Origin of the sequence: Rhizobium redzepovicii (assembly GCF_019793435.1) — a bacterium.
Classification (GTDB): domain Bacteria; phylum Pseudomonadota; class Alphaproteobacteria; order Rhizobiales; family Rhizobiaceae; genus Rhizobium; species Rhizobium redzepovicii.
In genome coordinates, this window is record NZ_JAILYH010000007.1 from 110,031 (window position 1) to 337,158 (window position 227,128).

Here is a 227,128-nt window from a genome sequence, read left to right on the forward strand (position 1 = left end):
GCGCTGCTGCTGCCGCTCTCGGAAATCCGCCGCATCCCGGCAATGTTTGCCGTCTTCGCCGTCATCCTGATCGCCTGCCGGCTGTTGCCGGAAACGACGGCCACCCGCTTCTACGGCGAGCCGATCATCCTGGAGTTTCTCGCCGGCACCGTGCTCGGCTGGCTCTACCGGCAGAAGGTGCTTCTGCCGAACCGCTGGGCATGGGCGGCGCTGGCCATCGGCTTTGCGTTCCTCTTTATTAACGAGGCGCTGATGCGGCCGGAAAGCCGGTTCTACGCCTGGGGAATCCCGGCGATCTTCATCGTCTACGGGGCGGTCTCGATCGACTTTTCCAGGCTGCCTTTTATCGGCTGGCTGAACTATCTCGGCGACTGCTCCTACAGCATCTATATCACCCACGCCTTCACGCTCGCGTTTCTGAGGGTCGCTGCCGACCGGCTGCCGATCGGCATCCTGCAGCAGCCTGTGCTCTTCGTGATCCTGTCGCTGGTGCTCTCGTCCATCGGTGGCGCCATCATCCACGAAATCACCACACCGCGGCGGAAAGTGGCGCTGGCGAGCCGCCCGCCGGCCTAACTTCGTCCATCGAAGGCGAGAATACGCATGCCCACGGCGCTGGCGGCACAGTTTTTTGCGTAACTTCTCCTAAGCTAAGGCCTGTCGCGCAAAACTGTGCAGCGGTTTTGCGATAACGACATGCGAGACATAAAGACCCGGAAGCGAGAGAACTTGCACAAACATGATGGGTCATCTTGCAATTTGTCGCATGAATGAAAGCGCACCGGCCTGTTCGCGGCCCAGGCTTTGATCTAAGCACGGCCGCGGCCTTGAAGAGGGAAGAGGGAGAGACATGAAAAGCTATGTATTGACGGTATCCTGCAAGTCGACGCGCGGCATCGTTGCGGCGATTTCGAGCTATCTGGCGGAAAAGGGCTGCAACATCATCGACAGCTCGCAGTTCGACGATCTCGATACCGGCAAGTTCTTCATGCGCGTCTCCTTCATCTCCGAAGAAGGTCTTTCCGGCTCAGAGATCGGCGCCGATTTTGCCGCCGTCGCCGCGCCCTTTTCGATGGAATACGAATTCCACGACAGCGAAAGCCGCATGAAGGTGCTGTTGATGGTGTCGCGCTTCGGCCATTGTCTCAATGACCTGCTCTACCGCTGGAAGATCGGCGCGCTGCCGATCGACATCGTCGGCGTCGTCTCCAACCATTTCGACTACCAGAAGGTCGTGGTCAACCACGACATCCCCTTCCACCATATTCCGGTCACCAAGGCCAACAAGGTGCAGGCCGAAGCCCATATCATGGAGGTGGCCGAGCAGACCGGCACCGAACTGATCGTGCTTGCCCGCTACATGCAGATCCTGTCGGACGAGATGTGCCAGAAGATGTCGGGCAAGATCATCAACATCCACCATTCCTTCCTGCCGAGCTTCAAGGGCGCCAACCCCTACAAGCAGGCCTATGGCCGCGGCGTCAAACTGATCGGCGCCACCGCCCATTACGTCACCGCCGACCTCGACGAAGGCCCGATCATCGAGCAGGATACGGCGCGCATCACCCATGCCCAGTCGCCCGACGACTATGTCTCGATCGGCCGCGACGTCGAAAGCCAGGTGCTGGCCCGGGCCATCCACGCCCATATCCACCATCGCACCTTTATCAACGGCAATAGAACAGTGGTCTTCCCGGCAAGCCCCGGCAGCTACGCTTCCGAACGCATGGGTTGAACGCGGTCGAGACCCACATCTCTTTTGCTGACAGACGACAATCTCCCGTTGCCTGCCAGCAGCAAGTATTTGATTATCGCCTTCAATAGGTAATCGAATCATGCTGCGGGAGGGGTGTCATGACCGACGAGGCGCTTGTTGATCGCATGTCACTGCCGCGTCCCAACGTGACCGTTGCCGACGCGGAAGAGATCCTTCTTGCCCATTACAGCCTGTCAGGCACCATCGCCGAACTCGGCAGTCAGCAGGATCGGAACTACCGCGTCGATAGCGATCGCGGCCGCTACGTCCTGAAGATCTGCCATGCCGCTTACGAGGCCCGCGAACTCGAAGCGCAGAATGCAGCGATCCATCACCTCAAGAGCAAGCAGGATGCGCCACGCGTTCCCAATGTGATTGCCAGCAATGAGGGGCGGGAGATCGTCGTGCTGACGGTGCGCGGGCAGGGCTACCAAGTCCGGCTGCTGGAATATCTGGAAGGCCAAGGGCTGACGGAACTGACCTACCTGGCGCCGGCTTCCGTTGCTGCGCTCGGCGCGCTCTGCGCCAAGCTGGCGCAGGCGCTTGCCGATTTCAACCATCCCGGCCTCGACCGCAGCTTGCAATGGGATCTGAGGCGGGCCGGGCCGGTCGCGGTGCAACTGCTTTCCGCCATCACCGACAGTGCCGCGCGCGACCGGATCGCCAAGACCATGGTGATGGCCGTTCGCCGCATCCAGCCCTTGGCGCCGTCGCTTCGGCTGCAGGCGGTGCATCACGACGTCACCGGCGATAATGTCGTCGGTCATCGCAGTGCCCATGGCCAAATCATTCCCGACGGAGTGATCGATTTCGGCGACATCATCCGCGGCTGGCTGGTCGGCGACCTCGCCGTCACCTGCGCCTCGCTGCTGCATCACGCCGAGGGCGACCCTTTTCATATCCTGCCTGCCGTCACTGCCTATCAGGCGATCTATCCGCTGACCGAGGAGGAATTGAAGGCGCTTTGGCCATTGATCGTCGCCCGCGCGGTCATCCTCGTCGCCAGCAGCGAGCAGCAGATTTCGGTCGATCCCGACAATGATTATGTCCGCGGCAATCTCGATCGCGAGCGGGCGATCTTCGATACGGCGATGTCGGTTCCCTTCGAATTGATGGAAGCAGCAATCCTCCAGGCAGCCGGCGGGAATGTCGCTGCCCCGGAAACATCAGGATGGTTGCCGCTGCTGCCTGACATTGATCCCACCGGGATCGCTTATGTCGACCTTGGGGTGTGCAGCCCGCATTTTTCCGCCGGCAACTGGCTGAATGCCGACATGGACTGGCGGCTGCTTGCCCGGGCTGCAACCGAAAACGGCACGGCAGCAACGCGCTACGGCGAATATCGGCTGTCCCAGGCGGGAACCGCCGGGAGACAGGCGACCTGCGCCCTGCATATCGATATATGCCTTGCCGCCGGCAGCGCGGTTGCCGCGCCCTTTACCGGCCGCATCGGCTGGAAGGACCAGCATCTGACGCTGACCGGCGACGGCATGACCCTGCATCTCGACGGGCTCGACCTCTCGGTCGAGGACGGCGCCGAGGTTGCCGGCGGCGAGCCGCTCGGCGCGGTCGTCGGCGAGGCTTCATCGCTCGGTGGGCTGCGCGTCCAGCTTTGCAGCATCGCGGGGCTCGAGCCGCCGCTCTTTGCCACGCCGCGCGAGGCGGCGGCCTGGTCGGTGCTCTGCCCTTCTCCCTCGCTGCTTCTCGGCCCTGGGGCCGATGCGCCGAAACCGGAAACCGCCGAGCTGCTCGCCAGGCGGCAGGCACATCTGGCCGGGGCACAGAAGAATTATTACGCAGCGCCGCCGCAGATCGAGCGCGGCTGGAAGGAGCATCTGTTCGATGTCGAGGGCCGCGCCTATCTCGACATGGTCAACAACGTCTCCATTCTCGGCCATGGCCATCCCAAGCTTGCGGCGGCGATCAGCGCCCAATGGCTGCGGCTCAACACCAACTCACGCTTCCACTATGCCGCGATCACGGAATTTTCCGAGCGGCTCGCAGCACTTTCGCCCGATGGGCTCGATACGGTCTTCCTGGTCAACAGCGGCTCGGAGGCGAACGATCTGGCGATCCGGCTGTCGCAGGCTCATAGCGGCGCGCGCAACATGCTCTGCCTGCTCGAAGCCTATCATGGCTGGTCGTCGGCAAGTGACGCCGTCTCCACCTCGATCGCCGACAATCCTGAGGCTCTGACCACCCGGCCGGACTGGGTGCATGCCGTCGCGTCGCCGAATACCTATCGCGGCGCATTCCGAGGTCCCGATACGGCGGCCGGCTATCTCGGCGCGATAACGCCGGTGCTGGAGGGGATCGACGCTGGCGGCGAAGGTCTTGCCGGCTTCATCTGCGAATCGGTCTACGGCAATGCAGGCGGCATTCCGCTGCCGGACGGGTATCTCGCCCAGGTCTATGCACAGGTGCGCGCCCGCGGCGGCCTCTGCATCGCCGACGAAGTGCAGGTCGGTTATGGCAGGCTCGGCCATTATTTCTGGGGCTTCGAACAGCAAGGGGTCGTGCCCGACATCATCACCATCGCCAAGGGCATGGGTAACGGCCATCCGCTCGGCGCCGTCATCACCACGCGGGAGATCGCCAGGTCGCTGGAGAAGGAGGGCACGTTCTTTTCCTCCACCGGCGGCGGCCCGGTCAGTTGCGTCGCCGGCATGACGGTGCTCGACATCATGGCCGAGGAAAAGCTGCAGGAAAATGCGCGAGAGGTCGGCGATCATCTGAAGGCGCGGCTTGCCGCACTGATCGATCGCCATCCGATTGCCGGCGCCGTGCACGGCATGGGGCTCTATCTCGGGCTCGAATTCGTCCGCGACAGAACGACGCTGGAGCCGGCGACCGAAGAGACGGCAGCAGTCTGCGAGCGGCTTCTGACCCTCGGCGTCATCATGCAGCCGACCGGCGATCACCAGAATGTGCTGAAGATCAAACCGCCGCTCTGCCTCGGCATCGACAGCGCGGATTTCTTCGCGGACATGCTGGAAAAGGTGCTCGATGAAGGCTGGTGACAAGGGCATGCGGCCTTAACCAAATCGTTCATTTCAGGGCATTTCGATTTTTAATGAAACGGCCCATTGCCTGAATCAGCCGGGCTTCCTATCTCTGCTGCGGCGGTCGAAAGAGTTTCGATTCTGTCATGCGAATTTTACGACGAGCTGATATGTTTCTTTCCGTAAAGTTCGGCTGGGATGGAATGGATTTTTTCAGATCGTCGATATTTTGACACGTTTCGGAATATGTTTCTGACAGGCTGCAGGGTAATCTCTACCAAGTTAGTAGATTTATCAGTGGCAGCCATCGCCGGTCCCGGGCTCTTCCGGGACCTCTCAAGTGCAACGCCAACGCAAGGAACGAGCATGATAGACATCGATATTCTCGCCGACCTTGGGCGATCTGTGCTTGGCAATGACCGTCCGGGCGCCCTCTCCCGCCCGAACTGTCGAATGTGACGTTCGTCCTCCTTTCAACGGTACCAGACAAGTCAATTCGCCATGGCTGCGCATGTCGCGCGGCAGGAGTTCTATCTATGAAGAAGCAAGTTATCGAATATGCAGGCGTTCCCGTCGGGATCGTCATTCCCGATGAAGACCGGCTGAAGTTCATCGCCGTGAAGTTTCATGTCCACGACCTCGACGAGCAGCGTTTCGGCTCGCCCGATGAGGTGCGGCTGGCCATCCACGATCTGATGACCCGCCGTCATCCGAAGCCGCTTCATGCCTGAGGGCATGAGGCCGGCAATAGCATTCACGGCTTTTTTCGATGTCCGACCGGTCCCGCCATTTGGGGCCGGTCTTGTTTTTTAAGAGCAATTGCAGTCCTATCGGCGGCCTATCCGCATAAGGATCCGCCCTTGCCCGATCTTCTGAACCTCATCACCGACATCGAAGGCGTTTCCGTCGGCCATGCGACCGACCTTGCGCTCGGTTCCGGCGTCACGGTCATCGTCTTCGACGAACCGGCCGTCGCCTCCGGCACGGTGCTCGGCGGTGCGCCCGGCGGGCGCGACACCGGCCTGCTCGATCCGTCGATGACCGTCAATGCCGTCGATGCCTTCGTGCTTTCCGGCGGCTCGGCTTTCGGGCTGGATGCCGCCGGCGGCGTGCAGGCGGGCCTGCGCGAGCTCGGCCGCGGTTTTGCCGTCGGGTCGGTGCGCATTCCGATCGTGCCGCAGGCGATCCTGATGGACCTGCTGAACGGCGGCGACAAGGATTGGGGCCTTCACTCGCCCTATCGCGACATGGGTTACACGGCACTCCAGGCTGCGGCCAAGGGCACATTCGCGCTCGGCACGACAGGTGCCGGGACGGGAGCGACGACGGCCACCGTCAAGGGCGGGCTCGGCTCGGCCAGCGCCGTCAGCAGCGCCGGGTATCGCGTCGCGGCGATCGTCGCCGTGAATGCGCTCGGTTCGGCAACGATCGGCGACGGGCCGCATTTCTGGGCGGCGCCTTTTGAAAAAGATGCGGAATTCGGCGGGCTCGGCATGCCTGCGGTGGCCGACCACCGGATGCGGCTCAAGGGCATGAACACGCCGGCAACCACGATCGGCGCAGTGGTGACCGATGCGCAGCTGACGAAGGCCGAGGCGCACCGGCTTTCGCTCGCCGGCCATGACGGCCTTGCCCGAGCCCTGCTGCCGGCGCACCTGCCGCTCGACGGCGACACCGTCTTTGCCGCTTCGACGGCGAAGCATCGAAGAGACGACATGGCGAGCCTGATGGAGCTGTGCCACCTCGCGACCATCGTCATGGCCCGGGCGATCGCCCGTGGCGTCTACGCCGCGACCGCCCTTCCGGTCGAGGGCGCACAAAAGGCCTGGCGCGACCGCTATCCGAGCGGCGGCTGATTGAATAGGGTCAGACTCTCTACAGATCCAATATGCCCAATGGCGGAGAGACGTGAATGCAGATCCGGGCGCTGATGTATTTCGACGAGCTGGTCAGGACCAATTCGATGCGCCAGGCGGCCGAAAACCTCAATGTCGCGCCGACGGCGATCAGCCGGCAGATCGAGAACCTCGAATATCATTTCGGCGCGCCGCTCGTCGAACGCAGTGCCCGCGGCGTCAAGCTGACGGCCGCCGGCGAACTGCTTGCCGCCCGCGCCGGCCGGACGTTGCGCGAACTCGATCACGTGCAGCAGCTGATCGAAGACCTGAAGGGCCTGCAGCGCGGCCGTGTCAGCATCTATGCCAATGGGGCGACCGTCGCCAATCTGCTGGCGCCGGCGCTTGCCGAATTCAGCCTGAAATATCCGAAGCTGCGCTTCACCGTGACAATCACCAGCGCGCGGCAGGCGGTCGATGCGGTCAACAGCGCCGAGGCGGATATTGCGGTGACGCTGTTTGCGCCACCGATGTCCGGCACCAAGGTCCGGCTGCGCTCCGAGATTGCCTATGATCTCATCGTCACGCCGCAGCATCCGGCCGCCGCGCATACCGAGATCCCTATCGGGCAACTTGCCGACTACGCATTGGCGCTGCCGGATCAATCCTTCGGCTTCCGCCAGGCTTTCGATGCGCTGTTCGAGAAGGAGGGGTTGAGCCTCGATCCCGTCTTCGTCACCAGCTCGCTCGAAATGCTGAAGGAACTTGTGCTCAGCGGGGCTGCGGCCACGCTGCTGCCAGCGCTGACTGTCCGCCGCGAGATCGAGGCGGGTCAGCTCCTTGCTATTCCGCTCGCCGGTAAGACCGGCATCCGCACCCATGTCGATCTCTGCGTTGCACCGGACCGGCAGCTGTCCTTCGCCGCGACGAAACTGCTCGACTTCATCGAAAGGTTCATGCGCGAGCGCACGAACCGCCGGGCCGAGACGAAGGACTGACGCTTCGAGCTTGCATTGCCCCCAGATTTACGGTGTAGCTTTTTCGGCTACACTGAGCACACAAAATCGTCATTGTGTGTGCACCGGCATAGTGTCACTCTCCTCGCAAAAGGTCTTCGTCATCGACGCGCGGCCAGATAAGGGAACATGATGATCAAGCTTTCGTTTGCGCCTTCAGCGCGTTTCGCCCGGCGGCTTTCGCTCGGTGCTGCGCTTTCGGCCGGCCTGGTGATGACGGCAATGACGCCGGCCGAGGCGGCGAAGACCACGCTTAATCTCGGCATGAGCGTCGAGCCGACCGGTCTCGATCCGACGATCGCAGCACCGGTCGCGATCGGCCAGGTGACCTGGCAGAACGTGTTCGAGGGCTTGGTGACGATCGACCAGGCTGGTAAGATTCAGCCGCAGTTGGCGAAAAGCTGGGAGATCTCTCCCGATGGCCTGACCTATACGTTCAAGCTGCAGACCGGCGTCAAATTTCATGACGGCGAGGTTTTTGATGCCGCTGCCGCCAGGTTTTCGCTCGACCGCGCCCGCGGCGCGGATTCGATCAATCCGCAGAAGCGCTTTTTCGCCTCGATCGCCTCGATCGATACGCCCGATGCCGAAACGCTGGTGTTGCATCTTTCGGCGCCGACCGGCAGCCTGATCTACTGGCTCGGCTGGCCAGCCTCGGTGATGGTCGCGCCGAAGACGGCTGCCGACGACAAGACGACGCCAGTGGGCACCGGCCCCTTCAAATTCGCCAGCTGGGCGAAGGGCGACAAGGTCGAACTCGCCAGGAATGCCGATTATTGGAACAAGGATACGGCCGCCAAGCTCGACACGGTGACCTTCCGCTTCATCGCGGATCCGCAGGCGCAGGCGGCAGCGCTGAAGTCCGGCGATCTCGATGCCTTTCCGGAATTTGCAGCACCCGAACTGATGAGTTCCTTCGATGGCGATGCGAGGCTGGTCACCAGGATCGGCAATACAGAGCTCAAGGTCGTTGCCGGCATGAACAATGCCAAGAAGCCGTTCGACGACAAACGCGTCCGCCAGGCGCTGATGATGGCTATCGACCGCAAGACGGTAATCGACGGCGCATGGTCCGGCCTCGGCACGCCGATCGGCAGCCACTACACGCCGAACGATCCAGGCTATCAGGACATGACCGGCGTGCTGCCCTACAACGTCGAAAAGGCGAAGGCGCTGCTGACCGAAGCCGGCTATCCCAACGGCTTCACCTTCACGATCAAATCGCCGCAGATGGCCTATGCGCCGCGCAGTGCCCAGGTGATGCAGGCGATGTTTGCCGAGATCGGCGTAACGATGAATATCGAGCCGACCGAATTTCCGGCGAAATGGGTCCAGGACATCATGAAGGACCGCAACTTCGACATGACGATCGTTGCCCATGCCGAACCGCTCGACATCGACATCTATGCCCGCGATCCCTATTATTTCAATTACAAGAACGCCGCTTTCAACGCGCTGATGAAGAAGGTCCAGGAGACGACCGATCCCGCCGCGCAGAATGCGATCTATGGCGAAGCGCAGAAGATCCTCGCCGAGGACGTGCCGGCGCTCTACCTCTTCGTCATGCCGAAACTCGGCGTCTGGGACAAGAAGCTGAAGGGGCTGTGGGAGAACGAGCCGATCCCTTCCAACGTACTCTCCGGCGTTTCCTGGGACGAGTAGGCGGCGAGTTCGTGCGGATTGAGAGGCATGGGATGAGCGCAGGGAAGCTGCATAGCGAAACGCTCAATGCTGGTCGCAACCCTCTCCGTCCCTCATTGCTGGGCTCGACACAGGAATCCAGCGCGCCCAAGTCCTTGGGCGCGGGAGACTTCCGTGCCTGGACGAGAGTTATTCACGGCGCAGATGCGCCGTGGCTGGATTCCTGTGACGAGCACAGGAATGAGGGAGGGCGGGGAAGCCGCCGTGCCGCATCGAAAGCGTGGCACGCATGATCACCCTCCTCGCCCGCCGCTTCGCCGGTCTTCTCGTCACGCTGGCCGTCGTTTCGCTGCTGATCTTCGCCGTCATGGACCTTCTGCCCGGCGATCCCGCCTCGATCATGCTCGGCACCTCGGCAACACCGGAAACGCTTACCGCACTGCGCCACGATCTCGGGCTCGATCAGCCGCTGCTGCTGCGCTACGGGCAATGGTTGACCGGCGTGCTCTCCGGCAATCTCGGCAATTCCTTAACCTATGGCGTGCCAGTCGCGGGATTGATCGTCGAGCGGCTGGCGGTGACGCTGCCGCTGGCGCTGATGGCGATTATGCTTTCTGTGGCGATTGCCCTGCCGCTCGGGGTGCTGGCCGCCTCGCGCCGCGGCGGTGTCTTCGACATCATCGCAACGCTGTTTTCGCAGATCAGCATCGCCGTGCCCGCCTTCTGGGTGGCACTGCTGTTGATCATTCTATTTTCGACGATGCTCGGGCTGATGCCGGCCGGCGGCTTCCCGGGCTGGAGCTCCGGTCTGCTGCCGGCATTGCAGGCGCTGGTTATGCCCGCCGTCGCGCTGGCGATGCCGCAAGCGGGCGTGTTGACGCGGGTGGCGCGCTCGGCGGTGCTCGATACGATGCATGAGGATTTTGCCCGCACCGCCGTGGCGAAGGGACTGTCACGCAGTGCAGTGCTTTGGCGGCATATCGTGCCGAACGCGCTGATCCCGATCCTGACTATGATCGGGCTGCAATTCACCTTTCTCGTCGCCGGCGCGGTGCTGGTGGAAAACGTCTTCAACCTGCCCGGCCTCGGGCGGCTCGCGCTGCAGGCGCTCTCCCAGCGTGACATCATCGTCATGCAGGATGTCGTGCTGTTCTTCGCAGGCCTGGTCATCGTGATGAATTTCATCGTCGATCTCTCCTATCTGGCGATTGATCCCAGGATGAGAAAGGCGGCCTGACGCATGGCACCGATCGTATCCACCGCAATCATCAGCCGCCGCCGGGTCTTTAGATTTAGCCGGCGAATGAACCTGATTGCAGGGTCTGTCATCATCGGCCTGCTGGTCGCCGTTGCGCTGCTGTCGCTCGTCTGGACACCGCTGCCGCCCGCGAAAATGCAGATCATCCACAAGCTGCAGCCGCCGCTTGCCTTCGGCCTGCTCGGCACGGACCAATTCGGCCGCGATGTGCTTTCGATGCTGATGGCGGGATGCTGGAATTCACTGTCGATCGCCATCACTGCGGTTGCGATCGGCGGGACGCTCGGCTCGATATCAGGCATCTCGGCGGCGGCAATCCGCGGTCCCTTCGAGGCGTTGCTGATGCGGATCTGCGACGTCATCTTCGCGCTTCCGCCGATCCTGTCGGCCATGGTGCTCGGCGCCTTTCTCGGGCCAGGGCGGTTCACCGCGATCACCGCGATCGCCGTCTTCATGATCCCGGTTTTTGCCCGTGTCACACTCGCGACCTCGCTGCAGGCCTGGAGCCGCGACTATGTGACGGCGGCGCGCGCGATCGGCAATACACGCCTGACCATTTCGCTGCGCCATGTACTGCCGAATATCATCAGCCAGATCATCGTGCATGGTGCGATCCAGCTGGGGCTGGCGATCCTGACCGAAGCGGGTCTCAGCTTCCTCGGGCTCGGCATGGCGCCGCCGGCGCCGACCTGGGGCCGGATGCTTGCCGATGCGCAAACCTATCTGGCGCTCGCCCCCTGGCTGGCGATCCTGCCCGGCCTTGCCATCGCTGTGACCGTCTTCGGCTTCAACATGCTCGGCGACGGTTTGCGCGATCTGCTCGACCCGCGCGAGGCGAGCCGCTGATGTCCTCCCAAGACGAAAAGCCCGAAAGACCATGCCATGACCGAAACCGACCTCACCATCCGCCAACTCAGGCAGCGTTTCACCGATAAAAGCCTTTCCCCTCTCGAATACTGGCTCGCCCTCGAAGACCATATCGCCGCCTGGGAGCCGTCGATTTCGGCGCTCTACCTCTACGATCCGGAATCGGCGCGCGCCCAAGCGAAAGCTTCGACGGAGCGCTGGGCGAAGGCAGAAACGCTAGGTCCCCTCGACGGCATCCCGGTGACGCTGAAGGAACTGATCGCCACGAAGGGCCAACCGGTGCCATCAGGCACAAGGGCAGTGGAACTCAAACCGGCAGAGGCCGACGCGCCGGCCGCGGCCCGGCTGCGGGAAGACGGCGCGGTGATCTTCGCCAAGACCACCTGCCCCGATTACGGCATGCTTTCCTCCGGGCTTTCGAGCTTTCATCCTCTCAGCCGCAATCCCTGGAACACCACGCAGAATCCCGGCGGATCGAGCGCCGGGGCTTCCGCAGCGGCAGCGGCCGGTTACGGACCGCTGCATATCGGGACCGATATCGGCGGCTCGGTGCGCCTTCCCGCCGGCTGGACCGGCATCTTCGGCTTCAAGCCAAGCCATGGCCGCATTCCGGCCGATCCCTATTATGTCGGGCGCTGCGTCGGGCCGATGGCACGCACAGTCGAGGATGCGGCCTTTTCGATGGCGACGCTGTCACGGCCGGACTGGCGCGACGGCACCAGCCTCCCGCCGAACGATTTCAACTGGATGGATCTCGACATCGACCTGTCGGGCATGACGATCGGGTTGATGCTCGATGCCGGCTGCGGGCTTGCGGTGGACGACGAGATCAGGGCCGCGGTCGAAACGGCGGCGAAACAATTCGAGGCGGCCGGCGCGACCATTCTATCGGTCCAGCCAGTGCTGACACGTGCAATGCTGGATGGGCTCGACAATTTCTGGCGATCCCGGCTCTGGGGCGATATTGCTGATCTCGACGAGGAGCGGCGCGACAGCATCTTGCCCTATATCAGGGATTGGGCGAAGGGTGGCGCCGACATCCGCGGCGTCGATGCGGTCAGAGGCTTCAACCAGACGATCGAGATGCGCAAGAGCTGCGGACGGTTCTTCACCGAGGTCGACGCCCTGCTTTCGCCGACCAATCCGATCATCTCCTATCCGGCCGAATGGGCATCTCCGACCAATGATCCGGCCCTGCCGTTCGAACATATCGCTTTCACGGTGCCGTGGAACATGTCGGAGCAGCCGGCCGCCTCGATCAATTGCGGTTTCTCCCGCTCAGGCATGCCGATCGGGTTGCAGATCGTCGGGCCGCGCTTCGACGACATGCGGGTGCTCAGACTGTCGAAAGCCTTCGAGGACTGGACGGGTGGGGTAAGATCCTGGCCGCGGCCTCCGATCAGCTGACCGGGCGGCGATACCCGGTCGGTTGCTCGTAGAGCCAGCCGATGCGCTCGACCGCGGCCTCGAAATTCTCGCGCGCCACCGTCATGCTATGGCCGTTGGCGTGCAGAATGGTTTCCGGATCTTCGAAGACGGCGACATGACCCTTCCAGAATACCAGGTCGCCACGGCGGATTTCGGATCGGTCGATCGGCTGGCCGAGGCCTGCCACCTGCATATCGGTATCGCGTGGCGCAGCTCTGCCCGTCATCAGCATCGCCAGCTGGACGAGGCCGGAACAATCGATGCCGAGGCCGGAACGTCCGCCCCAGAGATAGGGCGTTTCCAGGAAACGGGCTGCGATCTCGACGTAATCGGCACCGTCGAGCGTGCCGATCGGCTGGACGTGTTTGGCGAAGATCGCGGTTCCATCCTCCAGCACGACATAGCGGTTACCGCGCGCTTCCGCCTCGCCGGCCACATGGACGCGACTTCCCATGGACAGGATCGCCTGGTGGGGTTTGCGCAGCTCCGGTTCCGGATAAAGGAAGGTGCGCTGGACGGTGACGAAATGGGTCGGCGCCGGCCTGCCTTCCGAAAGCGCTTCTGCGGAGAGATAACCGACATAGCCGTCCGAAGCGGCTTTCACCCAGCACCAGCCGTCGGCGCGATCGAACACCGTCACATCCTCGCCAAGCAGCACCTCGGTATCGATGCCGCGCGCAAGGTCTGGTTCGGGGCGCAAGGCCGCGACCGGAACGGCAATGCGGGCCGGGGCGCCTTCGACGAAGCGCAACGCCTCCACCTTGCCTTCAAGTCCCGCTTCAGCGAGATCCGGCCGATAGGCATGCAGGCGGCGGTCGAGCATCGTCATTGAGTTTCCTTTTCAATTGGCCTCTCAGAGCGGCAGCCGGCGGGCCTGATCACGGACGAGGTCGCCGAGCTTTTCCAGGTATAGCGCGCCGCCGACGGTACGCTTGATGATCACGCTGCGCCGGTCGGCATCGTCGCGCACACGATCGACCAGGCCCATCTCGCCCATCGTGTCCAAGGCGCGGGTAATGACCGGCTTGGTGACCTCAAGTGTCGCGGCAAGCCCGCGCACCGTATGCGGCGGCGGCACCAGATAAATATGCAGCAGGATCGCCATCTGGCGCAACGTCAAATCGCGGTCATCGTGGCGGACCTGATCGAGCGCCACGCCATGCCAGAGCCCCAGCGCCTGCGAGGCGGTCAGTTCGATCGGCACGGCCCCTCCGGAAAATCGTTACGCTAACGTTTCATTTTCCGGCAGTTGCCATGGACATGCAAGAGGCGGCAGCAATTGCCGCCCGGCAGGGTGAATAAAATTTTAACGATCGACAGCGGGGGCAGCGCATGAAAAGTCATGCCACCGCCCCTCAGCCCTCGTTTGCAGCCGTCAGCGCAGGCTCTCGCGGATATGATGGAAGAGCGCGCGGATGGCCTGTGCTTCACCGCCGCCCGGCGAATGCGGCCGCTCGGACTGGGCCCAGCCGTAAATGTCGAAATGCGCCCAGCTCTTCGCCTTGCCGACGAAACGCTTGAGAAAGAGCGCCGCGGTGATCGCTCCCGCCATGCCGCCGGCCGGCGCGTTGGTGAGATCGGCGAATTTGGCGCGGATATCCTTGTCATAACCGGAATAGAGCGGCAGCCGCCAGATCGGATCGTCGGTTTCCAGGCTCGCTTCGGTCAGGTCATGCGCCAGATTGGCGTCGTCGGTGAAGAAGGGCGGGAGATCCGGACCCAGCGCGACACGGGCCGCACCGGTCAGCGTCGCCATGTCGATCAGGAGATCGGGCTCTTCCTCGTCGGCATAGGCGAGCGCATCGGCAAGGATAAGACGGCCTTCGGCGTCGGTATTGTCGATCTGGACGGTCAGTCCCTTGCGGCTCTTATAAATGTCGCCGGGGCGGAAGGCATTGGACGAGATGGCGTTTTCGACGACCGGGACGATGACACGCAGATCGACCTTCAGCTTAGCGTCCATGATCATCAGCGCGAGCCCCATGACATTCGCCGCGCCGCCCATGTCCTTCTTCATCAGCAGCATGGAGGCGGCGGGCTTGATGTCGAGGCCGCCGGTATCGAAGCAGACGCCCTTGCCGACAAGCGTCACCTTGCGATGGCCCTTTTTGCCCCAGCGCAGCTCTAGAAGACGCGGCGCATCGGCACTGGCGCGGCCGACGGTATGAACCAGCGGGAAATTCTGCTCGAGCAGCTCGTCGCCCGTGATAACCGAAACCTCTGCCTTGTAATGTGCAGCCAAACCACGGAACACGGTTTCGAGTTGGTTCGGCCCCATGTCATTGGTCGGCGTATTGATGAGGTCGCGGGCGAGAAAGACGCCGGCAAGCTGGCGCTTGATGTCGGCACTGTCGGCATCGCGGGGGATCATCAGCGTCGCCGCCGGCGATTTTTCAGACTTGTAACGGTCGAAGCGGTAGCTGCCGAGACCAAAGCCGAGCGCCAGGCGATTTGCCGTCAGCGGTGCGGTTTCGATGTGCCAGTCGCCGGCGGGCAGCGCCCGGGCGAGCCTGCCGGTGATGTAAGGCTGCTCGGACGGATTGGTGCCGAGACCAAAAAGCGCGCCGCCGAGATGGCCTTCGGCCGTCGGAATCAGCAGCAGCGACCCGCTTTCGGCCTTGTAACCCGCCCTCTGCGCCCAATCGAGCGCGATCGGATCAATCGTGCCAGTCTCAATATGGGCAGGGGTGACGGCAAAGATCGGCAGCGTCGAACCGCCCTTCGTGTTGAAAGGGGTCGGTCTCTCGATGAACTGATAGGGGGCCATGATTGTCCTTCGGCGGTCGTAAGGAATCACTCCTTAACGGTCTGTTAGGGTTAACAGACTATTGCTGGAGCGAAGATTGCGTCAAACCTTTCCCTGTTCCGCGTTCGAGGTCAGGCGCCGATTTCGGAATCCAGGGAACGCGTCATGCCGGCCTCGCTCACCACCACATTCACCCATCGTCTCCTGCAGGGCGTTGCCGCATCGCTGCTCGTCCTGGCACTCGCCGGCTGCTCGACGACCAAGGATCGGATGACGACAGGCTCGGTGCCGAAGCTCACCAAGCCGGTTGAAGAGATGGACGCGACCGAGCTGCGCTCGGCAACCGACCGCCTCGGCCAGGCCTATGAAAAGAACCCGCGCGATCCGGTCACCGGCGTCAACTACGCCAATCTGCTGCGCATGAACGGCCGTGATGCGCAGGCGCTCGCCGTCATGCAGCAGGTGGCGATCAGCAATCCCGCCGACCGCAACGTGCTGGCCGCCTATGGCAAGGCGCAGGCGGCGGCCGGCCAGTTCCAGCAGGCGCTCGACACGATCGGTCGCGCCCAGACACCGGATCGTCCGGACTGGAAACTGATCTCGGCCGAAGGCGCGATCCTCGACCAGATGGGCCGGGCAAGCGATGCCCGGCAGCGCTACCGCGACGCGCTCGACATTCAGCCGAACGAGCCCTCCATCCTTTCCAACCTCGGCATGTCCTATGTGCTGACCGGCGATCTGCGCACCGCCGAAACCTACCTGCGCTCCGCCGCCGGCCAACCGACAGCCGACAGCCGCGTCAGGCAGAACCTTGCGCTCGTCGTCGGCCTACAGGGACGTTTCCCGGAAGCCGAGCAGATCGCGCGGCGCGAACTTTCGCCGCAACAGGCCGATGCCAATGTCGCCTATCTCCGCGGCATGCTCTCGCAGCAGAATTCCTGGCAGAAGCTTGCCGCCAAGGACAAGACGCCGGGTGCCGCGGACGGCAGCAACACCAACTGACAATGGTCTTAGACAAAAATTAGAGCATGATGTCGTCCGAAAACCGCTCACACTTTTCGGCATCATGCTCTAGCGGGCGCTCAGGCCCGACAGAATAAGACGCAATCCGAGGCCGCCCATGACGGCGCCGGCGGTCCGGTCGATCCAGCTCTTCGCGGCGAGATAGAGCCGCCGCGGATGGCGGGCCGAAAAGGCCAGCGCCACGATCGAATACCACCCCGCTTCCACCGCAAAGACGCCGAGCGGCAGCGCAATCATGAGATCGAGCGGCACCGTCCTCGGAAGGAGCGCGGCAAAGAGGCTGGCATAGACAATAATGGTCTTCGGGTTGCTGAGCTGGGTCAGTAGCGCGGTCATGAAGCTCCGCCTCGGTGCGCGGTGGCTATCGCCGGCTTCGCACACCTCCAGCGGCTCTCCAGCACCTCTCCAGATATTGACGGCGATATAGATGAGATAGGCGCCGCCTGCGACTTTGAGCAAGATATAGAGCCATTCGAATTGCGACAGCAGCGCCGTCAGACCGGCGAGCGCCAATACGGCAAAAACCACGCCGCCGGCGCCCATGCCGATTGCGGCCGCGAGACCATCCAGCCGCGACCGCGAAATGGCAATCCTGGAGACGACCACGAAGCTCGGGCCGGGACTCATCGCTCCGACCACCAAGGCTGCCATGATGCTGATGAAAACGCCTGCGGAAGACATTCAAGAACCCTCGTTCGAGATCGAAGGTATCGCATTATTCCTTAAATCGGAATCGATTTAACCGGCGGCAAGATCAGAACTTGTCTGACACCTGGATGCCGGCCGGGCCGAGGATGACGGCGATCAGCACCGGCAGGAAGAACAGGATCATCGGCACCGTCAGTTTCGGCGGTAGGGCGGCCGCCTTCTTTTCCGCTTCGTTCATGCGCTCGTCGCGCCCTTCCTGGGCGAGAACGCGCAGCGCCTGCGCCACCGGCGTGCCGTAGCGGTCGGCCTGGATCAGCGCTTGCGTGACCGAGCGTACAAGCTCGATCTGGGTGCGCGTGGCAAGATTTTCGAGCGCCACGCGGCGATCCGGCAAGAAGGAGAGCTCGGCCGTGGTCAGCACCATCTCCTCGGCGAGCGGTGGCGACTGCTCGCCGAGTTCTTCCGACACGCGACGCATCGCCGCCTCGATCGAGATGCCGGATTCGACGCAGATCAGCATCAGGTCGAGCGCATCCGGCCAGGCCCGCTTGATCGAGTGCTGACGCTTGCCCATGCGGTTCGAGATATAGATGTTCGGCGCGTAAAAGCCGACATAGCCGATGCCGATGACGGCAAAGAGGCGGATGGGCATGCCCCTTTCGGGCAGATTGCCGAGGCCGAAGACCCAGAAGGCGGCAAGCGCCAGGAAAAGGAACGGCAGCAGAAAACGCGCCACGAGGAAAGTATTCAGCGCATTCTCCGAGCGAAAACCGGCAGCACGCAGCTTGTTGACGGTATTCTCGTCGACGAGCGCCTTGCGCAGGTTGAAACGCTCGACGATCTGGCGGACCGAGCGATTGTTCTGGCTCCTGAGCGAGGCTTTGCCGGCGCCGGTTTCGGTGTTCATACGGGCGCGCTCGCGTGCGCGGATCTGCTCGCGCTCGGTCGAAACGGCCTTCATACGCTTGTTGAGATCGCCGCGCTCGAAGAAGGGGACAGCGATCGTATAAAACGTGGCGAAGACCGCAATCGCGACGAGGAGCGCGATCAGCATGCTCGGATTGGTCAGGGTTGCGGCAAGGTCCTGCGACATGGGGCGTCCTTCCGGCTAAATGTCAAAATTGACCATGTTGCGCATGACGAAGATGCCGATCGACATCCAGATCGCCGAGACGCCCATGATGAAATGGCCGCGTGGATCGGTAAAAAGGATCATCATGTAGCTCGGCGAGGTGAGATAGACGAGGGTCGCGACGATGAAGGGCAACGCACCGATAATGACGGCCGACGCCTTGGCTTCCATCGACAGCGCCGAGACCTTGGCCTTCATCTTCCTGCGCTCGCGTATCACCTTGGAAAGGTTGCCGATCGCTTCCGACAGATTGCCGCCGGCCTGCGACTGGATGGCGATGACGATGGCGAAGAAGCTGACTTCCTGGAGCGGCATGTGGGCCGTCATGCGGGCGCAGGCGTCGGGGATGCTGAGACCCACCTGCTGCGCCTCGATTACGCGCCGGAATTCGCTCTTCACAGGCTCGGTGCCTTCGGTGGCGATAAGACGGATCGCATCGTTCAGCGGCAGGCCTGATTTGATCGAGCGGGTGATCACGTCAAGCGCATTGGGGAGTTCATTGAGGAACTTGTTCTGGCGGCGCTTGATCAGGAAGCCGACGATCCAGCGCGGCAGGCCGAGACCGGCGACGACGGCGATCCCGATTATCACCATCAACGATACACCGATGATGAACGCCATGAGCAGCAGCACGCAGGCGAAGATGGCGCTGATGAGATAGAATTTCCCGACCGTGATCGTCAGGCCGGCCTGGACCAGCCGGGATTTCATCGTCAGGGTCTTCTTGGTCTTTTCGTGCTGGCGCTTTTCCAGATCTTTGAGATTGTCCTGCACCGATTTTCGGCGCTTCGACATTTCCTGCACCCGGTCGCGGGCAGCCTTGACCTTGACCCGGTCGCTTTCGGCCGATTTGACGCGGTCGATGCGGCTTGCCGATTTCTTGTCGGCCTCGATCCGGGAATACATCAGGGCATAGGCGACTGCCGCCGCGGATACGGCGGCGAGGACGACGATTGCCAGCACTATCGGATCGAACCCGAACATTTCGCCTAGTCCTTCGATTTCGCTTCCATCGCGTCGAGGGCGGCGGCAAGACGCTTTTCCTCGTTGAAATAGCGGGCGCGATCCCAGAAATGCGGTTTGCCGACGCCGGTCGACATGTGCCGGCCGATCAGGCGGCCGCCGGCATCTTCGCCTTCGATCTCGTAACGCATCAGGTCCTGGGTGATGATGACTTCGCCTTCCATTCCGATCACCTCGGTGATCTGGGTGATGCGGCGCGAACCGTCGCGAAGGCGCGCCGCCTGGACGATCACATCCACCGAGCTGGAAATGATCTCACGCACCGTCTTTGCCGGCAGAGTGAAGCCACCCATAGCGATCATCGATTCGATACGGCTCAGGCATTCGCGCGGCGTGTTGGCGTGGATGGTGCCCATCGAGCCGTCGTGACCGGTGTTCATCGCCTGCAGCAGGTCGAAAACTTCAGGTCCGCGCACTTCGCCGACGATGATGCGCTCGGGACGCATACGCAGGCAGTTCTTGACGAGATCGCGCATGGTGATCTCGCCCTCGCCTTCGATATTCGGCGGGCGCGTTTCCAAACGCACGACATGCGGCTGCTGCAGCTGCAGTTCTGCGGTATCCTCGCAGGTGATGACGCGTTCGTCCCTGTCGATATAGTTGGTAAGGCAGTTCAGCAGCGTCGTCTTGCCGGAGCCGGTACCACCCGAAATGACGACGTTGCAGCGCACCCGGCCAATGATCTGCAGCACAGTCGCACCCTCAGCCGTGATCGCACCGAAACGGACGAGCTGATCGAGCGTCAGCTTGTCTTTCTTGAATTTGCGGATGGTGAGCGCAGGCCCGTCAATCGACAGCGGCGGCGCGATAACGTTGACACGCGAGCCATCAGGCAGGCGGGCGTCGCAGATCGGGCTCGATTCGTCGACGCGGCGTCCGACCTGGCTGACGATGCGCTGGCAGATCGAGAGAAGTTGCGCATTGTCGCGGAAGCGGATCTCCGATTCGATCGTCTTGCCGCCGACTTCGATGAAAGTCTGGCCGGCGCCGTTGACCATGATGTCGGCGATGTCGTCACGCGCCAGCAACGGCTCTAGCGGACCGTAGCCGAGGACGTCGTTGCAGATATCCTCGAGCAGTTCTTCCTGCTCGGAGATCGACATCGCAAAGTTCTTGATGGTGATGATGTCGTTGACGATGTCGCGGATTTCCTCGCGCGCGCTTTCGCCGTCGAGCTTGGAAAGCTGCGAGAGATCGATCGTATCGATCAGCGCAGAAAAGACCTGCGCCTTGGTGTCGTAATATTCATCAGTGCGGACAGGGCGCTTGCGCTGCGGCGTCTGCATCGGCGGCGGCGTCACCTGCTGGCGTGCGGGTTCGCGAGAGGGTTCGACCAGAATGGAGGGGGAAGAGGCCGCAGGGGCGGCAGCCGGAGCCGACGGCGGGGGAGCAATCGCCCCTCCGACCTTTCCGGACCCTTCATTTCCGCGTTTTCCAAACATGCCGCTTAATCCAATCTGCTTGTTCTAGTGCGTTTCCGTTTTCTCCGAGTCACGGAAATGCTCTATCTTTTTGTTTTGACGCAATTCCCGGCAAAAGCGCTTCGCGATTTGCCTGGCGAAACCGCTGCACAGTTTTGCTGGAATTGCTCATCGTCTACTTACGCTTCAGGAGGCCCAGCAAGCCGCCCTTCTTCGCCTTCCTGATTGCAACACGGCCGGTGACGATGTGCGCGATCTGCGAAAAGGTCTCCGCCGTCGGCGATTTTGGGTCGACTTCCGAGATCATCCGGCCGCTATTGGCGGCGTTGCCGAAAAGATTGATGTCGAAGGGGATGATCGCGATCGGATCGATCTCCAGCGGCTCACAGAAATCCGACGGTGAAATCTCCGGGCGCTTCGGCATGCCGACCTGATTGAGGACGAGATGCGGCGGCTTGTCGTTCGGCCGCATCTTGCGCAGCGCATCCAGCATGTTCTTGGCATTGCGCAGGTTGGCGAGATCGGGAACGGCGGTGATGACCACCTCGTCAGCGCTCGACAGCACCGAGCGTGTCCATTCCGACCATGCATGCGGAACGTCGAGCACGGTGACGGGCGCGCTGCGCTGCAGAACATCGAGCACCGGCTGGAAAGCATGGCCGTCGAAATCATAGGCGCGGTCGAGCAGCGAGGGTGCTGCAAGCAGGGAAAGATGCTCGGAGCATTTCGTCAGCAGGCGGTCGAGGAAGACCTCGTCGAGACGATCGGGCGCAAAGACCGCTTCGGCGATGCCGAGCGCCGGATCCTGATCGAAGTCGATGTTCGCCGTGCCATATGGCAGGTCGAGATCGGCCAGGATCGTTTCAGTGGAGAAGAGATTGGAAATGCCGAAGGCGCAATTATGCGCGATGGTCGAAGCGCCGGTGCCGCCTTTCGAGCCGATGAAGGCGATGCTGCGGCCGAGCGGCTCGGCTTCTGGATCGACGAAGATCGAGGCCATCGCCGTCAGAATATCAGGCATGGCGACCGGTTGGACCATATATTCGGAGATGCCGTTACGGATGAGTTCGCGATAAAGCGCGATATCGTTGTAGTAGCCGACGATGACGACCTTGGTCGTCGGGTCGCAGACAGCGGCGAGCGGCGCAAGCTCGGCGAGGAGGCTGCCCGCGTTCGCCTTGGTCTCGAGGATGATGAGGTTCGGCGTCGGGGCGCCGGAAAACATATTGGCGGCAGCGGCGATGCCGCCGCTGGTGATGCGCAGGCTGACCTTGGCCACACGTCGATCATTGGCGCAGCGTTCCATGACCTGCTGCAAAGCCTCACTCTCGCAGAAGGCATGCACGGAGATGCGTGGCAGCGGCCGCATGTTTTCCAAATCCGCCATGCGCACGGCCTCCTCGGCGTGGCGAAGCTCGCTCGGATTTTTGATTTCGTATTCGATCGCGCTCATCATCCCGTTCCGTCTCAGAAGCTGCTGTCGCTGCCGGTGACCTCTTCGATCGTCGACGTGGTCGTCCGGTATTCCTGGATAGCATTGTTGCGCCGCTGTGCGTCGATCGGCGTCATGCCGCGGGGCGCCACCAGATCCTCCGGATTGGCGATCTGGGCGGCGAGGTTGTTCTGCGAGGCACAGCCGAAATTATAGTAATTCTGGTTGGTGAAATCGTTCGAGATGTCTTTCGGCCACTGGCCGCATTGAGTGGTGATGGCAGTGGTGCCGGTAAAGCTCAGCCGGATCGGCGCCGCATCGCCGGGCCCGACCGCGGCATAGGAGGTATTGACGATTTTCGAGCTTGCGATTCCCCTTGAGGCCAGCTCGGCACGGACCTGATTGCGCAGCTGATAGGCTGCCGCCGAATTCGGCGAGCCTTGCGGCGACAGCACATAAACCGGACCCGAGGCGCGGGCGATATAGTTTGCAGCAAAACCGCGAATGAGGTCGCGCTGGGCGTTTGTCAGCCGGCGATCGGTGGAGGCGACGGGTATATCGACCGTCTGTTCCGCTTCGGTCACGATGATCGGATGGCGGGCGCGATAGTCGTCGGGAATGCCGCCGGTCGTCAGCTGGTCGTGCGGGCCGGCGCATCCGGAAAGCACGGCCAGCGCCATGGCGACCGCGGCAAAAAGCCCCTTCTCGATTCCGAGGCGGGGTGTCGTCGAATTGATATGGGCCATCGCCTGATCTCTGTTCTCTTCCATTGCTGCCGATCCTGCCCCGCTCATTTGTAGATGAACCCGATCGATCCGTGGAACTGTGCATCGGCGACGGGCGCCTCGCGGCGGCCATAGACCTTGTTGACGCGGTTGAGGAAGAAGGTCGCACCGTCGTTCTCGGGGCTGAAATTATCGTCCGGCCGATTGAGTTGATTGCGCGCCACCGGACGCACCAGATAGGGCGTCGCGATGATGACAAGCTCGGTTTCCTGACGCTCGAAACCCTTCTGGCGGAAGAGCGTACCGAGCAGCGGGATTTTCGAAACACCGGGCGTGCCGCCCATCGTCTGCGAGACGTTGTCACGGATCAGGCCGGCCAGCGCGATGGATCCGCCCGAGGGCAGTTCCACCGAGGTTTCCGCCGAGCGCCGCTGATAGGTCGCGCCGCTGCTGCCGGCGACCGGTTCGGAGACATTGGTCTTGATCTGCAGGCTGATGCGTCCCGATGAGAGCACGACCGGCTTGAAGGCGAGGTTGATACCGTAGTTGAACGGCACGACGGTGACGTTGCCGTTGCTGTCGGTTGTCGAATAAAGCTGTTGGCCGCCGGAATTGAAGGTCGCGGCCTGGCCCGATATTGCCGTCAGCGTCGGCTCGGCGAGCGTCTTGACGACTTTGGCCTGCTCCAGCGCGTTGAGGTAGGTGGAAATGTCATATTTTCCGATCGAACTCTTGAACAGCGCCGCCAGGCCGCCGCCAACGACGGATGTGGCGCTGTCGGCGCTGGGGCTGCCAAGCTGGGCGACCGTCATGCCGGAGGAATTGGAAACCAAATTGTCGAAGCCGAGTTGCTTCAGCACCTCGCGGCGGACCTCGGCGATCGTCACCTTCAGGGTGACCTGGTCTTCGCCTTCGATCTGCAGCAGGTTGACGACCTGCGAGGTCTGGCGGCCTTCGGCAAAGAGCGCCACCGAGCTGTCGCCGCCGGTACCCGATGCCGTCTCGGTTCTGGTCGTCGCTTCGCCGCCCTTCAGGAAGACCTGCGCCAGATCGGCCGCCTGCGTGGCATCCTGCGGCGTGCGCACGGTGCCGGTCAGCACGATGTTGTCGGAGACGATTTCGACATTGATGTTGGAGTCTGGAATGAAGCGGTGGAGATTGACTTCGAGGCCGGAAACATCGCGCTCGATCTCGATGTCGAGATTGACGATCTCCTGCCCGCCGGCGCCGAAAACAAAAATATTCGTCTGGCCGACCTTCTTGCCGAACAGGTAGATGCGCCGCGAGGTGCGGGTGACGGCATCGGCCATGGTCGGATCGGAGACGAGAATATCATGCGCATCCTCCGGCAGATCGACGACAACAGCCTTGTTCAGCCCAAGCTTCAGCCGACGATGGGCATCGCGGCCGGTCTGCGAGATGCGGACCAGGTTTTCGGAATCGGCACGCGCCTCGCTTGAGCCCAGAAACGGCGCGAAAGAGGCCGGCGCAATACCGGAGACGCCGACCGCCAGCGAGAAGAAACCTGTCAGGAGAAGCCCGGCGCGCCGCGTTGAATTGCCCATTTGCACGTTCTTTTACTCCGCCTTCGGCGCGGCGCTGGCATCGGTGACGATGGCGCCCGATTTGATGACCTGAATGCTCGCACTGCCGTTGTCGCCGCTCAGCAGATAGTCCGCAGCGCTGGTATCTTGCTCCTGCGCATCGGCGACCGAGCGCAGCGCCAGCGACAGCCGGTCCGCCATCTGCTGGGCGACAGCGAGAACCTTGGTCTGATCCGGCGTAAGCTCGAGTGTGGCGGTCGTGCCGACCACGGCCTTCGAGCCGTCGTCCTTTTCCTGGATCTGCTGGTCGATGGCGAGGACGCGGACATTGCTCAGCACGGTTTCGGTGATGAGCTTATTGGCCTCGGTACCCTTGCGGACCATGATGACGTCGACGCGGTCGTTCGGCAGGATGAAACCGCCGGCACCGGTTGCCACCGATATCTCGGTCGCGACGGCGCGCTTGCCGGCCGGCAAGAGCGAGGAAAGGATGCGGCTGTTGGAATCGGCGACCTTTTCCGGCCGGATCGGTTCGCCTTCGAAAATCGGCAGACGCACGACGGCACCCTGCAGACCCTTGATCGCGTCCGGCTTGTCGGCTTCGGTGATCAGGCCGGGGACGACACCGCCCTGCGGCCAGGGCATCCAATGAACCGACTTATCGTCAAGCCTTTCGCCGACCGCCAGATTGGCGCTCGAGACGAGGATGTTGACGGTCGGCTCCCTCTCGATGACCGACTGAACCTGGGTGACGACACCGCCACTGCCTGCCATTTGCATCGCCAGGAAGCCGGCAAGGCCGGCTGCCACCACGGCGACAGCTAGGATTATAAGGCGGGCCGGTTTCATCGATCATTCCTCAGGGCACGATATGTTCGCCCTGCAGAATGCTCAGCAATTGGTATAATTATGGTTAATGGAACGCTTACATTTTAAGTTAACGGGCATTTAAAATGCCGTTATTTCAGGCTTTCCAGCGTGGTGAGGAAGAGCGGCGAGGACGGGAAGGCCATGAAGCCGCCGATCGCGATTGCAATGCCGTAGGGGATCTTCTTGGCGAATAGGACCGAATTCGGCACCGGCAGGCCGATAGCGAGGATCGTGTTCGACTGCGCTCTCACCATCAGGATCAACAAGGTGATGAAGCCGCCGATTATGGCAACATCGGTCATCAGGAAAAGAAGGGATTCGTTCAGACCGAACCAGAGCGCGGTGGCGCTCAACAGCTTGGCGTCGCCGCCGCCCATCACATTGAAGGCAAAAAGAGCGAAACAGGCGGAAAAGACGATGGCGGCTGCGGCGAGATGCATGCCGATCGCTTGCAAGCCAAGGCCGGAAAGGGGCGCGAGAACGAAGAAGGAGGCGATGAGGATCAAGGAAACGCGATTCGGGATCGTCATGGTGAACAGATCCGAGAAGGCCGCCATGGCCAGGCAGAGTGGCAGTATCACGAAGACTGCAGCTGCGATCATGCGTATACCCGATCCTGACTTGATGCGAAAAGGCTCACGGCTGTTCAGCCTGTGAGCCCGCTCGATAGTTCGGCCGAAGCAAATCCGGCCGGTATTAGGCAGAGGCCGCGTCGGCAACGCTCGTCTTAGTTGGCCGCCGAAGTGGCGCTGTCCATCTTGGTGCTCAAGCCGTTGAACGTGTTGCCGATCTTTGTGCCGAGCGCGGTTGCGCCGGTGATGAGCGCTACGGAAATGAGGGCGGCGATCAGGCCGTATTCGATTGCGGTCGCGCCGGATTCGTCCTTCAGAAAACGGCTAAAAAGCTTGGTCATGGTAACTCCTAACTCCAGTTGATGTTCAGCACGTCCGCCAACTGTTGCCGTTGATCGGATGACTGCAACCTAGCGAATGGGCGTTTCTATCGACTTAAGGAAAAGAGTTAACGAGATTTGAACGAGACAACATGCCTTTGTAGAGTAAGTATTTTCTTACGGGCTTACCTCAATATTTAACAATATTCCCGTTATACCACCTCCATTCATCCGGAAATAGCACATAGCACGATGTCCAACCGCCGCGTGCGCCTCAGAGGCCGTGCCATATCGGATCATCGCGCCTCATTCCGGAACAAGGCTGCTGGCTTAAGGCTTCGTTCACCATTTTTTTCCATTCTATGTCGATATTGCGCTGTGATCGTGAAAGAGGACCAAATGTCATCGAGCGGCAAATCTATTTTCTTTGCCGGCATGATCGCCGTTTTCGGTGTTTCGGGAGTTTCCGCGGCCGCAGACGATGACATGCTGCGTGTCTATATGGATCACGCGCGCGTATTGAAGCTCGATCGCCCCGTCAGCAAGGTCATCGTCGGCAATGCCAAGGTCGCCGATGCGACCGTCGCCGACGCCAAGACCATCGTGCTGACAGGACGCAGCTTTGGCACCACCAATCTGGTGCTGCTTGATGCCGACGGCAATGCCATCCTCGACGAGCGCATTCTGGTGTCGATCGATGAGGGCAATACGGTGCGCGTCTACCGGCAGACCGAACGCTCCGTGCTGTCCTGCACGCCGAACTGCGAACAGCACGCGCAACAGGCGGCGACCGGCACCACCTCGCCCTGATCGGCTTCCCGCCCTTACTTTAGCCATTCGTTAAAATCGTCGCGTCAGACTGAAACGGAAAATCAACGAACGGACCCTAGTGTGGCGGACAGAGAATGTCGCTCGGGTCCAGGCAATGACGGTAATTGATCAGAAGACGGATAAGGCGCACTCCCCAGCGCCATTCCGATTCCTGCGGTTTCGCGCTCTCGCCCGCTCGCGCGAGGGGGCTGCGGCGATCGAATTTGCCTTGCTCGCCATTCCCTATTTCCTGGTGATTTTCGCCATCCTCGAAACCTTCGTCGCCTTTGCCGCCGAGGAGCTCGTCTCCAACGCCGTCGATACGATGAGCCGGAAGATGCGAACCGGGCAGATCACCTATAATCTCGGCCGCACGACCGATATGAACCAGGCGCAGTTCCGCCAGGCCTTTTGCAATGAGATCTCGATCCTGATCCGCTGCTCAACGACCGAAGTGGCGACGCCGAGCAAGCTCTACGTGGATGTGCAGACGTTCAGTACTTTCTCGGCCATTCCGACAACGGTTCCCAAGCTTTCCACCGACAAATATGCCGACATCAACACGGCTGCCTTCAAATATACACCGGGCGGCGCCGGCACCATCAACATGGTCCGCGCCTACTACCGCTGGGAAATCATCACGGATCTGGTCCGGCCTTATATCACGACGATACGGCCCTCCGACGGTTCGATGCCGAATTATTATCTGATCGTCGCCACCGCGGCCTTCCAGAGCGAGCAGTATCCATAATGGTGCCTCTCAACCCGTTCATCAGGCTGGTATTGACGGTGCGGCGGCTGGCACAAGACCGCAAGGGCGCCGGAGCGATCGAATTCGCGATCCTCTTTCCCGTGCTCATTATGCTCTATATCGGCGCTTTCGAGATCACGGTCGGCCTCAGCGTCAGCAAGCGGGCGACACGCGCCGCAAGCACGGTGGCCGACGTCGTCACCCAGCAGCAATCCGTCACCAAGAGCGCGCTTGCGCAGATGCCGTCGGTCGCAAACTCGATCTTCGTGCCCTACAATACGACGTCGCTGACGCTGAAAATCACCGGGATCACCATCGACGCCAGCGCCAATGCGAAGGTGCTCTGGTCCTGGGCGCAGGATGGGACGGTGCCCTATGCCAAAAACACGGCCGTGAGCAATGTGCCGTCCGATATGAAGACGGCGAACAGCTTCCTTGTTCGCACCGAGCTCAGCATCCCCTATACGATGTTCCTGTTTGCACCGAACTTCATGCCGGACGGCATGCGGACGATCACCATCAGCCGCAGCTATTTCTACCGCCAGCGGCAAGGCGACTCGATCCCTTGCGGCGACTGCTGACGCCCCTTCTCGAATTTGCCAAGCCGGCCGCAGCATTATATGGCTGAGGCTATGCTGCCTCCGACGTTTCCGGGGCGGTGATCGGCTCTTCGGGTGTAAAATGGCGCGTGCCTTTCTTTTCGTTCTGGATTCCTTCGGCGTCGGCGGAGCGCCGGATGCGGCGGCCTATGGCGATGAGGGCGCCGATACGCTCGGCCATATCGCCGAGTTTTGCGCGGCGGGAGCCGGAGATCGCGCCGGATTGCGCAGCGGGCCGCTTTGCCTGCCCAACCTGTCGGAACTCGGACTGATGCAGATCGCCCGCTCCGCCTCCGGCCGGTTCCCGGCCGGCATGCCGATCCCGGAGAAGGTCTACGGCATTTACGGCGCCGCCACCGAAATCTCCCGCGGCAAGGATACGCCGTCAGGCCATTGGGAGATCGCAGGAACACCCGTCAGTTTCGATTGGGGTTATTTCCCGACGGAGGGCGATGCCTTTCCCGAGGAACTCATCGAGGCTCTCTGCAAGGAGGCCGGCGTGTCCGGCATTCTCGGCAATTGCCATGCTTCGGGAACGGAGATCATTGCCCGGCTTGGCGAGGAGCATATCCGCACCGGCAAGCCGATCTGCTACACCTCCTCGGATTCGGTCTTCCAGGTGGCGGCGCATGAAGTGCATTTCGGCCTCGATCGTCTGCTCGCCTTCTGCCAAGTCGCCCGGGGACTGCTCGATCGCTACAATATCGGCCGTGTCATCGCCCGGCCCTTCGTCGGCCATTCCAGCTCTACCTTCCAGCGCACCGGAAACCGGCGCGACTTCTCGGTGCTGCCGCCGGAGCCGACGCTGCTTGACCGGCTGGTCGAACACGGCCGGCACGTGCACGCTGTGGGAAAGATCGGCGACATCTTCGCGCATCAAGGGATTTCGCGCCTCATCAAGGCGAACGGCAACGAGGCGCTGATGGATGCGACGCTCTCCACCATCGACGAGGCCGGGGACGGCGATCTGGTTTTCACCAATTTCGTCGACTTCGACATGGTTTACGGCCATCGGCGCGATGTGCCGGGTTATGCCGCTGCACTCGAAGCCTTCGATGCACGCCTGGCCGAAGTCCACAAGAGATTGAAGCCGGGCGATCTCGTCGTGCTCACTGCCGATCACGGCTGCGACCCGACCTGGCGCGGAACGGACCATACGCGCGAGCGCGTGCCTGTCATCGCCTATGGTCCCGGCATTCGGTCGCGTTCAATCGGCGTGCGCCGCAGCTATGCCGATATTGGCGAGAGCATTGCGCGCCATCTCGGCATTCCGGCCGGACCGCATGGAAGGAGTTTTCTGTGACGTCGCATTTGAAGAAGGTCGAATTGCACTGCCATCTGGAGGGTGCGGCTCCTCCAGAACTGACTGCGGCGCAGGCGCGCAAATACGGCGTCGACATCAGCGGCGAGCTTCGCGGCGGAGCCTATGTCTGGCATGACTTCGCAAGTTTCCTCGAATGTTACGACAAGGTTTCCGAGGTCTACAGGACCGAGGAGGACTATGCGCTTCTGACCGAGACCTATCTCGACGAACTGGCGGGCATCAATACGATCTACAGCGAACTCATCGTTTCGCCCGATCATGGCAAACGCATCGGCCTCGGCGCCGATGCCTATATATCAGGGATCTGCGAGGGCATCCGGCGGGCCAGGGAAAAGAGCGGCATCGAGGCCCGGCTGATTGTCACCGGCGAGCGGCATTTCGGTCCGGAGAGCGTGATCGGTGCGGCCGAATACGCAGCAAAGGCCGGCAATCCTTTGATAACCGGGTTCAACCTTGCCGGTGAGGAGCGCATGGGCCGCGTCGCCGACTATAGCAGGGCCTTCGATATCGCCCGCGATGCCGGACTGGGGCTGACCATCCATGCCGGCGAGGTCTGCGGCGCCTTCAGCGTCGCCGACGCGCTCGATGCCGTGCGCCCCTCGCGCATCGGCCATGGCGTGCGCGCCATCGAGGATCTCGATTTGGTGAAGCGGCTAGCCGATCTCGGCACCGTACTCGAGATCTGCCCGGGCTCCAATATCGCGCTCGGGGTCTTTCCCGATTTCGGCTCCCATCCGCTGCGCCCGCTGAAGGAAGCCGGCGTGCGGGTGACGATCAGCTCGGACGATCCGCCTTTCTTTCATACATCGCTTGCGCGGGAATACGAACTTGCCGCCGAGGCTTTCGGCTTCAGCGACGCCGAGATCGATGCCATGACGCGAACAGCGATCGAAGCGGCCTTCGTCGACGAAGTGACACGCGAGGCGCTGCTCGCCCGGCTTTGAGGCCAAATGTGGAGCGAGGCTGGGGAAGATCGGTGCAAATTGGCCGCCACTCTTGCGGTCGGGCCGATTTCCGTGAAAGAAACATTCGATAGAAAGAATGAAAGGCTTCCCCATGGACGGCGTCACGGTCATCGATCATCCGCTTGTGCAGCACAAGCTCACCATCATGCGGCGCAAGGAGACATCGACGGGAAGTTTCCGGCGATTGCTGCGCGAAATCTCCACACTGCTCTGTTACGAGGTGACCCGCGATCTCGAACTGACGATGGAAACGATCGAGACGCCGCTGCAGACGATGGAATCGCCGATCCTCGAGGGCAAGAAGCTGGTCTTCGCCTCGATCCTGCGCGCCGGCAACGGGCTGCTCGAGGGTATGCTGGATCTCGTGCCCTCCGCCCGCGTCTCGCATATCGGCGTCTACCGCGACCACGAGACACTGCAGCCGGTCGAATATTACTTCAAGGCGCCGGAAGATGTGGCCGAGCGCCTGATCATCGTCGTCGACCCGATGCTGGCAACCGGCAATTCCTCGATCGCCGCAATCGACAAGCTCAAGGAACGCGGCGCCCACAATATCCGCTTCCTCTGCCTGCTCGCCGCCCCGGAAGGCATCCAGAACTTCCGCGCCGCCCATCCCGACGTTCCCGTTTTCACCGCGTCGATCGACAGCCATCTCAACGAGAAGGGCTATATAATGCCCGGCCTCGGCGATGCCGGCGACCGCATGTACGGCACCAAGTAAACTTCAGCCTTCTTTTACCAAATCGAAAGAGTTTGCGGCCCGGCGGCTCAATCCGGGCCGTTTTTATTGTCGGTATTAGCAACTTGTCAGCACTTGGAGCGTAGCAAGCTTGAAGAATGAGGCCCCGCATGAAGCGGGGTTTATACAGGAAGGATTTCTGTTTCATGCTCGTGCGTACCGTCATATTCGCCAGTATCGCCGCGGTGCTGGCCACACAGGCGCCTTCCTTCTTGGGAAGCACCAGCCAGCAGCCTGCCGACGCTCTTTCCGCCAATTACATCTCAACCGAAGGCGACAAGCCCGCAGCACCCGCGCCGGTCTCCGCCGGCAATGCGATCCGCCTGCAAGCGGATGCCCAGGGCCATTATACCGGCAGCTTCAAGATCAACGGCAAGCCGGTGCAGGGCCTGATTGATACCGGCGCGACCTATGTCGCGCTCAACGAGACGCTTGCCCGCCGGCTCGGCTACACGGCCAACCAGCTCGATTTCCGCTACGGCGTCAACACGGCCAACGGCCAGACGAAGGCGGCGCATGTGATGCTCGACCGGGTCGAAATCGGCGGTATTCGCGTGCGGGACGTCGAAGCCTTCGTCCTCAAGGACGATGCACTGACAACGACGCTGGTCGGCATGAGCTTCCTGCAGAAGCTCGCCTCCTATTCCGTCGCCGACGGTTCGCTCAGCCTCAAGCAATAACCGCGTCAGATCCGGGTCGAAATCACCGGCGTCAGCTCCGGACTGTCTTCGGTGATGCGGTAGTGCGCGGCAAGGGCGGCCGCGGCCCTTGCCGCCGCTGCGTCGTCGGCGGCATGAACCAGCGCGATCGGCTCGCCCGCGCTGACGCGGGTGCCAAGCGGCAGCAATTCTGAGAAGCCGACGCGATGATCGATCCGGTCGGCCGGATGGCGTCTGCCTCCGCCGAGATCGATGACGCTGATGCCGATGCCGCGCGCGTCGCATGCGGCAAGCCAGCCGGATCGGGCGGCTAGGACAGGCTTTTCCACAGGCGCCCTGACGAGGTACTTGTCGGGGTTTTCCATGAGATCGGCCGGACCACCAAGCATGGATACCATGCGCGCGAAAACCTCCGCAGCCTTTCCCGATGACAGCACCCGACGCGCCATCCCCTCGCCTTCATCGGAGGACGCGGCAATCCCTGATTTCACCAGCATCTCGGCGGCGAAGGCGAGAACGACGGCCTCAAGCCGCGTGTCCGCCTTCCCACCCGCCAGGAAAGCCAGACAATTGCGCATTTCAACGGCATTGCCGGCGGCATCGGCGAGTGGCTGGCTCATGTCGGTGATCAGCGCCGAGGTCCTGACGCCTGCGCCATTGGCAACCTCGACCAGCGACCGCGCCAGGGTCTCCGCCTGGGCAGGGTCGGCCATGAAGGCGCCGTTGCCGACCTTGACGTCGAGCACCAGCGTTTGAAGCCCGGCCGCAAGTTTCTTCGACAGGATGGAAGCGGTGATAAGCGGAATGGAATCGACGGTGGCGGTCACGTCGCGAACGGCATAGAGCCTGCCGTCGGCGGGCGCCAGGGCGCCGGTCTGACCGATTATGGCGCATCCCACCTGCTTCACGACCTTGTGGAACAGGTCCGCATCCGGGGTGATCATATAGCCGGGAATGGATTCGAGCTTATCGAGCGTACCGCCGGTATGGCCGAGGCCGCGGCCTGATATCATCGGGACTGCGAGGCCGCAGGCGGCGGCGAGCGGCGCCAACATCAGCGAGACATTGTCGCCGACGCCTCCGGTCGAATGTTTGTCGGCGATCGGGCGGTCGATATCCGCCCATTGCAGCCGATCGCCGGAATCGGCCATCGCCAGCGTCAAGGCCACGATTTCCTCACGTGACATGCCCTTGAACCAGACGGCCATGGCAAAGGCGCCGATCTGGCCCTCGGACAATCGACCGGCGGCAAGCGCATCGATGAAAGACCGGATATCGGCAGCGTCGAGTTCGCCGCCGTCGCGCTTGCGCCGGATGATCTCCTGCGGGATCATCTCAATAGCCCGACGCCGCCGCCGATGCCGGCTGCGCTCCGCTGAGAACCGCCAGTATATCGTCGAGCAGGCCGGAAGCGCCGAAGCGGAAGGTCGAGGGCATCGCCCAATCCGGCGCCATGATGGTTTCGGCAAGGCTGAGATAGAGCGCCGCATCGGCCACCGAGCCGATGCCGCCGGCCGGTTTGAAACCGACCTTGCGTCCGCTTTCACGAATGGCCCGGATCATGATGTCGGCGGCTTCGAGCGTCGCGTTGACAGCGACCTTGCCTGTCGAGGTCTTGATGAAATCGGCGCCGGCTTCGATGGCGAGTTCGGAGGCGCGGCGGATCATTGCCGCCTCCTTCAATTCGCCGGTCTCGATGATGACCTTCAGCAGAACCGGCCCAGTGCATTCTGCGCGGATGGCCTTGACCATGTCGGTCACCGCCTTCTCATCGCCAGCTATGAACTTGCGATAGGGGATGACCAGATCGATCTCATCGGCGCCGTCGGCAATCGCCTCGCGGGTTTCGGCGGCGACATCGGCCACTTCCATCTCGCCCGCCGGGAAATTGACCACGGTCGCGATGCGCACGGCATGGCCGGTGCCGAGAATATTGCGGGCCTGGGCGACAAAGCGCGGCCAGATGCAGATCGCGGCGCTGTTGCCATAGGGCGTCTGCGCGCGGGCGCAGAGCGCGTCGATCTGCGCCTCGGTGCAATCGTCCTTCAGATTGGTGAGATCGAGAAGGGAAAGGGCGACAGCCGCCGTTTCCCGGATGGAATGACTATTCATTTTCACTTCCTCTGGAGCATGAGGCCGAATAGTGTGAGCGGTTTTCGGACGACATCATGCTCTCACTATTTAATGTAGAACAGGATTCAGATTTTAGGCCGACCCGGCCTAAAATCATCCTGTTCTGGCCGCAATCATCTCTTTCAATATGGCGGCGAGACGGGCGCCGCCGATGGGCGCCATGTCCTTGGTTTCTTCGTGGCTGAGTTCATTGCCGGTCATGCCTGCTCCATAGTTGGTGATAACGGAGGCGGCCGCAACCCTAAGGCCCAGCATTCTTGCGATGATCACCTCGGGTACCGTCGACATGCCGACCGCGTCGGCGCCAAGAATGCGCGCCATGCGGATTTCGGCCGGCGTTTCGAAGCTTGGACCGGAGAACCACATATAGACGCCCTGCGCCAGCTCGATCTTGAGCTTTGCCGCAGCCCTCTGCATCGCGGCGGCAAGACCGGCATCATAGGCATTGGTCATGCCGACGAAACGGTGATCGCTTTCCTCGCCGATCAGCGGGTTCATGCCGGAATAGTTGATGTGATCGGTGATCTGCATCACCGAGCCGGGCGGCATGTCCTCGCGCAGCGATCCTGCCGAATTGGTCAGGATCAGCGCCTCGACGCCGAGCGCCTTCAGCACCTCGATCGGCAGGCGCATAGCATTGGCATCGCCCTTCTCGTAATAGTGGACGCGGCCGGAGAGCATGACGACAGGCTCGCCGCCGAGCCGGCCGGCAACGACTTCGCCGGCATGGCCGGAGACGGCGCTGACGGGAAAGCCCGGCAGATCGCGATAGGGAATGCGCACGGGGCCGTCCAGCTGACCAACGAGAGAGCCGAGGCCGGAGCCGAGCACGATGCCGTGGCGCGGCTTAATGGTGCCGAGCAATGCGGCGAGCAGATCGACCGTCGCCCTCATCCGAGTTCGGTCTCGAAGCTGAAGGGAAGAAGCTCGTCCATCGTCATGGTTTTCTGCACGCCCATCTCATCGCAGAGATAGATCTTCGTGTCCTTGGAGGCGAATTCGGAGATCTTCTGGCGGCAACCGCCGCAGGGCGGGCAGAGCGGCAGCTTTTCGGCAATGACCGCCATTTCGACGATCTTTTTGGCGCCGCCCATGATCATGGCACTGATCGCCGTCGGCTCGGCGCACCACCCTTGCGGAAAGGACAGGTTTTCAATGTTGGCGCCGGTATAGACCTTGCCGTCCTCGGCGCGAATCGCTGCACCGACCGGAAATTTCGAATAGGGCGCATGGGCAAAAGCCATGGCGCCGCGAGCGGCTTCGAACAGGTCGTGAGACATATCAACGCTCCTTCGTATAGGGCACACCGCCGGCCTTCGGCGGGGTCGCAACGCCGATGAAGCCGGCAAGCAGGATGCAGGTGAGGATGTAGGGCAGCGCCTGGAAGACCTGCACCGGCACCTCGCCGATCAACGGCACCTGCTTGCCCTGCATAAAATTGGCCAGCGCATCGAGGAAGCCGAAGAGCAGGCAGGCAAACATCACAGGCACCGGCTTCCACTTGGCGAAGACGAGAGCGGCGAGCGCGATATAGCCCTTGCCGGCCGACATGTCCTTGATGAAGGCGGCGGACTGGGCGATCGCCAGATAAGTGCCGGCAAAGCCGCAGAGGATGCCGGCGCACATGACGGCGCGGTAGCGCAGCCAGGCGACCGAGATGCCCGCCGTATCGACCGCACCCGGGTTTTCGCCGACGGCGCGCATGCGCAGGCCGAAGCGCGTGCGGTAAAGCACCCACCAGGAAAACGGCACGGCAAGAAAGGCAAGGTAAGTCAGGATATTGTTGCCCGAGATGACATTGGCATAGAGCGGGCCGAGGATCGGCACACTATGGATGGCATCTGCGCCCGGCAGGATGATCGGCGCGAAGCGCGCTTCCGGCGACAGCTGCGGCGTGCGCCCGCCCTGGCCGAACCAGGCCTGGCCGAGCACGATGGTGATGCCGGCGATGAAGAAGTTGATCGCCACACCCGAGACGATCTGGTTGCCACGGTTGGTGATCGAAGCAAAACCATGCACCAGGCTGAGCGCCACCGAGCAGAGGATGCCCGCACCAAGCCCGAGCCAGGCCGAACCGGTGAGATAGGCAATACAGGCGGCAGCAAAGGCCGAGCCCAGCATTTTACCCTCAAGGCCGATATCGAAGATGCCGGCGCGTTCCGAAAACAGGCCGGCGAGAGCGGTGAAAATAAGCGGGATCGACAGGCGAATGGTCGAGCTCAGAACGCTGATGAAGATGTCATAATAGTCCATCGTCCGCTCCTCAGGCTCGCTTGAACTGTCGATAGAGGTGCACCATCGCCGGCCGGAACATATATTCCAGCGCGCCGGCGAACAGGATCACCAGACCCTGGATGACCAAGATCATCTCGCGGGTGATGTTCGGCATTTCGAAAGAGATCCAGTCGCCGCCCTGATAAAGGATGCCGAAGAGGATCGCGGCGAAGATGATGCCGAGCGGATGATTGCGGCCCATTAGCGATACCGCGATACCGACAAAGCCGGCGCCGCCGACGAACTCCACCTGCAGGCGGGCGGAAGAGCCCATGACCGGATTGAGCGCCATCATGCCGGCGAGTGCGCCGGAGATGAGCATGGCGATAATGACGATACGTGCGTAGGGAATGCCGGCATACTCGGCAGCCGTCGAGCTCACACCCAGCGTGCGCATCTCGAAGCCGAGCTTGGTACGCCAGATCAGAATCCAGACAAACCAGGCGGCAAGAAGGGCGATGACGAAGGAGACGTTGAACGGCGCAGCACCTAATTTGCTGCCGAAGATGCTCATGACCCAGCCAAGCTTGGGGAGCTGCCCGCCTTCGAGGAACGTGCGGGTTTCGGGCGCCATCTTGCCGGGCACGATCAGCACATGCACCAGCAGGTACACCATCAGGGCGGCGGCGATATAATTGAACATGATCGTCGTGATGACGATATGGCTGCCGCGCTTGGCCTGCAGGAACGCTGGGATGAAGGCCCAGGCAGCACCAAAGAGCCCGGCGCCGATGACGGCGATCGGCATCGTCACATACCACGGCACGTAACGATCGAGCGCCAGCGCCACCAGCGCGCAGCCCAGTCCACCGACATAGGCCTGGCCTTCCGAGCCGATGTTGAAGAGACCGGCATGGATGGCGACAGCCACGGACAGACCGGTGAAGATGAAGCTCGTCGCATAGTAGAGCGTGAAGCCGATGCCTTCGCCGCTACCGAACGCGCCTTCGATCAGCAGCGACAATGCACCGAGCGGGCTCTCGCCGATCAGCCAGACGACGAAGCCGGAGATCAGGAAGGCGACGATGAGGTTCAGAAGCGGGATCAGGCCGTAGTTGATCCAGTTTGGCAGCGGAACGGAAGCAGTGCTCATAAAGGCCTCACGCGGCAATGCCGGCCATCATCAGGCCGAGGGTCTGTTCACCGGCATCGGGCGTCTTCTCGCCGACCACATGGCCGGCAAACATGACAAGGATACGGTCTGAAAGGGAGCGGATTTCATCGAGTTCGACGGAGACGAGCAAGATCGCCTTGCCCGCATCGCGCATTTCGATGATCCGGCGGTGAATGAATTCGATGGCGCCGATATCGACGCCGCGGGTCGGCTGGCCGATGATCAGCATCTTCGGGTCGCGCTCGATTTCGCGGGCAACGACGATCTTCTGCTGGTTGCCGCCGGAGAAATTCGCCGTCTTCAGCCGCGGGTTCGGCGGGCGGATGTCGTATTTTTCGATCTTCTCCATCGCATCCCTGCGGATCGCCTCGAGATCGAGCAGCGGACCTTTGCTGTAGCCCGGTCGCCGGTGATAGCCGAGCACGGAATTTTCGTATTCCTCGAATTTCAAAACCAGGCCCATGTGGTGGCGGTCCTCGGGAATATGGGCGAGGCCGAGTTCGCGCAGGCGAGCGGGATCGGCCTTGTCGATCGTCCGGCCGTCGAGAAGGATTTCGCCGGAGGCCGGCTTGCGGATGCCGGCAATCGCCTCCAGCAATTCGGACTGACCGTTGCCGGCAACCCCGGCAATGCCGACGATCTCGCCGGCACGCACATCGAAGGAGACATTGTCCACCATGGTAACGCCGCGATTGTCCTTGACCGTGAGGTTGCGGACGGAGAGCACAGCCGCTCCAGGGTTCGCCTCGCCCTTCTGCACGCGCAGCAGCACGCGGCGGCCAACCATCAGCTCGGCAAGCTCCTCCACCGTCGTTTCCGCCGTCTTGCGGGTCGCGACCATTTCGCCGCGGCGCATGACGGAGACGGTATCGGTGATCGCCATGATCTCGCGCAGCTTGTGGGTGATGAGGATGATCGTCTTGCCCTGATCGCGCAGCACCTTGAGGATGCGGAAGAGGTGATCGGCTTCGGCCGGCGTCAACACGCCCGTCGGCTCGTCGAGGATCAGGATCTCGGCGCCGCGATACATCGCCTTCAGGATTTCGACGCGCTGCTGCAGGCCGACCGGCAGCTCTTCGATCAGCGCGTCCGGATCGACCTCGAGGCCGTATTCCGTTTCCAGCCGCTTGAGTTCGGCGCGGGCCGATGCGACGCCTCTCGCCAGCAGCATGCCGCCTTCGGCGCCGAGCATGATATTCTCCAGCACCGTGAAATTATCGACCAGCATGAAATGCTGGTGCACCATGCCGATGCCGGTGGCGATCGCCGCCTGGCTGTCGCGGATGCTGACGGGATTGCCGTTGACGCGGATCTCGCCGCTGTCGGCATGGTAAAAACCGTAGATGATCGACATCAGCGTCGATTTGCCGGCGCCGTTTTCACCGATGATGCCGTGGATCGTCCCCTTGGCAACGGTGAGGTTGATGTCCTTGTTGGCATGGACGGCACCGAATTTCTTGTCGATGCCGACAAGCTCGATAGCGGGCTTATCTGTCACTGCAGGCTCCAAATAAGAAAAGGGCGTATGGCGAAAATCCCCTCCGCCATACGCCCGATCTCAATCGTCGATTACATCCGGGCGCGGATCACTTCGGGCAAGCGTTGTCCGAGGTATAGTCGTGAACCTTGATCGTGCCTGCGATGATATCGGCCTTGGCCTTGTCGACAGCCGCCTGCATTTCCGGCGTGATCAGCGACTTGTTGTTGTCGTCGATCGCGGCGCCAACACCATCTTCCTTGACGCCGAGCGCCTGGACACCGCCGGTGAACTTGTCGTTCTTGGTGTCGGTATAGGCATTGTAGACGGCGAGGTCGACGCGCTTGACCATCGAGGTCAGGACGGAGCCCGGATGCAGATGGTTCTGGTTGGAATCGACGCCGATCGACAGCTTCTTGTTGTCGGCAGCCGTCTGCAGAACGCCGAGACCGGTGGCACCGGCTGCCGCGTAGATAACATCGGCGCCCTGATCGATCTGGTTCTTGGTGAGTTCGCCGCCGCGAACCGGGTCATTCCAGGCTGCGCCCGTGGTGCCGGTCATGTTCTGGAAAACTTCGACATCGGCCTTGGCGGCACGTGCGCCCTGCTCATAGCCGCATTCGAACTTGCGGATCAGCGGAATGTCCATGCCGCCGACGAAGCCGACCTTGCCGGTCTTCGACGCCATGCCGGCGAGAACGCCGACGAGATAGGAGCCTTCTTCTTCCTTGTAGACCACCGAGCGGACGTTCGGCTTGTCGACGACGGAGTCGACGATGATGAACTTGGTGTCGGGGAATTCGGCTGCGACCTTCTCGATGGCCGAAGTCCAGGCGAAGGAAACGGCAACCACCGGATTGAATCCGCGGCTTGCGAAGTTGCGGATGGCCTGCTCGCCCTGGGTGTCGCCGGTCGGCTCGAAGTCGCGATAGGCAATGCCGGTCTCGGCCTTGAACTTCTCGGCACCGTTGTAGGCCGCCTCATTGAAGGACTTATCGAACTTCCCGCCGGTGCCGTAAACCAGCGCCGGCTTGACATCGGCGGCAAGCGCCGTCGTCGACATGGCAGCCACGGCAAGGAGAGTGAGAAGGGATTTTTTCATTGTGCAGCCCTGTTGTTGCTATTCGTTAGGGGTCCTCCCGCAAGTCCTTTCCGGACATGTCTGCGGAACCACCGACCTCCCCCCGGAGGCCTGGCTGCGCGCATCCTTGCATGGCTCACGGAAAAATTCACCAGAAATTTTTCGGCTGGTAAAGATTTGCAGGGATTGCCGAAAATCCGTTCCCGGGGGCTGATTTTTAGACATCTCCGCCGCCTGGATGCCAAATTTCCAGCCAATCCAACGGCCACGCCGGGGCTACGGAAACATCGGCGCCGGATCGGAGTGCCCGCCGATCCGCGGAGGAAAACGGCTTGCCTATGCAGTGAAGCGACCAGCCACCGGCGGCTTCTTATAGCCGATCATCCAGAGAAGCAGCGCAATCACCAGGAAAACGGCAAAGGCAGGCTGCAGCATCAGCCACTGGAAGATGAAAGTATAGAAACGCGGATGGATATAATAGGAAAGGGAGGATTGCAGCGATGTGAGGGTTGCCGGGCTGACATCCTGCCAGGCATCGGAGATCGGCGTCACCACCACCGAGGACGCCGCAACCGACTGGATCGAATCGATGGTCCCGGCAATAACGGCCGCCGCAAGCGCGACAAGGCTGGCCAGACGCAACAGGAAACGCATCAATTCCTCCGACGCTCGTTATGCCGGACAATCCCGGCCGGCCGCGCCATTCTCCACCTTGAGAATTACATAGTCGTCGATGGGGTGAAGCACAATGGACGGGCGGAGGCGAGTTTTATCGGAAGAAGTCAAAAAACTGTTAGATTTCGGTTGATCGACAAAAATTCATCGGTATATATCGCGCCGTTCCGACGATTTGCTCCTATCCAGGCGCGAACGCCCAAGAAGGACAGGTGGCCGAGTGGTTTAAGGCGCACGCCTGGAACGCGTGTGTACGTGAAAGCGTACCGTGGGTTCGAATCCCACCCTGTCCGCCATACTCCTCGTTTTCGATATCGATTTCAAACCGTGCCGAGAGCGGGACGCGGAAGCGTCTTTCGTCGGTCTACCGCGATCAGCAACGTCCCGATCGCCCCCCGCATCTCAAAGGCGCTGCAGCAGGGCACGTCCGATCGGCTTCGGAGTCTCGCTGCGCAACACCAGAGATGTCGTCACGGATCCAAAACGGGCGATCGTATCGACGATCGTTTCGAGTTCTCCCGGCGACGGGACCAGCACCTTCAGGAGAAAGCAATCCTCTCCTGTCAGGCGCAGGACTTCCATGACTTGCGGCATTTCGGCAAACTGCTTCAGACAGGCTTTGATATGTTCGTGCGTCGTGCGCAGGCGAAGCACGGCCGTCATTCCAATTCCCAAAGCGGTGGGGTCGATCCGGGCGGAGTAACCGACAATGATACCACGGTCTTCCAGCCGCTTGACCCGCTCGGATGCCGCCGGCTGAGAAAGCCCGACCCGTCGACCGAGTTCGGAAATCGCAATGCGGCCATTTTCCTGCAACGCCTCGATGATCGAGACATCGGTTGGATCAAGCAGCACCCGATTGTTTTCCTGAAAAGCCATGGGAACACCTTGAAATCATCGGAGAAGGACGCCGTTTTCCGATGATCATTCATTCCGGCGCAAATGAAAATGGATCATTTTCATCCGCAGGAATGATCAGAGGAAAACATATGAAGGATATCATCATATTGCCGGGGATCGGTGATTCAGGCGATGCTCATTGGCAAACCCGCTGGGAAATCTCGAACCCGGCAATGCGACGTTTTCAACCAGCCGACTGGGACAAGCCCGACTTGGCGGACTGGATTTCGGCCCTCGATCGCGCTGTGGGCGCATCGGCAACCCCGCCGCTGCTCGTTGCCCACAGCCTTGCCTGTCTGCTGGTTGCTCATTGGCAGCAACTCTCATCGCTTGACGTTGCCGGGGCTTTTCTTGTGGCGGTCCCGGATCCGAAGTCCGCTTCATTCCCGGCCGAAGCGGCCGGATTCGGCAATCCACCATCGAAAAAGATGCGCTTCCCCACTCTGATTATCGCAAGCGCCGACGATCCTTTCGGCTCGCTCGACTATGTCCGGACGCGAGCCAACCTCTGGGGTAGCGGTCTTGTTGAGATCGGCCCTTTCGGCCATATCAACGGGCAGAGCGGCCTTGAGAACTGGGGTCAGGGGAAGGCCTTGCTGACGGCCTTCTCCGCCGGATTGGCAAGGTCGCACCGGGCATGAACTGGCTCGCAAACGCGGGGTTCGGCTTTCGAAGACGTCGTTCCGATGGTGGTGCCCGATGCCGGAAGCCTCGTGCTGCCGGACGCCGCTACGGCGTCCGGAGCGCGGCCTCTCGGCTTGGCAGCATGAGCGAGGCCGAGCTATGGCGGAAGCATCCATGTGCGCGGATACTGCCGAAAGAACGGCGGTTATGTTCATGGATATACCAGAAGACGTTGGTTATCGCCCGCGGCGCTGTAGGCCCTATTCGAAAATTTCCGAGACGCTCGTGGCTGCGACCGCATTCCCCTGACGTCCTCCCATAGGATGCCGCGGAGCCGCGGAACTCAGCAGTTTGCGAGCCAGGACGATCGAAACGTAGCATAGGCCGAATATCGACGCCCATTGGCAAATCACCAGTATTGCCAAAGCGATGAGGTTCAGTTTTCCGTCCGAAAAGATGCTATCGGCTTCGTATGACATCGATGTTGCTGCCGTCATCAATATCATAGCACAGATGAAGGGCAGAAAAAGTCCGGCAAACAGCCGTAAAAACGTGGGAAGCAAACCGCGTTTCCCCCGGCTGAAAGCAGCTGAAAGCCCGCTTTTGGAGCCCGCAATTCCGGCGATAGGCCAGGTTCCGACAAGGGCAAGCAGCAGCGGCAGGATAATTGCGATCACCGCAAGACATAAGAGTAGAAATACATTCCTTGATAGAGACGCGGCCCCGCATGCGACAGGGCCACCAATCCCGATTCCAAACACGACGAGCACGATAAGCAAGTTCTTCCAGATGTAGCCACCAAAGCCACGCATGCCGCCGGTCAGGTTTGAAACTTTCCCGTCTCCATTCAATATTGCTTTCTGAATGAAGAATGCAAAAGACAAGGAAACGAAATATTGCGCTGAATTACTTTTGTTTCCGCCGCTGTAATCATCAAAAGCGACCAGTGCGCAATTGACTGCAACAACAACACACACAAAAGACAGATTACGTCTTATAAAGGAAATCGCTTCACCTAGCATTGCATCCCTGCCATTCTTCGCCTTCGGATGGAAGATATCGTCATTAAACATGGCGCTGTCAAACGTCGATCTTTCTGTTCAGCAAGTGCCTGTATCGCGACGCCGCGGAAGCCAGCAATCGGTAGTATCGAGGTGTGGCGACGGTATCCGATTAACGTCCTGACAACGTAGCCAAGATTCCTGATTTTTTACCATGCGGCTTCACCGCGTCTTTGCACGTTTGGGTTTATCTTCGGCCAAATTAAAAAACGGAGATAAAACAGGTGGAAGAACTTTCGGTCAAATCGAAGATCATCAAATCCGTCTATTTCAGCCAGAAAGACGGGCGGCTGAGGATTTGCTTCAAGAATGGCGAGGAGCGGCTGTTCGAAGGCGTTCCGTCCTCCGAAGCCCACGCCATGGCGGTGGCGCCGTCTCCCGGCCATTATTACCTCGACCGGATCAGAACCCGGTTTCGGCGATTGGCTGCCTGACAAGCAGAGGAATGCCGCCGGCCCACGTCGGGATTACGCAGGATCGGGACACGTCCGGTGGATATTAACAGCCCTTTAACCGTGCTAACCATCTTGGTTGGATCGCTTCGGCCGGAAGGCGGCAACGTGTCGGCGCTGCCGGCTTCTTCAAGCTCGGCTAGCCGGGAGGCTCGGTGGCGGACCCCAGCCAGGAAGCCGGGCCTCCCCGTCAGGCAATTTTTGCTGATCGTGATCGTATGCCCGGGCCGTTGCAGTCGCCGTTACCCCTGAACTAGCGATTTGGGGCTAATCCTGTGAAAAACTCCAATTATCGTATCCGGACTCGACAATGCTTTATTAGAATGATTGCATAAATCTATCGGATAGGACCAAGGGGGTGACGATGTTCGAGACTCTGCTTGAGATGCAGGAGCGTGGCGTACGGGACCGTGCGCGTGGCCGCAGCCTGGCCGACAATCCGATGTCGAAGCCGGATATCCTGCCGATCACCGATTTCCAGGAATGGTACTCGATGTTCGACGCCTGGCGCTTCGGCTGGTCGATCGAGGATGCGATGGCCGGGCATAGCAATGCGCCGCGGGATGGCGGCGCCGTGTCGCTTGCCTACACCAGAACGGTCTGATCGATCCGGTCCTCGGCGCCGAAGAATTTCAGGTAGCGCTCGACCTCTGCCGGGTCGCCTGTCGCCTTCTGCGGATTGTCGGAGAGTTTTACCGCCGGATGGCCGTCGGCGTCGCTGACCTTGCAGACGACCGAGATCGGATTGAGGCCTGAGATCTCGGTCGGCGCGCAGCCGGAAAAATCGTTCGTCAGGTTGGTGCCCCAGCCGAAGCTCATGCGCACGCGGCCTTCGAAATGCCGGTAGGTGTCGATGATGGCGTCGACATCGAGACCGTCGGAGAAAATCAGCAGCTTCTGACGCGGATCGCGGCCCATCTTCTTCCACCAGTCGATGATCTTTTCACCGCCCTCGATCGGCGGGGCGCTGTCGGGGCGGAAGCCGGTCCAGTCGGCGACCCATTCCGGCGCGTCGCGCAAGAAAGCGGCAGTGCCGAAAGCATCCGGCAGGACGATCAGAAGGTTGCCGCCATAGAGCTTGTTCCAGTCGCGCAGGATCTTGTAGGGCGCATTGCGCAACTGCTCGTCGGTTTGCGCGAGGGCAGCAGCCACCATCGGCAGTTCGTGCGCATTGGTGCCGACGGCCTCGAGATCGGAATCCATCGCCAGCAAGACATTGCTGGTGCCGGTAAAGGCCGGGCCGATGCCTTCCTTCAGCGCCTCGACACACCAGCGCTGCCAGAGGAAACTGTGACGGCGGCGGGTGCCGAAATCGGAGATGCGCAAGCCCGGCAATTCCTTCAGCCGCTCGACCTTCGACCACATCTTCGCCTTGGCGCGGGCATAGAGCACATCGAGGGTGAAGGGACCGAGCGCCCTCATCGCCGAGCGCGACCGCAGCTCGTTGACGATGGCGAGTGCCGGGATCTCCCACATGGTGGTTTCTTTCCAGGACCCGTGGAAATCCAGGACATATTGCCCGTCTTTCTTCGACAGCTCATATTCGGGGAGCTGGAAGTTGGAAAGCCAGGCAAGGAATTCCGGCTCGAAGATCTGCGCGCGGCCGTAGAAACTGTTACCCGCCAGCCAGATCATCTCCTTCTTGGAGAGTTTCAGCGTCCGGGCGTGATCGAGCTGTTCGCGCAATTCGCCTTCGTCGATCTCATCGGCGAGCCGCACACGCTTGGTGCGGTTGATGAGCGTGAAGGATGCGTTCACGTCCGGGTAAAGCTTCCAGATCATCTGCAGCATCAGGAGCTTATAGAAGTCGGTGTCGATCAGGCTGCGGATGATCGGATCGAGTTTCCAGGCGTGATTGTAGACGCGTCTTGCAATATCGGTCCTGGCCATAAAATTCCTGCCCCTGTCCACTCCGGTCAGGTGCTGCCAAAACTCCCGGGTGTTGCCAAGTTCCGGGCCGGCGCACGAACCGGCTCGTGCGCCTTGTTATCGAAAAATCGACAGACAAAGTCCAGAAAAAACAACAAGCATCCCGCCGCGCATGGCGGCGGGATGCAATGCGTCGTCCACCGAATATTTATTGTGCCGGCGCCGCAGGTTGGGCCGGTGCTGCAGGCGCAACACCGGGGGCGGCCGGTGCCGTGTTCTGCGTCTCGGTCGGAACCGCAGTGCCGTTTTGCAGGGTTGGTGCAGGTGCCGTGGCGGGCTGCTGCGACTGCAACTGCTGGCCGGGCTGCTGCGGCGCCACCTCGTTTGCTTCGCGCTTGCCCCAAATCTCGACGGGGATCCAGACGACGAAAGCGAGCACCAGTGCGGCGAGCAGCACCAGCAGGATGCGATAGCCCGCGCGCCCCTGCCTTGCCTTCACCGGCGGGATCTGCTCTTCCCTATGAAGCTTGCCGTCGGACTTTTCCCAGCGTGTTTCCGTCTGATGCGCCATCATCGTCTCCTTCCGCTGTCTGGACAGGCCGATCCGGCCCACAGAACTTCAGCAGAGAAAACGGTCGGCTGTGTCGAAGGTTCCCGATGCCCAGCGCTCGTCGCGATCGTTCAGGTTCGCTCTAGCGCTTTAGACCATTGTTTTGTACGCATACCGTTGCGGCAAAAGCGCTTCACGCTTTGCCTGGGAAAACCGCTACACACGTTTGCGCGACATGCTCTAATAGCCGACGCCGCGGTCGACCAGGAATTGCAGCGGCTCGCCGTGCTCGAAACGGGCGATCTGAGTCTCGACGTGACGGAACAGCGCGTTTTCTTCCGAAACCGCCGCGTCGTGCGGCGTGATGAAGACATTTTCCAGTTCCCATAACGGGTTGTCTGGGCCAAGTGGCTCCGCCTCGAAGACATCGAGGGAAGCGCCGCCAAGGGTGCCGTCGCGGATGGCGGAAACGATATCGGCTTCGACCTGGCTCTTGCCGCGGCCGGCATTGATGAAGACCGGCCTCCCGAGCGCGCCGTTGCGGCGGAGCTTTTTAAATAGCCCGCTATCATAAAAACCTGTCGTCTCAGGCGTCAGCGGCAGCAGGCCGACAAGGATATCGGTCCGCCCGAGGAACGCGTCCAGCGCGCCGGCATCGAAGGTTTCGACGCCGTCGATCTCCTTGCGGGTGCGCGACCAGCCGATGACGTTAAAACCCATCACCTTCAGCTTAGCGACCGCATCCTGGCCGAGCACGCCGAGGCCCATGACGCCGACCGTCACCTCGGCCGCCTCCGGCGCGATCAGCTTGGCCCATTCACGGCGCCGCTGATAGCTGTCATGCGCATATTGCCCGCGCAGATGCATCAGGCACTGCATGACCACCCATTCGCTCATGCGGGTCGTCAGGCTGCGATCGACAAAACGCACGATCGGGATTTCGGGCAGGCCGTCCATGCCGATGATATGGTCGACGCCTGCGCCGCCCGAGAAGATCACCTTGAGGTTCGGCGCCCGTACGAAAAGGTCGGCATCAGGTTTCCAGAGCAGCGCATATTCTGCTTCGCTGAGATCACGCCCCCGATCGGCCGGATCGGCGAGATTGATGCTGCCGCGATCGGAAAAGGCCGTCTCCAGCGCGCGGGCAACGCCTTCGGGATTGAACTTGATATCGACGAGAACGGGAGGAGGTGTCGGCATGATGATCTTTACTGCTGAACGGCTGGTGTCGGCACCGCCTCGATGTTGAAGGCGGCCGCCATCAGCGCCTTGGTGTAGTCGTCCTTCGGAGCGCGGAAGATTTGCGATGAGGGGCCCTGCTCCACCACCTTGCCGAAACGCATGACGATGACGTCGTTGGCCAGCGCCTTCACCACCTTCAGGTCGTGGCTGATGAACAGATAGGCGAGGTCATGCTTCTTCTGCAGATCGCGCAGGAGATCGACCACCTGGGCCTGAACGCTCATGTCGAGCGCGGAGGTCGGTTCGTCGAGCATGACGAAGCGCGGTTTCAGCACCATGGCGCGGGCAATGGCGACGCGCTGGCGCTGGCCGCCGGAGAATTCGTGCGGATAACGCCAGCGGGTCAGGGGATCGAGACCGACTTCCTCCAGCGCCCAGCAAACGCGCTGGTCGCGCTCTTCCGCTGTCAACGAGCGCTCATGCACCTTCAGCCCTTCGGCGACGATATCGCCGACCGACATGCGTGGGCTGAGCGACCCGTAGGGATCCTGGAAGACTACCTGCAGCTGGTTGCGCAGCGGCCGCATCTCGCTGAACGAATAGCCGGCTATATCCTTGCCGACAAAGGCGATCCGCCCTTGCGAGGAAATCAGCCGGGTGAGCGCCAGGCCGAGCGTGGTCTTGCCGGAACCGGACTCGCCGACGACACCGAGCGTCTGCCCGGCACGCAGCGAAAGATCGATGCCGTCGACCGCCTTCACGTGATCGACGACGCGGCGCATCAGCCCTGCCTTGATCGGGAACCAGACGCGAATGTCGGACCCTTCCATCACCATCGGCTTTGCGGGGTCGGCAAGCGGCGGCTCGCCGCGCGGTTCGGAGGCAAGCAGATGGCGGGTATAGTCGTGCTTCGGATTGGCGAAGACCTCCTCGACCGTTCCGGTTTCGACGATCCTTCCCTTGGTCATGACGCAGACGCGATCGGCGAATTTGCGCACGATGCCGAGATCATGGGTGATGAACAGCATCGACATGCCGTGCGTGGCCTTCAACTGCCGGAGCAATTCGAGGATCTGCGCCTGCACGGTGACGTCAAGCGCCGTGGTCGGCTCGTCGGCGATCAGCAATTCCGGCCGGTTGGCGAGCGCCATGGCGATCATGACGCGCTGGCGCTGGCCGCCTGACAATTCGTGCGGATAGGCCTTCAACCGCTTTTCCGGCTCGCGAATGCCGACCTGGTTCAACAATTCCAGGATGCGCTGACGCGCCGGCTGGCCGGACAGACCCTGGTGCAGTGCCAGGATTTCGGCAATCTGCTTCTCGATCGTATGAAGCGGATTGAGCGAGGTCATCGGCTCCTGGAAGATCATGGTGATGTCGTTGCCGCGCACCTCGCGCAAGGCCCTCTCCGACGCCTTCAAGAGATCCTTGCCCTTGAACAGGATCTCGCCGGAGGGATGGCTGGCCGAAGGATAAGGCAAAAGCCGCAGGATCGAGTTGGCCGAGACCGACTTGCCGGAGCCGGATTCGCCGACTAGCGCCACGACTTCACCCTTGGCGATATCGAAGGAGATGTGATCGACGGCAAGCGAGGTCTGGCCGCCCTGATGAAAGGCAACCGAGAGATCGCGGACGGAAAGGAATGGTTCTGTCATGTCACTCATTGAAACGTCTTCCTCGGATCGAAGGCATCGCGCACGGCTTCGCCGATGAAGATCAGCAGGGACAGCATGATCGACATGGCGAAGAAGGCCGTCAGCCCGAGCCACGGCGCCTGCAGGTTGCTCTTGCCCTGGGCGATCATCTCGCCGAGCGAAGGGGAGCCAGGCGGCATGCCGAAGCCGAGGAAATCCAGCGAGGTCAGCGTCGTGATCGATCCGGAGAGGATAAAGGGCAGGAAGGTCAGCGTCGCCACCATGGCGTTCGGCAGCATGTGGCGCCACATGATGGTGCGGTTGTTGACACCGAGCGCGCGGGCGGCGCGGACATATTCGAAATTGCGGGCGCGCAGGAATTCGGCGCGCACGATGCCGACGAAGCCGACCCAGGAAAAGAGCAGCATGATGCCGAGCAGCACGAAGAAGCCGGGCGGCAGAATGGCGGCGATGATTAGCAGGATGTAAAGCACTGGCATCGACGACCAGATCTCGATGAAGCGCTGCAGCAGGAGATCCGTCCAGCCGCCGAAATAGCCCTGCACGGCGCCTGCCGTCACGCCGATGATCGCTGAGCAGATGGTCAGCGCCAGGCCGAAGAGCACGGATATGCGGAAACCGTAGATGACGCGCGCGAGCACGTCGCGCGCCTGGTCGTCGGTGCCGAGCCAGTTGAGATTGCCGAGCGTGCAGGCAGGATCGTTCGCCCCTTCAGGATAACCGGAGCACCGCTCCTCCTTGCTCATCAGCCAGAAGGGGGCGGTCGGCGCCGAATGCGGAATGTTCGAGTTGACCGAGCGGTAGGAATAGCGGATCGGCGGCCAGACCATCCAGCCATTGGCATTGATCTCGTCTGCGATCACCGAAGATCGGTAGTCGGTCTCGGCAAGAAAGCCGCCGAACTTCTCCTCTGGATAGTCGATCAGAACCGGGAACAGGATCTCGCCCTTGTAGGAGGCGACGATCGGCCGGTCGTTGGCGAGGAATTCGGCAAACAGGCTTAGGATGAACAGCAGCAGGAACAGCCACAGTGCCCAATAACCGCGGCCGTTCGCCCGGAAATTCTGCCAGCGGCGAATGTTGGTCGGTGACAGCAGGCCCTTGCGCGGCGGCTTGACGGGTGTTGCGACAGCAGGATTTGCGGCGGCGTCCATCAGACATCCCTCCGCTCGAAATCGATGCGCGGATCGATCCAGGTGTAGATCAGGTCGGAAATCAGGCTGACGACAAGGCCGAGCAGCGAGAAGATGTAGAGCGTGGCGAAGACGATCGGATAGTCCCGGTTGACCACCGAGAGATAGCCGAGGCGGCCGAGGCCATCCAGCGAGAAGATATTTTCGATGAGCAGCGAGCCGGTGAAGAATGCGGAAATGAAGGCGCCGGGGAAACCGGCGATGATGATCAGCATGGCATTGCGGAACACATGGCCATAAAGCACCTGCCGCTCATTCAGACCCTTGGCGCGGGCGGTGACCACATATTGTTTCTTGATCTCCTCGATGAACGAGTTCTTCGTCAAGAGCGTCGTCGTGGCGAAGGCGGCGAGCGACAGCGAGATCAGCGGCAAAGTGAGGTGCCAGAAATAATCGAGCGGCTTCTGCCACCAGGCGAGCTGGTCGAAATTGTCGGAGACCAGGCCACGCAGCGGGAACCAGTCGTAGAACGAGCCGCCGGCGAAAAGCACGATCAGGAGAATACCGAAGAGGAAGCTCGGCACGGCGTAACCGACGACGATGACGCCCGACGTCCAGACATCGAAGGTCGATCCATCCTTGATCGCCTTGCGGATGCCAAGCGGGATGGAGATGGCATAGGAGAAGATCAGGATCCAGATGCCGAGCGAGATCGACACCGGCAGCTTCTCCTTGATGAGATTGAGCACGGAGGTATTGCGGAAGAAGCTCTCGCCGAAGTCGAAGCGGATGTAATTCCACATCATCTCGCCGAAACGCGTCAGCGGCGGCTTGTCGAAGCCAAACTGCTTTTCGAGCTTGGCGATCAGCTCCGGATCGAGCCCCTGGGCGCCGCGATATTTGGAGCCTTCGTCGCTGCCGCCGCCCCCGAGAAGATCGCCGCCGCCGGACAGGCGTTGATCGGCACTATCGGCCTGACCGGTCAATTGGGCGATCACCTGCTCGACCGGCCCGCCGGGGGCGAACTGAATGACAATGAAGGAAATCGCCATGATGCCGACAATGGTCGGGATCATCAAAAGCAGGCGGCGAATGACATAAGCGCCCATCAGCTTTCAGCCTCCGGAAATTTCATTCTTGTCTGCCCGCCGTCCAGTCCAATGCCGCTCAATCCGCCAGCCTTCCCTTGCCGGCGCTGCCGGCGTGTCGTGATTCGTTCGTGCCATTTGGAGCCCACGGCCCCTGCATTGCAAGCCCGCTCATTTTGCCGAGGCGGACCACCAGGCTTCCGGGAAACCCAGTCCATAGGTCGGGAAGTCGGTGGGGTGCGTAATCGTGTTCCAATAGGCGAGGTTATAGGTATCGCGATAGAACAGCGGGATGACGTAGTGGTTTGCCAGCAATACGCGATCCATTGCCTTGATCGCTGCGACCTGTTCCGCACGATTGGGTGCGAAGATGATCATGCGGATGAGCTCGTCGACCGCCGGATTGGCGATGCCTGCATAATTGTGGGAGCCCTGCTGGTCGACCGAACCCGACCCCCAATAATCTGCTTGCTCGTTGCCCGGGTTCATCGTCTCCGCCCAGACATTCCAGATCATGTCGTAATCGAAGCTGCGCTCGCGGTTGACGGCTTGCGAGGCGTCGACCGTGCGCACCCGCGCATCGATGCCGATTTTCTTGAGATTGTTGGCATAGGGCACCGCCCAGCGCTCCAATACGGGGCTCGACAACAGGATCTCGAAACTCATCGGCTGGCCGGTCTTGCTATTGACCATGCGATTGTTCTTGATCTCCCATCCGGCTTCTTTCAGCAATGCAATCGCCTTGCGGAGGTTGTCGCGGCTTTTCTGCGGATCGCCCCCAACCGGATTGGTGTAGGGCGTCGTGAAGACCTCAGGCGGAACTTTGTCCTTCATGGCCTGCAGTATTTCCAGTTCACGCCCCTGCGGCAGGCCGGAGGAGGCGAGTTCGGTGTTCCAGAAGTAGCTGTCGATGCGCTTGTAGCTGTTGAAGGCAACGGTCCGGTTCAGCTCCTCGAAATCGAGGCCGTAATTCAGCGCCTCACGGACCCGTTCATCCTTGAAGAGGTCACGCCGCATATTGGGCACGAGCGCTTGCAGGATGCCGGTGGAGCGCAGCGGATTTGCAACCTCTTCTTTCTTGACGCGTCCGTCCTTCACCGCGGGAAAATCATAACCCGTCGCCCAGCGGGACGCCGTTGTCTCCTGCCAATAGTCACTATTGCCGGCGCGAAAGGCTTCGAACTCGACATCCCGGTCGCCGAAATAGGTGTAAATGACGTTGCGGAAATTGTTCTGGCCGACATTCACATTGAGATCCTTGCCCCAATAATCGTCGCGCAGTTCATAACGGATCGTCGCGCCGGACGAAAAGGATGCGATCTTATAAGGCCCCGATCCCATCACAGGCTCGAGCGTCGTCTTTGAGATGTCGCGCGGCTTGCCGTCCGGCCCCTGCCCCTCCCACCAATGTTTCGGCACGATCACCAACTGGCCGAGAATATTCGGGAGCTCGCGATTGTTCTTTTCGTCGAAGGTGAAAGTGACGTCGCGGTCGCCCGTCTTTTCGGCCTTCACCACGTGGCGATAATAGTTCGCGGTGGCAGCGTTTAACTCCTTCGTCTTATCCAGACTGAAGATCACGTCGTCGGGCGTTATCGGCTGGCCATCCGCCCATTTCGCTTCCTTGCGGAGGCGAAAGGTCGCGCTTGAGACGTCATCCGGATAGGACAGGCCCTCAGCAAGCAGACCATAGGAAACAAGGAGCTCGTCATCGGTCGGCTTCATCAACGTGTCGTAGACGAGCGAGAGCCCTGCCGCTATCTGGCCTTTAGCAAGGATAGGATTGAAGGTGTCGAAGGCGCCGCTGGCAGAAAGGCGCAGGTCTCCGCCTTTTGGGGCATTGGGATTGACGTAGTCGAAATGCGCAAAGCCCGGCTTGTACTTCATCTCACTGATGACGGAACTGCCGATCCGAAACGGCTGGTCCTGACCCGTTGCCGTCATGGGCGCCAAGACGCCCGTCAGCGATACAAACAAACCGATCTTCGACCACAAAGCCGCCATTCACGCTTTCCCCTCATTATTGGTGGGTTCGACAATACGAAAAATACAGGCGAAAAACAGGTGAGAGTTTGGTTTTTGCCGGACTCGCGAAAATTTGAGCCGTTGGTGTCACCCCCCTCGCAACTTGCGGTGCAACGCTGCGGCGATCCGTCACCGCCGCCGCCTATCCCCGCCAGCCAAAACATCGATTCACCAAAATCACTTTTCACGATAGATTCGAACGCAAATCACTTCTCAAGGAAACAGCATGGCTTTCGGCTTCGCTCAGGCTTTCAAGACATTCGGCAAACTGACGCTTGCCGGGGCAATCGGCGCGAGCCTTGCGGCCGGCGATGTCGGGGCCGAACAGAAGACGCCGAGCCCCGGCAGCGCCAAGGGCCAGTTCGGCGCCGTCGGCCTGCCGACTCAGGGACCGGCGCAGCCGATCGGGTTTTACGCCAAGGGCTGCATGACCGGTGCGGTGGCGCTGCCGGCCGACGGGCCGACCTGGGAGGCGATGCGGCTTTCGCGCAATCGACGCTGGGGCAACCCGGCGATGATTTCGCTGCTCGAACGTCTTTCACAGGATGGGGTCAAATATGCCGGCTGGCCGGGCCTTCTCGTCGGCGACATCGCGCAGCCGCGCGGCGGGCCGATGTTCAACGGTCATGCCTCGCACCAGATTGGCCTCGATGCCGACGTCTGGTTTACGCCGATGCCGGCGCGCCGCATGACGGCAAAGGAACGCGAGGACCTGCCCTTCACCACCATGCTGCAAAAGGACAAGTTCCTGACCGTCGACCCTAATGTGTGGACGCAATCGCGGGCGCGGCTGCTGATGCTGGCGGCAAGCTATCCCGAGGTCGAGCGCATCTTCGTCAACCCGGCGATCAAGAAGAAAATGTGCGACACCTGGACGGGCGACCGCACCAATCTCGGCAAGCTTCGGCCGGAATACGGTCATGACTCGCATTTCCACATCCGCATCAAATGCCCGGCCGGCGCTGCCGGATGCACGCCGCAGGCGCCTGTTGCCGCCGGCGACGGCTGCGACAAGTCGCTCGCCTGGTGGTTCACGCCTGCCCCCTGGGCCGCGCCAAAACCGCCAAAGCCCGGCGCCAAGCCGCCGAAACCGCCGCGTGAAATGATGGTTTCCGACCTGCCGAAAGCCTGTGCCGCCGTGCTCGATGCCGCGTCCGTTGCCTCGATGCAGGCCGCCACCTATGGCGGGCCCTCCGCCGCAAGCGCGCTGACTGCTGCTCCGGTAGCAGAGCCGGCCGCCGATCCCGATGAGGCACTGCCGGATGTCGGCCCGGTTCCGAACGACAAGCCAGCGATCCAATGAGAACGGCCGAGGCGGACGGAAAGGGGCGCTGTCTTTCAAATCGCAAACTCTTGGTATAGAAGCGGTCAAATCGATTGAATTGCTTGGGCGGAGATAGGATTCATGGCCGGCGGCAAATGCCTTGCATTGATTGCGCATGACCAGAAGAAAGACGACATGGCGGCGTTCGCCCGCGCCCACAGCGACATTCTTTCCCGCTGGAAGATCGTCGCCACCGGCACGACCGGCGGGCGCGTGCTCGTCGCAGCTCCGGATCTCGATGTCACAAGATTGAAAAGCGGACCACTCGGCGGCGACCAGCAGATCGGCGCGCTGATTTCGACCGGCGAGGTCAGGGCCTTGATCTTCTTCGTCGACCCCTTGACGCCAATGCCGCACGATGTCGACGTCAAGGCGCTGATGCGGCTCGCCATCGTTTACGATATTCCGATGGCGCTCAATCACGCGACCGCTATAAAACTTCTTCCCACACTCGAAGCCTGATCAGCACGGAACCGGCCATGCCAAAACCGAACCACAGCACCGCTCCGCTGCCTTTCCCGATCCTGATCGGCGATATCGGCGGCACGAATGCCCGCTTCTCCATCCTGACCGATGCCTATGCCGAGCCGAAACAGTTTCCGAACGTGCGCACGGCGGATTTCGCCACGATCGACGCGGCGATCCAGCAGGGGGTGCTCGACAAGACCGCCGTGCAGCCGCGCTCGGCGATCCTTGCCGTCGCCGGCCCGATCAACGATGACGAGATCCCGCTGACCAATTGCGCCTGGGTGGTGCGGCCAAAGACGATGATCGAGGGCCTCGGTATGGAGGACGTGCTGGTCGTCAACGATTTCGAGGCGCAGGCGCTCGCAGTCGCCGCCCTTTCGGATGAGAACCGCGAACGCATCGGCGACGCCACTGGCGACATGATCGCGTCGCGCGTCGTGCTCGGACCCGGCACCGGGCTCGGCGTCGGCGGGCTGGTGCATGCCCAGCACAGCTGGATCCCGGTTCCCGGTGAAGGCGGCCATGTCGATCTCGGACCGCGCAGCAAGCGCGACTATCAAATCTTCCCGCATATCGAGACGATCGAAGGGCGCGTGTCGGCCGAGCAGATCCTTTGCGGGCGGGGCCTCGTCAACCTCTATCATGCCATCTGCGTGGTCGACGGCATCCAGCCGACCATGAAGGATCCCGCCGACATCACTTCGCACGCGCTTGCCGGCAGCGACAAGGCGGCGGTCGAGACCGTCTCGCTGTTTGCCACCTATCTCGGCCGGGTGGCGGGCGACATGGCGATGGTGTTCATGGCGCGCGGCGGCGTTTATCTATCCGGGGGCATCTCGCAGAAGATCCTGCCGGCGCTGAGGAGGCCGGAATTCCGCTTGGCCTTCGAGGACAAGGCGCCGCATACGGCGCTGCTTCGCACCATCCCGACCTATGTGGTGACGCATCCGCTGGCAGCGCTTGCCGGGCTTTCCTCCTACGCCCGCATGCCGGCGAATTTCGGCGTCTCGACGGAAGGCCGCCGCTGGCGGCGCTGAGCCCGGCGCGCGCGCCACCCGGGCGGGCGGCGCTCTAGCCAAACCAATCCCAACTCTTTATAGAGCCGGCAAAAGTACGCGTCGCACCCTGCGCCGCGTTTGGCGCGAGACAGGAAACCCGATATTTGGAAGCGGCGGAAAGCAGAACGCAGAGCGTCAGCAGCGATACCGTAACCGGCATCCTCAAGCGCATCATTGCTGAAAACGGCCGCGACCATCTCTGGGGCTATGTCTTTGCGATTGCCTGCCTGATCGTCGTGGCGCTTTCGACGGCGTTTACCGCCTGGATCATGCGGGCGATCATCGATGAGGCCTTCGCCAACCGGCGCGCCGATGTCGTCTGGATCATCTGTCTTTCGATCTTCATCGCCTTCGTGCTGCGCGGCTTTGCGAGCTACGGCCAGGCGGTGGCGCTGTCCAAGGTCGGCAACGACATCGTCGCGCGTTACCAGCGCCGACTCTATTCGCATCTGATGACGCTGTCAGTCGGCTTCTTCAGCGAGGCGCGCTCAGCCCATATCGCCGCGCAGGTGAGCCAAAACGTCAGCGGCATCCGCGACGTGCTCAACCTGACGATCACCTCGACGGTGCGCGACCTTTTGACCTTCGTGTCGCTGCTGGCGGTGATGATCCTCCAGGATCCGTTGCTCAGCCTTGCGGTGTTCATCATGGCTCCGCCGCTGCTTTATGCGCTGCGCTACGTTTCCAAGCGGCTGCGCTCGGCGACCCGCGAGGCGGTGCATTTGAACAGCCACGTTCTCGGCGCCATGCAGGAGACGATCCAGGGCATCGCCATCGTGAAAGCCTTCACGATGGAAGACGAGCTGGAACGCAAGGTCACCAAGCTCATCAAGGGTGCCGAAAACAGGGCGAACCGGATTGCCCGGCTTTCCGAACGCACCTCTCCGCTGACCGAGAGTTTCGCGGGTTTTGCCGTCGCCAGCGTGCTGGCCTATGCCGCCTACCGCTCGATCTACTACAATGTGCCGCCGGGCGCCTTCTTCTCCTTCGTCACGGCGCTGCTGCTTGCCTATGATCCGGCCCGCCGGCTTGCCCGACTGCAGGTGCAGATGGAGCGGGCCGTCGTCAATGCGCGAATGATCTACGAATTGCTCGACATGGAGCCGCGCCAACGCGACCTGCCGGATGCCCAGCCGCTGACGGTGACGCAAGCCCGGATCGAATTCCGCAATGTTTCCTTTGGCTACGGCAGTGAGAGCGTGCTGAGCGGTGTGAGCTTCATCGCCGAGGGCGGCGCGACCACGGCGCTGGTCGGTCCTTCAGGCGCCGGCAAATCCACGGTCATCAACCTCATTCCGCGCTTTTACGATCCGCGCGAGGGCGAGATCCTGATCGACGGGCAGGACATCGCCCACATCACCAAGAAATCACTGCGCCATCAGCTCGCTTATGTCTCGCAGCAGCCTTACCTGTTCGAGGGCACGATCCGCGACAATATCCGCTACGGCCGACCGGAAGCGACCGATGCCGACGTGGAAGACGCGGCTCGGCTTGCCTATGCGCATGACTTCATCGCAGCGCAGCCGCAGGGTTACGACACGCCGGTCGGCGAAAATGGCGTGACGCTTTCGGGCGGCCAGCGTCAGCGGCTGTCGATTGCGCGCGCGCTGGTGCGCAATGCGCCGATCCTGCTGCTCGACGAGGCGACCTCGGCGCTCGATACCGAATCCGAAGCGGCCGTGCAAAAGGCGCTCGACGAGGCAATGACCGGGCGCACCGTCGTCGTCATCGCTCACCGGCTTTCGACTGTGGTTCGCGCCGACAAGATCGTCGTCATGCAGCAGGGCCGCGTCGTCGAAGAAGGCAATCACGAGACGCTTGCGAAGGTCAGCGACGGTCTTTACGCTCGCCTCAACAATCTGCAGAGGCCTTCGGCCTCCGATTCAAACTGACCTGGTGAAACTGACATGAGCGATGCTGCGATGAAACTGGTGGTGGTTGGCGCAGCCGGGCGCATGGGGCAGACACTGATCCGGCTCATCCATTCCATCGAGGGCGCCACACTGCATGCGGCGGTCGAGCGCAGCGGTTCACCCTTTATCGGCAAGGATGCCGGCGAGATTGCCGGTCTCGGCCCGAGCGGCATCATCATCGGCGACGATCCGCTCCAGGCCTTCCTCGACGCCGAAGGTGTGCTCGACTTCACCTCGCCCGCCGCGACAGTAGAATTCTCGGGGCTGGCCGCGCAGGCCCGCATCGTCCATGTCGTCGGCACGACCGGCTGCTCGGACGACGACAATGCCAGGATCACTGCTGCGGCCCGCCATGCCCGCATCGTCAAGTCAGGCAATATGAGCCTCGGCGTCAATCTGCTCAGCGTGCTCGCCGAGCAGGCTGCGTGGGCGCTCGAACCCGATGACTGGGACATCGAAATCCTGGAAATGCACCATAAGCACAAGGTGGATGCGCCTTCCGGCACCGCCCTTCTGCTCGGCGAGGCCGCGGCCAAGGGGCGCAATATCGATCTCGCCTCGAAATCGGTCCGCGTACGCGACGGCCATACGGGCGCTCGGCAAGCCGGCACGATCGGTTTTGCGACGCTGCGCGGCGGCTCCGTCATCGGCGAGCATTCGGTGCTTTTCGCCGGCGAAGGCGAGATCGTCACCCTGTCGCACAGCGCTGCCGACCGATCGATTTTTGCGCGCGGCGCCATCAAGGCCGCACTCTGGGCGCGCGACAAGAAGCCGGGTCTCTATTCCATGCTCGACGTGCTCGGGCTTTCTTCCCAATAACGACATATCGGAGGCATATTCATGAGCGGAACCCTCGTCCTCGTTCGCCACGGCCAGAGTGACTGGAACCTGAAGAATCTCTTCACCGGCTGGAAGGATCCCGATCTGACGGCGCTCGGCATCGAGGAAGCCAATGCCGGCGGCGCCGCACTCGCAGAATACGGGATCAAGTTCGACGTCGCCTATACCTCGGTGCTGGTGCGCGCCCAGCACACGCTGAAGCTCATCCTCGACAAGGTCGGCCAGCCGGATCTCCCTACGATCCGCGACCAGGCGCTGAACGAGCGCGACTATGGCGACCTCTCCGGCCTCAACAAGGACGATGCCCGCGCCAAATGGGGCGAGGAACAGGTGCACATCTGGCGCCGTTCCTACGACGTGCCGCCGCCCGGCGGCGAAAGCCTGCGCGACACCGGCGCCCGCGTCTGGCCCTATTACCTTACCGAGATCCTACCGCGCGTGCTTCGGGGCGAGAAAGTGCTGGTCGCCGCCCACGGCAATTCGCTGCGTTCGCTGGTCATGGTGCTCGACAAGCTGACCAAGGAAGGCGTGCTTGCCCTCAATCTCGCAACCGGCGTTCCCATGGTCTACAAGCTGAAGGCGGATTCGACCGTGGCGTCAAAGGAAGTGCTCGGCGACATGTCCGGCGCGCACTGAATGCAATTTGCCCTCAGTTCTCAATCGTGAACTGCACTCGGTCGGCCGCAAAGCGGCTGATCGAATATTGCACCGGCAGACCGTCAAGATCGGTGTTCATCGCCTTGGCGATCAGCAGGATCGCGCCGGGCGTCAGCTCCAGATCGGCCAGATCGGCCGTGTTCGCATGGGAGGCCGTCACTTCGGTCGTCGCACGGACATAATCCGACAGGCCAAGATCGGCGAAGGCCTTGGTGATCGATTCGCGCTTGCGATAGGCCTCGCCGATCCCGGCGAAGCGTGCGGCGGGAAACCAGCTCGTCGCTTTTGACACCGGCCGCTTGTCCGCCTGACGCAATGTTTCCAGACGGATCACCTGCTCCCCCTGCTTCAGACCCAGCCAGCGGGCGACCTCGGCGCTTGCTTCCTCCTGCACCTCATCGAGCAGTAGGCTGCGCATCTCGCGCGCCTGATCGCCGATGCCTGACGTGAAGCGGGTGCGCCGGGTGATCGGAAAATTCAGCCGCTCCTTGCGCTCGATCAGCGTGCCGCGACCTTGTACCGCGCGCACGATCCCCTCCTGCGCCAATGCCGCCAGGGCGCTGCGCACCGTGTGGCGGTTGACGCCGAATTGCAGTGCCAGGACCGTTTCCGGCGGCACCATTCCCGTTTCGTCATAGGTACCGTTGCCGATCGTCTCGCGAATCCGGTCAGCGATCTGACGCCAGAGCGCCACGCCGGTCTGCCTTTGCACTTGCTTCAATCCCGCCATTCGTTCCCGCCATTTCCCGCGCCCGATGTCACACGCTTGTCACGACATCGATTTAGGACTAAGTATAGCTTGTATGGTTGTCTATATCAATAGACATTTAAAGGGAAGCGGCGATGATATCGGCGGACAGGACAGACGCTGCGTCACAGACGGCATCCGGGCGCAAACGCGCCGCCGATCTGCTGGCGCGCGCGGAACGCAGCGAACTCTCGGCAGTCTGGGATGCGTTGCCGCAAAAGCCTGCGGCGCATCCGGTGCGCGGACCGGAGACGGGGCTGGTGATGGTGCGCGGCCGCATCGGCGGCGGCGGCGCTCCCTTCAATTTCGGCGAAGTGACGGTGACCCGGGCCACGGTCCGGCTCGACTCCGGCTCGGTCGGTCATGCTCAGGCGCTCGGCACCGATCGCGAGAAGGCCCGGCTGGCAGCGATCTTCGATGCGCTGTGGCAGGACGAGGCGACGCAGGATTTCGTCGAACAGGCATTGCTTCTGCCGATCACTGAGCGGCTCGCCACGGCCGAACGCCGCAAGGCGGAGGAGACGGCGGCCACCCGCGTCGACTTCTTCACCATGGTCAGGGGAGACAACTGATGGGCCCGAAGACAGAAGCCTTGACCGGCGGCTTTGCCGACCCGGTCTTCCACGCCCAAAGTGTCTTCAAGATGCTGATGGACGGCATGGCCCGCCCCGGCATGATCCAGACCGTCCAGCCCGAGGCCGCGCCGCCGGCCCCCCTTGGCAGTGCCGCTGGCGCGATCGCGCTCACACTTTGCGACCACGACACACCAGTCTGGCTTTCCCAGGGGCTTGCGAAATCGGCCGTGCCGGAGTGGCTCGGTTTCCACACCGGCGCGCCGCTGACCACGGAGAAGGCCGAGGCACGCTTCGCCTTCACGGAAGCCGGTACCACGCTTTGCCCCTTCAGCCTCTTCGCCTCAGGCACGCAGGAATATCCCGACCGTTCGACGACGCTCGTGATCGAACTTTCCGCACTCGAGGGTGGGCGCAGGCTGGCGCTGATGGGTCCCGGGATTCAGAGTGTGACGGAAATCGCGCCTGTCGGCCTGCAGGAGACTTTCCTGCGGCTCTGGACCGAAAACCGCGGGCTCTTCCCGCGCGGCATCGACATCGTGCTGACATCGGGCAATCGCTTACTCTGCCTGCCGCGCACCACCAAGATCACAGCAATGGAGATCTGAGCTCATGTATGTTGCCGTCAAAGGTGGCGAGGCCGCCATCGCCAATGCCCACCGCCTGCTGGCAGACCGCCGTCGCGGCGACCGTTCGCTGCCGGCGATCGGCATCGACCAGATCGTGGCGCAGCTGGCGCTCGCCGTCGACCGGGTGATGGCCGAGGCCTCGCTTTTCGACCGCACGCTAGCCGCACTCGCCGTTCGCCAGTCGCGCGGCGATATGATCGAGGCGATCTTCCTGCTGCGCGCCTATCGCACGACGCTGCCGCGCTTCGGCTATTCCAGGCCGCTCGACACGGCTGATATGACGATCGAACGGCGGATCTCGGCGACCTACAAGGATCTGCCGGGCGGCCAGCTTCTCGGGCCCACTTTCGATTATACCCACCGCCTGCTCGATCCCTCGCTGCTTGAGGACGAAACGGTCGAGGCGCCTGCCCAGCGCGCCGCCGAAACCGGCCGCGTCATGCGGGTCTCCGAGATCCTCGGCGAGGAAGGCCTGATCGAGGCCGACGGCGACATGCCCGAAGATCACGAGATCGGCGACCTGACCCGCGAGCCGATGGAATTCCCGATGACCCGCGACCTGCGCCTGCAGGCACTGGCCCGCGGCGACGAAGGCTTCCTGCTGGCGCTCGGTTATTCCACCCAGCGCGGCTATGGCCGCAATCACCCCTTCACCGGGGAAATTCGCATCGGCGAGGTCGAGGTGGAATTCGACGTGCCGGAACTCGGCTTCGCCGTCTCGCTCGGCGTGATCCAGGTCACCGAATGCCAGATGGTCAACCAGTTCAAGGGCTCCGCCAAGGCGCCGCCGCAGTTTACCCGCGGCTACGGCCTGGTCTTCGGCCAGAGCGAGCGCAAGGCGATGGCGATGTCGCTGGTCGATCGCGCGCTTCGCGCCGAAGAGCTCGGCGAGGATATCACCGCGCCGGCGCAGGACGAGGAATTCGTCATCTCCCATTCCGACAACGTCCAGGCGACCGGCTTCGTCGAGCACCTGAAGCTCCCGCATTATGTGGACTTCCAGGCCGAACTCGATCTCGTCCGCCGCATGCGCCGCGAATTCGAAGCCGCCCGCAGCAGCGGCGAAGACATGAAGGAAGCCGCCGAATGAGCGATCTGGCCAGCTACAACTTCGCCTATCTCGACGAACAGACCAAGCGGATGATCCGCCGCGCCATCCTGAAGGCGATCGCCATTCCGGGCTATCAGGTTCCTTTCGCCTCGCGTGAAATGCCCATGCCCTATGGCTGGGGCACCGGCGGCGTGCAGGTGACGGCCTCGATCATCGGGCCCGACGACGTGCTGAAGGTCATCGACCAGGGCGCCGACGACACGACCAATGCCGTTTCCATCCGCGCCTTTTTCCAGAAGGTCGCCAATGTCGCGGTGACGACGCATACCAAGGATGCGACGATCATCCAGACGCGCCACCGCATTCCCGAAGAAAAGCTCGGGGTCGGGCAGGTGCTCGTCTACCAGGTGCCGATCCCCGAGCCGCTCCGCTTCCTCGAGCCGCGTGAGACCGAGACGCGCAAGATGCACGCGCTCGAAGAATACGGTCTCATGCATGTGAAGCTCTACGAGGATATCGCCCATAACGGCCGCATCTCGCGGACTTACGCCTATCCGGTGAAGGTCCACGGCCGCTATGTCATGGACCCGTCGCCGACGCCGAAATTCGACAATCCGAAGATGCACATGTCGGAGGCGCTGCAGCTCTTCGGCGCCGGCCGCGAGAAGCGCATCTATGCGGTTCCGCCCTATACCGACGTCGTCAGCCTGGATTTCGAGGACTATCCCTTCGATATCCAGCGTTTCGATAAACCCTGCGCCCTCTGCGGTGCCGAGGATGTCTATCTCGACGAAGTGGTTCTCGACGACAAGGGCGGGCGGATGTTCGTCTGCTCCGACACCGATCATTGCGAAGACCGCCGCGCGCACGGACATGCCGGCGAGATGCTGGCCCGGGAGGCTGCAGAATGAGCGATATCCCGCTTCTCAAAGTCCATGACGTTTCGAAATTCTACGGCAGCCGCATCGGCTGCCGCGATGTCTCCTTCGATCTCTGGCCGGGCGAAGTGCTGGCCATCGTCGGCGAGTCCGGCTCCGGCAAGACGACGCTGCTGAATTGCCTCTCCACCCGGCTGCTGCCGACCACCGGCAGCGTCGAATATCACATGCGCGACGGCAGCTACCGCGATCTCTACCGCATGAACGAAGCCGAGCGGCGTTTCCTGATGCGCACCGACTGGGGCTTCGTGCACCAGAATCCGGCTGACGGCCTGCGCATGGCGGTGTCGGCGGGCGCCAACGTCGGCGAACGGCTGATGGCGATCGGCGACCGGCACTACGGCAAGATCCGCGCCTCGGCGATCGACTGGCTGGAACGTGTCGAGATCGATGCCGACCGCATCGACGACCAGCCGCGCGCCTTTTCCGGCGGCATGCGCCAGCGCCTGCAGATCGCCCGCAATCTCGTCACCGGCCCGCGCCTCGTCTTCATGGACGAACCCACCGGCGGCCTCGACGTCTCGGTGCAAGCGCGCCTGCTCGATCTGGTGCGCGGCCTCGTTAACGATCTCGGGCTCTCGGCGATCGTCGTCACCCACGATCTCGCCGTCGCCCGCCTGCTCTCGCACCGGATGATGGTGATGAAAGACGGCTACGTCATCGAACACGGGCTCACCGACCGGGTGCTCGACGATCCGCGCGAACCCTACACGCAGCTGCTGGTCTCCTCGATCCTGCAGGTCTGAGCGCCACTGCAGGTCAAAAACCAGGAAAGAAGACATCATGCCAACGCCCCTCGTCGTTTCCGAAGTCTCGAAAAGCTTCACCATGCATCTGCGCGACGGCATCCGGCTGCCCGTCGTTTCCAATGTCGCCTTCTCGGTCGCCTCAGGCGAATGCGTCGTGCTCGGCGGCCCATCGGGCGTCGGCAAGAGCTCGCTGCTGAAGATGATCTACGGCAATTATGCTGTCGACACCGGCCAGATCCTCATTCGTCACGACGGACGCATCGTCGATCTCGCCGCCGCCGATCCGCGCACCGTGCTCCACGTGCGGCGCCATACGCTCGGTTACGTCAGCCAGTTCCTGCGTACCGTGCCTCGCGTCGCGGCGATCGACGTGGTCGCCGAACCGCTGGTGGCGCGCGGCGAGGACGCCGGCACGGCGCGGGAAAAGGCCGGCGCCCTGCTTGCCAGGCTCAACCTGCCGGAAGCGCTCTGGCAGCTTCCGCCCGCCACTTTCTCCGGCGGCGAACAGCAGCGTGTCAACATCGCCCGCGGCTTCATCACCGAACACAGAATCCTGCTCCTCGACGAACCCACCGCCTCGCTCGACGCCCGGAACCGTGCCGTCGTCGTCGGCATGATCGAGGAAAAGAAGCAGGCGGGCGTCGCCCTTCTCGGCATCTTCCACGACGGGGAAGTACGCGAGGCGGTCGCCGACCGCATTCTCGACGTTCAGCTCTTCTCTCCCGGAAAGATCGCCGCATGAACCGCAAGCTGGGTATCGAGCCCTCTATCCATGAGACAGCCTCCGTCAGCGAGTCCAGCTTCGGACGCTATACGGAGGTTTCCGAACGCTGCCGCATCAGCGAGGCGACCTTCGGCGACTATTCCTACATCATGCAGGACGGCTCCGTCTGGTGCGCGACGATCGGCAAGTTCGTCAATATCGCCGCCGCCGTGCGCATCAATGCCACCAATCATCCGACCTGGCGGGCGACGCTGCATCATTTCACCTACCGCGCCGCCGATTACTGGCCGGACGGCGACATGGAGGAGGACTTCTTCGCCTGGCGGCGCGCAAACCGCGTGACGGTCGGGAATGACGTCTGGATCGGCCATGGGGCGACCCTCCTGCCGGGCGTCACCGTCGGCAACGGCGCGGTGATCGGCGCCGGCGCCGTCGTCTCGAAGGACGTGGCGGCCTACTCGATCGTCGGCGGCGTGCCGGCTAAATTGATCCGCGAGCGCTTTCCGAAAGCGGTCGGCGAGCGTATGGACAGGCTTGGCTGGTGGGACTGGGACCATGACCTTCTGCGCCAGGCGTTGCAGGATTTTCGCAACCTGAGCGCGGAAGATTTTCTAGCGAGATACGGTGGATAAACCTCCGATATAGGCACGGAGAATTGTGACACGAACTACACAAATATGACATGCGAGGTTCATCAAGCGGGACTAATGCGATCCTGACCAAAGGACTGGATCGCAAGGGAAGAGCATGATGTTCGAGCTCAAGAATGTCACACGCCGTTTCGGAAAAAAGCTCGCCGTCGATTCCGTCACGCTCGCCATCCCGCAGGGCCAGATGGTCGGCATCATCGGCCGCTCCGGCGCCGGCAAGTCGACGCTGCTGCGGATGATCAACCGGCTGCAGGAGCCGAGCTCCGGCTCCATTCATTTCGCCGGCGTCGAGGTTTCCGGGCTTCGCGGCGGGGCGCTGCGCAACTGGCAGCGCGACTGCGCAATGATCTTCCAGCAGTTCAACCTGGTGCCACGCCTGGATGTCCTCACCAATGTCATGCTCGGCCGCCTTAACCACCGCTCGACGCTTCTCAGCCTCCTCAACATCTTCACCCGCGAGGAACGTGTGCATGCGATCGCAGCGCTCGAACGCCTCGGCATCGAGCAGACGGCGTTGCAGCCAGCCGGCACGCTGTCCGGCGGCCAGCAGCAGCGCGTGGCGATCGCGCGGGCGCTGATGCAGAACCCGAAGATGGTTCTTGCCGACGAGCCGATTGCCTCGCTCGATCCGCTGAATGCCAAGATCGTCATGGATGCGCTGCGCGATATCAACGAGCGCGAGGGCATCACCGTCATCACCAACCTTCATACGCTCGATACCGCCCGCAACTATTGTGAGCGCATCGTCGGCATGGCCGGCGGCTGTGTCGTCTTCGACGGCAAGGGCTCGGAACTGACCGCCGAGGCGGTGAAGGCGATCTACGGGACGGACAGGGATGGTGCCGGCATCGACGAAACGATGACCTCGACATCCATCAATCCGGCTACCGAGCGGGCAGACAATCAATCCGCCGGCACCCAACCGCTGGCGCTGGCCGGCCTCTGAGCGAGGCGGCCGCGATCGAACGCCCGCGTCAAGGGCACACTTCTTCGTAACGGAAGACCGGGGGCACCGGTCAATAGGAGAGACGACATGTTGAAGAAAGCACTCTTTGCGGCAACGGCGCTCTTCGCGCTCGCCGGCGCTGCCCATGCAGCCGATCTCAAGGAATTCCGCATCGGCATTCTCGGCGGCGAAAACGAAACCGACCGCTTGCGCAACTATACCTGCCTTGCCGACCACCTGAAGCAGGAATTCGGCTTCGAGAAGGTGTCGCTGTTCCCCGCCGCCGATTATGACGGCGTTATCCAGGGCCTGCTCGGCGGCACGCTCGACTTCGCCGAACTCGGCGCTTCCGGCTACGCAGCCGTCTCGATCAAGGATCCGAAGGCCGTTACGCCGATCCTGACGACGCAGCAGAAGGACGGCTCGACCGGCTACTACTCGATCGGACTGGCGCTCAAGTCCTCCGGCATCAAGACCATCCAGGACGCCAAGGGCAAGAAGCTCGGCTACGCCGATCCGGACTCCACCTCGGGCTATCTCGTGCCGCTGACCCAGATCCCGAAGGACACGGGCATGCCGAACGACAAGTTCTTCGCCTCGACCCAGTTCAACGGCGGCCATGAGAACAACCTTCTCGCCGCTTACGACGGCAAGGTCGACGTCGCCGTCGACGATTCCTCGGGCATCGGCGAATTCAAGGACGGCTACACCTCCGGCACCTTCCGCAAGGAAGTCGACAAGGGCGCCGTCGATCCGAACAAGCTGGTCGAAGTCTGGCGCTCGCCGCTGATCCCGAACGGGCCGCTCGTCGTTCGCAACGCGCTCGGCCAGGACTGGCAGACGAAGCTCGCAGCCTTCTTCACGGCTCTGCCTGAGAAGGATCACAAGTGCTTCGCAGCTGTCGAAGGCGGCGACTACAAGGGTTACGTCCCGGTCAAGCACGACTTCTACAATGCCGTCGTCGAAGTCCGTAAGGCTGCCATCGGCGGCTGATCGGCTTTTGGAATGCGGGGCGGCCGGAAACGGCCGCCTTTTATGTTTGATCGGGCGAGGCGTCCATGACTGTTGCCGATACACAGCCGCATATGCAGAGCACCAGGGAGATCCGCACCGCCTGGGAGCGGATGGTCGCCAGGCGCCGCTTCTACACCATCCTCGGCCTGGTTATTCTGATTGCGGCTTTCGCAAGCTCCGTTCGCTTCGCCGACGAGAGCAATGCCGGCCATTTCTTCGACCGCCTGCCGCATCTTTTCGATTTCTTGAGCTGGCTCATCCCTAAGGATTGGAACGACGTCTGGCGCGCGCTGTTCGACATTGCGAGCGCAAACGACAAGGGCGGCGAAGAATTCAATTTCGACAAGGGCCGCGTCTACGTCTGGGGCGCCTTCTATATCCCTGAATATTTCGAACTGATGATCGTGACGATCAACGTGGCGCTGATTTCGACGATCGTCGCCTTCATCTTTGCCGTTCCCTTGAGCTTCTTTGCCGCGCGCAACCTGACGAGTTCATGGCCGCTGCGCATCTTCACCAAGCGCCTGATGGAATTCCTGCGCGCCTTCCCCGAGATCGTCATCGCCGGCCTGTTTTCGGCGATCCTGTCGATCGGGCCGGTCGCCGCCATCATCGCCATAACCCTGCACACGATCGGCGCGCTCGGCAAACTCTTCTACGAGGTGGCCGAAAATATCGACATGAAGCCGCATGAGGGCATGAAAGCCGTCGGCGCCAACTGGTGGGAGCGGGTGCGCTTCGCCGCCGTGCCGCAGGTGCTGCCGAATTTCACCTCCTATGCGCTCTTACGCCTCGAGATCAACGTGCGTGCCTCGACCATTATCGGCGCCGTCGGCGGCGGCGGCATCGGCGAGGAGCTGAAGCTTTCGATCTCGCGTGGTTTCGGCGCCAAGACGATGGCGCTCGTTTTGATGCTGTTCGTGACGATCGTCGCCGTCGACCAATTCTCCGCATGGCTGCGCCGCCGCCTCGTCGGCGAGCACGCCTTCCTCCTGCAACATTGAGGCCGCCATGACGGTGATCGACGCCAACCGCATGCACGAAATCGAAGCGCGCTATCCGGAATATTTCCACCGCTCGTTCCGCCAGCGTTTCGGCGGGCTGATGATCCTAATCGCGACGCTGCTCTACAGTCTCTATGCCGTCTGGTTCTTCGACCTGCCCAAGCTTTTCGCCGAAGCCCATTGGGAACGCGTCGGCATTTATCTCAGCCAATGGGTGAGCTACGACGTTCAGCCGGAATTCCGCATCGAGGACGACGGCTCGATCGACATCCGCTATCCGCGCTTCTCGCCGCTCGGCGACAATCCGCATCCGGACTGGCTGGTCAACAATCCCGACGGCAGCATCACCGTGTCGATCAGCGGCACCAGCCGTACGGTCACCGTTTCGAAGAGCCAGACGGTCGTCACCGCCCACGGCATCACCGTTCCGGTCGATGTTTCGAGCGGTGCGCCTGAGGTGGTCGGACCAGTGCCCGGCTGGATGACCGTCTATAACGACAATGTGCTTGCCGATCTCGGATTTGCCGGCAATGTCAGCATCTCAGTCGACCGAGTGAAGATCCGCAAACGTTTCATCGGCTGGGCAAATTTCATCTTCGACACGCAGTCGTCCTTCTTCGACAAGCCGCTCGGCGAGGTCGTCGGCCTCATCGTCTCCGGGCCGCGCATCAAGCCCGACCAGTCCAACCTGTCGCTCGCCTTCGACGACATCTGGAACAACAGCGAATGGCAGCATGGCGACGTCTGGACCAAACTTTTCCAGACGATCGTCATGGCATTCCTCGGAACGCTGCTGGGGTCGCTCGCCGCTTTCCCGCTCGCCTTCCTGGCGGCACGCAACATCACGCCGAACCGGCTCCTCAATCAGATCCTCAAGCGTTTCTTCGACTTCCTTCGTTCGGTCGACATGCTGATCTGGGCGCTGTTCCTGACACGCGCCTTCGGGCCCGGCCCGCTTGCCGGCAGCGGCGCGATCTTCCTCACCGAGACCGGCACACTCGGCAAGCTCTATTCCGAAGGGCTGGAGAATATCGACAACAAGCAGCGGGAAGGCATCAAATCGACCGGCGCTCAAACCGTGCTGGTCCATCGTTACGGCATTATGCCGCAGATCGTTCCCGTCATCGTCAGCCAGACGCTCTACCAATGGGAATCGAACGTGCGTGGCGCGACGATTATCGGCGCCGTCGGCGCCGGCGGCATTGGTCTCAAACTCTGGGAGGCGATGCGCACCAACGCCAACTGGGAAAACGTCGCCTACATGGTCATCCTGATCCTGATCGTCGTCTTCCTTTTCGACGCCGCCTCGAACGCGCTGCGCCACCGGCTGATGGGCACGAAAACCCACTGATCCATCGGCTGGAAAGGCCGTGGCGGCGCTGCCGCCATCATCATTCTGTCACGGAAATCTTTTAGCCGGGAGCCTGCTTGCGGTTCGCCGCCAAATCACTGCACATTGCGCTCCCCGTTCGACGATCCCCAGGATAAAAGCCTTGCGCTACGCTCTCTATTTTTCGCCGCCGAAGGATGATCCCCTGACCGGCGCGGCCTCGCTCTGGCTCGGCCGCGATGCTTTCAGTGACGAGACCTATCCTGCACCGGAGCATGAGCGGCTCGGTGCGGCAGAGCAGTTCGAGCTGACTGCCGATCCGCGCCGCTACGGCTTTCACGCGACGATCAAGGCGCCGTTTTCGCTCGCCGCTTCGGTCACCGAGAGGGATCTTATGGCCGTCGTCGAGGAGTTTGCCGCGCGCACTGAAGCCTTCGAGATTCCCAAGCTGGTGCTCGGCCAGCTCGGCCGTTTTTTTGCCCTCGTTCCCGGTTCTGTTCATCAACCGCTTCAGGATTTCGCCGCGAAGGTGGTAAGATCCTTCGAACCGTTCCGCGCAGCGCTTACCGAGGCCGATATGGCGCGGCGCAACCCGGAGAAGCTCAGCGACAGCCAGCGCGCCAATCTGCAGCGCTGGGGTTATCCTTATGTGATGGAGGATTTCGGCTTCCACATGACGCTCACCGGCCAGGTGCCCGAGCCACGCGCCTCGGTGATGAAAACCATTCTGACCGAGCGTTTTGCCGATTTCACCGGCCGGCCGCTTACGATTTCCGGCCTCGCCGTCTTCACCGAGGAGACGCGCGGCGCCCCGTTCAAAGTTCATTCCTGGCTGCCGCTTTCCGGCGCCAAAAGCTGAAAGACCCGACGAGATGAGCAAAGAGACCGTGTTTTCCAACGCCCGCATCGTTCTCGAGGATAACATCCTCGCAGGCTCGATCCTCATTCGCGACGGCAAGATCGCCGACATTTCCGAAGGAAGCTCGGTAGCCGGCGAAGATTTCGAAGGCGACTATGTCATTCCCGGCCTCGTCGAGCTGCATACCGACCATCTCGAAGGCCATTATCAGCCGCGTCCCGGCATCCGTTGGAACAAGACAGCCGCGGTCCAGGCGCATGACGCCCAGATCGTCACATCGGGCATCACCACGGTGTTTGACTGCCTGCGCATGGGTGCGGATGAGGACGGCGGCTTCGAACATGGCGAGATGCGGGAAATGGCCGACGCCATCCAGTCGGCGGAAAAGGAAGGCCGGCTGCGCGCCGAGCATCTCCTCCACCTGCGCTGCGAGGTCTCGGCCGACAATGTGCTCGAACATTTCGGCGATTTCGAAAACGATCCTCATGTGCGGCTCGTTTCGCTGATGGACCATGCGCCCGGCCAGCGGCAGTTCCAGACGATGGACCAGTATATCTTCTACTACCAGAAGAAGCGGGGCCTGAGCGACGAGGTCTTCGCCCGTTTCGTCGCCAAGCGCCAGGCCGAATCGGCGCGAAATTCGACGCCGCACCGCAATGCCATCGCCAAGGTCTGTGCCGAACGCGGCATCACGGTCGCCAGCCATGACGATGCGACGCTGTCGCATGTCGGCGAGGCGATCGACAACGGCGTGCGGCTTGCCGAATTCCCGACCAGCTTCGACGCCGCCCGCGCCTCGCACGAACACGGCATGAGTGTGCTGATGGGTGCGCCGAACATCGTGCGCGGCAAATCCCATTCCGGCAATATCGCCGCCCGCGACCTCGCCGAGATGGGCGTGCTCGACGTGCTGTCCTCCGATTACGTGCCGCTCAGCCTGCTGCATGCGCCCTTCATCCTCGCCGATGAAGTCGAGAGCATTACCCTGCCGAAGGCAATCGCCATGGTGACGTCGACGCCGGCGCGCACCGTCAGTCTCAACGACCGCGGCCGGATCGCCACCGGGCTGCGCGCCGATCTCGTCCGCGTCCACCGTTCGCATGGCGTGCCGGTGACACGCTCCGTCTGGCGCCAGGGACGCCGTGTCGCATGAGCCCGTACGAACCCCATCCAGGAGCCGGAGCCGAACGCGGCATCATGGTCGTCGTCGTCGGGCCGAGCGGCGCCGGCAAGGACACGCTGATGAACCTTGCCGCCCGGCATTTCGCCGGCCGCGCCGACATTCATTTCACCCGCCGCGTCATCACCCGGCACCGCGACGCAGGCGGCGAAGACCATCTTTCCGTCTCCCTCCAGGGGTTTGCCGCCATGGAGCAGTCGGGCTCCTTCGCCGTTTGGTGGGAGGCCCATGGCTTGAAATACGGTATTCCAGCCGAGGTCTCGGTGGCATTGTCGCGCGGCCATGTCGTCGTCGCCAATGGTTCACGCTCGGCGCTTCACCGTTTCCAGTCCGCTTTCCCGCGGCTCAAGGTGATCAACGTCACCGCTCGCCCGGAAGTGCTCGCCAGCCGGCTGGAGGCGCGCGGGCGCGAGACGCATGAGGATATCATGGCGAGACTCGCCCGCGGGCCGCTGACGGTGCGCGGCGACTATGACGTGGCGGAGCTCGACAATAGCGGCTCGCTCGAAGAGGCCAAGCAGAAGATGGTCACGATCCTCGATGGGCTGCTCGCCGAGGTATGACCGCAATTGAGAGGAAGGGCATGCGCGCCATCAAAGTGGTCGGCTACGATCCTTCCTGGCCGCGGCTCTTTGCTGACATCGGCGCCGAAATCTCCATCCTGCTCGGCAATCTCGTGCTGTCCATCGACCATATCGGCAGTACCTCGGTGCCCGGGCTCGCCGCCAAGCCGAAGATCGACCTCGACGTCGTCACCATCTCCGACGACGTTCTGCCGAAAGCGATCGAGATCGCGCGCGCGTCAGATTTCGTTTTCCATGGCGACAGAGGCGAGAAACGCTGGGCGTTCACCCGAGATCGTGAAGGCTACGGGTTCAAGCTCTATCTCTGCGGCCCCGACAATTGCGCCCATCGCGAGCGCATCCTGTTTCGCAACTATCTGCGGGATCACCCCGAAAGGGCCAAAGCCTACGCCGATCTGAAACGCCGCCTGGCCGCCGAGGCAGACGGCGATTGGGATTTATACACCGGCGGAAAGACCGCGTTCATCAGCGAGACGCTGCGGTTGGCATGCCTATCGACTATTGGCGTGGATCGCCGCTTTCATTAGAGGCGTGACCTCCCGTCGTTTCAGCGATCGACTGCTGCAGCCACGCTCGGAAACGCGCCGATGTCACCTCGTTCCATCGCTCACGGGGTCCGACGACATAATATCCGCCAAGCCGAACATCGGTTTCGAGCAATTCGACGAGCCGCCCGGCGCGCAGGTCATCCGCAGCGATCAGGCGGGTGGCCAGCGCTATTCCTTGACCTGCCACCGCGGCGTCGACCGTCAGGTTGGCTGACCACAGCCGCGGACCGTTCAATGTCACTTCATGCTCGAAGCCAGCCTTGCGAAACCATTGCCGCCACTGATCGCGGCTTTCCTCGTGGATCAGCGGCTGTCGCACCAGATCGTCGAGGGTCCGTATCGGAGCGTTTCGGCTGATCCATTCGGGGCTGGTGACCGGGAACATGCGAGGCCTTTCCAGCAGGATCCAGCGGACATTCCCCCTTGGCTCCTCGGAATAGCGGATGTCGATATCGGCCTCATAACGGGTGAAATCTGGCTCAAGATCGGTCGCGCGCATCACGAAATCGATGCCCGGCAAGGCAAGCTGGAGCTGATTGAAGCGTGGCGTCAGCCACCGTGTGGCGAAACCGGGCACGCACCAAATGCGCAAGACCGTGCGGTTGACTGCTGGGCGCAGCTCTGCCGTCGATTTGGCAATGAGATCGAAAGCCGCCCCGACTGTCTCGGCAAAAACTCTGCCTTCCGCCGTCAGCCTGATGCCGCGCGGGCCGGCATCGACAAGCCGCGTGCCAAACCAGGCTTCGAGATTGCGGACGTGACGGGATATGACGGTGTGACTGAGATTGAGATCGTCCGCAGCTCTCCGCATCGATCCCAGGCGGCTGACCGCCTCGAAGGCGCGCACCATGGAAAGCGGCGGCAAACGTCCGCGTTTTGGAACACCTTCCTGTTCATCCGCCGATGATTTCCCCCTGCGCAATCCTGTCTCCCAGAACGGAAATTGGTTCTGCCGAACCAAGATCGGAATGCCGTCTACATCTTCATATGCCATGGAATTTGCAATTTTGGCGTAACGAAGAGTGGTGCACGGTGGTGCATAGGATGCACCACCTGCTTACTGATTGGCAATCGCGTTTTTCCGCCTTTCGCAAGCGAAAACATCCAATTTGCCGGCGGTGCGACCACTTGTCGGAGGAGACTGGTCGGGAGCGGTGCATCTATGTGTCCACCGCGGTCAACAAAAAGCGCCTTTCCGCCCCGCAGGACATTCGCCAGCATTGCCCGCAACACGCCGCTCCGCCTCGGAGATGACACCACGGCAAAGTCCGCAGACGCCGGCTTTGCCCATCCCTTGCGAGCGGCCGCGATTGCCGACGATCCCCAAGGATCGTGGCTGTCAACCGGCGTCAGACGGACGCTCAACAAACAGGGGAAGCGAATGAAATTCAACAACACTTCGACGATTGCAGCTCTCAGCCTGCTGTCGCTGGCGCTTGCTACGGGGCCGAGCGCGGCCCGGGATCTTACCATCGCGTCCTGGGGCGGGAACTTTCAGGATGCGCAGCGAGAGATCTATTTCAAGCCGTTCTCCAATATTGCCGGCAAGCCTCTGCTCGACGAAGGCTGGGACGGCGGCATTGGTGTCCTTCAGGCAAAGGTCAAGGCGGGCAATCCTTCCTGGGATGCCGTAGAGGTTGAAGCCGACGAGCTCTCGCTCGGCTGCGCCGACGGGCTTTTTGAGAAAGTGGACTGGAACAAGCTTGGCGGCAAGGATGCGTTTCTGCCTTCCGCGGTGAGTGATTGCGGCGTCGGCGCCATCGTCTGGTCGACCGCCATCGCCTATGACGGTGCCAAGATTGCCGATGGCCCGAAGTCCTGGGCCGATTTCTGGGACGTGAAGAAATTTCCCGGCAAGCGCGCCCTGCGCAAGGGACCGAAATACACGCTCGAATTCGCGCTGATGGCCGACGGCGTGCCGGCGGACAAAGTTTACGACGTCCTCGCGACGCCTGAGGGCATCGACCGCGCCTTCGCCAAGCTTGACGCGTTGAAAGCGCACCTTGTCTGGTGGACCTCGGGTGCGCAGCCGCTGCAACTGCTTGCTTCCGGCGAAGTGGCCATGACCAGTGCCTATAATGGCCGCATCACCGGCATCAACCGTTCCGAGGGTCGGCAGTTCAAAGTTGTCTGGCCGGGCAGCATCTATGCCGTGGATAGCTGGGTCGTTCTGAAGGGCGCCGAAAACAAGGAGGCGGCCTTTGACTTCATCGCCTTCGCCAGCAAAGCGGAAAACCAGGCAAAGCTGCCGCAATTTATCGCCTACGGCCTCCCGAACAAGGAAGCCGGCAAAAGCGTGCCGCCGGACCAGTTGGCCGACTTGCCCACCACCCAAGCCAACATGCAGGAAGCAGTCAGCCTTGATACGGATTTCTGGATCGACAATTCGGAAGCATTGACCAAAAGGTTCGACGCCTGGCTGGCACAATAGCGGACGGAATATCGCCCCCGCGGGATCGCTTCTGCCGATCGACCCGTGGGGGCTTCCGCACATTTTCGTCACTTCGCTCCCAGGAGCCGACAATCCGAACGGAGGGCCATCATGGCTGCGCCGCGCATACGCTTTGAAAGAATCTCAAAATCCTTTGGCGTGCACCAGGTCGTCAAAGACCTGACGCTCGACATCGAGAGGGGCGAGTTCGTCAGCCTTCTGGGCCCGTCCGGTTCAGGCAAGACAACTTTGCTGATGATGCTGGCGGGTTTCGAAAACCCGACCGCCGGCGGTATTTTTCTCGACGGCCGCCGCATCGACCACCTGCCTCCGCATCGGCGCGAGATGGGCGTCGTCTTCCAGAATTATGCGCTCTTTCCGCATATGTCGATCGCCGACAACATCGCCTTTCCTCTGAGGATGCGCGGGGTCGGACGAAGCGAGATCGACGAGCGCGTGAAACGCGCCCTCGATATGGTGCAACTGTCGGCGATGAGCAGCAGGAGGCCCGCCCAGCTTTCCGGCGGCCAGCAGCAGCGCGTGGCGCTTGCCCGCTCCCTGGTGTTCGAGCCGGCCGTCGTGCTGATGGACGAGCCGCTTGGGGCACTCGACAAACAGCTGCGCGAACAGATGCAGCTCGATATCCGAGCCCTCCACAAGCGCCTGGAACTGACCGTGGTGTTCGTGACCCACGATCAATCCGAGGCACTGACCATGTCGGACCGGATTGCGGTCTTCAACCACGGCAACATCGAGCAGATCGGTTCGCCGCGTGATATTTACGACCGCCCGCAGACACGTGTCGTCGCCGAATTCATCGGCGAAACCAATCTGATAGAAGGAACGGTCAAGGTGACGGGCACAGCCGGCACCTCCGTCGAGATCGCCGACGGACGGCATGTGATGGTACCGGGCAACAGTTCTCTCTCTGTCGGAAGCCGTGTCCACATTTCCGTTCGCCCCGAGCGCATTTCTCTGGCGGCCGGCGGCATCGGCGCAGCGGCGAACGCCCTGCCGGCAAAAATACTCGACAGCGTCTATCAGGGCGACCACCTGCGGGTGCAGCTCGATGAGGATGCCTTCCGCTTCGTGGTCCGGACGGACATGCGATCGGCGGAGTGGCCGATCGGAGCCGAGGTGGTGGCGCACTTCACACCTGATGACTGCTGGGTGATCGCAGCATGAGTGCTTTCCGTCGACGCACCGGCACCTTTGCCCTCATCCTCCCCCTGACCCTGTTCCTGGGTGTCTTCTTCATCTGGCCGCTTCTGACCGTGCTGGAGCAGGCGGTGTCCGATCCAGTCGTCAGTAAAAACCTGCCGCGGACGACAGCGGCGATTTCGGCCTGGAACCTTAACTCCGAACCCACCGACGAAATGCGGAGGGCTCTTGTCGACGACCTGAAATCGCTCGACGACGACCAGAAACTGGGAGAGGTGGTTCGAAGACTGAACAGCGCCCAGCCGGGTTTCCGCACACTGATGCGAAAGACCGTCGCGGCCGTGAGAGACAGTACCGGGCCGGTAAGCCTCGCAGAGATCGACGCTCGATGGAACGACGTTGCCTTCTGGCGGGCAATCGCCGAAGCGACCTATCCTTATACCGATCGCAACCTGCTTGCCGCGGTCGATCTTCAGCATGACGCATCGGGGGCGATCGTGGCGATGCCGGCCGGAGAGTCCGCCAATCAGGCGATTCTGCTGAGAACATTCGCCGTGGCCGCCGTCGTGACGCTCGCGACCTGTCTCATCGGCCTGCCATATGCGATGCTGGCCGCCGCCTCGAGCGGCTGGCGACGACAACTCCTGCTTGCGGCGGTCCTCCTGCCGCTATGGACATCGCTGCTGGTGCGCACGGCCGCCTGGTACGTGCTCCTTCAGGACAAAGGACTCATCAACTCCCTCCTCGTATCGCTCGGCCTCCTCAACACTCCGTTGCCGCTTCTTTTCAATCGGACGGGTGTCGTCATCGCCATGACGCATGTGCTGCTGCCGTTCATGGTTCTGCCGATCTACAGCGTCCTTATCGCAATCCCGCGGAACCTGATGCCGGCGGCAGCCTCTCTCGGCGCGAGGCCGATCCGGGGCTTTCTGCATATCCTGCTGCCTCTGGCCCTGCGCGGCATTGCCTCCGGCGGACTGCTCGTGTTCATGGCAGCACTCGGTTACTACATCACACCGGCGCTCATCGGCGGACCGAAGGACCAGATGATCAGTTCGGTGATCGCCTTCTACGCCGCGGGCTCCGCCAATTGGGGCATGGCCGGTGCGCTCGGTATGGTGCTGCTCGCCGTGACGATCGCGCTCTACGGCGTTTACGGCCGGATATCCATGAAGACGACGGGGGCGTGACATGACAATTCGGTTGCTAAAATTTCTGTTCGGCGCAGCAACGGTCACTTTTCTGCTGGCTCCGCTTTTGGCGATCCTTCCGATCGCATTTACCTCCAGCAGCTTCCTGGCCTATCCCATTCCTTCTTTTTCGGCTCGCTGGTTTGCGGAACTGGCAACCGAGGAGGCCTGGCGACGATCCATCGTCAACAGCTTGCTGATCGGAACGGGGACCACTTTGCTTTCCACCATGCTCGGCATTCTGGCTGCACTGGCGTTGCGCAGGCGCGTTGTTTTTGCCGCGGCGCTGAGGACGATATTCCTCCTGCCGATGGTCGTTCCAGCCGTGGTGCTCGGCGTCGGGCTGCAGATCCTGTTTGCCGGCCTCGGATTTCCAAACACATTTGCGGCCGTGATCGTGGCGCATACGGTTGTCGCCGTGCCCTTTGTGCTGGTTAGCATCACCGCCTCGCTTGAGGGCATCGACTGTCGCACCGAGCGTGCGGCCGCGAGCCTGGGGGCTTCTCCGGCGAAGGTCTTCTGGAAAGTGACGCTGCCGCTCGCCATGCCCGGCGTCCTCTCCGGCGCCGTGCTTGCCTTTGCCACCTCGCTGGATGAAGTCGTCCTGACCCTGTTCGTCGCCGGACCAAACCAGCTGACGCTCGCCCGCCAGATGTTCTCGTCGATTCGCGAAAACATCAGCCCGGCCATCGTGGCGGCGGCATTTCTGTTTATCGTCGGGACGATCTTTCTCGGAGGCCTGCTCGCGGTGGTGCACAAACGCGCCGCCCGGTCTGCGGCCCCAGCCTGAGGCCAGGGCCGTTCGTCCTTCGGGGAACCGATGACTCCCGTTACTCGCCGTCACCCCGACCGGAAACGATCTCGCGCTTGCCGACATGGTTGGCCGGCCCGACCAGGCCTTCCTTTTCCATGCGTTCGACCAACGAGGCGGCTCTGTTGTAGCCAATGCCGAGGCGGCGCTGGATGTAGGAGGTGGAGCACTTCTTGTCGCGCATGACGACCTTGACCGCCTGCTCGTAGAGCTCGTTGCCATCCTCGGAGGCCATGGCGCTCTTGTCGAAGACGGCGCCGGCTTCCTCCTCTTCGGGCTCTTCCTCCTCGTCGGCGGTGACGGTGTCGAGATATTCGGGGCGGCCCTGGGTCTTCAGGTGGGCAACGACCTTTTCGACCTCGGCATCAGAGACGAAGGGACCGTGGACGCGGGAAATCCGCCCGCCGCCCTGCATGTGCAGCATGTCGCCCTGGCCGAGCAGCTGCTCGGCCCCCTGTTCGCCGAGAATGGTGCGGCTGTCGATCTTCGAGGTCACCTGGAAGGAGATGCGGGTCGGGAAGTTCGCCTTGATCGTGCCGGTGATCACGTCGACCGACGGGCGCTGCGTCGCCATGATCAGGTGGATGCCGGCGGCACGCGCCATCTGCGCTAGACGCTGGATCGCGCCTTCGATCTCCTTGCCGGCGACCATCATCAGGTCGGCCATTTCGTCGACGATGACGACGATATAAGGCATCGGCGTCAGGTCCAGCGCTTGGTTTTCTTCGATCGGGGCACCGGTGCCCTTGTCGAAGCCGACCTGGACCATGACATGGATGGTCTCGCCCTTGTCGCGGGCCTGCGCCACGCGGTCGTTATAGCCATCGATGTTGCGCACGCCGAGGCGCGACATCTTGCGGTAACGCTCTTCCATCTCGCGCACGGCCCATTTCAGCGCCATGACCGCCTTCTTCGGATCGGTGACGACGGGCGTCAGCAGATGCGGGATGCCGTCATAGACGGAAAGTTCGAGCATCTTCGGGTCGACCATGATCAGCCGGCACTGTTCCGGCGTCATGCGGTAGAGGAGCGACAGGATCATCGTGTTGATGGCGACCGATTTGCCCGAGCCGGTGGTGCCGGCGACGAGCAGATGCGGCATCTTCGCCAGCTCGGCGATCACGGGCTCGCCGCCGATGGTCTTGCCGAGGCCGAGCGCCAGCTTGTAGCCGCTCTTCTCGAAATCCTGGCTTTCGATCATCTCGCGGAAATAGACTGTTTCACGGGTGACATTCGGCAGTTCGATGCCGATGACGTTGCGGCCGGGCACGACGGCGACGCGGGCCGAAAGCGCCGACATCGAGCGGGCGATATCGTCGGCCAGGCCGATGACGCGCGATGACTTCACGCCGGGCGCCGGCTCGAACTCATAGAGGGTGACGACGGGGCCGGGGCGGACATGAATGATCTCGCCCTTGATGCCGAAATCCTCAAGCACGCTTTCCAGAAGCCCGGCATTCTGCTCCAGCGTCTCCTGCGACATGATCTCGCCGAGCCGTTCCGGCGGCTCCTGCAACAGGGCACGCGGCGGGAATTCATAGCCGGAGGCGTCGATCCTTTCCGGCCTTGCCGCCAGGCGCGGCGACGGCAGAACCGCGGCGACGGGCGGCGTGCGCTGGGGCACAGGCGCGGCCTGAGGGGCTGGAGCGACGTGAAGAGCAGGCGCCGGCTGAGGCACGGGCGCAATCGGAGAGGTCAGCGCAGGCGCAGGGGCCGGCACAACAGGGATCTCGACGGGGATGCGCCTTGGCCGTTCCAGGGATATGGCGGCCGGGGGGCGCGGGGCAGGCTTTGCGGAGGGCGCAGCGGCCGGCAGAACCGGGCGGGAGGCGGCGGTAGCAGCGGCCGGCCGGCCCGGGCGCCATTCCATGATGCGGAACAGCGACGTGATCGATTCTGGCGCCGTCTCGGCCTTCGGGAACGAGATCACGGCAGGCGCGCGAACCGGCTCGGCCTCTTCGAAGGCCATGACCTCCCAGAAGGCGAAATCCGAAATGGAAGAAAGCTCGGCGGTGGCCCGGAAAGCAGGCGCGGCCAGCTCGTCGGGAACAAGGGATGGCTGCAGTTCGATCATCTGCGGTGCTGCGGGAAGTTCGTCCGGCTCCGGCAGATAGATATCGAAGGGCACGTCGACGGCGACCGGCTCGATCCGTATCGCCTGCTGCCCCATCTGCGAATCATCGCGGACGGGTTCATCCGGCACCCGCCGCTTGCTGATCAGCGTTTCCGGCGTGCGGGTAAAACGGACGTTCGGCGCGAGGGAAAAATTGCTCTGCCAGATCGGCGCCGCCGGCTTTTCTCCCGGCTCGACCGCCGGAAGGTCCGTTTCAGTCCCGCTGGAAAAGTCCCCGGCGTCCGTCAAATTGGTTCTGGGAAAACGCATGCGTCCGCTACTCACTCATGCCTAACAAATTACGACCCTACCGGGATAGAAAAGGAAGGTTAATAAGTTCCTTCCCGCCGTATCGTTCCGACACGGCTCCCGTCGCTAATTCGCTGCGATTTCAGTGAGTTGAATTGAACGGAAAAATCTTTGCCGATTTTGTGGAGACGAGGCTAATGCGCCTCGTCCCAATTGCTGGCGGCGCGCGCGTCGACCCTCAGCGGCACGCGCATTTCGAGCGCCGGCATGGTGGCGTTTTCCATGACCGAGACGATAACCGGCATCGCCTTTTCGACATCCTCGTCCTCGACTTCGAAAATGAGTTCGTCATGCACCTGCAACAGCATGCGGACGCGATCGCCAAGACCGACTTCGGCGAGCGCCGGCTCCATCCTGATCATCGCCCGGCGGATGACGTCGGCGGCCGAGCCCTGGATCGGCGCGTTGATCGCGGCACGCTCGTTGAAGGCGCGCACGGACGGGTTGGAAGAGCGGATTTCGGGATAGTTGATTCGCCGGCCGAAGATCGTCTCGACATAACCTTTGTCGCGCGCCATCGCCTTGCGGCTTTCCATATAATCGCGGATGCCGGGGAAACGCTCGAAATACTTCTTGATGTAGTCGCCGGCTTCCGAGCGCTCGATCGACAGCTGGTTGGCAAGGCCGAAGGCCGAAATGCCGTAGATGATGCCGAAATTGATCGCCTTGGCGCGGCGGCGGACTTCGCCCGGCATGCCTTCAACCGGCACGCCGAACATTTCCGAGGCGGTCATGGCGTGGATATCGACGCCATCCTCGAAGGCCTTGGTCAGCTGCGGGATCTCGGCCACATGGGCAAGCACGCGCAATTCGATCTGGCTGTAGTCGGCGGAAATCAGCTTGTGGCCCGGCGTCGAGATGAAGGCGGTGCGGATCTTGCGGCCTTCGGCGGTGCGCACCGGAATATTCTGCAGGTTCGGCTCGGAAGAGGACAAGCGCCCCGTCGTCGTCGATGCCAGCGAATAGGAGGTGTGGACCCGCTTCGTCTCGGCGTGGACATAGCCGGGGAGCGCATCGGTATAGGTGGATTTCAGCTTGGTCAGCTGGCGCCAGTCGACGATCTTGCGCGGCAGCTCGAAACCGGCGGCGGCTAGATCCTCAAGCACCTGCGCCGAGGTGGACCATTGCCCGGTTTTCGTCTTGCTGCCGCCGGCAAGACCCATCTTGCCGAACAGAATATCGCCGAGCTGCTTCGGCGAGCCGATGTTGAACCGCTCGCCGGCGAGCATATAGATCTCGTCTTCCAGCCTGGCGGCGCCCTGGGCCAATTCACCGGACAGGCGCGACAGGATCTGCCGGTCGACGGTGATTCCGCGCGCTTCCATGCGCGCCAGCACCGGCAGCAGCGGCCGTTCCAGCCGTTCATAGACGCTGGTCAGGCCGGCCGCCACCAGCCGCGGTTTCAGCACCAGCCAGAGCCGCAGCGTCACGTCGGCATCTTCGGCGGCATAATGGGTGGCGCGGTCGATATCGACGAGATCGAAGGTGACGTTCGCCTTGCCGCTGCCCGCCACATCCTTGTAGGGGATCGGCGTGTGGCCGAGGAATTTTTCCGAGAGCGGGTCCATGCCGTGGGCGCCGGTGCCGGCGTCGAGCACGTAGGAGATCAGCATCGTGTCGTCGAAACTCCTAGTCTCGATGCCGTAGCGCTGCATCAGCAGGTAATCGTATTTGAGGTTCTGGGCGACCTTGAGGACCGCAGCGTCCTCCAGCAGGGCCTTCAGCCGCGGCAGAGCGTCACGCATGGGGATCTGGTTGTCGGCAAGGCCGCCGCCGAGCAGATCGCCGACGCCGTTCTTGTGGGCGAGCGGTATATAGGCGGCGCGGATCTTCGTGCCGGTGGGATCCGCCGTATTGTCGGCGATTGCCAGCGAGAAGCCGACAAGCTCGGCCTGCATCGCATCCAGCGACGTTGTCTCGGTATCGAAAGCAACGAGGCCTGTGGCGCGCGCATCGGCGATCCACCGGTCGAGCGTGGCGAGATCCCGGATCGTCGCATAGGCCGTGTGATCGAAGGGCAGCGTCGCAAAGGCTTCGGCCCGCGCCTTGGCCAGATCGGCGGGCGAAAAGGCGCCTTCGACTGAAGCCTTGGCCTTCGCACGCGGCGGCACCGGCACCGATTCGCCGGAAACCTCGGGTATGCCGCCGGCAACCGGGGCCGGCTCGGCCGCATCGAGATCGGGGCCATGGGCAGCCTTGCCCCATTCAATGTTGACGATCGCCGGTTCGATGGCGCTCGCATCGCAATCGCAGACCTCGGCGACGCGGCGCGTCAGCGTCGTGAATTCCATCGTCTTCAGGAAACCGATCAGCTTCGGGCCGTTTTGCGGCTCCAGCACCAGCGCGTCGAGATCGAGGTCGAGCGGTACATCGGTGCGCAGCCGCACGAGGTCGCGCGAGAGCCTGGCCATATCGATATTGGCAAGGATCGTCTCGCGGCGCTTGACCTGCTTGATCTCGGTGGCCCGATCGAGCAGCGTGTCGAGATCACCATATTCCTCGAGCAGCTGGGCGGCGGTTTTCGGGCCGATGCCGGGAATGCCGGGCACATTGTCGACGGAATCACCGGTCATCGCCTGCAGGTCGATCATCTTTTCCGGCGGCACGCCCCATTTCTCGATGACATCGGGAATGCCGATCTGCTTGTCCTTCATGCTGTCATACATATGGACATTCGGGCTGACGAGCTGCATCAGGTCCTTGTCGGAAGAGACGATGGTGACATCGGCCCCCGAGGCCTCGGCCTGGCGGGCATAGGTGGCGATGATATCGTCGGCCTCAAAACCTTCGGTCTCGATGCAGGGCAGATTGAAGGCGCGGGTCGCCTCGCGGATCAGACCGAATTGCGGAATGAGCTCTTCCGGCGGGGCGGAGCGGTTCGCCTTATAGGCGTCGTAGAGATCCTTGCGAAAGGTCTTGGCGGAATAATCGAAGATGACGGCAAGATGCGTCGGCGTGACGCCGACATCGGTGTTGCGCGCGTCCCGCAACAGCTTCCACAGCATGTTGCAGAAACCGGAAACGGCGCCGATCGGCAGGCCGTCGGTCTTGCGGGTCAGTGGCGGAAGTGCATGAAACGCCCGGAAGATGAACCCGGAACCATCGACTAGGAAGAGGTGATCGCCTTTTTTCATGGCTGCATGGATAGCGCGGGCACGGGACAAGGTCCATATAAAGTTCGGCGGGCGAGGCGGAAGATTCCGCTCACCAAACTGTTACCGATTTGTAACGATCACCCTCCCTTGAAAAACCACATTCTCAAGCACAAATCCATGTCACCGGCGCTTGATCGCGCCGCGGGTCTGATTACCGGCTTGTCCCCCGCCGCGTCAGGCTTGGACAAAGGCCTTATCCCCCTCTCCGGGCCTTTGTCCCCACTTTAAGGTCGCCATGGCCAACCTCCAGGCCATGGCGACTTTTGTTTTTCCAGGCACTCGAAATTATCGTCGCGGCTTGCATATTTTGGAGTATCGCATGCGATTTGCTGCATTGTCTCCGGCATGGTTTTGAGCCTAACTTGCAATCATGGGATTTAACCGCATGGATTCGGGAGCCTACCTTGCCAGCCAGCTGGCGAAGGGTTTTGCCCGCTCGCTGCACCAGCGCGCGGTCGGGCTCGGTTTTTCTCCCGGCCAGTTCCCCATCCTGCTGGAACTCTGGGCCGAGGACGGACTGACCCAGAAACAGCTTCTCGAGCGGGTCGATATCGAGCAGGCGACCATGGCCAATACGCTGTCGCGCATGGTCCGCGACGGGCTGATCGAACGCCGGCCGCATCCATCCGACAAGCGGGCGCAACTGCTCTTCCTGACGCCGAAAGCCCGCGCCATGGAGGCCGAGGCGATCGAAACCGCGCGCAAGGCCGACCTTGCGTTGTTTAAAGGTTTTCGGGTTTTCGAGCGCGAGCTGACGCTCGAATATATCCGCCGTCTTCTGGAAAACGCCAAGGCGCTCTGAGCGCGATCATTCGCTGCGATTTTCGCTGACAAGGCGTGTGCGCCGTCGCGGCGGCACGGCGGTTCCGGCTTGCTCCGACAGGATGCTTTTGCGAACGGCCGGCTTCATGCTCGGCTCGATATCCGGCTTGCCGAGCAGCAGGCCCTGCACCTGCGCGCAGCCTTCCTCGACGACGATCCGGCGCTGCATCTCGGTTTCCACACCCTCGGTGACGACGGGCATGCCGAGGCTGTGGCCGAGACCGATAATCGCCCGCACGATCGATCGCGCCGCCGCGTCATGCTCCAGCACCCCGGTGAAGCTGCGGTCGACCTTGATCTTGTCGAAGGGAAACGAGCGCAGGTTCGAAAGCGAAGAGTAGCCGGTGCCGAAATCGTCCATGACGATGTGCACCCCCAACCGACGCAGGCGCTGCAGCGTTGCCATCACCCGGTCGCGATCGCGGATCAGGGCTGTCTCGGTGATTTCAAGCTCCAGCCGATCGGCTGCTAGCCCCGTCTCGGCGAGGACCGCCTCGACCCGCTCGCACAGGTTGGGCAGCATGAACTGCACCGGCGAAACATTGACCGCAATCCTCAGCGGCTGCGGCCAGCGCGCGGCCTCCATGCAGGCCTGCTGCAATATCCATTCGCCGAGCTGAACAATCGATCCGCTTTCCTCGGCGATCGGGATGAAAATGTCGGGCTCGGTCATGCCGTGGCCCGGCCGGTGCCAACGCATCAAGGCCTCGTAGCCGCTGATCTCGCCGTTCTGCGCGTTGAGGATCGGCTGATAGCTGACATAGAGTTGGTTGCGGATGATCGCGTGGCGCAAGTCACTTTCGATCTGGCGGCGGTTGCGCGCCGCTTCGTCCATTTCCGCGTCGAAGAAACAGGCCCTGCCGCGGCCATCATGCTTGACCCGGTAGAGCGCGGTATCGGCGTTGTTGCAGAGTTCTTCGGCCGTGCTCCCATCTCTTGGATAGAGCGCGATGCCGAGGCTGACGCCGACCGCTGTGGGGTCACGGGCCGTGTCCATCTCGGCAGCGAATTCGTCGATGATATCAGCCGCAAGCTTTTGCGCCGCCGCCGGCTGCTGCCCATCGGACTGGATGATGGCGAATTCGTCGCCGCCGAGCCGGGCGATCGTATCACTCTCACCGGCAACCCGGCGCAGGATAGCGGCGACCTTGCGGAGAATCCGGTCGCCCTCGGCATGGCCGAAGATGTCATTGACGGCCTTGAACCGATCGAGGTCGAGACAGAACAGCGCAACCTCGGTGTTCTTGCGTTCCGCCACCTGCAGCGCCTGCCGGATGCGGGTGTCGAACAACGACCTGTTCGGCAGATCGGTGAGCACGTCGTGGTGGGCGAGATGCTCGATCATCTCCTCGGCCTGTTTGCGCTCGGTGAGATCGCGCACCGCCAGCACCTCGCAATCGCGGCCACGATAGACGATCCTGCTGGAGTTTACGTCTACGGCAATCTCTCTGCCGGTGCGGGTGTTCAGCAGCGTCTCGCCGGGCCTGTTCTCCCGGGGCGCCTGAACGACCGTCAGCACATCCGAGGGCGCCTTGCCCGAGAGATCGGCTAGCTTCCAGCCCGATAATGCCTGGAACCGTTCGTTGACATCGATGATCCGGCCTTCGCGCAGGATCAGCAGGCCCTCCTGCGAGGCATTGGCAAGTCCGCGCAGATCCGTCAGATGGCTTTGGACGAAGACCACGGCAAGGGCGACGAGGATAAGAGCCGTTGCCGCCACCACGACGATCGCGGCGAGCACCCGCGTGTCGAGCACCAATGTCGGAACCTGCATGCCGGGGTCCGGCACAAAGGTAATGCTGCCCATCGAGATGAAGTGAAGTGTGCAGATGGCGAGGACGAAGACCAGCGATGAGGTTAGGAGACGCCTCATGCCCTTCAGATTGAAAAAAATGTGGAAGGCGGCGCTCGACAGAAGCATTCCGGCGACGACCGCCGTCAGCGTCATCAAGGGATCGTAGAGGATGACCGCCTGTGTCTCGATCGCCTGCATGCCGGTCAGGTGCATGGAGGCGATGCCGAGTGCCATCAGCGCCCCGCCGCGAATGGAGGAAAATCTTCCCTCACGTTGCGAGGCGGCGAGGATCGCCACCCACGAGCCTCCGACCGACAGGAAAAAGGAGAGCAGCGTCAGGTCGAGCGCATAACTGATCGGCGTGCCACCATCATAAGCGAGCATGGCGATAAAGTGGGTTGCCCACACGCCGGTGCCGAAGGCAAAGCCCGACGCGCCGACCCAAAGCTTGCGCTGCCCGGCGTCGCACTCCTGGGCACGGGAATACAGCAGCATCGCCGCCATGGCGCCGACCAGGCAGACCACGGCCGCCACGATGACCAAGCGCCAATCATGATTGTCGCGAATACATGCAATGACCGAAAACATGTGCGCGCCCCCGAACAGCTGATTTTCGGCCGATGCTATTTAGGTTGTGCTAATTAACTGTAAATTGAATTAGATCTTTCTTTATTATCGCGGCAGATGTTTCCACAAGACCGAATTGCGTGGTTTCAGCATGCTAGCGCGCCCCTGATTTTTTACTTTTTGCGCCTCGCCTGCTTTCCCGGTTTGGTCTATCGTCCCGCCGAATTTCGAAAAGGAGTCGAAAATGGCCGACATACAACCGGTTCTTTCGCGTGCGGACCAGAATCTTTCATCGAGCCTCGAAAAACTGTTCGAGCTGCTGCGCATCCAGTCGATTTCCACCGATCCCGCCTACAAAGCCGAATGCCGCAAGGCCGCCGAATGGCTCGTCGCCTATCTCGAAGCGCTCGGCTTCGAAGCCTCCGTTCGCGACACGCCAGGCCATCCGATGGTCGTCGCTCACCATGCCGGCGCGTCCACCGGCGCGCCGCACGTTCTGTTCTACGGCCATTACGACGTTCAGCCGGTCGACCCGATCGAGCTTTGGGAAAACGACCCCTTCGAGCCGACGATCAAGGATGTCGGCAACGGCCGCAAGATCCTGACCGGCCGCGGCACGTCCGACGACAAGGGCCAGTTGATGACCTTCCTCGAGGCCTGCCGCGCCTATAAGGAGATCAACGGCGCGCTTCCCTGCCGCGTCACCATTCTCTTCGAAGGCGAGGAAGAATCCGGCTCGCCATCGCTGAAGCCCTTCCTCGAAGCCAATGCCGCCGAGCTCAAGGCCGATTATGCGCTGGTTTGCGATACCGGTATGTGGGACCGCGACACCCCGGCGATCGCCGCGGCACTGCGCGGCCTTGTCGGCGAGGAAGTCACCGTGACGGCCGCCGACCGCGACCTGCATTCCGGCCTCTTCGGGGGCGCTGCCGCCAATCCCATCCACATCCTCGTCGAGGCTCTCGCCGGCCTGCATGACGAGACCGGCCGCATCACGCTCGAGGGCTTCTACAACGGCGTCGAGGAAACGCCCGACAACATCAAGGCCTCATGGGAGACGCTGGGCAAGACCGCCGAGACCTTCCTCGGCGAAGTCGGCCTTTCCATTCCATCCGGCGAAAAGGGCCGTTCGGTGCTGGAACTCACCTGGGCGCGGCCGACCGCCGAAATCAACGGCATCTGGGGCGGATATACCGGCGAAGGCTTCAAAACGGTGATCGCCGCCAAGGCATCGGCGAAAGTTTCGTTCCGGCTTGTCGGCACGCAGGATCCGGCCGCCATCCGCAAAGCCTTCCGCAGCTATATCAGCTCGAAGATTCCCGCCGATTGCTCGGTCGAGTTCCATCCGCATGGCGGCTCGCCGGCGATCCACCTCTCCTATGATTCGCCGGTTCTGACCAAGGCGAAGACCGCACTTTCCGACGAGTGGCCGAAACCCGCCATCGTCATCGGCATGGGCGGATCGATCCCGATCGTCGGCGACTTCCAGAAGATGCTCGGCATGGAATCTCTGCTCGTGGGCTTCGGCCTCAGCGACGACCGCATCCATTCGCCGAACGAGAAATACGAGCTCGTCTCCTACCACAAGGGCATCCGCTCCTGGGTGCGGATTCTTCAGGCGCTCGCCGCCTGAGCGTAAGGCATGCCAGATCGCAATAACAAAAAGGCCGGTTAAAACCGGCCTTTCGTCATCCGCTCGCTCAGTGCCAGTTCATCCGTGGTCAATGAGAAGCAGGTATTGCAGCCAGACTGCCTCGGAAAGGTTAACGGATCGTTAATGTATCGCAGAGCCGACAACTTTCGCGTCCTGCGCATTCGCGATTTCATCCGGCATATCGAAAACGCCATACCACATCACAAAATCCCCCTCGTTCAAGCTGCGTTCATCGCGACCCGGATATAAACCCTTGAAAGACAAGGAGAATGGCGACGCCCTAACAAATGCGGGCGATCGCTCTATCTTTTCTATAGATGGCATATGCCAAGAGAAGGCAGCGCCGCGCTGCCTGAAAACGCGCCAACCAGGAGTGAGAAGCGTGAAAAATCTCATTGTTAAGATCGCCGCGGCTGGCCTGTTTGTGCTGGCGCCGGTGATCGCACAGGCCGCCGAGGGCTACTCGACGGCGAACGTCAACATGCGAGCGGGTCCGAGCACCCGATATCCAGCCGTCGCAGTCGTGCCTGCCGGTTCCCCCGTCGAAATTCGTGGATGTCTTTCCAACGTCAACTGGTGCGACGTCGAATTCTATGGCGGTCGCGGCTGGGTGTCCGGCCAATATGTACAGGCCGTCTACCAGCAACGCCGTGTCTATGTCGGTCCGCAATATTACCGCCCGCTCGGCATTCCGATGATCAGCTTCAGCGTCGGCAATTATTGGGACCGCAACTACCGCGACCGCGATTTCTACCGTGAGCGCGACCGCTGGAGCCGCGGCCCCGATTATTACTACCGTAACCGGGATCGGGATCGCGACTACGGCGACCGCAACCGGGATCGCGATTACGGGGACCGCAACCGGGACTGGCGCGACGACAATCGAAGGGACGACCGCAGAGACGAAAGCCGCAGGTCGGACCGTCGAGATGACAACAGAGATAATACCAGGAGTTCGGATTTCCGCGACCTGCCGCAGTTCAGGGGCGGGAAGGCCGATACCTACAATCGCCCGGACCCCAGGGCTTCGCCCTTCGTCTGCCGCCCGGGCGATCCGTCCTGCGACTGAGATATCAGGAGCGGCGGCCGCAAGGCCGCCGCTTATCTCAATGGCAGCGTCCATCGCGCGGAAAAGGCGAGAAGGACGCCGTAAGAAAAAGCCCGGCGCTCCCAAGAGGGATGCACCGGGCCTGATGTCGATCGGCGCGTGTTGAGGGGAGACGGCCGATCATGCGCGGGACGTGAGGGGTTGAGGGGTGTCCCGCTTCTCCCTAAACTATCGCGGACGCACTTGGTTCCGCCGGCCGGTCAGAAGATTGCGGCGGCGCAGCGAAAGCAGCCCGCACAATTCGGCGCAACGCATGGTCAGGCTGGTTTCCTCGCTCCTCGCGAGGCGGCATCGCCCCGCGAAAGCAAGCACGCTCCAGACGCGCGCAAGTCGGCGCGACGCTGTCAGATCGTGACAGTCGCGACGACCGGCAATCATGCCTGTGGGAGGTCAGCGACAATTTGATGTGAGAGCATCGTGATGCTCTTGTCTTGCAGCATTCTTTATTGCAGTTTTGAGATGTTGCGGATCGATTTTGATCCGTTCGAGGCTGGACCCTGATGACGCGAGACTACCTGGTTTTCCCAAGGCTTTTCGGCGCTCGGGCAGCCGCTATTGATGTTACCGTCTGGCATAAACACAACCCCCTCCTTCCTGTGCGACTTACCGATGGGGCGAACCTCAATCCTTCCGGCCAGATCTGGCGGCGTTTTCATCTCGGAGAATGGGAATATAAGCAGGATCCGGAAACGCTCGACGATTACGAAGCTCGCCAGTTTTGAGCGCCGATGCATGTTGCCCACAACTGTGCAGCGGTTTTGGGATAACGACATCCATAAAACGAGTTGAAACGCAGCGCACGAAGCCGGAATGACGCAAAGCGCTTTATCGGCGCGTTCTGCTTTGCTTTCCATAATTAACACCCCGTTAAATCGCCGCATTTACAGTTCAGTCGGGTGACGGCGACTGCAAGAGTGCCGTTGTGCGAAGTCACGCTTCGCGATCGAACATGGGGTGTGACCGGTCGGCGATGGCAGGCAGAGGCAGATCAGGCGACAGAATCGAACCGTCCTTCAGCGGCCGCCCGGCCCGCGACGATGACGAGTTTTCCCTCGATGCCGATGACCGCATTGCCAGGAGCCGATCCACACGGCGCGGCAGCTCCAAGCCGCCCGAACGCCCTGCCCCCCGGCGGCGGCGCGAACCGCGGGAACGCGAAGGCGGCGGCTTGTTCGGCTTCGTGCGACGCGTGATCTACTGGTGCGTCGTGCTGTTCATCTGGGCCGGCATCGGCGTTGCCGGGCTGGTGGTCTATTATGGCTCGCGCATGCCGAGCGCCAGCACATGGGCGATCCCGGAACGGCCGCCGAACGTCAAGATCACCGCCGTCGACGGCAGCGTCATCGCCAATCGCGGTGCCACTGGCGGCGAGGCGTTGTCGCTCGAAAACATGTCGCCCTATATTCCGGAGGCCGTCATCGCCATCGAGGATCGGCGCTTCTATTCGCATTTCGGCGTCGATCCGCTCGGCCTCGGCCGGGCTGTAGTGACCAACTTCACGGCTGGCCACATGGTGCAGGGTGGCTCGACGCTGACGCAGCAACTCGCCAAGAACCTCTTCCTCTCCCCGGAAAGAACGCTGGAACGCAAGGTGCAGGAGGTGCTGCTCTCGCTCTGGCTGGAGCAGAAATACACCAAGGACCAGATCCTTGCCATGTATCTCAACCGGGTGTTCTTCGGATCGAACGCCTATGGCGTCGAGGCGGCGTCACGCCGCTATTTCAACAAATCGGCGCGGGATGTGAACCTCGGCGAGGCGGCGGTGCTGGCCGGCCTGCTCAAGGCGCCGTCGCGGCTTTCGCCGGCCCGCGACGCGGACGCTGCCAATGCCCGCGCCCAGCTCGTGCTTGCGGCAATGCGCGAGCAGGGTTTCATCACCGACTCCGAGGTCAAGACCGCAATGTCGCAGACCCCGGCTTCAGCCAAGAGCTATTGGTCGGGCGCCGGACACTATGTTGCCGACATGGTGATGGACGAGCTGCCGGGTCTGATCGGTGACGTCAAGGAAGACGTCATCGTCGATACGACCATCGACAAGTCGCTGGAAAAGAAAGCCGAGCAATCGCTGGTCGACGTGCTCGACAAGGAGGGCGGAAAGCTCGACGCTTCGCAGGCGGCCCTCGTCTCGATCGACGGCACCGGCGCGATCCGGGCGCTCGTCGGCGGCAGGGATTATGCGACGAGCCAGTTCAACCGAGCCGTCAAGGCCAAACGCCAGCCGGGCTCCTCGTTCAAGCCCTTCGTCTATGCCGCCGCGCTCGAAAAAGGACTGACGCCCTTTTCGGTGTTCAACGACGCGCCGATCCGCATCGGCGACTGGACGCCCGAAAATTACGAGAAGAAATACAATGGCGAGGTGACGCTGGCCACCGCACTTGCCAAGTCGCTGAATACGGTGGCCGCCCAGCTGGTGATGTATGACGGGCCGGATCAGGTGATCAAGCTTGCGCACCGGCTCGGCATCGAAAGCGAGCTGCAGCCGAATGCCTCGATCGCGCTCGGCACCTCTGAGGTGTCGCTGATGGAACTCACCGCCTCCTATGCCGCCTTCATGAACGGCGGCTACAAGGCGACGCCGCACGTCATCCGCCGGGTGACGACCGCCGAGGGCAAGGTTCTCTACGAAAATACTTATGACAGCCCGCCGCGCGTGCTGTCCGAGCAGATCGTCGCCGAAATGGATGCGATGATGATGGGCGTCATCGACAGCGGCACCGGCAAGAGCGCCAAGATCCCCGGCTGGCAGGCGGCGGGAAAGACCGGCACGACGCAGAATTCACGCGACGCACTCTTCGTCGGCTTCACCAGCAACCTCACCACCGGCGTCTGGTTCGGCAATGACGACGGCAAGCCGATGAAGAAGGTGACCGGCGGCGGTCTTCCGGCCAAAGCCTGGAAGGAATTCATGATCGCCGCCCACAAGGGTCTTTCGCCGGCGCCGCTGTTCGGCAACGGCCAGTTGATCGGCGATCCCAATGGTCAGCCGATGGCGCAGACGGCACCGGGCGGTGGACAATCGGGCAGCGGACAACCGATGACGGCCGAGGCGCCGCCGTCGACAATCGGCGGCATCATTTCCGGCGTCTTCGGCGGCGGCGACAGTGCTAACCGCTATCCGCAGGCGCCTGTCCGGCAACAGAGTGCGACCTCCGGCAACGGGCCCGTTCCTCCCGCCGACGTTGCCGAAGGCGGCTACGACAGCATGGTGCCGCCCGGCGATGTCGGGGGGCCGCAATCGACCTCTTCGGTCCAGCCGCGGCGCACGACCCTGCTCGATCTGATCATGGGCCAGTGAGATCTATGGCTGCACGGCCGGCACAAGCCGGATACGCTGGAAATCGGCCACTTTCCGGACGGCGGGCGGTCTGTTTCCCGGTGACTGTAAAAATTGAATGCACCACATTCGTTTTGCTGGATTCCGGGCCATTTCTCGCCTTGCAGTCCAGAAAACCGCTCCTTATATACGCCGCATCACCGCAATCACGATTGCGTAATCTTAAGTAGACCCATCCCGTAAGGGGCTGTCAGGGAATGCCTTCTCGGGGTTCAGACAGCTTGCTTCAAGGAGAGAATGACATGGCAAAAGTAATTGGTATCGACCTTGGAACGACGAATTCCTGCGTCGCAGTCATGGACGGCAAGGACGCGAAGGTTATCGAGAATGCGGAAGGTGCACGCACGACCCCTTCCATGGTGGCATTTTCCGATGATGGCGAACGCCTCGTCGGCCAGCCGGCCAAGCGCCAGGCGGTCACCAACCCGACGAATACACTCTTTGCAGTCAAGCGCCTGATCGGCCGCCGCTATGAAGATCCGACCGTCGAGAAGGACAAGCACCTCGTTCCCTTCACCATCGTCAAGGGCGACAATGGCGACGCCTGGGTCGAAGCCAATGGCAAAGGCTACTCGCCCGCACAGATTTCCGCGATGATCCTTCAGAAGATGAAGGAAACCGCCGAATCCTATCTCGGCGAAAAGGTCGAAAAGGCCGTCATCACCGTTCCCGCCTATTTCAACGACGCGCAGCGCCAGGCAACCAAGGATGCCGGCCGCATCGCCGGACTTGAAGTTTTGCGCATCATCAACGAGCCGACCGCTGCCGCACTCGCCTACGGGCTCGACAAAAAAGAAGGCAAGACGATTGCCGTCTACGACCTTGGTGGCGGTACCTTCGATATCTCGATCCTCGAGATCGGCGACGGCGTCTTCGAGGTGAAGTCGACCAACGGCGATACTTTCCTCGGCGGTGAAGACTTCGACATGCGTCTCGTCGAATATCTCGTCGGTGAATTCAAGCGCGACAATGGCATCGACCTGAAGAACGACAAGCTTGCCCTGCAGCGCCTCAAGGAAGCTGCGGAAAAGGCGAAGATCGAGCTTTCGTCCTCGCAGCAGACCGAAATCAATCTGCCGTTCATCACGGCCGACGCCTCCGGCCCGAAGCACCTGACGCTGAAGCTGACCCGCGCCAAGCTCGAAAGCCTGGTCGACGATCTCGTCCAGCGCACGATCGCACCGTGCAAGGCCGCTCTCAAGGATGCCGGCGTCACCGCTGCCGAAATCGACGAAGTGGTTCTCGTCGGCGGCATGAGCCGCATGCCGAAGGTCCAGGAAGTCGTCAAGCAGCTGTTCGGCAAGGAGCCGCACAAGGGCGTCAACCCGGATGAAGTCGTTGCACTCGGCGCCGCCATTCAGGCCGGCGTTCTGCAGGGCGACGTCAAGGACGTGCTGCTGCTCGACGTCACGCCGCTGTCGCTCGGCATCGAGACGCTCGGTGGCGTCTTCACCCGCCTGATCGAACGCAACACGACGATCCCGACGAAGAAGAGCCAGACCTTCTCGACGGCCGAGGACAACCAGCAGGCGGTGACTATCCGCGTTTCGCAGGGCGAGCGTGAAATGGCTGCCGACAACAAGCTGCTCGGCCAGTTCGACCTCGTCGGCCTGCCGCCGTCGCCGCGCGGCATGCCGCAGATCGAGGTCACCTTCGACATCGACGCCAACGGCATCGTGCAGGTTTCGGCCAAGGACAAGGGCACCGGCAAGGAACAGCAGATCCGCATCCAGGCCTCCGGCGGTCTTTCCGACGCCGACATCGAGAAGATGGTGAAGGATGCCGAAGCTCATGCCACCGAGGACAAGAAGCGTCGCGAGGCCGTCGAAGCTCGGAATCAGGCCGAAAGCCTGATCCATTCCACGGAAAAGTCGCTGAAGGATTACGGCGACAAGGTTTCCGAGGCTGACCGCACCGCGATCTCGGATGCGATCGCCGCGCTGAAGACGGCTTCGGAAGCGACCGAGCCGGATGCCGACGACATCAAGGCGAAGACCCAGACGCTGATGGAAGTGTCGATGAAGCTCGGCCAGGCGATCTATGAAGCGCAGCAGGCCGAGGGCGGCGCAGCTGCGGGCGATGCCTCGGCAGAAGGCGGCGATAATGTCGTCGACGCCGACTACGAGGAAATCAAGGACGACGACCGCAAAAAGTCCGCGTAATCCGCGACGGCGTGGTTATGCTTCAACACCTGATCCGGCTGCTCACCATGGCAGCCGGAAATCCATTTCCGGGGTTTAATCCTTAATGGCAAAAGCGGACTTTTACGAAACTCTGGGTGTAGCCAAGACGGCGGATGAGAAAGAGCTGAAGAGCGCCTTCCGCAAACTGGCGATGAAATTCCATCCGGACAAGAACCCGGATGACAAGGACGCCGAACGCAAGTTCAAGGAAATCAACGAAGCCTACGAGATGCTCAAGGACCCGCAGAAGCGGGCCGCCTATGATCGTTATGGTCATGCGGCGTTCGAGCATGGCGGCATGGGCGGCGGTGGCGGCGGCGGATTTGCCGGCGGCGGCTTCTCCGACATCTTCGAGGATATTTTTGGCGAGATGATGGGTGGCGGTCGTGCGCGCCAGCGCTCATCGGGCGGCCGCGAACGCGGCGCCGATCTTCGCTATAACATGGAAATCACGCTGGAAGAGGCTTTCTCCGGCAAGACGGCGCAGATCCGCGTTCCCACCTCGATCACCTGCGACGTCTGTTCGGGTTCGGGCGCCAAGCCCGGCACGCAGCCGAAGAATTGCGGCACCTGCCAGGGAAGTGGGCGCGTGCGCGCCGCACAGGGCTTCTTCTCGATCGAGCGGACCTGTCCGACCTGCCACGGCCGCGGCCAGATCATTCCCGATCCCTGCCCGAAGTGTCACGGCCAGGGCCGGGTGACGGAAGAGCGCTCGCTCTCGGTCAATATCCCGGCCGGCATCGAGGACGGTACCCGCATCCGCCTGCAGGGCGAAGGCGAAGCCGGCGCCCGCGGCGGACCGGCAGGCGACCTTTATATCTTCCTGTCGGTGAAGCCGCATGAATTCTACCAGCGCGACGGCGCCGATCTCTATTGCGCCGTTCCGATCTCGATGACGACGGCTGCTCTCGGCGGCACCTTCGACGTGGCGACGCTCGACGGCACCAAGTCGCGCGTCAGCGTGCCCGAAGGCACGCAGGCGGGCAAACAGTTCCGCCTGAAAAGCAAGGGCATGCCGGTGCTGCGTTCGGCGCAGACAGGCGATCTCTACATCCAGATCCAGATCGAGACACCGCAAAAGCTGACCAAGCGCCAGCGCGAGCTGCTGCAGGAATTCGAGCAGCTGTCCTCCAAGGAGAACAATCCCGAATCGACCGGCTTCTTCGCCCGGATGAAGGAATTCTTCGAAGGCTGAGACGCGATCGATTAGAGCATCTCGAAAGCCGGGGACCGAAACGTTTCCGGCTTTTTCGTTTCAGCGGATCCCGATTTGAGACATTTGCCGTTCGACGCCGCCAGTTTGTCCCAGATCGGCACGGCGATGGGTCGGCTCATGACTTGCGTTAACGCAGCCGCGTGATGCCGCTTGCAAGTTTTCCAAATGAATTCAGTCTCTGCCGTCAGCGCATAAGCCCGAAAATCGGAATCGATATCCGGAAAGGATTAGGCGCGGAATCAAACAACAGAGCGTCCTCAGACGCGCGGGACAATCAAACCAAGGGTATCTGCCATGGCGCCAGCCTTTTCCTCTCAGTCCGAAGACGTCGACGTTCTCGCCGGCGCCATCTACACATGGTGCGCCGAGCGCAACATCAAGCTTCGCAGCCAGCAGGGCCTTTCCATCGCCAGCATCGCGATCGACCTCTATCACGCGGGCCACCAGACGCAGGACGAGCTGCTGACGGCGCTGCACGAATGCGAGATCCACTGAACGCAGCGTGCGGACCGTGAACGAGCGCGCTATCCCGCTCGGCGAGATCAGGCGGCGTTTTCGGCTGTTTCCCCACTCATGATCGTGACGATGGTCTTGACCGCTTCCTTGCCGGCCGATGAGTTCAGTCTGTCGTAGCTCAGCGCAAGCGCATAGGCGTCGGGGCTGAGTTCGATACGGCTGCCGAATTGCGACATGCCGGCTCCCTCGAAGAGAGCGGAGATCTCGACATCGAGAAAAACTGCGATCTGATGCAGCTTGCTGGCGGAAACGCGGTTCGTCCCTTTTTCGTATTTCTGAATCTGCTGGAACGTCAGTCCGAGTGCTTCGCCAAGCTCGAGCTGGGACACACGGCGAAGGGCGCGAAACTGCCTTACGTTGCGACCAACGATAATATCAACCGGATCTGGCACTTCATCACTCTCTGATACCTATACACTTCGTTTACCATATCGGTTTCAGAGGATAACTCAACCCTGCAGTTGCAAAATTCAACCAACTTTTTTGGGCTTCACGTAACGTCAGTTGGTCGAGGCGATTGTGGCAGAACCCCGCGTATACCGGGTTCGCAGACACTGAAGAAGGCTGCCGGCCATAGCGCCCGTCCGACACCGGAACGTCCTTCCCTAGGTTGTATTTTCATTGAGAATTTGGTTCTGCGCTGCATCGTGCCTGATGCTCATCCCGCACCGAGGGCAGCACCAATGAGCCATGTCAGCGAAGCTGCGAGCCTTGCCATCAACGCCGCTTGGGCTTAGCTGTCACGCTTCACGATTCCGGACATTCGATGCCGCACAAGGTTGCTCTTTCCCGCCTGAAGCTGACAGACTTCCGCAATTATGCGGCGGCGGCCCTTGCCCTTGACGGCCGGCACGCCGTGCTGACGGGAGATAACGGCGCCGGCAAGACCAATCTCATGGAGGCGGTCTCGCTGCTTTCGCCCGGCCGGGGACTGCGCCGTGCTGCCTATGGCGACATTACCCGCGTCGGTGCAGCCGGTGGTTTTTCTATCTTCGCCGCGCTCGACGGCATGGAAGGCGAAGTCGAAATCGGCACCGGTATCGAAACGGGCGAGGAAACCACGGCCCGCAGGCTACGAATTAACGGTACCCCGGCCAAGACCGCCGACGAACTCACCGACCATCTGCGGCTTCTCTGGCTGACACCGGCGATGGACGGCCTCTTTACCGGCGCCTCCTCCGACCGGCGCCGCTTTCTCGACCGGCTGGTGCTGTCGCTCGATCCCGCCCATGGCCGCCGCGCCAGCGATTTCGAGCGTGCCATGCGCAGCCGCAACAAATTGCTGGATGAGGGCCGCTTCGACCCCTCCTGGCTTACCGGCATCGAGGAACAGATGGCGAGCCTCGGCATCGCCATGGCGCTCGCCCGGCAGGAGATGCTCGGCCTGCTGACCCGGCTGATCGAGGAAACGCGCGAGACGTCACCCTTCCCTTCGGCATCGCTGCAGCTCTCCGGCTTCATGGACGGTCAGTTTTCGCGCCCCTCGGTCGACCTCGAGGACGATTATGCGGCCATGCTGGCGGAGAGCCGCTACCGCGACGCCGGCGCGGGGCGCACGCTTGACGGGCCGCATCGGGCCGATCTCATCGTGCATCACCGGGAAAAGGCGATGGAAGCGGAACGCTGCTCCACCGGCGAGCAGAAAGCGCTGCTAGTCGGCATGGTGCTAGCGCATGCGCGCCTCGTCGGCAATCTCACCGGCCATGCGCCGATCCTGCTGCTCGACGAGATCGCCGCCCATCTCGACGAGGGCCGCCGCGCCGCGCTGTTCGACCTCATCGACGGGCTGGGCGGCCAGGCCTTCATGACCGGAACGGATCGCGCGATGTTTTCGGCGTTGGGCGACAGGGCGCAAGTCTTCACGGTGGCCGACGGAAAGGTATTCGAATGACGGAGGCGACTTTTCCCGGTATCGAGCGCCATGATAAGATCGGCGCCATGGAACCGCTCAGCCCCGACGAAATCGCCCGTTATCACCGTCACATCCTACTCCCCGAAATCGGCGGCGCGGGTCAGCAAAAGTTGAAAGCCGCTCGTGTGCTGGTGATCGGCGCAGGCGGCCTCGGTGCGCCCGTCCTGCAATATCTGGCCGCAGCCGGGATCGGCACGCTCGGTATCGTCGACGACGACCGGGTGTCGCTGTCGAACCTGCAGCGCCAGGTGATCCATGATTCCGGCACGATCGGCGAATTAAAGACGGAAAGTGCCGCCTTCGCCATCGCGAGGCTCAATCCGCATGTCCGGCTGATCCGCTTCGAGGAGCGCTTTTCCTCCGAGACCGCCTTCCGGCAACTGTCCGGCTTCGATCTGCTGATCGACGGCTCCGACAATTTCGACACGCGTTATGCCGCGGCCGATGCGGCTGAGGAAGCGCGCCTTCCGCTTGTCAGCGGCGCCGTCGGGCGGTTCGACGGCTCGCTGACGGTTCTCAAACCCTATGAGAGCGCCGAGGACGGGACGCCCAACCCTAGATATCGCGACCTTTTTCCGGAAGCGCCGCCGATGGGGCTCATTCCCGCCTGCGCCGAGGCCGGGGTCATCGGCGCGCTAACCGGCGTCATCGGCACGATGATGGCGATGGAGGCGATCAAGCTCGTCACCGGCACCGGCGAGCCGCTGATCGGACGGCTGCTGCTCTATGACGCGCTCTCGGCCCGCTTCGACACGGTCCGCTATAAACGACGCCGAACAACGCAAAGACAGGCCGGATGACGATTTTTCCTCTTGATCATAGTTTCACGCGCTGGGACGAGTTGCTCGCACTGATCCTCGCCGCCTTTGCTTCGATGAACGGCAGGATCGATCCGCCATCCTCGGCGCTGACGCTGACGGCGGAGTCGCTGGCCGAAAAGGCAAGAGCCGAGATCGGTCATGCCGCCGTCGATGAGGGAAAGCTGGTCGGCTGCCTGTTCCTGCGGCCGGAGGCCGATTGTCTCTATGTCGGCAAGCTCGCCGTTCTGCCTGAGGTCCAGGGCAAGGGCCTCGGCAAGCGGCTGCTGGCGATTGCCGAAGAAACGGCCGTAAGGCTCGGCCTTCCCGCTTTGCGGCTGGAGACGCGCATCGAGCTCACCGACAATCACGCCGTCTTCGCCGCCTGCGGATTTTCGAGAACCGCCGAGAAGGCGCATCCGGGCTTTGCCAGGACGACCTTCGTCGAGATGCGCAAGACCCTTGTGCCTCTAATCGAGGTCGTCTGACTCAGCTCGGCTTCAGCGGCCGGGCAGCACCCGGTTCGGCGGCCTGTGACCGTCGATGAAGGTGCGGATATTGATGATGACCTTGTCGCCCATGTCGATGCGGCCCTCGATCGTCGCCGAACTCATATGCGGCAGCAGCACGACCTTGCCCTCATTGGCGAGCTTGACGAGCTTCGGATTGACGGCGGGCTCGTTTTCGAAGACGTCGAGGCCGGCGCCGGCGATCCGACCCTCCCTCAACGACTTGATCAGCGCAGCTTCATCGACGACGTCGCCGCGCGCGGTGTTGACAAGATAGGCCGTCGGCTGCAGCAGCGCCAGCCGGCGCGCCGAGATCAGGTGGAAGGTTGCCGGAGTCGACGGGCAATTGACCGACACGATGTCGACGCGGGCGAGCATCTGGTCGAGACTTTCCCAATAGGTCGCTTCCAACTCGTCCTCGACGGCCGGATTGACGCGCTTGCGGTTGTGGTAGTGGATCGACAGGCCGAACGCCTTGGCGCGGCGGGCGACCGCCGTGCCGATGCGGCCCATGCCGACGATGCCGATGCGCTTGCCGTGAATGCGCCGGCCGAGCATCCAGGTCGGAGACCAGCCGGCCCATTCGCCGGGCTTGTCGGTGAGCACACGCGCGCCTTCGCCGAGCCGCCTCGGAACCGCGAGAATGAGCGCCATCGTCATATCGGCGGTATCCTCGGTCAGGACGTTCGGCGTGTTGGTGACGGTGATGCCCTTACGCGCCGCCGCCTCGACGTCGATATGGTCGGTGCCGTTGGAGAAGCTTGCAATCAGCTTCATCTGCGGCCCCGCCTGATCGATCAGCGCCGCATCGATGCGATCGGTGACGGTCGGCACCAGCACGTCGGCGGACTTGACCGCGGCGACGAGTTCGGGAACCGAACGCGGCGCGTCGTCGATGTTCAGCTCGGCGTCGAAGAGCTCGCGCATGCGGGTTTCGACGGCATCGGGCAGCTTGCGGGTGATGTAGACCTTCGGTTTTTTCTTCGCTGTCATGGCTGGCTGTGGTGCCTTGTTCAGAGGTCTTTAACCAAGAGGGGTGATAATTTTCCCATCCGGGCATTTTCTACCAGACCCGCGCGCGAAGACAAACAAAACTCGCGGTGCAGCTGGGGAATGTCAGAGCCCGGACCGCGAGCAGGCCGGGCCTGCCCGCGAATTCGAGCAAACGGAAACTTCCATGCGCAGCAAAGTCCTGAAGTCCTGCCTTGCCCTTGCCATCGCTCTGGCCGCATCCATGGGAACCGTCGAATTGGCCCATGCGCAGGCCGCCAAGGGGCCAAGCGGGCTGCCATTGCCGCGTTTCGTCACCCTGAAATCCAAGCGCGTCAACCTGCGCATCGGCCCGGGAACGGATTATGCCGTTTCGTGGATGTATCTGAAATCCGGATTGCCGGTGGAGATCATTCAGGAATACGACAACTGGCGCCGCATCCGCGATGCCGACGGCACCGAAGGCTGGGTCAACCAGTCGCTGCTGTCAGGCCAGCGCGCGGCGATCGCCGCCCCGTGGATGAAGACGAAGGCCAAGGGCGTCTTCGTCAATCTGCGCCGCGAGGCGCAGCCCTCCGCGTCGATCGTCGCCAGGCTGGAACCCGGCGTGATGCTGACGATCGGCGAATGCAACGGCGACTGGTGCCGCGCCGAAATCGACGGCGCCTCCGGCTGGGTGGCGCAGTCGGAAATCTGGGGCGCTTATCCCGGCGAAGCCTTCAAATAAGCCCAGCCTGCTTGGCGGCATCGGACAGCGAGGTCATTGGGCGCGGGCCGATCTGCTGGATAACGATGCCGGCTGCGAGGCAGCCGAGCTTGCCGCAATCCTCCAGAGAGCGTCCCTGCGTATAGCCATAGAGAAAGCCGGAGGCGAAGAGATCGCCGGCGCCCGTCGTATCGACGACTTCCCTGATCCTGATCGCATCGACGTAATAACGCTCGCGGCCCTTCAGGATGACGGCGCCATCCTCGCTCATGGTCACGGCGGCGATCTTGCAATCGGCAGCGATCCTGTTCAGCGCCTCTTCGAAATCGTCGGTTTCATAAAGCGACAGCGCTTCCTGGCGATTGGCGAAGACGATATCGATCTTGCCGGAGCGCATCAGATCGAGGAACTCACCACGATAGCGGCCGACGCAGAAGCTGTCGGACAGCGTCATCGACACTTCCCGGCCGTTTTCATGGGCGATGCGGGCGCAATCGAGGATCGCTTCCTTGGCGCGCGGCGGATCCCAGAGATAACCTTCGAAATAGGTGACCTTGGCGTCGGCCACGACATCGGCCTCGACGTCCTCCGGCCCGAGCTCGACGCAGGCGCCGAGATAGGTGTTCATCGAACGTTCGCCGTCCTCGGTGACGAAGATCATCGAGCGTGCCGTCGGCGGGAACGTGCCCTTGGGCTTCGTCTGGTAGTGGACGCCCTGGGCGCGGATGTCGTGGGTGAAGATGTCGCCCAGCTGATCGGCGGCGACATTGCCGAAATAGGCGGCCTTGCCGCCGAGGTTGGCAACGCCCGCAGCCGTATTGCCGGCGCTGCCGCCGGAGGCTTCGAGCGCCGGCCCCATGCGCGAATACAACAGTTCGGCCCGTTCCGCATCGATGAGGTTCATCGCCGCCTTGGTGATCTGGTTGTCAATGAGGAACTGGTCGTCGCAACGGGCAATGATATCCACGATCGCGTTGCCGACTGTCAGAACATCGAATCTTGTCATGAAATGGGGAGTCCCGGATTTGTGATAGCCGGGGTTCGGTCTTAGCGAAATTTCCACGGTTTGGAAGGATAAATGGTGGATGGCGCATCTATTTCTTCGCAAAACTGCCGCTTGTTCGTCATGCCCCTGTCATTTTCGAAATCTAGACATAGTCGCGAGAAGACCGGCATGAGCAGCTTTCAGTTGCAGTCGGACGCACGAGGGATGAAACCCTCGATCTTACCGGCGCGATGCTGACCACGGATGAAATGGCAGCTTCGCGATCGCTCCGGCAAGGCCGGAGCGGAAAAGCGGGCTGTGCCCGCTTTTTTTGTTTCTCGGATGCTGCAGGATCGGCGGCGATTGGTTTTTCAATCCAAGCCGTTTGCTGCTGCAGCATTGTCAAGTGCTGCATAATTTATCCTAAAATCGATTCCGATTTACGGAATTATGCGGTAGAGGTGCGACACTCCCCCCGCGCAAAGCAGCCTCCCCCATGTCAGCCATCATCCTCGACGTTCTTCCTATCTTCATCCTGATCCTCATCGGCTGGGTGATCGTCCGCAGCGGCTTGATGGCATCGAATGTCGGCGAAGCGCTCAGCGAATTCGTATTCAAGATCGCCGTGCCGCTCTTACTCTTCCGCACCATTGCCGAGGCGGATTTTCACGGTGCCTCGCCTTTCCGGCTGTGGATCGTCTATTTCTCCGGCGTTGCCATTACCTGGGCGACCGGCCATATCGCCGCCACGCGCCTCTTCGGCCGCGACGAGCGGATCGGCGTGCTGGCCGGCGTTTCCTCGGCTTTCGCCAATAATATCTTCATCGGCCTGCCGCTGGTCGAGCGCACCGTCGGCGACGAAGGGCTGGTGGCGCTGTCAATCCTGCTCGCCGTGCATCTGCCGGTGATGATGGTCGCCGGCACGGTGCTGATGGAGCATGCCGAGCGCAAGATCGCCGGCAAGAGCGATCGCAGCATGGTGCTGGTGCTTCGCCAGATCGCCGTTAATCTTGTGCGCAACCCGTTGGTGATCGGGCTTGCGGCCGGCATGGCGATGCATCTTTCCGGCCTCAGCATGCCGGTAACGCTCGCCACTGTCGTCAAGCAGATCGCCGGCATTGCCGGCCCGGCAGCGCTGATCTCGCTCGGCATGGCGCTGGAGAAATACGGCATTTCCGGCAATCTCGGCATAGCAAGCGTCACATCGAGCTTGAAGCTGCTGCTGCTGCCCGGCTGCGTGTGGGCGGCGAGCCATCTCCTCGGCCTCAGCCCGGAATGGACGGCGGCGATCGTGCTGACGTCCTCGGTGCCTACAGGCGTCAACGCTTGGCTGATCGCCAACCGATTCGGTGTCGGCCATAGTATTGCTGCCTCGACGATCACCGTGACGACAGCGCTCGGCGCCATCACGGTTTCGCTCTGGGCCTATTTCCTGGGCGCCTGAACACTCTCCGCACAACAAAAAGCCCGGCGTCGCGGGCCGGGCTCTCTGCGAGGTGCGCTTGTTGCGTCCGCGTTACTGCGTCGCGGTGTTCGGGTCCGGCAGCGGTACCGGCGAATCGGCCAGCGTGTGCAGGTAGAGAATGACATTGGCGCGGTCCTGATCCTTCGCCAGACCGGCAAAGCCCATGGCCGTGCCCGGAACGTCCTTCTTCGGCGCCAGCAGGAACTTGTTGAGGAATTCGAAGGTCCACTTCTCGCTGCTGCCCTTGGAGAAATCCTTCATCGCAGCGGAATAGGCGAAGCCCTCATGCGAGGCGATCGGGCGATCTACGACACCAAAGAGGTTGGGACCGACCTTGTTCGGTCCCCCTTTGGTGCCGTCATGACAGGCCTGACACTTCTTGAAGACCGTTTCACCGGCCTTGGCATCGGCAGAAGCGAGCAATTGCGCGATCGGAACGGCAGCAGCGGCAGGCGCAGCTTCGCCACCAGCGGCGGGCGCCTCTTCGGCAACGATCGCGAAACCTTCCTTTTCCGGTGCTTCGGAATGGAAGATCCCTTCGGACGCGATAGAGACCGACATCAGAACGAAAATCGTTCCGAGCAGTGCCCCCACGGCCGTATTGACGTATGAATTCATCTGCAATGCTCCCCTTGCAGCCGGCAGACCATAACCGGACCATCTTGAAATCGCGCGGAACCTATGTCTTTTGGCTGATCGTTGCAACTGTCTAAATGGTCTTGTGCGTGAGACTTTTTGACACTTTTCAGCCCGGAATAGAAGGCCCGACCAATGAGTGATTCAAATTTAGACGGTGTGCTCGTACTGATCCCGGCGCGGATGGCTTCCACCCGGCTTCCGGGCAAGCCGCTCGCCGATATTTGCGGGCTGCCGATGATCGTCCAAGTGGCGATGCGCGCCCAAGAGGCAGCCATCGGCCGCGTCGTCGTCGCTGTCGACGACATCAGGGTGTTCGATGCGGTTTCTGCCGCCGGCTTCGAAGTCGTCATGACCAGCAGCGATCATCAATCGGGTTCCGATAGGATCTTTGAGGCGCTGCAGAAGGTCGATCCTGCCGGCAGGGCAAAATTCATCGTCAACGTCCAGGGCGATCTGCCGACGATCGATCCGGAAACCGTGCGCGCGGCTTTGCGCCCTCTGGAGAACGAGGCGGTCGATATCGGCACGCTAACGACCGAAATCGATAATGAAGAGGACAAAACCGCGCCGCACATCGTCAAGGTCGTCGGCTCGCCCGTTTCCGACACCCGACTGCGCGGGCTCTATTTCACGCGCGCGACCGCACCTTACGGCAAGGGTCCGCTCTACCATCATATCGGCCTTTACGCCTATCGGCGCGCGGCGCTGGAACGGTTCGTCTCGCTCGGGCCTTCGACACTCGAAAGGCGCGAAGCGCTGGAGCAGCTGCGGGCGCTGGAGGCCGGCATGCGCATCGACGCCGAGATCGTTGACACGGTTCCGCTCGGTGTCGATACTCCCGCCGACCTCGAAAAAGCGCGGCGCATCCTCTCCGCCAGAACAGGATGATTTTAGGCTCGGTTGGCCTAAAATCTGAATCCTGTTCTCAATTAAAGAGTTAGAGCATGATGTCATCCGAAAACCGCTCACACTTTTCGGCATCATGCTCTAAGTCGAACTGACGGAACCATCATGAACATCAAGACCAACAGGATCGCCTTCCAGGGCGAATTCGGCGCCAATTCCGACATGGCCAGCCGCGACATGTTCCCCACCATGGAGCCGCTGCCCTGCCAGACCTTCGAGGATGCGTTCACGGCGGTCGACAATGGCGACGCCGACATCGGGATGATCCCGATCGAGAACACGATCGCCGGGCGGGTCGCCGATATCCACCATCTGCTGCCGGAATCGCGGCTGCACATCATCGGCGAATATTTCATGCCGATTCGCTTCCAGCTGATGGTGCTGCCGGGTGTGACCAAGGACGAGATCCGCACGGTGCACAGCCATATCCACGCGCTCGGCCAGTGCCGGAAGATCGTCCGCGCCAACGGCTGGAAGCCTATCATCGCCGGCGATACAGCCGGTGCAGCAAAGCTGGTGAAAGAAACCGGCGACCGCTCCATGGCCGCCTTGGCGCCACGCCTTGCCGCCGATCTCTATGGGCTCGAGATCATCGCCGAAAATGTCGAGGATACGGAAAACAACGTCACCCGCTTCGTCGTGCTGTCGCGCGACGAGGAATGGGCGCAACGGAATTCGGCTGATGAAAAGGTTGTCACCACCTTCGTCTTCAACGTCCGCAACATTCCGGCCGCGCTCTATAAAGCGCTCGGCGGGTTCGCCACCAACAACATCAACATGACGAAGCTGGAAAGCTATCAGCTCGGTGGAAGATTCGTGGCAACGCAGTTCTACGCCGATATCGAAGGCCACCCGAACGATCCGAACGTGCGCCGGGCATTGGAAGAATTGCGGTTCTTCTCCGAGAAGGTGCGCATCCTCGGCGTCTACAAGGGGCATGCGATGCGAGGCCTGCTGTAACTCCTCAGTTCCATGCATATGCCCGGAAGCGCTGAAGACTTCCGGGCATATGCATGAGACGCCTCCATATCAGCTATTATTTATCCGGCTCACAGACGCGAAGGCGATGGCCGTCCGGATCGAGCACGACGAAGGTCGGGCCGAAATCCAGTTCGGTCAGTTCCTGGGCGATCGGCAGACCGCGACCGCGCCAGTCCTCGTAATGATTGGCGACGGCGTTTTCCCCCTTGACCATGAAGGCCACTTCGCCGCGGTTGCCGATCGCGGAAGGCTGCGGCTCGACCTTGCTGCGCCGCCAGAGGCCGAGGGTGAAGCCGCCCTCGAGCGGAAAGGCGACAAAATTCGGTGCTTCCACGGCTGGTTCGCGGTTCAGGAGGTTGCGGTAGAAGCTGGCGCTTTCGCCGGGGTCCTTGACGTACAGGATAATCAGGTTCGGACTGGTCATTTCGGTTCTCCCGTTGATGTGAAATGATAAGGACGATGGACCCGACTGCTGCCAATGGATGGCAGCAGGAAGTGGAGGCGCGCGCCCCGTTCGTCGGGTGGAATATCAATGGTAATGAAGTGGCTTAGAGCGGAAAACGATCCTCGCGGCGCGGGCCGCGCCCATCCAGAAAGCCGAGGTCACGCTTCAAGGAATCCGATGTCGTTTCAAGATCGAGTTTCGAGCGGTTTCCCCCGGGATTGCGGAGAAGGCCGATGACCCGTCCCAGCAAGCCGGAGCGCGCCGATTGGCGGACGTCGGCAAAAGTTTCGGCCGAAATGACATCGGCAAAGGTCTCAGCTGCAAAACGCTCGTTGGCGAAATGGATGGCGGGAGGCATTGCCATGATCAGTACTCCTTCCTGGTGGATTGGTACTGATAATAACGCCCGCTGCTGACAGTTTATGGCAGCAGCGTTTCAGTTCTCAAGCGGCACATCCTGCTCGCGCCATTCTTTCAGAAGAACCGTGCGGCGGCGCGGATAACGCACCTCATGCAGCGTCATGTCGATGATGCGGTCGGTGCGGAAATGGCGGAAGTCCTGGCGCAGTTCGCACCAGGCCATGAGGACCCGCACATGCTCGAAATAGCCGAGTGCGAAAGGCCAGACCCGGCGACGCGAGATCCGGCCCTGTTCGTCGCCGTAATGCAGTTCGAGGATACGCTCAAGGCGGATCGCCCGGCGGATGGCCGAAACGTCAGCCTTGTCCTCGTCCCGGCGCTTAGGGCCGACGAAGAGGGCGGCCGAATCGATCATGTCCCGCATGTCCGCCGGCAGCACCGCGGCAATCTTGGCTAGCGCATCGGCGCCGGCGCCGGCCAGGCGCGGCTCGGCGGCGCGGGCGACCCAGCGCGAACCGAGGACCAGCGCCTCCAGCTCCTCTTCGGAAAACATCATCGGCGGCAGCATGAAGCCGGGCTTCAGCACGTAGCCGATGCCGGCTTCGCCTTCGATCATCGCCCCCTGGGCCTGGAGGCTGGCAATATCGCGATAGAGCGTACGCAGGCTGACGCCGGTCTCCTCGGCAAGCACCGTGCCGGTCACCGGCCGCCGGTAACGCCGAAGCGTCTGAAGCAGCGTCAGCAGCCGTTCCGAGCGCGCGACCGGCATGGTGTTACCGCTTCCACTCCACCCAGTCGCGCATCAGGCGGTGGGCGATCGCCCCTTTCGGCGGCGAGGCCTTGCCAGTCGCGCTCGGGCGTTCCAGCATCTCGATCGTTTCCTCGCGGGTGAACCAGCGGCAATCCTCGAGTTCCGTCTCGTCGCGGGTGATTTCGGTGGATTTGGCCTCGGCGTAGCAGCCGATCATCAGCGAGTGCGGCATCGGCCAGGGCTGCGAGGCGTGGTAGCGGATGCGGCCGGTGCGGATGCCCGACTCCTCCAGCGTTTCGCGCCGCACGGCGTTTTCGATGGTCTCGCCGGGTTCGAGGAAGCCGGCAAGGCAGGAATACATGCCAGGCGCAAAATGCGGGCTGCGGCCGAGCAAGCAGAGGTCGCGGCTCTCGTCGACCGTCAGCATGATGACGACCGGGTCGGTGCGCGGGAAGATCATGTGTTCGCAGGCAGCGCAGACACGCTTGTAGCCGCCGATGTGGATCTCCATCGCCGAGCCACAGCGGCCGCAGAAGCGGTTGTCGCCATTCCAGCGGATCAGGCTCGCGGCCTGGGCGAATTCGCCGAGTAGCACCTCGTCGATCAGCATTTCGCGAAACAAAGTGCGGCCGTCGGCAGGCTTGTAATGGCTGGCGAGGTCGTCGACGTCGATGCCGACGGGGACGGCAAGCCGCGGCTCGCCCGATTTGCGGTAGCCGAGAAGCACGGTCTCGTCCCAATCCGGCTGCAATTCCTGCAGCTCGTAGCGGGCAAAGAGCGGATCGAGCACCTGACCGTCATGCTTCAGCACCAGCCTGTCTCTGGCGAAGGCGAAGATATGCGTGCCGTCCCTTGCCAGCGCCTTTTCGACGGAGTGTTCGTCGCGATGCTCGGAATCGCGATTGAGGTCGTTGGCGGCAAAAGCCGTGAGATTGCTGGGTTCGGGATGCGGCACATCCGAATCGAAAAGCGAATGACTCATGATGAAAGGGCTTCCCGCAGCTTCGCTATGAATTCGTCTCTCTTTCCGTCCTCGTAGGGCTCCGCGCGCCCGAATCCCCAAACGGGACCCGGCCAATTGGCATCGCCTTCGAAGCGGGCAATGACATGAACATGAAGCTGGCGGACGATATTGCCAAGAGCCCCGATATTGATTTTTGTTGCGCCGGTGATCTCTTTCAGGGCTTTGGCGACAAGCTCCGTCTCGAAGGCAAGCAGCACCTGGTCGAGCGGCGTCAGCTCGAAGATTTCGGTGATTTCAGCCCGGCGCGGCACGAGAATGAGCCAGGGCCAGCGGGCATCCCTCGACAATCTGAGATCACAGAGGCCGGTGACCATGACGCTGGTGCTGTCGTTTTCCAGCCGGGGGTCGAGCACGAAACCGTTCAAAGGGCATTCCTCCCATGTTTTCCAACGACTAGCAGTTTTTTCGCATGTTGGCTTGCTTTTGATGACGATATTGCCGATATGTGCATCCGGGAGGTTGGTGGTGGACGAGCCACTCGCCAACCGGGTCAGGTCCGGAAGGAAGCAGCCCTAACGAGCCCGGCACGGGTCATCGTGCCAGCCTCCCACCTTCTCTCCACGAAGTGCCCAACGATCCGGGCGACAAGCAGGGCGATGAGCGACACCGAGCGACAATCAAAAGATGCCGCCTCGACGGGCACCGGATACCGGGTGCTGGCTCGCAAATACCGCCCCAAGGATTTCACGGACCTGATGGTCGGCCAGGAGCCGATGGTCCGCACCCTGACCAACGCCTTCGAAACCGGCCGCATTGCCCAGGCCTACATGCTGACCGGCGTGCGCGGCGTCGGCAAAACGACGACGGCGCGCATCCTGGCGCGGGCGCTGAATTACAAGACATCCGATGTCGACAAGCCGACGATCGACCTTCGCACGCCCGGCGAACACTGCCAGGCGATCATGGAAGGCCGGCATGTCGACGTGATCGAGATGGACGCCGCCTCCCATACCGGCATCGACGATATAAGAGAGATCATCGAGCAGGTGCGCTACCGGCCAGTTTCGGCGCGCTACAAGGTCTATATCATCGACGAAGTGCACATGCTGTCGACGCAGGCCTTCAACGGCTTGTTGAAGACGCTGGAAGAGCCGCCGGAGCATGTGAAGTTCATCTTCGCCACCACGGAAATCCGCAAGGTGCCGATCACCGTGCTGTCGCGCTGCCAGCGTTTCGACCTGCGCCGCATCAGCGCGTCGGATCTCGTCGGGTTGTTTTCGACAATCGCCGCCAAGGAAGGCATCGAGGCCGAACCGGACGCGCTGGCGATGATCGCACGTGCCGCCGAAGGCTCGGCGCGCGACGGGCTGTCGCTGCTCGACCAAGCGATCGCCCATGGCGCGGGTGCGGTGCAGGCGGAAGCCGTGCGCGGAATGCTCGGCCTTGCCGACCGCGCCCGGATCGTCGACCTCTTCCAGCATGTCGTCAAGGGCGACGTCGCCGCAGCCCTCGGTGAATTCCAGAGCCAGTACGAGGCCGGCGCCAATCCGGTGGTGGTGCTGACCGATCTTGCCGATTTCACCCATCTGGTGACGCGGCTAAAATATGTGCCGGATGCGGCAAACGACCCCTCGCTCAGCGAGGTCGAGCGTACCAAGGCCGCCGAATTCGCCAAGGGCGTCGCGGTCACGACGCTGTCGCGCATCTGGCAGATGCTGCTGAAAGGCATTCCCGAAACGGAAGGCTCGTCGCGGACGGCGGGTGCGGCCGAAATGGTGCTGATCCGGCTCGCGCATGCGGCGCATCTGCCGGCGCCCGAGGATGCAGCGCGGCGGCTTGCCGAATTTTCCGGCGACAATGCCGGCCCGCGGCCCTCCTCCCCGCCTTCCGGCAACGGCGGCGGCAGCGGCACGCGCGTTCCCTATCAAAGCAGCGTCGCACGCGCGCCGGACATCGCACCTGGCAAGCCGCAGGCGTCCGCGCCGGTGGCGATGCTGCGCGCCGTGCCGAGCAGCCAGCCGGAGACGATGCCTGTCGGGCGGATCGAGACGATACCGGCCGAGACACCGAAGCCGCTCGTTCCGGTCAATTCGGTCAGCGATATCGTCGATCTCGCCGCCGAAAAGCGGGACGTCAAGCTGAAGGCGCTGGTGCGTAACTTCGTGCGGCCCGTCCGCATCGAACCCGGCCGCCTCGATGTGAACTTGACCGAAGGCGCACCCGGCACACTGCTGAACGAGCTTGCCGTCAAGCTGAAGGAATGGACGGGCATCCACTGGATCGTCAGCACCAGCCGCGAAGAAGGCGGGCCGACGATGGTCGAGGCGGAAGCCAAGGCTCAGCAACAGCGCGTCAGCGATGCCCGCCAGGACCCCGATGTCGCGGCCATCCTGACGCAGTTTCCGGGCGCCAAGATCATCGACGTGCGCGTCAGGGCGCCGACCCCCGAGGAAGAAGCGGATGAGGCGACGCCGCCTGCCGCCGCCGAATCGGAAGACGGTGATATCCTGCCCGGCGACGACATAGAATTCTGATTTCAAGAAGGAGCGAGACGATGCGCGACATCATGGGCATGATGGGCAAAGTCAAGGAAATGCAGGCCAAGATGGAGCAGATGCAGGCGGAGATCGCCGAGCTCACGGCCGAAGGTAAGGCGGGCGGCGGCCTCGTTACCGTCATCATCTCCGGCAAGGGCGAGCTGAAGAGCCTGAAGATCGACCCGTCGCTGTTCAAGGAAGACGATGTCGAGATCCTCGAGGACCTGATCGTCGCCGCCCACAAGGACGCCAAGGACAAGGCCGAGGCGCTCGCCGCCGAAAAGACCAAGGCGCTGACCGCCGGCCTGCCGATCCCGCCCGGGTTCAAGCTGCCATTCTGATAGCAGGCAACTTAATTTATTGCATCGCTGCCCGGATGGACGATGCGATCATCGCCCTCGCGATCCGAGGGTGACAAATTGTTCCTAGCGCTGCGCTTCCAGCATTGCCCGCAGCTTGTAATGAATAGGAGCAGCGAGATATCGCGCCCGGTCCGTCTCCGAAAGCCGCCGGCCGAAGGTTTCCATCAGTTCCGGCATCGTCACCTTTTTTCCGGGAAAAGGCTGATATTCCACCGGCGTCCCGGCTTCGGCCACGCCACCCGCGACAACCCGGCAATAGATGCCGGGGCGGGCGGCTGCGGTATAGCGCTTGGCAAATTTCGGATCGTTCATCCTGGCGGCGAAGGTGGCGCAGGGGATGCGGCATGCGCTGACTTCGAGGACGAGATCGCCTGATATGAAGCGATCGCCGACGGAAACGTCGCGATTGTCGAGACCTGAGATCACCATGTTTTCGCCGAAAGTGCCAGCCTCGTATGGCCGGCCAAGCTCGCCGCTCCACCAGTCGAGCGTCAGCGATCCCTCGATATAAACAGCCTGATCGACGCCGCCATGGTGTTTGCGGTTGCAGATGGCATCACCGACCAGCCCCTCGGCATCGATCATCACCGCGCCGTTGACCGCGTGTTTGAAGATGCCGGTCTTGTAGCTCTTGCCGGCCAGCCTTTCCGGATTGCCGATGCACAGCGCCAGGATTTTCATGGGACGGCCGATCCTTCCGCGATTCCGTTTTCGTTGCATATCAGCTAAGAACGGCGCATGGCAAAACGAGTCACCGGCCCCGAAATCGAAAAACTCATCCAGCTTTTGGCGAAGGTGCCGGGCCTCGGGCCGCGCTCGGCGCGCCGGGCGGCACTACATCTGATCAAGAAGAAGGACCAGCTGCTGGGGCCCCTGTCGAATGCGATGGGCGAAGCTTACGACAAGGTGAAGATCTGCTCGCGCTGCGGCAATGTCGATACCGTCGATCCCTGCACCGTCTGCACCGACACGCAGCGCGATCAATCGATCATCATCGTCGTCGAGGACGTCTCCGACCTCTGGGCGCTGGAGCGGGCGGGCGCGATGAACGCCGCCTATCACGTGCTCGGCGGCACGCTTTCGCCGCTCGACGGGATCGGTCCCGACGATCTGAATATTCGCGGCCTGATCGACCGGATCGGCGAAGGCGGCATCCGGGAGCTGATCATCGCGGTCAACGCCACCGTTGAGGGACAGACGACGGCGCATTACATCACCGACCAGCTGCAGGGGCTTAACGTGAAGATCACCCGCCTGGCGCACGGGGTGCCGGTCGGCGGCGAGCTCGACTATCTCGACGAGGGCACTCTTGCCGCAGCACTTCGGGCACGGACGGTAATATGAGACGGTTTCATTTGCCGCGGATATTCGCCCTCGCGATAACAACCGCCCTCCTCCCCCTCTGCGCCCACGCAGCCCCTTCAAAAGCCGATGTCGAGGCGCAGTTCGAGACGTGGGTGCAGAAGGACCTCTGGCCGGAGGCGAAGGCGAACGGGATTTCCGAGAAGAGCTTCAAGGCCGCCTTCTCCGGTATCACCCTGAACTGGAACCTGCCCGATCTCGCGCCGCCCGGTTTCCCTCCGCCGAAGCAGCAGAAGCAGACGCAGGCGGAATTTTCCTCGCCCGGTCCCTATTTCAACGAGGACCATCTGAAGAGGCTTGCCGCAACCGGCCGCGGCTTTGCCGCGCAATATGGCTCGACGCTGAAGCGGATCGAGAAGACCTATGGCGTGCCGGGGCCGATCGTGCTGGCCATCTGGGGCCGGGAGACCGGCTTCGGCGCCGCGAAGATCCCGAATTCGGCGATCGAGGTGCTGGCGACCAAGGCCTTCATGTCGACGCGCAAGGAGATGTTCCGCACCGAGCTGGTGGCGGCGCTGCATATTCTCGACGGCGGTGACGTGACGCCGGCCGGTTTCAAGGGTTCGTGGGCCGGCGCGCTCGGGCAGCCGCAATTCATGCCGACGAGCTACCTGAAATATGCCGTCGATTTCGACGGCGACGGCCATCGCAATATCTGGACCTCAGTGCCGGATACGCTCGCCTCGATCGCCAATTTCCTGGTCAAGAAGGGCTGGCAGCGCGACCACGACTGGGGTTTCGAGGTGTCGATACCGGAGGCGGTCTCCTGTGCGCAGGAAGGGCCGGATCTCTCAAAACCGCTGTCGCACTGGGCCTCGCTCGGCATCGACCGCATCTCCGGCAAGGATTTCCCCTCAAGCGAGATGAAGGCCGAGGGCATGATGCTGGTTCCGGCGGGCCGCGATGGGCCTGAGTTCATCGTCACCCCGAATTTCTACATCATCAAGGAATATAACAATTCCGATCTCTACGCGCTCTATATCGGCAATCTCGCCGACCGGATCGGCTCTAATGCCGGTGCCTTTGAGGGTCGATGGGGCGATGTTGGCAAGATGCTGCGCTCCGATGTCGCCGCCATGCAGAAGGCGCTGGAGCGCCAGGGCTACGATGTCGGGGGCTCCGACGGTCTGCCTGGTTACAAGACCCGGCGTTCGATCGGCCAGTGGCAGGCGAAGAACGGCATGGCACCGACCTGCTTTCCCGAGGCGACGATGAAGAGCAAGCTGAAGTAGTTGTTCAGAGACTGCGCTTCAGCCCTTCGTGGCTCGCCACGAAACCGAGCCTCTCGTAGAAGCGGATCGAATCCGCTCGCGTCTTGTCCGACGTCAGCTGAACCAAGCTGCAGCCGCGCGCGGCGCATTGGCCGACCGCCCATTCGACGAACGCGGAGCCGAGGCCCGAGCCGCGAACATCCCTTGCGACACGCACGCTTTCGATCTGGCCGCGCCACATGCCCGTCCTCGACAGGCCGGGAATGAAGCTCAGCTGCAGGCAGCCGACGACCCGATCGGAAGGATCGATGGCGACGGCCAAGAGCTGATTGGCATCCGACTCGATCGCCGCGAAGGCCGAGAGGTAGCGCGCATCGACGGGATCAGAGGTGATTTCCCTGGCGCTGCCGAGATCGTCGTCGGCCAGAAGCCGGACGATGGCGACGAGATCGGACTGGCGGGCGAGCCTGAATTGATACATGGCTGTCCTCAATGATGCAGGTCGATCGGCGCCTTGTGGAAGACGTCGGTATCCGGTGGAATGGCCTGGCGTTCGATCATGCGGTGGACATGCAACGGACCTTCGCCGCGATGAAGCGCACGAAGCCTGTCGGTGTTTTCGGCATCGGCCTGCGTGCGCCGCTGGTTGTGTCTTATATATTCGACCCAGGTCGGCGTATGGTAGGTTTCCGTCCAGAGCCCGGGATTTTCGAGATCGCGCATCAGCGCCCAGTTGCGGGCGCCGTCGCGGATGCGGATACGGCGGCGCTCGCCCATCAGCTGCATGAATTCGGCAAGGTCGTCATCTCCGATCTCGTAATCGACCTGGATGACGATCGGGCCGCTGCGCGGGGTGATGTCGAGACTGAGAGCCGGCTCGGTGAAGCGATTCAACGGATCGAGATTGAGCGAGGCGAAGGCCGGCATGGAAAAACGCAGGCCGATGACGATGCCGAGCAGCATGACGACCGATGACATCAGCAGCGCATCGGCGACGCCATAGCGATCGGCGGCAACACCCCAGAGCCAGCTGCCGCCGGCGATGCCGCCGAAGGTGACGGTCTGGTAGAGCGACAGGGCGCGACCCACCACCCAGCGCGGCGTCGACAGCTGGACGATGGTGTTGAAGAGCGACAGGGCGGAGACCCAGCAGGCGCCGGAGACGAGCAGCCCGGCCGAGGTGAGCACCGCGCTTGGGCTGAAGGCGGCAATGACGGCGCTCAGCGCGAAGCCTGTAAAGGCCAGGCGGATGATCATCTCGCTCGACAGCATCTGGCGCAGCCGCGCGTTCAGCACCGCGCCGCCGATCGCGCCGATGCCGAAGGCGCCGAGCATGAAACCATAGGTCAGCGGGCCGCCGCCGACGAGATCGAGTGCGACAACCGGCAGCAGCGCCAGGATCGAGCTGGCGCCGATGCCGAAGAGCAGGCCCCGGAGGAGAACCTTTTCGAGATTGGGCGACATCGAGACATAACGCAGGCCGGCGAAGATGGCGCTGCCGAGCGCCTCGCGCGGCAGGGTCGAGACCGGCGTGCTCGGGCGCCAGCGCAGCAGGGCATAGATCAAAGCGAGGTAGCTCACGGTGTTCACCGCGAAGGCCGCCGCCGCGCCGGCTGCGGCGACGATGACGCCGCCGATGGCCGGGCCGACGCTGCGGGTAATGTTGAAACCCATGCTGTTCAGCGTGACGGCGCCCGGCAGATCGGCGCGCGGCACCATGTCGCCGACCGAGGCCTGCCAGGATGGGTTGTTGAGCGCGGTGCCGCAGCCGATCAGGAAGGTGAAGAACAGCAGCAGCCAGGGGGTGATCCAGCCGAGAAGGGCCGTGACCGTCAGCAGCGCCGAGACCGTCAGCATCAGGCACTGCGCCGTCAGCATCACCCGGCGGCGATCATAATTGTCGGCGAGCGCACCGGAAATCAGCGAAAACAGCATGATCGGCAGCGCCGTCGAGGTCTGCACCAGCGCGACCATGTCCTCCGAGGCGGTGATCGTCGTCATCATCCAGGCGGCACCGACCGCCTGGATCAGTCCGCCGAAATTCGAGGACAGGCTGGCGAACCAGATGGTGCGGTAGGTATCGTGCCGCAAAGGCGCCAATGTCGACGAAGTGTAGGCCACGATTTCTCCGCTTTTGTTGTTGCGCCCCACGGCAATATATTCGCAAGACCGGCGCTGGCCATAGGTCTCGTCACCCCACCGTAAGCGAATTGGCCGAATCGGTCGCAGACCTTGCAATTTCGGAAAAACCCGACTATATGGCTCTCAAATTCTTGATCGCTTGATGAAGAGTGGGCCGCAAGGACCCGCTCTTTTTTATTAGCGCGATCCCTAAACAGCATGAAATTGCGAGGAGCGCATCGCTTGTCGGACATGACAAACGCAGACAACGAACTTGAGCCGCGGCTGATTACCGAAACCGGGCTTGACCAGCGTCTTGCCGATATCATCGAACCCGTCCTCGTCGGCCTGGGCTTTCGGCTGATCCGCGTCCGTATGATGAACCAGAACGGCGCGACGATGCAGGTCATGGCCGAGCGCAACGACGGGACGATGACGGTCCAGGACTGCGAAGAAATCTCGATGGCGATTTCTCCCGTCCTCGATGTGGAAGATCCGATCGATAAAGAGTATCATCTCGAAGTGTCTTCGCCCGGCATCGACCGTCCGATGGTTCGGAAATCCGATTTCGTCCGCTGGCAGGGCCACCTTGTGAAATGCGAGACGTCGATCCTGATCGACAATCGCAAGCGCTTCCGCGGCAAGATCGTCGAAGCAGGCGTAGATGGTTTCACGCTCGAGCGTGACCAGGTCGCTTACGGGGAAGAGCAAAAGGTCACCATTCCCTTCACGGCGCTTAGCGATGCGAAGCTCATTCTGACCGACGACCTGATCCGCGATGCGTTGCGCGCCGACAAGCTGGCGAAAGCCCAGGCCGCCAACCAGAACGAAGCGGACGACCAGGAATAACCGATCAACAGACCGCTCCAGGGACGGGAACCCCGGGGTTAAGACGGAGAAACAAGACAATGGCAGTCAGTGCGAACCGGCTCGAACTTCTGCAGATCGCAGATGCAGTGGCGCGCGAAAAGGTCATCGACCGCGAGATCGTGCTGGCCGCAATGGCCGACGCCATCCAGAAGGCGGCACGCTCCCGTTACGGCACCGAGTCCAACATCAGGGCCGACATCAATCCGAAGACCGGCGAAATCCGTTTGCAGCGCCTGCTCGAAGTCGTCGACAAGGCCGAGGATTATTCGACGCAGATCCCGCTGGAGCTTGCCCGCGACCGCAACCCGGATGCCGCACTCGGCGATTTCATCGCCGATCCGCTGCCGCCGATGGATTTCGGCCGCATCGCCGCACAATCCGCCAAGCAGGTGATCGTGCAGAAGGTGCGTGAAGCCGAGCGCGACCGCCAGTTCGACGAATTCAAGGATCGCGTCGGCGAAATCGTCAACGGCACGGTCAAGCGCGTCGAATACGGCAACGTCATCGTCGATCTCGGCCGCGGCGAAGGCATCATCCGCCGCGACGAAATGATCCCGCGCGAAAACGTCCGTTATGGCGATCGCGTCCGCGCCTATGTCTACGATGTCCGTCGCGAACAGCGCGGCCCGCAGATCTTCCTGTCGCGCACGCATCCGCAGTTCATGGTGAAGCTGTTCACCATGGAAGTGCCTGAGATCTACGACGGCATCATCCAGGTGAAGTCGGTTGCCCGCGATCCGGGCTCGCGCGCCAAGATCGCCGTGATCTCGAACGACAGTTCGATCGATCCGGTCGGCGCCTGCGTCGGTATGCGCGGTTCGCGCGTTCAGGCCGTCGTCGGCGAGCTTCAGGGCGAGAAGATCGACATCATTCCGTGGAGCCAGGACCCAGCGACCTTCGTCGTCAACGCCCTGCAGCCGGCCGAAGTCGCCAAGGTTGTTCTCGACGAGGATGCCGAGCGCATCGAAGTCGTCGTTCCCGACGAGCAGCTGTCGCTTGCGATCGGCCGCCGCGGCCAGAACGTCCGCCTCGCTTCGCAGCTGACCGGCTGGGACATCGACATCATGACGGAGGCCGAGGAATCGGAACGCCGCCAGAAGGAATTCAACGAGCGCACCAACCTGTTCATGGATTCGCTCGACGTCGACGAAATGGTCGGCCAGGTTCTGGCCTCCGAGGGCTTTGCCGCGGTCGAAGAACTGGCTTATGTCGATCTGGACGAAATCTCCTCGATCGACGGTTTCGACGAAGAGACTGCGCAGGAAATCCAGCAGCGCGCCCGGGAGTTCCTCGAGCGCCTCGAAGCCGAGATGGACGAGAAGCGCAAGGCGCTCGGCGTTCAGGACGAGCTGCGCGAAATCGACGGCATGACCGCCCAGATGATGGTGGCGCTCGGCGAAGACGGCATCAAGACGATCGAGGATTTTGCCGGCTGTGCCGCCGACGATCTCGTCGGCTGGACGGAACGCAAGAACGGCGAAACGAAGAAATTCGAAGGCCTGTTCTCGAAGTTCGACGTCTCGCGCGTCGAAGCCGAGCAGATGATCGTCCAGGCCCGCCTGTCGGCTGGCTGGATTACCGAAGAAGACCTGGCGAAGGGGACCGAAGAAGAGGTCGCCGAAGCCGAACAAGAAGCATGATGACCGCGCATGAGCCGGACGCTCTCCCTGACGAGGACGACGATCTTGCAGGTTATGACGTGAACGGACGCATGTGCATCGTGACGCGCGAAAGCGGATCGCCGGAAGAGCTGATCCGCTTCGTTGCCGCTCCCGATGGAACCGTTGTCGCCGATCTGAAGCGCGAGCTTCCGGGACGCGGATGCTGGGTGAAGATCGACCGGTCGCTGGTCGACAGGGCAGTGGCGAAGAAACTCTTCGCCCGCGCGCTGAAAATGGACGTGAAGGCGGCAGACGATCTCGGCGCAGGCGTCGACCGGCTGCTTGCGGCGCAATTGATGCAGATGATGAACATGGCGCGGAAAGCCGGCCAGTTCGTCAGCGGGTCCTCGAAAGTGGATGCCGCGGTCAGGAGCGGGGCTGCCCTTGCGGTGTTCCATGCGACTGATGCAGCGGATGACGGCGTCCGGAAAATCGACCAGGCCCGCAAGGCCTGGCACCTCGGAATGGAGACCGAGGAGGAGATACCTTCCTTCCGTCTCTTCTCGGAGAGCGAAATGGAAGGCCTGATGGGCCAGAATGCTTTTATCCATGCCGCAGTGCTTGCAGGGCAGGCGGGTGAGGGTGTAGTGAAGCGCGCAAAGATGCTCGAACAGTACCGTATTGGCGGTCAGTCCCGGGCAGCGGGCGGCGCTGGCCGGCAAAAACAATGAGGCGGTCACCGGCATGGGCCGGTCGCATTCTCATTGATCGACAAGTATTGAACGACAGGGTCTGATCTAGTCATCGCTCCCTGTCCGAAGGAACGGGAACGAATGACCGATAGTAACGACGACAAGACAATCAGCGTGACGGGCAAAAAGACGCTTACCCTGAAACCATCGGGGATGAGCCAGGGCACCGTTCGCCAGGATATGGGTCGAGGTCGCACCAAGGCGGTCGTCGTCGAGACCCGCAAGCGGCGCCCGATGCGCCCGGAAGACGAAAAGCCGATCACACCTGTCGCTCCGGTGGCTCCCGTGCGTGCAGCCGAACCGGCGCCCGCGCCGGTGCAGGCACGCCCGCAGCAGCCGACGCCGGCACCGCGGATACAGCAGGGCAACAACAGCCAGACGAACCAGCGTCCGCAGCAGTCCCACCAGGCGCCGCGCCAGAACGACCGTCCGCGGCCGGTGGTGCTTAACCATCTGTCGCCTGAGGAAATGGACGCTCGCCGCCGGGCGCTTGCCGACGCCCAAGCGCGTGACGCCCAGGATGCGATCCGCCGCGCCGAGGAAGAAAAGCGCAGGGCCGCCGAAGAGGTGATCCGCAAGGCAGCCGAAGCCGAAGAAGCTGCCCGCAGGGCCGCCGAAGAAGCTATCCGGCAGGCTGAAGCGCCCGCTCCAGTTGCTGAACCGGCAGCCGCAGTAGCGGCTCCAGCCGACGCCCCGCAGCCACAGCAACCGGCATCCTCGGCACCTGCCGCGCGCCGGCCCGATGCGGCTGGAGCAGCAACTGCTGCCCGTCCGGCAGCGGGTGCTGTCGCCCCCGGCGCCGTTCGCGGCCGCCGCGACGAAAAGGAAGACGACGATCGGGGTGCCGCGCGAGGCGGCCCGGTTCGTGGCCGCGTCGTTCGTCCGGAACCGGCAAAGCCGGTCACGACACGTCCGAAGACGGATGAAGAGCGCCGTCGCGGCAAGCTGACGATCTCCACTGCCAACGTCGACGGCGAGGATAATGCCCGCGGCCGTTCGCTCTCGGCCATGCGCCGCCGGCAGGAGAAATTCCGTCGCGGCCAGATGCAGGAAACCCGCGAGAAGATCTCCCGCGAGGTGGTTCTGCCAGAGACGATTACCATTCAGGAACTGTCGCAGCGTATGTCCGAACGCGCCGTCGACGTCATCAAGTACCTGATGAAGGAAGGCCAGATGATGAAGCCGGGCGACGTCATCGACGCCGACCTTGCCGAACTCATCGCCAGCGAATTCGGCCATACGGTCCGACGCGTGTCGGAATCCGACGTCGAACTCGGCATCTTCAACGTCTCCGACGAGGATGGCGAACTGGTTTCGCGCCCGCCCGTCGTCACCATCATGGGCCATGTCGACCACGGCAAGACCTCGCTGCTCGACGCCATCCGCCATGCCAACGTGGTCTCCGGCGAAGCCGGCGGCATCACGCAGCATATCGGCGCCTATCAGGTGGAGCAGAGCGGTCAGAAGATCACCTTCATCGACACTCCCGGCCACGCCGCCTTTACGGCCATGCGTGCTCGCGGCGCCCAGGCGACGGACATCGCGATCCTGGTCGTTGCAGCCGACGACAGCGTCATGCCGCAGACGATCGAATCGATCAACCACGCCAAGGCGGCCGGTGTTCCGATCATCGTTGCGATCAACAAGGTCGACAAGCACGAGGCCGATCCGCAGAAGGTCCGCAACCAGTTGCTGCAGCACGAAGTCTTCGTGGAATCTATGGGCGGTGAAGTGCTCGACGTCGAAGTTTCGGCCAAAACCGGCAAGAACCTCGACAAGCTGCTTGAGGCGATCTTGCTGCAGGCGGAAATTCTCGATCTCAAGGCCAACCCGAACCGGACTGCCGAAGGCACCGTCATCGAAGCCCAGCTCGATCGTGGCCGCGGTTCGGTCGCGACCGTGCTCGTCCAGAAGGGCACGCTGCGTCCGGGCCAGATCATCGTCGCCGGCGACGTCTGGGGCCGCGTGCGCGCCCTCGTCACCGACAAGGGTGACCATGTGAAGGAAGCGGGTCCCGCGACTCCGGTCGAGGTTCTCGGTCTTTCCGGCACGCCGCAGGCGGGCGACAAGTTCGCCGTCGTCGAAAGCGAAAGCCGCGCCCGCGAGATCTCCGAATATCGTCAGCGTCTGGCCCGCGACAAGGCTGCTGCCCGCCAGTCGGGACAGCGCGGTTCGCTGGAACAGATGATGATGCAGCGCCAAAGCGCCGGCATCAAGGAGTTCCCGCTGGTTATCAAGGGTGACGTGCAGGGCTCGATCGAAGCGATTGCCGGCGCACTGGAAAAGCTCGGCACCGATGAGGTCCGCGCCCGCATCGTCCATTCGGGCGCCGGCGGCATCACCGAGTCGGATATCTCGCTCGCCGAAGCGTCGAACGCGGCCATCATTGGCTTCAACGTTCGCGCCAATACGCAGGCACGCCAGTTCGCCGAGCGCGAAGGCATCGAAATCCGCTACTACAACATCATCTACGACCTGGTGGATGACGTGAAGGCAGCGATGTCGGGCCTGCTCTCTCCGGAACGGCGCGAAACCTTCATCGGCAATGCCGAAATCCTCGAGGTGTTCAACATCACCAAGGTCGGTAAGGTCGCAGGCTGCCGTGTTGTCGAAGGCAAGGTCGAACGCGGTGCGGGCGTCCGCCTCATCCGCAACGACGTCGTCGTTCACGAAGGCAAGCTCAAGACCCTCAAGCGCTTCAAGGACGAAGTCTCCGAAGTACCGATGGGCCAGGAATGCGGCATGGCCTTCGAAAATTACGAGGATATGCGCGCCGGCGACGTCATCGAGTGCTTCCGCGTCGAACATATCACGCGCACGCTCTAAACCGCCGCGCTTTAGGCGCAGCATCAGCTTTCCGAAAGCCATTCGCCAGCCGGCGGATGGCTTTCGGGCATCCGCCGGCTTGACCTTTTCGGCCAAAGGAGTCATTGACGCTCTCCTTTGACGGGTTCGATTCCCAGCCGCATCGGCAAATAGAGATAACAATGACCAGAGCAACTTCTTCCGCGCCTTCGCAGCGCATGCTGCGCGTTGGCGAACAGGTCCGCGCCGCGATTACCCAGGTACTGCAGCGCGGCGAAGTGCGCGACGATGTCATCGAAGCGACGGTGATCTCGATCTCGGAAGTGCGCATGTCGCCCGACCTGAAGATCGCCACCGCCTATGTGACGCCGCTCGGCGTTTCCGACCACAGCGTGGTCATCGAGGCGCTGAACCGTCATGCGAAGTATATCCGCGGCAGGCTCGGGCAGCAGCTTCGGCAGATGAAATACATGCCGGAAGTGCGCTTCCGCGACGATACCAGCTTCGACAACTACAAGAAAATCGACGAGCTGCTGCGTTCGCCCGAGGTGCGCCGCGACCTCGACGGCGATAACGACGAACAATAAACAGAAGAGACGCATGTCCAAACCACGCAAACCCAAAGGCCGGCCGATTTCCGGCTGGCTGATCCTCGACAAGCCGGTGGATTTCGGCTCGACGGAAGCCGTTTCCAAGATCAAGTGGCTCTACAAGGCGCAGAAGGCCGGTCATGCCGGCACGCTCGATCCGCTCGCCTCCGGCATGCTGCCGATCGCGCTCGGCGATGCGACGAAGACCGTTCCCTATGTGATGGACGGCCGCAAGATCTATGAATTCACGGTCAGCTGGGGCGAAGAGCGGGCAACGGACGATCTCGAAGGCGAGGTGACCGCAAGCTCGGACAACCGTCCCAGCGAACAACAGATCCGCGATATCCTGCCCGGCTACATCGGCACCATCAGCCAGGTGCCGCCGCAGTTTTCCGCCATCAAGATATCGGGTGAACGCGCCTATGATCTGGCGCGTGAAGGCGAAACCGTCGAAATCCCCTCGCGTGAAGTCGATATCTTCCGGCTGACCCTGCTCGCCTGCCCGGATGCGAATAGCGCGCATTTCGAAGTGGAATGCGGCAAGGGCACCTATGTCAGGGCGCTTGCCCGCGATTTCGGCCGCGAGCTCGGCTGTTACGGCCATGTGTCCGGGCTGCGGCGCACTTTCGTGGCGCCCTTCGCGGAAGAAGCGATGGTGCCGCTCGCGGACCTCGTGGCGCTGGAAGCGATCGAGGACATGGACGAGCGGCTTGCCGCCCTCGACGCGCTGCTGATCGACACCTGCGAGGCGCTATCGGCCCTGCCTCACCTCGTCATCAACGACGACCAGGCGCACAGGCTGAAGATGGGCAACCCGATCCTCGTGCGCGGCCGCGATGCGCCGATTGCCGAAAGCGAAGCCTATGCGACGGCCCGCGGCAGGCTGATCGCGATCGGTGAGATCGGCCAGGGCGAGTTTCGCCCGAAGCGGGTTTTTGCCTGAACCTATGCAGCTGACGATTGTCAGGCGGTAGCGATGCGATATCTTCCTTTCGGGCGATGGCCGCCCGAGGGGCCGTTGCGGCCCGGCAAGGGGGATGATGATGCGCGCAACCGCGATCCGCATGCTGACGTTCTTTTCGATGTTTCTCACCGTTACCGGCGCTCAATCCGGCGAGCGCTGGGCCGAGCTGCCGGCTTTTCCGGCGATGCCCGTGCCGAAGACCAGCGGCATGGCTGAGGTGAACGACATCAAGATGTATTACGCCGAATATGGTGAAGGCGAGCCGATGCTCTTCATCCATGGCGGGCTTGGCAATGCCGATGTCTGGGGTCACCAGATCGCCGAATTCGCCAAAGACCACCTGGTCATCGTTGCCGACAGCCGCGGGCATGGGCGCTCGACGCGCAGCCAAAAGCCCTTCGGCTACGACCTGATGACATCGGATTATGCAGCCCTTCTCGACCATCTGAAGATCGGCAAGGTGACCCTGGTGGGATGGTCGGACGGCGGCATCATCGGCATCGACATGGCGATGAACCATCCGGAAAAGCTGACGCGCGTCATTGCCCAGGCCGCCAACGTCACGACCGACGGCGTCAAGCCTGACGTCATGAGCAACAAGACCTTCAACGACTATATCAACGTCGCCGGCGAACAGTACCGGAAGCTGTCGCCGACGCCGAACGAGTACGACGCCTTCGTCACCCAGATCTCCGAGATGTGGGCGACACAGCCGGCCTGGACGGCAGCGGATCTCGGAAAGATCACGGTGCCGGTCACGCTCGCCATCGGCGATCACGACGAAGCCGTGAAGCTCGACCATAACGAGATGATGGCGAAAGAAATTCCGGGCGCAAAGCTGGTGATCCTGAAAGAGGCCAGCCATTTCGCCATGCTGCAGGATCCCGCGGGTTACGATGCGATGATCCGGGAGGCGATGGCGGGCCGCTGAAAACCGCCGCGGGCGCTCCCCTCTTTCCATCGCTGCTTAATTGGTTTATAGGCAGCGCCAGCGTCAGGTTCGCCTGCTCGCATTCACGGCCAAAGCTGGACGGCATCCCGGCTTTTGGCGACCTTTATCTCCTCTCTTAGAAAGGATCACCCGATGTCGATCACTGCTGAGCGCAAGTCTGCGCTGATCAAGGAATACGCAACCGCCGAAGGCGATACCGGTTCTCCGGAAGTCCAGGTCGCGATCCTGACCGAACGCATCAACAACCTGACCGAACACTTCAAGGACCACAAGAAGGATAACCATTCCCGCCGTGGCCTGTTGACGATGGTTTCGAGCCGCCGCTCGCTTCTTGATTATCTCAAGAAGAAGGATGAAGGCCGCTATTCCAAGCTGATCTCCAGCCTGGGTATCCGCCGCTAAGATTGCCCGGCGGGCGCTTTCCGAGCGCCCGCCGGATCCTGTTTGGGGACACGGTTCCCGATGAAATGTTCCAGCCGCGCCCTATCTGCAAGCGGTGGAAAGATCGGCGGACCCGGATGGGCCGGTTCTGCCAAACCAACCGTTGACCTGTCATGGGGCAGGATTGCCGGATGCTTTCGGCCAAGGCTTCTTCAAAGCTTTGGCCTGGTTTTCTAAGGGATCTCGGATTTGTCGAGGAACCGAGGATGAAAAGCCTCCCGTTGTCTTGCCCGTGATACGTCACATTATTTGCGGTCGACTGTGCGCTGCGCCCTGGTATCGGCGATGGCGCGTGCTCCCGCATTGAAGGACAAATCATGTTTGATACACACACAGTCGAAATCGAGTGGGCCGGCCGCCCGCTGAAGCTCGAAACCGGCAAGATCGCCCGTCAGGCCGACGGCGCCGTTCTTGCCACCTACGGCGAAACCGTCGTTCTCGCCACCGTCGTCTCGGCCAAGGCGCCGAAGCCCGGCCAGGACTTCTTTCCGCTCACCGTCAACTACCAGGAAAAGACCTACGCAGCCGGCAAGATCCCCGGCGGCTATTTCAAGCGCGAAGGGCGCCCTAGCGAGAACGAGACCCTCGTCTCCCGCCTGATCGACCGCCCGATCCGCCCGCTCTTCCCGGAAGGTTACAAGAACGACACGCAGGTCGTCGTTACCGTCATCCAGCATGACCTCGAGAACAACCCGGACATCCTGTCCATGGTCGCGACCTCGGCAGCGCTGACGCTCTCCGGCGTTCCCTTCATGGGCCCGGTGGGCGGTGCGCGTGTCGGCTACATCAACGGCGAATACGTTCTCAACCCGCATCTCGACGAGATGGACGAATCGAGCCTCGATCTCGTCGTCGCCGGCACCTACGACGCCGTGCTGATGGTTGAATCCGAAGCCAAGGAACTCAACGAAGAAGTCATGCTCGGCGCCGTCATGTTCGGCCATAAGGGCTTCCAGCCGGTTCTTGACGCGATCATCAAGCTCGCCGAAGTGGCCGCCAAGGAGCCGCGCGACTTCCAGCCGGAAGACTATTCCGCTCTCGAAACCGAGATGCTCGGCCTTGCCGAAGCTGAACTTCGCCAAGCCTACAAGATCACTCAGAAGGCTGACCGCTACGCCGCCGTCGACGCCGTCAAGGCCAAGGTGAAGGCACACTTCCTGCCCGAGGAAGGCGAAGCCAAGTACACGGCCGAAGAAGTCGGCGCGATCTTCAAGCACCTGCAGGCGAAAATCGTCCGCTGGAACATCCTCGACACCAAGAGCCGCATCGACGGCCGCGACCTCGAAACCGTTCGTCCGATCGTATCGGAAGTCGGCCTTCTGCCGCGCACCCATGGTTCGGCACTGTTCACCCGCGGTGAAACGCAGGCCATCGTGGTTGCCACGCTCGGCACCGGCGAAGACGAACAGTATGTCGACAGCCTGACGGGCATGTACAAGGAGCGCTTCCTGCTCCATTACAACTTCCCTCCCTACTCGGTTGGCGAAACCGGCCGCATGGGCTCCCCGGGCCGCCGCGAAATCGGCCACGGCAAGCTCGCATGGCGCGCCATCCGTCCGATGCTGCCGACGCCTGAGCAGTTCCCCTACACGTTGCGCGTCGTCTCCGAGATCACCGAGTCGAACGGCTCGTCCTCGATGGCGACCGTCTGCGGCACCTCGCTCGCCCTGATGGATGCAGGCGTTCCGCTGGCAAAGCCGGTTGCCGGTATCGCCATGGGCCTGATCCTGGAAGGCGATCGCTTCGCCGTCCTCTCCGACATTCTCGGTGACGAAGACCACCTCGGCGACATGGACTTCAAGGTTGCAGGTACTGCCGACGGCATCACCTCGCTGCAGATGGACATCAAGATCGCCGGCATCACCGAAGAGATCATGAAGGTCGCCCTTGGCCAGGCCCAGGGCGGTCGTGCCCACATTCTCGGCGAAATGGCGAAGGCCATTACCGAAAGCCGCGGCCAGCTCGGCGAATTCGCTCCGCGCATCGAAGTCATGAACATCCCGGTCGACAAGATCCGCGAAGTCATCGGCTCCGGCGGCAAGGTCATCCGCGAAATCGTCGAAAAGACCGGCGCCAAGATCAACATCGAGGACGACGGCACCGTCAAGATCGCCTCCTCCTCAGGCAAGGAGATCGAAGCGGCCCGCAAGTGGATCCACTCGATCGTCGCCGAGCCTGAAATCGGTCAGATCTACGAAGGCACTGTTGTCAAGACCGCCGACTTTGGCGCCTTCGTCAACTTCTTCGGCGCCCGTGACGGCCTCGTCCACATCTCGCAGCTGGCGTCCGAGCGCGTTGCCAAGACGCAGGACGTCGTCAAGGAAGGCGACAAGGTCTGGGTCAAGCTGCTCGGCTTCGACGAACGCGGCAAGGTTCGCCTGTCGATGAAGGTCGTCGACCAGGCCACCGGCCAGGAGATCGCGAACGAGAAGAAGAAGGAAGAAGCGGCCGAATAAGCCGCGTCTCCCAGATTTCACTCCGGGCGCGGGAATCTTCCGCGCCCTTTTTGCATCCTGGTTTTGCGCATGTCGTGGCCTTGAAACCGCTCGACACTTTTGCGCGACATGCTTTAACGAGACGAGACCCATGAGCCGCGAGACGCTGAAGACCCTGTTCCATCCCTTTGCCAGCGGCACGGTCGCGGCGCCCGGCGAGGCCGAGCGCGTGCTCTTCCTCGGTGCCGAGGCAGGCTTTGCGCTGCCGGAAGGTTTTGCCGCCACGCTGAGCGCCGTCCAGGGCTTCCGGCCGCTCTACCGGCAGCTTCAGGCGCAGCGGATCGAAGCAAAGCCTGAGATCGAGGGCGAGGACTACGATGCTGCCTTGGTGCTCTGCACGAAGCACAAGGGCGAGAACGAGGCCAATCTTGCCGCCGCCATCGCTCGCACGCGGGCCGGCGGCCTGATCGTCGTTGCCGGCGCCAAGGAAGACGGCATCCAGCCGCTGCGCAAGCGCCTCGAAGGTTTCGGCCTCGCCATCGACCATATGCCGAAATATCACGGTGTCGCCTTCTGGTTCGGCCGCCCTGCCGACGCCGACGAGATCGTCTCCAAGCTGGCAAAGGCGCCGGTACGCGTCGACGGCCGTTTCAATGCCACCGCCGGCATGTTCTCACATGACCGGGTCGATGCCGGGTCGGAACTGCTCGCCTCGCGCCTGCCGCAGGATTTTACCGGCGATGTTGCGGATTTCGGCGCCGGATGGGGTTATCTCTCCGTCGAGTTGGCACAGAGGTCGCGCGGACTGACCCGCCTCGACCTCTACGAGGCCGATCACGCGGCTCTGGAGGCTGCTAGGGACAATCTGGCGGAGAACTGCCCGAACGCGCCTGCGCGCTTCTTCTGGCACGATCTGGCGGGCGAGCCGGTCAAGGACAAATACGATCTCGTCATCATGAACCCGCCCTTCCATGAGGGCCACGCAGCCGAGCCGGCGCTCGGCCAGGCAATGATCAAAACCGCCGCATCTGCGCTACGCGGCGGCGGCCGTCTGATGCTGGTCGCCAATCGCGGCCTGCCCTACGAGCCGGTTCTGGCGGCGAATTTCAGGGAAAGCGGCGAAACCTGCCGCAACGCCCGCTTCAAGGTGCTGTGGGCGAAGAAATAGAGTTTAGCCTGCCTCGCTACCGGGCATTCCATCGATAGAAAAAGGCCGTGCGCATCATCTGCGCACGGCCTTTACGTTTCACATCAAAGGAGTGTCTACTCGACGTCGGCCCTGCGCAGCGTGTCTAGCGTCGGCATGGAGGTAACGTTGAAACCGGCGTCGACGAAGTGGATTTCCCCGGTGACGCCGGCGGAAAGGTCAGAAAGCAGGTAGAGAGCCGAATTGCCGACCTGGTCGATGGTGACGGTCTTGCGCAGCGGCGCGTTACGCTGGTTCCAGGAGAGGATCGCGCGCGCATCTGAGATGCCGGCACCGGCGAGCGTGCGGATCGGGCCGGCCGATATAGCGTTGACGCGGATGCCGCGGGGGCCGTAATCGGCGGCAAGATAACGCACCGAAGCTTCGAGCGCTGCCTTGGCGACCCCCATGACATTGTAATTCGGGATGACCCGCGTCGAGCCGTTATAGGTCAGCGTCAGCATCGCGCCGCCGTCTTCCATTAACGGCGCGCAGCGCTTGGCGATCTCGGTGAAAGAGAAACAGGAAATGACCATGGTGCGGCTGAAATTCTCGCGCGTCGTGTCGGCGTAGAGACCCTTCAGCTCGTTCTTGTCGGAAAAACCGATCGCGTGGACAATGAAATCCAGCTTGCCCCAGCGCTGTTCGATCGCGTCGACCAAAGCGTCGACCGAGGCGATGTCCTCGACGTCGCAGGGCACCACGAAATCGGAGCCGACTTCGGCGGCAAGCGGCTTGACGCGCTTGCCCAGCGCATCGCCCTGATAGGTGAAGGCGAGTTCCGCACCCTGTGCGGCAAGAGCTTTTGAAATTCCCCAGGCGATCGAGTGGTTGTTTGCGACGCCCATGATGAGGCCGCGTTTACCCTGCATGATTCCAGTCATTTTATTATCCGTTATAGCGCTGGAAGACGAGCGTGGCGTTCGTCCCGCCGAAGCCGAAGGAGTTGGAGAGGGCGATATCGATCTTCGCATCGTCGATACGCTTGCGCACGATCGGCACGCCTTCGAATTCGGGATCGAGCTCGGTGATGTGGGCGCTTTCGCCGATGAAGCCGTGCTGCATCATCAGCAGGGAATAGATCGATTCCTGCACGCCGGCCGCACCCAGCGAATGGCCGGTCAGCGACTTGGTCGACTGAATATGCGGGATCTTGGCGCCGAACACTTCACGGATGGCGCCGATTTCCTTGCTGTCGCCGACCGGCGTCGAGGTGCCGTGAGTGTTGACGTAGTCGACGTCGCCTTTGACTGATGCAAGCGCCTGGCGCATGCAGCGGATGGCGCCCTCGCCCGAGGGGGCGACCATGTCGTAACCGTCCGAGGTTGCGCCGTAGCCGACGATTTCGGCATAGATCTTCGCACCGCGGGCCTTGGCGCGCTCCAGCTCCTCGAGCACCAGCACGCCGGCGCCGCCGGCGATGACGAATCCGTCGCGGTTGACGTCATAGGCGCGCGAGGCGCTGTCCGGCGTATCGTTGTACTTGGAGGACATGGCGCCCATGGCATCGAAGAGGTTGGACATCGTCCAGTCGAGATCTTCGTGGCCGCCGGCAAACATCACGTCCTGCTTGCCCCACTGGATCATCTCGGCGGCGTTGCCGATGCAATGCGCTGATGTCGAGCAGGCTGACGAGATCGAGTAATTGACGCCGTGGATCTTGAACCAGGTGGCAAGTGTCGCAGATGCGGTCGAGGACATCGCCTTCGGCACGGCGAAGGGGCCGATGCGCTTCGGGCTGTTGTTCTTGACGGTGATGTCGGCCGCCTCGATCAGTGTGCGGGTGGATGGGCCGCCAGAGCCCATGATAATGCCGGTGCGCTCGTTCTGAGCGTAGTCCTTCTCTTCCAGCCCGGAATCGGCAAGTGCCTGTTTCATGGCGACATGGTTCCAGGCGCCGCCCTGCGACAGGAAGCGCATGGCGCGGCGATCGACCAGTTCGGCAAGGTCCGCAGCGCCGAGCGCGGGGCTGCCCCAAACCTGGCACTTGAAGCCGTGTTCTGCGAAATCGCTGGAGAAGGAGATACCCGACTTTGCCTGCCGCAAGGATTCGGTGACTTCGGCGGCGTCGTTTCCGATCGAGGACACGATACCCAGACCCGTGACAACTACCCGTCTCATCTGATCAAACCTTTTTTTGTTTCGTGAGCCGCTCAAGATGCGGTTCAGGCCGTCTTGTCTTTTGAGAGACCGACACGAAGATCGGCCGCCTGATATATGGTTTCGCCGTCCGCCTTCAACCAGCCATCGGCCGTACCGAGGACCAGGCGGCCGCGCATGACGCGCTTGAAGTCGATGCCATATTCGATCAGCTTCGTGTGCGGACGGACCATGCCCTTGAACTTCACTTCGCCTGTCGACAGCGCCATGCCGCGGCCTTCCTCGCCGAGCCAGCCCAGGAAGAAGCCGGTCAGCTGCCACATGCCGTCAAGGCCGAGGCAGCCCGGCATGATCGGATTGCCTTCGAAATGGCAGGGAAAATACCAATCGTCGGGGCGTACGTCGTATTCGGCCCTGAGATACCCTTTGTCGAAGGTCCCGCCCGTTTCGGAAATGTCGGTGATGCGGTGAACCATCAGCATGGGCGGCAGCGGAAGCTGCGCATTGCCGGGTCCGAACAGCTCGCCATGTGCGCAGGCGATGAGTTCGTCGTACGAGAAGCTGGACTGTCTGGTCGTCATAAAGTTTCTTTTCCCTCCCGCGTGAGCCCATGGATGTGAACGTGTAGTCCAAGTTCTTCAGAAAATGAAGCACGAGCAAGGCGGCTTCATCCATGGTCCCGGACCAAGCTTGCGCTATTATTTGGTGGTCGCATACAGGAAGGCCAGGGCTGCGACCAGACCTATTTGCGTTAAAAGCCGGTTTTGGCGGCGTTTATCAGGCTCTTGTCCCCATTGAACTATTGAAAGGCTCCTGTGCAAAAGTTATACCGCTTGAAGAAACATGATTGAATTATGCAGGAATAATCGGAGTTGGTTTTGATGACGGGTGCACTCCCGATCGCCATTGAGGTCAGGCTGCGCGGCGCAGGCCTGCGGCCTACCCGCCAGCGCGTCGCGCTCGGCGACCTGCTCTTTGCCAAGGGCGACCGGCACTTGACGGTCGAGGAACTGCATGAGGAGGCCGTTGCCGCCGGCGTGCCGGTGTCACTGGCAACCGTCTACAACACGCTGCATCAGTTCACCGAAGCCGGCCTCATCCGCGTTCTCGCCGTCGAGAGCGCCAAGACCTATTTCGACACCAATGTTTCTGACCACCACCATTTCTTCGTCGAAGGCGAGAACGAGGTGCTCGACATTCCGGTCAGCAACCTGACGATCGCCAATCTGCCAGAGCCGCCTGAAGGCATGGAGATCGCCCATGTCGACGTGGTAATCCGGCTGCGGGCGAAGCAGGGCTGACGCCCGCGTTACATGACATCGTCAGGGTGCCGGCCGGGCTTGTGCCTGTAGGTCGGAAAAGTCCAGCCGAACCACAGAGCGCCGCCGCGCACCGCAAAGGCCGCCACGACACCGCAGGCAGACGCCAGATAGAGCGGCATTCCCAGCCCATTGGCGAGCGTGAACACGCCGGCGCCAATAAGGGCCGCGGTCACGTAAATCTCCGGCCTGAGCAGCACCGAAGGCTCGTTTGCCATCAGATCACGCAGAATGCCGCCGAAGGTTGCCGTCAGCGTGCCGGTGACGATCGCGATGGTCGGTGAGCCGGTGGCGGCGAGCCCCTTGGCGGCGCCGAGCACGCAATAGGCGGCAAGGCCGATCGCATCCAGCCAGATCAGCAGGCGATAGCGTGATTCCAAGAGGTGGGCGGTGAAGAAAACCACGACGCCCACGATGCAGCAGACCAGGATATAGGCCGGATTCAGCACCCAGAAGACCGGCACGCGGCCGAGCACGATATCGCGCACGGTGCCGCCGCCCGTTCCCGTCACCATGGCGAAAAACAGAAAACCGATCAGGTCCAGCTGCTTGCGCGAGGCGGCGAGCGCGCCCGTCGCGGCAAACAGCGCGATGCCGGCGTAATCGAGATAGACGAGCAAGGACATGCGAACCCCGGAACGGCGGAATATTTCACCAAAAACCACGGCGGCAAGGGCGGCGCAAGGCGGTGGGGCCATAAAGATAATGTCTTTATTGATGCATGTCGTTGACCAAGAACCGCTGCACACTTTGTGGGCGACATGCATCGGGCTGCAGAGCCTTATCCAAAAGAGGAAAGCCGTGAAAACGCTGGTGCTCGCCGTTCTGAATATTCTCCTGCTGGTCATCATGCCGGCTGTGGCCTTCGGTCAGCAATCGCTGATCTCCGATCCGGAGATCTACGAGAAGAAACATTTCCAGGAGCAATGCAAGGCGGCCGAATTCGCCGATGGCTTCGTCACTCGGCAGGACATCAACAATGACGGGCTGATCGATGCCGTAGTCAACGAGGGCCAGCTGACCTGCGACGGGCAGAAGGGGCCGCAATGCAACGACGACGGCTGCACCTATAATTTCTATCTGCAGGTGGCTGAAGGCGGCTATTTCATGATCGCGACGGCGCAGATCTACGGCTACGACTTCGTCCAGCGCTTCGGCAACATGGTGCTGGCAATGAAGATGCATCCGCGTTTCTGCGACCGCACCGAAGGTGACCCCTGCATTGTCACCGCGCGTGTGCGCGGCACGAAGTTCGTCACAATTTCAAAAAAGTAACTCAGCGCGGATACAGCTCCGACGTCCGGCCGGCGAGATAATAGCCGATCAGGCCGTACCATTCGCGGATCGCCGTCGCCATGTTCTGGGCATTGAGGTTCGGCTGGGTGAAATCCAGGCCCAGCCTGACCTGACCGTCGGTGCGATAATCGGTCGGCCAGGGCACGATATCGATACCGAGCTTGCGAAAGATGCCGACGGAGCGCGGCATATGGAAACCCGAGGTGATCAGCAGGCACTTGGAAAGCCCCTGGCTCGCCAGGAATTCCTTGGTATTGACGGCGTTTTCGAAAGTGGTGCGCGACTGCGTCTCCTCGATCAGCCGATCCCTGCCGACGCCGAAGAGCGGGAAGAAGCGCTCGGATGCCGCCGCATCACCTTCATAGACGCCCGAGATGGAGCCGTCGCCGCCCGAGACCAGGATGCGCGAGTCGGGAAATTTCTGCGCAAGCCGCAGGGCCTCGACGAAGCGGTCGGCGCCGCCGTTGAATTCGATGCCGTGGCGTACCGTATTCACCTCATTTTCGAAGGCGCCGCCGAGCACGATCATGCATTGCAGGCTCTCCGGATCGCCGGCTGGCTTGGCGAAGCGCTGCTCAAGGCCCTGCATCATGAGGTTGCCGGCCGTGGTGTAGAGCGTGACGAAGAGGATGAGGGCCGAAGCCGCGGCACCGAGGATGCTTAAGATACGCCAGCGCAGAAGGCCGGCCATGAGGGCCAGGAAGACGAGGAAGAATGCCAGCGACAGCGGCTGAGCGAAAATCCATACAAGCTTCGAAATCAGGAACAAGACCTACTCCTTGAGACGGACGACGATGCTTCCTATCCGATTCGAGGGTAACAGGAATGCGACGCTTCTATTTGCCGCGTGCAATGGCCGAGTGGTGCGGCGCGGGCTTCTGGTTGAAGCGCCGCTGAAGCGGCCGGGGAATGAACATGGCGGCAAGCGCCAGCGCCATCGCAAAGATGGCGACCAGCCACAGCGCATGCGCGCCGGTCTGCCGCGTCAGCACCGCGCCGGCGATCGCGCCGAGCACCATGCCGCCCCAGGGCACGATTTGGATCGTCCATTCGATATGGCGGTCTCCGATGATCCAGCGGCCGATGCCGCGGCCGAGGCGCGACAGCGCGCCTGTGACATAAGTCAGCCCGATCGGCAGTCCTTCGATGTGTTCGACGGCGGCATTCACCATGCCCATGGCAAAAACGATCATATAGAAGCGTGCAAGCAGCAGGCCCTGCACCGTCGTCAGCGAGGCGAGCGCCAGGACGAGACCGACGCAGCCGAGCACCACGAAAATGCGACGCTCGGAGACATGGGCGATGACGATCCCCGCCGCATTGCCGAGCACGAAAGCGCCGATGGCGGAGATCAGCACCGCCGCGTGATAGAGATTGCCTTGGCTCAAGGCGAGTGCTGCCCGCGTCGTATTGCCGGTCATGAAGGAGACGAAATCGCCGGTCAGCAGCAGACCGGTCGCGTCGGTCATGCCGGCCAGAAATGAGATGGCGCCGACGAGGGCAAGCCCGGTTGCGGTGCGTCGGGTGCGGATGAGACGGCGGCGTCTTGCTCTGGTCATGGGTTGCGGATCCTGAAGCCGAATCGCTGCGATTCCGGCAGCAAAGATACATCCTCTTCGTTGAGGAATTGGCAAAGGGGATCGGAATGGCTGAAAATGTGCTGGCCGACGAGCCGGATCGGCTTGAAAGCCACAGATATTACGTGATGCTACAGGCGCCGCCATACCCCGCCTGCTAGTATCCAGGGCTCGGAAAGCCTCCTTGGGCGACTGCTGGATGTGTGAATGCCAAGACGTGGCGTGGCTCTTTTTCTTCTGCTGGCAAGTTGCGGGCATCCGGGCGGCGTGATGACGCCGGTTTCCAGTTCGTCGGCAATGCCGCCGACATCAAGGGTCGACATGCTGGTTGCGACCACGCGCGAGCCTTCCGGGAACCCGGCGACGCTGTTCAACGGCGAGCGCAGTTCGAAGCCGCATCTGACGCAGATTTCGATTTCCATCCCGGCAAAGCGCGAAGCCGGCACCGTGCAATGGCCGAAGCGCCTTCCGCCCGATCCTGCCACCGACTTTGCCGTGACCAACGTCCAGCAGATCGACACGGTGGCGCAGGGCCGTGTCTGGTTCCGGCAGCATGTGCACAGCGGGCATGCGCTCGTCTTCATTCACGGCTTCAACAACACCTATGAAGATTCCGTCTTCCGGCTGGCGCAGATCATGCACGACAGCAAGATGCAGGCGACGCCTGTCTTGTTCACCTGGCCGTCGAGAGCGGAGATCACCGCCTACGAATACGACAAGGAAAGCACCAACTACTCGCGCACGGCACTGGAGCAGGCGCTGCGTACGCTGGCAGCCGACCCCGACGTCAAGGACATCACCCTCATGGCCCACTCGATGGGGACCTGGCTTGCCATGGAATCGCTGCGGCAGATGGGGATACGCGACGGCCACGTCAATTCGAAGATCCACAACGTCATCCTGGCCTCACCCGACATCGACATCCAGGTCTTCGCCAAACAATATGTAGAGATGGGCGAGCCGCGTCCAAAATTCACGATCTTCGTTTCCCAGGACGACAAGGCTCTCGCCGTCTCCAGCTTCATCACCGGACGCGTTTCCCGTCTCGGCGCGATCAATCCGGCGGAAGAGCCCTACCGTTCGAAGCTTGAGAAAGCCGGCATCACGGCCATCGACCTGACGAAGGTGAAGACCAACGACAGGCTCAACCACGGCAAATTCGCCGAAAGTCCCGAGATCGTCCAGCTCATCGGCCAGCGCCTGATGACCGGCCAGACGCTGACCGATTCCAAGGTCACGCTGGGCCAGGGTATTACCGCCGTCGTCGGCGGAACGGTGACGAATATCGGCACTGTTGCCGCGACCGCGGTGGCGGCGCCGGTTGCGATCATCGAGCAGCCGGTTACGCGCCAGAGACCGCCACGACCCGCCGACGAGACGCTCGACGGCGACCTGAAAAAACAGCCGCTGACGCAGTGAGGAGTTCCAGCTTGAAATGGCTTCTTTCCTTCACCGCCGCTTTTTTCTTCGCGCTGAGTGCTTTGGCGCAGGCTCAGCCAGCGGCCCCGCAACAGAAGATCGACGAACTCGTGCGCCTGTTGCAAGATCCCGAGGTGAAAGCCTGGCTCGATAGCCGCAAGCAGGAAAGCGGGGCCGCGACACCCGCCACGCCAGCGGGCAATTCGACCTTGGCCAACTGGGAGGCGGGCGCGCGGGCGCGTGTGCATGCGATTTTGTCAGCAATCCCAGCAATCCCGGCTGAGGTGACGGCGGCGGCGACGAGAGCCCGGAGCGAAGCCGCCAGCAGAGGCTATGCGCCTGTTTTCCTCATATTCGGCGGCCTGGTCGCTTTCGGTCTTGCCGCCGAGGCGATCTATCGCAGATTTGCCGCGCGCCGCGATGCATTGCTCGGCCGGCTGATCCCGGTCGGCATATTCGCGGGCGCGATGGGCATCGTCTTTTTCGCGGTGGAATGGCCGCCGCTCGCGCGCGTGACGCTGCTTGCCTATCTCTCGGCCTTCATCCTGTTTCGATTGGTGGCCGCACTGCTGTCTGCGGCGGCGATGGGAGCATCCCTGCGGCGGAGGCTATTGATCCTGTTCGGCCTCGTTTGTTTTGCGGGCGCGACCGCGGCCGCAAGCGAGCCGCTTGGCGTTTCCCCTGACGTCATCAAGGCCATCACCTACTGCTTCTCGGTGCTCGGACTGCTGCTTGCGATCGAGGCGGTGTGGTCGGTGTGGGAGGGAAGCCGCGCCAGGAAAGCGGCGATAGCGGCCTTCCTGGTCGTGCTGTGGCTCGTCTGGTGCCTCAATATGAGAGGCCTGTTCTGGATCGGCATCTACGCGCTGGTACTGCCCGGCATCCTGAATGCGGTCGGCCGGTTCGCGCTATCCTTCACCAGCGATCCCGGCAGCTTGCGCGGTATCCTCATCGCCCGAGGCGCACGCGCCGGTGTTATCGCGCTTGCGGTGGGATGGCTGGCGCTCGTCTGGCAGCTCAATCCCGATACGCTCGGTCAGCGCGACCCGATGATCGTCGCCTTGTTCTATGGCGGCCTGAAGAGCGTTCTGATTCTCGTGGTTGCCGACCTACTCTGGCAGGCAGCTCGCGGCTGGATCGACCGAACCTTGCGCATATCGACCAGCACGACATCGCTTGCGCCGGCCGACGCCGCCCGGCGCGCACGGTTCCGCACGCTTCTGCCGATCTTTCGCAATGCGCTCGCGGTCGCTGTTGCGGTCATGGCGGGGCTGATTGTGCTGGCGCAACTCGGCGTGCAGATCGGCCCGCTGATCGCCGGCGCGGGCATCTTCGGCGTCGCTATCGGTTTCGGCTCGCAGACCCTCGTCAAGGACGTCATCAACGGTGTGTTCTACATGCTCGACGATGCCTTCCGGGTGGGCGAATACATCCAGGCCAAGGACTACAAGGGAACGGTGGAGAGTTTTAGCCTGCGCTCGGTGCGTCTCCGCCATCATCGCGGCCCGGTGTTCACGGTCCCGTTCAGCGAATTGGGCGCTGTCGAGAATATGAGCCGGGACTGGGTGATCGATAAGTTCAGGATCACCGTCGGCTTCGACACCGACATCGACAAGGCGCGCAAGCTAACCAAGAAAATCGGGGCTGAGCTGATCGAAGATCCGGAACTCGGCCAGCACTTCATCGAACCGCTGAAGATGAAGGGTGTCGAGCAGTTCGGCGACTACGGCATCGTCCTGAGCTTCGCCATGACCACGGTTCCGGGCATGCAGACCTATATTCGCCGCAAGGCCTATGCCAGGATTCGCGAGGTGTTCCTGGCTAACGGCATCGCATTCGCGCAGCCGACGGTGCAGGTCGGCGGCGACGACAAGGGTGGCGGCGCCGCGGCGGCGGCCGCGCAAGCGATCCGCGCGCAACAGGCGGCAAACACGGCGGCGCCGGCAAAGTGACCTCGCCGGCAAGGCGGATGAAGCGCTAAGGCTTCAAATCATAGGCCTGATGCGATGCACGAAGCTCCACCAGCGTTTTGCCGACACAGCTCCCACCGCCGGCACCGCCGATCGCTTTTGCCTGTCCGCCGAGCGTGATCGTGCCGGCGATCCGGTCGGATGCGACATAGGTCGCCACGCCGTCACGCGAGACCCGCGATATGTAAAAGGCATGATAGGTTTCGTTGTACTTGCAATGGATAACCAACGGAAATTGAGAGAAAGGATCGTCCTCGGCATGGATGGTGGGCAGTTGAAAAACCGCCGCCAAAACCGGGGCGACGACGAGGCCGGCAAGTCCTCTTTTGGTGATTCCGATTAACTTGCGGCGGGGCGCATGTGTCATGTTTCAAACCCTCTGTTGTGACCTGGGGCGCCGCGTTCTGAGGCGCGCAAACGACGCCGACCGGCTAAGTCGTCAAGGCGACGAGCGCATCCCGGTCGAGAAGCCGAACGATCCGCTGCGACTTGCCGGCAAGACGAATGATGCGTTTTTCCCGAAGCTTCGTGAAAGAGCGGGCAACCGTCTCGACCGTCAGCCCGAGATAGTCGGCGATATCGCTACGAGACATCATCATATCGAATTCCGAATCCTCCGGATGGCTGTCAGCCATCTCCTGAACGAAAGCCGCCAGGCGCTTCAAGGCGCTTTGTTCGCTGATGATGAGTTGTTTGCATTGCGCCTTTGCCAGATTGGTCAGGGCAATGTGCAAAAGATCGATGGGGACGACCGCGACCTGATTGGTGGGAAACGGCCGCACCCGCGTTTCGCAGATGGCCTCCGCAAAATCGGTTCGGACCTTGCCGTTTTCGAGCCCGAACCATTCACCCTTGCCGCAGAAGGATAAGATGTGCCGGTGGCCATTCGCTGTCAGGCGGTAAATTCGCACGGCACCCGTTTCGACCTGATAGATCGCGAGGGCGTATTCCCCTTCGCTATAGATCGTTTCATCGGCGCTGAGTTTGATCGACTGATCTTTGGCTGTCGCGGAAACGGATCCATTGCGGTGGCCGGGCACCGTTGTGTATTTTCCGATCGCGTAATCCTGAAACATGTGCGTCGTCCCCCATCCGCGTCCAGCATAAGCAGTCTTCGCGCGCCTCGGTATTCGAGATACCCCTTACGTATTGCTACGGAAGCACGCGGACGCAGAAGAGTGTATAAAGCTATCGCCCCTTGAGAGTGATACGGCGGTATCGCGGGAGGTCTATATGGCACCGGAAGAAGGAGGGGGCAGCAAGGCGCGTCAAGACTCGGAAAGCATTCGCGCGCAGCTCGATCGTATACTCGCAAGCCCGGAATTTCTTGCACCTGAACGCGGGCGCCGCTTCCTGCAATATATCGTCGAAGAGACGCTTGAAGAGCACGGCGAACAGCTCAAGGCCTTTGCGATCGCACAGGCGGTATTCGGCCGCGATGCCTCCTTCGATGCCCAGAACGATCCGGTTGTCCGTATCGAAGCCGGGCGAATCCGTCGCGCCCTCGAACGATATTATCTCGTCTGCGGACGCAACGACCCGATACAAATCACCATTCCCAAAGGGGGTTATGCTCCGCATTTTTCGAGCAATGAAGACACCTCGAACCTGGGGGCCGCCGATGCACCAAATCGTACGAACGAGCACCGTCAACCGGGTCATGAACATGGTCAGCCCAGGCATGAGCGACCAATCAGCTATCGCGATCTTCTCTTGCCGATCGGTATTCCCGCCCTCTTCGGCGCAATCGCGGTACTCGCCCTCATCCGCCCGCTCGAATCCTACCTCTCACCACCCAAGACACCGCCGACACCTGCCGCCTCGACATCGAAGAGCAAGACCAGGATCGTCGTCGAACCCCTCGTGGCCCTCGGCGGCAGCGCGCGCGGGGCGGATTTTGCCAAGGGACTGGTCGATCAGCTGATCGCCAAGCTCATGAAGGTGGACAGTCTTGTCGTGCTTGCTCCTGGTCGATCCGGCATGGAGACGACCGGCATGTTGTTCACTCTTCAGGGCAGCACCCTTGTCGAAGGCGCGATCCTGCATCTGCATGTCCGCCTGGTCGACGGCGCCGACGGCGCGGTCATCTGGGCAAATCAATATGAACGCGAGCTGCGCGATCAAACCATTCTCGATGTCGAGGATGAACTTGCCGCTCAAGTCATTGTAGAAATTTCAAGTAGCCGCAAACTGAGCGGCGCAGCGCCGCTTCCGTAGCCGCATTGCCAGCGAACGTGTTTCCGATCGCCGGCGACCGTCCAATCGGCATGGTTGCTGGCACCAAAACGCGTCGCATCAAACTTGATTCATGCGACATGCTTTGGCTCTTCGTTTTGATCCATGTCGTTATCCCGGAACTACTGCACACTTCCGGGCGAAATGCATTATCCTCCCGACGGCAGCTCAACGGGGATGCCTGCGGCGCGCAGTCCGGCAAAAACCCTTTCCTGATCCTCCGGGCGCTGCAAGCGTAGGGAAATCTCCTGACGGATATTCGTCATCAATGCCGGCGCGTTGGCAAGGATCCAATCCTGTTCCAGCTTGGCCTCGGCCATCTTGCCGGCAGCCCCGAGAATGGACAGCAGGGCAAGGTGGCGTATGGGATTGCAGTCGAGATCGGATATTCGCGACCATTGTTCTGCCGCTTCGAAATCGCCCCGCATAAAGGCGCACATCGCCATGCCACCCGCATAATAGCCTCTCGGGCCGGCATTTTTGTCGATCGCGATCGATACCAACTCGCAGCCTGATTGCCATTTTCCGGACATCGCCAAACGCAAGCCGTACTCGCCTGCAACTTCTACATCGTCAGGATTTGCAGCATAGGCCGCCGTTCCAGCTGCCAGTGCTTTGTCGATATCTCCCCGGAAGAAATTCACCAGCATAACGGCGCGGAGCACGCGGGTATTGTCCGGCGCGAGCGATGCCGCCCGTTGTGCCGAAGCATTTGCCAATTCGAGAGGTTCGGCCGAAGGTGGGGTGCCGAGCCTGTAGCGAAATCGCACTTCGTCAAGATAGACGAGGGACAAGAGCGCCCAGGACGTAGCATTATCAGGGTTACGCTGAGTTGCTTGTCGCAGGCACTCGCGCACAACACTATGGTTTTGCGCAGTCATCGTCTGCAGATAGCTATCATAGGCTGGGGTACAGGCTTCAGCATCCTGGTCTGCTTTTAGCGCCGACCGGGCGATTATCGCCGGTTCGGCCTGAAAGATCGCGCCATGAGGCTGCGCTATCGCACCGGCGATTTGCCGGGCGACATTTGCTTGAATTCCAAGCTTGTTTTGCGCGCGAAAATCGGCATCGAAATTATCGGCCCAGATGACGACCCCGTCTGTTTGGCGCACCAGCCTGGCGACCGAACGCAACCTGCTGCCGTCCATCTGGATGTTGCCTTGAAGCGCGTAGTCGGCGGCAGCGGCACGATCGCCCGTTGACGGATGGGAGACGACGATGACCTCATCGAGCTGAGCAAGCTGGCCGATAATATCGTCCCGCAGGCCGCGGGCGATATCCGCCCTGGAATCAACGGAGCTGCTTTCGGCGAAAACCTCGACGGCAACGGTCGGCACGGGGGCTGCTGGCGGCGGCGTGCGCACTGGGACACCTCCGACAATAAAAAGTGCAGACACCAGCGCGAGGAGAAGAAGAACGAAGATGGCCGGCAGACCGATCCCGCGGCCGCGACCCGCCGGTAGCGTCGGTGCGAGCACCTCCGGAAGCGGATGAGCTTGCTGCGCAAGGTATGCGATTCGAGCATTTTCCGGCTCGTTCTGCGGCGGCGGCGGCGCATCGCGGAGATATTCGAAATGCGGCACATAGCCGCCTTTCGGCACAGTGACAATGACGTCGTCCGTCTGGCCGGCGACAAGATAATATCGTTCCAGGGCCTTTCGTATTCGGCCTGCCTCGATCCGCACGACCGGATCATTCTGCGGGTCGAATGACGCTTCCCGACCGAAAACCACATTTGCGATAGTAAAGGCCTTCAGGAAGCCCGATCGACCAGCGAGCGTCTCACTGACGACAAACTCCAAAAAATTGCGCGCACGCTTCGGCGCGTGAAATTCTTCACTTGCAAGAATTCGCTCGACTTGTCGGCAGATTTCCTCAGCCGTCGGTCCAAGACTGCTGAATACATCGATATTTGTTGCGTTTCTCATGATCGCCCCTACGATTAGATCACGCAATTATTTAAGCACTTTCTAAATCATCATATCGCAGGAGCTTCCACTTGCAAGCATCGTTTTCGAAATTATCGGGCGCAGGCTGGCCACGCGTTGATCGCCGGGATCCGGGCGGTGTCGGTTGGCTGCTCAACTGCATCTATGGCGATGGTCATGCGCATGAGTTCTGCAAGATTGCGAGCCCCCATCTTGGCCATCACGTTGGCGCGGTGGACCTCAACCGTGCGCGAGCTGATGCCGAGATGATAGGCGATCATTTTGTTCTGCAAGCCATCCAGCACGCCGGTCAGAACCTGATGTTCGCGGTCCGTGAGCTGACGAACGCGTGCTGCGACACTTTCGCAATCGGCAACCGCGCGACCCGGCCTCCTTTGCCCGATTGCCAGATTGATCGCTGCGATTAGTGCCCCCTCCCCGACAGGTTTTTCTAGGAAATCCGCCGCCCCCGCCTTCATCGCCCGAACGGCTGCGGCGACGTCGCCCTGGCCGGTAATGACGATCGCCGGAACCTCCATGTTGAACCGGCGCAGGTGCTGGAGCAGGTCGATGCCGTCGACATCGGGCATGCGCAGATCCGTCACAAGGCAGCCTCTGCCCGAAAAAGGGAGAAGATCCAGAAATTGTTTTGCGCAGCTATGCGCCCGCACGGCAAAACCTGCCGACACCAGCAGAAACGTCAAAGATCGTCGCAACGCTTCCTCGTCATCGACGAGATGAATCGTAAGGTCGTTCGCCATCGGTTTCGGTCTCCACCAGCGGAAGCGAGAAGGAGAAGATTGAACCGCTCTCCGTTCTTCGACGCGCGCTTATGCGGCCTCCATGCGCTTCGATAATGCGCTTGGACAATGCCAAGCCCATCCCAAGGCCATGCGGTTTGCCGGTCACGAAGGGTCGAAACAACGACTCTTCCATCTCGGCCGCAATCCCGCAGCCATTGTCGGACACCTCAACAACGAGATGCGAGGAATTGTCTATTATTGTCCTGATCACGATCGAGGGTTGCTTGACACACTCCGTCGCCTCCAGGGCGTTGCGAACCAGGTTCGTGAGCACCTGCACGATCTGAACGCGGCTTCCAAGAACTGTGTCCTGAACCGCTTCGAGCCGAAGGTCGGTATGAAGATCCTTACGCCGCGACCCAATGAGCGCCAGCCTTGTCGCCCTATGGATCAGCTCGTGCATCGCCTCCAGTTTCGTCTCGGACGCACCACGTTCCGCGAATTCCCTGACGTTCTGGACGATACTTCCTGCCCAGAGCGCGTGCTCCGTAATTTCCGACAGCGCTTGGCGAAGCTCTTTATCGCTCTGGCGACGTTTGCTCATGACAAGGCGCCCGCACCCCTCGGAATAAGCTGCGATAGACGATAGCGGCTGGGAAAGTTCATGGACGAGAGTGGATGCCATCTCTCCCAATTCAGTCATTCGTGCAAGACGGGCAATCTGATGCTGCAGCTCCTGAACTTGCTCCAGGGTTTCGCGCTCGGTTCGAAAGTCCTCGAAAATCGCCGCCGTGAAGGCGCCTGTTTCGTCATGCTTGCGAATAATTGTAAGGGCGGCCGGAAATTGAATTCCGCTCTTGGTGGTCACCAGACCGGAGCGTACCGCCCCGTGGTCTGCCCAGCGTCCATTCAGTCTTACATTCGGTGTCGAGCGCCAGACAAAACCGATCTTCTGGCCGATCATCTCGCGCTCTTCATAACCGAACATCGCGACCGCAGCCTCGTTGCAGGCTGAAATTGCATGAGAATCACCGATAAAAAACACAGCGTCCGGCATGTGTTCGTGGAGTTGCCGGATCCAGTCCATTCGCAGCCCGCTGTTTTTATCACGCAAGGCACCCATCGTTTTGCGTGGCTGCGCTTGCGATATGCCGGGTGGGACTTTTCCTGGCTCGACTACGACGGTGGAACCGACTTCGGCGACGACGCGCGGCGCCTCCATCTTGATCGGCATGATGGTCTCCTCCGCCCCTTGAGAATTTGGCCCCGTGGACCGTCTTTTATCCTCCAGAATGGGCTCACGATACCATCATTGGGTGGGTAAGCCGTGTAGTATCGCGTAGTCTCTATTGTTCTTCTCTCGCGAACACTCGCGCAACTTCATAGCCGACGTCCTTCGTCGCCATTGATCCGGCTCAATGCTTCCGCGTCGTTGTTCCACTATCGTGAAAAATCCATAGGAGTGGCGCCCGTGGCACGCGGGAAGTCTTGGTGGGCCGGATTCACAGCCTCGTATCCGGCTGACGCAGTGGATCATTTGCTGGCGGACACTTAGGAGGGTTCGGTGATGTGGCGATTGCCCGTCGAAGCTCCGTTCGAACAGGATGTAGAGCTCGCCGTCATCGACGACGAAGGCGTCCACGCCCTGGTTTTTCCCTGCCAGCGTCGCCCCGATGGCTGGATCAACGCCGTAACCGGCGAAGCGCTCGACATTCATCCTACCCACTGGCGCCTATGGCAAATCCATCGATGCGATGTTTCGGGTCTCCAATGAACCCAGAGCCTCCGCCGGTGAAGGGGCTGCAACATAATGTGCCACGGATTGTCTGCGATCAATGACACGAGTGAGGGGGCCGAAATAATCTGATTTTCGAAGAACGGGCGGCGCGGCCGCGGTCCGGAAGACCGGAAGGAGGACCAGATGCGTGGTTTCGGGGTTCACTCGGAGGTCGGGAAATTAAGAACCGTCATGGTGTGCGGACCGTCTCTGGCTCATCAGCGCCTGACGCCTGCCAACTGCCATGATCTGCTTTTCGACGATGTCCTGTGGGTGCATGAGGCTCAGAAAGATCACTTTGATTTCGTGCTGAAGATGCAGGAACGGGGCGTTGAAGTTCTTGAGCTCCACGACCTGCTTGGCCAGACGCTTACCAACAAGCAGGCGCGCGATTTCGTATTGGACCGCCGCATCACCCCGAATGTGCTCGGCTCGCAGATCGCCGAAGCGATGCGGCCATGGCTTGACGAAATGCCGCCAGCGCAGCTCGCCGCATTCATGATCGGCGGCATCGCAATCTCCGATCTGCCCGAGGTCAAGGCGAAGTCGCTGATGCTCAGCGCCCTGCCGGAGACGGATTTCGTCATCCCGCCGATCCCGAATACGCTGTTTCAGCGCGATCCGTCGTGCTGGATCTACGGCGGCGTGACCTGCAACCCGATGTTCTGGCCGGCACGACGCGCCGAAACGCTGATCCAGCGTGCGATCTACAAGTTTCATCCGATCTTCCTCGGCGGCGGTTTCCAGATCTGGTGGGGCGATTCGGACCAGCCGTTCGCCAATGCCTCGATGGAGGGTGGCGACGTCATGCCGATCGGCAACGGCACCGTGCTGATCGGCATGGGCGAGCGTACGACCTACCAAGCCGTCGGCCAGGTGGCGCAGGCCCTGTTCCGCAGCAAGGCGGCAAAGAGGGTGATCGGCTGCCTAATGCCAAAAAGCCGGGCGGCAATGCACCTCGACACGGTTTTCAGCTTTTGCGATCGCGATGTCGTCACGCTGTTTGCCGAGGTCGTCGATCAGGTCCGCTGCTACAGCATGCACCCGAAGGACGACGACGGCACATTCGAGATTCACCCTGAAAATCGGCCGATGCTCGATGTCGTCGCCGAGGCGCTCGACCTGCCGCGATTGCGCACCGTCGAAACCGGCGGCAATTCCTACCAGGCCGAGCGCGAACAATGGGACGACGGCAACAACGTCGTCGCGCTCGAGCCTGGTGTCGTCGTCGCCTACGACCGCAACACTTACACGAATACGCTTCTGCGCAAGGCGGGAATCGAGGTCATCACCATTCGCGGCTCCGAACTCGGCCGCGGCCGTGGTGGTGGGCACTGTATGACGTGTCCCATCTGGCGCGACCCCGCTTACTGACGTTTCACACCCACGAACCAGACCGACGGAGCAAGACAATGAGCTTTAATCTGCGCAATCGCTCGCTTCTGACCGTGCAGGACTATACGCCGCGCGAATTCCGGTACCTCCTAGATCTCGCCCGAGATCTCAAGCGTGCCAAATATGCGCGCACCGAACAACAGCACCTCAAGGGCAAGGAGATCTGCCTGATCTTCGAGAAGACCTCGACGCGCACAAGATGCGCCTTCGAGGTCGCGTGCTCGGATCAAGGCGCCAACGTGACCTATCTCGATCCGTCCGGCTCGCAAATCGGCCACAAAGAATCTTTCAAGGACACGGCGCGCGTCCTTGGCCGCATGTATGACGCAATTGAATATCGCGGCTCTGCCCAGCAGGGCGTCGAGACGCTTGCGCGCTATGCCGGCGTGCCGGTCTATAACGGCCTGACTGACGAATATCATCCGACGCAGATGATCGCCGACGTGATGACGATGCGCGAGCACAGCGACAAGCCGATCGCCGACATCAAATATGCCTATGTGGGCGACACACGTTCGAACATGGGCCACTCGCTTCTTATCATTGGGTGCTTGCTCGGCATGGATGTGCGCATTTGCGGGCCCAAGTCGCTTTGGCCTTCCGATGAGTACATGATCATCGCCAAGGAGCTGCAGCAGAGGTCCGGGGCGCGCCTGCTGGTCACGGATGATCCCAACGAGGCAGTGCGGGGCGTCGACTTCGTTCACACCGACGTCTGGGTCTCCATGGGTGAACCGAAGGAGGTCTGGCGCGAACGCATCAAGCTGCTCACGCCTTATCAGGTCAACGAAGCCTTGATGAAGGCAACCGGAAATCGTCAAGCCAAATTCATGCATTGCCTGCCGGCCTTTCACGACACCGAGACCGTATTGGGCAAGCAGATCGCGGAAGATTACGGCATGAGCAACGGCCTTGAGGTCACCGACGACGTCTTCGAATCCGAGGCCAATGTCGCCTTCGAGCAGGCGGAAAATCGCCTGCATACGATCAAGGCCCTTCTTGTCGCTACATTGGGAGACTAGGGATGCGTATCGTTATAGCGTTGGGTGGCAATGCGCTTCTTCGGCGTGGGGAACCGATGACAGCCGACGCCCAGAGGCGGAATGCCCGCATCGCCGCTCAGGCGATTGCGCCGTTGGCGGCAGAGCACCAGATCGTCATAACACATGGCAACGGACCGCAGGTCGGGTTGCTTGCACTTCAGGGGGCGGCCTACAAGCCCGAGGAAGCCTATCCGCTCGATGTTCTCGGCGCCGAGACCGAAGGCATGATAGGTTACATGCTGGAGCAGGAGCTCGGCAATCTCCTGCCGTTCGAACAACCTCTGGCAACGCTTCTTACCATGGTGGAGGTTGATGCCGCCGATCCCGGTTTTGAGAATCCCACCAAATTCGTGGGTCCGGTCTACGAACAGGTCGAGGCGGACCGGATCCGTACCGAAAAGGGCTGGGTCTTCAAACAGGATGGCGAGAAGTGGCGGCGTGTCGTTGCCTCCCCGGCGCCGAAGCGCATCTTTGAGATTCGTCCGGTCCGCTGGCTTTTGGAGCAGAGTACGATCGTGATCTGCGCAGGCGGCGGCGGCATTCCGACGATGTACGAAAAGGGCGCCGAGCGAAAGCTGACCGGTGTCGAGGCGGTCATCGACAAGGACCTCTGCTCCGAACTCCTGGCCCGCGAGCTTTATGCCGATCTGCTGGTGATGGCAACCGACGCCGACGCAGTCTGCATCGACTGGGGCAAGCCGTCCCAGAAGGCGATCCATTTGGCTCGTCCTGATGACCTCAACCAGTTCTCCTTTCCTGCCGGCTCGATGGGCCCGAAGGTGGAAGCGGCCTGCCATTTCGCGCGTTCAAGCGGGAAGACGGCCGCTATCGGTTCGCTCGCCGATATTGCCGGGATGGTGCGCGCTGAGCGCGGGACAATTATTCATGACGGCTTTGCCCGCCTAACTTGGCACTGACCTTTCGATGCGGTTTATCCAGAGACGGCAGGGTGCGTGACAGCACCCGATGCCGTCCCTTTGTCTGTCGCTACACTGGCATTGCGCCTCTGCCAGACATAGACGGGGATGCCGAGCATCAGGAGCACGAGGCCATAAAGTACCGGTTCGGCGCCGGATCCATACAGGGTGAAGATCGCAAAGACAAAGGCGATAAGTTCGATCGTGCTTACCTTTGGCATTCGCCCTCGCGTCGCGCCAGCAACCAGAGTTCCAGCAAGCGCACAAAAAGCGTAGGGTACGACGGCGGCCATCGTGCTCAGCCCGACCATCAATCGATAGACTGCGGCAAAACCATCTGAACCAAGCGCCTGGACGAGCACCAGGATTGTTGCGAACGCGGCTGAGATGATCATGCCCCATGCCGGAACGCCGCGCTTCGAGAGTCGGGCAAAAAGCGGTGGGAACAGTCCGTCGCGGGCGGCTGCCATCGGCACCTGCCCCATCAGCAAGGTCCAACCATTGAGCGCACCGATCGAGGAGACTAGGACCGCGATCGAGATCACCAATTCGCCGGGACGCCCCCACATGATGCCCGCGGCTTGAGAGAAGGGCGCGACCGAATGGATAAGCTGCTCGCGCGGCACGAGGCCCATCACAACGACTGTGCCAAGCACGTAAAGGGCCGCAGCGATCGAGATGCCGATTACGGTTGACCGCGGAATGGTTCGTTCGGCGTTCTCGACATCGCCTGCCGGTACCGTCGCCGATTCAAGCCCCAGATAGGCAAACATGGTCAGCGGCGCCAGCGTCGCAAACGACTGCAACAGAGGCTGGCCGCTCGGGTTGAAATCGGAAAAATTCGAAGTGTCGATGAAGAGCAGGCCGATGATGGCGACGGCTCCGAAGGGGATGAGCTTGGCATAGGTCGTCACCTGCGCGAACAGACCTGCCGCATGGACGCCGCGAAGATTGACGAGCACGATCGCCCAGATAACGCCGAGCGTCAGCACGGTCGCCGTGAAGCGGTTGCCGAGGGCCGGGAAGAGGTCGATCATCACGCCGGTAAAGGCGATCGCGATCACGGGAAGCGACGTCCAGATGGAAATCCAATATCCCCAGGCAATCAGAAAGCCGGCGAAATCGCCATAGGCGATCTTCGTATAGGCATAGGGTCCGCCGACGGCGGGCACCAGGCTTGCCAGCCGCGCGAAGGTCAGGCCGAGGCAGATTGCCCCCGCACCCATGAGAATCCAGACAATGATCGCGAGATTGCCATAGGGCGCGACCGCAGCCGGCGAAAGATAAAAGCCCGACCCCACCATATTTCCGACCACGATGGCGGTGCAGGCACCAAGTCCAAGACTCTTGCCGTTTGGCGACGTTGTCATGCTCCGCTCCCTAGAGACGCCCTTTGTGAAGCCTAATTCAAATTGGACACCCGTTCCCAGACGCAATCTTCCTCCCAAAGAACGGACGCCGCAATCCGGTTCAATGCGTAGTCGGTGGGGGTCTTTCGAGCATCACGGTCAGGCCCGCGCGAGCAGGGGGATGCCGTTCTTTGAACAGCGTTGATCGTACGCAATGCCTGGCGCGGGTACATGCGCTATCCTGGGCAAGCAAACAACATTTCGATCTCGGGAGTTAGTGCGATGAAGATGGCCATGATCATTGGACTTGCCGTAGTGACTGCCGCCGCCGGAATTGCGCCGGTCGAGGCCCAGCAAACTAGGCGCGAATATCGCAGAATGAACTGGAGCGAGAATCTGCCTGAGGCGGTGCGAACCTATCACGACAGAAGATTCACGATCGTCAGCTATAGGACGGCCGATTTTTCCGAGACCGGCTCACACCCAACGCAGGGAAGCGAAGAGCATGTCAAAGCCATTCGAGATGCAATTCGCGCGAACAAATGGCTTACGGCCCAGCTCAAGACAAAGAAGCTCACCGCGAGCGATATCGAATGGGTTTCGCGAGCACGCAACGGCAATATGACATTCTATACAAAATGACCGCTATCTGAGCCGACCAGATCTATAAGCTGAGGCAGGCCGCGAGGCCGCCTCCACTGATAGGACAGTCGCCAGGCTGCCGTGGGCGACTGCGACTGGCAAGAGATGAAGGCAGACCCACCTGTTCACATCTCGTTTCACCTTCACGATCAGCATAAAACAGTTGCAATGAAGGCTGTCGAAGGCACGGCAATGATGTTAGGCGAGCGGGGATTTCTCAGGATCTCAATCGCAGCGACGGTGGTGGTCGCTACGCTGGGCGTGGTTTTCGGCATTCTTTCCGGATCGTTCTCCATCGCCTTCGACGGCGTTTATGCGCTGGCCGATGCGGCGATGACCGGGTTGGCGCTCTGGGTTTCCTCTCTGATCATACAATCAACGCAGAGCGACGCCCAATCGGGCAGAATCCGAAACCGTTTTACCATGGGCTTCTGGCACCTGGAGCCGATCGTGCTGATGCTCAACGGCTGCCTGCTGATGACAGTCGCCGTCTATGCGCTCATCAGCGCGATCATCAGCATCCTGAACGGCGGCCATGAATTGCAATTCGGCATGGCGATCGCTTATTCAGCGGCCACCCTGTTAGTCTGCGCCGTCATGGCTTTCCTCGGCATCAAGCTGAATGCCCGGGTCAAATCCGATTTCATCTCGCTCGACATCACGGCCTGGATCATGTCCGGCGGCATCGCGCTTGCCCTGCTAATTGCATTTCTGATGGGCATGGCCGTGCAGCCGACGCCGATCGCGTGGGTTGCCAGCTATGTGGACCCCGCCGTTCTGGCGCTGGTCTGCCTGGTCATGATCCCACTTCCGATCGGTACCGTCTGGAAGGCAATGACCGAAATCCTGCTGATAGCGCCCGTCGATCTCCAGGAGCATGTCGATCACGTCGCCACGGAAACCGTTCGTCGCCTCGGTTTTCTCTCTCATCGCGCCTATGTCGCCCGGATAGGCAGGGCGACGCAGATCGAGCTCTATTTCATCGTGCCCGAAGGACTACGTCCGAAGACCGTGGAGGAATGGGACGCACTCAGGGATGAGATAGGCGATGCAATCGGAGATGAGAGCGCCAATCGCTGGCTGACGATCGCCTTTACGGCCGATTCGGAATGGGCCGACTAATTCCGCGTCGGCCTTCACACAAAAATCGAAATGCTTTTGCCTCGCGTTGATTGCAATCAACGACGGAGCATTTTCCGTCCTGTACGATCCCGTCACCTGAGATGCGCGTCGCTGTAGAGCGATCGCGGCTTCTGACCCTCGGTTTCTGGAGGAACGCATGGAATTCCAGATGTCATTTCCGATAGCGGTTATCGACGAGGATTTTGATAGCAAAAGCGCTGCCGGCCGCGGCATGCGCGATCTCGCGGCTGCGATCGAGAAGGAGGGCTTCCGGATCGTTTCCGGCGTTTCCTACGAGGATGCGCGGCGCCTCGTGCATATCTTCAACACCGAATCCTGCTGGCTGGTGTCCGTCGACGGAAGCGAAGACAAGACCACGCGCTGGCAGGTTCTGGGAGAGGTCCTGGCCGCAAAGCGGCAGAGGAACGACCGCCTGCCAATTTTCCTGTTCGGCGACGAAACCACCGCCGAAGACGTTCCCGCCACGGTACTGCGCCACGCCAACGCTTTCTTCCGGCTGTTCGAGGATACGGCGGAATTCATGGCGCGCGCCATTGCGCAGGCCGCCCGCAACTATCTCGACCGGCTACCGCCGCCGATGTTCAAGGCGCTCATGGACTACACGCTTGAGGGCGCCTATTCCTGGCACACTCCCGGCCACGGCGGCGGTGTCGCTTTCCGCAAGAGCCCGGTCGGCCAGCTTTTCTATACGTTCTTCGGCGAAAACACGCTGCGGTCCGATATCTCCGTATCGGTCGCCAGCGTCGGTTCGCTGTTGGATCATGTCGGACCGATCGCCGAGGGCGAACGCAACGCGGCCCGCATCTTCGGCACCGACGAGACGCTGTTTGTCGTCGGCGGCACGTCGACGGCCAACAAGATCGTTTGGCACGGCATGGTCGGACGCGGCGATCTCGTGCTTTGTGACCGCAACTGCCACAAGTCCATCCTGCACTCGCTGATCATGACGGGCGCCACCCCGATCTATCTCATCCCCTCTCGCAATGGGCTCGGCATCATCGGTCCGATCTCGAAGGATCAGTTCACGCAAGAGGCGATCACCCGCAAGATTGCCGCAAGCCCCTTTGCGGGGCAGACCAGTGGCAAGGTCCGGCTGATGGTCATCACGAATTCGACCTACGACGGGCTTTGCTACAATGTCGATGCGATCAAGGCGTCGCTCGGCGACGCGGTCGAGGTGCTGCATTTCGACGAGGCCTGGTATGCCTACGCCAACTTTCACGAATTTTATGATGGCTTCCACGGCATCTCGTCGAACCAGCCGACCCGATCGCAAAACGCCATCACCTTTGCCACGCACTCGACGCACAAGCTGCTTGCCGCGCTTTCACAGGCATCGATGATTCACATCCAGCATGCCGAGACCAAGCGGCTCGACATCACACGCTTCAACGAAGCCTTCATGATGCACACTTCGACCTCGCCGCAATACGGCATCATCGCCTCCTGCGACGTCGCGGCTGCGATGATGGAACAACCCGCCGGGCGAGCGTTGGTGCAGGAGACGATAGATGAGGCGATCAGCTTCCGCCGGGCGATGAACAGCGTGAAAAAACAAATCGAGGGCAGCTGGTGGTTCGACGTCTGGGAGCCGACGGTTGCCGAGCAGACGCCGAGCGACACCCATGCCGACTGGGTGCTGAAGCCGGGCGATGCCTGGCATGGTTTCGCCGGCCTTGCCGAAAATCATGTCATGGTCGATCCCATCAAGGTCACCATCCTATCGCCGGGCCTCTCTGCAAGCGGAGCGATGGACGAGCACGGGATACCGGCGGCCGTTATCACGAAGTTCCTCTCTTCCCGGCGCATCGAAATCGAGAAGACCGGCCTCTATTCCTTCCTTGTTCTCTTCTCAATGGGCATTACCCGCGGCAAGTGGAGCACGCTCGTCACCGAGCTCATCAATTTCAAGGACCTCTATGACGCCAATGCGCCGCTGACGCGGGCGCTGCCGGCGCTCGCCGCAGCCCATCCGGAAGCCTATGCCGGCGTGGGATTGAGAGATCTCTGCGAAAAGATCCATGCGATCTACCGCAAGGACGACGTGCCGAAAGCCCAGCGCGAGATGTACACGGTGCTGCCCGAGATGGCGCTGCGTCCCGCCGATGCCTATGACCGGCTGGTCAAGGGCAAGATCGAGAGCATCGAGATCGACGATCTGATGAACCGCATCCTCGCCGTGATGATCGTTCCCTATCCGCCGGGCATCCCGCTGATCATGCCTGGCGAGAGGATCACGCAATCGACGAAGTCCATCCAGGACTACCTGCTTTACGCCCGAGACTTCGACCGCAAATTCCCCGGTTTCGAAACGGATATTCACGGCCTTCGCTTCGCGTCCGGTGACGGCGGACGCCGCTACCTTGTCGATTGCATTGCAGGGGAGGAGCAGGAATGATCCCGCGTGATGTGAAGTCTCCGACGGTCGCCATACCCTTCCACAAGTTGCTGAAGATCGTGGCGATCATCGATCGCGGCAATTCTCAGGCTCAGGAACTGGTCTCACAGATCGTCGACCAGGGCTTCGAGGTGGAACTGCGTGGCGATTATTCAGCCGATGTCTCAGAGGATGCCGATGTTGGCGCCTATATCGGCTCGGTGGAAGGCGGCCAGCTGTCGGCGGCTCGCAGCTTCCTTCGCGCGGTGAGGGATATCGGCTTCCGTACACCGATCTGGGCAATGGCCGATACGTTGACCATCAAGGATATGGACGTCGTCGAAATGGCCGGCGAGGTCGACGGCTTCGTTTACCTCGGCCAGCAGACGCCGACCTTCTACGCCAAGCAGATCGTCTCCAGCGCGGTCAATTACGGCAAGTCGCTGCTGCCGCCGTTCTTCGGCGGCATGATGGCGTATGACGGCGAGGCGAATATCGCCTTCGACTGCCCCGGGCATCAGGGCGGCCAGTTCTATCGGAAGTCGCCGGCCGGACAGCTATTCTTCAAATATTTCGGCGAGAGCATTTTCCGTAACGACCTTTGCAACGCGGATGTCGATCTCGGTGACCTCCTGATCCATGAAGGTCCAGCCGTCGAAGCCCAGAAACAGGCAGCTCGCATCTTCGGTGCGGACCGCACCTATTTCATTCTCAACGGAACAAGTACCTCCAACAAGGTGGTCGCCAATGCGGTGCTGCGCAGCGGCGATCTCGTGCTCTTCGATCGCAACAACCATAAATCCCTGCATCAGGGCGCTCTTGTTCAAGCCGGCGCCATTCCGATCTATCTGCCAACGGCCCGCAATTCTTTCGGCATGATCGGCGCGGTGGACTGGGCGGCATGGGAGGAAAGCTGGCTGCGGCGAAAGATCGAGGAACATCCGCTCGTTTCCGACAAGAACCGTGCGAAGGCAGACCGGCCCTTCCGCCTCGCCTGCATCCAGCTCGCAACCTATGACGGAACGATTTATAATGTCAGCCAAGTCATGGAGAAGATCGGCCATCTCTGCGACTACGTGCTCTGGGACGAGGCCTGGATCGGCTATAATGCCTTCCACCCGCTCTTCGAGGGCCACAGCCCGATGCGTCTCAAGGACCTTGGGGCCGACATGCCGGGATTGTTTTCAACCCAGTCGGTGCACAAGCAGGGTGCCGGCTTTTCACAGGCGTCGCAGATTCATAAGCGCGACGAACATATCAGCGGCCAGCGCCGGTTCGTCGAACACAAGCGCTTTAATGAATCGCTGCTGATGCATGTGTCGACCTCTCCATTCTATCCGCTCTTCGCCTCGCTTGACGTCAATGCCAAGGTCCATGAAGGCAAGGCGGGCGAAATGCTCTGGGATCGTTGTATCGAACTCGGGATCGAGGTTCGCAAGAAGCTGCGCGGCTTCGTGAAGCATTACGAAACAAAGGGTGCAAATCCCGAAGAGCAGTGGTTCTTTGATCCCTTCGTGCCGGACAAGATCTCGGTGTCCGGTTCAAAGCATTCGAGTGACCTCGCTGAGACACGCTGGGAAGATATCCCCACCGATGTGCTCAAGCGCGAGCAGCAGTGCTGGAGGTTCGGCCCGGAGGCAAAATGGCATGGCTACGCCGGCTATGCGCCCGGCTACACCATGGTCGATCCCAACAAGCTCACGCTGCTGACGCCGGGCATCGACCGGGAGACCGGCGAATATCGCGAGTTCGGAATTCCGGCGACCGTGGTCGCCAACTATCTGCGCGAGCAGCGGGTCGTGCCGGAGAAGTGCGATCTCAACAGCCTGCTTTTCCTGCTTACGCCGGCAGAGGATGAGAGCAAGCTGAATACGCTGGTGGCCAAGCTGGTGAAGTTCAAGAACCTCTGGGATCGCGACGCGCCTCTGCAGGAGGTTCTGCCGACGGTGTTTGCGGCCAATCGCGAGCGTTATGCGGGCTACACGGTTCGGCAGGTCTGCAGGGAGATGCATTCGTTCTATCGCGATGCCGGCGTCAAGGACCTGCAGCGCCTGTGTTTCCGTTCAGAAAGTTTTCCGGAACCGGCAATTGCGCCGAAACAGGCCTATGAAGCGCTGGTGGCCAACAATGTCGACTACGTGCCGCTCGTTGAAGCCGCTGGCCGGATCTCGGCGACGCTGGCATTGATCTATCCCCCCGGCATCGGAGTGATCGTGCCGGGAGAGCGGTGGGATGAAAGGGCGCGGCCGATGCGCGATTATTTCCTGGCTTTCGAAGAATCTTTCAATCGCTTCCCGGGCTTCAACTACGAAGTCCAGGGTGTGTTCCAGGAACGGATCGATGGGCGGATCAAGTTCTATACGTACGTCGTGCGCGAGCAAGGGGACGGGAGGATCTCATCATGACCGACAACACAATGCATCTTGCGGGCGAGGCCACGGCCAAGAAAAAGATGAACCTGGTGCAACTCACCTTCATCGTCGCGGTCAATATGATGGGTTCAGGCATCATCATGCTGCCTGCCAACATGGCGCAAGTGGGTGCGATCTCGCTTCTCTCCTGGCTTGTGACCGCCATCGGCTCGATGGCGATTGCCTACGGGTTCGCTCAGGCAGGGATCTTCAACCAGCGGCCGGGGGGCATGTCGGCCTATGCGGAGGATGCCTATGGCAAGGACGGCTTTTTCCTGGTGTTCTTTCTGTATTTTCTGTCGCTCGCCATCGGCAATGTCGCGATCGGCATCTCTGCGGTGGGCTACCTCGCGGGCTTCTTTCCCGTTTTGACCTCGACGCCGATCATGACATGTCTGGCGCTCATCGTTCTTCTCTGGCTGACGACTGCGGCAAATTTCGGCGGGCCCCGAATCACCGGGCGTATCGGCTCGATCACGGTTTGGGGTGTTATCATTCCAGTGGGTTTGCTCTCGATCATCGGGTGGCTGTGGTTCAGTTCAAGCACTTTCGCCGCCGCCTGGAATCCGAAGGGGCTGACGCTCGGCCAAGGAATGGGATCGAGTATTTCCCTGACGCTCTGGGCCTTTCTCGGGATGGAGTCGGCGGCGCAGAATTCGGATGCCGTTGAGAACCCGAAGCGCGACGTGCCGCTTGCCTGCATGTTCGGCACACTTGGCGCTGCGGTCATCTATATCCTGTCGACGACGGTCATTCAGGGCATCGTACCGAACGCAGAACTTGCAGCTTCGACCGGACCCTTCGCGCTGGCCTACGCCACTATGTTCAATCCGACGATCGGTTCGATCATCATGGCGCTTGCAGTGCTTGCCTGCCTTGGTTCGCTCCTGGGCTGGCAGTTCACGATCGCGCAGACTGCGCGCACCGCCGCGGAGGGCCGAATGTTCCCTGTCATATTCTCCCACGTTAACGAGATGGGTGCGCCGGTAAAGGGGATGATCATTCTCGGTGTCGTGCAAACATGTCTTGCTCTCATGACAATTTCTCCGACACTCAGCGAGCAGTTTTCCGCTCTGGTCAATCTCGCGGTGGTAACCAACGTCCTGCCTTACATCATCGCACTCTCGGCGCTGTTCGTCATCATGAAGGCGGCGCGTGTGCCGCCTGCGAAATACCGGCTTAATGCCGTCATCTGCATGATCGGCATGCTTTACAGCGTCTTTGCAATTTATGCTTCCGGCAAGGATGCCGTGTTGGGCGGAATGCTCGTGACCGGCATCAGCTTCATCATCTACGGCCTGATCGCACCGCGCTTCGCCGTCGGCGTGAACCGTGTGCCGGCCGAGTAGCGGGGGAGGAGAAACCATGTCTATCAAAGGTCGCTGGATCGCAACGGGCACCGTCATTGCCATCGCGGCGCTTTCGTCAATAGGTTTAGCCCCAGCCGACGCACAGACGCTGGATCGTGTCCGCGCCAGCAGTTCGTTAAAACTGGGCTACGAGCCCGACGCCCGACCGTTTTCGTTCAAGACCGACAGTGGAGCGCCCGACGGGTATGCGGTCGCGCTTTGCAACAAGGTTGCAGACAACGTGAAAGCCGAACTGAACCTGTCGAGGCTCAATGTGGAGTGGGTATCCCTGAGCGCCGACGCGCGGGAGACTGCTGTTGCAGATGGCGTCGTGGATCTCGTCTGCGGTGCGGAGCCGGTCACACTCAGCCGCAGGCAAAAGGTCTCGTTCTCCATCCCGATCTTTCCGAGCGGCACCGGGGCCGTTGTCAGCGCCAGCGCGCCTTTGGCTCTACGGGAGGTGTTGGAGTATGGCGAACCGACGAACAGGCCTGTATGGCGAGGCTCGCCTGCGCGCACAATACTCGAGCACAAGACATTCTCGTCTGTAACGGGCACGACAAGCGAGCGGTGGCTGTCGGACAGGATCAAGACCTTCCAGCTCGCCGCGACGGCGGCATCCGTCGACAACTTCCAGCAGGGCATCGAGCGCGTTCTGGACCGTCGATCAGCTGTCCTTTTTGGAGACATGCCGCTTCTGATGGACGCTGCGGCGCGCAGCGATAATTCTGGCGATCTGGTTATTTTAAAACGTCATTTCACCTACGTGCCGCTTGGTCTTGAACTCGCGCGAACGGACGAGGACTTCCGGCTGACAGTTGATCGAGCGTTGAGCCAAGCCTATGCGGCCAAGGATTTCCGCACGTTGTTTACAACCTGGTTTGGTCCGCCGGATGAGTCGACAGTCAACTTCTTCCAGCAGACTGCTTTGCCCGAATAACACCACCCAAAGGGAGCAAACCGTTGAGCCTCCTTTTGCAAGAGATCCGCGACAGCCCTATGCTGTGGTTGCTGATCGCGGTGCCGGTGGTGTTCGTAGCTGCGGCGGTAATGCCCGAAGCCCACACTGCGCTGTTTGTCCTTTCGGTGCTTGCTATCGTGCCGCTGGCGGGGTTGCTCAGTCACGCAACCGAATCGGTAGCCGCCAAGACGGGTGACGCCGCAGGCGGTCTGCTGAATGCGACCCTCGGCAATCTGACCGAACTGGTCATCGCGCTGGCTGCTCTGCAGGCCGGCCAATATACGCTGGTCAAGGCGTCCATCGCCGGAGCGATCGTCACCAATACGCTGTTCATGCTCGGCGCTTCGTTTCTGCTCGGCGGACTCAAATACCACATTCAGGAATTCAACCGTGCCAGCGCGCGTATTCAAGCCGGCTTGCTGTTTCTGGCCACGGTCGCCCTGCTGATGCCTTCGGCACTTGGCGGATTGGACACAGCATCGGTCGCACCCGTCACTCAAACCCTCAGCCTCAGCCTGGCCCTCCTGTTGATCATCGGATACGGGCTAGGGCTGTTGTTCACGCTTGGAACACATCGGGAATTTTTCTCTTCGGCGGATCATGCCGAGGCCGGTGAAGCGCCCTGGCCGATCGGTCTTGCTCTCGGCACGCTTGGCGGGGTCACCGTCCTTGTCGCCTTGGTGAGCGAGATTTTCGTCGAGTCCGTGCAGGAAGCGGCCGAAGCCTTCGGAATGACCCCCGCCTTTGTCGGTTTTATCGTCGTTGCATTGGTCGGTGGCGCCGCCGAAATGGCCTCAGCGTTTTCCGGCGCGCGTAAGAACCGGCTCGATCTGAGCGTCGGCATCGCGCTCGGGAGCGCGTCCCAGATCGCCTTGTTCGTCGCACCCGTTCTGGTCTTGATGAGCTACGTTATCGGCCCGTCGCAAATGGATCTGCAATTCTGGCCGGGCGCCGTGACGATGATGTTCCTTGCGACGGTGACTGCGATGTTCGTCACCAACAGCGGACGATCGGCATGGTTTGTCGGCGTCCTGGTGCTAATGGTGTACATGATTTTCGCGATAACGCTGTATGTCCTGCCGCCGGCAGTGCGATGATGTCCCGCGTTCCCAGGCAATCAGCCGGCGGGCCGCACACCCGGCAGATGAGGCGGCTGTTCTTCATCGCACTGGCAAAGCAGCTTCGCGTCATCTGGCCGATCCTCTCCGGCATCGTATCGATCATGGTCGCGTCTGGGCTTGCCATTTGGCAGATCGAGAATTGGCGGATCGACGAAGCGCTTTATTTTACCTTCGTGACGGGACTTACCATCGGCTACGGCGATTTCACGCCCAAACATGTTTCGGCACGAATCCTGGCCTTGCTCATCGGTTTTGCAGGGATCGTTCTGACCGGCGTCATCGCAGCCATCACAGTAAAGGCTTTAAACGCAACGGACCGTGACGGCAGCAGCTAAAGCATGTCGCGCAAAAGTGTGCAGCGGTTTTGCGATAACGACATGCGTAAATACAAGGACCTAAAGCGCGGGGAGCGAACCTGAAAGATCGCGACGCGCTTTACATGTAGAGCCATTCCGGGTCGGATGCGGCTTCCCGTGGCTATTGTTCTCAAATCCATACATTTGTTCGTGATCTCGGGAACGATCCGTCACCTTCGCAGCTTCGTATCCATTGCAAGAGTGTTTGAATGCGGAGCTGACCCATGAGCAAAGAGCGCGGCCGCAGAAAATTGATGTTGCGACTTCCCGATATTCGGCATCTTCTCGCGAATAAGACCAGTGAAGCGCTCGCGGAAATGTTTGAATCCTACGATCTTGCAGCCGACGCGCTGGAGCGGTTCCGAAGCAAGAACCCGAGGGAAGACAAGCTGATCAGCGAGTATGAACGACTATGCCGCGAAATTGAGCAGGAAGTTGTCGTCTACTGCAAGAACCGGTGACCCCGCCCAACACTGACCGCGACCAATCCGAGGGGCATCTCGCCTGCCGCCACATAAGACCGTCATTGCCTATTTTCTATGGGTTCCGGTAGGGCGTCGACGCTGGCGGCTCGGCTATTTTCCGCTCCGGCCTGAACCGACGGCCAGGCCCAGGCTCTCAGCAGCTCGTAGAAGACGCTGAGCACGACCGGCCCCAAAAATAAGCCCAGCAGCCCATGGGAAAGAGTGCCGCCGATGACACCGATCAGGATGACCGGCATCGGGGTCGAGAGACCTCGCGCCATCAGCATGGGCTTCAATATGTTGTCGATGAGCGTGATAGGCACGGTGATGGCAGTAAACGCAAAAGCAGCGGCGGGCGACCACGAAACCCACGACCAGATAATAACCGGAAGAAGCACGAGCCCAGGCCCCAGTTGCATCAGGCAAAACATGAAGATCACGAATGTCAGTGCCCCACGCGCCGGGACGCCAAAGAAAGCAAAGCACAATCCGCAGAGCAAGGTCTGCAGGAAGGCAACGCCAATGACCCCTCGCGATACATTGCGCACCGTGGCTCCGGCCAGCCGGGCAAAGCCGACACCCTTTTCACCGGCGATGCGGTTTGCCAGCACTTGTATGGCGGCAGCCAGGCGTGCTGACCGCGTGAGAAATATTCCTGAAAGCATGATCGAAACGACAAAGCTCAACACGCCGCCGCCGATTGAGGCAAGCTTTGTGACGATAACGGCCGTCACCTCACGAATCGGCGCCTGAAACTTGATGATCGTCGCCGCCAGATCGCTTGCAATCTGATTCCAGGCGTCATGGATACGCTCGCCGACGACGGGCCACTCCCGAATGGCCGCCGGCGCCGAGGGGAGCGTGAAATCCCCCACCCGCAACTTGTTGATCAACGCCTGCGCTGTGTCGGCAAAATTGACCGCAACGAGAGCCAGGGGCGCAATGATCAGGACGAGGCAAAAGACGACGATGATACTGGCTGCGATGACGGGCCGGTTTCCAAGCAACCTGCAGAGCGCTTGGAATATCGGGAAAAGCGCCACCGCCAGAATTGCCGACCAAATAACGATCAGCGCGAAGGGAGCAATCAGGACGATCGTCCAATAGGCGAAAAGCCCGATGATGCCCAACCGGACAAGATCGCTTATTCTCGCCTCTACCGAAATCTGCCCTGACCCGGCTCCCTGCGCCGCCGTATCGCCTATGTTCTCAGCCATGTTCGGCTAAAGCCGTGTTATGACGTCGCGTCGGGCACAACATGGCGGACGCTGAGGTCCTCCATGAAATCCGCCGGCCGCTTCTGACGTTTGCCGAGGTCGGGTGCTTCAAACTTCACCCGTTCATAGGGAATGGATTGCAGGATGTGCGAAATGCAGTTGACCCGGGCACGTTTCTTGTCATCCGAGGGCACCACCCACCACGGCGCGTGATTGCTGTCGGTCATCCGCAGCATCTCGTCATAAACGCGCGTGTAGTCCCACCAGCGCTGATAGGATTCGACATCCATAGGGCTGAGTTTCCACTGCCGCAGCGGGTCGTCGATCCGGCGTCTGAAACGGCGTTCCTGCTCTTCCTCGCTGACCGTCAGGAAGTATTTCAGCAGAACGACGCCGCTTTCGACGATCGCCGCCTCGAAGCGAGGCGCCAACTCAAGAAAGCGCTGCGCTTTCTTGTCGCTGCAGAATCCCATGACGCGATCGACGCCGGCGCGGTTGTACCAGCTGCGGTCGAATATGACGACCTCGCCGGCCGCCGGCATATGCGCGATATAGCGCTGCATGTAGATCTGGGACTTCTCACGGTCGGTCGGCGCCGGCAATGCGACGATGCGAAAGACCCGCGGACTGACCCTTTCCGTTATACGCTTGATCATGCCGCCTTTGCCGGCGGCATCCCGGCCCTCGAAGACGATGACGACCCTCGTGCCGGATTTCTTGATCCAGGCTTGCAAATGGGCCAGTTCCACCTGGAGCCGTGCGATTTCCTTGTCGTAATCCCATGATTTCTTTTTCTTTTTCTTATCCTTTCCGACGCGGCCTGCCTCTCCATCCGTCCGGCTGGGTTCGTAATTCTCGTCCATTTTCTCTCCCTCCCTTTCGCGAACATGCTATCTTTGTTTTCATACAATTCTGGACGCAAACCGCTGTGCAGTTTTGCCGGAATTGCTCTACCCTGCCGACGCGGCACTGCCGGACTCGCCGACACCGATCAGCGCTCTCAGTGCTTCTTCCCTGCCATTGAAGAGATTGTCGGCGCCGATCGCCTCGATGACCCCGGCGCGCTCGAGGATGCCGCGGCTTTCTTCGCTGAGATCGGCCATGGCGAAGACGATATTCCGCTTTGCCAGGATCTCGGCCACGGCGTCGAGTGCGGCTGCGCCGGTGCTGTCGATATGGGTGACGGCGCCGGCATCGAGCACGAGACATCTGGTTTCAGCAGGAAGTGCCTTCGCGACCGAGGTCAGCCGCATGCGCACGTAATCGGCGTTGTAAAACAGAATGCTGCCTTGGATGGCGAAGACGGCGGCACCTTCCACAGGGCGCGCTTCCGGAAAACGGGCAAGATCGAAAAAGCCATGCCGTCCCTCGATGCGACCAAGAAGACCGTCGCGGGGAAACATCGTCTGCCGCAAGAGATAGACGAGCGTTGCCGCAACCGCGACGATGACGCCATTGAGAACACCGAAGCTGATTGCGCCCCACATGGCGATCAGCGCGAAAATGAATTCCATGCGGCTGATGCGCCAGATCTTTTTCAATTCGTGAATATCGATGAGGCTGATCGCCGCCGTCGCGAGGATTGCCGCGAGCGCGGGAATGGGGAGTATGCGCAGCGCACTGTGAAGGAACACAAGTGCGGCAACCAGCGTCGCGGCCGATACCAGTCCTGCGGCCTGGGAGACACCGCCAGTCGACAGATTTATCGCGGTTCGGGAATCCGAGACGCTGACCGGAAAAGAGCCGAACAGGGCGGGCGCGATATTGGCGGCGCCAAGTCCGACCAATTCCTGATTGGCATCGACCTCCTCGCCGGTTCGCGAGCCGAAACTTCTTGCCGCGACGATGCCGGCGCCGAAACTGACCAGAAAGATCGCGGCCGAGCCGAGCACGATCTTATCGAGAGGCATCTGATGCAATGGAGGCAGGGACAGACTCGGCAGCCCGCTTGGGATATCGCCGACGACTGCTATGCCTCGGCCTTGGAAATCGAAGATCGCCGAAAGGACGACCGAGAGGACAACCACCAGAACGGGACCCGGAACTCTGAATCGGAAGGCTCGGACGATCCATAACAAGGCGAACATCACGAGTCCGAGGACGAGCGAAGGCCAGTGGATCAGACTGCTCTTGGCGAGCATTTCGACAAGCGGCGGGATCAGTCCATCCGATTGGATCTTTACCCCCGTGAAGCGACCGATTTGCCCAACAAGGATCGAGAGCGACACGCCGGCGAAGAAGCCGACCAGGATGGGACGGGAGAGGAAGCTCGCGAGAACGCCGAGCCTCAGCAATTTCGCCGCGATACAGAAGACGCCGACGCCAAGCGCAAGGGCCGAGGCAATGGCAACCCTGTCGACGCTTGCCGTCGCGGGTTCGGCGGCGATGATGGCGCCCATGGCGGCCGCCAGCACGGTCATGGTCGCAGCGTCTGGGCCGACGACCAAGAGCCGGGAAGGACCAAAGATCGCGTAGGCGATCGGTGCGACGATGCTGGCATAGATGCCGGTCTCCGGTGGCAGGCCGGCGATGGCGGGATAAGCGATGGCGCTCGGCAAACCGACTGCGGCGATCGACAGGCCGGCCGGAATGTCACTGCGAAGCCAGGCTCTGTTGAAGCCGGCTAGGCCCCGCAACATGGGAAGACTTCCTATCACCCCTGGCTCCCTATCTGATGCCGTTGGCCCTCGTGCCCGTTCGATCTTTGTTTTTGCGGTGCAAACCTAGGCAAGGTGTTTGCGGACATGTCTTTAGTGTTCGAGGAACACGAAGTTCATCCAGCAACTTCCGCCGACAGCTTTCCGTCTTGCCGGATGCCCCAGCCGCGGTCGTCGTGGTAAAGTGTTGCCCAAATGAACAGGAAGGGCCAGATCGCATGCAGCGTGAAGAGGCTGACCCATCCCGCAACATGGATGGCATCCTGATGAGGACGGTTCCGCGCCTTGGCCATCAGGTGGAGAATGTCGTGAATGGCAATCATGGCATAGAAAAGCGTGATCACGACGAAGACCAAGACGCCCAAGGCAAAATAGTCGAGAAACACGGATCCCCCTCTGGCTTGGTCTGTCCGAGCCATTTTGATCGCAAGCGACGATCGGATAATAGGCCCGTTGCGGCGCAAAGACCCGTAGCATCGCGTAATCTCTATCGGGGCCTTCGCGGCCGATCCGGCTGGGGAGATTGCCTGTCCAGCAAGGAACGACGCGAGATCGGCCGCCGAATCCCAATCGTCGCCTCGTATGGCGACCGGGATGCGGCTGTCAGAAGCCGGCGACCGTAGGTTCGCGTATTTTACGTCTCCTGCAGGTGCGGCTGTTATATAGTTTTCGCACTGCTTAGGGCAGTTCGTCGGCGGGGGCGGAGATGGCGTCGGGAGAAAGTGGTTCGACATATTTGTCCGCCCTTGAAGCGGCAGAAGCTCATTTTCCCGACCAGGCAAGGCTGGTGCAGCGACTTTTTTACGTCAACGACACGTTTCGAAGCATGTGTGAGGATCTGGCGGCGGCGGCGCAGGCATTGGCGCATGTCGAACAGCTGTCCGACTCTGTGAGGGAGGCGCGACGGCTGGAATATGCAGGCTTGGTCGATGCGTTGCTGAAAGAAATGAGGGAAGCGATAGCACAATCGAAAATTGTGATGCTCAGGCGGACTCCCGTGAGTCCAAAACTACGGTGAACGCTTCTGTCATTCAATAATTAGAGGGAGGTCCTTGTGCGATGAATAGAGTTTCACGCAAGCTGCTGGTTGGGTTGTCGACCCTGGCGATCATCACGCTGCAGCTGGCACTCCCAGTGCGAGCGCAGGCTCCTGCCCCGGCTGCTGCGCCCAACCAGGCGGAGGCAGAACCGTCCACGGCTACACTCCTTTCAGACGATGAACTTGAAGTGCTCGTGGCGCGGATCGCGCTTTATCCGGACGAACTGGTCGCGGCGATTTCGGCCGCATCGCTCTTCCCCTTGCAGATCATCGAAGCCCAGCGCTTTCTGGATGCGAAAAACAAGAACGCCGACCTCAAGCCCAAGAGCGACTGGGACGGCAGCGTCGTCTCGTTGCTGAACTACCCCGATATCGTCAAGATGATGAGTGAGGATCTCGATTGGACCCAGTCGCTTGCCGATGCGCTCGCCAACCAGCAGAAGGATGTGCTGATTGCCATTCAGCAACTTCGCGATGAAGCAGTGGCAAAAAACATTATCAAGACGGATGACAAGGTGACGGTCGTTACGGAAAACGACAATGTCATCATCCGTCCCACCGATCCGGAAAAAATCTATATCCCGCAATATGCGCCGGAGATGCTTTACGACCCAGGCTATGCATCCGAGCCGATCTCCTACTATCCGGAGCCGTACGACAATTATTACTATCCCGGAGCCGCTTTTTTTGCCGGCGCGGTCACCGGGCTCGCCTGGGCGGCCGTCGTTAATTGGGACGACTGGGGGGTGTGGGGCGGTCGCTGGGGCGGTGGTGACATCGATATCGACTGCAACAATTGCCTGAACGGTCGAGACTTCAATGGCAAGATGAAGTGGAACGATGTCGATTGGTCGAAGGTCGATCGCAGCAAAATGAGCATCGGCAAAGACCAGCTTGCCAAGCTTGACCGTTCGACGATCAAGTCCGGCCTGCAAGCCGACAACCGTAACCAGCTGCGGAACCAAGCCAAGGATTTCCAGGCTGGCGAGAGGCCAGGCAATCGTGGAACGGCGGCGCGCGCCGACGATATTCGAAAAGGCACGGTGCAAGGGCTGAAGTCCAAACCGCAGGGAAACAAGCCGACGGCCGCCACTCGTCAGAATGCAACCCGGCCCGAAGCCCGTCCTCAATCGGCTAATCGCGCAGCCAAGCCAGCACAGAAATCGGTCAAGAAGCCCAACAAACCGCAGATGGCCGCCAGACCCGATAATCGCAACCGGCAGCCGAATGCGCTTGGGAATGTCCAATCCGGCCGCCGGGAGGCGGTCTCTTCGAAGCGGGGGGCGCAGAGCATGGGCAGCCAACCTCGCTCTGCACCGCGTGCGGCGCCACAGCGCTCCCGTCCTCCTGTATCGCGTGGTGGTGGCGGCGGCCGTGGTGGTGGCGGCGGTGGCCGTGGCGGCGGCGGCCGGCGATAGATATCTTCCTTCCAAGACTGCCGGAGGTATATGATGAGAACTCAATCAACCTTGATCCCGCTTATGATTTCTGCCGTGCTCTGCGTGGTCTCCGCGACCCCGTCAGCATCGCAGATGCGGACCGATCTCACGGAGTTTGCGACGGCAGGTCCGACGCCGTCGTTTGGCACGCCGGGGGCGGTTCTCGATCGCCTCAAGGCAGTTCTGGCTTCCAACGATGTCGACGGGTTTGCAGGCCTTCTCGGCCTGAAAGCGGACAAGCTGCGGTCCAGCAACGAGGCGATGATCACATATGGGTTGATCCGCGAAGGCGCCGCGCGGCAGATGATTCTGGAGGATCTCGGGGGACGGAAGTTCATTGCGATCGGCGACCGTCTCTGGCCCCTGCCGTTTCCGCTCACCGAGGGCAAGGACGGGAAATGGTCCTTCGACACGCAGCGCGGCCTGGCGGAGATCGTCAATCGGCGCGTCGGCGAAAACGAGCTCGCGACGATCGATACCATGCACGAATATGTGGTCGCGCAATATCAATATGCATCCGACGATCGCGACGGTGACGGTATTTACGAGTTCGCCAAAAAATTGATCAGCAGTCCCGGCAAGCTGGACGGCCTTTACTGGGATCCAAGCGTCTATCCGGAGGAAAGCCCGGCAAGCGCGCTGGTCGAGACAGCTGCCTTCGGTGCCGCCAAACGCGGGGAAGGTTATTTCGGATATCGCTATCGCATCCTGACAGCCCAGGGTGACAATGTGCTCGGCGGCAAACAAAGCTACCTCGTCAATGGTTACTTGACCGGCGGCTTTGCGCTCATCGCCTGGCCGGTCTCATATCGGGTGACCGGCGTGCAGACTTTTATCGTCAACGGGATGAACGTCATCTATCAACGCGATCTCGGGCCGCAAACGGAACAGCGCGCCGCGGCGATCATGGAATTCAATCCAGACGCCGATTGGACCGTTGTCAGTGAATAGGGTTTTACACTGCCTGCGCGTCTCCAGAGGGGCGCCATTATCAGTCGCCGCATTCTGCACCCAAGGGAGGCTTACTTGAGGCAGCGGCCATAGCGCGGTTGGAATAGCTATCGTTGCCCGTGACTTCTCGCCCAAGCCATTGCGGCAGGACCGGCAGATCATCTTCACTCGCCATTTCGATCTCGGCAAGCGTCAATCCCTCATAGGCTCCGGCAAAGACGTCCACATCCCAGTTTCTGCCCTCGTACAGGACCCGATAGCGCGTTTTCTCAATGACGTGGCCGGTCGCATGGTGAAGCAGGTCCCGCGCCTCATCGACCGGAATCTCATATTCATATTCGTCTTTGGCGAGCCCTGTCGTGCGGAATTTGATCGTCAGGCAAGCTGAACGACCGTCGATCAAGCGAACACGAACCGAGTTCTCATCGCGAGATAAATAGGCTTGCTGCAGGACATGCGAAATGCCGGCACAATCGCGCCAGCTATTGTTACGCACGAGGAACTTGCGCTCGATCTCGATCGCTTTCAAGTTGATCACCCCCTACTTTACTGCCGGTCAGTCGACCGGCGGCTCCCAAGTGAGGAAGAAGCCGACGTCTCCGGGCATGCCATCCGGGAAGTTGATGATCATGGCCTTCAGCCCATAACCCTGTGGCTTGGCCACCTGCTCGAAGAGCTCCAGGAGTTCCTTTGCCTTTCCCTGCAGCGTCTTCTGCCATCCCGGCAGGTTGTTGTTGATGGCACGGCCGCTGTCGGTGCAAAACGTCGAGGGAAAACTGTAGATCAATGCCTCGTATTTGCCGTCTGCCGCCGCTTTCATCACAAGGCGCTTGATGACGGCGCGTTCCGTTTCGCCGATCTGCTTGCGGAAAAAATCCTCGACGAATTCCGCGTGTTTTTTTGCTTCACGCGCCATGATCCTTTCGTTGCGCTCCATCTCGACAAGCTGAAGCTCCAGAGCACGTTTGCGCAGCTCCTCTGCGCTTGTCATGGAATGGGGTGTAGAGCTCTCAGGTGATGTCATCGCAGCCTCCTCCAGAATACACGGCGATGATAGGGCGAGCTTGGAGACTAAGGCAGTAAGATACATGACGGCGTCGGTAGAATACGGTATCCTACGCTGGCATTTCGTAAGCCGTGACTGCGTCCATCTTCGGGCTAATCATCGGATTGGCTTAGAGTTGGTTAGGGTATTCGGCCGGGCGGCATTGCTGTTATGCCGCGGTGAGACTATCGTTTGAGACAGCGTGCTGCAGGTTGTTCGCAATCGGCGTCTGGGGGAACCGATGACGAGTGCAGGCATAAATAGGGTCGCCGCCTCGCAGGAGGAGGTACAGCAGCAACTTGAGCGCATTCTGTCCAGCCGCGAATTCCGCCTTCCCGAACGGACGAGGAAGTTCCTCGAATTTGTGGTCACGGAAACGTTGGCGGGCCGCCGTGACTATCTGAAGGCCTTTACCATCGCACAAGCGGTTTTTGGCCGGGACGCGAACTTCGATGCCCAGCAGGATCCCTGCGTTCGTATCGAAGCCGGCCGGCTGAGACGGGAACTCGAACACTATTACCTCACAGCCGGCGGCGCCGACCGGATCATCATCACCATCCCGAAGGGCGGCTACGCGCCGGTCTTCGATGTCATCGGCGGCGCTGAACCCGCAGATATCTTGCCGCCCGAACAGGCGAACGCGTCAGGCGCGGATAACGGACAGATACATGCAGCAACGGATGCCATCGGCCGGAACCCCGCGGACCGGCGCCTTTCGCCTCGATATTGGCTGCTTGCAGCAGGCACGGTGATTATCCTAGCCTCGACAGCGGCTATCCTTCGGCAGGTCGGGTCGCCGGGTGTAGAGCGCGAAACGGGACTGGGCGCCAACAACCGCCCCACCATCATCGTCGAGCGTTTTGACAATGTCTCTGGCGGGAACCTTGCCTCCGATATCTCTCGCGGCATGACCGACGACATCATCGAGAAGCTGGTGCGCTTCAATGATATCGTTGTCGTCACTGCCATGCCGCGGAGTAAATCCGGCGAAGCTTCGTTGGAGCCTCTCTATGCCCTGCAGGGAAGCGTGCGGCTCGAAGGCAGCATGCTGCGCTCGACGGCAAGGCTCGTGCGGCGGGCGGATGCGGCTGTCATCTGGGCAAACAATTACGATGCAGACATGACGGTGCAAGGCATCCCGAAAACGCAAGCAAGCCTTGCCGGGGATATCGCGACTGCGGTCGCGCGCCCTTTCGGCGTCATGTTTCAAACTGATACCGCGACCATCGCCGGACGCACAGACGCCTTTTCATGCATTCTCTCCTACTACAGCTACCGCAGCGAAATGACTGTGCAGGCGCATGAGGTGGCAAAATCCTGCCTGCAACGGGCCGTGGAGCAAATGCCGGCCGAATCCAATGTCGTGGCCCTTCTTTCGCTGATCCATCTCGACGAGTTCCGCTTTTCATACCAACTTCATACAAAAGCGACGGCCGCGACGCTCGGCCTGGCAAAGCAACTTGCCGAGCACGCGGTGCAGCTCGACCCGAAGAATGCACGCGCACTTCAGGCGCTGATGCTCGCCAATTTTTTCGACAATGATCCGGTTGCGGCCCTCAGCGCCGGCGCCAGCGCCTATGCCAGCAATCCGAACGATACCGAAGTGGCCGGTGAATACGGCCTGCGGCTGTCAATGTCGGGGGAATGGGAAAGAGGCTGCACGCTGATTTCAGAAGCGGTCGGCAAAAATGCCGGGCCACGCGGATATTATGAGGTCGGGATGGCGCTCTGCGCCTTCATGCGAGGCGATACACGGGCTGCGGAACTCTGGTCACGCATGTCGGATCTCAACTATAATCCGATGCATCGCCTGGTATTGCTCTCCATTCTCGGCGCGCTCGGAAAAAAGCAGGAGGCAGAGGAACAGCTTGATTGGATCCGACGCGAGTCACCCGCCTTGATCCCGAACATCAGGCAGGAGGTCACCAGCCGGCTGGCGCGGACCGAGGATCAGCGGCGGTTTCTTGCGGGAATAGAGGCTGCCGGTTTGTCGGTGCAATAGCCGAGAGATTGAGGTCGTGGGAGCGGAGTGCCTGCGTCGCCCGACGGCCTCTATTCCTGGAGTCTTTTCGTTGAATGCGCCAGACACGTCGCGTGATCCAACTACACCGCTTTCGCATGCACCTGCGATTATTCGGAATCGGTCTTCCCGTTAGCCAAGCGAGTTGAAGTCAGATTCGGCTGGACCAGTCTCTTGCTGGCAAAAGCCCTGCCGAAATGCGATTTCAGGTATGTTTCGAATTCAAGCGCCTTGTGCTTGTCACGAAAGGCGCAATACCAGAGCAAATTCCATGGTGCAAATTTGGCAGTGTGGGTAGATTTTCCGGCGTTGTGAGCGGCGAATCGCTGTTTCAGATCTGCGGTAGAGCCAGTGTATTCCTGATCGGAAAAATCGACGCTGCGGACAGCACGTCGTCGCCCTTCGGGCTATGCCGGGCACTGCTTCGGCCTAACGGTCTCCCGCGGCTGCGCCACGCGAAGCCCGTAAGGGCGAAGCGTGGTGGAGCTAAGCGGGATCGAACCGCTGACCTCTTGCATGCCATGCAAGCGCTCTCCCAGCTGAGCTATAGCCCCATCAAGGTGGTCCGGCTGAGCGCCGGTCCTGGGATGCTTCGCAGGGCGTGCCCTGCGGAGTGGCGGCTTATTACTTCCGGTTTTCGGAGATAGCAAGCCTAAAAAATTCGGCCCGGAGAATTTTTTCCTCACCGGGCCGAAATGCAGCCGTCAAACTTCGTCTTCGTCGCCGGTCACGCCGATGATGTCGCTCATGTCGTCATCGTCATCGTCTTCGTCGGGTGTGAGGAAGGTATCGTCGTCGTCATCGCCTTCGATTTCGACATCGTCGTCGCCGATATCGGGGATGTCGTCGCCGGAGGCGGCGTCATCGGCATCCTCAAGCGAAACCAGTTCGACTTCGGTGTTTTCGGTATCGACTTCCGCAACCTCGTCCTCTTCGGCAACATCGGCGATCGCCGAGGTTTCCTCGAAGAAGGACAGGGGGTAGGACTTGCCGGTATAAGGAGAAACGATCGGATCCCGGTTCAGATCATAAAACTTCTTGCCGGTTTCCGGATCGGTACGCTTGGTTCCAAGTTCCGCTTTCGCCACTATAAGCCTCGTGAGAATGGCCGAATGCAAGATTCGGCAAATGCCGTTCAAGCCGGCGTTCCATCGGAATTTATAAGCCGGTCCCCTTAATCGCTGCGGCTTCCCATGTCAAAGCCAAACTTTATGATCGGAGCGCAAGCTATTTCCGCCAGCGGCGGATGACCGCCCGGCGCGTTTATGGTAACGAGCCGCGGCAGCCGCAGAGCTGAACGAAGATCGTCACCGGAAGGTTCGGTCTTGCGCAGGAAATCCTGCGCCTTTACAAAGGATTACGCCGTGCATGGCGCCGCGCCGCCGCCTTTCAGCCAGGTGCCCCAGGATCGACACATGAGCAGCAAGACTTTCACCATCGCCATCGATGGCCCGGCTGCGGCCGGCAAGGGCACGCTTTCGCGCCGCATCGCCGAGCAATACGGCTTCCATCATCTCGACACCGGCCTGACCTACCGCGCCACGGCCAAGGCGCTGCTCGACGCCGGCCTGCCGTTTGACGACGAGGCGGTGGCCGAAAAGATCGCGCGGGAGGTTGAACTCGCCGGATTGGATCGCGATATACTTTCCAAGCATGAGATCGGCGAAGCGGCCTCGAAAATAGCCGTGATGCCGGCGGTGCGTCGGGCCCTGGTCGAGGCACAGCGACGATTTGCGACCAAGGCGCCGGGAACCGTGCTCGACGGGCGCGATATCGGCACGGTCGTCTGCCCGGATGCACCGGTCAAACTCTATGTGACGGCAACGCCGGAGGTGCGCGCTAGACGCCGTTACGACGAGATTCTCGGCAAGGGGGCGACGGCGGATTTCGATGTGATTTTCGAGGACGTGAAGCGGCGCGACGAACGCGACATGGGACGGGCCGACAGCCCTTTGAAACCAGCTGATGATGCGCACTTGCTTGATACGTCGGAAATGAGTATAGAGGCCGCGTTTCAAGCCGCTCAATCGATCATCGATGCGGTCTTGAGCCGAAATGCCTAAATTCAAGCGATTTTGCATGCTCAGACGCATGGATCGCTTCTAATACAGCAGCCTGAAATTCCGTCCAAGCGCCGGATTGCCTTCGTGAAAGAGGGCGGACTGGGTTCAGGCCCGTTCAACGCAAACCAACCGGCGCATACGTGTCCGCTCCGCTATTCAGGACACGCAGGAGATTTTATGTCAGTAGCTACTCCCTCTCGCGAGGATTTCGCGGCCCTTCTCGAAGAGTCCTTTGCCAAGAACGATCTGGCCGAAGGCTATGTCACCAAGGGCATCGTCACGGGCATCGAAAAGGATGTCGCCGTTGTCGACGTCGGCCTGAAGGTCGAAGGCCGCATCGCGCTCAAGGAATTCGGCGCGCGCGCCAAGGATGGCCAGCTCAAGGTTGGCGATGAAGTCGAAGTTTACGTTGAGCGCATTGAAAACGCGCTCGGCGAAGCCGTTCTGTCGCGCGAGAAGGCTCGCCGCGAAGAGAGCTGGGTCAAGCTCGAAGCCAAGTTCGAAGCCGGCGAGCGCGTCGAAGGCGTGATCTTCAACCAGGTCAAGGGCGGCTTCACGGTCGACCTCGACGGTGCGATCGCCTTCCTGCCGCGTTCGCAGGTCGATATCCGCCCGATCCGCGACGTCACGCCGCTGATGCACAACCCGCAGCCCTTCGAAATCCTCAAGATGGACAAGCGCCGCGGCAACATCGTCGTATCGCGCCGTACGGTTCTGGAAGAATCCCGTGCCGAGCAGCGCTCTGAAATCGTTCAGAACCTCGAAGAAGGCCAGGTTGTTGACGGCGTCGTCAAGAACATCACCGATTACGGTGCGTTCGTCGACCTCGGCGGCATCGACGGCCTGCTGCACGTCACCGACATGGCATGGCGCCGTGTGAACCATCCATCGGAAATCCTGAACATCGGCCAGCAGGTCAAGGTTCAGATCATCCGCATCAACCAGGAAACCCACCGCATCTCGCTCGGCATGAAGCAGCTCGAGAGCGATCCTTGGGATGGCATCCAGGCCAAGTATCCGGAAGGCAAGAAGATTTCCGGTACCGTCACGAATATCACCGACTACGGTGCATTCGTCGAGCTGGAGCCGGGCATTGAAGGCCTGATCCACATTTCGGAAATGTCCTGGACCAAGAAGAACGTACACCCCGGCAAGATCCTGTCCACCAGCCAGGAAGTCGAAGTCGTCGTTCTCGAAGTCGATCCGTCCAAGCGCCGTATCTCGCTCGGCCTCAAGCAGACGCTGGAAAACCCGTGGGCAGCATTCGCCCGCAGCCATCCGGCCGGCACTGAAGTCGAAGGCGAAGTCAAGAACAAGACCGAATTCGGCCTGTTCATCGGCCTCGACGGCGATGTCGACGGCATGGTGCACCTCTCCGACCTCGACTGGAACCGTCCGGGCGAACAGGTCATCGAGGAGTTCAACAAGGGTGACGTCGTCAAGGCCGTCGTTCTCGACGTCGATGTCGAGAAGGAACGTATCTCGCTCGGCATCAAGCAGCTCGGCAAGGATGCGGTCGGCGACGCCGCTGCATCGGGCGACCTGCGCAAGAATGCGGTCGTTTCCTGCGAAGTCATCGCGGTCAACGACGGCGGCGTCGAAGTGAAGCTCGTCAACCACGAGGACATCACTTCCTTCATCCGCCGCGCCGACCTCGCCCGCGACCGCGACGAACAGCGCCCCGAGCGCTTCTCGGTCGGCCAGGTCTTCGACGCCCGCGTCACCAACTTCTCCAAGAAGGACCGCAAGATCATGCTGTCCATCAAGGCTCTGGAGATTGCGGAAGAGAAGGAAGCCGTTGCCCAGTTCGGTTCGTCCGACAGCGGCGCTTCGCTCGGCGACATCCTGGGCGCAGCGCTCAAGAACCGCGGCGGCGAATAAGCCTCGCATCAGCCTTTGAATTGAAGAACCCGCCGGAGCGATCCGGCGGGTTCTTCATTTTCAGGTTATTTATTCCCAGCCGACCATGCGCTGATAGAGCGCATAAACCGGGTCGGCGGCCGCGCCTGACTGATATGGCGTCGGCTCGGTATCGATCATTCTCGGCGTCCGGCGCTGAGGCGCCGCATTGGCTGCTTCGCCATCGGCCGCGGCATCCCCGCCGCCGGATTGCGCCTGCTGCTTATCCTCTTGCTGCTGATCTGGCGGTGCCCCATCGTGGTGGTGCTGATTCTGGTGGCTGGTTTCATCCGCCTTCCCGTTCGGCGGGACATCCTTGGCGAACTGATAGGGCAGCTGCGTATAGGCAAGTCCCTCCGGCATCCTTGCTGCAAGCGGGACATAGGCCGTCTCGGGAATCGCCGTCATTGGCAGTGGCGCATCGGTCTCTTTCGGTTGGCGGGCAGCCGCAGCCACGATCTCCGTTTCCATCGGCGATGGGTGCAGCGCTGCGGAGGGGCGCGCGTCGGCTGCTGCGAGGTCAGCCGGCTGCCTGGTCAAGGTTTCGGCCGCATCGCTGATGACGGCATCGTCGAGTATCGTATCGATCTCCACGGCCGCTTCGACGGGACCATCCTCCAGCACCGCTTCGACATCCTGCTCGCGGATGATGGTGACAATCATCTCGGAGACCTCTTCGGTCATCGAAGCGGCAATTCCTGTCCAGTTCCTTGGAATGACAGGATCGCCCTTTTCCGACACAGTGCGAGGCTGGAGGGCGGGCGCCTCCGGCGTTTCCCGCGCCTCCTCGGCCGCTGTGGCTTCGGCCGGCAAGGCTGGCGCGGTGTCGATCTCCTGCCGTTCAGATTCTTCCGCGGCGACCTCGCTTGCCGCTGCCGACGCGGACTGAGCCCGGTTTTCAGGCCGCGGCGTTTCCGGATCGGCTACCTCAACGGCCTCGGCGATCACCGCTTCCTCGGCGGTGGCCAGCGCCGCCGCCTCGATGAGCGCGCCGGGCGGCGCCGACAGCTCGTCTGCCGGCTTGCGCATGGCGGCAGGCTCATGATCCTCATGCAGCTGGATCTCCGGCCGGGCTTCAGCGCGCATCGGCGAAGCGTCATTCTGGCCGTACGAGCGCACGACAGCGCGAGCGGCGAGATCGCGGTCCTTGTAGCGGACGATTTCCAGATAGGCGACGATCCGCGCCGCTTCCGGGCCTGCAGGGTTCTTCAGGGCTGCGGCAATCATCCGAAGTGGCAGGCTGTGGCCTTGCTCCGTCAATTGGCGCTCGACCTCGTCGATTCTGACGCCCGGCAGCCGCAGGATGGCATCGGCTAGCCGGGAGGCGAAGGCAAGATTGGTTTCGTCCTCGCCGCGATCTAGCGAGATGGCGCGGCCGGCGGCATCAATGGCATCGAAGAGGGCCTCGATCATGCGCTCGCGTGCGGCAAGCAGCAGGATACTGAGCTTGCCGGCAACGGCGGAATTCAGGTCGGCGGCTTCGACGGCGTTGACCGACGCGGGAGCAATCACAGAACGGCCGAGGCCGCCGGCGACGATCGCCGCAGTCTGGCCTTGAGACGAAAAGCTTGCATTGGACGCTGCACGAACGGGAGTCAACATGGCATGCTCCTTTCGTAAAGTGACGATGAAAGCAGGCTCTATAAAGGACCGCGCTCATCCGGCCCCTTGCATCCCCGCAGATCCTCCTGTCCGCATGACGCAATACCGGCGTCATCGAAATGCATAAATATTAATGGGAATTTTAGGAAAGAGGCGTTAACGAATTGCTAACGGCCGCGGACCAGCCGCTTCCACGATCCTTGTTTCACGCAAGGCGCGGGCAATTTACTCAGCTATGGGCGAAGATATCGGCCTCTTCCCAGCCGAGCAGGTCGAGCTTGGCGCGGGTCGGCAGGAATGCGAAGCAGGCCGTCGCATGGTCGAAGCGGCCGTCGCGGATCAGGCGCGCGGTCAGCTTGTCGCGCAAAGCATGCAGGTAAAGCACGTCGGAAGCGGCATATTCGAGCTGGGCCGGAGACAGCGTTTCGGCCGCCCAATCTGAAGACTGCTGCGCCTTGGAGATATCGACGTCCAGCATCTCCTTGAGATTGTCCTTGAGGCCGTGGCGATCCGTATAGGTGCGGATCAGGCGCGAAGCGATCTTGGTGCAGAAGACCGGGTTCGTCGTGACGCCGAAAGTGTGGAAGAGCACGGCAATATCGAAGCGGCCGTAATGAAAGATCTTCTGATGGGTCGGATCTTCGAGCAGGGCGACGAGATTGGGAGCCGCTTTCTGGCCGGCGGCGATGCGGATGACGTCGGCGGTGCCATCACCAGGTGAAAGCTGGACGACACAGAGCCTGTCCCGGCGTGGCACCAGGCCGAGCGTTTCGGTGTCGATGGCAATCGCGCCGGTGTAGCGCGCGGCATCGGCCGCGGAAATGTCGCCTTCGTGATAACGTATGGTGGCGGCCATGAGACTATCTTTCGTTCGAATGCGTCCCCGACAGCGCCGCGCGTCTTTCAGACGCGCAAAGCACGCTGCGGTACTTATGAATTGCAGTATAATTTTATCCTTAAATCGGTTCCGATTTAAGGAATTATGCACTAGCCCTATAGCGCAAAGCCGCAAAATGCGAAACCGCTTCCTCTGCAGGCGCTTCAGAATGTCGGCGGCGTGTTGATCCAGAGAAGCACAGTTTCGCCGTCGTGGCGGTTACGCCAGGAATGGTAGCGGCGGCTTTCGAAATAAAGTGAATCGCCCGGACCGAGATCGAAGAACTGATCGCTGTCGAGCACCAGCTCGAGCCGGCCGGACAGGACATGCATAAATTCCTCGCCTTCATGGCGATAGGCGCCTTCACTCGCAGCGCCCGGCGCCAGCACGAAACGATGGCAATCCATCATTCTCGGGCCTTCGGCAAGCAACTGCACCGCAACTCCAGGCGTCGTTTCCGGCCAGCTGCGCCATTCCCCGGCACGCACCAGCACCGGCACCTCGGCGCTTTCTTCGCCGGAGAGACGTGAGACAGTGGTGCCGTAATACTCGGCGAGGTCATGCAGCGTCTTGAAACCGACGCCCTGCGAGGTGCGCTCCAGCGTCGAAAGTGTCGAGGAGGTGACGCCGATATCGCCGGCCACCTGATCCAGCGTCTTGCCGGCGGCGTGGCGCAGGCTGCGCAGCTTGCGGCCGAGGCCGGTATCCTGACTTGCCTCGGCGCCATCGGCGGAAGGTTCCTCACCTTCCAGCGCCTCGCGGATGGCGGCGGGATTGAGACCGCGTTCGGCCCGATACCAGGAGATGCGCTTCAGCCGCGCCACATCCTCGGCGCTGTATTGGCGATGACCGGTCTGCGAACGGCCGGGAACGACCAGGCCCTGGCTTTCCCAGAGACGCAGCGTCGAGGCCGAAACGCCCGCCAGCCGTGCGGCTTCCGCCACCTTGTAGCGTACCGGCCCGTTATCGTTCATCCGCCAATATCCCCGATTCCAATCGCTGCCGAGCATTTATCAAAATGCGTGATGTTTGAAGCAAAAAATCCCACTTGTTTTCTTGCAGGAAAAATGTAGGAGTTTTATAGGCAAATTGCAGAACTTATACAAGATAATTTCAAACCCTTCAGACAGGAGCGCATCGATGACCGCGACGAGCCTTACGGACCGGAAGAACGCCGCCATTTCACGGGGCGTCGGCATGACGACCCAGATCTATGCCGATCGCGCCGAGAATGCCGAGATCTGGGACAAGGAAGGCCGTCGCTACATCGATTTCGCCGCCGGCATCGCCGTTCTCAACACCGGCCACCGCCATCCCCGGGTCATCGCAGCGGTCAAGGATCAGCTCGATCGCTTCACCCATACCTGCCATCAGGTCGTGCCCTACGAAAGCTATGTGCATCTCGCCGAACGGCTGAACGCGCTGGTGCCTGGTGATTTCGAGAAGAAGACGATCTTCGTAACGACGGGCGCAGAAGCGGTCGAAAATGCCGTCAAGATCGCCCGTGCGGCAACCCGCCGTTCGGCCGTCATCGCCTTTGGTGGCGGCTTTCACGGCCGCACCTTCATGGGCATGGCGCTGACCGGCAAGGTGGTGCCCTACAAGGTCGGCTTCGGCGCCATGCCGGGCGACGTCTTCCACGTCCCCTTCCCGGTCGAACTGCACGGCGTCACCGCCGACCAGTCGCTCGCGGCGCTGAAGAAGCTCTTCGCCGCCGATGTCGATCCGCAGCGTGTCGCCGCCATCATCCTCGAGCCGGTGCAGGGCGAAGGCGGCTTCTATTCCGCACCCCCAGCTTTCATGAAGGCGCTGCGCGAGCTTTGCGACCAGCACGGCATGCTGCTGATCGCCGACGAGGTGCAGACCGGTTTTGCCCGCACCGGCCGGATGTTCGCGATGGATCATCACGAGGTGGCGGCCGACCTGACGACAATGGCAAAGAGCCTTGCCGGCGGCTTTCCGCTCGCCGCCGTCACCGGCCGCGCCGAAATCATGGATGCGCCGGGACCGGGCGGGCTCGGCGGCACCTATGGCGGTAATCCGCTCGGCATCGCGGCCGCCCACGCAGTGCTCGACGTCATTGCCGACGAGGATCTCTGCGGCCGTGCCGACCAGCTCGGCGGCCGGCTGAAGCAGCGGTTGGAATCGCTGCGCGAGACAGTGCCCGAGATCGTCGATATCCGCGGGCCGGGCTTCATGAACGCCGTCGAATTCAACGACCGAAAGACGGGATTGCCGAGCGCCGATTTCGCCAACCGGGTGCGGCTGGCAGCACTCGGCAAGGGCTTGATCCTGCTCACTTGCGGCGTCCACGGCAACGTCATCCGCTTTCTCGCGCCGATCACCATCCAGGACGAAGTGTTCGGCGAGGCGCTCGACATTCTCGAGGCCTCGATGCTGGAAGCGACTTCGGCCAAGTGACGCGATGGGTCCCGAATTACAAGGGTTGCCGGCAACAGGCGGCCGCTCCCAAGGAGATATGACATGGCTTTCACCACCGCCCTGACAAGGCACGTTCCCTTCTCTTCGCCGTTCCTGCGCGCTGCCGGCTATGTCAACGGCGTCTGGACATCGGGCGATGCCACAAAGACCTTTGACGTGCTCAATCCGGCAACCGGCGAACTGCTTGCTTCGCTGCCCGACATGGGGGCAGCCGAGACGCGGGCGGCGATCGATGCGGCCTATGCCGCCCAGCCGGCCTGGGCTGCCCGCCCGGCCAAGGAGCGCAGCACCCTCCTGCGCAAATGGTTCGACCTGATGGTCTCCAATGCTGACGAACTCGCCGCGATCCTGACCGCCGAAATGGGCAAGCCGTTCGCGGAAGCGCGCGGCGAGATTCTCTATGCCGCATCCTATATCGAATGGTATGCCGAGGAAGCCAAGCGCATCTATGGCGAGACGATCCCGGCGCCGTCTCAAGATAAGCGCATGATCGTCATCAAGCAGCCGGTCGGCGTCGTCGGCACGATCACGCCGTGGAATTTCCCGGCGGCGATGATCGCCCGCAAGGTGGCTCCGGCGCTTGCCGTCGGCTGCACTGTCGTGTCGAAGCCCGCCGAACAGACGCCGCTGACGGCGATTGCCCTTGCCGCGCTCGCCGAACAGGCCGGCATTCCGGCCGGCGTCTTCAACCTCATCGTCGGCGTCGACGGCCCGGCGATCGGCCGCGAGCTTTGCGGCAATGACAAGGTGCGCAAGATCAGCTTCACCGGCTCGACGGAAGTCGGCCGCATCCTGATGCGGCAGTGCGCCGATCAGATCAAGAAAGTGAGCCTGGAGCTCGGCGGCAACGCGCCGTTCATCGTCTTCGGCGATGCCGATCTCGACGCCGCCGTCGAGGGCGCGATCGCCTCCAAATACCGCAATGCCGGCCAGACCTGTGTCTGCGCCAACCGCCTCTACATCCAGTCGGGCGTCTATGACGCCTTCGCGGCCAAGCTTGCCGCCAAGGTCGCCGCAATGTCGGTCGGCGACGGCTTCACGCCGGGTGTCGAGATCGGGCCGCTGATCGACGAGCAGGGCCTTGCCAAGGTGGAAGACCATGTCGGCGACGCGCTTGCCAAGGGCGCCAAGCTGCTGACCGGCGGCAAGCGCATCGACGGCGCCGGCACCTTCTTTGCGCCGACGGTGCTGGCCGGCGTTGCGCGCGGCATGAAGGTGGCGCGCGAGGAAACCTTCGGGCCAGTGGCGCCGCTCTTCCGCTTCGAGACGGCCGAAGATGTCATCGCTCAAGCCAATGATACGGAATTCGGCCTTGCCGCCTATTTCTATGCCGGCGACCTGAAGAAGGTCTGGCGGGTGGCGGAAGCGCTGGAATATGGGATGATCGGCATCAATACCGGTATCATGTCATCCGAGACCGCGCCTTTCGGCGGCATCAAGCAATCCGGCCTCGGCCGCGAGGGTTCACGCCACGGCGCCGACGACTATCTGGAAATGAAATATCTCTGCATCGGCGGCGTCTGATCGGCCAGCCGGGAAAATCGCGCACGCGGCCTCTCGCCGCGTGCCGTCAATAATGCGGCGGGCGGGTAATACCAGGCGCTTCCAGCGACTGCTCCTCGAGCGACAGGAAACGTTCGGTCAGCCGGTCGAGCTTGGAGCGCATCTGCTCGACGATCTTCCATTGCTCGGTCAGCTGATCGGAAAGCTCCTCGATCGTCTTGGCCTGATGGGCCAGCATTTCCTCCAGCCGGGTGATGCGGTTCGTCTCGTCGGACATCGATCCTCCTTTGCCGAAACCGGCAATACAGTGCTCCTCCCAAAGCGGAAATAGGCCGCTTCGTCAATGCTTTCCATGGCTGGTGCGACCGTGCGCAAAAACCGAACCATCCGGTTACTAAAAGACCTTGCCGCGCCTGATGTTGTGGGGTAGGCCCTTATCCATCAGGGAGGAATACTGATGGATGTAGGAAACGGCTTTCTTCATCCGGACCGGCTCTTTCCGGCCGACCCGGCAATACGGACCATTGCGCGCGACCTCTACGAGACGGTGCGCAATCTTCCGATCGTCAGCCCGCACGGGCATACCGAACCGTCCTGGTTCGCCGACGACAAGCCCTTCGAAGATGCGGCCTCGCTGCTGGTCATTCCCGATCACTATCTCTTCCGGATGCTGCACAGCGTCGGCGTTCCCTTGGACGAGCTCGGCGTTCCCAGGCTCGACGGCAAGCCGGTGGCTGCGGGGCGGACGATTTGGCGAACCTTTGCCAAGCATTATCATCTCTTCCGCGGAACGCCGTCGAGCCTCTGGGTCGACCACGCCATGTCGGCCGTGCTCGGCTGCACCGAGCCGCTGACATCAGACAATGCCGATGCGCTCTATGACCATATCAATACTCAGCTCGCCCTTCCCGAATTCCGCCCGCGGGCGCTGCATCAGCGATTCGGCATCGAAACGATCGCGACGACGGAGGGCGCGCTTGACCCGCTGACACATCATCAGAAGATGACCGCCGACGGCTGGATCGGCAAGGTGCGCACCACTTACCGGCCGGACAGCGTCACCGATCCGGATGCGGTCGGCTTCCGCGATAATCTCGTCAAGTTCGGCGAGATCACTGGCGCTGACGTGACGCGCTGGGAGGGCCTGATCGAGGCGCACCGGCGCCGGCGCGCCTATTTCCGCCAGTTCGGCGCCACCGCGACCGATCACGGCGTACCCACAGCCTTCACCGCCGATCTGCTGCTTGCGGAAAAGCAGGCGCTGCTCGACAAGGCGCTGAGGGGGCCGCTGTCGGCTGCGGAGGCGGAACTCTTCCGCGGCCAGATGATGACCGAGATGGCCGGGCTTTCGGCCGAGGACGGCATGGTCATGCAGATCCATGCGGGGTCGCGGCGCAACACCGACAGCGGGCTGTTTGCGACGCGCGGCCCGAATATGGGCGCCGATATTCCGACCCGCACCGACTGGGTCGGCGGCCTCAATGCGCTGCTTTCCAGATACGGCCATGCGCCGGGGCTGCGGGTGCTGCTCTTCACCCTCGACGAGACGACCTATGCGCGCGAAATGGCGCCGATGGTCGGCCATTGGCCCTGCCTGATGATCGGCCCGCCCTGGTGGTTCCACGACAGCCCGCTCGGCATCCGCCGCTATCTCGACCAGGTGGTGGAAACGGCAGGCTTCGCCAATATGGCCGGTTTCAACGACGATACGCGGGCGCTGCTTTCGATCCCGGCGCGGCATGATGTCTGGCGCCGCGAAGTCTGCCGTTTCCTCGCCGGGCTCGCCGCCGAGCACCGGATTTCCAAGAGCGACGCCGCGATCGTGGCGGGCGAACTTTCCTATGGCAATGCGAAGAAGGCCTACAAGCTGTGAGCGAACGACTGCAGACCCTTTCCGGCCTCGCCCCGACGGCGAAGCTTCCCGCCTATGACCGCAGCCGGCTGAAAAGCGGCATCCTGCATCTGGGACCCGGCGCCTTTTTTCGCGCGCATTTCGCACCGTTTACCGATGGCGCGCTGGCCGCCGCAGCCGGCGACTGGGGTATCGAGGTGGCAAGCCTGCGCACGCCCGATGTCGCCGACAATCTGAGCGCCCAGAACGGGCTCTATACGACACTGATCCGCGATACATCAGGCACGACGGCCGAGGTGATCGGCTCGATCCTGAAGGCGCATGTGGCGCCGCGCGATCCGGCCGGCCTGCTGGCGCGGCTCGAAGATCCCGCGATCCGCATCGTCAGCATGACGGTGACGGAAAAGGCCTATGGTTTCGATCCCGCAACCGGCGGTCTCGACCTTAAACATCCCGATATCGTCGCCGACCTCGCCAACCGGCATGCACCGCGCGGCGTCATTGGCTACCTGGTGGAGGGCCTTGCGCGCCGACGGCAGAAGGGCATCGCCCCGTTTACGCCGCTCAGCTGCGACAACCTGCCGAGCAACGGCGCCGTGCTGAAGCGCCTGGTGCTCGAATTCACCTCCCGCATCGATGCCGATCTGCATCGCTGGATCGAAGCGAACGTGCCCTTCCCGTCGACGATGGTCGACCGTATCACGCCGGCCAGCACCGACGCGACCTATGCCGATGCCGAGCGGCTGACGGGCCGCACGGATATGGCGGCGATCGAGACGGAACCTTTTACGCAATGGGTCATCGAAGACCATTTCGCCGATGGCCGTCCGGCCTGGGAAAAGGTGCGCGGCGCGCTGATGGTCGAAGACGTTTCAGCTTATGAGAAGATGAAGCTCCGGATGCTGAACGGCGCCCATTCGCTGCTTGCCTATCTCGGTTATATCGGCGGCTATGAATTCATCCGGGACGTGATGGACGATGCCGCCCTGGCAGCCCTGGCCTATCGCCATATGCATGCAGCGGCGAGAACGCTCGATCCGGTGCCGGGCATCGATCTCGACGACTATGCCAATGAATTGATAGCACGCTTTGCAAACAAGGCGATCGCGCACCGCACCTATCAGATCGCCATGGACGGCACGCAGAAGCTGCCGCAGCGGCTGCTGGAACCGGCATGCGAAGCGCTGGCGCATGGTGATCGGGCGGAGACCTATGCGATCGCCGTGGCGGCCTGGATGCGCTATGCGATCGGCGAACACGGCAATGGCGAGCGCTTCGAGCTGCGCGACCCCCGGGCCGCGGAAATCGCCGCACTCATTGCCGATGTCCCGCGCACCGGCCCGGCGATTTCGGCGGCTCTCTTCACCCTGCCCGGATTGTTCCCGGCGGCTTTGACCGGACACCGCGCCTGGGCGCAGGATGTCTCGGACAAGCTGGAGATCCTGATCCAGGACGACCGGCTGCCGTTGTTTTGAGGTTTTCTCTCTTCCTCGGACGCCTTGCTCTGACTAGGGAGAGATAGCGAGGCGCGTGCTACACGCCTCTTCTCCCGCGGAGGCGCAAACCCACACTGCGTGGTCACGCCTTCACCCGCGCCATATCAGGATCGTAAAGCGGCGTCAGCGACAGCTTGCAGGGGATCCGTTCCCTGGCGATATCGAGTTCATAGGTGCCGGAGAGGATGAAATCTTCCGTAACGCCGTCGGTATTGCGGACGTAACCATAGCCGATCGGCTTGCCAAGCGTGTACCCGAAGCCGCCACTCGACAGCCAGCCGACGCGTTTGCCGTCGCGATAGATGGTTTCGCGGCCGAGCAGTACGGTATCGGGATCGTCGGGAACGAAGCAGGCGAGGCGCTTCTTCACCCCGCCCGACAACTGCCGCTCGATCGCCTCGCGACCGCGGAAGGGAATGTTCGTCCTGATCTTTACCGCCCAGCCGAGGCCGGCTTCAACAGGCGTGTGATCCGGGCCGATATCCGAGCCCCAGGCGCGATAGCCCTTTTCCAGGCGGCAGCTCTCGATGGCGCGGTAGCCGGCATTGACTAGGCCAAGCTCGCCGCCTGATGCCATCAATACGTCATAGACCGTGGTCGCATATTCAATGGGAATATGCAGTTCGTAGCCGAGCTCGCCGACATAGGTGATGCGCAAGGCCCGCACCGGGCAGCCTGATATGCCGATGGTCCTGACCTGGCCGAAGGGGAAGGCGGCATTCGAGACGTCGCTGCCGGTCACCTGTTCCAGCACGGCGCGTGCATTCGGCCCCATCAGCGACAGCACGCAATAGGCCGAGGTGACATCGACCAGTTCGGCATGCATCTCCGCCGGAATATTGCGGGCGATCCAATTGAAGTCATGGGTGGCGAAACCGGTGCCGGTGACGATATAATATTCGTCCTCGGCGATGCGGGCGACGGTCAGGTCGCATTCGATGCCGCCCTTGTCGTTCAGCATCTGCGTATAGATGAGCGATCCCACAGGCCTTGCGACGTCGTTGGAGGCGATCCAGGAGAGGGCTGCCTCGGCATCGCTGCCCTTCAGCACGAATTTGGCGAAGGAGGTCTGGTCGAAGATGACGGCCGCCTCGCGCACGGCCTTGTGCTCGCGGCCGACGGCCTCGAACCAGTTCTGTCTGCCGTAGCTGTAGATATCCCTCGGCTCCTCGTTGGCGAAGAGATCGGCAAACCAGTTCGGCCGCTCCCAGCCGAGTTTTTCGCCGAAACAGGCGCCTTGCGCCTTCAGCCGGTCATAGAGCGGCGATTTGCGGCAGGGGCGGCCGCTCGAATGTTCCTCAAATGGCCAAGCCATGGTGTAATGCTTGCCATAGGCTTCGAGCGTGCGGGTGCGCACCCAGTCGGTATCGAAATGCGGACGGCCGAAACGGCGGATATCAACCGGCCAGAGATCATAGGGCGGCTCGCCCTTCGTCACCCATTCGGCAAGCGCCATGCCGGCGCCGCCGGCAGAGGCGATGCCGAAGGCGTTGAAGCCGGCGCCGACGAAGAAATTCTTCAGCTCCGGTGCCTCGCCGAGAATGAAGTTGCCGTCAGGCGTAAAACTTTCCGGGCCGTTCAGCAGCTGCTTGACGCCGACATTCTCCAGCGCCGGAACGCGGCCGAGCGCCTGTTCCATGATCTGCTCGAAATGGTCGAAATTGCTGTCGAGCAGCGTGTAGTGGAAACCCTCGGGGATGCCTTTCTCGGCCCAGGCAATGGGGTTCGGTTCGTAGCCGCCCATGACGATGCCGCCGACCTCCTCCTTGTAATAGGTCAGGCGATCGGGATCGCGCAGGGTCGGCAGGTTGGAGGGAACGCCGAAGGATTCGGTGATGATATATTGATGCTCGACCGAGACCAGCGGCACGTTGACGCCGAAGCGGGCAGCGAAGGCGCGTGTCCACTGGCCGGCGCAGACGACGACCCGCTCGCATTCGATGCGCCCCTCAGCGGTAATGACGGAGAGTATCCTCCCCTTGTCGATTTCAAGGTCGAGAACTTCGGTATCCTCGAAGATCGAAACGCCGCACATGCGGGCGCCCTTCGCCAGCGCCTGGGTGATGTCGGAGGGATTGGCCTGGCCGTCTGTGGGAAGGAAGGCGGCGCCGACGAGATCGTCTATTGTCATCAGGGGCCAAAGATCGAAGGCCTCCTGCGGCGTCAGCAACTGCATTTCGAGGCCGAAGGACTGGGCCGTCGTTGCCTGACGCTTGACCTCCGTCCAGCGCTCCTCGTTGCAGGCAAGACGCAGGCCGCCATTCATCTTCCAGCCGGTGCCGAGGCCGGTTTCCTCCTCCAGCCGCTTATAGAGATCGACGGAATAACCGAGCAGCTGGGTGATGTTGGCGCTGCTGCGCAGCTGGCCGACGAGGCCGGCGGCATGGAAGGTGGTGCCCGAGGTGAGCTTCTTACGCTCCAGAAGGACGGTATCGGTCCAGCCGAGCTTGCCGAGATGATAGGCTGTCGAGCAGCCGATGATGCCGCCGCCGATGACCACGGCTTTTGCCGTCTTCGGTAATTGTTTCGTCATTTATCGATCCTGTTCAAAGGCTTGATAGGCGCGTTCGAAGCGCCCGAGATTTTCGGCGGTATAGGCGGCGTAGTCGAATGCGATGGTGGAATGGATTTCCGAAATCATACTCCACAGCGTCTCGCGCAGCAGCGAGGCGCATTTCATCGCGCCATAGCGCCGGCTGAGATCCGATGTCAGCGGCCGGTCGAAATAGGCCTCCAGCATCATTCGCTCGGCGGCTTCCGAAAACTCGTTGTTGGAAGCCAATCCGCCGAGATCGAACAGCGGTGTGTTGAAGCCGGCATAGTCCCAGTCGATCAGCCAGAGCCGCTTGCCGTCGTCGAGAAAATTGGCGGCCAGCAGGTCGTTGTGGCCGAAGGCGATGTCGAACGGCCCTGCCGCTTGTTCCAGCGTCTCGGCCCTGCCGATCAGGGCCGGCAGCAATGGAAGATAGGGGGTGCCCGACTCCTTCAGGCTGGCGGCGTAATCGCGGATGACGTGGAAGACCCAGAAGATCATCGCCTGGCCGCGGAATTGCCGGGCGATGTCGTGATGGCAGGCGTGGATGAGCGGAACGATCCGGGCGAGCATATCAGGTGTCCTGACGTCCTCCGGCGACAGCGCCCGCGCCTCGATATAGTCAAGCACCAGCACGCCGGGCGAATGGTGGATGACGGCAGGCGATATGCCGGCGGCATGCGCCGCGCGGCTTGCGGCAAGCTCGTTCTGGCGACTGATGTGATGGATGGGAATATCGGTGCCGAGCCTCACCACGCAGCGCGCGACGGCATCGCTGACCAGATAGTTCCGGTTGGTGATGCCGCCTGAGATCGGCGAGATTTCGATCGGGCCCTGCCAAATGCCGAGCGCATGAATCCTATCTTCAGGCGTCATGCATCACCCCCCATCACCTTCTCGAAATGATGGGGCAGAGCAGGATCGGCTGTCAAGCAGGGCGGTTAGATCGTCTTTCCAGCGGCGTCGAAGACGTGACAGCGGGCCGGATCGAAGAAGGTCTTCACATTGGCGCCGCGCTCGACCTTCTGCTGGCCGTCGAGAGCGATCGTCAGGAGCTGGCCATCCGGCGTCGTGGTGTAGAGCATAGTGGCGCCGCCGAGATTTTCGACGAGATCGACGTTGACGGTCGACAGCGTGATGGCGCCCTCCGTGAGGGAAAGATGCTCGGGGCGGATGCCGAAGGTGACGTCCTCACCGGCCTCGCCTTTCAATCGGCGTGGCAGGCGGACGGAATTGCCGCAGACATGAATGCTGGTTTCCGTCTCGCCGACCTCTTCGATGCGGGCCTTCAGAAAATTCATCTTCGGGCTGCCGATGAAGCCGGCGACGAAGCGGTTGGCCGGGTTATTGTAGAGATCGAGCGGCGCGCCGACCTGCTCGATGCGGCCGGAGTTGAGCACCACGATCTTGTCGGCCATCGTCATGGCCTCGACCTGGTCATGGGTGACATAGATCATGGTGTTGCCGAGCTGCCGGTGCAGGCGAGAGATCTCGACGCGCATCTGCACGCGCAGCTCGGCGTCGAGGTTCGACAGCGGTTCATCGAACAGGAAGATGCGCGGCTCGCGAACGATGGCCCGGCCGATGGCGACGCGCTGGCGCTGGCCGCCGGAGAGCGCCTTCGGCTTGCGCTCCAGGAGTTTCTCGATCTGCAGGATCTCGGCGGCGCGTTTGACCTTCGGTTGGATCTCGGCCTTCTTGTAACCCGCCGTCTCCAGGCCGAAGGCAAGGTTCTTGTAGACCGACATATGCGGATAGAGGGCGTAGGACTGGAAGACCATGGCGATGCCGCGTTTGGCGGGCGCCACCTCGTTCATGCGCTCGTTGTCGAGCAGCAGCCCGCCGCCCGAGATTTCCTCGAGACCGGCGATCATGCGCAGAAGGGTCGATTTTCCGCAGCCGGATGGACCGACGAAAACGACGAATTCGCCGGGATCGATCGTCAGGTCGATGCCATGGATCACATCCATCGCGCCGTAGCGCTTCTCGACCTTCTGAAGAACGACACTGGTTGCCATCTTCTCAAAACCCCTCTCGTTTCATTTATCGGTTACTTCGTTCTTGCGCGCCAATCGGCGTATTTCGGACTGTCGGGGCCGACCGGCAGCGGCACTTCGGCGCCGCTGTCGGAAGACTGGTAGATGGCGGTGACGAGTTCCAGCGCCCGGCGCGCATCCACCGTCGTCACCGGCAGCGGCCCCTGGCCGCTGAGGAAGGCGTGGAACTGGCCCATCTGGGTGGTGAAACGCGGCGCGACCGGCTGCCAGTCGGCAATCACCCGGTCAATCTGCCCCCGAACGTCGTCATTGGCGGCGATGATCTTCCAGGGGTCCTTGCCCGGCGTATAGGGCTCATGGCTGCTTTCGAAGGTCACATTCTCGAAGTGCAGCCTCAGCCGGCTCAACTGTTCCTGCGAACCCAGCGTGCAGGACAGCGAGACGAAGGCGCCGCTTTCCATCAGCAGGCTGGCGGAGGCGCAATCCTCGACCTCGATGTCGTTGACGCGGGTGGCGACACGGCCGAAGACCCTTGCTGCCGGGCCCATCAGATGCATCATCATGTCGTGCAGATGCAGCGCATGGGTGACGAGCACGCCGCCGAGTTCCGTCGCCCATTTGCCGCGCCAGGGCACGGCATAATATTCGGGTTTGCGCAGCCAGAAGGTTTCGACCGAGGCCGTATAGGCTTTGCCGGCAATGCCGGCGTCGATGATCCGCTTGGCCTTCTGGATGCCGTCGCCGTAGCGATACTGGAAGATCGGCATCAGCACGCCTTTTGCAGTCTTTTCCGCCGCCATGATGGTATCGACGGCGGCGAGCGATCCGGTCAGCGGCTTTTCGCAAACGACATGTTTGCCGGCGGCAAGGGCAGCCACCACCTGCTCCAGATGCACCCCGGGCGGGGTGCAGATATCGATGATGTCGATTGTGTCGTCGGCAAGCAGCTCGGCAAAGGAGGTGGTGCGCCGTTCGATGCCGAACTCGTCGCCGACTGCCGCCAGGCGCTCTCCGTTCAGGTCGCAGATCGCCACGACCTTGAATTTGTCGGCATGCGGCAGATAACCTTCGACAATGTGGGAGCGGCCAATGCCGCAGCCGACGATTGCGACCGTTCTGATGCTCATGTCGCTCTTTCCCGTTGCCGCCATCAACGCTTCATGCCCGTCGTGGCGATGCCCTCGATCAGCAGGCGCTGAAAGAACAGGAAGAAGAAGAACACCGGCACCAGCGTCAGCGTCGACATGGCGAACAAGCCGCCCCAATCCGATGCGCTGGTGGAATCGACGAAGGTGCGCAGGCCGAGCTGGATCGTATAGGTGTTCATGTCGTTCAGGTAGATCAGCGGGCCGAAGAAATCGTCCCAGGTCCAGATGAAGGAGAAGATGGCAGCCGTCGCCAAGACCGGCAGCGACAGCGGCAGCATGATCTTCCAGTAAATGCGCCAGGCGCTGCAGCCGTCCATCATGGCAGCTTCGTCGAGTTCGCGCGGGATGCCGCGGAAGAACTGCACCATCAGGAAGATGAAGAAGGCATCGCTTGCCAGGAACTTCGGCACGACGAGCGGCAGGATGGTGTTGACCCAGCCGAGGTTGAGGAAGAGCACATATTGCGGGATCAGCGTCACGTGATAGGGGATCATCAGCGTGCCGAGCATGATCGCGAACCAGAAATTGCGGCCGGCAAAACGCAGCCGGGCAAAGGCGAAAGCCGTCAGCGAACAGGCGATGACATTGCCGGTCACCACCAGCACCGAGATGACGAGCGAATTCCAGAAGAACCGGCCGAAGCTGACATCGAGGCCGACCCAGCCGCGCGCGTAGGAGGAGAAATCGATCGACGACGGAATAAGCGAGGTCGACGAGAAGATCTCGGTTTCCGGCCTGACCGATGCCGAAACCATCCACAACAGCGGATAGACCATCAGAAGCGATGCGGCGATCAGCAGGGCGTGGATGACAAGCGACGCCGGCAGGCTCCGTTTGGTGATATCAGATGGCGGCCTGGCCGCAGTGACGGAAGCGGTCATCTCAGTCATCGTAATGCACCCAATAACGCGAGGTCAGGAAAGAGAAAGCGGTGAAGACGGCGATGATCAGCACCAGGATCCAGGCGAGCGCCGAGGCATAGCCCATGCGGAAATTGCCGAAGGCTTCCTGATAGAGGTAGAGCGTGTAGAACAGCGTCGAGTTGATCGGACCGCCCGTGCCGCCGGAGATGATGAAGGCGGGTGTGAAAGCCTTGAAGGCATCAATGGTCTGGACGACGGCGTTGAAGAAGATCACCGGCGTCAAAAGCGGCAGGGTGATCTTGTAGAATTGGCGGAATTTCGAGGCGCCATCGAGGCTTGCGGCCTCATACATATCCTGGGGAATCTGGCGCAAGCCGGCGAGGAAAATAATCATCGGCGAGCCGAACTGCCAGACCGACAGAGCCACCAGCGTATAGATCGAATAGTTCGGATGCGAGATCCAGCTCGGACCTTCGATGCCGAACTGCGAGAGTGCGGCATTGACGAGACCATCGCTGGCGAAAAGCTGGCGCCAGAGCACGGCGATCGCCACGCTGCCGCCCAGCAAGGAAGGGAGGTAGAAGATGGCGCGATAGAAGGTCAGTCCGCGCAGGCCGCGGTCCAGCGCCATGGCGACCAGCAAAGCGAAGGTCAGTTTGAACGGCACCGAGAAGACAACATACGTCAGGGTGACGTGCATCGCGGCCGAGAATTTCGGATCCGCCGTGGCGATGCGCACGTAATTCGCCATTCCCACCCACCGCGGCGACTGCAGCATGTCGAAGTCGGTGAAGGAGAGGTAAAGCGAAATCAGGGCCGGCCCGAGCGTCAGCCCGAAAAAGCCGATAAGCCATGGCAGGAGGAAGAGATAGCCGGAAGCATTGGCATTCCAGAGACGCCGGAAGCGTCCTTCGGCCACGGCCCCCTGATATCTTTCGACATTTATGGCCCCTGCGGGCGTGCGCATCGCATTGCTCATACGGGATCAGCCTCGTGCGAGAATCTGCGTGATTTCGGTGACCAACTGTTTGCCGCCATCGGCGGGAGACAGCTGTCCGAAACCGACCTGTTCGGCGATGTTTCGCAGCATCAGCTCGCCTTCACCGGCGCCGGCCGGCGGCGGCGGCGGCAATTTGCCGGCGAGATCGCCGAGACCGCTGACATAGGCCAATGCAACCTTGCCATTCTCATCGAGCTTCTGCGCGACAACCTCGCGCATGGCGGCCGATTCCGGAATGCCGCGTTCGACATCCAAGAGCAGCACTGCCTCGGGATTCTTGACGAAGAAGTTGATGTAGTCCACGGCCAGGTCGATCGCTTTCGACTGGGCCGAAACAGAGAAGAACATCGAAGGCTTGCGATAGTGGCCGCCCTTCGAATCCGACTTGATGCGCATATAGTTGGTAAGCGCCAGCTTGTCCTTGTTCATGGCCTGATAGGCGACGAACTGATTGGAATGGGCAAAACCGGCCGCAGATTTGCCGAGCGACACTGTATTGGTTTCGATATCGTTCTTGTCGAGAGCCTGGATATCGGCGGGAACGCAGGCGCCGGCCTCACGGAACTTGGCCCACATATCGTACCATTCCGATGCGTCGTCGACGCCGAAGCCGATCTTGCCGTCGGCGGTATAGAGCGCCTTGCCGCGCTGACGCAGCCAGTTTTCGAACAGAGGTTCGCCGCCGCTGCCGTCGGCGAGACCGAACATGCCTTTGCGCTTGCCGGCCTTGGTGATCTCGGCGCCCATGCGTGCAAACTCATCCCAGGTGGTCGCCTGCGTCGGCAGATCGACCCCGGCCTCCTTGAAGGCGGTGGTGTTCAGAACCGTCGCGGCCGAATTCGCGCCGAGGCTGACGCCATAGAGATGGCCGTCGACACTGCCGCCATCGATCTGCGCCTTGTCGAAATCGTCGAGGTTGAGCTTAGCCGGCATGTAGGATTCAAGCGGCGCAAGAGCGCCGCGACGCGCGTACTGAACGATATAGCGGTAGTCCATCTGGATGACGTCAGGCGCATTGCGGCCGGCAACCTGGGTCGCAAGGCGCGGCCAGTAATCGCCCCAGCCGAGGAATTCGCCGGTGATCGAGGTACCGGCATTCTTCGACTGATAGAGCTGCGAAACCTTGTTAGTGCGGTCGGCGCGCGGCTGCGAGCCCCACCACAGGAGGCGCAAGCGCTTTTCCTGTGCAAAAGCGCTGGTTCCGAGCGCCGAGAGCGAAAGAAGCGTTGCGCCTCCCGCCAAGAAATTACGTCTGCTTATACGTAGGCTCATTTTTTCCTCCTCCAAAGGGGAAGCGCCTCCACACGCTTCCGATGTAGTTACTCTTGCATAAATAACTAATTGGTTACAAGCTACGAGCAAAGCGGCAAGCCTGTCAAGCGGGGTGTCGGTTCTTGCTCGCCGCCCTTCTAAAATTCGGTTTTTACAATTTCGCACCGAAGGCTTATGAGCGCAACATGCGAGACGGAGGGGAAACGATGAACGACAACGGCCAAAACGGGGAGAAGAAAAAATCCCGGCGCCCATCTCAGGAACGCACGGCGCAACGCGATCCGGAGCGGACGCGCGCCGCGATCCTGGAAGCGGCCACCCGGGAATTTGCCGAAAACGGCATGGGCGGAGCCCGCGTCGACGCCATCGCCGAGCGCGCCGGCACCAACAAGCGCATGCTCTACCATTATTTCGGCGACAAGGAGCAGCTCTATCTCCGCGTGCTCGAAGAGGCCTATGTCGGCATCCGCACCGCCGAGCGCGCGCTCCATATCGGTGACCGCAGCCCGGAGGAAGGCATCGGGGAACTGGCGCTCTTCACCTGGCGTTATTTTCTCCAGCACCCGGAATTCCTCAGCCTGCTCGGCACGGAAAACCTGCATCGGGCCCGTTGGCTGCGCCAATCCGTCCGGCTCAAGGAACTGCATTCGCATCTGATCGGCGAGCTTTCGGACGTCCTCGAGCGGGGAAAGAAGCAAGGCGTCTTCGTCGAGAGCGCCGATCCGCTGCACGTCTATCTGACGATCGCCTCGCTCGGCTATTTCTACCTGTCCAACCAGTACACGCTTTCGACGATCTTCGGCCGCGACCTGATCGAGCCAAACCATCTCAATGCCTGGGAAAGACATATCGTCCACGTGACGCTCGCCTCGATCAAGCACTGAATTCTGAAATCAGGATTTGACTATTGACAGCCTCGCCGCTCTTCTGCCATCAAGTAACTGTTTAGTTACCGGCTTGGGAGGGCCCGGCTTGATGCCCGCTCGCGCCGCAAAAGATTCCAGGGAGGAAAACATGGCACGCTTGGGGATCATCTTACACGGCGTTACCGGCCGCATGGGGTACAATCAGCACCTGGTGCGTTCGATCCTCGCCTTCCGCGACCAGGGCGGCATCACGCTGAAATCGGGCGAGAAGCTAGAAATCGACCCGATCATCGTCGGCCGCAACGGCGCCAAGATGGAAGAGCTGGCGAAGAAGCATAACATCAAGCGCTGGTCGACCGATCTCGATGCCGCTCTCGCCAACCCCGACGACACGATCTTCTTCGACGCCGGCACCACGCTGATGCGCGCCGAACTTCTGTCCCGGGCGCTCGATGCCGGCAAGCATGTCTATTGCGAAAAGCCGATTTCCGACGACCTGCAGGTGGCGATCGATCTTGCCCGCAAGGCGCGCGGCTCCGGGCTCAAACACGGCGTGGTGCAGGACAAGCTCTTCCTTCCCGGCTTGCGCAAGCTGGCGCTGCTCAGGGATTCCGGCTTCTTCGGCAAGATCCTCTCGGTGCGCGGCGAATTCGGCTATTGGGTTTTCGAAGGCGATTGGGGCGTGCCGGCCCAGCGTCCCTCCTGGAACTACCGCAAGGGCGACGGCGGCGGCATCATCCTCGACATGCTCTGCCACTGGCGCTACGTGCTCGACAATCTGTTCGGCGAGGTGAAGGCCGTCTCCTGCCTCGGGGCCACGCATATTCCGCAGCGCATCGACGAGCAGGGCAAACCTTATGACTGCGACACCGACGACGCGGCCTATGCGACCTTCGAGCTCGACGGCGGCGCGATCGCCCAGATCAACTCCTCCTGGGCCGTGCGTGTGCGCCGCGACGACCTCGTCACCTTCCAGGTCGACGGCACCCATGGTTCGGCCGTCGCCGGCCTGACGAAATGCTGGAGCCAGCACCGGGTCAACACGCCGAAGCCGGTGTGGAATCCTGACCAGCCGCAGACGATCGACTTCTACAAGACCTGGGACGAGGTTCCAGATACGCAGGCTTTCGACAACGGTTTCAAGGTGCAATGGGAAATGTTCATCCGCCATGTCGTCGAAGACGCGCCGTGGCCCTATGGGCTGGAAGCCGGCGCCAAGGGCGTGCAGCTGGCCGAACTCGGCCTGAAATCCTGGGCCGAACGCCGCTGGCTCGATGTTCCCGCATTGGAGTTCTGAACCGTGACGACGATCAATCTCCCGCTGGACGGCAAGATCGTCCCCTACACGCTGACCGGAACGCCGATCGAACTGAAAAAACGCGACGCCAAGGCTTTTCCGCGCATCGCCTTTGCCGCCGCCCATGTCGTCGCCGATCCGCTCGCCGACAACGATCCCTGGCTGACGCCGGCGATCGACTGGGAGCGGACGCTCGCCTTCCGCCACCGGCTCTGGGATCTCGGCCTCGGCGTTGCCGAAGCGATGGATACGGCGCAGCGCGGCATGGGCCTCGGCTGGCCGGAAGCGCGCGACCTCATCCGGCGGGCGCTTGGCGAAGCGGCCGGCCGCAAGGATGCGCTGATCGCCTGCGGCGCCGGCACCGACCATGTGACGCCGGGACCCGACGTGACCGTCGATACCATTCTCAGAGCCTATGAGGAGCAGATCGAAACGGTGGAGGCGGCTGGCGGCCGCATCATCCTGATGGCGAGCCGGGCGCTTGCCGTCACGGCCAAGGGACCGGACGATTATGTCAGGGTCTATGACCGCATCCTTCGCCAGGTCAAGGAACCCGTTATCATCCATTGGCTGGGAGAAATGTTCGATCCGGCGCTCGAGGGATACTGGGGCAATGGCGACCACCTGAAGGCGATGAAAACCTGCCTTGACGTGATCGAAGCCAACGCCGCCAAGGTCGACGGCATCAAGATCTCGCTGCTTTCCAAAGAAAAGGAAGTGGCGATGCGCCGGCAGTTGCCTGAGGCCGTGCGCATGTATACCGGCGACGACTTCAACTATGCCGAATTGATCGCCGGCGACGAAGAGGGCCATTCCGATGCGCTGCTCGGCATTTTCGATGCGATCGCGCCGGCAGCGTCTGCTGCGCTCGACGCGCTCGGCCGCAGGAGCAACCACGAATTCTTCGACCTGCTCGAGCCGACCGTGCCGCTGTCACGCCACATCTTCAAGGCGCCGACGCGTTTCTACAAGACCGGCGTCGTCTTCCTCGCCTATCTCAACGGCCTGCAGGATCATTTCGTCATGGTCGGCGGCCAGCAGAGCACCCGCTCCCTGACGCATCTGGCAGAGCTCTTCCGCTTGGCCGACAAGGCGCGGGTGCTGGCCGATCCAGAACTGGCAACGGCGCGCATGCGCCAAGTGCTTGCCGTCAACGGCGTTCACTGATCTCGGTCACGGCGATGGGAGGAAAATGACATGCAGGTCGAAGGACTTTCGATCAATCTGGCGACGGTCCGCGAGCAATGCGGTTTTGCCGAAGCCGTCGACATCTGCCTGAAGCACGGCATCACCTCGATCGCGCCCTGGCGCGACCAGGTCGCCAAGGCCGGACTCGACGAAGCGGTCAGGATCGTCAAATCGAATGGCATCAAGCTGACCGGGCTTTGCCGCGGCGGCTTCTTTCCGGCGGCAAACGACGCCGACTGGCAGAAGAATCTCGACGACAACAAGCGGGCGATCGACGAGGCAGCAGCATTCTCAGCCGACTGCCTGGTGCTCGTCGTCGGTGGGTTGCCGGGCGCTTCGAGGGACATTGTCGCGGCCCGCCAGATGGTGTTCGACGGCATTGCCGCGGTGCTGCCGCATGCCCAGGCATCAGGCGTGAAGCTTGCCATCGAGCCGCTGCATCCGATGTATGCGGCCGACCGGTCTTGCGTGAACACGCTCGGCCAGGCGCTCGACATGTGCGAGCCGCTCGGCGAGGATGTCGGCGTCGCGATCGACGTCTACCATGTCTGGTGGGATCCCGATCTTGCCAACCAGATCGCCCGCGCCGGACGTATGAAACGGATCTTTGCCCACCACATCTGCGACTGGCAGGTGCCGACCAAGGACATGCTGCTCGACCGCGGCATGATGGGCGATGGCGTCATCGATCTCAAGGGCATAAGACGGATGATCGAGGCGGCCGGTTTCTTCGGGGCGCAGGAAGTGGAGATCTTTTCGGCAGAGACCTGGTGGAAACGCCCGGCCGACGAGGTGATCGCCACCTGCGTCGAGCGGTTCAAAAGTTGCTGCCAGATCTGATTTTTCAATATTCGTTTCATCACGCATGCAGGAGGATCATTCGATGGAGAAACGCCGTTTTGCCCTGATCGGCACAGGAAACCGCGGCACCACCATGTGGGGCAAGGATCTGCTGGCCGGCTGGCGCGAACATGTCGACCTCACAGCCATCGTCGAGACAAATTCATTGCGCGGCGAGCGCGCCCGCAACATGATCGGCAGCAATGCGCCGCTCTATGAAAACATCAATTCCATGCTCGCCGAGCAGAAACCGGATCTGGTCATCGTCTGCACGCCCGACCATACGCATGACGATATCGTCGTGCGGGCGCTGGAGGCCGGTATCGACGTCATTACCGAAAAGCCGATGACTACCTCGGTCGAGAAAATTCGCCGAATTCTCGATGCCGAAAAGCGCACCGGCCGCCGCGTCGACGTCTCCTTCAACTATCGCTACGCGCCAACGGCCGCAAAGATCAAGGAGCTGTTGAACAGCGGCGAGATCGGTCGAGTGACCTCCGTCGATTTTCACTGGTATCTCAACACCAAGCATGGCGCCGACTACTTCCGACGCTGGCATGCCTATACGGAAAATTCCGGCAGCCTGTTCGTCCACAAGGCGACGCATCATTTCGATCTGTTGAACTGGTATCTCGACAGCGATCCCGACGCCGTCACCTCCTTCGCCGACCTGCAGAACTACGGCGGCAAGGGCCCGTTCCGCGGACCGCGCTGCAAGCTCTGTCCGCACGCGCATGAATGCGACTACTATCTCGATATCGAAAAGGATTCCTTTCTCGATCAGCTCTATGAAGATCCGTCGAAGATTGACGGCTATTTTCGCGACGGCTGCGTCTTCCGCGAGGACATCGATATTCCCGATACGATGGTGGTCAGCCTGCGTTACCGCAACAATGTCCATGTCTCCTATTCGCTGAACACCTTCCAGCCGATCGAAGGCCATCACCTTGCCTTCAACGGTACCAAGGGACGCATCGAAATTCGCCAGTATGAGACCCAGCCGTGGGAAGAGCCGAAGCAGGACACGATCCTGCTCATCCGCAATTTCCCGAACGGCAAGGAGGCGGTCGAGCGCATCATCGTTCCGCATTTCACCGGCGGCCATTACGGCGGCGACGACCGGATGCGCAACATGATCTTCAAGCCCGACATGGAAGACCGTCTCGGCCAGCGCGCCGGCACGCGGGCCGGCGCCATGTCCGTGCTCTGCGGCATTGCCGCGCTGACGAGCTCACGCACCGGCAAGGTGGTCAATATCTCCGATCTGATGCCTGAGCTTGCCGATGACGGGTCGCCGAATTCGTTGAAAACAGCGCGCTGATAGCTAAGGCGCGTCGCGATCTTTCTGATTCGCTCCTAGCGCTTTAGGTCTTTGTTTTTACTCGCCTGAGCCGCTCGATGCGCCTCAGGCGATGTTTTCGAGATTTGCCTGGTGGATCTGGTAGAGCAGCGGCCGGCCGGTCACGAAGCGCTCGACCTCGTCCACCGCCATCTCGCCGAGGCGCGCCCGTTCCAGCCCGATGGCGCCGGCAATATGCGGCGTCAGGAAGACGTTCGGCAGATCGTAAAATATAGAATCCGGCTCCGGGATTTCCGGATCGGTGACATCGATGACCGCATCGATGCGGCCGGTCTTCAGCTCCGAAAGCAGCGCCGCCTCATCGATGAGAATGCCGCGCGCCGTATTGATGAGCGTCGCGCCGTCCTTCATCAGCGACAGTCCTCGCGCGTCGATCATATGCCGGGTCGACGGCAGCGACGGCGCATGCAGGGAAACGATATCGGCGCGGCGCATCAATTCGTCGAGCTCGACCTTCTCGCCGCCGAGGCCGGCTGCCTCGGCGGCGTCGAGCATGGGGTCGAACAGCAGCAGCCTGTAACCGAAGGGTTTCAACAGCTCGATTACCCGCCGGCCGATGCGCGATGCGCCGACAATTCCGAGAGTGCGGCCGTAGTTGCCGATCGCTTCGCGCTGCATCGGATAGGTTCGATCGCGGTTGCGGTCGGCGACGTAGAGATCGCGGAAACGGAAGGCGCGTTTGCCGGCGAAGAGGATCGCCGCCAGTGTGAATTCGGCGACCGGCATAGCATTGGCCTCGGCCGCGTGGCTGACCGCTATGCCGGCTTCGAAGACGGCGTCGTCGATGATGCCCTTCACCGTGCCCGCCGCATGGACGATCAGGCGAAGCCGCGGCGCGGCGGCGGGAATATCGGGTCCGACATAGGGCGCGCCCCAGCCGGTGATCAGGATTTCGGCTTCGCTCAGCAGGCGTCTTGCCCGCGCATCGTCGAAATGCTGCAGCGGCTCGGGATCCAGCAGGCGACCGATACCGCCGAGCCGGCGCAGGATCTCGTCGGGCAGGACGTATTCGGTACGAGAAGGCTGCATGGCAAGGACAATGGCCGGTCGGCTCATGGCATCTGTCCCGGGGCTTCGATGGCGCTGACGGTCACGCCCTTTTCCCGCACTAGGGCCTCCAGCGCTGCGATGTCGGGCGCTTTCGGGGGCTTCGTCCAGGCCGAGGAGACGGCAGCGGGATCGTTGAACGCCAGTACCGCCGTCACCAAGATGGTTTCGCCGGCCGGGATCTGGCCGCGCAGCTGCGGCACCAGGGTTTTCGCAACGATCAGATTGGTGTTAGGCTGCGCCTTCTGGGCCAGGCCGGTGCGCCTGACCGAAGAACCGAGATCGAGAATGCCGGTGAAATCGGCGTCGCCGATCGCATAGGCAGCCCCTTCCGAAGCCGACAGCCTATCGAGTTCGAAATCCCGGCGGCCGATGGCAAAGCCGCCTTCAGCGATGCGTAGCGGCCGGCCTGAGCTGATCCGGTGGAGGCGGATATGCCAAGGGGCTGCCGGGACGAGCCAGGTTTCGACGCCGACATCTTCAAACGGCGACCATTTCGCATACAGCACGTCGCCTACGAGCTTGGCTTCCTCATTGGTTTCGCGCACGCGATAGTGCAGGCCGTCATCGCTGAAGGCCAGCATCGAATCGAAGGCGGCCAGCGCAAAGCCGCGTTCGTCGGATTCGACGCTGAAGCCGTAGCGGGAGGAATAAGCGAATTTCGCGTATTTTTCCGTGCCGAAACGCATCTGCAGATTTTCCTGCCCGGAGGAAAGGGCCACGACATCGCCGCCCGTCCGCATCATCACCATGCCGGGATGACGCTGGGGGACGACGTCAGGTGCCTGCTCCGGCGCCTTTTCCTCAGCGGTCCAGAACGGATGATCCTGCCGGATCGCCAGCGGCAGAAAGGCTTTCAACGCCCAATAGGGCGAGCCGGCGGAATTGTAACTCTCCGACATCAGCAGGTTCGGATAGCCGAAACCGATCGACAGCACGCCGTCGCGATCGGCAATAGGCTTATCCTTCCACCAGCGCAGATGCTGCAGGCAGAGGTGTTTGACCTCGCCCCAAGGCAGCGCCTCGACATCGGCGAAAGCGAGCGCCGACCAGAAGCCGGCGCAGGCGAAACGATAGGTCAGGCTGCGGCCGAAGGGGATCGTGGCGCCGTCGGCGGCGAACCAGTGGCGGAAATCCCGGGCGAAGAGGATCGCGCGCTCGCGATAGCGCTTGGCATAATCGTCGTCGACCAGCTTCGAATAGATCAGGCCATAGAAATGCATGGCGAAGGGAATATAGTGGTCGATGCGGCGGACGTTTCCGTCACGATACCAGCCGTCGCCGATATAGAAGCCTTCGAGTTCCTCCAGATAGTGCCGGGTCAGGCTGCGGTCGAAATCGGCGCCGAGGCGATCGAGGGCGATATCGACGAAAATCCGGAAGAATTTCCAGTTGTTATCAGCATAGTCGAACTGCCTGGCATGTTTGAGATAGGCGATGACATTGCCGCGGGCGCGCGCATCGAGCGGTTCCCAGATCTTTTCCGGCACCAGCGCCAGGGCAAAACCGAGAGCGGCAAGCTCGACCATGCGCTGATCGCGGCCATTGACCGTTCCCCAATATTCCGGATGAGCGGGATCGGTGCCGTTTGCGAGGCCCTCGGCGAACCGATGCCAGTGGGCGAAGTCGCCCTTGCCGGCGCCAAGCGGCGCCAAACCCCAGAGCGGGCGGGCAAAGCCTTCAAGATCGGCCGCCGCCCGGTCGAAATGGGCGGCCGCACCGCTCAGCCTGACGCGGGCATTGCCTTTTGAGAAGCAGGCAAGCAGCGGATCGAAGAGATCAAGCAGGGCCCGGCTCATATCGGCGCGGGTTTCGAGCGGATTGCCTGCGAGCGGGTTGGCGCTGGCGGGATCATAGGTCATCGGCGTCACTCACGGGTTTCAGCGTTCACAACGGTCCCTCCCGAAACGGGAATGACAGCCTGGCAGATGTGGCGCGCCGGCGCCGTCCTGTTGCGGAAACGAGACAGCATCAGCGAGATGGCCTCGCGCCCGAGGGCGGCACGGTCGACGCGCATGGTGGAAAGCTGCGGATTTGTCATCAGCGCGCAGGGCAGATCATCGAAGCCGACGATGGCGAAATCCTCCGGCACACGCAGACCGGCTTCGGTGACGGCCTCCAGCACGCCGACGGCGATGAAATCATTCATGCAGAAGGCGGCGGTAAAACCGGCATTTTCAGCAAGGATCGCAGCCGTGCGATCATGGGCCTCGCCGCTGGCGCTGCCCTGCAGTGCGAGGTCCACGAAACGGCCTTCGGCACCGGGAACGGCGGCGATCGCCGCCTCGAAGCCGCGGATGCGCTCCCGGATCGTATGGCGGTGCGAGCCGCTCAAATGCAGGATGCGGCAGTGGCCGGCCTTCATCAATCGGCTCGTCGCCTGATAGGCGCCGAAGAAATTAGCCGGCGAAACGCCATCGAATTGCATTCGAGGATCGGTGCCATTGACGAGAACGGCGGGCGTCAAGGTGTCCCGCAGCCAGCCGCGCAGGCTCTCGTTCGGATCGATGCCGACGAGAAAGAGGCCTTCGGCGCCTGCTGCCTGCATATAGTCGCGCACGGCATCCGGCGTCGTGCGATCCTCGCGGACCATGCGGATTTCGAAGGGCATGCCTGCGTCGGCGGCGCCGGCGCGCAACCCGTCGACAATCGCTTCATAAAAGACGCTGAGGCCGCCGGTGACGCCATCGCTGGCGATCAGCGCCAGCCCGCCAGCAACGGCTTCAGTCGCTGATTTGACCGGATAGCCATGCTCAGCGGCCACCTTCAAGATCTGGCGGCGCACGGTTTCGCTGATGCCGGGTTCGTTGGCGAGTACCCGCGACACCGTCGAGACGGAGACCCCGGCCAATGTGGCGATATCGGCCTGGCGCGGCCGTCTGACTTTCTGTTCGTTCCCGATTTTTTCGTCATTCATGGGGCAAAGTTTATGCAAGTTATGCAAATTTGCAAGATAATCATTATTTCTTGCAATAATTATTTTTTTGCGTAGTCTTTGTGACGAATTGCTCGCAAACGCCATTGGAGGATGGCGGCGGGCATATTGGGGCAAGGAGGATATCATGCAGGTCAACCGCCGTTCATTTCTGATGGGATCAGCCGGAGCAGCCGCCGGCCTCGCCTTTGGCGCGGGAAGCGCCATTCCGGCTTTTGCCGAGGACACCTCGCTGCGTGCAATGTGGTGGGGTTCGAACGATCGCGCCAAGCGCACGCTCGATGTCGCCAAGCTCTATCAATCGAAGACACCCGGCGTCACGATCGTCGGCGAATCGCTATCCGGCGACGGCTACTGGACGAAGCTCGCAACACAGATGGCCGGCCGATCGATCGCCGACATCTTCCAGCTCGAGCCGGGAACGATCTCCGATTATTCCAAGCGTGGCGCCTGCCTGCCGCTCGATGAATTCGTCCCCTCGACGCTGAAGGTCCAGTCCTTCGGCGCCGATATGCTGAAACTGACCACCATCGACGGTAAACTCTATGGTGTCGGCCTCGGCCTCAACTCGTTCTCGATGTTTTTCGACACGGTCGAATTCGAAAAGGCCGGCATCCCGCTGCCGACACCCGACCTTACCTGGGATGAGTATGCCAAGCTCGCCGTCGAACTTACAAAATCTTCCGGCAAGAGCGGAGGCCCCTATGCAGCCCGCTACGCCTATGTGTTCGATGCCTGGCTGCGCCAGCGCGGCAAAAGCCTTTTTGCAAAAGAAACCGTCGGGCTCGGCTTCACGGCCGACGATGCCACGCAATGGTTCGACTATTGGGAGAAGCTGCGCAAGGCGGGCGGAACCGTTGCCGCCGACGTCCAGACGCTCGATCAGAACACCATCGACACCAACAGCCTCGGTGTCGGCAAATCGGTGATCGGCATGGCCTATTCCAACCAGATGGTCGGCTATCAGCTGATCATCAAGAACAAGCTCGGCATCACCATGCTGCCGCGGGAAAAAAAGGGCGGGCCGTCGGGCCACTACTACCGTCCTGCGCTGATCTGGAGTCTCGGCGCCACGACAAAGAACGGCGAAGCGGCGGCGAAATTCATCGACTTCTTCGTCAACGATATCGAGGCCGGCAAGAGCCTCGGCGTCGAGCGCGGCGTGCCGATGTCGCCGACAGTGCGTGAAGCCATTCTGCCGCAGCTCAATCCGACGGAGCAGGAAACGGTCAAATACGTCAATCTTCTGAAAGATCAGGTCGGCGAATATCCGCCGCCGGTGCCGATGGGCGCGACCCAGTTCGACCAGCGCGTGCTGCGCCCGATCTGCGACGAACTCGCTTTCGAACGGATTTCTCCGGCCGATGCGGCGACCCGGCTCGTCGAAGAGGGTAAGGCGACGCTCAAAGGATGATCGATCGCCTAAAGCGTGTCGCGCAAGTGTGCAGCGGTTTTCCCAGGCAAAGCGCGAAGCGCTTTTGCCGCAAACGACATGCATAAAACAAAGAGCTAAGCCGCGTCGCGATCGTATCGCGCGCCATGCTTTAACCTGCGAGGAGAGGCCCGCGAACCCCGGCGGACCTCTCCTTGTTTTGTGGGATCAGTTGCTGACGCTATCGACCACGCGCCAGTCCGGCCGGCCGAGATCGTACGGCCAGGCGTGCACATCCCGATCGTTGAAATAGACGACTTCCTGCAAGTTTGGAAAGGCGCTCTGTTTCAGCGTCGCGGTTTCGATCCAGGGCCGGACATAGGCGTCGCCGCCTTGATAGCCGAGCTCCGCCACCCAAATCGGCTTGCCATAGCCGGCGACGAGATCGTAACCCTGCTTCAGCGCTTCGGAGAACGTCCGATGCTTGTCGTATGCAAGCTCGTCGTAGCGTTCCAGGCCGAAGACCGAGAGCCCGACAAGATCGACATAATCGTCACCGGGATAGTAGTCCTGCAAGCCCGGCTCGCCCTTCGGCGACCACATGATCTGAGTGCCAGGCGCCTCCTGGCGGACGATATCCATCATTCGCTTATAGGCGGCGATATAGTCCCGCGGGTTCCACCCGGACCACGAAAACCGCCCCGACTTGTCCTCCATCTCCTGGCCCCAGCGAACGATCACCGGGCTTTTCAGCTGGGATATCATCTGCGCGATCGCCCGCATGTTGACATCGTAATCGCCGCGCAGGACCTTCCGGCGAAGCTCGGCGGAGGTCAGCCGCCAGTCGACGTCCCAGGACCATGGCTCCACGGTGATCAGCAGATTGCGGCCTCTGGCCTGCGCGTAGGCATCGGCGACGCGCAGCGTCTCCAGATCGACGTCTTCCCAGGGCAGGAACAGCGCTTCGGTTGAGACATTCGATTGTGCGCCAAAATCGCCATGCGGATCGTAGGCCCCGAACTTGATGCCGTCGGCATGAAGTTCGGGGCGTTTATCGATGATCGTCTTGACGCTTGCAGCCGGGTTCGGGGCTATGCCCGCATATTGCACCTCGCTTCGGCCGGGCATATCCGCGGCACACAGCAGGAGCAGCGCGATCGCTGCGGTGGAGAGGTTCTTTTTCATCAGCTTCTTCATGGCTCACCCTCCTTTTCGGGCTACTTCCTGGCTCAGCAGGACCTGCTTCAGGTCACGCGCCTTGTCGCTGACCGAATCCATGGGAACGAGCTTGCGAAACTCGTCATCCCCGCGCACCGACGCATGACGGAAGACGTACCAATTGCCGTCCGGCTGGCGCCGCTGATAGATCGTGTTGCCGATCTTGCGGTGGCCGAAACAAGTGCTGGCGCGGGCCGCACCCTCGGCGTTCGTCCAGGTGGCGCGCATGCAGAGCTGGCCGAGGTCGTCGACCACCCACTTGCCTTCGGCAAAGGATTGCTTGCCCTTATCGTTCACCCAGGCGACGAAACGCCGGCCGTCATCCAGGAAACGGCCGCCGCCGGTGTTCCAGACCCAGGTCTTGTCGCCATAGATGCGGTAGAGCTCATAGGCGCTGAGCGGCGTCGGCGTCGGCGCCATCTTGCCAGCTGCCTCGGCGCACTGGGCCGCCGCTGGCAGACACAAGCTGAGAGCAAGGGCCGCTCCATAAAGTTTCGATCCGATACGCATTACTTCCTCCTGTTCGACACTTACCGGTTCCGCCGGCTCAGACACCCTGTTGGTCCCGTCCCATGTTGCCGAACCCATTCCATTTGAGACGGAATTTCGTGATCTTGGTCTTGCCGCCGCCGAGGCCGGCGCCGGCCACGGCAAATTGCGTTTCGGTGAAGCTGACGAATGGCTGGCCATGGGAAAGGGCTTCGAGGCTGCGGAGGCCATGGCCGCCCAGTTGCATTCCGCCGGTAACCCAGATGGCAAGCCCCATGGCGGTCGCGAGCCGCAGCCCATGCGATTGCGGCAGCAGCGGCAGGCCGTTCTCGATTGCATGGCGAACGACGATCAGCACCGTCAGCAACAGATAGATCGACAGGTTCATCGCGGCGAAGATGTAAAAGCCCTGTGCGGCAGCGGCCTCGCTGGCAAAAGCCATGGCGACGGCGCACAGCCCGGCGAGCGCGATATAAGGCGCGACGACGCGCAGCGGCAGAGAATGCTGCTGCTGCTGTCCCTTCGGCGTGATGCGGAAATCGACGAAGGAGCCGGAGATGCGATCGCGCATGGCGGCCAGGCTGCCGGCGAGCGACCACGGCCAGCGCAGGAAGATGAAGGCGAGCCCCTCCCAGCCGAACAGCTTCGCATCATACGGCCTGAAAGTGCCCGTCGCCCGCCAGAACACGGAGAATAGCGTCAGCACGACCGATATCGGCGTGAAATGCACCAGAAAATCAGGATAGGTGACGTTGACGAAGACATGGCCCGTCAGCAAGGCGGCAACCGGCAGCAGGAACATAACGGCCATGAAGACGGAAAAGAGCGGATACCACAGCTGCGAGAACACGAACTGAAATTTCAGCCGCCACGGCAGATGCGCGATGTAACCGCCGGAATGCTGCAGCAAAATGGTGACGAGGCTGCGCGACCACTGGAATTCCTGGACGACGAGATCGGCAAAATTCGCCGGTCCGTCGCCATGGGCGATCGCATCGACGGCATGCACGCCACGCGAGCCGCCGGCATTCATCATCAGTGTCGTCGAGTGGTCTTCGGCGAGTTCCGGGCCGAGGCCGCCGATTTCACGAAGCGCTGAGGTGCGAACGGCATAATGCGAGCCGATGCAAAGCGGCGCCCAGCCATTGTTGTAACCCGTCTGCAGCGAACCGTGCAGGCTGGCTTCAGCATAGAGCCTGCCGCGCGCGGCCCAGCTCGTCGCGGCGTTGGCATCGCAGATGCTGGGCGCGGAGACATAGCCGATGCCGGGGTCGGCGAAGGGACGGAGGACCTCACGGAGATAGGTCGGAGTCGGCACATGATCGGCATCGAACTGGGCGACGAAATCGTAACGCGCATAGCCGAAATGGTCGTAGAAATAGGCGAGATTGCCTTCCTTGCAGCGCGTCCGGCGCGGCCAGGTGGCGCGATGATATTCCGCCACGCCCTTTCGGGTGGAGATCAGCACGCCGTGTTCCGCGCACCAGCGCCGGGTTTCCTGTGAAGGATCTTCGTCGGCCAGCCACACATCGAAATCTACGCCGATCTGGTCGAGCATGGCCCGCAGTGTTGCGCGGACCACGGCAAAGGGCTCGGACGGCGCCTTGGTGACCACCATCGCCACCCGCCCTTCCGGCAGCCGCGCGTGGGGGCTGACCGTTCTCGCATCGAGGAAGATCAGGATGAAATAGGCCGGCACAAGCGTGATCCAGCCCAGCACGAGGGTAATGAGCACGAAGGCCGTCCAGGAAATGATGTGAGCCGACTGGCACCACCAGATCCAGAAATAGCCGAGTGCCGCCAGCCAGCAGAGGATGCCGAAACCGTAAACGACGCGGTTCCAGCCGGCGAAGACGGCATCGAATGCATCCGCGGAGGCGGCTTTCGCCGTCCTGGTGCGATGGCCGATTTCCGAACCGATGCTCATGCCTTCACCTCCAGCCCGAACGTGGGACCGGCGGTGCGGATGATCGTATCGATATCCGAGAGAGAGGGCGCGAAGCCGAGTTCCGCCTTGGCTTTTGCCGTGTCGGCAAAGAGGATCGGCGGATCGCCGGCCCGGCGGGGACGATACCGGACGGGAACTTCACGGCCGGTCGCGCGATAGATGGCTTCGAGGATCTGGCGCACCGAGGTGCCGCGGCCGGAGCCGAGATTGACGCTGAGCGAATCGCCATCGGCCATCAGGTGATTGACGGCGGCAAGATGCGCCTGGGCGAGATCGCTGACATGAATATAGTCACGCACGCAGGTTCCGTCTTCGGTGGGATAATCGGTGCCGAAGACATCGAGGCGCTCCAGCCTGCCGGCGGCAGCGAGAAGGGCGCGGGGGATAAGATGGGTTTCCGGATGGTGGCGCTCAGCAAGCTCGCCGTCCGGATCGGCACCGGCCGCATTGAAATAGCGCAGCGCGGCGAAGCGGATGCCATAGGCGGCGGCAAAATCTTCGAGCGCCATCTCGAAGATCAGCTTGGTGCGGCCGTATGGATTGACCGGGTGCTGTGGAGTTTCCTCCAGTATCGGCAACGAGGCCGGGACACCGTAGGTGGCGCAGCTGCTCGAAAAGACGATCCGGTCGATATCCTGGTCGAGGCAGGCCTCAAGCAGCGTCAGGCTGCCGACGACGTTGTTGCGGTAATATTTCCTGGGCATTTCGACGGATTCGCCGACATAGGCGTTGGCGCCGCAATGGATGACGCAATCGGGCGAAAACTCTGCAAGGGTCCGGCGCAGCGTGGCGGCATCGGCGAGGTCCGCCCGGATGAGCGGTCCCCAGCGGACACTGTCGGCATGCCCCGTCGAGAGATTGTCGTAGGTGACGGGGACCATACCGGCACGCGACAGCGTTTTGCAGATATGACTGCCTATGAAACCGGCGCCGCCGGTAACCAAAATGTAGCGGGGCATCTCATACGACCTCCGCCTTCTCGGCGCCGGCAAGCAAGCCGTCGAAATAATCGACGGTGCGCGCCAGGCCGGTTTCAAGCCCGATGCAGGGTTGCCAGCCCAGATCGGCCATGGCCCGGGAAATATCCGGCCGCCGCTGGCGCGGGTCATCGGTGACCGCCGGCAGATGAACGATCTGTGAGCGCGAATTGGTGAGGTCGCGAACGATCTCCGCCAGGCGCCGAACCGTGATCTCGGCCGGATTGCCGAGGTTGATCGGGCCGTGGCAGGCGTTGCCGGCGGCCGAGAAACGCAGGAAGCCCTCGACGAGATCGTCGACATAGCAGAAAGAGCGGGTCTGCTCACCGTCGCCATAGATCGTCAGATCTGCATTGCGCAAAGCCTGTACGATGAAATTGGAGACGACGCGGCCGTCATCCAGGCGCATGCGCGGCCCATAGGTGTTGAAGATGCGGCCGACCTTGATGTCGACGCCGTAGGTCCTGTGATAATCGAAAAACAGGGTCTCGGCGCTGCGTTTACCTTCGTCGTAACAGGCCCGCGGTCCGATCGGGTTGACGTTGCCGCAATAGGATTCCTGCTGCGGGCTCTGGTTCGGGTCGCCATAGACTTCCGACGTCGACGACTGAACGACGACCGCACCGGTCTTGCGGGCGCAATCCAGGGTGTTGACGGCGCCAAGCACGTTGGTGAGCAATGTGCCGACAGGATCCCGCTGATAGTCGGGCGGAGAGGCGGGCGAGGCGAAGTTAAAGATGAGGGACGCTTCGATATCGAAGGGTTGGCGAACATCGTGCTCGACGAGCTGAAAACGGGCGTTCGATGCGAGGTGATCGACGTTCACGCGGCGCCCGGTGGAAAAATTATCGAGGCAGATGACTCGGTGGCCGCGCTGTAGAAGCCTTTCGCAGAGATGCGAGCCGAGGAAACCGGCGCCGCCATTCACAAGAGCGGTGCCCAAATCCTTGCGCACCGGCATGTCTGTCACTTCGGAATAGCCTTCGCTGGGAACGAAACTACGCATTACAACTCCTTCCCATGTTTTAGTCTTTTGTTTTAGTTAAGCACTTCATGCCGTCCTTATCCTGTTGGATATTCATTGTACCGACTCTGTACCGACTATCTCAACATGAATAACTTTTGAGTTATTCTTAGAACAACTGAATTACTATTAAAATGATAAGACGATTGCGGATAAGGTCAACTTCAAAAATTCCAAGTATTCGAAATAATTACGCAACTATTCTTTGATGTAACAAATGATTAATCATTTTCTGTCTATTTTACCCTCAGAGCGAGTGTCCAGACCGCGCTCAAGCTTCACTCAATGCAGCTCACCTAGAAGTAACGGGAAGATCGGCCGGGCTGAACCGCACGACCGGCCTTGCATCCGGAAGCGCCATATGCGAGGGGTTTTGGCCATGTTGAAAAAACAAGCTGCAGCGCAGCCGAAAGGCTGGCGTCTATTTCATCTTGCGATGTTTGCCGGGGGAACGACGCTTCTTGCGATCGGGACAGCGGCCTGTACCGTCGTTAACGACGACATAGCCGCCGTCGCGAAAAAGAACGTCGTCGTGGTCGAGGCCCCGCGCGCTGCAAAAACCTATGCCTATCCGGCAAATCGGCCCGAACGCCCGGCTACGCCAACGGTTCGCGTCGCCTATCACGGCTCAGCGCCTTATATCTGCTCTCCCAGCGGCTTCGGACAGAAGTCGCGCTGCTTCGCACGTCCGTCGATCTGACGCAACAATCAGTGCGACGGCCTTGTTTGCGCGTCTGAATGGACGCGTGGCGCGCGAGAGTATTTGCGCCTTTCTTCGGTTCACCAAGATGCTCAGCCTTTTTGTTTTCACGCCATTCCCGGCAATAGCGCGCTTTGCCTGGCAAAATCGCTAGCCAATTTGCCGGACTTGCTCTGGATCAGTTGCGCCACCGGCCGGACATGTCGTCCTCGCCGGCGGGATGCTCGTTGAAGAAACGGGATGCAGCTTCCGTGCGGTTTCGGACGTTCATCTTCTTGTAGATGTTGCGGACGTGAACCTTCACGGTGTTTTCGGAAAGATGCAGCTTGTCGGCGATGATCTTGTTTTGCGTGCCCTTGCATATGAGGTCCAGGATCTGAACCTCGCGCGTGGTCAACGAGGAGATGCTGTCGCGTCTCAGCTTCAGCGCATTGGTGCGCGCCGCATCGACCGATTTTGTCTGATAGAGCGAAGGCTCCAGCGGGGTGTTCTTGTTGGTGAGGCGATTGAGAAGGGCTGACGGAAAATGTTCGCCACCCTTCATCAGCAGATCAACCGCGGCCATAAAGACATCGAGCCGCAGGTTGAGCGGCAGGACGCCATCGATGATCCTTGCCTCCACCAGGCGGCTGACATAGGGTTCGAGCATGTCGATCGCTTCGACGACGAGTCCGACGGAAGTTTCCGGGTGATTTTCGCGAGCAGCCTGCAGCGCTTCATGAAGCTCGGGCGCAGGTATGTGATAGAATAAAACAAGCTTTATATCGTTGGCATCTTTGTCCAGCATCGGCTTTGTGCTCGTTATGCTTGACACCTCACAGTTCGGAAATTTCTTCGCCAGCGCTTCTACCATGCATTCAGAAAACAGGTCCGCCTTGGCGACCACTAGTATAGTATTTCTCGATGACTCCAACTTCCGTCCCTGGTCAGAATTCTCCGTCTCTGAGCCTGTCATGAACATATACGCCTCCCCTAGCGTTACACTTTACTCAAACGTGGAGCGATGGCGGGTATTCAATAGTATGAAATGCCGGCCCCGGATGTCACCGCCTTATTTTTTAGACATTTCTTAATTATGTTAATACGGATTGAGAAGGAAGGAAATGGCCCAAAGTGATTAGTTTTAGCGGGCGAAAAACAACAATATACTAAGCTTTGGTTGTATTTTTACTATGATGCGTACTTCGAGGTTAAATTTGCTCCCAATATAGATCAGAGCTCGATGTAATAGTTCAGTACAGATTGTTATATTTTCGTCCTCAAGCGGATATGGGCCGAACAACCGTCGAATGGCGCCACTCAACCCCGCGGCGAGCGCTGCAAGTCTTACTCTCGTCGCTCGGCAATACCCCACCTGAGACGTCCCATTGCTCCACCGACAGGGGCTAGACGGAGGTGGTCAATCTGCCTTAGCCCGAATTGATATCTATCGGCTCCGCATTTTTTCCAGCAATCTGTGATCGTCGCCAAAGTGGCGGCATGGACGATCCAGGTATCGGCGTGTGTTTTTGGTACGTGGCATCCATTTAGGGCAAATCAACGACAATAAAGCCTGAACACTCCTCATCCTCGTCAGGATGCGGAGCTGGATATGTGCGGCCTTGTACTGAGTACGTACGGTCCCAATACCAACGGTTTGACGAACAAATCGCGATGAAGCTGCAGATGACTGGTATCGAATACATCTGCCGATGTTAACCGCATCGGAGCGAGCGCGAGCAAGATCCCATTTGAGATGAGAGGGATTTCGAAAAGCTGCTCCGGTTTTTTTCTGGAGAGATTTTGATGTCTGACGCCTATAAACACGACCCGAAACCATCGGGCGACGTAACCGAAATCACGAAGGTCGGGGCGCTGGCCGACGGCTTTGCCAACAGCGCTATTAATTCAACTGAAGTCGACGACGGCTCGACAGGTTATGTCGGTGGCGTCGCCAATGGCGACAATCGTGACAATACCGACAACAGCGTCGACGTCGACGTCAAAGCCGAACTCTCCGCCAACAATGGCGACAACCGCGATAACGAATACGACTGGAGCTACAAGTCCGACGACGACACCAGCACCAAGACCACGACGATCACCGACACCAAAACCGACTACGACTGGAGCTATGATAGCAAGTCGTACAGCGACAACGACACCAAGACGATTACGGACACCGATATCAAGACCATTACCGATACCGACACCAAGACGGTTTCCGATAGCAACAACACCGCTGACAGCTTCAACAAGACGGACACCGACTTCGCCGTCATCGAGGACGTCAAAGATTTCGACAACCTCGGCGTTGCCGGCCACGACCTCACCTTCAACCTCGGCGACGACTTCTCCTTCACGCTCGACGTCGACAGCATTCTGAATGACTCGCTGTCCGGCGCGGGCAACGACAGCGGCTTCAGCGCCGTTCAGGCAAACCATCTGGCCGACCAGGACAGCGCCTGGAACATCAAGATGGAGAACGAAGGCGCCCAGAACCACTTGAACGCCAATGCAGGCACCGCCGATAGCGCGGAAGGCATGGAAATGGACGGCCGGGGCTGGGATCTCAAGGCCGGCGACGACGCCACCGGCTCGAGCGCGGCCGATGCTTCGGCGATCCTTGCCAATTCAGGCTTCCACCTCGAGCTCGTTCAGGGCGCGAACCTGCTCAGCAACACGGTCGACTCCAGCGTCATCGGCGGCAATTCTCATGTCTCCGACGTCGGCGAGGATACCGGCACCTGATACTAACCTCCAGCGACCAAGACGAACTGCACCGGCCGGCGCCGGTGCAGTTCGACTGTTTGAAAACGGTTTGACGACCATGGCTCCCGGCGGGGCCGCTTTAAAAGGCCGATCGTCATTTCGAATGGGAGGGCCGAACCATGCATATCGAGAAGATTTCGGAAATCATTGCGCACTTCATCGGTCTCTTCGAGATGACCACCGAAGAGATGAGGGCGCGCACCAAATTTGCCGAAGGCACAGGAGCCGGCGACGATGGACCGGTTCTGCCGGATCAGGACGCGTTTACCGCGGCCTTCACTTCCAATCTGCAGCTCAAGGACTACGATCCCGAGATCATCTACAAAGGCGGCAGTTACGAGATCGAATTTGGTCCTTCGCGTCATTTGGGCCGCGTCTTCGAAGAGAGCATCGAGAAGCTGGCGGCGATTGCCGCAAGGGACATCCCGTTACCGCATTTCGGCTCGCCCACGGATATCGTGCTGTCGAATGAGCCGGAATTGAATGTCTTTGCCGGGCCTGGTTCGGCGATCAGTCATGTCCTCCAGGTCAACGTGCTTTACGACGACGACTATCTCGACATGACGGACGGCAATCATGCTGCCCGGGACACGAGTTTCGTCACCGAGCGGCTGGCGGAGTTCGGCACCAAGGCCGAAGTCTTCACGCCTTTTTCGGATCTCCACCGAACCGACAGCTATGACGGCGCCCTGAAGATCGCCCAGGATCTGGAAAGCTACATCCATAATGCCCGCGATACCAAGGATGCCGCAAATGTCCAAGACGAGGATAGCGAGAGCTGCGGTGCAACGCCGCCAAGCACCGACGCCACGCACGATTTCATCCGCCTCGATCCCGAGGTCAACGGTCCGGTTTACGTCAACGGCAAGATCGAGGCCGAGATCCCTGTCCTCGATGATTTCCTGCCCTACCGCGGTCTCGCCAAGCTCCCGGAAGAACCCGACGATAGCAATTCATCCGTTGAGCAGACCGACCCAAGCGGCAACAGCCTTGAGGTGACCGCCGGGGCGAACTTCGTCATCAACGTCGCCTCGGTGATCAATACCGCCGTCATCACCTCGGTCACCGCGGTGATGGGCGACTACCATCAGGTTGATGCGGTTTCCCAATCCTTTGTCTATAGCGATAATGACGATATCGCCTCGGCGCTGCGCGCATCCGCGCACTCGGCCGAGGAGGCGGGGACAGTCGCCAAGAATATCGCGGTCTTCCAACAAAGCACCTTCGAAGCATCGAGCCATGCCGAAACCGATGCTGCCGATCCGACGTTCCCGACCAGCTGGCGCGTCAGTGTCATCGACGGCGATGTCTCCTTCGTACAATGGGTCGAGCAGTATCACTTCGTCAGCGACAACGACACGATGACGGTCACCACCTCGGGATCCGAAACCACGGTTCTGACAGGCGGCAACACCTCCATCAACCTCTCCTCCTTTTTCGGGATGGGCATGCAATATGATCTGGTGATCATCGGCGGCAATGTGCTCGACATCAACAGCATCACGCAGATCTCGCTGCTCTACGACAATGACTGGGTGCGGGCGGAAGACGGCGCCGATCCCGGCGCCGACATCGAGACCGGCGACAATCTGATCTGGAATTTCGCCTCTATTCACAATGTCGGCGCAGGCAGCCCCTTCGAGGCAATGCCGGATTATATGATCGAGACCCAGAAAGCCATCGAAGATCGCGATCCCAACATGCCGGAAGGGCTGTCCTTCGATGTGAATTTCCAAGGCTATGCCGGCCTCAACGTGCTCTACATTACCGGTAATCTCTACGACATGACTGTTATAAAGCAGGTCAGCATCCTCGGCGATTCCGATGATGTGACCCAGGCGGCATCGACGCTTCTGAAGAACAATCCCGATGCAACGGTCACGATCGACACCGGCAGCAATGCGGTCGTCAATATCGCCGAGATCATCGATTATGACAGTTTCGGCCAGACGACCTATCTGGCAGGCCAGCTCTACTCGGACGCTATCCTCATTCAGGGCGGGCTTGTAGAGCATGACACGACCCAGCCGCACCAGGCAGACGACAGGCTCGCCAACGAAGTCATCGCCTTTCTCAACGACGATGATCCTGCGGCCGGCGATTCTGCCGATGGCGTAATCAATGCAGGGCATGACCTTTCTTGGTCGTCGGCGCATCCCGCCGACGTCATGCAAGCCGTGGTCGCGTGACCCTGAGGATTGTGAGAGAATCACGATGAACCAGATTTCGAAACAAGTCTTTGCAGCGGGCAGCGCCCTCGATTTGAGGTCAGGCAATATTCCCTCCGCTGCGCCCTCGGAAGCGGTGAGGAACGATCTGTGCATCTCTGCGATCGACGAAGCCGTCGAGAACCTTCGTCGGCTCACCGGTGCCGCCGCTTCGTCTGCGTCTTCCGATCGCAGCAAGGCGCCGGCCGATGTTCCAGCAAGCGACGCTGCCCATATGGCGCGCGCAGCCACGGTGCAGGCACCCCTCCCGCAAAAGACGGTGACGTTGGAATCCTCATTAAAAGCCTGGAATGCAGAACCGGCGGCTCCCGCTGCAGTGATGAGGGGCCCGGCACCAACAAAACCAGTGGAAGAAAAACCGGTTGAAGCAACACTGGCGGAGGCATCCGACCCATCGCCGATCGAGGCGCGGGCGACGCCTGAACTGCCGAAAGAGAAAACCGAGCTCAAATCGAGCCCGACGATGCCTTTCGCTAAGACCATCGAAGGCGACAGCGGTCCGGTCAGCGAGACCGACAGGCGTCTCCGCACCGGCGGAGGCGGAAATGGCAAGCATTCCGATCCCGGGGGCGGCGAAGGCGGGGGCGGGGGAAGTGGCGGCGGTTTTCACAAGCGCAGCGAGCCTGTGAATTTCGCCGCCAGCCTCGCGCGCGGCATGGGGGCCGTACGGCGCAACATGGTGGTCGTCATGATGTTCACGATCGCCATCAACATGCTTCTGCTGGCGATCCCGCTCTATCTCTTCCAGATATCCGACCGGGTGCTGACCAGCCGCTCGATCGACACGCTCGTCATGCTCTCGATCGCCGTGCTCGGCGCCGTGCTGCTTCAGGCCTTCATGGATACGGTTAGGCGCTTCATCCTGATGCGAACCGCGGTGGAACTCGAAGTGCAGCTCGGCGCGCCGATCCTCAGCGCTGCGGCGCGGGCCTCGCTGCATGGCAGCGGCAAAGACTATCAGACGCTCCAGGACCTGCAGCTGCTGCGCGGTTTCCTCACATCCGGCACGCTGATTGCGTTTCTCGACGCGCCGCTAATGCCGTTCTTCGTCGTCGTCGTTTATTTCGTGCATCCGCATCTCGGCATCATCATCATGACCTGCTGCGCGGTGCTATTCTTCATCGCCTATCTGAACCAGAAATTCACCGCCCGGCAATTTGCCGAATCCAACAGCTATCTCAGCCGGGCGAATTTCCACCTGGATTCCATGTCGCGCAATTCGCAGATCATCAACGCAATGGCGATGATCCCCGAGGCAGTGAAGATGTGGGGCCGGGAAACGGCGGGCTCGCTGAAATCGCAGGTCGAGGCGCAGGACCGCAACATCATCTTCTCCGGCATATCGAAGGCCTGCCGCATGATCACCCAGATCACTCTGCTCGGCTGGGGCGCGCATCTGTCGCTCTCCGGTGAGCTGACCGGCGGCATGGTGATTGCCTCTTCGATCATCTCGGGACGCGCACTGGCGCCGATCGAAGGCGCCATCGAAGGCTGGCACCAGTTCAACCGGTCGGCGGCCGCCTATTCCAGGATCAAGAGCCTGCTTTTGAACTCGCCGTTGAACTTCCCGCGCCTGCGCCTTCCCAATCCGGAAGGCCGGCTCGATGTCGAACGCATTCTGTTCGTGCCGCCGCCGCAGAAGAAGGTCATTCTCAACGGCATCTCCTTCTCCCTCAGGAAGGGCGAATCGCTGGCGGTCATCGGCAATTCCGGGTCCGGCAAGACGACGCTCGGCAAGATGCTCGTCGGCTCGATCGTGCCCACGTCGGGAAATGTGCGCCTTGACCTGATGGATCTGCGAAACTGGGATCAGCGCCAGTTCGGCGAAAGCATCGGCTATCTGCCGCAGGACGTGCAGCTCTTTCCCGGCACGATCAAGGCGAATATCTGCCGCATGCGCGACGACATCGAAGATCACCAGATCTACGAGGCCGCGGTGCTGGCCGACGTCCACGAGCTCATCGCGGGTTTCCCGCAGGGTTACGAGACCATCGTGGCGGCCGACGGCGCTCCGCTTTCGGGCGGCCAGAAGCAGCGCATCGCGCTTGCTCGCGCCTTCTTCGGCAATCCCAAATTCGTCGTCCTCGACGAGCCGAATTCGAACCTCGATACACAGGGTGAGGCAGCCCTTGCCAAGGCGCTGATCCATGCCAAGAAGCAGGGCATCACCACCGTGACGATCACCCAGCGCCCGGCCCTGCTCCAGTGCGTCGACAAGATCCTGGTGCTGAAGGACGGCACTGTCGCCATGTTCGGGGAGCGGATCGAGGTGCTGCAGGCGCTATCGAAGAACAACAGCAATAACGGTCAACAAGCACCGCGCATCGAAGGGTGAAGGCTATGGCACGGAAACAACAGGAGACCGCCGGTCCGGTGCAGCTCGAATGGTATAGCGACGTGCCGCGCTCGATCCGGATGCACAGCATCGTCGGCCTGACGGTTCTCTTCACCTCGTTCGGAGGGTTCGGCTTTTGGGCCGCAACGGCGCCGCTCGCCTCGGCTGTCCTCGCCCAGGGAAGTTTCGTTGCGACGGGCAACAACAAGATCGTCCAGCATCTGGAAGGCGGCATCATCAAGGAGATGCGCGTCAGCGAGGGTGATACCGTGAGGGAAGGCGATATTTTGCTGACCCTCGATCCAACCGCCTCTCGCTCGAATGAGCGGATGCTGCAGCTTCGGCGCCTGCGCCTGGAAGCCGTCGTCACAAGGCTGCGCGCCGAAGCGCAGGGTCTGCGCGAATTCCACCTTCCCGCTATTGTGACGAAAGAGGCGGGCGATCCGGACATCAACGCGATCATCCAGAGCCAGAACATCGTCTTTCACAGCAAGCAGATCAAGCTCGAAGAGCAGCTCAATCTGATCGAAAAAAACATCCAATCGCTGGAATATCGCTTCGCCGGTTATACCGGCCAAAAGGAATCCTTCGAAAGGCAGCTATCGCTGCTGACCGAGGAACGCGACTCCAAGGCCCGGCTGGTCAAGGTCGGCTATATGCGCAAGACGGATCTCTTGGCGATCGAGCGGGCGATCGCCGATGCCATGGGCGACATTGCGCGCCTGAACGGCGAGATCAACGAGAGCGAGGCAGAAATCGCCAAATTCCGCCAGGAAGCCGTCATCGCCGTCAACTCCAACAAGCAGGCGGCGCTCGATGCGCTTGAGACCGCCGAATCCGATCTCGACAGCGTGCGCGAACAGATGCGCGAGGCTGCAGGCGTGCTCGAGCGCACCACCATCCGTTCACCGGTGTCGGGAACCGTCGTACGCTCCTATTTTCATACCGCCGGCGGCGTCATCACCACGGGCAAGCCGATCATGGAGATCCTGCCGGCGCATGTGCCGCTGATCCTGGAAGCGCAGGTGCTGCGAACCTCCATCGATCAGCTGCGCGAGGGAGAAATGGCATCGGTCAGGCTGACGGCGCTCAACCGGCGGACGACGCCGGTTCTAGAGGGCAAGGTCTTTTATGTCTCGGCCGATTCGATCGAGGAGAATGCGGGCCTCTCGGTCAAGGACGTCTATATCGTTCGCGTCGCAATACCCGACTCCGAGATTGCGCGGGTGCATAATTTCCATCCGGTTCCAGGCATGCCGGCCGAAGTGCTGATCCAGACGTCGGAACGCACCTTCTTCGAATATATCAGCAAACCAATTACCGACAGCATGTCCCGGGCTTTCAAGGAACGCTGAGCGATCCAGCAAACGACGGGGGTCCGCGAGGATCAGGGATTTGTCCGTGTTCTGATATGATGTCGGTAATGTATCATCCCTTCGGGATGGATCGTCCCCTCCGGGGAAGAAAGGGCGAGCATGGCGGCGATGTCGGATGTCCTGCTACGGGTCGGGCGCCTGAACTATGTCTGGACGAATACCGAAAGCCTGCTGATCTACATCATTGCCCATCTCCTCCGGGTCGAAAAAGATGCGGCAATCGTCGTGTTCCTGACCCTCAACACGACACGTGCACGGATGGATCTCATCGAACGGCTTGCAAAGCTCGCTTCGACCCCGCCTTCCGACCGGAAAGCGATCCTTTCGGCCATGGCGCGGCTGAAGAAGGAATCCAAGACCCGCAACAAATACAATCATTGTATTTATTCCTTCGACGACAAGGGAGACATCTCAAGCACACAATTGATGCGGCTGGTCGAGGACGACAAGGAGATCCGCTACGGCAAGATCGAGCAGATGGATGCGCGCGAGATCGACCATTTGGAGAAGTCGATAGCCGAGATCGTCGCCATCAGCCGGACGCTCTGGGCCTTTATCCATGCGAGCCCGCGGATCTCCGGCGAGCTCTGATCTAGTCCTTATGTATGGTGAGTGGCCGAACTTTGGACACCTTGGCGACCTATATTGAGGCATCGTGTTCCATACAAATTGCTTAACTCTATGTAATTGAATTATTTAATAAAATATATCCGGATTCTGGGTTATTTGCCGGCTCAAAACTAATCATAATTAAGCCCTGAAAATCATCCGGACGGCTTATTTGAAGATCGGTTTTTCCCCTTAGAATGAAAGCTCCCGAGTAACGTATGGAGTATTGGGGGGCGGCCATGCGCATAGATATCATCGACACCATTGCCGGGTTCGAGGCGGTGCGCGACAACTGGGACCAGGTCTTCATGGACGATCCCGATGCGCAGCATTTCCTCTCCTGGATCTGGCTGAAGAATTATCTGTCGCGCCGGCGCCGCTGGTTCATACTCGCCCTTCGCGAACGCGATCCGGATGCACCCTACGTTGCTTTTTTTCCCTTGCGCCTCATCACGCATCTCAACGAAAAAACCGGCCTCTTCTACGACGAGATCATAATGGCCGGGAATTTTGCGGCCGATTATACCGGCTTCATCGTCAGGCCGGATTACGAACATCATGCCATTGCCGGCTTTGCCTCGTTTATCAAACATCAGAACTGGACCGACCTGAAGCTCGATTATTTTAGCGGCCCTGCCGGACGGCGCGAGAAGATGATCGAGGCGCTGCGGGGGCCGGAGGTGATGTTTCGCGACAGCTCGCCCAGAAACAATGAAAACATCGACAATACGATCTGCCCGATCGTTCCCCTGCCGGCAAGCTTTGACGATTATCTCGAACAGCGCATGAGCAGTCAGACGCGCCAGAAGCTCCGGCGATTCCTGCGCAAGGTCGAAGGCGGCGATATCTTCCGCATCACGACGGCGACCCCCGAGACCATCCATCGCGACCTGGACATCCTCTTCGATCTCTGGCGGACCAAGTGGAGCACCCGCAAAGGCGCGGAGCGGACCGAGCGGCTGATCATCACCACCCGCGAAATGCTGATGGACTGCTTCGACAACGGCAATCTCGAGGTGCCGGTCTTCTGGCATGGCGACCAGCCGCTTGGCGCGCTGGCGAATATCGTCGACTGGCGGAAGAAGGCGATCCTCTTCTATGTCACCGGCCGCGACGAAAACTGGAAGACGCCGTCTCCCGGTCTCATCCTGCATGGCCACTGCATCCGGCGGGCGATCGAGCAGGGCTTCAAGACCTATGACTTCCTGCGCGGGAACGAGCCCTATAAATATATGTTCGGGGTCGAGGAACGACGGATCAGCTGCACGCTCTTCCGCACCCGCAATGGCCAGAATCTGCATGGAGCGCTCAACCCGCGCAGTATTCGTTTCGTCTATGAACAGGCGCTCGACATGTACCGCGACGGCGCCCGCGGGAAAGCGGAGATTGCCTTCAACCAGGTCCTGCAATCGGCTCCAGGCCATACCGGCGCGGGATTTGGCCTCGCCAATCTGCTGTTCGACCGGGGCAGGCTGACGGAGGCTCTGGCCGCCTATAAGGCGCTCGCCGAGCAAGCGCCCGATCCGACGCCGATCCAGATGCGGCTTGGCGATACGCAGCTTGCTTTGCATCAATACGACCAGGCCGCCGAGACGTTCCGCCTGGTCGGCGATGTCGGGCCGCATCTGATCCAGGCGCATTACAAGCGTGGCATTGCTCTTGCAGCCGGCAAACGGCTGGCCGAAGCGGAGGCCGTTTTCGCCGCGATCCGGGACGTGCATTCGGACGATCCGGCCGCACTCGACTATGTTGCCAAGGCAAATGCCGCCCTCGAACGGATCCAGGCGAGGGCCGAACCCACGCCTCATAAGACCGATGTCGTGTCCGAGACCATCGCCCGCTGGAACCGAGGCTGGCAGCTCAGCGAGCGACGCCAGCCACGTCTGCACTGACGAGATACCTGCCGGGACAATGCCTTCTGGCGGTTCCTGGACGCGCAGCCGCCATGGTCTTTGATTTCGAGCTGTGATCGTTGTTAAAAGAGGCGCAAGCCTAATTTGCAACGCCTCAGTGGAACCTCATGCAGACCAATGCAGATGGCGCCGAAAGGGAACGGCTTCTGGCCATTCTCGATTTCTGGCACAAGATCGAGTTCTTTATTCCCTACGATCTCTCCAGCCGTATCGTCGCAGGTGAAGGGCGAAGTGTCTTCTGGCTGCATGCAAGGACGCTCGACGATGACAGTGCCGCGCTCAGCCGTCCAGCAATCCCCGAGGAGAAGCAGATCACGGGTTTTACCCTGTTTCTCGGCGTTTTCGGCAAATCCGAAATTACCGCTGTCCGCAGGCACTTCGATATGACTGCGGCCGATATCGCCGAATATGAGGATGCCGAACGCGGCGATCTCGACGGCGATACCTGCTTTGCCAGCCTGCAGCTGACACCCCTGGGGCAGCCGATTTTCGAAACATTTTCCGTGTCCACGCTTCCGTGGGCTTTGGGGCGCGTGCGAAAATCCGGCCTCTCCTCGCTCAGCCACGAGGCATTTGCCGACGGCAAGCGGCAACTGACGGAATTGCTTCAGAATTTTCGGACGCAGCGACAGCTGAGATCCTCATCCTTCGACGACGATGCCGATCAGCCGCTCGATGCCGGCGAAATCCTGACGCTGCATGAATTGCTCTGCGATTGGGCGAGCTTCGCCACGCATCAGGAGAAGCCCATTGCCGCGGTTGAAATACGCTACAAAGACAGGGCGGAAAGGCCCGAAATCCTCTCGCTGCCACCGCGACCGGAGAGCCATGCGCCCGATGCCGACGATGAGGATGATGAGAGCGCAAGCGCCGAGGAAGAGATCGGTATCCTGAACAGCTTCTTCATCGAGGATATCGAGCGGGCGATAATGTGCGTCAAACACGGTGATATTCCCGAGCCGCTCAGGCGATATCTCACCCCCCTCGCCCCGGAGAAGCGGATCGATCTCTATTCGGAGGATGGGCGCAAGGCGATCATTCGGGCCTTGCATCCCGGAAAACTCAACAGTGGACGCTGGCTCAGCGAATCTCATCACGCGATGAGCCTCATGCAGCAGTTCGCGATCAACTCCGCCATTGGCGACCTTTCGGAGACCGGACTTTTCTCGGTCAACGGCCCACCGGGGACGGGAAAGACGACCCTGCTTCGCGACATGTTCGCGGATAATATCGTTCGGCGCGCCCGCGTTCTCTCTTCCTTGAAGGTGGCGCGCGATGCCTTTGACGGATCGCCGCGCCGCGTCACCTTCACAGACCGCAGCACCGCCTCGATATCGGCGCTGATTCCGGGCCTCGCCGGTTTCGAAATGGTGGTCGCCTCTTCCAACAATGCCGCCGTGGAGAATGTTTCGCGCGACCTTCCCAAGCGAAGCTCGATCGCCAGGACGTCTTCCCTCCAATATCTGCAGACGGTCGCGCACAAGATCGCCTGCCAAAAGGACAATGGCGCCGCCGTCAAGCTTTCCGACGGCGACCGCCCATGGGGTTTGATCGCCTGCGCGCTCGGCAACTCCAGGAACCGGCGAGCCTTCAAAGAACGGTTCGCCTTCATGGAGATCCCCGAAAGGCCGAACCCCGGCTGGTCCGGCGCGGCCAAGCCGCAGACGATCTGGCAGTGGCGAGAGAGCTATCAGGGGCCGAGCTTCGCCGAAGCATCGTCGGCCTTTCGTGCCGCCGACGAGCGGGTTCGCGACAAGATCGGTCAATATGCGCGCTATGCCGATCTCCACGACGATATCGCGCGGGTCTCACAGGATGCATTCTGCCGCGACGCGCTTGAACGGGTCGCGGCCGCCGCCGCCGACCTTCGGCGCGCGCAGAAGCGCTGCGACCTGACCGCGGCGGAAATGCTCCAGATCAAGGAAGAGTTGTCACATCTGAAGGAGGAGGAACAGCTGCTCGACCGCAGCGCGCCTGCCTGGTGGGAGCGAGTGATGCCGAGCAGTCCGGCCCGCCAGCACCGGCAGAATGTCGGCGCCAATGCACGCCGGCAGCTGGAATTGCGCAAGGCGCTGGCGGACTGTGAACAGTATCTTGCGAAAATCCATGAACCTCAGCGGCAACAGTCTTTGCGAGAACATGAGCGGGCCGAACAGGCACTGCGGTCACGACAGAAAATCTGGGAGAGGAAAAGAGAGGAATTCGACCGTCTGGGGGAAGTTTTCGGTCATCCCACTTTGCCCGGGCGTCTCACAGACCTCGAAACCGAGCGGTTGCAGATCGATGGTCTCTGGCATCAGCACGAGCTGGCAGGCCTGCGCTCGGCATTGCTGGAAGCGGCGTTGACGCTGCACGAAGCCTGGCTGGCGGAGGTTGGCAGAAAAGGCGGGGGTTTTGGCGGAAACATCGTTGCCATCAGCAAACTGCTGTCCAACAACAGTCCCGTCGATGACGAGCACATAGCATTGATCTGGCAGAGCCTTTTCATGATCGTTCCCATCGTCTCGACGACATTCGCCTCCTTCGCCCGACAATTTCGCGGGCTGGGCGCCGGTTCGATCGGCTGGGTCTTCATCGACGAAGCCGGTCAGGCGGTGCCGCAAGCGGCGGTCGGGGCCTTGTTGCGAGGGCGCCGCGTCATGGCGATCGGCGATCCGCAGCAGATCGAACCGGTCTTTATCCTTCCCAGCGCGCTGATCACTGCCGCTTCTGCTCTCTCTGCCCACACGGCGGCAGGACAATATTCGCCGAACCGGGCGTCGGTGCAGATGCTCGCCGATGCCGCCAACCGCTATGGAACGACCGTCCCCGGCGAGGAAGCGGACGGGCTTTGGATCGGCTCCCCACTGAGGGTGCATCGGCGCTGCTTCGATCCGATGTTCGGCTTGGCCAACCGGATCGCCTATCAGGACAAGATGGTATTCGGGCTGGAGAATCGCCGGCCGGCCGGCGACGCGCCGCCATTTTATGGTGACAGCGCCTGGATCGACGTCAGGGGCAGGGTAGCGGGCAAACAGACGGTTGCCGAACAGACGGACTTCATCGTCGATGTCCTCACTGCAACCTATCGCCGCGATGGCGCATTGCCGGACCTCTACATCATCTCGCCCTTCAAGGAGATCAAAAGCAATCTGAGGCAGGCTCTGACCCATGCAGGATGGGTCGATCCGCTCGGAAATATGCGGTCCCCTCCTTTGAGGTTGTCTCGATGGCTGCGGGAGCGGATAGGCACGGTCCATACCTTCCAGGGCAAGGAGGAGGACATCGTTTTTATGGTGCTCGGCGCCGATGCCGATCACAGCGGAGCCGCAGCTTGGGCCGCATCGAAGCCGAACCTCCTGAACGTGGCGCTGACACGCGCCAAACGCCGCTTCTATATCGTCGGCGACCGCACTCTCTGGCAAACCTTGCCGTACTTCAGGGAGACCGCGAATGCTTTGGAGACTGTGCAAGCAGCGGAATTCCTGGCCCGGAATGAGCTGAACTGACGGATCCCGCTGTTGCGCGCTGAATCCCACGACCGTTCCCAGCAACGCCAAAACCCGCCGAGAGGCGGGTTTTGGGGTGTTGTGCTAAGGGAATTTGGTTGCGGGGGCAGGATTTGAACCTGCGGCCTTCAGGTTATGAGCCTGACGAGCTACCGGGCTGCTCCACCCCGCGCCATGGCAAGTCTGATTGACTTGCTTGATTATAACACGA

Annotated in this window: 204 protein-coding genes, 3 tRNA genes, 1 other RNA gene and 1 pseudogene (1 of these 209 running past the window's edge); 119 read left to right on the plus strand and 90 right to left on the minus strand. The window is 61.3% G+C overall.

The annotated features are described in order from the left end of the window. The 10 genes from K6N12_RS12965 to K6N12_RS13010 all read left to right on the plus strand — a co-directional run. Positions 1-576 carry the 3' portion of an acyltransferase family protein gene (locus tag K6N12_RS12965; RefSeq protein ID WP_097624516.1) on the plus strand. It extends 441 nt beyond the left edge of the window, so 576 of the gene's 1,017 nt are visible here — the last part of the coding sequence; the start codon falls outside the window, past its left edge; the stop codon is at positions 574-576. A 274-nt stretch (positions 577-850) separates the two neighbouring features. Then, positions 851-1,735 carry a formyltetrahydrofolate deformylase gene (gene purU / locus K6N12_RS12970; protein ID WP_012559590.1) on the plus strand — a complete coding sequence of 295 codons (885 nt, stop codon included), beginning with the start codon at positions 851-853 and terminating at the stop codon, positions 1,733-1,735. 119 nt (positions 1,736-1,854) lie between these two features. Further along, a complete protein-coding gene (locus tag K6N12_RS12975) occupies positions 1,855-4,776 on the plus strand; it encodes an aminotransferase (protein ID WP_097630097.1) in 2,922 nt (973 codons plus the stop codon). A gap of 518 nt (positions 4,777-5,294) precedes the next feature. Next, positions 5,295-5,489, plus strand: a complete 195-nt coding sequence (locus K6N12_RS12980) for a hypothetical protein (RefSeq protein WP_003544544.1) — start codon at positions 5,295-5,297, stop codon at positions 5,487-5,489. Positions 5,490-5,618: 129 nt separating this feature from the next. Next, positions 5,619-6,614: a P1 family peptidase gene (locus K6N12_RS12985; protein WP_097630096.1), complete on the plus strand. Its 996-nt coding sequence runs from the start codon at positions 5,619-5,621 to the stop codon at positions 6,612-6,614. A 56-nt stretch (positions 6,615-6,670) separates the two neighbouring features. After that, a complete protein-coding gene (locus K6N12_RS12990) occupies positions 6,671-7,591 on the plus strand; it encodes a LysR family transcriptional regulator (protein WP_097630095.1) in 921 nt (306 codons plus the stop codon). A 150-nt stretch (positions 7,592-7,741) separates the two neighbouring features. Further along, on the plus strand, positions 7,742-9,271 hold the full coding sequence (locus K6N12_RS12995) for an ABC transporter substrate-binding protein (protein ID WP_179867214.1): 1,530 nt from the start codon (positions 7,742-7,744) through the stop codon (positions 9,269-9,271). A gap of 268 nt (positions 9,272-9,539) precedes the next feature. Next, positions 9,540-10,487 (plus strand): ABC transporter permease, encoded by a 948-nt coding sequence (locus K6N12_RS13000; RefSeq protein ID WP_097630093.1) that lies wholly within the window; start codon positions 9,540-9,542, stop codon positions 10,485-10,487. Positions 10,488-10,490: 3 nt separating this feature from the next. Next, on the plus strand, positions 10,491-11,354 hold the full coding sequence (locus tag K6N12_RS13005) for an ABC transporter permease (RefSeq protein WP_097630092.1): 864 nt from the start codon (positions 10,491-10,493) through the stop codon (positions 11,352-11,354). A gap of 36 nt (positions 11,355-11,390) precedes the next feature. Then, positions 11,391-12,782: an amidase gene (locus K6N12_RS13010; RefSeq protein ID WP_097630091.1), complete on the plus strand. Its 1,392-nt coding sequence runs from the start codon at positions 11,391-11,393 to the stop codon at positions 12,780-12,782. Here K6N12_RS13010 and K6N12_RS13015 read toward each other — a convergent pair. From K6N12_RS13015 to K6N12_RS13025, 3 genes are all read right to left on the minus strand, one after another. Then, positions 12,775-13,632, minus strand: coding sequence for a C40 family peptidase (locus K6N12_RS13015; protein WP_097630090.1), 858 nt, complete (start codon positions 13,630-13,632; stop codon positions 12,775-12,777). The two genes, K6N12_RS13010 and K6N12_RS13015, sit on opposite strands and share 8 nt — an antisense overlap. A gap of 24 nt (positions 13,633-13,656) precedes the next feature. Continuing rightward, positions 13,657-14,007: a MarR family transcriptional regulator gene (locus tag K6N12_RS13020; protein WP_007634042.1), complete on the minus strand. Its 351-nt coding sequence runs from the start codon at positions 14,005-14,007 to the stop codon at positions 13,657-13,659. 171 nt (positions 14,008-14,178) lie between these two features. Beyond that, positions 14,179-15,570: a leucyl aminopeptidase family protein gene (locus K6N12_RS13025; protein WP_097630089.1), complete on the minus strand. Its 1,392-nt coding sequence runs from the start codon at positions 15,568-15,570 to the stop codon at positions 14,179-14,181. A gap of 144 nt (positions 15,571-15,714) precedes the next feature. On the opposite strand from K6N12_RS13025, the gene K6N12_RS13030 reads away from it, so the two are divergent. After that, positions 15,715-16,551 (plus strand): tetratricopeptide repeat protein, encoded by an 837-nt coding sequence (locus K6N12_RS13030; RefSeq protein ID WP_097630088.1) that lies wholly within the window; start codon positions 15,715-15,717, stop codon positions 16,549-16,551. Between the two features lie 69 nt (positions 16,552-16,620). On the opposite strand, the gene K6N12_RS13035 is transcribed toward K6N12_RS13030, so the two are convergent. From K6N12_RS13035 to K6N12_RS13080, 10 genes are all read right to left on the minus strand, one after another. Then, complete coding sequence (locus tag K6N12_RS13035) at positions 16,621-17,253, minus strand: LysE family translocator (protein WP_097628320.1); 633 nt, start codon at positions 17,251-17,253, stop codon at positions 16,621-16,623. Between the two features lie 73 nt (positions 17,254-17,326). Beyond that, positions 17,327-18,313, minus strand: coding sequence for a type II secretion system F family protein (locus tag K6N12_RS13040; protein WP_003589212.1), 987 nt, complete (start codon positions 18,311-18,313; stop codon positions 17,327-17,329). Between the two features lie 15 nt (positions 18,314-18,328). Continuing rightward, positions 18,329-19,336, minus strand: coding sequence for a type II secretion system F family protein (locus K6N12_RS13045; RefSeq protein ID WP_097628321.1), 1,008 nt, complete (start codon positions 19,334-19,336; stop codon positions 18,329-18,331). Positions 19,337-19,341: 5 nt separating this feature from the next. Then, entirely contained in the window at positions 19,342-20,817 is a 1,476-nt protein-coding gene (locus tag K6N12_RS13050) for a TadA family conjugal transfer-associated ATPase (RefSeq protein WP_097628322.1), read from the minus strand. A gap of 154 nt (positions 20,818-20,971) precedes the next feature. Further along, entirely contained in the window at positions 20,972-22,249 is a 1,278-nt protein-coding gene (locus K6N12_RS13055; RefSeq protein WP_097628476.1) for a CpaE/TadZ family protein, read from the minus strand. Between the two features lie 14 nt (positions 22,250-22,263). Then, positions 22,264-23,022 (minus strand): CpaD family pilus assembly protein, encoded by a 759-nt coding sequence (locus tag K6N12_RS13060; protein ID WP_097628323.1) that lies wholly within the window; start codon positions 23,020-23,022, stop codon positions 22,264-22,266. After that, positions 23,019-24,518 (minus strand): type II and III secretion system protein family protein, encoded by a 1,500-nt coding sequence (locus tag K6N12_RS13065; protein WP_097628324.1) that lies wholly within the window; start codon positions 24,516-24,518, stop codon positions 23,019-23,021. The genes K6N12_RS13060 and K6N12_RS13065 overlap by 4 nt, the downstream gene beginning before the upstream one ends. Positions 24,519-24,530: 12 nt before the next feature. Next, positions 24,531-25,346: a Flp pilus assembly protein CpaB gene (gene cpaB / locus K6N12_RS13070; RefSeq protein ID WP_097628325.1), complete on the minus strand. Its 816-nt coding sequence runs from the start codon at positions 25,344-25,346 to the stop codon at positions 24,531-24,533. 110 nt (positions 25,347-25,456) lie between these two features. Beyond that, a complete protein-coding gene (locus tag K6N12_RS13075) occupies positions 25,457-25,969 on the minus strand; it encodes an A24 family peptidase (protein ID WP_097628326.1) in 513 nt (170 codons plus the stop codon). Positions 25,970-26,094: 125 nt separating this feature from the next. Next, positions 26,095-26,280 (minus strand): Flp family type IVb pilin, encoded by a 186-nt coding sequence (locus K6N12_RS13080; RefSeq protein ID WP_003589224.1) that lies wholly within the window; start codon positions 26,278-26,280, stop codon positions 26,095-26,097. Positions 26,281-26,658: 378 nt separating this feature from the next. Here K6N12_RS13080 and K6N12_RS13085 point away from each other — a divergent pair, with 378 nt between their 5' ends. The 7 genes from K6N12_RS13085 (at position 26,659) to K6N12_RS13115 (ending at position 32,127) form a co-directional block, all read left to right on the plus strand. After that, positions 26,659-27,069, plus strand: a complete 411-nt coding sequence (locus K6N12_RS13085; RefSeq protein ID WP_131710695.1) for a pilus assembly protein N-terminal domain-containing protein — start codon at positions 26,659-26,661, stop codon at positions 27,067-27,069. A 115-nt stretch (positions 27,070-27,184) separates the two neighbouring features. Continuing rightward, complete coding sequence (locus K6N12_RS13090) at positions 27,185-27,820, plus strand: TadE/TadG family type IV pilus assembly protein (RefSeq protein WP_097628328.1); 636 nt, start codon at positions 27,185-27,187, stop codon at positions 27,818-27,820. Further along, positions 27,820-28,401 carry a TadE/TadG family type IV pilus assembly protein gene (locus tag K6N12_RS13095; protein ID WP_097628329.1) on the plus strand — a complete coding sequence of 194 codons (582 nt, stop codon included), beginning with the start codon at positions 27,820-27,822 and terminating at the stop codon, positions 28,399-28,401. The genes K6N12_RS13090 and K6N12_RS13095 overlap by 1 nt, the downstream gene beginning before the upstream one ends. A gap of 100 nt (positions 28,402-28,501) precedes the next feature. Beyond that, a complete protein-coding gene (locus tag K6N12_RS13100) occupies positions 28,502-29,722 on the plus strand; it encodes a phosphopentomutase (RefSeq protein WP_097628330.1) in 1,221 nt (406 codons plus the stop codon). Continuing rightward, positions 29,719-30,687 carry an adenosine deaminase gene (locus K6N12_RS13105; RefSeq protein WP_222148825.1) on the plus strand — a complete coding sequence of 323 codons (969 nt, stop codon included), beginning with the start codon at positions 29,719-29,721 and terminating at the stop codon, positions 30,685-30,687. Before K6N12_RS13100 ends, K6N12_RS13105 begins: the two co-directional genes overlap by 4 nt. Before the next feature lie 112 nt (positions 30,688-30,799). Then, the gene (gene upp, locus K6N12_RS13110) at positions 30,800-31,429 is read left to right on the plus strand and encodes a uracil phosphoribosyltransferase (RefSeq protein WP_097628332.1); all 630 of its coding nucleotides are present in this window, start codon (positions 30,800-30,802) and stop codon (positions 31,427-31,429) included. Between the two features lie 128 nt (positions 31,430-31,557). Continuing rightward, complete coding sequence (locus K6N12_RS13115; RefSeq protein ID WP_097628333.1) at positions 31,558-32,127, plus strand: TIGR02281 family clan AA aspartic protease; 570 nt, start codon at positions 31,558-31,560, stop codon at positions 32,125-32,127. Positions 32,128-32,132: 5 nt separating this feature from the next. On the opposite strand, the gene deoA is transcribed toward K6N12_RS13115, so the two are convergent. The 9 genes from deoA to K6N12_RS13160 form a co-directional block, all read right to left on the minus strand. Beyond that, entirely contained in the window at positions 32,133-33,440 is a 1,308-nt protein-coding gene (gene deoA / locus K6N12_RS13120; protein ID WP_097628334.1) for a thymidine phosphorylase, read from the minus strand. A 1-nt stretch (position 33,441) separates the two neighbouring features. Next, positions 33,442-34,218: a deoxyribose-phosphate aldolase gene (gene deoC, locus K6N12_RS13125; protein WP_097628335.1), complete on the minus strand. Its 777-nt coding sequence runs from the start codon at positions 34,216-34,218 to the stop codon at positions 33,442-33,444. A 114-nt stretch (positions 34,219-34,332) separates the two neighbouring features. Then, entirely contained in the window at positions 34,333-35,133 is an 801-nt protein-coding gene (locus K6N12_RS13130) for a purine-nucleoside phosphorylase (RefSeq protein ID WP_097628336.1), read from the minus strand. Then, positions 35,130-35,519 (minus strand): cytidine deaminase, encoded by a 390-nt coding sequence (locus tag K6N12_RS13135; protein WP_097628337.1) that lies wholly within the window; start codon positions 35,517-35,519, stop codon positions 35,130-35,132. The genes K6N12_RS13130 and K6N12_RS13135 overlap by 4 nt, the downstream gene beginning before the upstream one ends. Before the next feature lies 1 nt (position 35,520). Further along, a complete protein-coding gene (locus K6N12_RS13140) occupies positions 35,521-36,492 on the minus strand; it encodes an ABC transporter permease (RefSeq protein ID WP_097628338.1) in 972 nt (323 codons plus the stop codon). A gap of 10 nt (positions 36,493-36,502) precedes the next feature. Further along, a complete protein-coding gene (locus tag K6N12_RS13145; protein ID WP_097628339.1) occupies positions 36,503-37,606 on the minus strand; it encodes an ABC transporter permease in 1,104 nt (367 codons plus the stop codon). A 7-nt stretch (positions 37,607-37,613) separates the two neighbouring features. Further along, positions 37,614-39,125 carry an ABC transporter ATP-binding protein gene (locus tag K6N12_RS13150; RefSeq protein WP_097628340.1) on the minus strand — a complete coding sequence of 504 codons (1,512 nt, stop codon included), beginning with the start codon at positions 39,123-39,125 and terminating at the stop codon, positions 37,614-37,616. An 88-nt stretch (positions 39,126-39,213) separates the two neighbouring features. After that, positions 39,214-40,206, minus strand: coding sequence for a BMP family lipoprotein (locus tag K6N12_RS13155; protein ID WP_097628341.1), 993 nt, complete (start codon positions 40,204-40,206; stop codon positions 39,214-39,216). Between the two features lie 315 nt (positions 40,207-40,521). Further along, positions 40,522-40,839, minus strand: a complete 318-nt coding sequence (locus K6N12_RS13160; RefSeq protein ID WP_097628342.1) for a hypothetical protein — start codon at positions 40,837-40,839, stop codon at positions 40,522-40,524. A 227-nt stretch (positions 40,840-41,066) separates the two neighbouring features. Here K6N12_RS13160 and K6N12_RS13165 point away from each other — a divergent pair. After that, positions 41,067-41,156, plus strand: a tRNA-Ser gene (locus K6N12_RS13165). 106 nt (positions 41,157-41,262) lie between these two features. On the opposite strand, the gene K6N12_RS13170 is transcribed toward K6N12_RS13165, so the two are convergent. Beyond that, entirely contained in the window at positions 41,263-41,739 is a 477-nt protein-coding gene (locus K6N12_RS13170) for an Lrp/AsnC family transcriptional regulator (RefSeq protein ID WP_097628343.1), read from the minus strand. A 41-nt stretch (positions 41,740-41,780) separates the two neighbouring features. Here K6N12_RS13170 and K6N12_RS13175 point away from each other — a divergent pair, with 41 nt between their 5' ends. Beyond that, a complete protein-coding gene (locus K6N12_RS13175; RefSeq protein WP_097628344.1) occupies positions 41,781-42,401 on the plus strand; it encodes an RBBP9/YdeN family alpha/beta hydrolase in 621 nt (206 codons plus the stop codon). A gap of 243 nt (positions 42,402-42,644) precedes the next feature. Here K6N12_RS13175 and K6N12_RS13180 read toward each other — a convergent pair whose 3' ends face one another. Further along, positions 42,645-43,457, minus strand: a complete 813-nt coding sequence (locus K6N12_RS13180) for a hypothetical protein (protein WP_239619928.1) — start codon at positions 43,455-43,457, stop codon at positions 42,645-42,647. Between the two features lie 212 nt (positions 43,458-43,669). On the opposite strand from K6N12_RS13180, the gene K6N12_RS13185 reads away from it, so the two are divergent. Then, positions 43,670-43,879 carry a KTSC domain-containing protein gene (locus tag K6N12_RS13185; RefSeq protein WP_097628345.1) on the plus strand — a complete coding sequence of 70 codons (210 nt, stop codon included), beginning with the start codon at positions 43,670-43,672 and terminating at the stop codon, positions 43,877-43,879. Positions 43,880-44,261: 382 nt separating this feature from the next. Continuing rightward, the gene (locus tag K6N12_RS13190; RefSeq protein WP_097628346.1) at positions 44,262-44,501 is read left to right on the plus strand and encodes a CrpP-related protein; all 240 of its coding nucleotides are present in this window, start codon (positions 44,262-44,264) and stop codon (positions 44,499-44,501) included. Here K6N12_RS13190 and pncB read toward each other — a convergent pair. The 7 genes from pncB to K6N12_RS13225 form a co-directional block, all read right to left on the minus strand. Further along, positions 44,483-45,787, minus strand: coding sequence for a nicotinate phosphoribosyltransferase (pncB, locus tag K6N12_RS13195; protein ID WP_097628347.1), 1,305 nt, complete (start codon positions 45,785-45,787; stop codon positions 44,483-44,485). The genes K6N12_RS13190 and pncB overlap by 19 nt on opposite strands. A gap of 187 nt (positions 45,788-45,974) precedes the next feature. Continuing rightward, positions 45,975-46,340, minus strand: a complete 366-nt coding sequence (locus K6N12_RS13200) for a hypothetical protein (RefSeq protein WP_179867160.1) — start codon at positions 46,338-46,340, stop codon at positions 45,975-45,977. A gap of 216 nt (positions 46,341-46,556) precedes the next feature. Then, a complete protein-coding gene (locus K6N12_RS13205; RefSeq protein WP_097628348.1) occupies positions 46,557-47,516 on the minus strand; it encodes a 2-hydroxyacid dehydrogenase in 960 nt (319 codons plus the stop codon). An 8-nt stretch (positions 47,517-47,524) separates the two neighbouring features. After that, positions 47,525-49,162, minus strand: coding sequence for an ABC transporter ATP-binding protein (locus tag K6N12_RS13210; protein ID WP_097628349.1), 1,638 nt, complete (start codon positions 49,160-49,162; stop codon positions 47,525-47,527). Further along, positions 49,159-50,307 carry an ABC transporter permease gene (locus K6N12_RS13215; RefSeq protein WP_097628350.1) on the minus strand — a complete coding sequence of 383 codons (1,149 nt, stop codon included), beginning with the start codon at positions 50,305-50,307 and terminating at the stop codon, positions 49,159-49,161. Before K6N12_RS13215 ends, K6N12_RS13210 begins: the two co-directional genes overlap by 4 nt. Then, positions 50,307-51,395: a microcin C ABC transporter permease YejB gene (locus tag K6N12_RS13220; RefSeq protein WP_097628351.1), complete on the minus strand. Its 1,089-nt coding sequence runs from the start codon at positions 51,393-51,395 to the stop codon at positions 50,307-50,309. Before K6N12_RS13220 ends, K6N12_RS13215 begins: the two co-directional genes overlap by 1 nt. Before the next feature lie 150 nt (positions 51,396-51,545). Then, positions 51,546-53,378, minus strand: coding sequence for an extracellular solute-binding protein (locus K6N12_RS13225; protein ID WP_097628352.1), 1,833 nt, complete (start codon positions 53,376-53,378; stop codon positions 51,546-51,548). A gap of 247 nt (positions 53,379-53,625) precedes the next feature. Here K6N12_RS13225 and mepA point away from each other — a divergent pair, with 247 nt between their 5' ends. The 6 genes from mepA to K6N12_RS13255 all read left to right on the plus strand — a co-directional run bounded on the left by mepA (position 53,626) and on the right by K6N12_RS13255 (position 59,638). Further along, a complete protein-coding gene (mepA, locus tag K6N12_RS13230) occupies positions 53,626-54,702 on the plus strand; it encodes a penicillin-insensitive murein endopeptidase (protein ID WP_097628353.1) in 1,077 nt (358 codons plus the stop codon). 102 nt (positions 54,703-54,804) lie between these two features. Next, positions 54,805-55,185 carry a methylglyoxal synthase gene (locus K6N12_RS13235; protein WP_097628354.1) on the plus strand — a complete coding sequence of 127 codons (381 nt, stop codon included), beginning with the start codon at positions 54,805-54,807 and terminating at the stop codon, positions 55,183-55,185. A gap of 17 nt (positions 55,186-55,202) precedes the next feature. After that, the gene (locus K6N12_RS13240; protein WP_097628355.1) at positions 55,203-56,228 is read left to right on the plus strand and encodes a glucokinase; all 1,026 of its coding nucleotides are present in this window, start codon (positions 55,203-55,205) and stop codon (positions 56,226-56,228) included. A gap of 125 nt (positions 56,229-56,353) precedes the next feature. Continuing rightward, a complete protein-coding gene (locus K6N12_RS13245) occupies positions 56,354-58,141 on the plus strand; it encodes an ABC transporter ATP-binding protein (protein ID WP_097628356.1) in 1,788 nt (595 codons plus the stop codon). A 15-nt stretch (positions 58,142-58,156) separates the two neighbouring features. Further along, on the plus strand, positions 58,157-58,981 hold the full coding sequence (dapB, locus tag K6N12_RS13250) for a 4-hydroxy-tetrahydrodipicolinate reductase (RefSeq protein WP_097628357.1): 825 nt from the start codon (positions 58,157-58,159) through the stop codon (positions 58,979-58,981). 21 nt (positions 58,982-59,002) lie between these two features. Then, the gene (locus K6N12_RS13255) at positions 59,003-59,638 is read left to right on the plus strand and encodes a 2,3-bisphosphoglycerate-dependent phosphoglycerate mutase (RefSeq protein WP_097628358.1); all 636 of its coding nucleotides are present in this window, start codon (positions 59,003-59,005) and stop codon (positions 59,636-59,638) included. A 13-nt stretch (positions 59,639-59,651) separates the two neighbouring features. Here K6N12_RS13255 and phnF read toward each other — a convergent pair whose 3' ends face one another. Continuing rightward, positions 59,652-60,389, minus strand: a complete 738-nt coding sequence (gene phnF, locus K6N12_RS13260) for a phosphonate metabolism transcriptional regulator PhnF (protein WP_097628359.1) — start codon at positions 60,387-60,389, stop codon at positions 59,652-59,654. Between the two features lie 113 nt (positions 60,390-60,502). Here phnF and phnG point away from each other — a divergent pair, with 113 nt between their 5' ends. From phnG to K6N12_RS13335, 15 genes are all read left to right on the plus strand, one after another. Beyond that, on the plus strand, positions 60,503-60,979 hold the full coding sequence (phnG, locus tag K6N12_RS13265; RefSeq protein ID WP_222148826.1) for a phosphonate C-P lyase system protein PhnG: 477 nt from the start codon (positions 60,503-60,505) through the stop codon (positions 60,977-60,979). Then, entirely contained in the window at positions 60,979-61,587 is a 609-nt protein-coding gene (gene phnH / locus K6N12_RS13270; RefSeq protein WP_097628361.1) for a phosphonate C-P lyase system protein PhnH, read from the plus strand. Before phnG ends, phnH begins: the two co-directional genes overlap by 1 nt. 4 nt (positions 61,588-61,591) lie before the next feature. Further along, positions 61,592-62,698: a carbon-phosphorus lyase complex subunit gene (locus K6N12_RS13275; RefSeq protein WP_097628362.1), complete on the plus strand. Its 1,107-nt coding sequence runs from the start codon at positions 61,592-61,594 to the stop codon at positions 62,696-62,698. Continuing rightward, positions 62,695-63,570: an alpha-D-ribose 1-methylphosphonate 5-phosphate C-P-lyase PhnJ gene (locus K6N12_RS13280; protein WP_097628363.1), complete on the plus strand. Its 876-nt coding sequence runs from the start codon at positions 62,695-62,697 to the stop codon at positions 63,568-63,570. The genes K6N12_RS13275 and K6N12_RS13280 overlap by 4 nt, the downstream gene beginning before the upstream one ends. Then, positions 63,567-64,343, plus strand: a complete 777-nt coding sequence (gene phnK, locus K6N12_RS13285; protein WP_097628364.1) for a phosphonate C-P lyase system protein PhnK — start codon at positions 63,567-63,569, stop codon at positions 64,341-64,343. Before K6N12_RS13280 ends, phnK begins: the two co-directional genes overlap by 4 nt. A 37-nt stretch (positions 64,344-64,380) precedes the next feature. Then, entirely contained in the window at positions 64,381-65,088 is a 708-nt protein-coding gene (phnL, locus tag K6N12_RS13290) for a phosphonate C-P lyase system protein PhnL (protein ID WP_097628365.1), read from the plus strand. Continuing rightward, on the plus strand, positions 65,085-65,702 hold the full coding sequence (locus K6N12_RS13295; protein ID WP_097628366.1) for a DapH/DapD/GlmU-related protein: 618 nt from the start codon (positions 65,085-65,087) through the stop codon (positions 65,700-65,702). Before phnL ends, K6N12_RS13295 begins: the two co-directional genes overlap by 4 nt. A gap of 118 nt (positions 65,703-65,820) precedes the next feature. Then, positions 65,821-66,666 carry a phosphonate ABC transporter ATP-binding protein gene (gene phnC / locus K6N12_RS13300; protein ID WP_179867161.1) on the plus strand — a complete coding sequence of 282 codons (846 nt, stop codon included), beginning with the start codon at positions 65,821-65,823 and terminating at the stop codon, positions 66,664-66,666. Between the two features lie 87 nt (positions 66,667-66,753). Continuing rightward, entirely contained in the window at positions 66,754-67,659 is a 906-nt protein-coding gene (gene phnD, locus K6N12_RS13305; protein ID WP_097628368.1) for a phosphonate ABC transporter substrate-binding protein, read from the plus strand. Positions 67,660-67,724: 65 nt separating this feature from the next. Continuing rightward, positions 67,725-68,684 carry a phosphonate ABC transporter, permease protein PhnE gene (gene phnE / locus K6N12_RS13310; protein ID WP_097628369.1) on the plus strand — a complete coding sequence of 320 codons (960 nt, stop codon included), beginning with the start codon at positions 67,725-67,727 and terminating at the stop codon, positions 68,682-68,684. Between the two features lie 7 nt (positions 68,685-68,691). Continuing rightward, positions 68,692-70,035, plus strand: a complete 1,344-nt coding sequence (phnE, locus tag K6N12_RS13315; RefSeq protein WP_097628370.1) for a phosphonate ABC transporter, permease protein PhnE — start codon at positions 68,692-68,694, stop codon at positions 70,033-70,035. A 142-nt stretch (positions 70,036-70,177) separates the two neighbouring features. Continuing rightward, positions 70,178-70,873, plus strand: coding sequence for a DUF1045 domain-containing protein (locus tag K6N12_RS13320; RefSeq protein ID WP_097628371.1), 696 nt, complete (start codon positions 70,178-70,180; stop codon positions 70,871-70,873). 13 nt (positions 70,874-70,886) lie between these two features. Beyond that, positions 70,887-72,026, plus strand: coding sequence for an alpha-D-ribose 1-methylphosphonate 5-triphosphate diphosphatase (locus K6N12_RS13325; protein WP_097628372.1), 1,140 nt, complete (start codon positions 70,887-70,889; stop codon positions 72,024-72,026). Continuing rightward, on the plus strand, positions 72,023-72,616 hold the full coding sequence (gene phnN, locus K6N12_RS13330; RefSeq protein WP_097628373.1) for a phosphonate metabolism protein/1,5-bisphosphokinase (PRPP-forming) PhnN: 594 nt from the start codon (positions 72,023-72,025) through the stop codon (positions 72,614-72,616). The genes K6N12_RS13325 and phnN overlap by 4 nt, the downstream gene beginning before the upstream one ends. A 20-nt stretch (positions 72,617-72,636) precedes the next feature. Then, positions 72,637-73,164, plus strand: coding sequence for a GrpB family protein (locus K6N12_RS13335; protein ID WP_097628374.1), 528 nt, complete (start codon positions 72,637-72,639; stop codon positions 73,162-73,164). Here the strand turns inward: K6N12_RS13335 and K6N12_RS13340 are convergent. After that, positions 73,136-74,107 carry a LysR substrate-binding domain-containing protein gene (locus tag K6N12_RS13340; protein WP_245426864.1) on the minus strand — a complete coding sequence of 324 codons (972 nt, stop codon included), beginning with the start codon at positions 74,105-74,107 and terminating at the stop codon, positions 73,136-73,138. The two genes, K6N12_RS13335 and K6N12_RS13340, sit on opposite strands and share 29 nt — an antisense overlap. 459 nt (positions 74,108-74,566) lie before the next feature. Between K6N12_RS13340 and K6N12_RS13345 the strand changes: the two genes are divergently transcribed. From K6N12_RS13345 to K6N12_RS13360, 4 genes are all read left to right on the plus strand, one after another. Further along, positions 74,567-75,616 carry an ABC transporter substrate-binding protein gene (locus K6N12_RS13345; protein WP_097628479.1) on the plus strand — a complete coding sequence of 350 codons (1,050 nt, stop codon included), beginning with the start codon at positions 74,567-74,569 and terminating at the stop codon, positions 75,614-75,616. Positions 75,617-75,727: 111 nt separating this feature from the next. Further along, complete coding sequence (locus K6N12_RS13350) at positions 75,728-76,801, plus strand: ABC transporter ATP-binding protein (RefSeq protein ID WP_131710697.1); 1,074 nt, start codon at positions 75,728-75,730, stop codon at positions 76,799-76,801. Continuing rightward, on the plus strand, positions 76,798-77,967 hold the full coding sequence (locus K6N12_RS13355) for an ABC transporter permease (RefSeq protein ID WP_222148827.1): 1,170 nt from the start codon (positions 76,798-76,800) through the stop codon (positions 77,965-77,967). Before K6N12_RS13350 ends, K6N12_RS13355 begins: the two co-directional genes overlap by 4 nt. 1 nt (position 77,968) lies before the next feature. After that, positions 77,969-78,757, plus strand: a complete 789-nt coding sequence (locus tag K6N12_RS13360) for an ABC transporter permease (RefSeq protein WP_097628378.1) — start codon at positions 77,969-77,971, stop codon at positions 78,755-78,757. Between the two features lie 40 nt (positions 78,758-78,797). Here the strand turns inward: K6N12_RS13360 and K6N12_RS13365 are convergent, their stop codons facing one another. Both K6N12_RS13365 and polA read right to left on the minus strand, forming a co-directional pair. After that, positions 78,798-81,161, minus strand: coding sequence for a DNA translocase FtsK (locus K6N12_RS13365; RefSeq protein WP_097628379.1), 2,364 nt, complete (start codon positions 81,159-81,161; stop codon positions 78,798-78,800). Positions 81,162-81,334: 173 nt separating this feature from the next. Beyond that, complete coding sequence (polA, locus tag K6N12_RS13370) at positions 81,335-84,334, minus strand: DNA polymerase I (protein WP_097628380.1); 3,000 nt, start codon at positions 84,332-84,334, stop codon at positions 81,335-81,337. A 406-nt stretch (positions 84,335-84,740) separates the two neighbouring features. Between polA and K6N12_RS13375 the strand changes: the two genes are divergently transcribed. Beyond that, positions 84,741-85,157, plus strand: a complete 417-nt coding sequence (locus K6N12_RS13375) for a MarR family winged helix-turn-helix transcriptional regulator (RefSeq protein WP_097628381.1) — start codon at positions 84,741-84,743, stop codon at positions 85,155-85,157. Positions 85,158-85,163: 6 nt separating this feature from the next. Here K6N12_RS13375 and K6N12_RS13380 read toward each other — a convergent pair whose 3' ends face one another. Next, entirely contained in the window at positions 85,164-87,560 is a 2,397-nt protein-coding gene (locus K6N12_RS13380; RefSeq protein ID WP_097628382.1) for a bifunctional diguanylate cyclase/phosphodiesterase, read from the minus strand. 223 nt (positions 87,561-87,783) lie between these two features. Between K6N12_RS13380 and K6N12_RS13385 the strand changes: the two genes are divergently transcribed. The 7 genes from K6N12_RS13385 (at position 87,784) to K6N12_RS13415 (ending at position 97,529) form a co-directional block, all read left to right on the plus strand. Next, complete coding sequence (locus K6N12_RS13385; protein ID WP_097628383.1) at positions 87,784-89,172, plus strand: dipeptidase; 1,389 nt, start codon at positions 87,784-87,786, stop codon at positions 89,170-89,172. 403 nt (positions 89,173-89,575) lie between these two features. Next, positions 89,576-90,262 carry an SH3 domain-containing protein gene (locus K6N12_RS13390; protein WP_097628384.1) on the plus strand — a complete coding sequence of 229 codons (687 nt, stop codon included), beginning with the start codon at positions 89,576-89,578 and terminating at the stop codon, positions 90,260-90,262. 539 nt (positions 90,263-90,801) lie between these two features. Further along, on the plus strand, positions 90,802-91,023 hold the full coding sequence (locus K6N12_RS13395; protein ID WP_003589305.1) for a hypothetical protein: 222 nt from the start codon (positions 90,802-90,804) through the stop codon (positions 91,021-91,023). A gap of 248 nt (positions 91,024-91,271) precedes the next feature. After that, positions 91,272-93,596, plus strand: a complete 2,325-nt coding sequence (locus K6N12_RS13400; RefSeq protein ID WP_097628385.1) for a transglycosylase domain-containing protein — start codon at positions 91,272-91,274, stop codon at positions 93,594-93,596. 281 nt (positions 93,597-93,877) lie between these two features. Further along, positions 93,878-95,797, plus strand: a complete 1,920-nt coding sequence (gene dnaK / locus K6N12_RS13405) for a molecular chaperone DnaK (protein ID WP_003589308.1) — start codon at positions 93,878-93,880, stop codon at positions 95,795-95,797. Positions 95,798-95,882: 85 nt separating this feature from the next. Further along, the gene (gene dnaJ / locus K6N12_RS13410) at positions 95,883-97,013 is read left to right on the plus strand and encodes a molecular chaperone DnaJ (protein ID WP_012559503.1); all 1,131 of its coding nucleotides are present in this window, start codon (positions 95,883-95,885) and stop codon (positions 97,011-97,013) included. A gap of 315 nt (positions 97,014-97,328) precedes the next feature. Beyond that, positions 97,329-97,529, plus strand: a complete 201-nt coding sequence (locus tag K6N12_RS13415; RefSeq protein ID WP_131710700.1) for a hypothetical protein — start codon at positions 97,329-97,331, stop codon at positions 97,527-97,529. Positions 97,530-97,576: 47 nt separating this feature from the next. Here the strand turns inward: K6N12_RS13415 and K6N12_RS13420 are convergent, their stop codons facing one another. After that, entirely contained in the window at positions 97,577-97,942 is a 366-nt protein-coding gene (locus K6N12_RS13420; protein ID WP_003589313.1) for a helix-turn-helix domain-containing protein, read from the minus strand. Between the two features lie 374 nt (positions 97,943-98,316). Here K6N12_RS13420 and recF point away from each other — a divergent pair, with 374 nt between their 5' ends. Genes recF through K6N12_RS13435 form a run of 3 tightly spaced genes read left to right on the plus strand, consistent with a single transcriptional unit; the run spans position 98,317 to position 100,747 of the window. Next, positions 98,317-99,441 (plus strand): DNA replication/repair protein RecF, encoded by a 1,125-nt coding sequence (gene recF / locus K6N12_RS13425; protein ID WP_097628387.1) that lies wholly within the window; start codon positions 98,317-98,319, stop codon positions 99,439-99,441. Beyond that, positions 99,438-100,262: a molybdopterin-synthase adenylyltransferase MoeB gene (locus K6N12_RS13430; RefSeq protein WP_097628388.1), complete on the plus strand. Its 825-nt coding sequence runs from the start codon at positions 99,438-99,440 to the stop codon at positions 100,260-100,262. Before recF ends, K6N12_RS13430 begins: the two co-directional genes overlap by 4 nt. Continuing rightward, a complete protein-coding gene (locus K6N12_RS13435; RefSeq protein ID WP_097628389.1) occupies positions 100,259-100,747 on the plus strand; it encodes a GNAT family N-acetyltransferase in 489 nt (162 codons plus the stop codon). The genes K6N12_RS13430 and K6N12_RS13435 overlap by 4 nt, the downstream gene beginning before the upstream one ends. 12 nt (positions 100,748-100,759) lie before the next feature. Here K6N12_RS13435 and K6N12_RS13440 read toward each other — a convergent pair whose 3' ends face one another. Further along, entirely contained in the window at positions 100,760-101,761 is a 1,002-nt protein-coding gene (locus K6N12_RS13440) for a 2-hydroxyacid dehydrogenase (protein ID WP_097628390.1), read from the minus strand. 184 nt (positions 101,762-101,945) lie between these two features. Between K6N12_RS13440 and K6N12_RS13445 the strand changes: the two genes are divergently transcribed. Further along, positions 101,946-102,485, plus strand: coding sequence for an SH3 domain-containing protein (locus K6N12_RS13445; protein WP_097628391.1), 540 nt, complete (start codon positions 101,946-101,948; stop codon positions 102,483-102,485). Here K6N12_RS13445 and K6N12_RS13450 read toward each other — a convergent pair. Next, positions 102,478-103,470 (minus strand): adenosine kinase, encoded by a 993-nt coding sequence (locus K6N12_RS13450; RefSeq protein WP_097628392.1) that lies wholly within the window; start codon positions 103,468-103,470, stop codon positions 102,478-102,480. The two genes, K6N12_RS13445 and K6N12_RS13450, sit on opposite strands and share 8 nt — an antisense overlap. Before the next feature lie 475 nt (positions 103,471-103,945). On the opposite strand from K6N12_RS13450, the gene K6N12_RS13455 reads away from it, so the two are divergent. Continuing rightward, the gene (locus K6N12_RS13455; protein WP_097628393.1) at positions 103,946-104,893 is read left to right on the plus strand and encodes an AEC family transporter; all 948 of its coding nucleotides are present in this window, start codon (positions 103,946-103,948) and stop codon (positions 104,891-104,893) included. Between the two features lie 72 nt (positions 104,894-104,965). On the opposite strand, the gene K6N12_RS13460 is transcribed toward K6N12_RS13455, so the two are convergent. Then, a complete protein-coding gene (locus K6N12_RS13460; RefSeq protein WP_064835704.1) occupies positions 104,966-105,532 on the minus strand; it encodes a c-type cytochrome in 567 nt (188 codons plus the stop codon). Between the two features lie 153 nt (positions 105,533-105,685). On the opposite strand from K6N12_RS13460, the gene K6N12_RS13465 reads away from it, so the two are divergent. Then, complete coding sequence (locus tag K6N12_RS13465; protein WP_097628394.1) at positions 105,686-106,441, plus strand: 3-deoxy-manno-octulosonate cytidylyltransferase; 756 nt, start codon at positions 105,686-105,688, stop codon at positions 106,439-106,441. A gap of 123 nt (positions 106,442-106,564) precedes the next feature. Next, positions 106,565-107,419 (plus strand): prephenate dehydratase, encoded by an 855-nt coding sequence (locus K6N12_RS13470; protein ID WP_003589326.1) that lies wholly within the window; start codon positions 106,565-106,567, stop codon positions 107,417-107,419. Positions 107,420-107,495: 76 nt separating this feature from the next. On the opposite strand, the gene K6N12_RS13475 is transcribed toward K6N12_RS13470, so the two are convergent. From K6N12_RS13475 to K6N12_RS13495, 5 genes are all read right to left on the minus strand, one after another. After that, the gene (locus K6N12_RS13475) at positions 107,496-107,864 is read right to left on the minus strand and encodes a VOC family protein (RefSeq protein ID WP_003589327.1); all 369 of its coding nucleotides are present in this window, start codon (positions 107,862-107,864) and stop codon (positions 107,496-107,498) included. 124 nt (positions 107,865-107,988) lie between these two features. Next, a complete protein-coding gene (locus tag K6N12_RS13480; RefSeq protein WP_097628395.1) occupies positions 107,989-108,249 on the minus strand; it encodes a hypothetical protein in 261 nt (86 codons plus the stop codon). Between the two features lie 72 nt (positions 108,250-108,321). After that, complete coding sequence (locus tag K6N12_RS13485; protein WP_097628396.1) at positions 108,322-109,014, minus strand: helix-turn-helix transcriptional regulator; 693 nt, start codon at positions 109,012-109,014, stop codon at positions 108,322-108,324. 4 nt (positions 109,015-109,018) lie between these two features. After that, positions 109,019-109,978 carry an NAD(+) diphosphatase gene (nudC, locus tag K6N12_RS13490; protein ID WP_097628397.1) on the minus strand — a complete coding sequence of 320 codons (960 nt, stop codon included), beginning with the start codon at positions 109,976-109,978 and terminating at the stop codon, positions 109,019-109,021. Then, positions 109,975-110,385, minus strand: coding sequence for an HIT domain-containing protein (locus tag K6N12_RS13495; RefSeq protein ID WP_097628398.1), 411 nt, complete (start codon positions 110,383-110,385; stop codon positions 109,975-109,977). Before K6N12_RS13495 ends, nudC begins: the two co-directional genes overlap by 4 nt. A gap of 89 nt (positions 110,386-110,474) precedes the next feature. On the opposite strand from K6N12_RS13495, the gene ffs reads away from it, so the two are divergent. From ffs to K6N12_RS13510, 3 genes are all read left to right on the plus strand, one after another. Next, positions 110,475-110,571, plus strand: an RNA gene (gene ffs, locus K6N12_RS13500) — signal recognition particle sRNA small type. A gap of 45 nt (positions 110,572-110,616) precedes the next feature. After that, a complete protein-coding gene (locus K6N12_RS13505; protein WP_097628399.1) occupies positions 110,617-112,494 on the plus strand; it encodes a DNA polymerase III subunit gamma/tau in 1,878 nt (625 codons plus the stop codon). Between the two features lie 20 nt (positions 112,495-112,514). After that, the gene (locus tag K6N12_RS13510; protein WP_003571208.1) at positions 112,515-112,838 is read left to right on the plus strand and encodes a YbaB/EbfC family nucleoid-associated protein; all 324 of its coding nucleotides are present in this window, start codon (positions 112,515-112,517) and stop codon (positions 112,836-112,838) included. A gap of 84 nt (positions 112,839-112,922) precedes the next feature. On the opposite strand, the gene K6N12_RS13515 is transcribed toward K6N12_RS13510, so the two are convergent. Next, positions 112,923-113,540, minus strand: a complete 618-nt coding sequence (locus tag K6N12_RS13515; protein WP_179867162.1) for an MOSC domain-containing protein — start codon at positions 113,538-113,540, stop codon at positions 112,923-112,925. Positions 113,541-113,597: 57 nt separating this feature from the next. Between K6N12_RS13515 and recR the strand changes: the two genes are divergently transcribed. Further along, positions 113,598-114,203 (plus strand): recombination mediator RecR, encoded by a 606-nt coding sequence (recR, locus tag K6N12_RS13520; protein ID WP_012559493.1) that lies wholly within the window; start codon positions 113,598-113,600, stop codon positions 114,201-114,203. Continuing rightward, the gene (locus tag K6N12_RS13525) at positions 114,200-115,453 is read left to right on the plus strand and encodes a lytic murein transglycosylase (RefSeq protein WP_097628401.1); all 1,254 of its coding nucleotides are present in this window, start codon (positions 114,200-114,202) and stop codon (positions 115,451-115,453) included. The genes recR and K6N12_RS13525 overlap by 4 nt, the downstream gene beginning before the upstream one ends. Before the next feature lie 4 nt (positions 115,454-115,457). Here K6N12_RS13525 and K6N12_RS13530 read toward each other — a convergent pair whose 3' ends face one another. Next, positions 115,458-115,913 carry a GNAT family N-acetyltransferase gene (locus tag K6N12_RS13530; RefSeq protein WP_097628402.1) on the minus strand — a complete coding sequence of 152 codons (456 nt, stop codon included), beginning with the start codon at positions 115,911-115,913 and terminating at the stop codon, positions 115,458-115,460. Positions 115,914-115,921: 8 nt separating this feature from the next. Beyond that, positions 115,922-117,553, minus strand: a complete 1,632-nt coding sequence (locus K6N12_RS13535; protein ID WP_097628403.1) for an MFS transporter — start codon at positions 117,551-117,553, stop codon at positions 115,922-115,924. Between the two features lie 243 nt (positions 117,554-117,796). Here K6N12_RS13535 and rimP point away from each other — a divergent pair, with 243 nt between their 5' ends. From rimP to K6N12_RS13585, 10 genes are all read left to right on the plus strand, one after another. Beyond that, positions 117,797-118,402: a ribosome maturation factor RimP gene (gene rimP, locus K6N12_RS13540; RefSeq protein ID WP_097628404.1), complete on the plus strand. Its 606-nt coding sequence runs from the start codon at positions 117,797-117,799 to the stop codon at positions 118,400-118,402. A 59-nt stretch (positions 118,403-118,461) separates the two neighbouring features. Further along, positions 118,462-120,063 (plus strand): transcription termination factor NusA, encoded by a 1,602-nt coding sequence (gene nusA, locus K6N12_RS13545; protein ID WP_097628405.1) that lies wholly within the window; start codon positions 118,462-118,464, stop codon positions 120,061-120,063. Further along, the gene (locus tag K6N12_RS13550; RefSeq protein ID WP_179867163.1) at positions 120,060-120,755 is read left to right on the plus strand and encodes an RNA-binding protein; all 696 of its coding nucleotides are present in this window, start codon (positions 120,060-120,062) and stop codon (positions 120,753-120,755) included. The genes nusA and K6N12_RS13550 overlap by 4 nt, the downstream gene beginning before the upstream one ends. Before the next feature lie 102 nt (positions 120,756-120,857). Continuing rightward, positions 120,858-123,602, plus strand: coding sequence for a translation initiation factor IF-2 (infB, locus tag K6N12_RS13555; protein ID WP_097628406.1), 2,745 nt, complete (start codon positions 120,858-120,860; stop codon positions 123,600-123,602). A gap of 161 nt (positions 123,603-123,763) precedes the next feature. Then, the gene (gene rbfA / locus K6N12_RS13560) at positions 123,764-124,168 is read left to right on the plus strand and encodes a 30S ribosome-binding factor RbfA (protein WP_097628407.1); all 405 of its coding nucleotides are present in this window, start codon (positions 123,764-123,766) and stop codon (positions 124,166-124,168) included. 13 nt (positions 124,169-124,181) lie between these two features. Further along, positions 124,182-125,114, plus strand: coding sequence for a tRNA pseudouridine(55) synthase TruB (gene truB / locus K6N12_RS13565; protein WP_097628408.1), 933 nt, complete (start codon positions 124,182-124,184; stop codon positions 125,112-125,114). A 100-nt stretch (positions 125,115-125,214) separates the two neighbouring features. Continuing rightward, on the plus strand, positions 125,215-126,066 hold the full coding sequence (locus tag K6N12_RS13570) for an alpha/beta fold hydrolase (protein WP_097628481.1): 852 nt from the start codon (positions 125,215-125,217) through the stop codon (positions 126,064-126,066). 153 nt (positions 126,067-126,219) lie between these two features. Beyond that, positions 126,220-126,489 carry a 30S ribosomal protein S15 gene (rpsO, locus tag K6N12_RS13575; protein ID WP_025417456.1) on the plus strand — a complete coding sequence of 90 codons (270 nt, stop codon included), beginning with the start codon at positions 126,220-126,222 and terminating at the stop codon, positions 126,487-126,489. Between the two features lie 356 nt (positions 126,490-126,845). Continuing rightward, on the plus strand, positions 126,846-128,984 hold the full coding sequence (pnp, locus tag K6N12_RS13580; RefSeq protein ID WP_097628409.1) for a polyribonucleotide nucleotidyltransferase: 2,139 nt from the start codon (positions 126,846-126,848) through the stop codon (positions 128,982-128,984). Positions 128,985-129,114: 130 nt separating this feature from the next. Then, positions 129,115-130,131 (plus strand): class I SAM-dependent methyltransferase, encoded by a 1,017-nt coding sequence (locus K6N12_RS13585; RefSeq protein ID WP_097628410.1) that lies wholly within the window; start codon positions 129,115-129,117, stop codon positions 130,129-130,131. Between the two features lie 95 nt (positions 130,132-130,226). Here K6N12_RS13585 and fabI read toward each other — a convergent pair whose 3' ends face one another. Genes fabI through fabA form a run of 3 tightly spaced genes read right to left on the minus strand, consistent with a single transcriptional unit; the run spans position 130,227 to position 132,830 of the window. Beyond that, on the minus strand, positions 130,227-131,033 hold the full coding sequence (gene fabI, locus K6N12_RS13590) for an enoyl-ACP reductase FabI (RefSeq protein ID WP_097628411.1): 807 nt from the start codon (positions 131,031-131,033) through the stop codon (positions 130,227-130,229). A 4-nt stretch (positions 131,034-131,037) separates the two neighbouring features. Then, positions 131,038-132,270, minus strand: coding sequence for a beta-ketoacyl-ACP synthase I (gene fabB, locus K6N12_RS13595; protein ID WP_097628412.1), 1,233 nt, complete (start codon positions 132,268-132,270; stop codon positions 131,038-131,040). A 44-nt stretch (positions 132,271-132,314) separates the two neighbouring features. Next, positions 132,315-132,830, minus strand: coding sequence for a 3-hydroxyacyl-[acyl-carrier-protein] dehydratase FabA (fabA, locus tag K6N12_RS13600; RefSeq protein WP_003589358.1), 516 nt, complete (start codon positions 132,828-132,830; stop codon positions 132,315-132,317). 300 nt (positions 132,831-133,130) lie between these two features. Between fabA and irrA the strand changes: the two genes are divergently transcribed. After that, the gene (gene irrA, locus K6N12_RS13605) at positions 133,131-133,550 is read left to right on the plus strand and encodes an iron response transcriptional regulator IrrA (protein ID WP_003555773.1); all 420 of its coding nucleotides are present in this window, start codon (positions 133,131-133,133) and stop codon (positions 133,548-133,550) included. 8 nt (positions 133,551-133,558) lie between these two features. Here the strand turns inward: irrA and K6N12_RS13610 are convergent, their stop codons facing one another. Then, positions 133,559-134,194, minus strand: coding sequence for a trimeric intracellular cation channel family protein (locus K6N12_RS13610; RefSeq protein WP_003583389.1), 636 nt, complete (start codon positions 134,192-134,194; stop codon positions 133,559-133,561). A 175-nt stretch (positions 134,195-134,369) separates the two neighbouring features. On the opposite strand from K6N12_RS13610, the gene K6N12_RS13615 reads away from it, so the two are divergent. Beyond that, positions 134,370-134,843 (plus strand): hypothetical protein, encoded by a 474-nt coding sequence (locus K6N12_RS13615; RefSeq protein WP_097628482.1) that lies wholly within the window; start codon positions 134,370-134,372, stop codon positions 134,841-134,843. A 1-nt stretch (position 134,844) separates the two neighbouring features. On the opposite strand, the gene K6N12_RS13620 is transcribed toward K6N12_RS13615, so the two are convergent. Next, positions 134,845-135,633 (minus strand): YdcF family protein, encoded by a 789-nt coding sequence (locus tag K6N12_RS13620; protein WP_131710701.1) that lies wholly within the window; start codon positions 135,631-135,633, stop codon positions 134,845-134,847. Between the two features lie 67 nt (positions 135,634-135,700). Further along, entirely contained in the window at positions 135,701-136,423 is a 723-nt protein-coding gene (locus K6N12_RS13625) for a YoaK family protein (RefSeq protein ID WP_097628414.1), read from the minus strand. Between the two features lie 225 nt (positions 136,424-136,648). Between K6N12_RS13625 and K6N12_RS13630 the strand changes: the two genes are divergently transcribed. Beyond that, complete coding sequence (locus K6N12_RS13630; protein WP_097628415.1) at positions 136,649-137,860, plus strand: alpha/beta hydrolase; 1,212 nt, start codon at positions 136,649-136,651, stop codon at positions 137,858-137,860. Positions 137,861-137,871: 11 nt separating this feature from the next. Continuing rightward, positions 137,872-139,812 carry a mechanosensitive ion channel family protein gene (locus K6N12_RS13635; RefSeq protein ID WP_097628416.1) on the plus strand — a complete coding sequence of 647 codons (1,941 nt, stop codon included), beginning with the start codon at positions 137,872-137,874 and terminating at the stop codon, positions 139,810-139,812. Positions 139,813-139,837: 25 nt separating this feature from the next. Here K6N12_RS13635 and K6N12_RS13640 read toward each other — a convergent pair whose 3' ends face one another. Together K6N12_RS13640 and K6N12_RS13645 are read right to left on the minus strand one after the other, a co-directional pair. Further along, entirely contained in the window at positions 139,838-140,197 is a 360-nt protein-coding gene (locus tag K6N12_RS13640) for a hypothetical protein (protein ID WP_097628417.1), read from the minus strand. 64 nt (positions 140,198-140,261) lie between these two features. Continuing rightward, on the minus strand, positions 140,262-140,906 hold the full coding sequence (locus K6N12_RS13645; RefSeq protein WP_097628418.1) for a helix-turn-helix domain-containing protein: 645 nt from the start codon (positions 140,904-140,906) through the stop codon (positions 140,262-140,264). 157 nt (positions 140,907-141,063) lie between these two features. Between K6N12_RS13645 and K6N12_RS13650 the strand changes: the two genes are divergently transcribed. Then, positions 141,064-142,047 (plus strand): hypothetical protein, encoded by a 984-nt coding sequence (locus K6N12_RS13650; RefSeq protein WP_097628419.1) that lies wholly within the window; start codon positions 141,064-141,066, stop codon positions 142,045-142,047. A 167-nt stretch (positions 142,048-142,214) separates the two neighbouring features. On the opposite strand, the gene K6N12_RS13655 is transcribed toward K6N12_RS13650, so the two are convergent. The 3 genes from K6N12_RS13655 to K6N12_RS13665 form a co-directional block, all read right to left on the minus strand. Next, a complete protein-coding gene (locus tag K6N12_RS13655; protein ID WP_222148828.1) occupies positions 142,215-143,993 on the minus strand; it encodes a hypothetical protein in 1,779 nt (592 codons plus the stop codon). 92 nt (positions 143,994-144,085) lie between these two features. Next, entirely contained in the window at positions 144,086-144,754 is a 669-nt protein-coding gene (locus K6N12_RS13660) for a response regulator transcription factor (RefSeq protein WP_097628421.1), read from the minus strand. Further along, entirely contained in the window at positions 144,720-145,970 is a 1,251-nt protein-coding gene (locus tag K6N12_RS13665) for a sensor histidine kinase (RefSeq protein WP_222148829.1), read from the minus strand. Before K6N12_RS13665 ends, K6N12_RS13660 begins: the two co-directional genes overlap by 35 nt. Before the next feature lie 333 nt (positions 145,971-146,303). Here K6N12_RS13665 and K6N12_RS13670 point away from each other — a divergent pair, with 333 nt between their 5' ends. From K6N12_RS13670 to arcC, 4 genes are all read left to right on the plus strand, one after another. Next, complete coding sequence (locus K6N12_RS13670; RefSeq protein ID WP_097628423.1) at positions 146,304-146,510, plus strand: hypothetical protein; 207 nt, start codon at positions 146,304-146,306, stop codon at positions 146,508-146,510. 147 nt (positions 146,511-146,657) lie between these two features. Further along, positions 146,658-147,887, plus strand: coding sequence for an arginine deiminase (arcA, locus tag K6N12_RS13675; RefSeq protein WP_097628424.1), 1,230 nt, complete (start codon positions 146,658-146,660; stop codon positions 147,885-147,887). 38 nt (positions 147,888-147,925) lie between these two features. Next, a complete protein-coding gene (locus K6N12_RS13680; RefSeq protein ID WP_097628425.1) occupies positions 147,926-148,930 on the plus strand; it encodes an ornithine carbamoyltransferase in 1,005 nt (334 codons plus the stop codon). A gap of 2 nt (positions 148,931-148,932) precedes the next feature. Continuing rightward, the gene (gene arcC / locus K6N12_RS13685) at positions 148,933-149,868 is read left to right on the plus strand and encodes a carbamate kinase (RefSeq protein ID WP_097628426.1); all 936 of its coding nucleotides are present in this window, start codon (positions 148,933-148,935) and stop codon (positions 149,866-149,868) included. A gap of 14 nt (positions 149,869-149,882) precedes the next feature. Here the strand turns inward: arcC and K6N12_RS13690 are convergent, their stop codons facing one another. Further along, entirely contained in the window at positions 149,883-151,238 is a 1,356-nt protein-coding gene (locus K6N12_RS13690) for an amino acid permease (RefSeq protein WP_097628427.1), read from the minus strand. 261 nt (positions 151,239-151,499) lie between these two features. On the opposite strand from K6N12_RS13690, the gene K6N12_RS13695 reads away from it, so the two are divergent. From K6N12_RS13695 to K6N12_RS13735, 9 genes are all read left to right on the plus strand, one after another. Next, positions 151,500-151,859 carry a hypothetical protein gene (locus tag K6N12_RS13695; RefSeq protein ID WP_239619949.1) on the plus strand — a complete coding sequence of 120 codons (360 nt, stop codon included), beginning with the start codon at positions 151,500-151,502 and terminating at the stop codon, positions 151,857-151,859. A 195-nt stretch (positions 151,860-152,054) separates the two neighbouring features. Next, complete coding sequence (locus tag K6N12_RS13700; protein WP_097628484.1) at positions 152,055-152,981, plus strand: cation diffusion facilitator family transporter; 927 nt, start codon at positions 152,055-152,057, stop codon at positions 152,979-152,981. 157 nt (positions 152,982-153,138) lie between these two features. Further along, positions 153,139-155,400, plus strand: a complete 2,262-nt coding sequence (locus K6N12_RS13705) for an Orn/Lys/Arg family decarboxylase (RefSeq protein WP_097628428.1) — start codon at positions 153,139-153,141, stop codon at positions 155,398-155,400. Beyond that, positions 155,397-157,784 (plus strand): ornithine decarboxylase, encoded by a 2,388-nt coding sequence (gene speC / locus K6N12_RS13710; RefSeq protein ID WP_097628429.1) that lies wholly within the window; start codon positions 155,397-155,399, stop codon positions 157,782-157,784. Before K6N12_RS13705 ends, speC begins: the two co-directional genes overlap by 4 nt. Beyond that, the gene (gene potE, locus K6N12_RS13715) at positions 157,781-159,139 is read left to right on the plus strand and encodes a putrescine-ornithine antiporter (protein ID WP_097628430.1); all 1,359 of its coding nucleotides are present in this window, start codon (positions 157,781-157,783) and stop codon (positions 159,137-159,139) included. Before speC ends, potE begins: the two co-directional genes overlap by 4 nt. A gap of 16 nt (positions 159,140-159,155) precedes the next feature. Continuing rightward, positions 159,156-160,079: an amino acid ABC transporter substrate-binding protein gene (locus K6N12_RS13720; RefSeq protein ID WP_222148830.1), complete on the plus strand. Its 924-nt coding sequence runs from the start codon at positions 159,156-159,158 to the stop codon at positions 160,077-160,079. A gap of 23 nt (positions 160,080-160,102) precedes the next feature. Beyond that, entirely contained in the window at positions 160,103-161,197 is a 1,095-nt protein-coding gene (cax, locus tag K6N12_RS13725; RefSeq protein WP_097628432.1) for a calcium/proton exchanger, read from the plus strand. Continuing rightward, positions 161,194-161,556 (plus strand): potassium channel family protein, encoded by a 363-nt coding sequence (locus tag K6N12_RS13730; RefSeq protein ID WP_097628433.1) that lies wholly within the window; start codon positions 161,194-161,196, stop codon positions 161,554-161,556. Before cax ends, K6N12_RS13730 begins: the two co-directional genes overlap by 4 nt. A 245-nt stretch (positions 161,557-161,801) precedes the next feature. Then, positions 161,802-162,038 (plus strand): hypothetical protein, encoded by a 237-nt coding sequence (locus tag K6N12_RS13735; protein WP_097628434.1) that lies wholly within the window; start codon positions 161,802-161,804, stop codon positions 162,036-162,038. A gap of 62 nt (positions 162,039-162,100) precedes the next feature. On the opposite strand, the gene K6N12_RS13740 is transcribed toward K6N12_RS13735, so the two are convergent. The 4 genes from K6N12_RS13740 to K6N12_RS13755 all read right to left on the minus strand — a co-directional run bounded on the left by K6N12_RS13740 (position 162,101) and on the right by K6N12_RS13755 (position 166,301). Further along, positions 162,101-163,258: an AI-2E family transporter gene (locus tag K6N12_RS13740; RefSeq protein ID WP_097628435.1), complete on the minus strand. Its 1,158-nt coding sequence runs from the start codon at positions 163,256-163,258 to the stop codon at positions 162,101-162,103. A gap of 17 nt (positions 163,259-163,275) precedes the next feature. Continuing rightward, positions 163,276-164,121: a polyphosphate kinase 2 gene (ppk2, locus tag K6N12_RS13745; protein ID WP_097628436.1), complete on the minus strand. Its 846-nt coding sequence runs from the start codon at positions 164,119-164,121 to the stop codon at positions 163,276-163,278. Positions 164,122-164,208: 87 nt separating this feature from the next. After that, positions 164,209-165,897, minus strand: coding sequence for a SulP family inorganic anion transporter (locus K6N12_RS13750; protein WP_246645480.1), 1,689 nt, complete (start codon positions 165,895-165,897; stop codon positions 164,209-164,211). A gap of 134 nt (positions 165,898-166,031) precedes the next feature. Beyond that, the gene (locus K6N12_RS13755; RefSeq protein WP_206099928.1) at positions 166,032-166,301 is read right to left on the minus strand and encodes a DUF3302 domain-containing protein; all 270 of its coding nucleotides are present in this window, start codon (positions 166,299-166,301) and stop codon (positions 166,032-166,034) included. Positions 166,302-166,621: 320 nt separating this feature from the next. Here K6N12_RS13755 and K6N12_RS13760 point away from each other — a divergent pair, with 320 nt between their 5' ends. From K6N12_RS13760 to K6N12_RS13770, 3 genes are read left to right on the plus strand one after another with little or no spacing between them, the layout of a single operon-like run. Continuing rightward, positions 166,622-166,933: a hypothetical protein gene (locus K6N12_RS13760; RefSeq protein ID WP_097628438.1), complete on the plus strand. Its 312-nt coding sequence runs from the start codon at positions 166,622-166,624 to the stop codon at positions 166,931-166,933. Between the two features lie 41 nt (positions 166,934-166,974). Beyond that, positions 166,975-168,372 (plus strand): DUF3300 domain-containing protein, encoded by a 1,398-nt coding sequence (locus K6N12_RS13765; protein ID WP_097628439.1) that lies wholly within the window; start codon positions 166,975-166,977, stop codon positions 168,370-168,372. A gap of 33 nt (positions 168,373-168,405) precedes the next feature. After that, on the plus strand, positions 168,406-169,344 hold the full coding sequence (locus K6N12_RS13770) for a DUF2950 family protein (protein WP_097628440.1): 939 nt from the start codon (positions 168,406-168,408) through the stop codon (positions 169,342-169,344). Positions 169,345-169,384: 40 nt separating this feature from the next. Here the strand turns inward: K6N12_RS13770 and K6N12_RS13775 are convergent, their stop codons facing one another. Beyond that, on the minus strand, positions 169,385-169,873 hold the full coding sequence (locus K6N12_RS13775) for a CYTH domain-containing protein (protein ID WP_097628485.1): 489 nt from the start codon (positions 169,871-169,873) through the stop codon (positions 169,385-169,387). 27 nt (positions 169,874-169,900) lie between these two features. Beyond that, positions 169,901-170,368, minus strand: coding sequence for a hypothetical protein (locus K6N12_RS13780; protein ID WP_097628441.1), 468 nt, complete (start codon positions 170,366-170,368; stop codon positions 169,901-169,903). 262 nt (positions 170,369-170,630) lie between these two features. Between K6N12_RS13780 and K6N12_RS13785 the strand changes: the two genes are divergently transcribed. Next, positions 170,631-172,391 (plus strand): hypothetical protein, encoded by a 1,761-nt coding sequence (locus K6N12_RS13785; protein ID WP_097628442.1) that lies wholly within the window; start codon positions 170,631-170,633, stop codon positions 172,389-172,391. A gap of 128 nt (positions 172,392-172,519) precedes the next feature. Here the strand turns inward: K6N12_RS13785 and K6N12_RS13790 are convergent. The 3 genes and pseudogenes from K6N12_RS13790 to K6N12_RS13800 all read right to left on the minus strand — a co-directional run. Beyond that, positions 172,520-172,795, minus strand: a pseudogene (locus K6N12_RS13790) (GIY-YIG nuclease family protein); the annotation flags it as partial. A gap of 92 nt (positions 172,796-172,887) precedes the next feature. Beyond that, positions 172,888-172,963, minus strand: a tRNA-Ala gene (locus K6N12_RS13795). A 150-nt stretch (positions 172,964-173,113) separates the two neighbouring features. Continuing rightward, entirely contained in the window at positions 173,114-173,497 is a 384-nt protein-coding gene (locus K6N12_RS13800) for a TIGR02300 family protein (RefSeq protein ID WP_003589408.1), read from the minus strand. 327 nt (positions 173,498-173,824) lie between these two features. On the opposite strand from K6N12_RS13800, the gene cmk reads away from it, so the two are divergent. Continuing rightward, the gene (gene cmk, locus K6N12_RS13805) at positions 173,825-174,472 is read left to right on the plus strand and encodes a (d)CMP kinase (protein WP_097628486.1); all 648 of its coding nucleotides are present in this window, start codon (positions 173,825-173,827) and stop codon (positions 174,470-174,472) included. A gap of 177 nt (positions 174,473-174,649) precedes the next feature. Beyond that, positions 174,650-176,353 (plus strand): 30S ribosomal protein S1, encoded by a 1,704-nt coding sequence (gene rpsA / locus K6N12_RS13810; protein WP_003571265.1) that lies wholly within the window; start codon positions 174,650-174,652, stop codon positions 176,351-176,353. A 69-nt stretch (positions 176,354-176,422) separates the two neighbouring features. Here the strand turns inward: rpsA and K6N12_RS13815 are convergent, their stop codons facing one another. The 3 genes from K6N12_RS13815 to K6N12_RS13825 all read right to left on the minus strand — a co-directional run bounded on the left by K6N12_RS13815 (position 176,423) and on the right by K6N12_RS13825 (position 179,824). Next, positions 176,423-177,973, minus strand: coding sequence for a hypothetical protein (locus K6N12_RS13815; protein ID WP_183781799.1), 1,551 nt, complete (start codon positions 177,971-177,973; stop codon positions 176,423-176,425). A 229-nt stretch (positions 177,974-178,202) separates the two neighbouring features. Further along, positions 178,203-178,829: a ribonuclease D gene (locus tag K6N12_RS13820; RefSeq protein WP_097628444.1), complete on the minus strand. Its 627-nt coding sequence runs from the start codon at positions 178,827-178,829 to the stop codon at positions 178,203-178,205. A gap of 185 nt (positions 178,830-179,014) precedes the next feature. Then, a complete protein-coding gene (locus K6N12_RS13825) occupies positions 179,015-179,824 on the minus strand; it encodes a MerR family transcriptional regulator (RefSeq protein WP_097628445.1) in 810 nt (269 codons plus the stop codon). Between the two features lie 166 nt (positions 179,825-179,990). Between K6N12_RS13825 and K6N12_RS13830 the strand changes: the two genes are divergently transcribed. Continuing rightward, positions 179,991-181,271, plus strand: coding sequence for a 4-aminobutyrate--2-oxoglutarate transaminase (locus K6N12_RS13830; protein ID WP_097628446.1), 1,281 nt, complete (start codon positions 179,991-179,993; stop codon positions 181,269-181,271). Between the two features lie 63 nt (positions 181,272-181,334). Beyond that, a complete protein-coding gene (locus K6N12_RS13835; protein ID WP_097628447.1) occupies positions 181,335-182,816 on the plus strand; it encodes an NAD-dependent succinate-semialdehyde dehydrogenase in 1,482 nt (493 codons plus the stop codon). A 46-nt stretch (positions 182,817-182,862) separates the two neighbouring features. Here K6N12_RS13835 and K6N12_RS13840 read toward each other — a convergent pair whose 3' ends face one another. Continuing rightward, the gene (locus K6N12_RS13840) at positions 182,863-183,072 is read right to left on the minus strand and encodes a SlyX family protein (RefSeq protein WP_003589419.1); all 210 of its coding nucleotides are present in this window, start codon (positions 183,070-183,072) and stop codon (positions 182,863-182,865) included. A gap of 180 nt (positions 183,073-183,252) precedes the next feature. Between K6N12_RS13840 and uxaC the strand changes: the two genes are divergently transcribed. Continuing rightward, positions 183,253-184,668 carry a glucuronate isomerase gene (uxaC, locus tag K6N12_RS13845; protein ID WP_097628448.1) on the plus strand — a complete coding sequence of 472 codons (1,416 nt, stop codon included), beginning with the start codon at positions 183,253-183,255 and terminating at the stop codon, positions 184,666-184,668. Then, positions 184,665-186,122 (plus strand): mannitol dehydrogenase family protein, encoded by a 1,458-nt coding sequence (locus tag K6N12_RS13850; protein WP_097628449.1) that lies wholly within the window; start codon positions 184,665-184,667, stop codon positions 186,120-186,122. The genes uxaC and K6N12_RS13850 overlap by 4 nt, the downstream gene beginning before the upstream one ends. A 103-nt stretch (positions 186,123-186,225) precedes the next feature. Here the strand turns inward: K6N12_RS13850 and K6N12_RS13855 are convergent, their stop codons facing one another. The 7 genes from K6N12_RS13855 to K6N12_RS13885 form a co-directional block, all read right to left on the minus strand. Beyond that, positions 186,226-188,676, minus strand: coding sequence for a GcvT family protein (locus K6N12_RS13855; protein WP_097628450.1), 2,451 nt, complete (start codon positions 188,674-188,676; stop codon positions 186,226-186,228). Then, positions 188,677-189,552 (minus strand): phosphotransferase, encoded by an 876-nt coding sequence (locus tag K6N12_RS13860; RefSeq protein WP_097628451.1) that lies wholly within the window; start codon positions 189,550-189,552, stop codon positions 188,677-188,679. Between the two features lie 65 nt (positions 189,553-189,617). Further along, positions 189,618-190,694: an ABC transporter ATP-binding protein gene (locus K6N12_RS13865; protein ID WP_097628452.1), complete on the minus strand. Its 1,077-nt coding sequence runs from the start codon at positions 190,692-190,694 to the stop codon at positions 189,618-189,620. 32 nt (positions 190,695-190,726) lie between these two features. Further along, a complete protein-coding gene (locus K6N12_RS13870; RefSeq protein WP_183781807.1) occupies positions 190,727-191,824 on the minus strand; it encodes a Gfo/Idh/MocA family protein in 1,098 nt (365 codons plus the stop codon). Next, positions 191,824-192,711, minus strand: a complete 888-nt coding sequence (locus K6N12_RS13875; RefSeq protein WP_097628453.1) for a carbohydrate ABC transporter permease — start codon at positions 192,709-192,711, stop codon at positions 191,824-191,826. The genes K6N12_RS13870 and K6N12_RS13875 overlap by 1 nt, the downstream gene beginning before the upstream one ends. Then, positions 192,704-193,663 carry a carbohydrate ABC transporter permease gene (locus tag K6N12_RS13880; RefSeq protein ID WP_097628454.1) on the minus strand — a complete coding sequence of 320 codons (960 nt, stop codon included), beginning with the start codon at positions 193,661-193,663 and terminating at the stop codon, positions 192,704-192,706. The genes K6N12_RS13875 and K6N12_RS13880 overlap by 8 nt, the downstream gene beginning before the upstream one ends. A gap of 6 nt (positions 193,664-193,669) precedes the next feature. Next, positions 193,670-194,956 (minus strand): ABC transporter substrate-binding protein, encoded by a 1,287-nt coding sequence (locus K6N12_RS13885; RefSeq protein ID WP_097628455.1) that lies wholly within the window; start codon positions 194,954-194,956, stop codon positions 193,670-193,672. 206 nt (positions 194,957-195,162) lie between these two features. On the opposite strand from K6N12_RS13885, the gene K6N12_RS13890 reads away from it, so the two are divergent. From K6N12_RS13890 to K6N12_RS13910, 5 genes are all read left to right on the plus strand, one after another. Then, positions 195,163-195,840: a TetR/AcrR family transcriptional regulator gene (locus K6N12_RS13890; RefSeq protein WP_097628488.1), complete on the plus strand. Its 678-nt coding sequence runs from the start codon at positions 195,163-195,165 to the stop codon at positions 195,838-195,840. A gap of 130 nt (positions 195,841-195,970) precedes the next feature. Next, positions 195,971-197,119 (plus strand): Gfo/Idh/MocA family protein, encoded by a 1,149-nt coding sequence (locus tag K6N12_RS13895; protein ID WP_097628456.1) that lies wholly within the window; start codon positions 195,971-195,973, stop codon positions 197,117-197,119. Positions 197,120-197,122: 3 nt separating this feature from the next. Continuing rightward, complete coding sequence (locus K6N12_RS13900) at positions 197,123-198,286, plus strand: dihydrodipicolinate synthase family protein (protein WP_097628457.1); 1,164 nt, start codon at positions 197,123-197,125, stop codon at positions 198,284-198,286. 30 nt (positions 198,287-198,316) lie between these two features. Continuing rightward, the gene (locus K6N12_RS13905; protein ID WP_097628458.1) at positions 198,317-199,147 is read left to right on the plus strand and encodes a sugar phosphate isomerase/epimerase family protein; all 831 of its coding nucleotides are present in this window, start codon (positions 198,317-198,319) and stop codon (positions 199,145-199,147) included. A gap of 43 nt (positions 199,148-199,190) precedes the next feature. Continuing rightward, positions 199,191-200,468 carry a Gfo/Idh/MocA family protein gene (locus K6N12_RS13910; protein WP_097628459.1) on the plus strand — a complete coding sequence of 426 codons (1,278 nt, stop codon included), beginning with the start codon at positions 199,191-199,193 and terminating at the stop codon, positions 200,466-200,468. 84 nt (positions 200,469-200,552) lie between these two features. Here the strand turns inward: K6N12_RS13910 and K6N12_RS13915 are convergent, their stop codons facing one another. Genes K6N12_RS13915 through K6N12_RS13925 form a run of 3 tightly spaced genes read right to left on the minus strand, consistent with a single transcriptional unit; the run spans position 200,553 to position 204,471 of the window. Next, positions 200,553-201,563 carry a hydroxyacid dehydrogenase gene (locus K6N12_RS13915; protein WP_097628460.1) on the minus strand — a complete coding sequence of 337 codons (1,011 nt, stop codon included), beginning with the start codon at positions 201,561-201,563 and terminating at the stop codon, positions 200,553-200,555. Next, on the minus strand, positions 201,560-203,416 hold the full coding sequence (locus K6N12_RS13920; protein ID WP_131710706.1) for a DUF2264 domain-containing protein: 1,857 nt from the start codon (positions 203,414-203,416) through the stop codon (positions 201,560-201,562). The genes K6N12_RS13915 and K6N12_RS13920 overlap by 4 nt, the downstream gene beginning before the upstream one ends. A 5-nt stretch (positions 203,417-203,421) precedes the next feature. Beyond that, the gene (locus K6N12_RS13925; protein WP_131710707.1) at positions 203,422-204,471 is read right to left on the minus strand and encodes a LacI family DNA-binding transcriptional regulator; all 1,050 of its coding nucleotides are present in this window, start codon (positions 204,469-204,471) and stop codon (positions 203,422-203,424) included. A 145-nt stretch (positions 204,472-204,616) separates the two neighbouring features. Between K6N12_RS13925 and K6N12_RS13930 the strand changes: the two genes are divergently transcribed. Next, positions 204,617-205,903, plus strand: coding sequence for an ABC transporter substrate-binding protein (locus K6N12_RS13930; protein WP_097628462.1), 1,287 nt, complete (start codon positions 204,617-204,619; stop codon positions 205,901-205,903). Between the two features lie 186 nt (positions 205,904-206,089). Here K6N12_RS13930 and K6N12_RS13935 read toward each other — a convergent pair whose 3' ends face one another. The 5 genes from K6N12_RS13935 to K6N12_RS13955 are packed head-to-tail and all read right to left on the minus strand — an operon-like array spanning position 206,090 to position 211,499. Further along, positions 206,090-207,058: a glycoside hydrolase family 26 protein gene (locus K6N12_RS13935; protein WP_097628463.1), complete on the minus strand. Its 969-nt coding sequence runs from the start codon at positions 207,056-207,058 to the stop codon at positions 206,090-206,092. 3 nt (positions 207,059-207,061) lie between these two features. Continuing rightward, positions 207,062-207,589: a DUF995 domain-containing protein gene (locus K6N12_RS13940; protein ID WP_097628464.1), complete on the minus strand. Its 528-nt coding sequence runs from the start codon at positions 207,587-207,589 to the stop codon at positions 207,062-207,064. A 37-nt stretch (positions 207,590-207,626) separates the two neighbouring features. Further along, a complete protein-coding gene (locus K6N12_RS13945) occupies positions 207,627-209,495 on the minus strand; it encodes a glycosyltransferase family 2 protein (protein WP_222148831.1) in 1,869 nt (622 codons plus the stop codon). Then, positions 209,492-210,475: a UDP-glucose 4-epimerase GalE gene (galE, locus tag K6N12_RS13950; protein WP_097628466.1), complete on the minus strand. Its 984-nt coding sequence runs from the start codon at positions 210,473-210,475 to the stop codon at positions 209,492-209,494. The genes K6N12_RS13945 and galE overlap by 4 nt, the downstream gene beginning before the upstream one ends. A 1-nt stretch (position 210,476) precedes the next feature. After that, positions 210,477-211,499: a UDP-glucuronic acid decarboxylase family protein gene (locus tag K6N12_RS13955; RefSeq protein ID WP_097628467.1), complete on the minus strand. Its 1,023-nt coding sequence runs from the start codon at positions 211,497-211,499 to the stop codon at positions 210,477-210,479. 397 nt (positions 211,500-211,896) lie between these two features. Between K6N12_RS13955 and K6N12_RS13960 the strand changes: the two genes are divergently transcribed. Further along, complete coding sequence (locus tag K6N12_RS13960) at positions 211,897-212,217, plus strand: hypothetical protein (protein ID WP_097628468.1); 321 nt, start codon at positions 211,897-211,899, stop codon at positions 212,215-212,217. Positions 212,218-212,395: 178 nt separating this feature from the next. Here K6N12_RS13960 and K6N12_RS13965 read toward each other — a convergent pair whose 3' ends face one another. Beyond that, entirely contained in the window at positions 212,396-213,178 is a 783-nt protein-coding gene (locus tag K6N12_RS13965) for a helix-turn-helix transcriptional regulator (RefSeq protein WP_012559437.1), read from the minus strand. Between the two features lie 824 nt (positions 213,179-214,002). Between K6N12_RS13965 and K6N12_RS13970 the strand changes: the two genes are divergently transcribed. The 7 genes from K6N12_RS13970 (at position 214,003) to K6N12_RS14000 (ending at position 226,917) form a co-directional block, all read left to right on the plus strand. Further along, the gene (locus K6N12_RS13970) at positions 214,003-214,947 is read left to right on the plus strand and encodes a fibrinogen-binding protein (RefSeq protein ID WP_097628469.1); all 945 of its coding nucleotides are present in this window, start codon (positions 214,003-214,005) and stop codon (positions 214,945-214,947) included. A gap of 140 nt (positions 214,948-215,087) precedes the next feature. Beyond that, complete coding sequence (locus tag K6N12_RS13975; RefSeq protein WP_097628470.1) at positions 215,088-217,157, plus strand: hypothetical protein; 2,070 nt, start codon at positions 215,088-215,090, stop codon at positions 217,155-217,157. Positions 217,158-217,182: 25 nt separating this feature from the next. Then, the gene (locus K6N12_RS13980; RefSeq protein WP_097628471.1) at positions 217,183-219,531 is read left to right on the plus strand and encodes a type I secretion system permease/ATPase; all 2,349 of its coding nucleotides are present in this window, start codon (positions 217,183-217,185) and stop codon (positions 219,529-219,531) included. Positions 219,532-219,536: 5 nt separating this feature from the next. Continuing rightward, positions 219,537-220,886, plus strand: a complete 1,350-nt coding sequence (locus K6N12_RS13985) for an HlyD family type I secretion periplasmic adaptor subunit (RefSeq protein WP_222148832.1) — start codon at positions 219,537-219,539, stop codon at positions 220,884-220,886. Positions 220,887-221,006: 120 nt separating this feature from the next. Next, positions 221,007-221,498, plus strand: coding sequence for a hypothetical protein (locus K6N12_RS13990; RefSeq protein ID WP_097628473.1), 492 nt, complete (start codon positions 221,007-221,009; stop codon positions 221,496-221,498). 257 nt (positions 221,499-221,755) lie between these two features. Beyond that, entirely contained in the window at positions 221,756-223,408 is a 1,653-nt protein-coding gene (locus K6N12_RS13995) for a GNAT family N-acetyltransferase (protein WP_131711865.1), read from the plus strand. A 128-nt stretch (positions 223,409-223,536) separates the two neighbouring features. Continuing rightward, positions 223,537-226,917, plus strand: coding sequence for a DEAD/DEAH box helicase (locus K6N12_RS14000; protein WP_097628475.1), 3,381 nt, complete (start codon positions 223,537-223,539; stop codon positions 226,915-226,917). Positions 226,918-227,012: 95 nt separating this feature from the next. Here the strand turns inward: K6N12_RS14000 and K6N12_RS14005 are convergent. Beyond that, positions 227,013-227,089, minus strand: a tRNA-Met gene (locus K6N12_RS14005). Between the last annotated feature and the right edge of the window lie 39 nt (positions 227,090-227,128).

Bases quoted from the DNA above. Each gene is read 5' to 3' on its own strand.
- K6N12_RS13350 (WP_131710697.1), top strand. From the start codon at position 75,728: ATGGCTGCGCCGCGCATACGCTTTGAAAGAATCTCAAAATCCTTTGGC.
- K6N12_RS13010 (WP_097630091.1), top strand. From the start codon at position 11,391: ATGACCGAAACCGACCTCACCATCCGCCAACTCAGGCAGCGTTTCACC.
- uxaC (WP_097628448.1), top strand. From the start codon at position 183,253: ATGGATGTAGGAAACGGCTTTCTTCATCCGGACCGGCTCTTTCCGGCC.
- K6N12_RS13880 (WP_097628454.1), bottom strand. From the start codon at position 193,663: ATGAGCAATGCGATGCGCACGCCCGCAGGGGCCATAAATGTCGAAAGA.
- K6N12_RS13770 (WP_097628440.1), top strand. From the start codon at position 168,406: ATGAGAACTCAATCAACCTTGATCCCGCTTATGATTTCTGCCGTGCTC.
- K6N12_RS13440 (WP_097628390.1), bottom strand. From the start codon at position 101,761: ATGACAGCGAAGAAAAAACCGAAGGTCTACATCACCCGCAAGCTGCCC.
- K6N12_RS13430 (WP_097628388.1), top strand. From the start codon at position 99,438: ATGACGGAGGCGACTTTTCCCGGTATCGAGCGCCATGATAAGATCGGC.
- K6N12_RS13690 (WP_097628427.1), bottom strand. From the start codon at position 151,238: ATGACAACGTCGCCAAACGGCAAGAGTCTTGGACTTGGTGCCTGCACC.
- K6N12_RS13965 (WP_012559437.1), bottom strand. From the start codon at position 213,178: ATGTTCATGACAGGCTCAGAGACGGAGAATTCTGACCAGGGACGGAAG.
- K6N12_RS13820 (WP_097628444.1), bottom strand. From the start codon at position 178,829: ATGGCCGCCACCATACGTTATCACGAAGGCGACATTTCCGCGGCCGAT.
- K6N12_RS13915 (WP_097628460.1), bottom strand. From the start codon at position 201,563: ATGAGCCGACCGGCCATTGTCCTTGCCATGCAGCCTTCTCGTACCGAA.
- K6N12_RS13630 (WP_097628415.1), top strand. From the start codon at position 136,649: ATGCCAAGACGTGGCGTGGCTCTTTTTCTTCTGCTGGCAAGTTGCGGG.
- recR (WP_012559493.1), top strand. From the start codon at position 113,598: ATGGCAAAACGAGTCACCGGCCCCGAAATCGAAAAACTCATCCAGCTT.
- K6N12_RS13200 (WP_179867160.1), bottom strand. From the start codon at position 46,340: ATGATGGCGCATCAGACGGAAACACGCTGGGAAAAGTCCGACGGCAAG.
- K6N12_RS13190 (WP_097628346.1), top strand. From the start codon at position 44,262: ATGTTCGAGACTCTGCTTGAGATGCAGGAGCGTGGCGTACGGGACCGT.
- K6N12_RS13455 (WP_097628393.1), top strand. From the start codon at position 103,946: ATGTCAGCCATCATCCTCGACGTTCTTCCTATCTTCATCCTGATCCTC.
- K6N12_RS13055 (WP_097628476.1), bottom strand. From the start codon at position 22,249: ATGAGCGCGATCGAATACGAAATCAAAAATCCGAGCGAGCTTCGCCAC.
- K6N12_RS13000 (WP_097630093.1), top strand. From the start codon at position 9,540: ATGATCACCCTCCTCGCCCGCCGCTTCGCCGGTCTTCTCGTCACGCTG.
- K6N12_RS13470 (WP_003589326.1), top strand. From the start codon at position 106,565: ATGAACATCAAGACCAACAGGATCGCCTTCCAGGGCGAATTCGGCGCC.
- K6N12_RS13465 (WP_097628394.1), top strand. From the start codon at position 105,686: ATGAGTGATTCAAATTTAGACGGTGTGCTCGTACTGATCCCGGCGCGG.
- K6N12_RS13825 (WP_097628445.1), bottom strand. From the start codon at position 179,824: ATGAACGATAACGGGCCGGTACGCTACAAGGTGGCGGAAGCCGCACGG.
- K6N12_RS13510 (WP_003571208.1), top strand. From the start codon at position 112,515: ATGCGCGACATCATGGGCATGATGGGCAAAGTCAAGGAAATGCAGGCC.
- deoA (WP_097628334.1), bottom strand. From the start codon at position 33,440: ATGATCCCGCAGGAGATCATCCGGCGCAAGCGCGACGGCGGCGAACTC.
- K6N12_RS13180 (WP_239619928.1), bottom strand. From the start codon at position 43,457: ATGTTTAATGACGATATCTTCCATCCGAAGGCGAAGAATGGCAGGGAT.
- K6N12_RS13940 (WP_097628464.1), bottom strand. From the start codon at position 207,589: ATGCGTATCGGATCGAAACTTTATGGAGCGGCCCTTGCTCTCAGCTTG.
- K6N12_RS13225 (WP_097628352.1), bottom strand. From the start codon at position 53,378: ATGGCGGCTTTGTGGTCGAAGATCGGTTTGTTTGTATCGCTGACGGGC.
- K6N12_RS13975 (WP_097628470.1), top strand. From the start codon at position 215,088: ATGCATATCGAGAAGATTTCGGAAATCATTGCGCACTTCATCGGTCTC.
- K6N12_RS13355 (WP_222148827.1), top strand. From the start codon at position 76,798: ATGAGTGCTTTCCGTCGACGCACCGGCACCTTTGCCCTCATCCTCCCC.
- K6N12_RS13830 (WP_097628446.1), top strand. From the start codon at position 179,991: ATGACCGCGACGAGCCTTACGGACCGGAAGAACGCCGCCATTTCACGG.
- nudC (WP_097628397.1), bottom strand. From the start codon at position 109,978: ATGAGTCATTCGCTTTTCGATTCGGATGTGCCGCATCCCGAACCCAGC.
- phnE (WP_097628370.1), top strand. From the start codon at position 68,692: ATGACGGTGATCGACGCCAACCGCATGCACGAAATCGAAGCGCGCTAT.
- K6N12_RS13115 (WP_097628333.1), top strand. From the start codon at position 31,558: ATGAAGCGGGGTTTATACAGGAAGGATTTCTGTTTCATGCTCGTGCGT.
- K6N12_RS13475 (WP_003589327.1), bottom strand. From the start codon at position 107,864: ATGACCAGTCCGAACCTGATTATCCTGTACGTCAAGGACCCCGGCGAA.
- K6N12_RS13255 (WP_097628358.1), top strand. From the start codon at position 59,003: ATGAGCGGAACCCTCGTCCTCGTTCGCCACGGCCAGAGTGACTGGAAC.
- K6N12_RS13960 (WP_097628468.1), top strand. From the start codon at position 211,897: ATGTTGAAAAAACAAGCTGCAGCGCAGCCGAAAGGCTGGCGTCTATTT.
- K6N12_RS13970 (WP_097628469.1), top strand. From the start codon at position 214,003: ATGTCTGACGCCTATAAACACGACCCGAAACCATCGGGCGACGTAACC.
- phnK (WP_097628364.1), top strand. From the start codon at position 63,567: ATGAGCGATATCCCGCTTCTCAAAGTCCATGACGTTTCGAAATTCTAC.
- K6N12_RS13030 (WP_097630088.1), top strand. From the start codon at position 15,715: ATGCCGGCCTCGCTCACCACCACATTCACCCATCGTCTCCTGCAGGGC.
- K6N12_RS13100 (WP_097628330.1), top strand. From the start codon at position 28,502: ATGGCGCGTGCCTTTCTTTTCGTTCTGGATTCCTTCGGCGTCGGCGGA.
- phnH (WP_097628361.1), top strand. From the start codon at position 60,979: ATGGGCCCGAAGACAGAAGCCTTGACCGGCGGCTTTGCCGACCCGGTC.
- K6N12_RS13930 (WP_097628462.1), top strand. From the start codon at position 204,617: ATGCAGGTCAACCGCCGTTCATTTCTGATGGGATCAGCCGGAGCAGCC.
- K6N12_RS13980 (WP_097628471.1), top strand. From the start codon at position 217,183: ATGAACCAGATTTCGAAACAAGTCTTTGCAGCGGGCAGCGCCCTCGAT.
- K6N12_RS13670 (WP_097628423.1), top strand. From the start codon at position 146,304: ATGTGGCGATTGCCCGTCGAAGCTCCGTTCGAACAGGATGTAGAGCTC.
- K6N12_RS13375 (WP_097628381.1), top strand. From the start codon at position 84,741: ATGGATTCGGGAGCCTACCTTGCCAGCCAGCTGGCGAAGGGTTTTGCC.
- K6N12_RS14000 (WP_097628475.1), top strand. From the start codon at position 223,537: ATGCAGACCAATGCAGATGGCGCCGAAAGGGAACGGCTTCTGGCCATT.
- K6N12_RS13935 (WP_097628463.1), bottom strand. From the start codon at position 207,058: ATGAAGAAGCTGATGAAAAAGAACCTCTCCACCGCAGCGATCGCGCTG.
- arcA (WP_097628424.1), top strand. From the start codon at position 146,658: ATGCGTGGTTTCGGGGTTCACTCGGAGGTCGGGAAATTAAGAACCGTC.
- fabA (WP_003589358.1), bottom strand. From the start codon at position 132,830: ATGACGACCAGACAGTCCAGCTTCTCGTACGACGAACTCATCGCCTGC.
- K6N12_RS13005 (WP_097630092.1), top strand. From the start codon at position 10,491: ATGGCACCGATCGTATCCACCGCAATCATCAGCCGCCGCCGGGTCTTT.
- K6N12_RS13610 (WP_003583389.1), bottom strand. From the start codon at position 134,194: ATGTCCTTGCTCGTCTATCTCGATTACGCCGGCATCGCGCTGTTTGCC.
- K6N12_RS13280 (WP_097628363.1), top strand. From the start codon at position 62,695: ATGAGCGATCTGGCCAGCTACAACTTCGCCTATCTCGACGAACAGACC.
- K6N12_RS13090 (WP_097628328.1), top strand. From the start codon at position 27,185: ATGACGGTAATTGATCAGAAGACGGATAAGGCGCACTCCCCAGCGCCA.
- K6N12_RS12975 (WP_097630097.1), top strand. From the start codon at position 1,855: ATGACCGACGAGGCGCTTGTTGATCGCATGTCACTGCCGCGTCCCAAC.
- polA (WP_097628380.1), bottom strand. From the start codon at position 84,334: ATGAAAAAAGGCGATCACCTCTTCCTAGTCGATGGTTCCGGGTTCATC.
- dapB (WP_097628357.1), top strand. From the start codon at position 58,157: ATGAGCGATGCTGCGATGAAACTGGTGGTGGTTGGCGCAGCCGGGCGC.
- K6N12_RS13910 (WP_097628459.1), top strand. From the start codon at position 199,191: ATGGAGAAACGCCGTTTTGCCCTGATCGGCACAGGAAACCGCGGCACC.
- K6N12_RS13480 (WP_097628395.1), bottom strand. From the start codon at position 108,249: ATGGCAATGCCTCCCGCCATCCATTTCGCCAACGAGCGTTTTGCAGCT.
- K6N12_RS13945 (WP_222148831.1), bottom strand. From the start codon at position 209,495: ATGAGCATCGGTTCGGAAATCGGCCATCGCACCAGGACGGCGAAAGCC.
- pnp (WP_097628409.1), top strand. From the start codon at position 126,846: ATGTTTGATACACACACAGTCGAAATCGAGTGGGCCGGCCGCCCGCTG.
- K6N12_RS13155 (WP_097628341.1), bottom strand. From the start codon at position 40,206: ATGAAAAAATCCCTTCTCACTCTCCTTGCCGTGGCTGCCATGTCGACG.
- mepA (WP_097628353.1), top strand. From the start codon at position 53,626: ATGGCTTTCGGCTTCGCTCAGGCTTTCAAGACATTCGGCAAACTGACG.
- K6N12_RS13415 (WP_131710700.1), top strand. From the start codon at position 97,329: ATGGCGCCAGCCTTTTCCTCTCAGTCCGAAGACGTCGACGTTCTCGCC.
- K6N12_RS13815 (WP_183781799.1), bottom strand. From the start codon at position 177,973: ATGTTGACTCCCGTTCGTGCAGCGTCCAATGCAAGCTTTTCGTCTCAA.
- K6N12_RS13530 (WP_097628402.1), bottom strand. From the start codon at position 115,913: ATGTATCAATTCAGGCTCGCCCGCCAGTCCGATCTCGTCGCCATCGTC.
- fabI (WP_097628411.1), bottom strand. From the start codon at position 131,033: ATGACTGGAATCATGCAGGGTAAACGCGGCCTCATCATGGGCGTCGCA.
- phnG (WP_222148826.1), top strand. From the start codon at position 60,503: ATGATATCGGCGGACAGGACAGACGCTGCGTCACAGACGGCATCCGGG.
- truB (WP_097628408.1), top strand. From the start codon at position 124,182: ATGTCCAAACCACGCAAACCCAAAGGCCGGCCGATTTCCGGCTGGCTG.
- K6N12_RS13870 (WP_183781807.1), bottom strand. From the start codon at position 191,824: ATGGCGGCAACGGGAAAGAGCGACATGAGCATCAGAACGGTCGCAATC.
- K6N12_RS13235 (WP_097628354.1), top strand. From the start codon at position 54,805: ATGGCCGGCGGCAAATGCCTTGCATTGATTGCGCATGACCAGAAGAAA.
- K6N12_RS12990 (WP_097630095.1), top strand. From the start codon at position 6,671: ATGCAGATCCGGGCGCTGATGTATTTCGACGAGCTGGTCAGGACCAAT.
- rbfA (WP_097628407.1), top strand. From the start codon at position 123,764: ATGACCAGAGCAACTTCTTCCGCGCCTTCGCAGCGCATGCTGCGCGTT.
- phnD (WP_097628368.1), top strand. From the start codon at position 66,754: ATGTTGAAGAAAGCACTCTTTGCGGCAACGGCGCTCTTCGCGCTCGCC.
- dnaK (WP_003589308.1), top strand. From the start codon at position 93,878: ATGGCAAAAGTAATTGGTATCGACCTTGGAACGACGAATTCCTGCGTC.
- K6N12_RS13700 (WP_097628484.1), top strand. From the start codon at position 152,055: ATGTTAGGCGAGCGGGGATTTCTCAGGATCTCAATCGCAGCGACGGTG.
- ppk2 (WP_097628436.1), bottom strand. From the start codon at position 164,121: ATGGACGAGAATTACGAACCCAGCCGGACGGATGGAGAGGCAGGCCGC.
- K6N12_RS13040 (WP_003589212.1), bottom strand. From the start codon at position 18,313: ATGTCGCAGGACCTTGCCGCAACCCTGACCAATCCGAGCATGCTGATC.
- K6N12_RS13345 (WP_097628479.1), top strand. From the start codon at position 74,567: ATGAAATTCAACAACACTTCGACGATTGCAGCTCTCAGCCTGCTGTCG.
- K6N12_RS13385 (WP_097628383.1), top strand. From the start codon at position 87,784: ATGGCCGACATACAACCGGTTCTTTCGCGTGCGGACCAGAATCTTTCA.
- K6N12_RS13640 (WP_097628417.1), bottom strand. From the start codon at position 140,197: ATGACACATGCGCCCCGCCGCAAGTTAATCGGAATCACCAAAAGAGGA.
- K6N12_RS13360 (WP_097628378.1), top strand. From the start codon at position 77,969: ATGACAATTCGGTTGCTAAAATTTCTGTTCGGCGCAGCAACGGTCACT.
- K6N12_RS13080 (WP_003589224.1), bottom strand. From the start codon at position 26,280: ATGACCAAGCTTTTTAGCCGTTTTCTGAAGGACGAATCCGGCGCGACC.
- purU (WP_012559590.1), top strand. From the start codon at position 851: ATGAAAAGCTATGTATTGACGGTATCCTGCAAGTCGACGCGCGGCATC.
- K6N12_RS13035 (WP_097628320.1), bottom strand. From the start codon at position 17,253: ATGTCTTCCGCAGGCGTTTTCATCAGCATCATGGCAGCCTTGGTGGTC.
- K6N12_RS13890 (WP_097628488.1), top strand. From the start codon at position 195,163: ATGAACGACAACGGCCAAAACGGGGAGAAGAAAAAATCCCGGCGCCCA.
- K6N12_RS13380 (WP_097628382.1), bottom strand. From the start codon at position 87,560: ATGTTTTCGGTCATTGCATGTATTCGCGACAATCATGATTGGCGCTTG.
- K6N12_RS13585 (WP_097628410.1), top strand. From the start codon at position 129,115: ATGAGCCGCGAGACGCTGAAGACCCTGTTCCATCCCTTTGCCAGCGGC.
- K6N12_RS13170 (WP_097628343.1), bottom strand. From the start codon at position 41,739: ATGGCTTTTCAGGAAAACAATCGGGTGCTGCTTGATCCAACCGATGTC.
- K6N12_RS13215 (WP_097628350.1), bottom strand. From the start codon at position 50,307: ATGGACGCCGCCGCAAATCCTGCTGTCGCAACACCCGTCAAGCCGCCG.
- K6N12_RS13335 (WP_097628374.1), top strand. From the start codon at position 72,637: ATGCGCGCCATCAAAGTGGTCGGCTACGATCCTTCCTGGCCGCGGCTC.
- phnN (WP_097628373.1), top strand. From the start codon at position 72,023: ATGAGCCCGTACGAACCCCATCCAGGAGCCGGAGCCGAACGCGGCATC.
- deoC (WP_097628335.1), bottom strand. From the start codon at position 34,218: ATGAATAGTCATTCCATCCGGGAAACGGCGGCTGTCGCCCTTTCCCTT.
- phnC (WP_179867161.1), top strand. From the start codon at position 65,821: ATGTTCGAGCTCAAGAATGTCACACGCCGTTTCGGAAAAAAGCTCGCC.
- K6N12_RS13995 (WP_131711865.1), top strand. From the start codon at position 221,756: ATGCGCATAGATATCATCGACACCATTGCCGGGTTCGAGGCGGTGCGC.
- K6N12_RS13295 (WP_097628366.1), top strand. From the start codon at position 65,085: ATGAACCGCAAGCTGGGTATCGAGCCCTCTATCCATGAGACAGCCTCC.
- K6N12_RS13525 (WP_097628401.1), top strand. From the start codon at position 114,200: ATGAGACGGTTTCATTTGCCGCGGATATTCGCCCTCGCGATAACAACC.
- K6N12_RS13750 (WP_246645480.1), bottom strand. From the start codon at position 165,897: ATGTTGCGGGGCCTAGCCGGCTTCAACAGAGCCTGGCTTCGCAGTGAC.
- K6N12_RS13570 (WP_097628481.1), top strand. From the start codon at position 125,215: ATGCGCGCAACCGCGATCCGCATGCTGACGTTCTTTTCGATGTTTCTC.
- K6N12_RS13140 (WP_097628338.1), bottom strand. From the start codon at position 36,492: ATGGACTATTATGACATCTTCATCAGCGTTCTGAGCTCGACCATTCGC.
- K6N12_RS13695 (WP_239619949.1), top strand. From the start codon at position 151,500: ATGAAGATGGCCATGATCATTGGACTTGCCGTAGTGACTGCCGCCGCC.
- K6N12_RS13395 (WP_003589305.1), top strand. From the start codon at position 90,802: ATGACGCGAGACTACCTGGTTTTCCCAAGGCTTTTCGGCGCTCGGGCA.
- K6N12_RS13365 (WP_097628379.1), bottom strand. From the start codon at position 81,161: ATGCGTTTTCCCAGAACCAATTTGACGGACGCCGGGGACTTTTCCAGC.
- K6N12_RS13665 (WP_222148829.1), bottom strand. From the start codon at position 145,970: ATGCCGATCAAGATGGAGGCGCCGCGCGTCGTCGCCGAAGTCGGTTCC.
- K6N12_RS13905 (WP_097628458.1), top strand. From the start codon at position 198,317: ATGCAGGTCGAAGGACTTTCGATCAATCTGGCGACGGTCCGCGAGCAA.
- K6N12_RS13085 (WP_131710695.1), top strand. From the start codon at position 26,659: ATGTCATCGAGCGGCAAATCTATTTTCTTTGCCGGCATGATCGCCGTT.
- K6N12_RS13450 (WP_097628392.1), bottom strand. From the start codon at position 103,470: ATGACAAGATTCGATGTTCTGACAGTCGGCAACGCGATCGTGGATATC.
- K6N12_RS13050 (WP_097628322.1), bottom strand. From the start codon at position 20,817: ATGTTTGGAAAACGCGGAAATGAAGGGTCCGGAAAGGTCGGAGGGGCG.
- K6N12_RS13075 (WP_097628326.1), bottom strand. From the start codon at position 25,969: ATGATCGCAGCTGCAGTCTTCGTGATACTGCCACTCTGCCTGGCCATG.
- K6N12_RS13065 (WP_097628324.1), bottom strand. From the start codon at position 24,518: ATGGGCAATTCAACGCGGCGCGCCGGGCTTCTCCTGACAGGTTTCTTC.
- K6N12_RS13865 (WP_097628452.1), bottom strand. From the start codon at position 190,694: ATGGCAACCAGTGTCGTTCTTCAGAAGGTCGAGAAGCGCTACGGCGCG.
- K6N12_RS13025 (WP_097630089.1), bottom strand. From the start codon at position 15,570: ATGGCCCCCTATCAGTTCATCGAGAGACCGACCCCTTTCAACACGAAG.
- upp (WP_097628332.1), top strand. From the start codon at position 30,800: ATGGACGGCGTCACGGTCATCGATCATCCGCTTGTGCAGCACAAGCTC.
- K6N12_RS13645 (WP_097628418.1), bottom strand. From the start codon at position 140,906: ATGTTTCAGGATTACGCGATCGGAAAATACACAACGGTGCCCGGCCAC.
- K6N12_RS13210 (WP_097628349.1), bottom strand. From the start codon at position 49,162: ATGAGTGACATGACAGAACCATTCCTTTCCGTCCGCGATCTCTCGGTT.
- K6N12_RS13765 (WP_097628439.1), top strand. From the start codon at position 166,975: ATGAATAGAGTTTCACGCAAGCTGCTGGTTGGGTTGTCGACCCTGGCG.
- K6N12_RS13955 (WP_097628467.1), bottom strand. From the start codon at position 211,499: ATGCGTAGTTTCGTTCCCAGCGAAGGCTATTCCGAAGTGACAGACATG.
- K6N12_RS13920 (WP_131710706.1), bottom strand. From the start codon at position 203,416: ATGACCTATGATCCCGCCAGCGCCAACCCGCTCGCAGGCAATCCGCTC.
- K6N12_RS13925 (WP_131710707.1), bottom strand. From the start codon at position 204,471: ATGAATGACGAAAAAATCGGGAACGAACAGAAAGTCAGACGGCCGCGC.
- K6N12_RS13400 (WP_097628385.1), top strand. From the start codon at position 91,272: ATGGCAGGCAGAGGCAGATCAGGCGACAGAATCGAACCGTCCTTCAGC.
- arcC (WP_097628426.1), top strand. From the start codon at position 148,933: ATGCGTATCGTTATAGCGTTGGGTGGCAATGCGCTTCTTCGGCGTGGG.
- K6N12_RS13275 (WP_097628362.1), top strand. From the start codon at position 61,592: ATGTATGTTGCCGTCAAAGGTGGCGAGGCCGCCATCGCCAATGCCCAC.
- K6N12_RS13895 (WP_097628456.1), top strand. From the start codon at position 195,971: ATGGCACGCTTGGGGATCATCTTACACGGCGTTACCGGCCGCATGGGG.
- phnF (WP_097628359.1), bottom strand. From the start codon at position 60,389: ATGGCGGGATTGAAGCAAGTGCAAAGGCAGACCGGCGTGGCGCTCTGG.
- cpaB (WP_097628325.1), bottom strand. From the start codon at position 25,346: ATGAAACCGGCCCGCCTTATAATCCTAGCTGTCGCCGTGGTGGCAGCC.
- galE (WP_097628466.1), bottom strand. From the start codon at position 210,475: ATGCCCCGCTACATTTTGGTTACCGGCGGCGCCGGTTTCATAGGCAGT.
- K6N12_RS13650 (WP_097628419.1), top strand. From the start codon at position 141,064: ATGGCACCGGAAGAAGGAGGGGGCAGCAAGGCGCGTCAAGACTCGGAA.
- K6N12_RS13730 (WP_097628433.1), top strand. From the start codon at position 161,194: ATGATGTCCCGCGTTCCCAGGCAATCAGCCGGCGGGCCGCACACCCGG.
- K6N12_RS13660 (WP_097628421.1), bottom strand. From the start codon at position 144,754: ATGGCGAACGACCTTACGATTCATCTCGTCGATGACGAGGAAGCGTTG.
- K6N12_RS12995 (WP_179867214.1), top strand. From the start codon at position 7,742: ATGATCAAGCTTTCGTTTGCGCCTTCAGCGCGTTTCGCCCGGCGGCTT.
- K6N12_RS13060 (WP_097628323.1), bottom strand. From the start codon at position 23,022: ATGAGCGGGGCAGGATCGGCAGCAATGGAAGAGAACAGAGATCAGGCG.
- K6N12_RS13785 (WP_097628442.1), top strand. From the start codon at position 170,631: ATGACGAGTGCAGGCATAAATAGGGTCGCCGCCTCGCAGGAGGAGGTA.
- K6N12_RS13550 (WP_179867163.1), top strand. From the start codon at position 120,060: ATGATGACCGCGCATGAGCCGGACGCTCTCCCTGACGAGGACGACGAT.
- K6N12_RS13435 (WP_097628389.1), top strand. From the start codon at position 100,259: ATGACGATTTTTCCTCTTGATCATAGTTTCACGCGCTGGGACGAGTTG.
- K6N12_RS13505 (WP_097628399.1), top strand. From the start codon at position 110,617: ATGAGCGACACCGAGCGACAATCAAAAGATGCCGCCTCGACGGGCACC.
- K6N12_RS13015 (WP_097630090.1), bottom strand. From the start codon at position 13,632: ATGACGATGCTCGACCGCCGCCTGCATGCCTATCGGCCGGATCTCGCT.
- K6N12_RS13130 (WP_097628336.1), bottom strand. From the start codon at position 35,133: ATGAGGGCGACGGTCGATCTGCTCGCCGCATTGCTCGGCACCATTAAG.
- K6N12_RS13780 (WP_097628441.1), bottom strand. From the start codon at position 170,368: ATGACATCACCTGAGAGCTCTACACCCCATTCCATGACAAGCGCAGAG.
- dnaJ (WP_012559503.1), top strand. From the start codon at position 95,883: ATGGCAAAAGCGGACTTTTACGAAACTCTGGGTGTAGCCAAGACGGCG.
- K6N12_RS13840 (WP_003589419.1), bottom strand. From the start codon at position 183,072: ATGTCCGACGAGACGAACCGCATCACCCGGCTGGAGGAAATGCTGGCC.
- K6N12_RS13325 (WP_097628372.1), top strand. From the start codon at position 70,887: ATGAGCAAAGAGACCGTGTTTTCCAACGCCCGCATCGTTCTCGAGGAT.
- K6N12_RS13860 (WP_097628451.1), bottom strand. From the start codon at position 189,552: ATGACGCCTGAAGATAGGATTCATGCGCTCGGCATTTGGCAGGGCCCG.
- K6N12_RS13515 (WP_179867162.1), bottom strand. From the start codon at position 113,540: ATGAAAATCCTGGCGCTGTGCATCGGCAATCCGGAAAGGCTGGCCGGC.
- K6N12_RS13705 (WP_097628428.1), top strand. From the start codon at position 153,139: ATGGAATTCCAGATGTCATTTCCGATAGCGGTTATCGACGAGGATTTT.
- K6N12_RS13095 (WP_097628329.1), top strand. From the start codon at position 27,820: ATGGTGCCTCTCAACCCGTTCATCAGGCTGGTATTGACGGTGCGGCGG.
- fabB (WP_097628412.1), bottom strand. From the start codon at position 132,270: ATGAGACGGGTAGTTGTCACGGGTCTGGGTATCGTGTCCTCGATCGGA.
- K6N12_RS13160 (WP_097628342.1), bottom strand. From the start codon at position 40,839: ATGCGTTTCCTGTTGCGTCTGGCCAGCCTTGTCGCGCTTGCGGCGGCC.
- K6N12_RS13625 (WP_097628414.1), bottom strand. From the start codon at position 136,423: ATGACCAGAGCAAGACGCCGCCGTCTCATCCGCACCCGACGCACCGCA.
- cmk (WP_097628486.1), top strand. From the start codon at position 173,825: ATGAGCAGCAAGACTTTCACCATCGCCATCGATGGCCCGGCTGCGGCC.
- phnL (WP_097628365.1), top strand. From the start codon at position 64,381: ATGCCAACGCCCCTCGTCGTTTCCGAAGTCTCGAAAAGCTTCACCATG.
- infB (WP_097628406.1), top strand. From the start codon at position 120,858: ATGACCGATAGTAACGACGACAAGACAATCAGCGTGACGGGCAAAAAG.
- K6N12_RS13175 (WP_097628344.1), top strand. From the start codon at position 41,781: ATGATCATTCATTCCGGCGCAAATGAAAATGGATCATTTTCATCCGCA.
- potE (WP_097628430.1), top strand. From the start codon at position 157,781: ATGACCGACAACACAATGCATCTTGCGGGCGAGGCCACGGCCAAGAAA.
- K6N12_RS13145 (WP_097628339.1), bottom strand. From the start codon at position 37,606: ATGAGCACTGCTTCCGTTCCGCTGCCAAACTGGATCAACTACGGCCTG.
- K6N12_RS13220 (WP_097628351.1), bottom strand. From the start codon at position 51,395: ATGGGCGCTTATGTCATTCGCCGCCTGCTTTTGATGATCCCGACCATT.
- K6N12_RS13720 (WP_222148830.1), top strand. From the start codon at position 159,156: ATGTCTATCAAAGGTCGCTGGATCGCAACGGGCACCGTCATTGCCATC.
- K6N12_RS13855 (WP_097628450.1), bottom strand. From the start codon at position 188,676: ATGACGAAACAATTACCGAAGACGGCAAAAGCCGTGGTCATCGGCGGC.
- K6N12_RS13875 (WP_097628453.1), bottom strand. From the start codon at position 192,711: ATGACTGAGATGACCGCTTCCGTCACTGCGGCCAGGCCGCCATCTGAT.
- K6N12_RS13240 (WP_097628355.1), top strand. From the start codon at position 55,203: ATGCCAAAACCGAACCACAGCACCGCTCCGCTGCCTTTCCCGATCCTG.
- K6N12_RS13760 (WP_097628438.1), top strand. From the start codon at position 166,622: ATGGCGTCGGGAGAAAGTGGTTCGACATATTTGTCCGCCCTTGAAGCG.
- K6N12_RS13205 (WP_097628348.1), bottom strand. From the start codon at position 47,516: ATGCCGACACCTCCTCCCGTTCTCGTCGATATCAAGTTCAATCCCGAA.
- rpsA (WP_003571265.1), top strand. From the start codon at position 174,650: ATGTCAGTAGCTACTCCCTCTCGCGAGGATTTCGCGGCCCTTCTCGAA.
- nusA (WP_097628405.1), top strand. From the start codon at position 118,462: ATGGCAGTCAGTGCGAACCGGCTCGAACTTCTGCAGATCGCAGATGCA.
- recF (WP_097628387.1), top strand. From the start codon at position 98,317: ATGCCGCACAAGGTTGCTCTTTCCCGCCTGAAGCTGACAGACTTCCGC.
- K6N12_RS13985 (WP_222148832.1), top strand. From the start codon at position 219,537: ATGGCACGGAAACAACAGGAGACCGCCGGTCCGGTGCAGCTCGAATGG.
- K6N12_RS13885 (WP_097628455.1), bottom strand. From the start codon at position 194,956: ATGAGCCTACGTATAAGCAGACGTAATTTCTTGGCGGGAGGCGCAACG.
- pncB (WP_097628347.1), bottom strand. From the start codon at position 45,787: ATGGCCAGGACCGATATTGCAAGACGCGTCTACAATCACGCCTGGAAA.
- rpsO (WP_025417456.1), top strand. From the start codon at position 126,220: ATGTCGATCACTGCTGAGCGCAAGTCTGCGCTGATCAAGGAATACGCA.
- K6N12_RS13445 (WP_097628391.1), top strand. From the start codon at position 101,946: ATGCGCAGCAAAGTCCTGAAGTCCTGCCTTGCCCTTGCCATCGCTCTG.
- K6N12_RS13460 (WP_064835704.1), bottom strand. From the start codon at position 105,532: ATGAATTCATACGTCAATACGGCCGTGGGGGCACTGCTCGGAACGATT.
- K6N12_RS13655 (WP_222148828.1), bottom strand. From the start codon at position 143,993: ATGAGAAACGCAACAAATATCGATGTATTCAGCAGTCTTGGACCGACG.
- K6N12_RS13735 (WP_097628434.1), top strand. From the start codon at position 161,802: ATGAGCAAAGAGCGCGGCCGCAGAAAATTGATGTTGCGACTTCCCGAT.
- K6N12_RS13680 (WP_097628425.1), top strand. From the start codon at position 147,926: ATGAGCTTTAATCTGCGCAATCGCTCGCTTCTGACCGTGCAGGACTAT.
- K6N12_RS13045 (WP_097628321.1), bottom strand. From the start codon at position 19,336: ATGTTCGGGTTCGATCCGATAGTGCTGGCAATCGTCGTCCTCGCCGCC.
- speC (WP_097628429.1), top strand. From the start codon at position 155,397: ATGATCCCGCGTGATGTGAAGTCTCCGACGGTCGCCATACCCTTCCAC.
- K6N12_RS12980 (WP_003544544.1), top strand. From the start codon at position 5,295: ATGAAGAAGCAAGTTATCGAATATGCAGGCGTTCCCGTCGGGATCGTC.
- phnE (WP_097628369.1), top strand. From the start codon at position 67,725: ATGACTGTTGCCGATACACAGCCGCATATGCAGAGCACCAGGGAGATC.
- irrA (WP_003555773.1), top strand. From the start codon at position 133,131: ATGACGGGTGCACTCCCGATCGCCATTGAGGTCAGGCTGCGCGGCGCA.
- K6N12_RS13485 (WP_097628396.1), bottom strand. From the start codon at position 109,014: ATGCCGGTCGCGCGCTCGGAACGGCTGCTGACGCTGCTTCAGACGCTT.
- K6N12_RS13990 (WP_097628473.1), top strand. From the start codon at position 221,007: ATGGCGGCGATGTCGGATGTCCTGCTACGGGTCGGGCGCCTGAACTAT.
- K6N12_RS13835 (WP_097628447.1), top strand. From the start codon at position 181,335: ATGGCTTTCACCACCGCCCTGACAAGGCACGTTCCCTTCTCTTCGCCG.
- K6N12_RS13740 (WP_097628435.1), bottom strand. From the start codon at position 163,258: ATGGCTGAGAACATAGGCGATACGGCGGCGCAGGGAGCCGGGTCAGGG.
- K6N12_RS13135 (WP_097628337.1), bottom strand. From the start codon at position 35,519: ATGTCTCACGACCTGTTCGAAGCCGCTCGCGGCGCCATGGCTTTTGCC.